General features: G+C 62.4%; 227 protein-coding genes, 5 tRNA genes, 1 other RNA gene and 1 riboswitch (1 of these 234 only partly in view). Of the genes, 136 read left to right on the forward strand and 97 right to left on the reverse strand.

Annotated features, from left to right (window positions below; translation table 11 throughout):
* Window positions 1–239 precede the first annotated feature (239 nt).
* Together tmaR and BN1119_RS17955 are read left to right on the forward strand one after the other, a co-directional pair.
* Window positions 240–557, forward strand: coding sequence for a PTS system regulator TmaR (gene tmaR, locus BN1119_RS17950; protein ID WP_042001426.1), 318 nt, complete (start codon window positions 240–242; stop codon window positions 555–557).
* Between the two features lie 202 nt (window positions 558–759).
* Entirely contained in the window at window positions 760–3,858 is a 3,099-nt protein-coding gene (locus BN1119_RS17955) for a transglycosylase domain-containing protein (RefSeq protein WP_042001428.1), read from the forward strand.
* Between the two features lie 64 nt (window positions 3,859–3,922).
* Here the strand turns inward: BN1119_RS17955 and yjgA are convergent, their stop codons facing one another.
* Entirely contained in the window at window positions 3,923–4,447 is a 525-nt protein-coding gene (yjgA, locus tag BN1119_RS17960) for a ribosome biogenesis factor YjgA (RefSeq protein WP_042001431.1), read from the reverse strand.
* A gap of 112 nt (window positions 4,448–4,559) precedes the next feature.
* On the opposite strand from yjgA, the gene pmbA reads away from it, so the two are divergent.
* Window positions 4,560–5,903 (forward strand): metalloprotease PmbA, encoded by a 1,344-nt coding sequence (gene pmbA, locus BN1119_RS17965; RefSeq protein WP_042001434.1) that lies wholly within the window; start codon window positions 4,560–4,562, stop codon window positions 5,901–5,903.
* Between the two features lie 88 nt (window positions 5,904–5,991).
* Here pmbA and murA read toward each other — a convergent pair whose 3' ends face one another.
* Genes murA through mlaF form a run of 7 tightly spaced genes read right to left on the reverse strand, consistent with a single transcriptional unit; the run spans window position 5,992 to window position 10,513 of the window.
* Complete coding sequence (murA, locus tag BN1119_RS17970; protein WP_042001437.1) at window positions 5,992–7,248, reverse strand: UDP-N-acetylglucosamine 1-carboxyvinyltransferase; 1,257 nt, start codon at window positions 7,246–7,248, stop codon at window positions 5,992–5,994.
* Between the two features lie 17 nt (window positions 7,249–7,265).
* Window positions 7,266–7,523 carry a BolA family iron metabolism protein IbaG gene (ibaG, locus tag BN1119_RS17975; RefSeq protein ID WP_042001440.1) on the reverse strand — a complete coding sequence of 86 codons (258 nt, stop codon included), beginning with the start codon at window positions 7,521–7,523 and terminating at the stop codon, window positions 7,266–7,268.
* Entirely contained in the window at window positions 7,523–7,795 is a 273-nt protein-coding gene (locus tag BN1119_RS17980; protein WP_042001443.1) for an STAS domain-containing protein, read from the reverse strand. Before BN1119_RS17980 ends, ibaG begins: the two co-directional genes overlap by 1 nt.
* The gene (gene mlaC / locus BN1119_RS17985; RefSeq protein ID WP_042001446.1) at window positions 7,792–8,424 is read right to left on the reverse strand and encodes a phospholipid-binding protein MlaC; all 633 of its coding nucleotides are present in this window, start codon (window positions 8,422–8,424) and stop codon (window positions 7,792–7,794) included. Before mlaC ends, BN1119_RS17980 begins: the two co-directional genes overlap by 4 nt.
* A 9-nt stretch (window positions 8,425–8,433) precedes the next feature.
* Complete coding sequence (gene mlaD / locus BN1119_RS17990) at window positions 8,434–8,925, reverse strand: outer membrane lipid asymmetry maintenance protein MlaD (RefSeq protein ID WP_042001449.1); 492 nt, start codon at window positions 8,923–8,925, stop codon at window positions 8,434–8,436.
* Between the two features lie 8 nt (window positions 8,926–8,933).
* Entirely contained in the window at window positions 8,934–9,713 is a 780-nt protein-coding gene (gene mlaE / locus BN1119_RS17995; RefSeq protein ID WP_042001452.1) for a lipid asymmetry maintenance ABC transporter permease subunit MlaE, read from the reverse strand.
* The gene (gene mlaF / locus BN1119_RS18000; RefSeq protein WP_042001455.1) at window positions 9,713–10,513 is read right to left on the reverse strand and encodes a phospholipid ABC transporter ATP-binding protein MlaF; all 801 of its coding nucleotides are present in this window, start codon (window positions 10,511–10,513) and stop codon (window positions 9,713–9,715) included. Before mlaF ends, mlaE begins: the two co-directional genes overlap by 1 nt.
* 206 nt (window positions 10,514–10,719) lie before the next feature.
* On the opposite strand from mlaF, the gene BN1119_RS18005 reads away from it, so the two are divergent.
* The 10 genes from BN1119_RS18005 to npr all read left to right on the forward strand — a co-directional run bounded on the left by BN1119_RS18005 (window position 10,720) and on the right by npr (window position 17,537).
* Window positions 10,720–11,715 (forward strand): KpsF/GutQ family sugar-phosphate isomerase, encoded by a 996-nt coding sequence (locus BN1119_RS18005; protein WP_042001459.1) that lies wholly within the window; start codon window positions 10,720–10,722, stop codon window positions 11,713–11,715.
* Entirely contained in the window at window positions 11,715–12,269 is a 555-nt protein-coding gene (kdsC, locus tag BN1119_RS18010) for a 3-deoxy-manno-octulosonate-8-phosphatase KdsC (RefSeq protein WP_042001461.1), read from the forward strand. Before BN1119_RS18005 ends, kdsC begins: the two co-directional genes overlap by 1 nt.
* Window positions 12,269–12,829 (forward strand): LPS export ABC transporter periplasmic protein LptC, encoded by a 561-nt coding sequence (gene lptC / locus BN1119_RS18015; protein ID WP_042002244.1) that lies wholly within the window; start codon window positions 12,269–12,271, stop codon window positions 12,827–12,829. Before kdsC ends, lptC begins: the two co-directional genes overlap by 1 nt.
* Window positions 12,816–13,340 carry a lipopolysaccharide transport periplasmic protein LptA gene (lptA, locus tag BN1119_RS18020; protein WP_042001463.1) on the forward strand — a complete coding sequence of 175 codons (525 nt, stop codon included), beginning with the start codon at window positions 12,816–12,818 and terminating at the stop codon, window positions 13,338–13,340. Before lptC ends, lptA begins: the two co-directional genes overlap by 14 nt.
* Window positions 13,341–13,343: 3 nt before the next feature.
* Window positions 13,344–14,069, forward strand: a complete 726-nt coding sequence (gene lptB / locus BN1119_RS18025; protein WP_042001465.1) for an LPS export ABC transporter ATP-binding protein — start codon at window positions 13,344–13,346, stop codon at window positions 14,067–14,069.
* A 64-nt stretch (window positions 14,070–14,133) separates the two neighbouring features.
* Complete coding sequence (locus BN1119_RS18030; protein ID WP_042001471.1) at window positions 14,134–15,573, forward strand: RNA polymerase factor sigma-54; 1,440 nt, start codon at window positions 14,134–14,136, stop codon at window positions 15,571–15,573.
* Window positions 15,574–15,594: 21 nt separating this feature from the next.
* Entirely contained in the window at window positions 15,595–15,882 is a 288-nt protein-coding gene (gene hpf / locus BN1119_RS18035) for a ribosome hibernation promoting factor (protein WP_042001473.1), read from the forward strand.
* Between the two features lie 2 nt (window positions 15,883–15,884).
* On the forward strand, window positions 15,885–16,331 hold the full coding sequence (ptsN, locus tag BN1119_RS18040; RefSeq protein WP_042001475.1) for a PTS IIA-like nitrogen regulatory protein PtsN: 447 nt from the start codon (window positions 15,885–15,887) through the stop codon (window positions 16,329–16,331).
* 47 nt (window positions 16,332–16,378) lie between these two features.
* Window positions 16,379–17,245, forward strand: a complete 867-nt coding sequence (gene rapZ / locus BN1119_RS18045) for an RNase adapter RapZ (RefSeq protein ID WP_042001477.1) — start codon at window positions 16,379–16,381, stop codon at window positions 17,243–17,245.
* 19 nt (window positions 17,246–17,264) lie between these two features.
* Window positions 17,265–17,537, forward strand: a complete 273-nt coding sequence (gene npr / locus BN1119_RS18050) for a PTS phosphocarrier protein NPr (RefSeq protein ID WP_042001480.1) — start codon at window positions 17,265–17,267, stop codon at window positions 17,535–17,537.
* 9 nt (window positions 17,538–17,546) lie between these two features.
* On the opposite strand, the gene BN1119_RS18055 is transcribed toward npr, so the two are convergent.
* The 12 genes from BN1119_RS18055 to BN1119_RS18115 all read right to left on the reverse strand — a co-directional run bounded on the left by BN1119_RS18055 (window position 17,547) and on the right by BN1119_RS18115 (window position 28,435).
* Window positions 17,547–19,451 (reverse strand): BglG family transcription antiterminator, encoded by a 1,905-nt coding sequence (locus BN1119_RS18055; RefSeq protein WP_042001483.1) that lies wholly within the window; start codon window positions 19,449–19,451, stop codon window positions 17,547–17,549.
* A 132-nt stretch (window positions 19,452–19,583) separates the two neighbouring features.
* Window positions 19,584–20,324, reverse strand: coding sequence for a 2-dehydro-3-deoxy-phosphogluconate aldolase (gene dagF / locus BN1119_RS18060; RefSeq protein ID WP_042001486.1), 741 nt, complete (start codon window positions 20,322–20,324; stop codon window positions 19,584–19,586).
* A complete protein-coding gene (locus tag BN1119_RS18065) occupies window positions 20,324–21,439 on the reverse strand; it encodes a DgaE family pyridoxal phosphate-dependent ammonia lyase (protein WP_042001489.1) in 1,116 nt (371 codons plus the stop codon). Before BN1119_RS18065 ends, dagF begins: the two co-directional genes overlap by 1 nt.
* A complete protein-coding gene (locus BN1119_RS18070) occupies window positions 21,423–22,559 on the reverse strand; it encodes an amidohydrolase/deacetylase family metallohydrolase (RefSeq protein WP_042001492.1) in 1,137 nt (378 codons plus the stop codon). Before BN1119_RS18070 ends, BN1119_RS18065 begins: the two co-directional genes overlap by 17 nt.
* A gap of 49 nt (window positions 22,560–22,608) precedes the next feature.
* Entirely contained in the window at window positions 22,609–23,259 is a 651-nt protein-coding gene (locus tag BN1119_RS18075; RefSeq protein ID WP_042001495.1) for a DUF4310 family protein, read from the reverse strand.
* A 12-nt stretch (window positions 23,260–23,271) separates the two neighbouring features.
* On the reverse strand, window positions 23,272–24,048 hold the full coding sequence (locus tag BN1119_RS18080; RefSeq protein WP_042001497.1) for a DUF4311 domain-containing protein: 777 nt from the start codon (window positions 24,046–24,048) through the stop codon (window positions 23,272–23,274).
* Window positions 24,049–24,072: 24 nt separating this feature from the next.
* The gene (locus tag BN1119_RS18085) at window positions 24,073–24,369 is read right to left on the reverse strand and encodes a DUF4312 family protein (protein WP_042001500.1); all 297 of its coding nucleotides are present in this window, start codon (window positions 24,367–24,369) and stop codon (window positions 24,073–24,075) included.
* Window positions 24,369–24,734, reverse strand: a complete 366-nt coding sequence (locus BN1119_RS18090; protein ID WP_042001503.1) for an SFCGS family glycine-rich protein — start codon at window positions 24,732–24,734, stop codon at window positions 24,369–24,371. Before BN1119_RS18090 ends, BN1119_RS18085 begins: the two co-directional genes overlap by 1 nt.
* Window positions 24,735–25,091, reverse strand: coding sequence for a transcriptional regulator (locus tag BN1119_RS18095; RefSeq protein ID WP_042001506.1), 357 nt, complete (start codon window positions 25,089–25,091; stop codon window positions 24,735–24,737).
* A 294-nt stretch (window positions 25,092–25,385) separates the two neighbouring features.
* Window positions 25,386–26,507, reverse strand: coding sequence for an outer membrane-stress sensor serine endopeptidase DegS (gene degS, locus BN1119_RS18105; RefSeq protein ID WP_042001512.1), 1,122 nt, complete (start codon window positions 26,505–26,507; stop codon window positions 25,386–25,388).
* A 107-nt stretch (window positions 26,508–26,614) separates the two neighbouring features.
* Window positions 26,615–27,973 carry a DegQ family serine endoprotease gene (locus BN1119_RS18110; protein WP_042001515.1) on the reverse strand — a complete coding sequence of 453 codons (1,359 nt, stop codon included), beginning with the start codon at window positions 27,971–27,973 and terminating at the stop codon, window positions 26,615–26,617.
* An 81-nt stretch (window positions 27,974–28,054) separates the two neighbouring features.
* Window positions 28,055–28,435, reverse strand: a complete 381-nt coding sequence (locus tag BN1119_RS18115; RefSeq protein ID WP_042001518.1) for a Z-ring associated ZapG family protein — start codon at window positions 28,433–28,435, stop codon at window positions 28,055–28,057.
* Between the two features lie 139 nt (window positions 28,436–28,574).
* Between BN1119_RS18115 and zapE the strand changes: the two genes are divergently transcribed.
* From zapE to BN1119_RS18155, 8 genes are all read left to right on the forward strand, one after another.
* Window positions 28,575–29,669, forward strand: coding sequence for a cell division protein ZapE (gene zapE / locus BN1119_RS18120; protein WP_042001520.1), 1,095 nt, complete (start codon window positions 28,575–28,577; stop codon window positions 29,667–29,669).
* A 267-nt stretch (window positions 29,670–29,936) separates the two neighbouring features.
* Entirely contained in the window at window positions 29,937–30,365 is a 429-nt protein-coding gene (rplM, locus tag BN1119_RS18125; protein ID WP_005336289.1) for a 50S ribosomal protein L13, read from the forward strand.
* Window positions 30,366–30,380: 15 nt separating this feature from the next.
* Window positions 30,381–30,773, forward strand: a complete 393-nt coding sequence (gene rpsI / locus BN1119_RS18130) for a 30S ribosomal protein S9 (RefSeq protein WP_005336286.1) — start codon at window positions 30,381–30,383, stop codon at window positions 30,771–30,773.
* Window positions 30,774–31,061: 288 nt separating this feature from the next.
* Window positions 31,062–31,652, forward strand: a complete 591-nt coding sequence (petA, locus tag BN1119_RS18135; protein ID WP_042001526.1) for a ubiquinol-cytochrome c reductase iron-sulfur subunit — start codon at window positions 31,062–31,064, stop codon at window positions 31,650–31,652.
* Between the two features lie 2 nt (window positions 31,653–31,654).
* The gene (locus BN1119_RS18140) at window positions 31,655–32,872 is read left to right on the forward strand and encodes a cytochrome b (RefSeq protein ID WP_042001529.1); all 1,218 of its coding nucleotides are present in this window, start codon (window positions 31,655–31,657) and stop codon (window positions 32,870–32,872) included.
* Entirely contained in the window at window positions 32,869–33,603 is a 735-nt protein-coding gene (locus BN1119_RS18145; protein ID WP_042001532.1) for a cytochrome c1, read from the forward strand. Before BN1119_RS18140 ends, BN1119_RS18145 begins: the two co-directional genes overlap by 4 nt.
* An 87-nt stretch (window positions 33,604–33,690) precedes the next feature.
* A complete protein-coding gene (gene sspA / locus BN1119_RS18150) occupies window positions 33,691–34,320 on the forward strand; it encodes a stringent starvation protein SspA (RefSeq protein WP_042001535.1) in 630 nt (209 codons plus the stop codon).
* Window positions 34,317–34,742, forward strand: coding sequence for a ClpXP protease specificity-enhancing factor (locus BN1119_RS18155; RefSeq protein WP_042001538.1), 426 nt, complete (start codon window positions 34,317–34,319; stop codon window positions 34,740–34,742). Before sspA ends, BN1119_RS18155 begins: the two co-directional genes overlap by 4 nt.
* A gap of 57 nt (window positions 34,743–34,799) precedes the next feature.
* Here the strand turns inward: BN1119_RS18155 and dolP are convergent, their stop codons facing one another.
* From dolP to BN1119_RS18175, 4 genes are read right to left on the reverse strand one after another with little or no spacing between them, the layout of a single operon-like run.
* Window positions 34,800–35,360 carry a division/outer membrane stress-associated lipid-binding lipoprotein gene (dolP, locus tag BN1119_RS18160; protein WP_374704014.1) on the reverse strand — a complete coding sequence of 187 codons (561 nt, stop codon included), beginning with the start codon at window positions 35,358–35,360 and terminating at the stop codon, window positions 34,800–34,802.
* Between the two features lie 16 nt (window positions 35,361–35,376).
* Window positions 35,377–35,967, reverse strand: coding sequence for a D-sedoheptulose-7-phosphate isomerase (locus BN1119_RS18165; RefSeq protein ID WP_042001540.1), 591 nt, complete (start codon window positions 35,965–35,967; stop codon window positions 35,377–35,379).
* Between the two features lie 9 nt (window positions 35,968–35,976).
* Window positions 35,977–36,369, reverse strand: a complete 393-nt coding sequence (locus BN1119_RS18170; protein WP_084205560.1) for a YraN family protein — start codon at window positions 36,367–36,369, stop codon at window positions 35,977–35,979.
* Window positions 36,290–38,218 carry a penicillin-binding protein activator gene (locus BN1119_RS18175; protein WP_244463762.1) on the reverse strand — a complete coding sequence of 643 codons (1,929 nt, stop codon included), beginning with the start codon at window positions 38,216–38,218 and terminating at the stop codon, window positions 36,290–36,292. Before BN1119_RS18175 ends, BN1119_RS18170 begins: the two co-directional genes overlap by 80 nt.
* Window positions 38,219–38,303: 85 nt before the next feature.
* On the opposite strand from BN1119_RS18175, the gene rsmI reads away from it, so the two are divergent.
* From rsmI to lfiJ, 16 genes are all read left to right on the forward strand, one after another.
* The gene (gene rsmI / locus BN1119_RS18180) at window positions 38,304–39,137 is read left to right on the forward strand and encodes a 16S rRNA (cytidine(1402)-2'-O)-methyltransferase (RefSeq protein WP_042001544.1); all 834 of its coding nucleotides are present in this window, start codon (window positions 38,304–38,306) and stop codon (window positions 39,135–39,137) included.
* 62 nt (window positions 39,138–39,199) lie between these two features.
* Window positions 39,200–39,585: RNase P RNA component class A (rnpB, locus tag BN1119_RS19685), an RNA gene on the forward strand.
* A 218-nt stretch (window positions 39,586–39,803) separates the two neighbouring features.
* Window positions 39,804–40,676 (forward strand): FliM/FliN family flagellar motor switch protein, encoded by an 873-nt coding sequence (locus BN1119_RS18185; protein WP_084205561.1) that lies wholly within the window; start codon window positions 39,804–39,806, stop codon window positions 40,674–40,676.
* A 7-nt stretch (window positions 40,677–40,683) separates the two neighbouring features.
* A complete protein-coding gene (gene lfiN, locus BN1119_RS18190; RefSeq protein WP_042001545.1) occupies window positions 40,684–41,061 on the forward strand; it encodes a lateral flagellar motor switch protein LfiN in 378 nt (125 codons plus the stop codon).
* Window positions 41,061–41,795 (forward strand): flagellar type III secretion system pore protein FliP, encoded by a 735-nt coding sequence (gene fliP, locus BN1119_RS18195; RefSeq protein ID WP_042001547.1) that lies wholly within the window; start codon window positions 41,061–41,063, stop codon window positions 41,793–41,795. The genes lfiN and fliP overlap by 1 nt, the downstream gene beginning before the upstream one ends.
* Before the next feature lie 2 nt (window positions 41,796–41,797).
* Window positions 41,798–42,067, forward strand: coding sequence for a flagellar biosynthesis protein FliQ (gene fliQ / locus BN1119_RS18200; protein ID WP_042001549.1), 270 nt, complete (start codon window positions 41,798–41,800; stop codon window positions 42,065–42,067).
* Window positions 42,064–42,846, forward strand: a complete 783-nt coding sequence (gene lfiR, locus BN1119_RS18205; RefSeq protein ID WP_042001552.1) for a lateral flagellar biosynthetic protein LfiR — start codon at window positions 42,064–42,066, stop codon at window positions 42,844–42,846. The genes fliQ and lfiR overlap by 4 nt, the downstream gene beginning before the upstream one ends.
* The gene (gene flhB, locus BN1119_RS18210; protein WP_042001555.1) at window positions 42,843–43,979 is read left to right on the forward strand and encodes a flagellar biosynthesis protein FlhB; all 1,137 of its coding nucleotides are present in this window, start codon (window positions 42,843–42,845) and stop codon (window positions 43,977–43,979) included. Before lfiR ends, flhB begins: the two co-directional genes overlap by 4 nt.
* A gap of 3 nt (window positions 43,980–43,982) precedes the next feature.
* Window positions 43,983–46,058 carry a lateral flagellar biosynthesis protein LfhA gene (lfhA, locus tag BN1119_RS18215; protein ID WP_042001557.1) on the forward strand — a complete coding sequence of 692 codons (2,076 nt, stop codon included), beginning with the start codon at window positions 43,983–43,985 and terminating at the stop codon, window positions 46,056–46,058.
* A gap of 192 nt (window positions 46,059–46,250) precedes the next feature.
* Window positions 46,251–46,338: riboswitch (cyclic di-GMP riboswitch) on the forward strand.
* 244 nt (window positions 46,339–46,582) lie between these two features.
* The gene (locus tag BN1119_RS18220) at window positions 46,583–47,848 is read left to right on the forward strand and encodes a sigma-54-dependent transcriptional regulator (protein ID WP_409337753.1); all 1,266 of its coding nucleotides are present in this window, start codon (window positions 46,583–46,585) and stop codon (window positions 47,846–47,848) included.
* Window positions 47,849–47,858: 10 nt separating this feature from the next.
* Complete coding sequence (gene fliE / locus BN1119_RS18225; RefSeq protein ID WP_084205562.1) at window positions 47,859–48,185, forward strand: flagellar hook-basal body complex protein FliE; 327 nt, start codon at window positions 47,859–47,861, stop codon at window positions 48,183–48,185.
* Between the two features lie 62 nt (window positions 48,186–48,247).
* Window positions 48,248–49,936, forward strand: a complete 1,689-nt coding sequence (fliFL, locus tag BN1119_RS18230) for a lateral flagellar M-ring protein FliFL (RefSeq protein ID WP_042002255.1) — start codon at window positions 48,248–48,250, stop codon at window positions 49,934–49,936.
* Window positions 49,923–50,951, forward strand: coding sequence for a lateral flagellar motor switch protein FliGL (gene fliGL / locus BN1119_RS18235; RefSeq protein ID WP_042001567.1), 1,029 nt, complete (start codon window positions 49,923–49,925; stop codon window positions 50,949–50,951). Before fliFL ends, fliGL begins: the two co-directional genes overlap by 14 nt.
* A 12-nt stretch (window positions 50,952–50,963) precedes the next feature.
* The gene (locus tag BN1119_RS18240; protein WP_042001570.1) at window positions 50,964–51,656 is read left to right on the forward strand and encodes a FliH/SctL family protein; all 693 of its coding nucleotides are present in this window, start codon (window positions 50,964–50,966) and stop codon (window positions 51,654–51,656) included.
* Window positions 51,649–52,983 (forward strand): lateral flagellar FliI-like assembly ATPase LfiI, encoded by a 1,335-nt coding sequence (gene lfiI, locus BN1119_RS18245; protein ID WP_042001573.1) that lies wholly within the window; start codon window positions 51,649–51,651, stop codon window positions 52,981–52,983. The genes BN1119_RS18240 and lfiI overlap by 8 nt, the downstream gene beginning before the upstream one ends.
* A 9-nt stretch (window positions 52,984–52,992) precedes the next feature.
* The gene (gene lfiJ, locus BN1119_RS18250; RefSeq protein WP_042001576.1) at window positions 52,993–53,400 is read left to right on the forward strand and encodes a lateral flagellar protein LfiJ; all 408 of its coding nucleotides are present in this window, start codon (window positions 52,993–52,995) and stop codon (window positions 53,398–53,400) included.
* A gap of 8 nt (window positions 53,401–53,408) precedes the next feature.
* Here lfiJ and BN1119_RS18255 read toward each other — a convergent pair whose 3' ends face one another.
* The 3 genes from BN1119_RS18255 to flgA form a co-directional block, all read right to left on the reverse strand.
* Window positions 53,409–53,855, reverse strand: a complete 447-nt coding sequence (locus BN1119_RS18255) for a flagellar protein FlgN (RefSeq protein WP_042001579.1) — start codon at window positions 53,853–53,855, stop codon at window positions 53,409–53,411.
* Complete coding sequence (gene flgM, locus BN1119_RS18260; protein ID WP_042001582.1) at window positions 53,852–54,124, reverse strand: flagellar biosynthesis anti-sigma factor FlgM; 273 nt, start codon at window positions 54,122–54,124, stop codon at window positions 53,852–53,854. The genes BN1119_RS18255 and flgM overlap by 4 nt, the downstream gene beginning before the upstream one ends.
* A 76-nt stretch (window positions 54,125–54,200) precedes the next feature.
* On the reverse strand, window positions 54,201–54,902 hold the full coding sequence (flgA, locus tag BN1119_RS18265; RefSeq protein WP_157438689.1) for a flagellar basal body P-ring formation chaperone FlgA: 702 nt from the start codon (window positions 54,900–54,902) through the stop codon (window positions 54,201–54,203).
* A gap of 160 nt (window positions 54,903–55,062) precedes the next feature.
* Between flgA and lfgB the strand changes: the two genes are divergently transcribed.
* The 12 genes from lfgB (at window position 55,063) to BN1119_RS18325 (ending at window position 64,998) form a co-directional block, all read left to right on the forward strand.
* Entirely contained in the window at window positions 55,063–55,452 is a 390-nt protein-coding gene (gene lfgB / locus BN1119_RS18270; RefSeq protein ID WP_042001585.1) for a lateral flagellar basal body rod protein LfgB, read from the forward strand.
* A 2-nt stretch (window positions 55,453–55,454) separates the two neighbouring features.
* Window positions 55,455–55,877 (forward strand): lateral flagellar basal body rod protein FlgCL, encoded by a 423-nt coding sequence (flgCL, locus tag BN1119_RS18275; RefSeq protein ID WP_042001588.1) that lies wholly within the window; start codon window positions 55,455–55,457, stop codon window positions 55,875–55,877.
* A gap of 2 nt (window positions 55,878–55,879) precedes the next feature.
* Window positions 55,880–56,557 carry a flagellar hook assembly protein FlgD gene (locus tag BN1119_RS18280; RefSeq protein WP_042001591.1) on the forward strand — a complete coding sequence of 226 codons (678 nt, stop codon included), beginning with the start codon at window positions 55,880–55,882 and terminating at the stop codon, window positions 56,555–56,557.
* An 18-nt stretch (window positions 56,558–56,575) separates the two neighbouring features.
* Window positions 56,576–57,778 (forward strand): lateral flagellar hook protein FlgEL, encoded by a 1,203-nt coding sequence (flgEL, locus tag BN1119_RS18285; protein ID WP_042001595.1) that lies wholly within the window; start codon window positions 56,576–56,578, stop codon window positions 57,776–57,778.
* A 9-nt stretch (window positions 57,779–57,787) separates the two neighbouring features.
* A complete protein-coding gene (lfgF, locus tag BN1119_RS18290) occupies window positions 57,788–58,522 on the forward strand; it encodes a lateral flagellar basal-body rod protein LfgF (protein ID WP_042001597.1) in 735 nt (244 codons plus the stop codon).
* 66 nt (window positions 58,523–58,588) lie between these two features.
* Entirely contained in the window at window positions 58,589–59,374 is a 786-nt protein-coding gene (gene lfgG, locus BN1119_RS18295) for a lateral flagellar basal-body rod protein LfgG (RefSeq protein WP_042001600.1), read from the forward strand.
* Window positions 59,374–60,045, forward strand: a complete 672-nt coding sequence (flgH, locus tag BN1119_RS18300) for a flagellar basal body L-ring protein FlgH (protein ID WP_042001604.1) — start codon at window positions 59,374–59,376, stop codon at window positions 60,043–60,045. The genes lfgG and flgH overlap by 1 nt, the downstream gene beginning before the upstream one ends.
* Window positions 60,046–60,053: 8 nt before the next feature.
* Window positions 60,054–61,157, forward strand: coding sequence for a lateral flagellar basal body P-ring FlgIL (gene fgIL, locus BN1119_RS18305; protein ID WP_042001607.1), 1,104 nt, complete (start codon window positions 60,054–60,056; stop codon window positions 61,155–61,157).
* 9 nt (window positions 61,158–61,166) lie between these two features.
* Entirely contained in the window at window positions 61,167–61,559 is a 393-nt protein-coding gene (locus BN1119_RS18310) for a rod-binding protein (RefSeq protein WP_042001610.1), read from the forward strand.
* A 52-nt stretch (window positions 61,560–61,611) separates the two neighbouring features.
* Complete coding sequence (gene lfgK, locus BN1119_RS18315; RefSeq protein ID WP_042001613.1) at window positions 61,612–62,931, forward strand: lateral flagellar hook-associated protein LfgK; 1,320 nt, start codon at window positions 61,612–61,614, stop codon at window positions 62,929–62,931.
* Between the two features lie 144 nt (window positions 62,932–63,075).
* Complete coding sequence (gene lfgL, locus BN1119_RS18320; protein ID WP_042001617.1) at window positions 63,076–63,975, forward strand: lateral flagellar hook-associated protein LfgL; 900 nt, start codon at window positions 63,076–63,078, stop codon at window positions 63,973–63,975.
* An 18-nt stretch (window positions 63,976–63,993) separates the two neighbouring features.
* Entirely contained in the window at window positions 63,994–64,998 is a 1,005-nt protein-coding gene (locus BN1119_RS18325; RefSeq protein ID WP_042001618.1) for a hypothetical protein, read from the forward strand.
* Between the two features lie 67 nt (window positions 64,999–65,065).
* On the opposite strand, the gene fliB is transcribed toward BN1119_RS18325, so the two are convergent.
* Complete coding sequence (gene fliB, locus BN1119_RS18330) at window positions 65,066–66,238, reverse strand: flagellin lysine-N-methylase (protein ID WP_209434938.1); 1,173 nt, start codon at window positions 66,236–66,238, stop codon at window positions 65,066–65,068.
* 231 nt (window positions 66,239–66,469) lie between these two features.
* On the opposite strand from fliB, the gene lafA (BN1119_RS18335) reads away from it, so the two are divergent.
* The 11 genes from lafA (BN1119_RS18335) to BN1119_RS18385 all read left to right on the forward strand — a co-directional run bounded on the left by lafA (BN1119_RS18335) (window position 66,470) and on the right by BN1119_RS18385 (window position 75,173).
* Complete coding sequence (gene lafA / locus BN1119_RS18335; RefSeq protein ID WP_042001620.1) at window positions 66,470–67,330, forward strand: lateral flagellin LafA; 861 nt, start codon at window positions 66,470–66,472, stop codon at window positions 67,328–67,330.
* Between the two features lie 173 nt (window positions 67,331–67,503).
* Entirely contained in the window at window positions 67,504–68,370 is an 867-nt protein-coding gene (gene lafA, locus BN1119_RS18340) for a lateral flagellin LafA (RefSeq protein ID WP_042001622.1), read from the forward strand.
* A 118-nt stretch (window positions 68,371–68,488) separates the two neighbouring features.
* On the forward strand, window positions 68,489–69,772 hold the full coding sequence (lafB, locus tag BN1119_RS18345) for a lateral flagellar capping protein LafB (RefSeq protein WP_042001625.1): 1,284 nt from the start codon (window positions 68,489–68,491) through the stop codon (window positions 69,770–69,772).
* Window positions 69,773–69,811: 39 nt separating this feature from the next.
* Window positions 69,812–70,204: a lateral flagellar export chaperone LafC gene (gene lafC, locus BN1119_RS18350; RefSeq protein ID WP_042001628.1), complete on the forward strand. Its 393-nt coding sequence runs from the start codon at window positions 69,812–69,814 to the stop codon at window positions 70,202–70,204.
* Window positions 70,205–70,328: 124 nt separating this feature from the next.
* A complete protein-coding gene (locus tag BN1119_RS18355; RefSeq protein ID WP_042001631.1) occupies window positions 70,329–70,667 on the forward strand; it encodes a hypothetical protein in 339 nt (112 codons plus the stop codon).
* On the forward strand, window positions 70,658–71,665 hold the full coding sequence (locus tag BN1119_RS20295; protein ID WP_042001634.1) for a flagellar hook-length control protein FliK: 1,008 nt from the start codon (window positions 70,658–70,660) through the stop codon (window positions 71,663–71,665). The genes BN1119_RS18355 and BN1119_RS20295 overlap by 10 nt, the downstream gene beginning before the upstream one ends.
* A gap of 31 nt (window positions 71,666–71,696) precedes the next feature.
* Window positions 71,697–72,155 (forward strand): lateral flagellar basal body-associated protein LafF, encoded by a 459-nt coding sequence (gene lafF, locus BN1119_RS18365; RefSeq protein ID WP_042001637.1) that lies wholly within the window; start codon window positions 71,697–71,699, stop codon window positions 72,153–72,155.
* 7 nt (window positions 72,156–72,162) lie between these two features.
* A complete protein-coding gene (gene lafS / locus BN1119_RS18370; RefSeq protein ID WP_042001640.1) occupies window positions 72,163–72,867 on the forward strand; it encodes a lateral flagellar system RNA polymerase sigma factor LafS in 705 nt (234 codons plus the stop codon).
* 54 nt (window positions 72,868–72,921) lie between these two features.
* Window positions 72,922–73,779: a lateral flagellar motor stator protein LafT gene (lafT, locus tag BN1119_RS18375; RefSeq protein ID WP_042001643.1), complete on the forward strand. Its 858-nt coding sequence runs from the start codon at window positions 72,922–72,924 to the stop codon at window positions 73,777–73,779.
* A complete protein-coding gene (gene lafU, locus BN1119_RS18380) occupies window positions 73,780–74,718 on the forward strand; it encodes a lateral flagellar motor protein LafU (protein ID WP_042001647.1) in 939 nt (312 codons plus the stop codon).
* Window positions 74,715–75,173 carry a PilZ domain-containing protein gene (locus BN1119_RS18385; protein ID WP_042001650.1) on the forward strand — a complete coding sequence of 153 codons (459 nt, stop codon included), beginning with the start codon at window positions 74,715–74,717 and terminating at the stop codon, window positions 75,171–75,173. Before lafU ends, BN1119_RS18385 begins: the two co-directional genes overlap by 4 nt.
* On the opposite strand, the gene BN1119_RS18390 is transcribed toward BN1119_RS18385, so the two are convergent.
* Window positions 75,109–76,011: a lytic transglycosylase domain-containing protein gene (locus tag BN1119_RS18390; protein ID WP_342027789.1), complete on the reverse strand. Its 903-nt coding sequence runs from the start codon at window positions 76,009–76,011 to the stop codon at window positions 75,109–75,111. The two genes, BN1119_RS18385 and BN1119_RS18390, sit on opposite strands and share 65 nt — an antisense overlap.
* Before the next feature lie 218 nt (window positions 76,012–76,229).
* Between BN1119_RS18390 and BN1119_RS18395 the strand changes: the two genes are divergently transcribed.
* The 20 genes from BN1119_RS18395 to mutT all read left to right on the forward strand — a co-directional run bounded on the left by BN1119_RS18395 (window position 76,230) and on the right by mutT (window position 99,041).
* Window positions 76,230–76,526 carry a hypothetical protein gene (locus BN1119_RS18395; protein ID WP_042002267.1) on the forward strand — a complete coding sequence of 99 codons (297 nt, stop codon included), beginning with the start codon at window positions 76,230–76,232 and terminating at the stop codon, window positions 76,524–76,526.
* A 241-nt stretch (window positions 76,527–76,767) separates the two neighbouring features.
* Window positions 76,768–77,226, forward strand: a complete 459-nt coding sequence (mraZ, locus tag BN1119_RS18400; protein WP_042001653.1) for a division/cell wall cluster transcriptional repressor MraZ — start codon at window positions 76,768–76,770, stop codon at window positions 77,224–77,226.
* Window positions 77,227–78,165: a 16S rRNA (cytosine(1402)-N(4))-methyltransferase RsmH gene (rsmH, locus tag BN1119_RS18405; RefSeq protein WP_042001657.1), complete on the forward strand. Its 939-nt coding sequence runs from the start codon at window positions 77,227–77,229 to the stop codon at window positions 78,163–78,165. It abuts the gene before it with no gap.
* A 3-nt stretch (window positions 78,166–78,168) separates the two neighbouring features.
* Window positions 78,169–78,483 carry a cell division protein FtsL gene (gene ftsL / locus BN1119_RS18410; protein WP_042001660.1) on the forward strand — a complete coding sequence of 105 codons (315 nt, stop codon included), beginning with the start codon at window positions 78,169–78,171 and terminating at the stop codon, window positions 78,481–78,483.
* On the forward strand, window positions 78,480–80,225 hold the full coding sequence (locus tag BN1119_RS18415) for a penicillin-binding transpeptidase domain-containing protein (RefSeq protein WP_042001663.1): 1,746 nt from the start codon (window positions 78,480–78,482) through the stop codon (window positions 80,223–80,225). The genes ftsL and BN1119_RS18415 overlap by 4 nt, the downstream gene beginning before the upstream one ends.
* A complete protein-coding gene (gene murE / locus BN1119_RS18420; RefSeq protein WP_042001667.1) occupies window positions 80,170–81,705 on the forward strand; it encodes a UDP-N-acetylmuramoyl-L-alanyl-D-glutamate--2,6-diaminopimelate ligase in 1,536 nt (511 codons plus the stop codon). The genes BN1119_RS18415 and murE overlap by 56 nt, the downstream gene beginning before the upstream one ends.
* Window positions 81,702–83,057, forward strand: coding sequence for a UDP-N-acetylmuramoyl-tripeptide--D-alanyl-D-alanine ligase (locus BN1119_RS18425; protein ID WP_042001670.1), 1,356 nt, complete (start codon window positions 81,702–81,704; stop codon window positions 83,055–83,057). Before murE ends, BN1119_RS18425 begins: the two co-directional genes overlap by 4 nt.
* On the forward strand, window positions 83,051–84,133 hold the full coding sequence (mraY, locus tag BN1119_RS18430; protein ID WP_042001673.1) for a phospho-N-acetylmuramoyl-pentapeptide-transferase: 1,083 nt from the start codon (window positions 83,051–83,053) through the stop codon (window positions 84,131–84,133). Before BN1119_RS18425 ends, mraY begins: the two co-directional genes overlap by 7 nt.
* 2 nt (window positions 84,134–84,135) lie before the next feature.
* On the forward strand, window positions 84,136–85,419 hold the full coding sequence (gene murD, locus BN1119_RS18435) for a UDP-N-acetylmuramoyl-L-alanine--D-glutamate ligase (RefSeq protein WP_042001676.1): 1,284 nt from the start codon (window positions 84,136–84,138) through the stop codon (window positions 85,417–85,419).
* A complete protein-coding gene (gene ftsW, locus BN1119_RS18440; protein ID WP_042001679.1) occupies window positions 85,416–86,600 on the forward strand; it encodes a cell division protein FtsW in 1,185 nt (394 codons plus the stop codon). The genes murD and ftsW overlap by 4 nt, the downstream gene beginning before the upstream one ends.
* Window positions 86,597–87,685 carry an undecaprenyldiphospho-muramoylpentapeptide beta-N-acetylglucosaminyltransferase gene (gene murG, locus BN1119_RS18445; protein ID WP_258955568.1) on the forward strand — a complete coding sequence of 363 codons (1,089 nt, stop codon included), beginning with the start codon at window positions 86,597–86,599 and terminating at the stop codon, window positions 87,683–87,685. The genes ftsW and murG overlap by 4 nt, the downstream gene beginning before the upstream one ends.
* A 106-nt stretch (window positions 87,686–87,791) precedes the next feature.
* The gene (murC, locus tag BN1119_RS18450; protein WP_042001685.1) at window positions 87,792–89,246 is read left to right on the forward strand and encodes a UDP-N-acetylmuramate--L-alanine ligase; all 1,455 of its coding nucleotides are present in this window, start codon (window positions 87,792–87,794) and stop codon (window positions 89,244–89,246) included.
* 96 nt (window positions 89,247–89,342) lie between these two features.
* Window positions 89,343–90,095: a cell division protein FtsQ/DivIB gene (locus tag BN1119_RS18455; RefSeq protein WP_042001687.1), complete on the forward strand. Its 753-nt coding sequence runs from the start codon at window positions 89,343–89,345 to the stop codon at window positions 90,093–90,095.
* On the forward strand, window positions 90,076–91,335 hold the full coding sequence (gene ftsA / locus BN1119_RS18460) for a cell division protein FtsA (protein ID WP_042001690.1): 1,260 nt from the start codon (window positions 90,076–90,078) through the stop codon (window positions 91,333–91,335). The genes BN1119_RS18455 and ftsA overlap by 20 nt, the downstream gene beginning before the upstream one ends.
* Window positions 91,336–91,375: 40 nt before the next feature.
* Window positions 91,376–92,527: a cell division protein FtsZ gene (gene ftsZ, locus BN1119_RS18465; RefSeq protein WP_042001693.1), complete on the forward strand. Its 1,152-nt coding sequence runs from the start codon at window positions 91,376–91,378 to the stop codon at window positions 92,525–92,527.
* Between the two features lie 95 nt (window positions 92,528–92,622).
* A complete protein-coding gene (lpxC, locus tag BN1119_RS18470) occupies window positions 92,623–93,546 on the forward strand; it encodes a UDP-3-O-acyl-N-acetylglucosamine deacetylase (protein WP_042001696.1) in 924 nt (307 codons plus the stop codon).
* Between the two features lie 137 nt (window positions 93,547–93,683).
* Window positions 93,684–94,589 (forward strand): M23 family metallopeptidase, encoded by a 906-nt coding sequence (locus tag BN1119_RS18475; protein WP_042001699.1) that lies wholly within the window; start codon window positions 93,684–93,686, stop codon window positions 94,587–94,589.
* 57 nt (window positions 94,590–94,646) lie between these two features.
* Entirely contained in the window at window positions 94,647–97,367 is a 2,721-nt protein-coding gene (gene secA, locus BN1119_RS18480; RefSeq protein ID WP_042001702.1) for a preprotein translocase subunit SecA, read from the forward strand.
* A 73-nt stretch (window positions 97,368–97,440) separates the two neighbouring features.
* Entirely contained in the window at window positions 97,441–98,625 is a 1,185-nt protein-coding gene (locus BN1119_RS18485) for a tetratricopeptide repeat protein (RefSeq protein WP_042001703.1), read from the forward strand.
* An 8-nt stretch (window positions 98,626–98,633) separates the two neighbouring features.
* Window positions 98,634–99,041, forward strand: coding sequence for an 8-oxo-dGTP diphosphatase MutT (gene mutT / locus BN1119_RS18490; RefSeq protein WP_042001705.1), 408 nt, complete (start codon window positions 98,634–98,636; stop codon window positions 99,039–99,041).
* 42 nt (window positions 99,042–99,083) lie between these two features.
* On the opposite strand, the gene yacG is transcribed toward mutT, so the two are convergent.
* The 9 genes from yacG to BN1119_RS18535 all read right to left on the reverse strand — a co-directional run bounded on the left by yacG (window position 99,084) and on the right by BN1119_RS18535 (window position 106,877).
* Window positions 99,084–99,278 (reverse strand): DNA gyrase inhibitor YacG, encoded by a 195-nt coding sequence (yacG, locus tag BN1119_RS18495; protein ID WP_042001707.1) that lies wholly within the window; start codon window positions 99,276–99,278, stop codon window positions 99,084–99,086.
* A 60-nt stretch (window positions 99,279–99,338) separates the two neighbouring features.
* Window positions 99,339–100,061 (reverse strand): cell division protein ZapD, encoded by a 723-nt coding sequence (gene zapD, locus BN1119_RS18500; protein WP_042001709.1) that lies wholly within the window; start codon window positions 100,059–100,061, stop codon window positions 99,339–99,341.
* Between the two features lie 37 nt (window positions 100,062–100,098).
* Window positions 100,099–100,713 carry a dephospho-CoA kinase gene (gene coaE / locus BN1119_RS18505; protein ID WP_042001711.1) on the reverse strand — a complete coding sequence of 205 codons (615 nt, stop codon included), beginning with the start codon at window positions 100,711–100,713 and terminating at the stop codon, window positions 100,099–100,101.
* Window positions 100,714–100,775: 62 nt separating this feature from the next.
* A complete protein-coding gene (locus BN1119_RS18510) occupies window positions 100,776–101,639 on the reverse strand; it encodes a prepilin peptidase (RefSeq protein ID WP_042001714.1) in 864 nt (287 codons plus the stop codon).
* Between the two features lie 80 nt (window positions 101,640–101,719).
* On the reverse strand, window positions 101,720–102,961 hold the full coding sequence (locus BN1119_RS18515; RefSeq protein ID WP_042001718.1) for a type II secretion system F family protein: 1,242 nt from the start codon (window positions 102,959–102,961) through the stop codon (window positions 101,720–101,722).
* 45 nt (window positions 102,962–103,006) lie between these two features.
* Window positions 103,007–104,713: a PilB family type IVa pilus assembly ATPase TapB gene (gene tapB / locus BN1119_RS18520; protein ID WP_042001721.1), complete on the reverse strand. Its 1,707-nt coding sequence runs from the start codon at window positions 104,711–104,713 to the stop codon at window positions 103,007–103,009.
* 3 nt (window positions 104,714–104,716) lie between these two features.
* Window positions 104,717–105,145 carry a pilin gene (locus BN1119_RS18525; protein WP_042001725.1) on the reverse strand — a complete coding sequence of 143 codons (429 nt, stop codon included), beginning with the start codon at window positions 105,143–105,145 and terminating at the stop codon, window positions 104,717–104,719.
* 396 nt (window positions 105,146–105,541) lie between these two features.
* The gene (nadC, locus tag BN1119_RS18530; protein ID WP_042001727.1) at window positions 105,542–106,411 is read right to left on the reverse strand and encodes a carboxylating nicotinate-nucleotide diphosphorylase; all 870 of its coding nucleotides are present in this window, start codon (window positions 106,409–106,411) and stop codon (window positions 105,542–105,544) included.
* A 4-nt stretch (window positions 106,412–106,415) separates the two neighbouring features.
* A complete protein-coding gene (locus BN1119_RS18535; protein ID WP_042002270.1) occupies window positions 106,416–106,877 on the reverse strand; it encodes a retropepsin-like aspartic protease family protein in 462 nt (153 codons plus the stop codon).
* 114 nt (window positions 106,878–106,991) lie between these two features.
* Here BN1119_RS18535 and ampD point away from each other — a divergent pair, with 114 nt between their 5' ends.
* From ampD to lpdA, 5 genes are all read left to right on the forward strand, one after another.
* Window positions 106,992–107,564 carry a 1,6-anhydro-N-acetylmuramyl-L-alanine amidase AmpD gene (gene ampD / locus BN1119_RS18540; protein WP_042001730.1) on the forward strand — a complete coding sequence of 191 codons (573 nt, stop codon included), beginning with the start codon at window positions 106,992–106,994 and terminating at the stop codon, window positions 107,562–107,564.
* 276 nt (window positions 107,565–107,840) lie between these two features.
* Entirely contained in the window at window positions 107,841–108,605 is a 765-nt protein-coding gene (gene pdhR / locus BN1119_RS18545; protein WP_042001733.1) for a pyruvate dehydrogenase complex transcriptional repressor PdhR, read from the forward strand.
* Window positions 108,606–108,672: 67 nt separating this feature from the next.
* Window positions 108,673–111,333: a pyruvate dehydrogenase (acetyl-transferring), homodimeric type gene (gene aceE, locus BN1119_RS18550; protein ID WP_042001736.1), complete on the forward strand. Its 2,661-nt coding sequence runs from the start codon at window positions 108,673–108,675 to the stop codon at window positions 111,331–111,333.
* Between the two features lie 161 nt (window positions 111,334–111,494).
* Window positions 111,495–113,375, forward strand: a complete 1,881-nt coding sequence (gene aceF / locus BN1119_RS18555; protein WP_042001739.1) for a pyruvate dehydrogenase complex dihydrolipoyllysine-residue acetyltransferase — start codon at window positions 111,495–111,497, stop codon at window positions 113,373–113,375.
* Between the two features lie 255 nt (window positions 113,376–113,630).
* Window positions 113,631–115,058 carry a dihydrolipoyl dehydrogenase gene (gene lpdA / locus BN1119_RS18560; RefSeq protein ID WP_042001742.1) on the forward strand — a complete coding sequence of 476 codons (1,428 nt, stop codon included), beginning with the start codon at window positions 113,631–113,633 and terminating at the stop codon, window positions 115,056–115,058.
* Window positions 115,059–115,122: 64 nt separating this feature from the next.
* On the opposite strand, the gene BN1119_RS18565 is transcribed toward lpdA, so the two are convergent.
* A complete protein-coding gene (locus BN1119_RS18565) occupies window positions 115,123–116,913 on the reverse strand; it encodes an AMP-dependent synthetase/ligase (protein ID WP_042001745.1) in 1,791 nt (596 codons plus the stop codon).
* A gap of 183 nt (window positions 116,914–117,096) precedes the next feature.
* On the opposite strand from BN1119_RS18565, the gene BN1119_RS18570 reads away from it, so the two are divergent.
* On the forward strand, window positions 117,097–117,639 hold the full coding sequence (locus tag BN1119_RS18570; RefSeq protein WP_042001748.1) for a thioredoxin domain-containing protein: 543 nt from the start codon (window positions 117,097–117,099) through the stop codon (window positions 117,637–117,639).
* 473 nt (window positions 117,640–118,112) lie between these two features.
* Here BN1119_RS18570 and rimI read toward each other — a convergent pair whose 3' ends face one another.
* Window positions 118,113–118,562, reverse strand: a complete 450-nt coding sequence (gene rimI / locus BN1119_RS18575; RefSeq protein WP_042002273.1) for a ribosomal protein S18-alanine N-acetyltransferase — start codon at window positions 118,560–118,562, stop codon at window positions 118,113–118,115.
* A 94-nt stretch (window positions 118,563–118,656) separates the two neighbouring features.
* A complete protein-coding gene (locus tag BN1119_RS18580) occupies window positions 118,657–119,061 on the reverse strand; it encodes a DNA polymerase III subunit psi (protein ID WP_042001750.1) in 405 nt (134 codons plus the stop codon).
* A 214-nt stretch (window positions 119,062–119,275) separates the two neighbouring features.
* Between BN1119_RS18580 and BN1119_RS18585 the strand changes: the two genes are divergently transcribed.
* Entirely contained in the window at window positions 119,276–120,898 is a 1,623-nt protein-coding gene (locus BN1119_RS18585) for an ATPase RavA domain-containing protein (RefSeq protein WP_042001752.1), read from the forward strand.
* Window positions 120,899–122,353, forward strand: coding sequence for an ATPase RavA stimulator ViaA (gene viaA, locus BN1119_RS18590; protein ID WP_042001755.1), 1,455 nt, complete (start codon window positions 120,899–120,901; stop codon window positions 122,351–122,353).
* A gap of 16 nt (window positions 122,354–122,369) precedes the next feature.
* Here the strand turns inward: viaA and BN1119_RS18595 are convergent, their stop codons facing one another.
* A complete protein-coding gene (locus BN1119_RS18595; protein ID WP_042001758.1) occupies window positions 122,370–123,398 on the reverse strand; it encodes a diguanylate cyclase domain-containing protein in 1,029 nt (342 codons plus the stop codon).
* Window positions 123,399–123,670: 272 nt separating this feature from the next.
* Here BN1119_RS18595 and BN1119_RS18600 point away from each other — a divergent pair, with 272 nt between their 5' ends.
* From BN1119_RS18600 to BN1119_RS18615, 4 genes are all read left to right on the forward strand, one after another.
* Window positions 123,671–125,503, forward strand: a complete 1,833-nt coding sequence (locus tag BN1119_RS18600; protein ID WP_244463763.1) for a GGDEF domain-containing protein — start codon at window positions 123,671–123,673, stop codon at window positions 125,501–125,503.
* 253 nt (window positions 125,504–125,756) lie between these two features.
* A complete protein-coding gene (gene prfC / locus BN1119_RS18605) occupies window positions 125,757–127,346 on the forward strand; it encodes a peptide chain release factor 3 (protein WP_157438695.1) in 1,590 nt (529 codons plus the stop codon).
* A 155-nt stretch (window positions 127,347–127,501) separates the two neighbouring features.
* A complete protein-coding gene (locus BN1119_RS18610) occupies window positions 127,502–127,840 on the forward strand; it encodes a nuclear transport factor 2 family protein (protein ID WP_042001764.1) in 339 nt (112 codons plus the stop codon).
* An 88-nt stretch (window positions 127,841–127,928) separates the two neighbouring features.
* Entirely contained in the window at window positions 127,929–128,372 is a 444-nt protein-coding gene (locus BN1119_RS18615; RefSeq protein ID WP_042001766.1) for a GNAT family N-acetyltransferase, read from the forward strand.
* A gap of 215 nt (window positions 128,373–128,587) precedes the next feature.
* Here the strand turns inward: BN1119_RS18615 and BN1119_RS20300 are convergent, their stop codons facing one another.
* Window positions 128,588–129,499, reverse strand: a complete 912-nt coding sequence (locus BN1119_RS20300) for a bifunctional helix-turn-helix transcriptional regulator/GNAT family N-acetyltransferase (protein ID WP_042001769.1) — start codon at window positions 129,497–129,499, stop codon at window positions 128,588–128,590.
* A 393-nt stretch (window positions 129,500–129,892) separates the two neighbouring features.
* Entirely contained in the window at window positions 129,893–130,930 is a 1,038-nt protein-coding gene (locus BN1119_RS18625; RefSeq protein WP_042001772.1) for an alkene reductase, read from the reverse strand.
* Window positions 130,931–131,086: 156 nt separating this feature from the next.
* Here BN1119_RS18625 and BN1119_RS18630 point away from each other — a divergent pair, with 156 nt between their 5' ends.
* Window positions 131,087–131,653, forward strand: a complete 567-nt coding sequence (locus tag BN1119_RS18630) for a TetR/AcrR family transcriptional regulator (protein WP_042001775.1) — start codon at window positions 131,087–131,089, stop codon at window positions 131,651–131,653.
* 128 nt (window positions 131,654–131,781) lie between these two features.
* Here BN1119_RS18630 and BN1119_RS18635 read toward each other — a convergent pair whose 3' ends face one another.
* Both BN1119_RS18635 and BN1119_RS18640 read right to left on the reverse strand, forming a co-directional pair.
* Window positions 131,782–132,117, reverse strand: a complete 336-nt coding sequence (locus BN1119_RS18635) for an endonuclease domain-containing protein (protein WP_042001778.1) — start codon at window positions 132,115–132,117, stop codon at window positions 131,782–131,784.
* Window positions 132,118–132,668: 551 nt separating this feature from the next.
* A complete protein-coding gene (locus BN1119_RS18640; protein ID WP_042001781.1) occupies window positions 132,669–133,580 on the reverse strand; it encodes a LysR family transcriptional regulator in 912 nt (303 codons plus the stop codon).
* A 146-nt stretch (window positions 133,581–133,726) separates the two neighbouring features.
* Here BN1119_RS18640 and aguA point away from each other — a divergent pair, with 146 nt between their 5' ends.
* Window positions 133,727–134,824, forward strand: a complete 1,098-nt coding sequence (gene aguA / locus BN1119_RS18645; RefSeq protein WP_042001784.1) for an agmatine deiminase — start codon at window positions 133,727–133,729, stop codon at window positions 134,822–134,824.
* 266 nt (window positions 134,825–135,090) lie between these two features.
* A complete protein-coding gene (locus BN1119_RS18650) occupies window positions 135,091–136,794 on the forward strand; it encodes an amidase (RefSeq protein ID WP_042001787.1) in 1,704 nt (567 codons plus the stop codon).
* A gap of 274 nt (window positions 136,795–137,068) precedes the next feature.
* Here the strand turns inward: BN1119_RS18650 and BN1119_RS20595 are convergent, their stop codons facing one another.
* Window positions 137,069–138,736 (reverse strand): hypothetical protein, encoded by a 1,668-nt coding sequence (locus BN1119_RS20595; protein WP_157438690.1) that lies wholly within the window; start codon window positions 138,734–138,736, stop codon window positions 137,069–137,071.
* Between the two features lie 309 nt (window positions 138,737–139,045).
* On the opposite strand from BN1119_RS20595, the gene BN1119_RS18660 reads away from it, so the two are divergent.
* Window positions 139,046–139,996, forward strand: a complete 951-nt coding sequence (locus BN1119_RS18660; protein ID WP_042001795.1) for a transposase — start codon at window positions 139,046–139,048, stop codon at window positions 139,994–139,996.
* 340 nt (window positions 139,997–140,336) lie between these two features.
* Here BN1119_RS18660 and BN1119_RS18665 read toward each other — a convergent pair whose 3' ends face one another.
* The 5 genes from BN1119_RS18665 to treR form a co-directional block, all read right to left on the reverse strand.
* A complete protein-coding gene (locus BN1119_RS18665) occupies window positions 140,337–141,650 on the reverse strand; it encodes a ferric reductase-like transmembrane domain-containing protein (RefSeq protein ID WP_042001798.1) in 1,314 nt (437 codons plus the stop codon).
* A gap of 473 nt (window positions 141,651–142,123) precedes the next feature.
* A complete protein-coding gene (locus BN1119_RS18670) occupies window positions 142,124–142,735 on the reverse strand; it encodes a sugar O-acetyltransferase (RefSeq protein WP_042001800.1) in 612 nt (203 codons plus the stop codon).
* Window positions 142,735–144,399 carry an alpha,alpha-phosphotrehalase gene (gene treC / locus BN1119_RS18675; RefSeq protein WP_042001802.1) on the reverse strand — a complete coding sequence of 555 codons (1,665 nt, stop codon included), beginning with the start codon at window positions 144,397–144,399 and terminating at the stop codon, window positions 142,735–142,737. Before treC ends, BN1119_RS18670 begins: the two co-directional genes overlap by 1 nt.
* An 82-nt stretch (window positions 144,400–144,481) precedes the next feature.
* Window positions 144,482–145,912 carry a PTS trehalose transporter subunit IIBC gene (gene treB, locus BN1119_RS18680; RefSeq protein ID WP_042001804.1) on the reverse strand — a complete coding sequence of 477 codons (1,431 nt, stop codon included), beginning with the start codon at window positions 145,910–145,912 and terminating at the stop codon, window positions 144,482–144,484.
* Between the two features lie 187 nt (window positions 145,913–146,099).
* Window positions 146,100–147,047, reverse strand: coding sequence for a trehalose operon repressor TreR (gene treR / locus BN1119_RS18685; protein WP_042001806.1), 948 nt, complete (start codon window positions 147,045–147,047; stop codon window positions 146,100–146,102).
* Between the two features lie 133 nt (window positions 147,048–147,180).
* Between treR and BN1119_RS18690 the strand changes: the two genes are divergently transcribed.
* The 4 genes from BN1119_RS18690 to BN1119_RS18705 all read left to right on the forward strand — a co-directional run bounded on the left by BN1119_RS18690 (window position 147,181) and on the right by BN1119_RS18705 (window position 150,404).
* Entirely contained in the window at window positions 147,181–148,131 is a 951-nt protein-coding gene (locus BN1119_RS18690; RefSeq protein ID WP_042001810.1) for an AEC family transporter, read from the forward strand.
* A 181-nt stretch (window positions 148,132–148,312) separates the two neighbouring features.
* Window positions 148,313–148,507: a heavy-metal-associated domain-containing protein gene (locus BN1119_RS18695; protein ID WP_042001814.1), complete on the forward strand. Its 195-nt coding sequence runs from the start codon at window positions 148,313–148,315 to the stop codon at window positions 148,505–148,507.
* A gap of 129 nt (window positions 148,508–148,636) precedes the next feature.
* Window positions 148,637–149,695 (forward strand): L-asparaginase 2, encoded by a 1,059-nt coding sequence (gene ansB, locus BN1119_RS18700; RefSeq protein WP_042001817.1) that lies wholly within the window; start codon window positions 148,637–148,639, stop codon window positions 149,693–149,695.
* Window positions 149,696–149,816: 121 nt separating this feature from the next.
* Window positions 149,817–150,404, forward strand: a complete 588-nt coding sequence (locus BN1119_RS18705; protein WP_042001820.1) for a superinfection exclusion B family protein — start codon at window positions 149,817–149,819, stop codon at window positions 150,402–150,404.
* Between the two features lie 64 nt (window positions 150,405–150,468).
* Here BN1119_RS18705 and BN1119_RS18710 read toward each other — a convergent pair whose 3' ends face one another.
* From BN1119_RS18710 to BN1119_RS18720, 3 genes are all read right to left on the reverse strand, one after another.
* Window positions 150,469–150,927 carry a methylglyoxal synthase gene (locus BN1119_RS18710; protein ID WP_042001823.1) on the reverse strand — a complete coding sequence of 153 codons (459 nt, stop codon included), beginning with the start codon at window positions 150,925–150,927 and terminating at the stop codon, window positions 150,469–150,471.
* Window positions 150,928–151,084: 157 nt separating this feature from the next.
* A complete protein-coding gene (gene bfr / locus BN1119_RS18715; RefSeq protein ID WP_042001826.1) occupies window positions 151,085–151,561 on the reverse strand; it encodes a bacterioferritin in 477 nt (158 codons plus the stop codon).
* A 96-nt stretch (window positions 151,562–151,657) separates the two neighbouring features.
* The gene (locus BN1119_RS18720) at window positions 151,658–151,849 is read right to left on the reverse strand and encodes a bacterioferritin-associated ferredoxin (protein WP_042001828.1); all 192 of its coding nucleotides are present in this window, start codon (window positions 151,847–151,849) and stop codon (window positions 151,658–151,660) included.
* 134 nt (window positions 151,850–151,983) lie between these two features.
* Between BN1119_RS18720 and BN1119_RS18725 the strand changes: the two genes are divergently transcribed.
* Both BN1119_RS18725 and BN1119_RS18730 read left to right on the forward strand, forming a co-directional pair.
* Window positions 151,984–152,286: an HlyU family transcriptional regulator gene (locus BN1119_RS18725; protein WP_042001831.1), complete on the forward strand. Its 303-nt coding sequence runs from the start codon at window positions 151,984–151,986 to the stop codon at window positions 152,284–152,286.
* Window positions 152,268–154,313 (forward strand): tRNA(Met) cytidine acetyltransferase TmcA, encoded by a 2,046-nt coding sequence (locus tag BN1119_RS18730; RefSeq protein ID WP_409337754.1) that lies wholly within the window; start codon window positions 152,268–152,270, stop codon window positions 154,311–154,313. The genes BN1119_RS18725 and BN1119_RS18730 overlap by 19 nt, the downstream gene beginning before the upstream one ends.
* Before the next feature lie 53 nt (window positions 154,314–154,366).
* Here the strand turns inward: BN1119_RS18730 and nhaC are convergent, their stop codons facing one another.
* Entirely contained in the window at window positions 154,367–155,776 is a 1,410-nt protein-coding gene (gene nhaC, locus BN1119_RS18735) for a Na+/H+ antiporter NhaC (RefSeq protein WP_042001836.1), read from the reverse strand.
* A 291-nt stretch (window positions 155,777–156,067) separates the two neighbouring features.
* Between nhaC and BN1119_RS18740 the strand changes: the two genes are divergently transcribed.
* Window positions 156,068–156,277, forward strand: a complete 210-nt coding sequence (locus BN1119_RS18740) for a hypothetical protein (protein WP_042001839.1) — start codon at window positions 156,068–156,070, stop codon at window positions 156,275–156,277.
* Here BN1119_RS18740 and BN1119_RS18745 read toward each other — a convergent pair.
* The 9 genes from BN1119_RS18745 to rsmC all read right to left on the reverse strand — a co-directional run bounded on the left by BN1119_RS18745 (window position 156,274) and on the right by rsmC (window position 161,232).
* Window positions 156,274–156,543: a late competence development ComFB family protein gene (locus BN1119_RS18745; RefSeq protein ID WP_042001841.1), complete on the reverse strand. Its 270-nt coding sequence runs from the start codon at window positions 156,541–156,543 to the stop codon at window positions 156,274–156,276. The two genes, BN1119_RS18740 and BN1119_RS18745, sit on opposite strands and share 4 nt — an antisense overlap.
* Before the next feature lie 96 nt (window positions 156,544–156,639).
* A tRNA-Leu gene (locus tag BN1119_RS18750) sits at window positions 156,640–156,725 on the reverse strand.
* Window positions 156,726–156,794: 69 nt separating this feature from the next.
* Window positions 156,795–156,880 (reverse strand) — tRNA-Leu (locus BN1119_RS18755).
* 45 nt (window positions 156,881–156,925) lie between these two features.
* Window positions 156,926–157,011: transfer RNA gene (locus BN1119_RS18760), tRNA-Leu, on the reverse strand.
* Between the two features lie 44 nt (window positions 157,012–157,055).
* A tRNA-Leu gene (locus BN1119_RS18765) sits at window positions 157,056–157,141 on the reverse strand.
* Window positions 157,142–157,194: 53 nt separating this feature from the next.
* Window positions 157,195–157,280 (reverse strand) — tRNA-Leu (locus BN1119_RS18770).
* Between the two features lie 124 nt (window positions 157,281–157,404).
* Window positions 157,405–158,859 carry a glycogen synthase GlgA gene (glgA, locus tag BN1119_RS18775; RefSeq protein WP_042001844.1) on the reverse strand — a complete coding sequence of 485 codons (1,455 nt, stop codon included), beginning with the start codon at window positions 158,857–158,859 and terminating at the stop codon, window positions 157,405–157,407.
* On the reverse strand, window positions 158,849–160,117 hold the full coding sequence (glgC, locus tag BN1119_RS18780; RefSeq protein ID WP_280136504.1) for a glucose-1-phosphate adenylyltransferase: 1,269 nt from the start codon (window positions 160,115–160,117) through the stop codon (window positions 158,849–158,851). The genes glgA and glgC overlap by 11 nt, the downstream gene beginning before the upstream one ends.
* A gap of 86 nt (window positions 160,118–160,203) precedes the next feature.
* Complete coding sequence (gene rsmC, locus BN1119_RS18785; protein WP_042001849.1) at window positions 160,204–161,232, reverse strand: 16S rRNA (guanine(1207)-N(2))-methyltransferase RsmC; 1,029 nt, start codon at window positions 161,230–161,232, stop codon at window positions 160,204–160,206.
* Window positions 161,233–161,510: 278 nt separating this feature from the next.
* Here rsmC and dapA point away from each other — a divergent pair, with 278 nt between their 5' ends.
* The 3 genes from dapA to BN1119_RS18800 all read left to right on the forward strand — a co-directional run bounded on the left by dapA (window position 161,511) and on the right by BN1119_RS18800 (window position 165,073).
* On the forward strand, window positions 161,511–162,383 hold the full coding sequence (gene dapA, locus BN1119_RS18790) for a 4-hydroxy-tetrahydrodipicolinate synthase (RefSeq protein WP_042001851.1): 873 nt from the start codon (window positions 161,511–161,513) through the stop codon (window positions 162,381–162,383).
* A 99-nt stretch (window positions 162,384–162,482) separates the two neighbouring features.
* Window positions 162,483–164,180: a GGDEF domain-containing protein gene (locus BN1119_RS18795; RefSeq protein WP_042001853.1), complete on the forward strand. Its 1,698-nt coding sequence runs from the start codon at window positions 162,483–162,485 to the stop codon at window positions 164,178–164,180.
* A 302-nt stretch (window positions 164,181–164,482) separates the two neighbouring features.
* A complete protein-coding gene (locus BN1119_RS18800; protein WP_042002278.1) occupies window positions 164,483–165,073 on the forward strand; it encodes an HAD family hydrolase in 591 nt (196 codons plus the stop codon).
* A 176-nt stretch (window positions 165,074–165,249) separates the two neighbouring features.
* On the opposite strand, the gene hfq is transcribed toward BN1119_RS18800, so the two are convergent.
* The gene (gene hfq / locus BN1119_RS18805; protein WP_005895045.1) at window positions 165,250–165,612 is read right to left on the reverse strand and encodes an RNA chaperone Hfq; all 363 of its coding nucleotides are present in this window, start codon (window positions 165,610–165,612) and stop codon (window positions 165,250–165,252) included.
* 178 nt (window positions 165,613–165,790) lie between these two features.
* Here hfq and BN1119_RS18810 point away from each other — a divergent pair, with 178 nt between their 5' ends.
* The 3 genes from BN1119_RS18810 to BN1119_RS18820 are packed head-to-tail and all read left to right on the forward strand — an operon-like array spanning window position 165,791 to window position 169,258.
* Window positions 165,791–167,056, forward strand: a complete 1,266-nt coding sequence (locus BN1119_RS18810; RefSeq protein WP_042001858.1) for a paraquat-inducible protein A — start codon at window positions 165,791–165,793, stop codon at window positions 167,054–167,056.
* The gene (gene pqiB / locus BN1119_RS18815) at window positions 167,049–168,698 is read left to right on the forward strand and encodes an intermembrane transport protein PqiB (protein ID WP_042001861.1); all 1,650 of its coding nucleotides are present in this window, start codon (window positions 167,049–167,051) and stop codon (window positions 168,696–168,698) included. The genes BN1119_RS18810 and pqiB overlap by 8 nt, the downstream gene beginning before the upstream one ends.
* Window positions 168,695–169,258, forward strand: a complete 564-nt coding sequence (locus BN1119_RS18820; protein ID WP_042001864.1) for a PqiC family protein — start codon at window positions 168,695–168,697, stop codon at window positions 169,256–169,258. Before pqiB ends, BN1119_RS18820 begins: the two co-directional genes overlap by 4 nt.
* A gap of 90 nt (window positions 169,259–169,348) precedes the next feature.
* Here BN1119_RS18820 and ompA read toward each other — a convergent pair whose 3' ends face one another.
* A complete protein-coding gene (gene ompA, locus BN1119_RS18825; RefSeq protein ID WP_042001867.1) occupies window positions 169,349–170,404 on the reverse strand; it encodes a porin OmpA in 1,056 nt (351 codons plus the stop codon).
* Window positions 170,405–170,621: 217 nt separating this feature from the next.
* A complete protein-coding gene (locus tag BN1119_RS18830; protein WP_408800369.1) occupies window positions 170,622–171,626 on the reverse strand; it encodes an SGNH/GDSL hydrolase family protein in 1,005 nt (334 codons plus the stop codon).
* Between the two features lie 219 nt (window positions 171,627–171,845).
* Here BN1119_RS18830 and BN1119_RS18835 point away from each other — a divergent pair, with 219 nt between their 5' ends.
* Window positions 171,846–172,226, forward strand: coding sequence for a YgiW/YdeI family stress tolerance OB fold protein (locus tag BN1119_RS18835; RefSeq protein ID WP_042001870.1), 381 nt, complete (start codon window positions 171,846–171,848; stop codon window positions 172,224–172,226).
* A 60-nt stretch (window positions 172,227–172,286) separates the two neighbouring features.
* Here BN1119_RS18835 and mltC read toward each other — a convergent pair whose 3' ends face one another.
* The 5 genes from mltC to BN1119_RS18860 form a co-directional block, all read right to left on the reverse strand.
* Entirely contained in the window at window positions 172,287–173,390 is a 1,104-nt protein-coding gene (gene mltC / locus BN1119_RS18840) for a membrane-bound lytic murein transglycosylase MltC (protein ID WP_042001873.1), read from the reverse strand.
* A 140-nt stretch (window positions 173,391–173,530) separates the two neighbouring features.
* Entirely contained in the window at window positions 173,531–173,803 is a 273-nt protein-coding gene (locus BN1119_RS18845; protein ID WP_042001876.1) for an oxidative damage protection protein, read from the reverse strand.
* Window positions 173,800–174,873, reverse strand: a complete 1,074-nt coding sequence (gene mutY / locus BN1119_RS18850) for an A/G-specific adenine glycosylase (RefSeq protein ID WP_042001879.1) — start codon at window positions 174,871–174,873, stop codon at window positions 173,800–173,802. The genes BN1119_RS18845 and mutY overlap by 4 nt, the downstream gene beginning before the upstream one ends.
* 181 nt (window positions 174,874–175,054) lie before the next feature.
* Complete coding sequence (exeB, locus tag BN1119_RS18855; RefSeq protein WP_042001882.1) at window positions 175,055–175,729, reverse strand: GspB family T2SS assembly factor variant ExeB; 675 nt, start codon at window positions 175,727–175,729, stop codon at window positions 175,055–175,057.
* A gap of 49 nt (window positions 175,730–175,778) precedes the next feature.
* On the reverse strand, window positions 175,779–177,347 hold the full coding sequence (locus BN1119_RS18860) for an ExeA family protein (RefSeq protein WP_042001885.1): 1,569 nt from the start codon (window positions 177,345–177,347) through the stop codon (window positions 175,779–175,781).
* A 145-nt stretch (window positions 177,348–177,492) separates the two neighbouring features.
* Here BN1119_RS18860 and BN1119_RS18865 point away from each other — a divergent pair, with 145 nt between their 5' ends.
* Window positions 177,493–178,734, forward strand: coding sequence for a multifunctional CCA addition/repair protein (locus tag BN1119_RS18865; protein ID WP_042001888.1), 1,242 nt, complete (start codon window positions 177,493–177,495; stop codon window positions 178,732–178,734).
* Between the two features lie 79 nt (window positions 178,735–178,813).
* Here BN1119_RS18865 and BN1119_RS18870 read toward each other — a convergent pair whose 3' ends face one another.
* Together BN1119_RS18870 and BN1119_RS18875 are read right to left on the reverse strand one after the other, a co-directional pair.
* A complete protein-coding gene (locus tag BN1119_RS18870) occupies window positions 178,814–180,079 on the reverse strand; it encodes an inorganic phosphate transporter (RefSeq protein ID WP_042001891.1) in 1,266 nt (421 codons plus the stop codon).
* Window positions 180,080–180,104: 25 nt separating this feature from the next.
* Window positions 180,105–180,785 (reverse strand): TIGR00153 family protein, encoded by a 681-nt coding sequence (locus BN1119_RS18875; RefSeq protein ID WP_042001894.1) that lies wholly within the window; start codon window positions 180,783–180,785, stop codon window positions 180,105–180,107.
* A 170-nt stretch (window positions 180,786–180,955) separates the two neighbouring features.
* Here BN1119_RS18875 and BN1119_RS18880 point away from each other — a divergent pair, with 170 nt between their 5' ends.
* Window positions 180,956–181,930: a CYTH domain-containing protein gene (locus BN1119_RS18880; RefSeq protein WP_042001897.1), complete on the forward strand. Its 975-nt coding sequence runs from the start codon at window positions 180,956–180,958 to the stop codon at window positions 181,928–181,930.
* A gap of 82 nt (window positions 181,931–182,012) precedes the next feature.
* On the opposite strand, the gene BN1119_RS18885 is transcribed toward BN1119_RS18880, so the two are convergent.
* Both BN1119_RS18885 and lpxL read right to left on the reverse strand, forming a co-directional pair.
* Window positions 182,013–182,492 carry an energy transducer TonB gene (locus BN1119_RS18885; protein WP_244463764.1) on the reverse strand — a complete coding sequence of 160 codons (480 nt, stop codon included), beginning with the start codon at window positions 182,490–182,492 and terminating at the stop codon, window positions 182,013–182,015.
* A 134-nt stretch (window positions 182,493–182,626) separates the two neighbouring features.
* Window positions 182,627–183,550: an LpxL/LpxP family Kdo(2)-lipid IV(A) lauroyl/palmitoleoyl acyltransferase gene (gene lpxL, locus BN1119_RS18890; RefSeq protein WP_042001900.1), complete on the reverse strand. Its 924-nt coding sequence runs from the start codon at window positions 183,548–183,550 to the stop codon at window positions 182,627–182,629.
* A gap of 210 nt (window positions 183,551–183,760) precedes the next feature.
* On the opposite strand from lpxL, the gene hldE reads away from it, so the two are divergent.
* Both hldE and BN1119_RS18900 read left to right on the forward strand, forming a co-directional pair.
* Complete coding sequence (hldE, locus tag BN1119_RS18895; RefSeq protein WP_042001903.1) at window positions 183,761–185,188, forward strand: bifunctional D-glycero-beta-D-manno-heptose-7-phosphate kinase/D-glycero-beta-D-manno-heptose 1-phosphate adenylyltransferase HldE; 1,428 nt, start codon at window positions 183,761–183,763, stop codon at window positions 185,186–185,188.
* 69 nt (window positions 185,189–185,257) lie between these two features.
* The gene (locus BN1119_RS18900; RefSeq protein WP_042001905.1) at window positions 185,258–185,587 is read left to right on the forward strand and encodes an antibiotic biosynthesis monooxygenase family protein; all 330 of its coding nucleotides are present in this window, start codon (window positions 185,258–185,260) and stop codon (window positions 185,585–185,587) included.
* A 74-nt stretch (window positions 185,588–185,661) separates the two neighbouring features.
* Here the strand turns inward: BN1119_RS18900 and tolC are convergent, their stop codons facing one another.
* Window positions 185,662–187,002 carry an outer membrane channel protein TolC gene (tolC, locus tag BN1119_RS18905; protein ID WP_042001908.1) on the reverse strand — a complete coding sequence of 447 codons (1,341 nt, stop codon included), beginning with the start codon at window positions 187,000–187,002 and terminating at the stop codon, window positions 185,662–185,664.
* A 307-nt stretch (window positions 187,003–187,309) separates the two neighbouring features.
* Between tolC and nudF the strand changes: the two genes are divergently transcribed.
* The 12 genes from nudF to parC all read left to right on the forward strand — a co-directional run bounded on the left by nudF (window position 187,310) and on the right by parC (window position 198,761).
* The gene (nudF, locus tag BN1119_RS18910; protein WP_042001911.1) at window positions 187,310–187,951 is read left to right on the forward strand and encodes an ADP-ribose diphosphatase; all 642 of its coding nucleotides are present in this window, start codon (window positions 187,310–187,312) and stop codon (window positions 187,949–187,951) included.
* A 22-nt stretch (window positions 187,952–187,973) separates the two neighbouring features.
* On the forward strand, window positions 187,974–188,399 hold the full coding sequence (locus BN1119_RS18915; RefSeq protein ID WP_374704017.1) for a DUF1249 domain-containing protein: 426 nt from the start codon (window positions 187,974–187,976) through the stop codon (window positions 188,397–188,399).
* Window positions 188,400–188,426: 27 nt separating this feature from the next.
* On the forward strand, window positions 188,427–189,245 hold the full coding sequence (gene cpdA, locus BN1119_RS18920) for a 3',5'-cyclic-AMP phosphodiesterase (protein WP_042001915.1): 819 nt from the start codon (window positions 188,427–188,429) through the stop codon (window positions 189,243–189,245).
* A 102-nt stretch (window positions 189,246–189,347) separates the two neighbouring features.
* Complete coding sequence (locus BN1119_RS21150) at window positions 189,348–189,431, forward strand: YqiA/YcfP family alpha/beta fold hydrolase (RefSeq protein WP_409337755.1); 84 nt, start codon at window positions 189,348–189,350, stop codon at window positions 189,429–189,431.
* Entirely contained in the window at window positions 189,428–190,015 is a 588-nt protein-coding gene (locus tag BN1119_RS18925) for a YqiA/YcfP family alpha/beta fold hydrolase (protein ID WP_042001918.1), read from the forward strand. The genes BN1119_RS21150 and BN1119_RS18925 overlap by 4 nt, the downstream gene beginning before the upstream one ends.
* Window positions 190,016–190,017: 2 nt before the next feature.
* Entirely contained in the window at window positions 190,018–190,641 is a 624-nt protein-coding gene (locus BN1119_RS18930; RefSeq protein ID WP_042001921.1) for an NUDIX hydrolase, read from the forward strand.
* 36 nt (window positions 190,642–190,677) lie between these two features.
* A complete protein-coding gene (locus tag BN1119_RS18935; protein ID WP_042001924.1) occupies window positions 190,678–191,082 on the forward strand; it encodes a GFA family protein in 405 nt (134 codons plus the stop codon).
* Window positions 191,083–191,253: 171 nt separating this feature from the next.
* The gene (locus tag BN1119_RS18940; RefSeq protein WP_039039819.1) at window positions 191,254–191,496 is read left to right on the forward strand and encodes a DUF1656 domain-containing protein; all 243 of its coding nucleotides are present in this window, start codon (window positions 191,254–191,256) and stop codon (window positions 191,494–191,496) included.
* Window positions 191,489–192,355 (forward strand): efflux RND transporter periplasmic adaptor subunit, encoded by an 867-nt coding sequence (locus BN1119_RS18945; protein WP_042001927.1) that lies wholly within the window; start codon window positions 191,489–191,491, stop codon window positions 192,353–192,355. Before BN1119_RS18940 ends, BN1119_RS18945 begins: the two co-directional genes overlap by 8 nt.
* A 1-nt stretch (window position 192,356) precedes the next feature.
* Window positions 192,357–194,360 carry an FUSC family protein gene (locus BN1119_RS18950; protein WP_042001930.1) on the forward strand — a complete coding sequence of 668 codons (2,004 nt, stop codon included), beginning with the start codon at window positions 192,357–192,359 and terminating at the stop codon, window positions 194,358–194,360.
* Window positions 194,361–194,474: 114 nt separating this feature from the next.
* Complete coding sequence (gene parE / locus BN1119_RS18955) at window positions 194,475–196,385, forward strand: DNA topoisomerase IV subunit B (RefSeq protein WP_042001932.1); 1,911 nt, start codon at window positions 194,475–194,477, stop codon at window positions 196,383–196,385.
* An 81-nt stretch (window positions 196,386–196,466) separates the two neighbouring features.
* Window positions 196,467–198,761 carry a DNA topoisomerase IV subunit A gene (parC, locus tag BN1119_RS18960; protein WP_042001935.1) on the forward strand — a complete coding sequence of 765 codons (2,295 nt, stop codon included), beginning with the start codon at window positions 196,467–196,469 and terminating at the stop codon, window positions 198,759–198,761.
* Between the two features lie 48 nt (window positions 198,762–198,809).
* On the opposite strand, the gene BN1119_RS20605 is transcribed toward parC, so the two are convergent.
* On the reverse strand, window positions 198,810–200,366 hold the full coding sequence (locus BN1119_RS20605) for a HEPN domain-containing protein (protein WP_157438692.1): 1,557 nt from the start codon (window positions 200,364–200,366) through the stop codon (window positions 198,810–198,812).
* Window positions 200,367–201,032: 666 nt separating this feature from the next.
* On the opposite strand from BN1119_RS20605, the gene BN1119_RS18965 reads away from it, so the two are divergent.
* Window positions 201,033–201,245 carry a hypothetical protein gene (locus BN1119_RS18965; protein ID WP_042001938.1) on the forward strand — a complete coding sequence of 71 codons (213 nt, stop codon included), beginning with the start codon at window positions 201,033–201,035 and terminating at the stop codon, window positions 201,243–201,245.
* A 158-nt stretch (window positions 201,246–201,403) separates the two neighbouring features.
* Here the strand turns inward: BN1119_RS18965 and BN1119_RS18970 are convergent, their stop codons facing one another.
* The 4 genes from BN1119_RS18970 to BN1119_RS18985 all read right to left on the reverse strand — a co-directional run bounded on the left by BN1119_RS18970 (window position 201,404) and on the right by BN1119_RS18985 (window position 204,376).
* Entirely contained in the window at window positions 201,404–202,135 is a 732-nt protein-coding gene (locus tag BN1119_RS18970; protein WP_042001941.1) for a hypothetical protein, read from the reverse strand.
* 552 nt (window positions 202,136–202,687) lie between these two features.
* On the reverse strand, window positions 202,688–203,485 hold the full coding sequence (locus BN1119_RS18975) for a CPBP family intramembrane glutamic endopeptidase (RefSeq protein WP_084205569.1): 798 nt from the start codon (window positions 203,483–203,485) through the stop codon (window positions 202,688–202,690).
* Window positions 203,486–203,678: 193 nt separating this feature from the next.
* On the reverse strand, window positions 203,679–204,053 hold the full coding sequence (locus BN1119_RS18980; RefSeq protein ID WP_042001944.1) for a hypothetical protein: 375 nt from the start codon (window positions 204,051–204,053) through the stop codon (window positions 203,679–203,681).
* A gap of 71 nt (window positions 204,054–204,124) precedes the next feature.
* Window positions 204,125–204,376: a hypothetical protein gene (locus BN1119_RS18985; RefSeq protein ID WP_042002292.1), complete on the reverse strand. Its 252-nt coding sequence runs from the start codon at window positions 204,374–204,376 to the stop codon at window positions 204,125–204,127.
* A 243-nt stretch (window positions 204,377–204,619) separates the two neighbouring features.
* Here BN1119_RS18985 and BN1119_RS18990 point away from each other — a divergent pair, with 243 nt between their 5' ends.
* Window positions 204,620–204,943 (forward strand): hypothetical protein, encoded by a 324-nt coding sequence (locus BN1119_RS18990; RefSeq protein WP_042001945.1) that lies wholly within the window; start codon window positions 204,620–204,622, stop codon window positions 204,941–204,943.
* An 82-nt stretch (window positions 204,944–205,025) separates the two neighbouring features.
* Here the strand turns inward: BN1119_RS18990 and atcC are convergent, their stop codons facing one another.
* The 4 genes from atcC to atcJ are packed head-to-tail and all read right to left on the reverse strand — an operon-like array spanning window position 205,026 to window position 207,570.
* On the reverse strand, window positions 205,026–205,928 hold the full coding sequence (atcC, locus tag BN1119_RS18995; RefSeq protein ID WP_042001946.1) for a cold adaptation protein AtcC: 903 nt from the start codon (window positions 205,926–205,928) through the stop codon (window positions 205,026–205,028).
* Window positions 205,929–205,939: 11 nt separating this feature from the next.
* Window positions 205,940–206,707 carry a cold adaptation protein AtcB gene (atcB, locus tag BN1119_RS19000; RefSeq protein WP_042002295.1) on the reverse strand — a complete coding sequence of 256 codons (768 nt, stop codon included), beginning with the start codon at window positions 206,705–206,707 and terminating at the stop codon, window positions 205,940–205,942.
* A gap of 12 nt (window positions 206,708–206,719) precedes the next feature.
* Entirely contained in the window at window positions 206,720–207,262 is a 543-nt protein-coding gene (atcA, locus tag BN1119_RS19005; protein ID WP_042001947.1) for a cold adaptation protein AtcA, read from the reverse strand.
* Window positions 207,263–207,285: 23 nt separating this feature from the next.
* On the reverse strand, window positions 207,286–207,570 hold the full coding sequence (gene atcJ, locus BN1119_RS19010; protein WP_042001949.1) for a cold adaptation protein ActJcold adaptation protein ActJ: 285 nt from the start codon (window positions 207,568–207,570) through the stop codon (window positions 207,286–207,288).
* A 287-nt stretch (window positions 207,571–207,857) separates the two neighbouring features.
* Here atcJ and BN1119_RS19015 point away from each other — a divergent pair, with 287 nt between their 5' ends.
* Complete coding sequence (locus BN1119_RS19015) at window positions 207,858–208,277, forward strand: EF-hand domain-containing protein (protein WP_042001951.1); 420 nt, start codon at window positions 207,858–207,860, stop codon at window positions 208,275–208,277.
* A gap of 77 nt (window positions 208,278–208,354) precedes the next feature.
* On the opposite strand, the gene BN1119_RS19020 is transcribed toward BN1119_RS19015, so the two are convergent.
* From BN1119_RS19020 to BN1119_RS19040, 5 genes are read right to left on the reverse strand one after another with little or no spacing between them, the layout of a single operon-like run.
* Entirely contained in the window at window positions 208,355–208,879 is a 525-nt protein-coding gene (locus BN1119_RS19020; protein ID WP_042001954.1) for a protein disulfide oxidoreductase, read from the reverse strand.
* 3 nt (window positions 208,880–208,882) lie between these two features.
* On the reverse strand, window positions 208,883–209,035 hold the full coding sequence (locus BN1119_RS19025) for a DsbA family protein (protein ID WP_042001956.1): 153 nt from the start codon (window positions 209,033–209,035) through the stop codon (window positions 208,883–208,885).
* 11 nt (window positions 209,036–209,046) lie between these two features.
* The gene (locus BN1119_RS19030) at window positions 209,047–209,778 is read right to left on the reverse strand and encodes a DsbA family protein (RefSeq protein ID WP_042001958.1); all 732 of its coding nucleotides are present in this window, start codon (window positions 209,776–209,778) and stop codon (window positions 209,047–209,049) included.
* Window positions 209,775–211,817 carry a protein-disulfide reductase DsbD family protein gene (locus BN1119_RS19035; RefSeq protein WP_042001962.1) on the reverse strand — a complete coding sequence of 681 codons (2,043 nt, stop codon included), beginning with the start codon at window positions 211,815–211,817 and terminating at the stop codon, window positions 209,775–209,777. Before BN1119_RS19035 ends, BN1119_RS19030 begins: the two co-directional genes overlap by 4 nt.
* A gap of 50 nt (window positions 211,818–211,867) precedes the next feature.
* Entirely contained in the window at window positions 211,868–212,242 is a 375-nt protein-coding gene (locus BN1119_RS19040) for a hypothetical protein (RefSeq protein WP_042001965.1), read from the reverse strand.
* A 175-nt stretch (window positions 212,243–212,417) separates the two neighbouring features.
* Between BN1119_RS19040 and BN1119_RS19045 the strand changes: the two genes are divergently transcribed.
* The 4 genes from BN1119_RS19045 (at window position 212,418) to pspG (ending at window position 214,556) form a co-directional block, all read left to right on the forward strand.
* Entirely contained in the window at window positions 212,418–213,146 is a 729-nt protein-coding gene (locus BN1119_RS19045; RefSeq protein WP_042001968.1) for a 1-acylglycerol-3-phosphate O-acyltransferase, read from the forward strand.
* Between the two features lie 207 nt (window positions 213,147–213,353).
* Window positions 213,354–214,016, forward strand: coding sequence for a phage shock protein PspA (gene pspA, locus BN1119_RS19050; protein WP_042001971.1), 663 nt, complete (start codon window positions 213,354–213,356; stop codon window positions 214,014–214,016).
* Between the two features lie 2 nt (window positions 214,017–214,018).
* The gene (locus BN1119_RS19055) at window positions 214,019–214,225 is read left to right on the forward strand and encodes a PspC domain-containing protein (RefSeq protein WP_042001973.1); all 207 of its coding nucleotides are present in this window, start codon (window positions 214,019–214,021) and stop codon (window positions 214,223–214,225) included.
* 115 nt (window positions 214,226–214,340) lie between these two features.
* The gene (gene pspG / locus BN1119_RS19060; protein ID WP_042001975.1) at window positions 214,341–214,556 is read left to right on the forward strand and encodes an envelope stress response protein PspG; all 216 of its coding nucleotides are present in this window, start codon (window positions 214,341–214,343) and stop codon (window positions 214,554–214,556) included.
* A gap of 59 nt (window positions 214,557–214,615) precedes the next feature.
* Here the strand turns inward: pspG and BN1119_RS19065 are convergent, their stop codons facing one another.
* Together BN1119_RS19065 and rarD are read right to left on the reverse strand one after the other, a co-directional pair.
* Entirely contained in the window at window positions 214,616–214,975 is a 360-nt protein-coding gene (locus BN1119_RS19065) for a GIY-YIG nuclease family protein (protein ID WP_042001978.1), read from the reverse strand.
* Window positions 214,976–215,017: 42 nt separating this feature from the next.
* Entirely contained in the window at window positions 215,018–215,941 is a 924-nt protein-coding gene (gene rarD / locus BN1119_RS19070; RefSeq protein ID WP_042001980.1) for an EamA family transporter RarD, read from the reverse strand.
* Between the two features lie 101 nt (window positions 215,942–216,042).
* On the opposite strand from rarD, the gene BN1119_RS19075 reads away from it, so the two are divergent.
* Window positions 216,043–216,633, forward strand: a complete 591-nt coding sequence (locus BN1119_RS19075) for a uracil-DNA glycosylase family protein (RefSeq protein WP_042001983.1) — start codon at window positions 216,043–216,045, stop codon at window positions 216,631–216,633.
* On the opposite strand, the gene BN1119_RS19080 is transcribed toward BN1119_RS19075, so the two are convergent.
* The gene (locus tag BN1119_RS19080; RefSeq protein WP_042001986.1) at window positions 216,630–217,487 is read right to left on the reverse strand and encodes a DMT family transporter; all 858 of its coding nucleotides are present in this window, start codon (window positions 217,485–217,487) and stop codon (window positions 216,630–216,632) included. The two genes, BN1119_RS19075 and BN1119_RS19080, sit on opposite strands and share 4 nt — an antisense overlap.
* A 90-nt stretch (window positions 217,488–217,577) precedes the next feature.
* Between BN1119_RS19080 and BN1119_RS19085 the strand changes: the two genes are divergently transcribed.
* A complete protein-coding gene (locus BN1119_RS19085) occupies window positions 217,578–218,471 on the forward strand; it encodes a LysR substrate-binding domain-containing protein (protein WP_042001988.1) in 894 nt (297 codons plus the stop codon).
* Window positions 218,472–218,589: 118 nt separating this feature from the next.
* On the opposite strand, the gene znuB is transcribed toward BN1119_RS19085, so the two are convergent.
* Together znuB and znuC are read right to left on the reverse strand one after the other, a co-directional pair.
* Window positions 218,590–219,369 (reverse strand): zinc ABC transporter permease subunit ZnuB, encoded by a 780-nt coding sequence (gene znuB / locus BN1119_RS19090; protein ID WP_042001991.1) that lies wholly within the window; start codon window positions 219,367–219,369, stop codon window positions 218,590–218,592.
* A gap of 20 nt (window positions 219,370–219,389) precedes the next feature.
* On the reverse strand, window positions 219,390–220,154 hold the full coding sequence (gene znuC, locus BN1119_RS19095; RefSeq protein ID WP_042001994.1) for a zinc ABC transporter ATP-binding protein ZnuC: 765 nt from the start codon (window positions 220,152–220,154) through the stop codon (window positions 219,390–219,392).
* Between the two features lie 93 nt (window positions 220,155–220,247).
* On the opposite strand from znuC, the gene znuA reads away from it, so the two are divergent.
* Window positions 220,248–220,554, forward strand: partial view of a zinc ABC transporter substrate-binding protein ZnuA gene (gene znuA / locus BN1119_RS19100; RefSeq protein WP_042001998.1) — the 5' end (the start) only. The gene runs 635 nt beyond the window's last position; 307 of the gene's 942 nt are visible here — the first part of the coding sequence; its start codon is at window positions 220,248–220,250; its stop codon lies beyond the right edge, outside the window.

The following is a 220,554-nucleotide window of genomic DNA, read 5'->3' on the forward strand; positions in this document are numbered from 1 at the left end:
GTTTTTTATTGCCTGAAAACAGCATTAACCGTGATATTTGTTACGTTGTGTTGACATCTTCTTTGCAAATCAGGGTGTTACTGGCCTGACTTCGGTGGTTCATATGCAATTGGCTTGTATCTGTCACATAACTCGGTAGAGTAAAGGCATTCGACGTTCGCCTGCGTTTCTTGATGAGCATCCTTCCTCTCAGGCGTAACCTGTCCCGATTTTATCAACCTTGAGTCAGTGGTAACGATATGGAACAAGTAAACAAGTCCACCTTCAACGATGTATTGGAATATGTGCGTATGTCTCGTCGTCAGAACAAGCTCAAGCGCGAGATCACTGACAACGAGAAGAAGATCCGTGATAACCAGAAGCGGGTGCTGCTGCTCGACAACCTGAGCGACTACATCAAGCCTGGCATGAGCATAGATGAGGTGCAGGCTATCATCGCCAATATGCGCACCGACTATGAAGAGCGGGTCGATGATCACATCATCAAGAATGCCGAGCTCTCCAAGGAGCGCAAAGAGCTCAGCGCCAAGCTGAAGGCGATGAGCTCTCACAAGTAATCCATCAAGATGGACATATCGGACACCGGCCTATGGCCGGTGTTTTTGCATCCTGTCGACCACTGGGCCGAGACAATCGACTCCCATTTTGCAAATAGCCCTGCTACCATCGACACGAAGCACGAATTGTTTTCAAGCCATTGACTTGAAAAGACTAAGCTTGAGTGAAATACAATAAATTGCGTAACCATGGTGAGCGGATATGGGCGCATTACAACGGACGGATCTGGATAAAGTGGCACCTCAAGAGTTTCCCGTCCCCACAGAGGACGGCCCCAAAAAGCGCAAGCCTCGCTCCTGGTGGCGTTGGTTGCTTTGCCTGCTCTTCTTGCTCTGCCTGGTAGCGGTGGCTCTGCTGGTTGGCTATGAGATGAAGACCTCCAAGTTGCAGTCTCAGGAGATCTCCCATTATGCAGCCAAGCTGAGCTATCGGGTCGAGCCGGGTCCGAGCGACAAGATCATCTTTCCCGATGATGGCCCTTTCGACAAGCGACTGGGTTATGTCTTGCTGCCCATGATGCAGGAGCGGCTGCTCAAGCGCGGCTACGAGGTGAGTCAGCAGGTGCGCTTCTCCGATGCACTCTATGACTATGCCAAGCGTGGCTTCTTCGTGCCTTACACCGAGAAGGTTCAGGCCGGACTGACCCTGAATGACTGTCGGGCTGCTCCTTTCTATGATTTCCACTATCCAAGCCATTACTATCCGGACTTTGCCTCTATTCCACCCCTGGTGGTGCAATCCCTGTTGTTTATCGAGAACCGGGATCTGCTCAGCGATGAACAGCCCTTGGCCAACCCGGCCGTCGATTGGCCACGTTTTGCCAAGGCAGCTGTGTCGCAGCTGGGCAAGGCGCTGGACATGGAGGGCCAGTCGGCCGGTGGCAGCACGCTGGCGACCCAGGTCGAGAAGTACCGCCACTCCCCCGATGGTCTGACGGTGTCGGCCACCGAGAAGATCCGTCAGATGATCTCGGCCAGCGTACGGGCTTATCGCCTCGGCCCCGAGACCCTGGAGGCCCGCAAGTTGGTGGCCTGGGCCTATCTCAACTCAGTGCCCCTCTCGGCGGCGCCGGGTCATGGTGAGGTCCATGGATTGGGGGATGGGCTCTGGGTATGGTTTGGGGCCGATGTGGCCGAAGTGAACCGCCTGCTCGATCCCGCCCGCAATCAGGATGCCTCCCTGGATGACAAGGGCTTGGCCCTGCGTCAGGTGGTTTCCCTGATGATTGCCCATCGCCGTCCTTCCTACTACCTTGCCCAAGGGCGGGATGCACTGGCCGCGCTGACCGACAGCTATCTGCGCCTGTTTGTGCAGGAGGGGATGATCACGCCGGATCTGATGGCCGCCGCCCTCAAGGCCAAGATCACGTACCGTGATTTCCTGCAGTCACCGGCCATCACCCGGGTCAATAACAACAAGGGTTTGCAGGTGGCGCGCACCCGTCTGAGCAGTCATCTTGGGGTTCAGCTCTACGATCTGGACCGGATGGATCTGACCGCCGAGACCAGCCTCAACATGCCGTTGCAAAAAGAGATCACCGGTTATCTGCAGCAGCTTGCCGACCCTGCTTTCGCCGAGAAAATCGGGTTGTATGGTGAGCGATTACTCTCGCCGGAGAAAACGGCCGATGTGCGCTACAGCTTCACCCTGTTCGAGAAATCGCCCGATGGCTTCAAGGTCAGGGTGCAGACCGACAACACGGATCAGCCCTTTGACATCAACGAAGGCAGCAAGCTGGAGCTGGGCTCTACCGCCAAGCTGAGGGTGCTGACTACCTACTTGCAGATGGTTGCGGAGCTCCATGACAGCTACGCCGACATGCCAGCCGAGAGCCTGCGCAAACTGGAGATATCCCCCCAGGACAACATCAGCCGCTGGGCCGTCTCCTATCTGATCAATGCCAGAGACAAGAGCCTGCCCCCCATGCTGGAGGCGGCCCTGGATCGCAAGTATTCGGCCAGCCCGTATGAAGGTTTCTTCACCGGCGGCGGCATGCACACCTTCAACAACTTCAACAAGTACGACAACAATCGCAATCCGTCCCTGCGGGACGCGCTGCGCGAGTCCATCAACCTGCCGTTCGTGCGGCTGATGCGGGACCTGGTGCGCTACACCCTCTACAAGGATGGCAACCGCAGCCAGTTGCTCAAGGATGACAGGGATCCCCGTCGCACCGAGTATCTGGTCCGTTTCGCAGACAAGGAGGGCCAGACCTATCTGCTGCGCTTCTGGCGCAAGTATCAGGGCAAGACGCCGGCCGAGCGGATCGATGCCTTCCTCGATGGCCTCAGACCCAGCGCCATCCGGCTGGCAGCGGTGCACCGCTATCTCTATCCGGAGGCAGATCTGGCGACCTTTACCGCCTTCCTCGATGGTCGGCTGCCCAAGGTACTGCGCAAGCAACTGAACGAGCGGCGGATCGCCCAGCTGTATGACTCTTATGGGCCAGGTAAGTATTCACTACCGGATCAGGGCTATATCGCCCGCGTCCACCCCCTCGAGCTCTGGCTGGTCTCTTACCTCAAGGCCTATGAGAAGGCGACCTTCAACGACGTGGTCATGGCGAGCCGGGATGAGCGTCAGGAGGTCTACAGCTGGTTGTTCAAGACCCGTCATCGCAGCGCCCGAGACACCCGGGTGCGCACCATGCTGGAGGTGGAAGCCTTCCTCGACATCCATCAGCGCTGGGCCAAGCTCGGCTATCCGTTCGGCCATCTGGTGCCCTCCCTGGCGACGGCTCTCGGCAGCTCGGGGGACCGACCCGCCGCCCTAGCCGAACTGATGGGCATCATCCAGAATGACGGCATCCGGACGCCGACCCTGCGCATCGAGCACCTCTCCTTCGCCAAGGACACGCCATTCGAGACGGAGTTTGAACCCGCCCATGGTCAGGGCGTGCGTGTGCTGCCATCTGCGGTGGCAACGGCCCTGCGTGGCGCCCTCTCCAAGGTGGTGGAAGGGGGCACGGCGCGACGCATTTCGGGGGCCTTCACCCTGCCAGATGGCACTGTGCTGGCATTGGGGGGCAAGACGGGGACGGGAGACAACCGGCTCGAGACGGTGGGACGCTATGGTAATGTCACCAGTTCGCTGGCTCGCAACCGGACCGCGACCTTCGTGTTCTACATCGGCGAGGATCACTTCGGTACCCTGACCGCCTATGTGCCAGGTAGCCAGTCGGACAAGTTCCGCTTCACCTCCGCATTGCCGGTACAGGTGCTCAAGGGGATGGCTCCTCTGCTGACCCCATATCTGGTGCCCCATACCCAGACTCAGTGTCTGGCACCCGAGGGGGGTTGAGACTGCCATCGAAACGACAACGGGGCCGACAGGCCCCGTTGGTTATGGTATTAAGACGCAAGGCTCACAGCTTGTCTTCTATCTCGCCACGCAGATACTGGTAGATCTCGCGAAACGCCGCCGGCGGCTTGTTCAGCTCGCGCTCTTTCTTGGCGTTGCGGATCAATTGGCGCAGCTTCTGGCGATCCAGTTCATGGAACTGGGACATGAGCTCGTTGAGGGCCTCATCCCCTTCGACGATCAGCCTCTCCCGCCACTGCTCCAGCCGGTGCAGGCGTGCATTGATGGTGGAGTGGCGATTCTTGATGATCGACAGGGCCTCGGCGATGGGCTCTATGTCGCGGCTGCGCATCAGTCGGCCGATGAACTGCAGGTGGCGGCGGAAAGACTCATCCTTCTTGGGCTTGAGCCTGCGGCCCAGCTCGACCGCCTCGGCCAGCTCTTCATCCAGCGGTATCTTCTCCAGCTCGCTGTGGCTGAGGTCGACGAGCTCATCGCCCATCTTCTGCAATATCTCGGCTTCGCGCTTGAGCTGGCTCTTGCTGGGGCCCCAGTCCTCGAACTCTTGCTCATCGTTAAAGTGACTCATTGGTCTTTATGTCCTGTCATTCATATTTGGGCGATATGGTACCAGCTTCTCCCGCTGGGCGCAGGGGTCTGATATGCTGAGCCCCTTTCCTTTCTTCATGCAGACTTGAGTTATGGATCAGCAAGACCAAATCCGCCAGGATCAGGCGCAACTGGAGGCCGTGGTTGCCGAGGCGCTTGAGATTGCCAAAGGGCTGGGTGCCTCGCTGGCAGAAGTCTCTATCAGCAAGCAGACCGGATTGTCGGTCAACACGCGCGGCTGCGAGCTGGAAAGCATCGAATTCAACAAGGATGGGGCGCTCGGCATCGCCGTTTACCGCGATGGTTGCAAGGGCTCATCGTCAACCACGGACCTCAGTCCCGCGGCAATCCGCGCCGCCGTCGAGGCCGCCATCGAGATAGCCCGTCACACCTCGGCCGATGCCTGCGCCGGCCTGGCCGATCCCGAGCTGCTGGCCTGGGATGCCCCCGATCTGCAACTCTGCCATCCCACCCTGCTGGATCCCCAGCAGGGCATCGAGCTGGCCATCGAGTGCGAGCGACTGGCGCTTTGCAGCGACAGCCGGATCAAGCACTCGGACGGCGCCGGTTTTTCCAGCCACCTTGGCATCAAGGTCTACGGCAACAGCCACGGCTTTCTGAAGGGGTATGCGGCATCACGCAACTCGCTGAGCTGCATGCTGATCGGCGAGCAGGATGGCGACATGCAGCGGGATTACGGTTACTCCTCCAGTCGTGATCTGGCCGGGCTGTGGAGCCCGGCACGGATCGCCGACGAGGCGGTGAGCCGCACCGTCGCCCGGCTCGGGGCCCGCAAGATAGCGACCCGCCATGCGCCCGTGCTGTTTCATCCCGACACCGCCGCCGGCCTGTGGGGCCATCTGGTCATGGCCATCAGCGGTGGCAATCTCTATCGCAAGTCCAGCTTTCTGCAAGAGCGGCTGGGGCAGCAAATCCTGCCCGACTGGCTCACCATCCAGGAGTTTCCCCACCTGGCGGGCGGCCTGGCTAGTTCCCCGTTTGATGGGGAAGGGGTGCGCACCCGGGATCTCGACATCATACGCGACGGCCACCTGATGAGCTGGCTGCTCACCTCCTACTCGGCGCGCAAGCTGGGGCTGACCACCACGGGGCACGCCGGTGGCATCCACAACTGGCAGGTGTCTAACACGGGGCAGGATCTGCCCGCCCTGCTCAGGGAGATGGGCACCGGCCTGCTGGTGACCGAGCTGATGGGGCAGGGAGTCAATATCGTCAACGGTGACTACTCCCGCGGCGCCGCCGGCTTCTGGGTCGAGAATGGGGAGATAGCCTATCCGGTCGAGGAGATCACCATCGCGGGCAACCTCAACGAGATGTTCCGCCAGATAGTGGCCGTGGGCACGGATCAGGATGAGCGTTCCAGCCTGAAGACGGGGTCCGTGCTGGTTGAAAACATGAAGCTGGCCGGCCACTGACCATCATCAGGGTAGTCTTGCCGCAAACAGAACGGCCCCCTCGCATGGCGAGGGGGCCGTTTCATATGGGCTTTGTCCCGTTGCTATATCAGCCAGGGATACGCTCGATGCGACCACCCAGGGCTTGCAGTTTGTGCTCTATGTCTTCGTAGCCACGGTCGATGTGATAGATGCGCTCGACCAGGGTGGTACCTTCGGCCACGAAGCCGGCCAGTACCAGGCTGGCGGAGGCGCGCAGATCGGTGGCCATCACCTGGGCACCCTTGAGCTGCTCGGTGTCACGGCAGATGGCGACATTGCCCTGCAGTTCGATGTCCGCCCCCATCCGCACCAGTTCGGGCACGTGCATGAAGCGGTTCTCGAAGATGGTCTCGGTGACCATGCCGGTGCCCTTGGCCACGGCGTTGAGCACGGTGAACTGGGCCTGCATGTCGGTCGGGAAGGCCGGGTAGGGGGCCGTCTTGATGGTGACCGGCTTGAGGGTACGACCCGTCATGTCCAGGCTGATCCAGTCGGCCCCTTTCTCGATGAGAGCGCCCGCCTCTTCCAGCTTGACCAGCACGGCTTCCAGCAGGGAGGGATCCGTCTTGCGGCAGACAATCTTGCCGCCGGTGACGGCGGCGCCGACCAGGAAGGTCCCGGTTTCGATACGGTCTGGCTGGACGCTGTAGCTGCCACCGTGCAGACGCTCGACCCCGTCGATGGTCAGGGTATCCGTGCCGGCACCCTGTACCTTGGCGCCGAGGGCGTTGAGGAAGTTGGCGAGATCGACCACCTCGGGTTCGCGGGCGGCATTCTCGATCACGGTGCGACCCTCGGCCAGGGCAGCCGCCATCATCAGGTTCTCGGTACCGGTCACCGAGATCATGTCCATCAGGATGTGGGCACCCTTGAGGCGACCATCAACCCGGGCCTTGATGTAACCGTCTTCGATGGTGATCTTGGCGCCCATCAGCTCCAGGCCGTGGACGTGCAGGTTGACCGGGCGGGCCCCGATGGCACAACCGCCGGGCAGGGAGACGTCCGCAGCACCGAAACGGGCGGCCAGGGGGCCGAGCGCCAGTATGGAGGCGCGCATGGTCTTGACCAGCTCGTAGGGCGCGACATGGTTGTTCACCGCCCCGGTCAGCACGGTCACGTTGCCGTTGACCTTGGTGCTGGCCCCCAGCATCTCCAACAGCTTGAGGGTGGTGCCCACGTCTTTGAGGCGTGGCACGTTGGAGAGCTGGATCTCTTCGTCACACAGCAGGGTGGCGAACAGGATGGGCAGGGCGGCGTTCTTGGCACCCGAGATGGTCACTTCGCCATTGAGCGTGCAACGACCATCGATCTTGAATTTGTCCATGTTACTTAAATACCAAATCAGGAGGGCAGGATAAATTTGCGTTCACGGGCCCACTCGGTCGGCGTAAAGGCCTTGATGGAGAGGGCATGAATGGCGTTGGTGGCGATCTTGTCCATCAGCGGCCCGTAGATGGCCTGCTGCTTCTTGACCCGGCTCATGCCGTCGAACATGTCGCCGACGGCGATCACCTGATAGTGACTGCCATCCCCTTTGACGTGCACTTCGGACAGGGGCAAGGCCTCTAGGAGTAGTGCTTCAATTTCAGAGACTTGCATTATGAGTCCTCAGTTTGTTGCGCAATGGGCTGAAAAAGGCTGGCGACCCCGTACAGGGTCGCCAGGGTATGTATGTCTGCACTGGCACCGACCAGTTGCGGCTGACCACCACGGGCCAGTACCGCCTTGGCCCACTTGACCAGCAGCGCCAGGCCGGCGGAGTCCAGACTGCTTATCCGGCTCAGATCCAGGCTATCCTGCTGCCACCACTCATCGCGGCGCCGCCACAGGTCGATGACCTGTTCGGATTGCAGATCGGTTCCGAATATCATGACTTGATCACCAGCGGCTTGGCGTTGTGGGCCTGCAGCTGGGCGATGACGGCGTCTATGCCGTTCTGGCGGATCAGGCCGCCGAGCTCGCTCTGTTTGGCGGAGAGCAGGCTGATGCCCTCGGCCACCATGTCGAACGCCTTCCACTCGCCGGTCTTGTTGTTCTTGCGCAGCTTGAACTCCAGGAAGATATCGGGCTTGCCGCTCTCCTTGACGCTGACGCTCACCGCGGTGATGTTGCCGGTCGCGGGCTTGCCCGGTTCGACCTTGACCACCTGCTTGTCAAAATGGGCGAGGGCATCGGCATAGGAGCTCACCATGTACTCGGTGAACACGTTGACGAAGGCATCGCGTTGGGCCGGGGTGGTCTGCTTGATCTGATTGCCAAGCACCTTGTAGGCCGCGAAACGGTTGTCGATATAGGGCAGCAGTTCCTCGCGGATGATCACCCTCAGGTGATCCGGCTGCTGCTTGATCTGGTTCTGGTCGGCCTTGAGGCGGGCGAAGGTCTGCTTGGCCGCGGTATCCACCAGTACATAGGGATCGCTCGGATACTCGGCTGCCCGGGCGGTCAAGGAGAACAGTATGCTGGCCATCAGACCGATCAGCAGGGTCATTTTTTTCAACATGGTCACTCCTTACTTGGTCTCTTCTTTGCTGTCGGAAGATTGGCTGTACAGGAACTTGCCAATCAGATCCTCGAGCACTATGGCTGACTTGGTATCTTCGATCATGTCGCCGCTCTTGAGCATGGCGGTGCCCATCTCCTCATCGGAGAAGCCGGGCGCCAGCCCTATGTATTGCTCGCCGAGCAGGCCTGAGGTGAGGATGGAGAGGCTGCTGGTCTCGGAGAACTCGCCGGCACTCTTTTGCATCTCCAGGGTGACAACGGGCACCTGGCTCTTCTCGTCCAGGCTGATGTCACTGACTCGACCGACGACGACGCCACCGACCTTGACCGGCGAGCGTACTTTCAGGCCGCCGATATTATCGAAATGGGCGCGCAGGGTATAGGTTTCTCCCTCCGGTTTAAAGCTCAAACCGGCAACTTGCAGCGCCAGGGCGAGAATGGCCGCGATGCCTGCCAGCATGAAGAGGCCAACCAGGAATTCTACTTTGCTGAACTTCATCTTTAACCTTATCCAAACATGACTGCGGTGAGTATAAAATCCAGGCCGAGCACGGCCAGGGAGGAGTTGACCACGGTGCGGGTCGTGGCCTGGCTTATCCCGGCCGAGGTGGGCTTGGCATCATAGCCGTTGAAGAGCGCAATCCAGGTGACCACTAGGGCAAAAATCAGGCTCTTGATGGCGCCCTGCATGATGTCATCCTGCCAGTCGACCGCGGCCTGCATGGCGGACCAGAAGCCCCCCTCATCGACGCCGAGCCAGTCGACGCCGACCAGCTTGCCGCCCATGATGCCCACCAGACTGAACATGAAGGCCAGCAGCGGCATGCTGATGACACCGGCCCAGAAGCGAGGGGCAACCACGCGGCGCAAGGGATCCACCGCCATCATCTCCAGGCTGGAGAGCTGCTCGGTGGCCTTCATCAGGCCGATCTCGGCGGTCAGGGCCGAGCCGGCGCGCCCGGCGAACAGCAGGGCTGTCACCACGGGGCCGAGTTCGCGCAGCAGGGAGAGAGAGACCAGGGGCCCCAGGCTCCCTTCCGCGCCGAAGTCCTTGAGCACATTGTATCCCTGCAACGAGAGTACCATGCCGATGAAGAGGCCCGAGACCAGGATGATGGCGACCGACTGGACCCCGACCACATAGAGCTGCTGAAGCAGCAGAGGAAAATGCTTGCGGGGCTGGGGACGGCCGGCCAGGGCATGAAACAGCATGATGGTGGCACGGCCCAGGGCCGTGAGGATCTGAATGCCGGATCGTCCCAACTGGTTTATTTGACTTATCAACATCATAGATCCTGTAGTAGCTCGCCAGCCGGGAAATGGAACGGGACAGGGCCGTCGGGAAGTCCCTGCAGGAACTGCTCGACCTCGGGGTTGCGCTCTTCCCGCAGCTGTTGCGGTGTGCCCTGGGCCACTATCTTGCGATTGGCGATGATATAGGCGTAATCGGCGATGCCCATCACCTCGGTCACGTCATGGGTGACGATGACGGAGGTGATGCCAAGGGCGTCGTTGAGCTCGCGGATGAGCTTCACCAGCACCCCCATGGTGATGGGATCCTGGCCGACGAAGGGTTCGTCGAACATGATGAGGTCCGGATCCAGGGCGATGGCTCTGGCCAGGGCGGCCCGGCGGGCCATGCCGCCGGAGAGCTGCGAGGGCATCAGGGATGCCGCGCCGCGCAGGCCCACGGCCTCCAGCTTCATCATGACGATGGTGTGGATCAGCTCCTCGGGCAGGCCCGAGTGCTCGCGCAGGGGAAAGGCCACGTTGTCGAACACCGTCATGCCGGTGAAGAGGGCACCGCTTTGGAACAGCATGCTCATCCGTTTGCGCAGACTGTAGAGTCGGCGGCGGGACAGGCGGGGAACATCCTCGCCGTCAAACAATATGGTGCCGGCATCGGGCTTGAGTTGACCGCCGATCAGCCTCAGCAGCGTGGTCTTGCCGATCCCGCTGGGCCCCATCACGGCAGTCACCTTGCCACGGGGGATGGTGAGGCTGATGTTGTCGTAGAGCAGGCGGTCGCCGTGACTGAAGCTGAGATCGGAGATGGTGATCAGATCGTTGTTCAAACAATGGTCCATCGGGTGCAAATGAAGAGCGAATTTTATGGGCTAGTCTAGGTCTAAGCAACAACAAGGGACAACTATTGAACAGGCTGGTCCCCTTTGCAGGCGACAGCTTTCGGCCGTTTGCCCCCCGTTGCTCTCGCCAGAAACCATCGGATTCGCTTATCTGGGCAGACTTTTTTATAATCCCGCAGCTAATTTCGGCCCGGAGCGGTTCCCATATGTCTGTCAAACCAGAAAACCTGTCTGAAATGTTCGATTTTCGTCGCAGTGCCAAGGCGGTGCTGGATATAGAGAAACAAGCCATCGAGGGCCTGCATCAGTACCTGGATGAGGCGTTCGATCGTGCCTGCCAGCTGATACTGGGTTGCGGCGGCAAGATAGTGGTCACCGGCATGGGCAAGTCCGGTCATATTGGCAACAAGATTGCCGCCACCCTGGCCAGCACAGGGACGCCCGCCTTCTTCCTGCACCCGGGCGAAGCCAGCCACGGGGATCTCGGGATGATCTCGGGGGGGGATCTCATCATCGCCATCTCCAACTCGGGGGAGAGCGACGAGATCCTGGCTCTGCTGCCGGTGCTCAAGCGCCGCGGCATCCCGCTTATCTGCATGACCGGCAATCCGGCCTCGACCATGGCCAAGGAGGCCAACGTACACCTCTGCGTCCGGGTCGAGCAGGAAGCCTGTCCCCTGGGGCTGGCGCCGACCTCCAGCACCACGGCCACCCTGGTGATGGGGGATGCCCTGGCCGTCGCCCTGCTCGAGGCCCGCGGTTTCACCGCCGATGACTTCGCGCTCTCCCACCCCGGCGGGTCGCTGGGCAAGCGTCTGCTGCTGCGAGTCGGCGACCTGATGCACAGCGGCGACCTGTTGCCCCGGGTGGGGATAGATGCCACCATCAGCCAGGCCCTGCTGGAAGTGAGCCGCAAGGGACTCGGCATGACGGCCGTGGTCGATGGCGATGGTCTGCTGGCGGGTCTGTTTACCGATGGCGACCTGCGTCGCATCCTGGATCTGCGGGTCGATGTCCACAGCACCCCTATCGCGCAGGTGATGACGGTCAACTGTGTTACCGTAAGGCCGGAGATGATGGCCGCCGAGGCGGTAAAACTGATGGAAACCAAAAAAATCAATGGCTTGTTGGTGGTCGATGGCGACAAACGTCCCCTGGGGGCCTTCAACATGCACGATCTGCTCAAGGCGGGAGTGATTTGATGCAACAGATGGCGACGCCCTACGGTCCGGTCACCGCCAGCCAATACGACAAGGCGGCGCGTATCCGCCTGCTGGTGTGTGACGTGGATGGCGTGCTCTCCAACGGCCTCATCTACATGGGCAACGAGGGGGAGGAGTTCAAGACCTTCTGCACCCGGGATGGCGCCGGCATGAAGGCGTTGATGAGGGCGGGCATCGAGATCGCCATCATCACGGGGCGCAACTCCCGCATCGTCAGTAACCGGATGGCGAGCCTGGGGGTGAAGCATGTGGTCCAGGGGGCGGATCAGAAGCTGCCCCATTTCGAGGCCCTGCTGCAGCAACTGGGACTGGATGCCAGCCAGGCGGCCTACATGGGGGATGACACCATAGATCTGCCGGTGATGCAGGCCTGTGGCCTGGGGGTGGCGGTCGCCGATGCCCATCCGCTGGTGGTGGCGCGCGCCGATCTGGTGACCCGGCTGGGTGGGGGCATGGGCGCGGTGCGCGAGCTGTGCGATCTCATCTTGCAGGCCCAGGGGCATGCCGATGAGCTGGCCGAGGTATCGGCATGATCAGTCGCCAGACCCTGCTGTTCGCCGCCCTCTTCATCGTGGCTCTGGCCATCTGGCAGCTGGGGGATGTGACCCTGGCGCCGCCGGCCGCGCCCAAGACGGAACATTATCAGCCGGACTTCATCGCCAAGGATCTGGTGACCACCCGCTTCGACGAGACGGGCAAGCGCAGCGAGCGACTGGAGTCCGTCTATGCCGAGTATTTTCAGCTGCTCGAGCAGGCCACTTTCGACAAGCCCATCGTCTATCTGTTCGATGACAAGGGGGATGCCGAATGGAAGGTGACCGCCGAGACGGGGGTGCTCAACACGGACGACAACGTGATCCTGAGGGACAAGGTGCATCTCGATGGCCTCTTGCCCACCTCCTTCATCTCCACCCTGGACACTCCCTACCTGGAGCTGGACTTGGTGACCCAGGATGTGAGAAGTAATCGTCAGGTCGCCATCGTCGCCAAAGAGTTCCAGACCGAGGGCGTTGGCCTGAAGGGGCATCTGGATCGCAAATATTTCGAATTACTGGACCAAGGCCATGCCATCTATTTCAATGAGAAACGTTAATCTGGCCGCGTTCGCCCTGCTGCTGTGCGGGGGCGTCAGCGCCAAGGAGTCCGACTTCGCCGAGAAGGTGTATGTGGACGCCGTCAAGCAGATAGCCGAGATGCAGGATAACCGCGTCACCTTCAGCGAGGATGTCATCATCACCCAGGGCACCATCAAGATTAAGGCGGACAAGGTGGTGGTGATCCGATCAGGCGAGAAGGGGGCCGAGGTGATGACCGCCTATGGCAAACCCGCCACCTTTTTCCAGATCCTGGACAACGGCAAGCCGGTCAATGCCCATGGCGACAGCATTCGCTACGAGCTGAAGAATCGTCTGGTGACCATCACGGGTAATGGCGAGCTCAAGCAGGAAGACAGCCAGGTGAACGGCGATCTGATCCGCTATGACATCGTGAAACAGAAGATGATCGCCGAAAGCAAGGGCGAAACCAATCGCGTCAAGACGGTGTTCCTGCCCGATCAGGTCGAGAATTTCGACAAACCCGCCGACAAAAAGCAGGATAAATAAGCCATGGCAGTGTTGAAGGCAGCCGGGCTGCAGAAGAGCTACAAGAAGCGGATGGTGGTCAGTGACGTCAGCCTGGAAGTGGGCACCGGTCAGATCGTGGGTCTGCTCGGTCCGAACGGCGCGGGCAAGACCACCTCTTTTTACATGATCGTCGGCCTGGTGCAGCGGGATGCGGGCCTCATCACCATCGACGAGCAGGACATCAGCCTGCAACCCATGCACATCCGTGCCCGCAATGGCATCGGCTATCTGCCTCAGGAGGCCTCCATCTTCCGCCGCCTCTCCGTCTATGACAACCTGATGGGGGTCATGCAGACCCGCAAGGAGTTGAGTCGCGAAGAGCGGGAAGACAAGGTGGAGCAGCTGCTGGAAGAGTTCAGCATCACCCACATCCGGGACAACCTGGGTCAGAGCCTGTCCGGTGGCGAGCGCCGCCGGGTCGAGATCGCCCGCGCCCTGGCGGCCGAGCCCCGTTTCATCCTGCTGGACGAGCCGTTCGCCGGGGTCGATCCCATCTCTGTCATCGACATCAAGAAGATCATCCAGCATCTCAAGGATCGAGGGCTGGGCGTGCTCATCACGGACCACAACGTGCGCGAGACGCTGGATGTGTGCGAGAAGGCCTATATCGTCAGTCACGGCAAGATGATAGCGGAAGGCACCCCCGCCGATATCCTGGCCGACGAACAGGTCAAGCGTGTCTATTTGGGCGATCAATTCAGTCTATAGTAAGGGGAAATCGCCCTTCGTTTCCTGATGATCGCCTCGCTGAAATAAGGATATCCCGACGTAGATGAAGCCGACACTCCAGTTGCGTCTCGGTCAGCAATTGACCATGACGCCGCAGTTACAACAAGCGATTCGTCTGCTCCAGCTCTCTTCATTGGAACTTCAGCAGGAGATCCAGCAAGCCCTCGATAGCAACCCCCTGCTCGAGCAAGAAGAGGTCGAGCAGCTGGAGACTCATACCGATATTAAGCAGGAGGAGAGCCAGATCGACAGCAGCGAGGCCATGGCCCAGGAGCAGTTGCCGGACGAGCTGCCGGTCGACAGCAGCTGGGATGACGTCTACTCCGCCGGCACCGGCCAGAGTGCCGGCCCCGTCTTCGAGGGGGAAGACAGCGTCTATCAGGGCGAGACCACGGAAAACCTGCAAGATTATCTGCTGTGGCAGATGCGGCTCACCCCGTTCAGCGATCTCGATGCCGCCATTGCCCTGGCCATCATCGACGGCATCGACGAGTCCGGCTACCTGACCAGCACCCTGGAAGACATCCAGCAGGCGGTGAGCAGTGATGACGTCGAGGTGGAGCTCGACGAGATTGAAGCCGTGCTCAAGCGGGTACAGCATTTCGATCCGGTCGGCATCGCGGCCCGCTCGGTACAGGAGTGCCTGCTGATCCAGCTGGGTCAGTTCAGTGCACAGCAACCCTGGCTGGCCCAGGCGCGGGAGGTCGTCCGTGAGCACATGGACTTGCTGGGCAATCGGGACTATCGCACCCTGGCGCGCAAGACGCGGCTCAAGGAGGGGGAGCTCAAGGAGGTCATCGATCTCATCCAGCAGCTCGAACCCAGACCCGGCAACCGTGTGGTACAGAGCGATTCCCAGTACGTGATCCCGGATGTCACCGTGGTCAAGCGCCAGAACCGCTGGGTGGTGGAGCTGAACCCGGATTCGGCGCCCCGCATTCGCGTCAACGAAACCTATGCCGCCATGGCTCGCCAGGCGCGCACCAGCCAGGACACCCAGTTCATTCGCTCCCATCTGCAAGATGCCAAGTGGTTCATCAAGAGTCTGGAGAGCCGCAATGAGACCCTGCTCAAGGTGGCCAGCTGCATCGTCGAACAGCAGCAGGGGTTCTTTGAATACGGCGAGGAGGCCATGAAGCCCATGGTGCTCAACGACATCGCCGAGGCGGTGGAGATGCATGAATCGACCATCTCCCGGGTCACGACCCAGAAGTACATGCATACCCACCGTGGCATCTTCGAGCTGAAGTTCTTTTTCTCCAGTCACGTCAACACAGAGGGAGGAGGTGAGTGCTCATCGACCGCAATTCGTGCCCTGATCAAGAAGCTGGTGACGGCGGAAAACCCGGCGAAACCGCTAAGTGATAGCAAGATCGCGGATTTGCTGGCCGAACAGGGTATTATGGTGGCTCGACGCACGATCGCCAAATACCGTGAATCCTTGTTGATACCACCGTCCAATCAGCGCAAACGCCTGGTTTAGGCAACACAGAAGGAAGACGTTATGCAAATTAACTTGACCGGACACCACGTAGAGATCACCGAAGCGCTGCGTGATTATGTGAATAACAAGTTTGCCAAACTCGAGCGTCACTTTGACCACATCAACAATGTTCATGTGGTGTTGAGCGTAGAAAAACTGAACCAGATTGCCGAAGCTAAGCTACACGTCAGCGGGGGCGAAGTGTTCGCCAATTCGGAACACGCGGATATGTACGCCGCGATAGATACCCTGCTCGACAAACTTGATCGACAGATCATCAAGCACAAAGACAAGTTAAATCAAAAATAACCATGCAACTTGAACACATACTGAGTCGGGACTGCACCAAAAGTGCGGTCCCTTGTACCAGCAAGAAACGCGCCCTGGAAATCATCAGCGAGCTGGCCGCCGAACGGCTGGGTACCTCGCGCCAGGCCCTGTTCGAATGTCTGCTTGCCCGCGAGAAGATGGGCAGCACCGGCATAGGTGCCGGCATTGCCATTCCCCATGGTCGCATCGGCGACGAATTCCCGCCGACGGCGGTACTGATGACCTTTGCCGAGCCCATCCCCTTCGATTCCATCGACAATCAGCCCGTCGATCTGCTCTTTGCCTTGCTGGTGCCGGAGAGTGAGTGCAAACAGCACCTCAAGACCCTCTCCCTGATGGCCGCCAAATTGGGTGACAAGGCGGTCTGCCGCCAGCTGCGCCAGGCTGCCAGCGATGATGATCTCTACCAGATCATGATCTCCGCCTGATGGGCCGTCGCCCACGCTAATCAACTCGTCGCTGTGGAGGTTGCAAGATGCAGCTTATCGTAGTCAGTGGCCGCTCCGGGTCGGGCAAGACCGTTGCGCTGCGGGTACTGGAAGATCTCGGGTATTACTGTGTCGACAATCTGCCGGTCAATCTGCTGCCTCAGCTGATCGTCTCGGTCGAGCGCCAGTACGACAAGCTGGCGGTCAGCATAGACGTGCGCAACCTGCCCGGTGATCCGGAGCGGTTGGAGACCCTGCTGGCCCAGGTGCGCGGCGATGGTCGGGTGCAATACAGCAGCTTCTTCTTCGATGCGGAGAACAGCACCCTGCTCAAGCGTTACGGCGAGAGCCGTCGCCTGCACCCCCTCTCTCGCAAGCGCCTCTCCCTGGACGAGGCGATCCGTGAAGAGACCCATCTGCTGGCGCCGATCTCGGCGAGTGCCGATCTGCGCATCGACACCACCAGCCTCAGCATTCATGACCTCAGCGAGCTCATCAAGACCCGGGTGCTCGGCAAGAAGGAGAATGAGCTGGTGCTGGTGTTCGAGTCGTTCGGCTTCAAGTACGGCATCCCCAAGGATGCCGACTTCGTGTTCGATGCCCGCTTCCTGCCCAATCCCCACTGGATCCCCGAGCTCAAGCCGTTCACCGGCAAGGATGAGCCGGTGGCCCGCTATCTGGCGAGCCAGCCCGACGTGATGCAGTTCACCCTGCAGATCGAGAACATGCTGGCGACCTGGTTGCCGGCCCTGGAGCGCAACAACCGCAGCTATCTCACGGTCGGGATTGGCTGCACCGGCGGCCAGCACAGATCCGTGTTCATCGCCGAACAGCTGGCGCGTACCTTCGAGGGGCTCGGCAAGAACGTGCAGATCCGCCATCGCACCCTCGACAAACGGGATCCGCAACATTGATGGCGCAACGGGAGGTCAGATGACAGTCTCCGCCTCGGTAGAAGTGAAGAACAAGCTGGGCATGCATGCGCGCCCGGCCATGATGCTGTTCGAACTGGTACAGGGATTCGATGCCCATGTGCTGCTGCGCAACGAAGAGGGCGTCGAGGCCGATGCCGACAGCGTCATCGGCATGCTGATGCTGGACTCGGCCCAGGGCAAGCGGGTGGAGGTGCAAGCCGAGGGCCCCCAGGAAGAGGCGGCCCTGGCCGCCGTGGTGGCCCTGTTCACCTCGGGGTTCAACGAGGAGTAGGGCGCCCCGCTAGTGGGGCCCGGTGCGCGCCAGCGCCTTGAAACTGGCAAAATCCTCACAGGCCAGCAGACTCTTGCTGGCCTTTTCGTTCATCAGTCTGATGAAGAGATCGTACAGGCCCATGGCCTCCTCATAGTCCCGCTTGCTGATGGCCAGCACGAAGATGAGGCTGGCGATCTCGCCATTGCCCCACTCTATGCCCTGGGGCGCCAGCACCGTATAGACGCAGGTGCGCTTGGCCAGCAGCCCGAGGGAGTGGGGCAGGGCCATGCCGTCCCCCAGCATGGTGGAGACGATGGCCTCCCGCTCGAACAGGGAGGCGCGAAAGCCGGGTTCGACCCTCTCTTCCGCCTCCAGCTGGGTGCATACCCGATCCAGCAGCTGCTGCTGGGTCAGGGGAGCATCCAGGATCAGGAAGTGCTCCTCGCTGAAATACTTGTCGAGCAGGTAGGGGCGGGTGCGATCGATCAGCACCAGCTTGCCGAGCTGCTCCAGCTGATACTGGGTCGGGAAGGGGGCGACCTGGACCACGGGCACCCCCTTCTCGCTCACCCTCACAGTGCTGATGACGAAGTCCTGCTCCAGCCGCGCCAGGGCCTCGTACTCGCGCACCGAGTCCAGGCTGGTGAGCCTCAGCTGGGGATATTCCCGGCGTATGCTGGCCTCCAGCACCCGGAAGGTGGCATTGCCCCCGTCGCACAGCAGCAAGGCGTGAGGGCGGCGCTCGTAGCCTATGTCGTAGTGCCGCTCCAGGCCCACCCCGATATGGATCACCAGGTAGCCAATCTCGTGGTCGGTGAGGCGATAGGGGGTCTGTTTGACCCAGGCCGAGAGGGCGGCCAGGGTGATCTCGTAGGCGAGGGGGTAGTGTTGCTTGATGTGTTCGGCCAGGGGATTGTGGCTGCCTATCTGATATTTGACCCGCAGCAGCATGGTGCTGATGTGGGTGAGCAGATCCTCGCGCAGCTGGGCGTCATGACCCAGATCATAGGGGAAGTGCTGGTGGATGTAGTCGAGCAGATGATTGACCAGCCGCTCTCCTTCCCTCGCCATGGCGGGGTTGAGTCTGGGGTTGTCGGCGATCACCCTCGCCTGGATCTGGATGGCGAGGCAGGCCAGCTCGCTCTCCCCGGGCGGGGTCAGGGTTGGCAGCTCGGCACTGATATCCCGGGCCACCGCCACCATGGCGGGGGTGAGATCCTCGGGATCGAAGCGGGTCAGCTCGTGGCCGGCGGCCAGGCGCAGCAGCAGCACGGCGCAGTAGATGGTCAGCTGCTGCAGGCCCTCATCGGTGAGCCGCAGCCGATGGCGGGCGAGCTGTTCGTGAATGCGGTTGCCGAGCACCTCCAGGGTCTTGCTGGGACACAGGGTCGGCAGCAGGCTCTGCAGCTGGGTGTTATGGAGCAGCTCCTGATAGAGCAGCTGGGTCAGGCAGGCCCGGATGGCCGTCTCCTCCCCCTGGATGCGCATGCCGAGGCGCGCCCTGCTCTCTATGGTGAGCCCGAAGTGGGCCAGCCGTTCGCGCACCTCCGTCATGTCCCCCTGCAGGGCGGCCCGGCTCAGATACCAGGTGTCGGCCAGATCATCGAGCTTGATCCCCTGCTCGGCGCTGAGCAGCATCAGCTGGAGGTGGAGCACCCGCTCCCGGCTGGTGCGGGGCAGCTTGCTCTCCTGGCTGCGGCTGGCGAGCAGGGCATCGAACCGCTCCTGGTGATAGATCTTGAGGCGATAACCCGCCCCCCGCTGATGGATGAGGTGGGCGCCATGGTCGGCGATCAGCTCGTTGAGGGTGGCGACATCGGTGCGCACCGTGCGGGTGGACACATGCAGCCGCCGGGCCAGTTCTTCCTGGGGCAGGGCCTCGTCCCGCAGGATGTCCAGCAACTGGTTCAGGCGAGGTGTGGGAAACTTCATGAGGGTATCGGGTCGCTCCATGCTGGCCGTGGGAGAATCACGAGGGGAATCATATCGATATATCGTTCAATAGCCCAACCCGACCAGCTGGGGGTCGGGAGAAGGAGGGCACGGATGCGCCCTCCCGTCTCATCAGGCCAGCAGCCTCTTGACGATGGCGAGCAGGGCGCGCACATCCTGCGGGCGAGTCTCTCCGCTCTCGGGATCCATGATGGAGCTGTAGACATGGGGGATCACCTTCTCGACCCCGGCCTCCAGGGCGATGCGCACTATCTCCTCGAAGTTGTCGAGGTCGATGCCGCCGGTGGGCTCCAGCGAGAAGCCGTGGCGGGCGCAGGCCTCGGCCACCGCCTGATACTCGGCGCGGCAGGCCAGACCCCCCATGGGGAAGAACTTGACCGAGCTGCCCCCCATGTCCTTGAGCAGGGCGATGGCGGTGTCGATGGGCACTATGCCATCGGGTTGCCGGGCGCTGAGGGGGCCGGTGGAGATCTTCACCATGCCCGGGGTGCCGCTGGGGGAGATGAGGCCGTTGACCAGGGTCTCTGACTGGCCGAGCAGGGCCCGGCTGGCCCCGACCCCGGTGAAGACCTGATTCACGTGCTGGGGCTGCAGCTGGCGGGCCAGCTCGGTCACCATGGCGGACTGGCGGGGATCCCCGGCTCCCAGGCCGATGGAGAGGGCGTTGTCGATGAGGGCGGCGTAGTCGGCCATGTCGGCCACGGCGCTCGGCACATCCGGGTAGCTCTTGGAGAGCACCCCGACCAGCACATGGCCCTCGGCGGCCGCATGGACCTCGACGGCATTGTGTTTGGAGCCCGCCAGCACATTGAGGCAGACACGGTCACGGTAGTAGTTGGGGGTCAGTTTCATTAACGCTTCTCCTGGCCCAGTCGGGCGATGGCATCCTGGATCTGTGCGAGCTGGTCCGGATTGACGCTGCGCACGTCGATTTCAATCTTGCCTTCGTTGGCACGGTAGCCACGGCAATAGATGGCGGGGTTGCCTGCCTGCAAGGCGCTGACGGCCTCCCTGGCGTGGTAGCCGAGCTGCTGCTCATCGAAGGCGATCTCGGTGCGGGCGATGTCGCGTCCGGCGCCGTCCCATACCACGCGGGCGCTGATGCCGCTCAGGCGATTGAGCCCCTCGATGAAGGGGGTCATCTTGGCCACCATGGCGGCGCCGCTCTCGGGCTCCGTGGCCAGGTAGCGCTCTATGGCCCGGGTCAGCCCCAGGATCCCCTCCTTGCCCACCTTCATGGCGCGACCTATGCCGCCGCTCTGTTGCTTGACCCACTCCACATATTGACGCTTGCCGAGCACCAGGCCGCTGGTGGGGCCCTCGATGGCCTTGGCGCCGCTGTAGATGACCAGATCCGCACCCAGGCGGTCGTAGAGGCGCAGATCTTCCTCCGCCGCCGCATCGACGATGAGAGGGAGCCCATGGGCCCGGGCCACCTCGGCCGCCTCGGCCACCGACAGCATGCTCTTCTGCACGCAGTGGTGGGACTTGATGTAGAGGAGTGCCGCCGTGTTCGGTCCTATGGCCGCCGCCAGCTGGGCCGGGGAGCACTCGTTGGCGTAACCGGCCTCGACCAGGGTGCCGCCGCCGAGGTTGACCATGGTGCCGACCGGCGCGCCGAAGTTTACATTGTGGCCCTTGGCCAGCACTATCTCGCTCGGTACGCCATGGTCGTGGGCGTGAAGGTGCTCGAGGCGGTAGGGGTCGCCCCGCACTATCACGGCGGCCACCGACTGGGCGATGCCGGCGGAGGCGCAGGAGACCACCACGGCATCTTCCACGCCCAGCAGGCGGGCTATGTAGGCGCCGCTCTTGTCGACCAGATCCTTCAGCTCGAAGTAGTGATCCAGACCGAACGCGACGGCCTCTTGCACCTCGGGCGCCGGGGTCGACACCCCGAGAATGGTCATGCGCCCGGAGGCGTTGATCACGGGTTTGAGCGCATATTTCTCATAGACAGAAGGCATGGTGAGATTCCCCGTATTGAGTCAGTGTCAGGGTGCCGGCCACCAGGGCGGCGACGGGCAGCAGTTGGTATTCCCCGGCGCGCTGCTGCGCCTCGGTATCGGCAAACAGGCATGGCTGGTGGGCCAGCTCGAACAGGGTCAGGTCCGCGTCGGCACCCACCTCGAGCCGCCCCTTGCCGGTCAGCCGCAGGGCATCGGCGGCCCGGCTGGTGACGCAGGCGATGACCCGCTCCAGGGGCAGACCGATGGCGAGAAACTTGGACATCACATGGGCCAGGCTGTAGACAGGGCCCTTGATTCGGTTCTTGCAATAGATATCCGAGCTGATGGTGTCCGGCAGCACTCCGGCCGCGATGGCCTGCTCGGCCACCTCGAAGCTGAAGCTGGCGCCACCGTGACCCACATCCAGCTTCATGCCGCGGCGCATGGCGTCGCGCACCGCCACCCGCAGCTCTCCGGTCGGGGTCAGGATGCGGTTCGGCTTGCCGTTGTAGCAGTGGGTCAGCAGATCCCCGTCGCCGAGCAGGGCGACCAGCTCGTCGAGATCCGGCGGCGTATTGCCCACATGGACCATGAGCGGCAGCTTGCCGTTGTCCTGCTGGATCTGCTTGGCGATGCGCAGCGGCGCCAGGCCGTTGTCCCCCACCACGCTGCCGCTCATGCGCGCCTTGATGCCGACGATGAAGTCGGGGTGGCGGGCGATGGCGGCCCGGGCCAGGGCTGGGTCTATGTCGGCGGCATCGGCCAGCTCGTTCTGGCGCAGCAGGCCGATGCGGGAGATGTTGAGCAGGGCGTGAACCCGGGTCTGACATTGCTCCGTCAGCGCCTTGAATGCGTCCACGTCGTCGGCGCCTGTGCTGCCGGCATCGATGACGGTGGTGACGCCGGCCTGGACCCCTATCTTGTCCGGCTCATCCTGGTAGATGGGGGAGTGGGGGTAGCAGTGGGTGTGGGAGTCTATCCAGCCCGCGCTGAGGTAGAGGCGGCCGTCGAGACGGACGTCGCGCTGGGCGTCAGCCCCCTCGAGCGCCCCCAGGGCGGCAATCTTGCCATCCTGGATGGCGATGTCGGTCAGCTCGCCGCCAGCCAGGCGGGCCCCTCTGATGATGATGTCGTACATGGATGTGCCTCGCAGGATCCGCTCGCCGCGCTGGCGACGAGCGGCAGGGTCAGGAGATGGCTACCGGGAAGAAGGCCCCCAGCAGCATGGCGCCCAGGATGGCCCCCCCCGTGATGGGCTTGCCCCAGAGATAGAACAGCAGGGCACCGAACAGAGAGCCCAGGCCGATGGGGATGGAGGCCCCCATGGCGGAGAGGATGATCAGGGGACCGAGGAAGCGGCCTGAGCTGTTGCCCGCCCCCATCATCACATCCGCCCCGTAGGTGGAGTCGCTCTGGTTGATGGTGAACTTGCGGGCCAGGATGATGATGCCGCCGATGGCGACGCCGATCAGCATGCCGGTGGCCAGGGAGGCGCCGAAGCTCTCCAGGGGATAGACGATGCCAGCCCCCATCAGCAGGGCCGGGATCCCCAGACCTACCCCGGTCTGGATGGCGCCTCCTATGTCGAGTATCCCCACCAGGGAGCCCTCAATGATGCGGGCGAACAGGAAGCTGGCACCGAAGGCGGCGACCGCACCATAGACGCCCGTGTCTATCCCGGCCTTGAGCATGGCGACGAAGGCCACCTCGTTGAAGGCGCCCACCCCGTACAGGTAGTACATATGGGTACCGGCAAACACCCCGGCCGAGAGCAGTCCCACGAAAATGGGGAAGGACCAGTCGGCATACCAGAAGTTGTTTCTCAATTTCTCATCCACTGTGATGCCCTCTTATTTGCTGACCAGCAGGTTATGGATGTTCTCCAGCCACAGGGGAACCCCGAGGTGGAAGGATTCAATCAGTTTCATGTCGAAGCCGCGGAAGAAGCCGCTCAGCACGAACAGCAGCACGATGGCGACCATCATCACCCGGGTGACATGGTTCCAGCCGCTCTCTTCCACCCCCTTGCCGATCAGGATGCCGAGCACCAGACCCGGCACGGCGTTGCCCATGATGAGCTGGGCCAGGCCGCCGAAGATGGTGGCCCAGAAGCCGGACTTCTTGCCCGCCTCGATGGCGGCCAGCCAGAAGATCACCGGCATGATGGTATTGACCAGCAGGTTGGCGGCGGGGACCAGCACCTTGACGGCGGTCACCTGCAGCGCCTCGGGGACGGCGGCGGCCGTGCTGTTGAGAAACGCCACCACGATGGCGCCGATGAGGCCGCCGGCGATGGCCATCTTCCTGGGATCGTGCAGGGTGGTGCTCAGGTCCCGGTTGTTGATCATCAGCACGGCCGTGGCCCAGTGCGGGATGATGCGGTGATCCACGTCCTGGGTGAAGGCGCCCGCGGCGACGGTCGAGGCCCAGGCGTTGAAGAAGAAGCCAAGGCCGAAGGAGAAGTGGGAGGCAGGATCCCCTTCGCAGGAGTTGAGCTCCCCCAGGGTGCGAAAAGCCCCCATTCCCTGGCAGGTCGGGGCATGGAACATCCGCGCCGCGCCGGCGCCGACCCCGACGCCGACCAGGCCGCCGATGATCAGCGACTTGATGAAAATGATTAGAAACATGCAACCTATCCTTTTTGAAGCGCGCTACACCCGGGTGAACTCCAGCTGCCGGGTATCGATCGCGTTGATGCTGACCTGGATCTCGAGCTCGACCCGAAATTCATGACGGGTTCTCGGCAGGAAGAAGAACAGGAACTTTTCCACCCGCACCGACTCCTCGGCCTTGAGCACCTTGACCGCCAGAGGTTCGACGCGCAGCAGCACCTGCTCCGTCTCCTTGAGCAGGCTCGACTGCACCTTACTGAGGGCGGCGGCGAAGGCCTGTTGCCGGGTGGCGCCATTGCCGCTCACCCTCACCTCACTGGTGAACTGGTGGTTCATCAGGTGCGCCCGTGCTTCTTGGCGAAGGCTTCGACCAGCTTCTGACCCAGCTCTTCCTTGTCCATGAAACCGAAACCCAGCACCACGCAGCCCTCGTTGATGGCGGTGACCCCCTCTTCGACCGAACGCATGCCATAGCGGCACTTGTAGCCGTACTTGGTCTGGGCCGTGATGGCACCGGCGCCGCCGCTGCCACAGAAGGAGATGCCAAGATCCGCCTGCTCCCTGTTCATCACATCGCCAAGCTTCATGTCCGCGGCCATGCCGGGGATCACGGTCACGCTGGCGCCGGCGGCCTCGGCGCCGGCCCCTACTTTTTGTCCCTTGCCGAGACGATCACCAATCACGAGTTTGATAGCCGACATTTAGTGTTCTCCTTTGACTGAGCTGAGTTCGTTCTCTTTGGCCACTTCGAAGTGGACCGATAACAGATGGGCTTCTTCATAGGCCAGATGATCCAGCCAGGCGACGACCTGTTCGGCCAGCCGCAGCGAGAGGGGGGAGATCTCCTCGAACAGGGAGAGATCGACCTCCGGCAGGGGCTCGCCGCTATGGGAGCGCCACACCATGGCCTTGACGTGGGAGGCCAGCATCTGCTGCTGGACTTCATTGGGTACTATGCCGTGCTCCCCCAGCAGCGGGTAGATGCGGGCCAGGACATCGTTGCTCTTGCGGCCGATGGGCGCACTGTCCGGGGTGAGGTTGTGATGAGGGGTTTGCACGCTCTGCTCTCCTGATGACGACGAGATATGGGCTTACCCTATGTCATCTCCGGGAGCGGGCGGGAGGCAGGGTTTTTCCACCAGCAAGCGGAAATCCGTCAGCAGGGGCCGAAGGGGCGGTGTTTATTTGATCTGGATCGGCTTGAGGCGGCGATGAGGGCCGGGATCTGTGAGGGGATTCACAGATGGTGCAAGGAAGGGGGCGCTGCAGGAACCGGGTGAGAGTGTGAGCCGGATCATGTTGTCGGCGCGAGGCTGGGCGGGCGGCGAGGGGCCGCCTGCGGGAATCTGGGGTCAGCTGGACCCTGCCGCGCTGGCGGCCTGCTGATTCTGGTAGCGCAGATCTTCCTCTATGGTGACGGTCAGCTCGAAGGGCTTGCCGTCGCGGATGACGGAAATCGTCATCTGGGCACCCGGGCGGCTCTCGACAATCTTGTCCATGGCGGCTCGCACCCCGCTGATGGCCTCGCCGTTGATCTTGAGCAGGACGTCACCGCGCCTCAGTCCACCCCTGGCGGCGGGGCCGGCGGGATCCAGGCTCTCCACGACCAGGCCGCGCAGATCGCCGAGGTTCATCATGCGCGCCACTATGGGGTTGATCTCGACGCTGGAGATGCCGAGGTAGCCACGGATGACCCGGCCGTTGGTGATCAGTTCATCCATGATGCGTTTGGCGAGGCGATAGGGAATGGCGAAGCTGATGCCGTAGCTCTCCTGGTTGCCGTTGAGGTGATAGGCAGCGGTGTTGATGCCGACCAGATCGCCGTTGGCATTGACCAGGGCGCCGCCCGAGTTGCCTTCATTGATGGCGGCATCGGTCTGCAGCAGATCCTGACGGCCGTTGCTGTCGGGGCCCATGCTGGAGAGGCCGAGGCGGCCGGTGGCGCTGATGATGCCCTGGGTGATGGTCTGGCCGACGTTATAGGGGTTGCCGATGGCGAGTACCACGTCCCCCACGTCCGGGCGCAGGTCGGGATCCTGGGGGATCACAGGCAGGTTGTCCGATTCGATGTAGAGCACGGCGAGATCGGTCAGGCGATCGGTCCCCACCAGCTCGGCGCTGAACACCCGGCCATCTTGCAGTGCGACTATGATCTGATCCGCGTCGGCGATGACATGGTAGTTGGTCAGCACATGGCCGCGCGGGTTCATGATGACCCCGGACCCCAGCCCCTGGGGCCTCAGCTCAGCCTTCTCGCCGCGGGCACCGGCAAAACTGCGGGTATAGATGTTGACCACGGCAGGACCGGCGCGGTGGGCGGCATAGGAGAAACTCATCTCCCGGCTGTTGCTGATGAGGTCGGGCAGCAGAGCGCCGCCTCTGAGGGTGGGAAAGAATAGCAGCAACAGGGCTGCGACCATGAGGCCAAAGGCGATCGACTTGCCCAAGTAACTGATCAGAGGTGGGATTTTCATGTCATTCTCATTGCTGGTCGCTGCCAGCAGAGAATAACACTAACGATGAATAAAAATCACCCGCGACCTGGGTCGCGGGTGATGGAGGCTACAAGGCAGGGGTGGTCCTAGCGGATCACCAGATAGAGGGAGGAGTCGCCTCGCTGGATGTTGAGGGCCAGCACATCCGGCTTGTTCTTCAGCGCCTTGGTCAGGTCGGCCAGGGTGTTCACCCTCAGCCGGTTGACGCCGATGATCACGTCCCCCTTCTGCAGGCCGGACGCGGCCGCCGGGGAGCGGGCATCGATGTCGGACACGGCGACACCGGTCACCGGATCCGTGGTGGTGCTGAGCTTGGCCCCTTCCAGGGCAGGATGCAGGGCGCTGGCACGCACCTCGCTGTCATCGGCCTGTTTCAGGGTGACCTTGACGCTCTCTTCCTTGCCATCGCGCACTATGCCGAGGATGACCTGCTTGCCCGCGCCCATGGTGGCTATCTTGGCACGTAGCTCCCCGAACGAGCGGATCGCCTTGCCATCGATGCTGGAGATGATGTCACCGGCCTTGATACCCGCCTTGTCGGCGGCCGAGCCCGGCATGACCTGGTTGACGAAGGCGCCGTTCTGCTTGGTGGAACCAAAGGTCTTGGCCAGATCAGAGGTCAGTTCGGCGCCAGTGATGCCCAGCTGGCCACGACGCACCTCGCCATACTTGATGATCTGTTCGGACAGGTCACGCACCATGTTGGACGGAATGGCGAAGCCGATACCGATGTTGCCGCCATTGGGGCCCAGGATGGCGGTGTTGATGCCGATCAGCTCGCCACGCAGGTTGAGCAGGGCGCCGCCCGAGTTGCCCGAGTTGATGGCCGCATCGGTCTGGATGAAGTTTTCGAAGTTCTCGATATTGAGGCCGCTGCGACCGAGCGCACTGACGATGCCGGAGGTCACAGTCTGGCCGAGACCGAACGGGTTGCCGATGGCCAGGGCATAATCGCCGACCCTCAGATCGTCGGAGTCTGCCAGCTTGATGGCGGTCAGGTCATCGCTCTTGATCTGCAGCAGGGCGATATCGGACTGCTTGTCCTCGCCTATCTTCTTGGCGGTAAATTCGCGGCCATCCTTCAGGCTGACCTTGATCTCGTCTGCCTCGTGGATCACGTGGGCGTTGGTGATCACGTAACCCTTCTTGGCATCGATGATGACCCCGGAACCGAGCGCCTGGAAGGGCTGCTCGCTCACCTGTTCATTTGGCATGTTGGGGCCGAAGAAGAAGCGGAACTGCTCGGGCAGACGCTGTCTGGTGATTTTCTTGCCGGAGACGGAAATATTGACCACGGCAGGGGTCACCTGTTCCAGCACGGGGGCCAGACTCGGAATATCCTGATTTCCCATCAAGGAGGGCAGTGCCGCCTGGGCGGGGGCCGCAGAGAGGGCGATACCGACGCTGAGGGCTAGCACGCTGAGCAGAGAAAGAGGTTTACGCATATGAATAACAGCTCCCAGTTAATTGACTGTGCTTTCGCCAAGGATCTGACCGCAGATCAAGGGATTAGTTCCCGAAAAGTGTCAACTGGATTGTTTCAGCAGACCGGAGGCGCTGCCGGCATAGTCCCGCGGAGGCAGGCCCTGGTTCGCTTCCTCGTCGGCGGGAGCGGCTTCCACTTCCGGCTCACGGAACAGCGGCTCCTCGGCCTTGGCCAGGAATTTGCTCTGCTCGGCCATGTGGCGATACAGGGTCTGATACTGCTCGGCCAGCTGTTCCATCAGGGCGGCACTGTCGGCAAAGTGGTTGTTGATCTGGCCCTGGTAACTTTCCATGTCCTTGCGGGCGGTGTTGAGTTCGCGCTCGAGGCGACCGGCATCGCGGCTGCGCACGGTAAAACGACCGATCAGGACTCCGATAATCAGGGCGGCAACGGCCAGCAAGATCCCATTTAACAGACTCATAGATGCTCCTTGTTACAGCTAATTCAACATGTGGATGACGGCTTCGGATGGCCGTCAGACCTGGGGGCACTATACCGTGCGCCCCGAGGCCGTGATACCCTTTTGTCCTCAATTCAGGGACTTGGAGGCGTTTGACAGGATGACCCCGCAGCAAAAATATCAGCAAGATCTGCAACGCGCTGATTTTCAGGCCGATCCGGCCCAGGCGATGGCAGTGACACACCTGGAGCGACTCTATCAGGATTTCTGCGCCCGCCCGACTCCGACCAGATCCCGCGGCCTGCTGGGGTGGTGGCAAAAGCCCAAAGGGCGGCAACCCATCCAGGGGTTATATATGTGGGGCGGTGTGGGCAGAGGCAAGACCTGGCTGATGGATACCTTCTTCGACAGCCTGCCGGGGGAGCGCAAGCTGCGAGTCCACTTCCACCGTTTCATGCACAGGGTGCACGATGAGCTCAAGGGATTGACCGGGCAGGCCGATCCCCTGCTGATCATCGCACGTCACCTGGCCGATGAGACGGACATCATCTGCTTTGACGAGTTTTTTGTCTCCGACATCACGGATGCCATGCTGCTCGGCACCCTGTTTCAGGCGCTGTTTGGTCATGGCGTGGTGCTGGTGGCCACCTCCAACATTCCACCTAGGGATCTCTATCGCAATGGTCTGCAACGGGCTCGCTTCCTGCCGGCCATCGCGCTCATCGAGCAGCATTGCGAGATCCTCAATGTCGATGGCGGGGTCGACTACCGGCTGCGTACCCTGGAGCAGGCCGAGATCTATCATTATCCCCTCGACGCCCAGGCCAGGACCAACCTGGACCGTTATTTTCAGCAGTTGGCGGGGAAAAAGCAGGCGCAGCCGGGAGCCATAGAGATAAACCACCGCCAACTGAACTGCCTGGGTGCCGAAGAGGGCGTGCTCTACATCGGCTTCGACGAGCTCTGCTGCACGGCGCGCTCCCAGGGGGACTACATTGAGCTGTCGCGGCTGTTCCACTCTGTCTTGCTGGCCGGGGTTCAGCCCATGGGAGCCGGCTCGGACGATGCGGCGCGCCGCTTCATCGCCATGGTGGACGAGTTCTATGAGCGGCACGTCAAACTCATCGTCTCGGCCGCGGTTCCCATGGCCGAACTCTATGGCAGCGGCTTGCTCGACTTCGAGTTCCGGCGCTGTCTTTCACGGCTGCAAGAGATGCAATCGCACGAATACCTTGCCAGAGTGCACCTTCCTTAGTCACAATACCGCGCCTGCCAGTCGGATGGGCATCTGCGGCAGGTAGGGTCGGGCGACATTTGCTAGCTTCATGGCAGTGAAATTAGCAGGTGATATTTAAGGCAACTTCACTTATAATCGCCCGGCCCACGTTACAGCTGTCGATAAGACAGCAATACTTTAAAGCTTTACTTGTATTCGAAGGGGTACAGGTAGGCCATCGTTTGTTGTTTGTGGGAGAGCCCCCATAAGCAATTGGGTCTGTAACAGGTAATTGGGTTTAACTTAATGAAAACTTTCGTTGCCAAGCCAGAAACCGTAAAACGTGACTGGTACATTGTGGACGCAGAAGGTAAAACTCTGGGTCGTATCGCAACCGAGATCGCTGCTCGTCTGCGTGGTAAGCACAAAGCTGAGTACACTCCGCACGTTGACACCGGTGATTACATCATCGTGGTAAACGCTGAGAAGGTACACGTAACCGGTAAGAAATTTACCGACAAAATGTACCACGCTCACTCCGGTTTCCCGGGTGGTATCAAGTCAATCAGCTTTGACAAGCTGATTCAGCGTAAACCGGAAATGGTTATCGAAGCTGCTGTCAAAGGCATGCTGCCGAAGGGCCCGCTGGGCCGTGCCATGTTCCGTAAACTGAAAGTTTACGCAGGCGCCGAGCACGCTCATGCTGCTCAGCAACCTCAAGTACTGGATATCTAATCGGGAACTGGCAACATGGCAGAAAATCAATACTACGGTACCGGCCGTCGCAAAAGCTCCACTGCTCGCGTATTCATCAAAGCGGGTAGCGGTAAAATCGTAATCAACCAGCGCTCCCTGGAGCAGTACTTCGGTCGTCCGACTGCCCGCATGGTAGTTCGTCAGCCGCTGGAACTGGTTGAGATGACCGAGAAACTGGATCTGTACATCACCGTTAACGGTGGTGGCATCTCCGGTCAAGCTGGTGCGATCCGCCACGGTATCACTCGTGCTCTGATGCAGTACGATGAGACCCTGCGTTCCGAACTGCGTAAAGCAGGCTTTGTTACTCGCGATGCCCGTAAGGTTGAGCGTAAGAAAGTCGGTCTGCACAAAGCTCGTAAGCGTCCGCAGTACTCCAAGCGTTAATTCGCTTTTGGTACTCACTCTTTCGAGTGTCAAAAAAGCCTGGCGGTCGCCAGGCTTTTTTTATTGGTAACATTTTCCACGCTATTGCTAACTTCACGTCACAAAAGACAAAAATTTGTGTCTTTATTGTTTTTGCCCTCCGCTTGTCTTTCTTGTCAACTTGTTATCTTTTCTTTAAAATTTCCTCGATTTTTCTGTGACAATTGTAACTCCTGCTTCCGCCGCTGTTGTCACAGGGGAACAGGGACATTATAAGAATGCGCGGAGTCCACATGGGAGAGTTTTTGGATGAGCAATGCGCCAGTTGATACCGGTCGCCGCAGATTTCTTACCTGGTCAACGGTCGCCGTTGGTGGGGTAGGGGCTGCTTTTACCGCAGTGCCGTTTATAAAATCATGGAACCCGAGTGCCAAGGCCAAGGCCGCAGGTGCTCCGGTTGAAGTCGACATCAGCAAGTTGGAACCGGGTCAACTCATTCGCGTCGAATGGCGCGGCAAGCCGGTCTGGGTGGTCAATCGTACCAAGCAGACGCTCGATGGCCTGCCCACCCACGACCAGCTGTTGCGTGACCCCAACTCCGACGAACCCCAGCAGCCAGATTACGCTCACAACGGATATCGCTCCATCAAGCCTGAAATCTTCGTGGCCGTCGGTATTTGCACCCATCTGGGATGTTCCCCGTCCTATCTGCCGGACAGCTTCGGCGAGCAGGTCGAGGGAGTCAGCTCTGGCTTTTTCTGCCCTTGTCATGGCTCCAAGTTTGACATGGCCGGTCGCGTGTTCCAGGGAGTTCCGGCTCCGCTGAACCTGGTGATCCCGCCGTACCAGTATCTCAACGACACCACCATCCTGGTCGGTGCCGATGGCAAGGAGGCCTGACCATGTTTGCCAAATTGATGGGCTGGATTGACTATCGCTTCCCGCTCACGGCCATGTACAACGACCATATGGCCAAGTACCCAGCGCCGAAGAACCTGAACTTCTGGTACTTTTTCGGTTCCCTTGCCATGTTGGTGCTGGTCAACCAGATCATCACCGGCATCTGGCTGACCATGAACTACAACCCGTCGGCGGAAGGCGCCTTTGCCTCCGTCGAATACATCATGCGGGATGTGGATTACGGTTGGCTGCTGCGCTACATGCACAGCACCGGCGCCTCCGCCTTCTTCGTGGTGGTCTATCTGCACATGTTCCGTGGTCTGATCTACGGCTCTTACCAGAAACCCCGCGAGCTGCTGTGGATCTTCGGCATGCTGATCTTCCTGGTGCTGATGGCAGAAGCCTTCATGGGCTACCTGTTGCCCTGGGGCCAGATGTCCTTCTGGGGTGCCCAGGTCATCATCTCGCTGTTTGGTGCCATTCCGGTCATCGGCGACGATCTGACCCTGTGGATCCGGGGGGACTACGTCATCTCGGGGGCTACCCTGAACCGCTTCTTTGCGCTCCATGTCATTGCCTTGCCGCTGGTGCTGGTGCTGCTGGTGGCCATGCACATCCTGGCGCTGCACGAGGTAGGCTCCAATAACCCGGATGGCATCGACATCAAGAAGCACAAGGATGAGAACGGCTGGCCGCTGGACGCCGTCGCGTTCCACCCCTACTTCACGGTCAAGGACATGATCGGCGTGGCCGGTTTCCTGTTCTTCTTCTGCGCCATCATCTTCTTCAAGCCGGACATGTGGGGTTACTTCCTCGAGAAGCCGAACTTTGAAGTGGCCAATGGCTTGAAGACGCCAGAGCATATTGCCCCTGTCTGGTACTTCACCCCCTTCTACGCCATCTTGCGGGCGGTACCGGACAAGTTGCTCGGCGTCATCATGATGGGTCTCTCCATCGTGGTGCTGTTCCTGCTGCCCTGGCTGGACCGCTGCAAGGTACGTTCGGTGCGTTACCGCAGCATGTTGCACAAGCTGAACATCGCCCAGTTTGTGGTCTGCTTCTTCATCCTCGGGGTGTTGGGGGTGCTGCCCTCCACGCCGACCCTGACGCTGATCGCACAGATCTGTTCACTCGGCTACTTCGGGTTCTTTGTCCTGCTGTTCTTCTACAGCAAAAATGAAAACACCAAGCCGCTGCCGGAGAGGGTCACATTCAAATGAAAAGGATAATCTTTGCTGTGCTCGCGCTGTTGCCCGGGTTGGCCATGGCGGCGGGTACCAGCGTGCCGCTGGACACGGCTCATTATGATCTGAGTGACAAGGCGTCCCTGCAGCGCGGTGCCACCACCTTCATGAACTATTGCGCCGGCTGCCACTCGACCCAGTACCAGCGTTACAACCGGGTGGCCGCGGATCTGGATATTCCCGAGGACCTGATGCGGGAGAACCTCATCTTCAACGGCGCCAAGGTGGGGGATCTGATGAAGAGCTCCATCGCCGAGAAGGATGCGGCCCGCTGGTTCGGTGCCCCGCCGCCGGACTTGACCCTGGTGGCCCGAGTGCGTGGTGCTGACTGGATCTACACCTACCTGCGCTCCTTCTACGTGGACGAGACCCGTCCGTTCGGGGTGAACAACCTGGTGTTCCCGTCCGTGGGCATGCCCCACGTGCTGGAACCGCTCCAGGGTACGCCGCGTCTGGAACAGGAGACCCGCCTGGTCGATGGCCAGGAGGTGCACGAGGTTGTCGGCATCAAATCCGACGGCAATGGTGAAATGACGAACGAAGAGTATGATCAGACGGTGCTGGATCTGGTAAACTTCCTGGTCTACTCGGCTGAGCCGGTCAAACTGGAGCGCGAACGCATGGGCTTCTGGGTGCTGGGTTTTATCGCTATCTTCTTCATCTTCACTGTGCTGTTGAAGAAGGAATTCTGGCGCGACGTTCACTAAGCGACCAGATCCGAGTAATATAATGCACGGCAATGAGGTCCAAGCTACTTCATTGCCGTTTCTGCTTTTTAATGACGGGAGGGTTCAATGGCTGTAGCTGCCAATAAGCGTTCGGTAATGACGCTGTTTTCCGGTGCCAACGATATGTTCAGCCATCAGGTGCGCATTGTCCTGGCGGAGAAGGGTGTTAGCGTAGATATCTGCCAGGTTGACCCGAGCAACCTGCCGGATGAACTGGCGGAGCTGAACCCCTACAACTCCGTACCGACCCTGGTGGATCGTGAGCTTGCGCTCTACACCTCGCGCATCATCATGGAGTATCTGGACGAGCGCTTCCCTCATCCGCCGCTGATGCCTGTCTACCCGGTAGCCCGTGGTAACAGCCGTCTGATGATGCATCGCATCGAGCTGGACTGGTACTCGCTGGCCGACAAGATCCTGGCGGGTAACGACGTCGAGGCGGCACGCAACGAGCTGCGGGACAACCTGCTGGCTATCGCGCCCATCTTCGGCGAAATGCCCTATTTCATGAGCGAAGAGTTCGGTCTGGTCGATTGCTACATGGCCCCCTTGCTGTGGCGTCTGCCGAGTCTGGGTATCGATCTGGGTGGCCGTGGCGCGAAAGAGCTGAAAGCCTACATGGTTCGCCTGTTCGAGCGTGAATCCTTCCAGGCTTCCCTGACCGAAGCCGAGCGCGAGATCCGCGCCGGCGTATGAGCATGGAACCGACAATGACGCCGAGTCGCCCGTACCTGTTGCGGGCGTTCTTCGATTGGCTGCTGGACAATGATCTGACGCCCCATCTGGTGGTGAACGTCAACATCCCCCATGTGCAGGTGCCCCTGCAGTATGCCCAGGATGGGCAGATAGTGCTGAACATAGCGCCGCGGGCGGTGATGCAGTTCCACATGGATAATGATGCGGTCAGCTTCAGTGCCCGTTTCGGCGGCGTATCCCAGCAGGTCTATATCCCGATGGCGGCCATTCTGGCCATCCATGCCAGGGAAAACGGTGTGGGCACCCTGTTCCCGCCCGAGCCTGGCTATGATCTCTGGTTGGAACAGGCACAGGAGCAGGAACTGCCGGATCCCGAGCCACCACGGCCGAGCGGCAGACCGAGCCTCAAGGTCATCAAGTGATCGCTTGAAACCAATAAAAAACGCAGCCCATGGGCTGCGTTTTTCTATTCAGGGGGCTCACTGGGCATATTCGAATGCCTTGATGACCCGGGTGACGCCGCTGACGTGGCGGGCAATCTCGACCGACTGCTCCCCCTCCTTGCGGGTCACCAGGCCTATCAGGAATACCTCGCCATTTTCGGTGACCACCTTGACCTTGGTACTGTCGAAGTTCTTGGCGGCCAGCATGTCGGCGCGGACCTTGGAGGTGATCCAGGAATCGTTGCTGCGGGTGGCTATGCTCACCGGCTTGCCCAGGCGCAACTCGTTGTAGACATGGCGCACCCCTTCGATGCGGCCGACCGTCTGACCCGCGGCCAGCTTGTAGGCATCGGTCGGCGTCTGACCGACCAGCAGGACGCGACCGTTGTTGCTGTAGACACTGATCTTGCTGGCCGCGGAGAGCGCCTTGTTGTCGGCCAGCAGATTGGCCGCTTTCAGCTCGATGGCCTGATCGTCCCACTGGGTACTCAGGGTGCGGCGATCCCCCACGCTCGACGCTGTGCCGGCGGCGCCTCCGACCAGCACGGCCGCACAGCCTTGCAGCAGCAGGGTGCCGGTCACCAAGGCCATTATCATGGTCTTTTTCAAGATGTCAGTCCTCTTGTTGCGGGAAAAGCGTCTGATCGATGAGATCACACAGGCAGTGCAGGGTCAACAGGTTGACTTCCAGAATGCGTGGCCGACGGGAGGAGGGAACCCGGATCTCCACGTCATTCGGACCGAGCAGGCCGGCCATCTCGCCACCATCGCCGCCACCGAGCACGACTATGGTCATGTCGCGGGAGAGGGCGGCCTCGGCTGCCTTGATCAGGCTGCGGCTGTTGCCCGTGGTGGTGATGACCACCAGGATGTCGCCGGGTTGACCCAGAGCGCGGATCTGTTTGGCATACACCTCTTCGAAGCCATGGTCGGTGGCCACGGCGCTGATGGTGGCCATGTCTGCCGTCAGGGCCATGCCGGGCAGGGAGGGGCGCTGGGTCTCATAGCAGTTGACCAGCTCGCTGATGAACAGCTGGGCCAGGGCGGCGGAGGGACCATTGCCGCAGGCCAGCACCTTGTGGCCGTTGAGCAGGCAGATGGTGATCATCTGGGCGGCGGTGTGAATGGCATCCGGCAACGCCTCGGCGGCGGCGATCTTGGTTTGAATGCTTTCCGTGTAGTTCTCTTTGATGCGATCTGTCATGGGGTCCTCTTAAAATGCGTTCTGGATCCAGTCAGGCTGGTTGCCCTCGAACGCCAGCACATCGAATCGACAGGCCTGGCTGGCCTCGTTGATGCCATGGTGCGTCAAATAGTGGCGCGCGGCCAGCATGAGCTTGCGCCGTTTGGCAGGGGTGACCGAGGCGGCGGCGCCGCCATGGCCGTCATCGGCCCGGTATCTGACCTCGACAAACACCAGGGTCTCGCCCTGGCGCATGATGAGATCCAGTTCACCACCGCGGCAGCGGTAGTTGCGGCTGACCAGTTGCAGGCCCCGGGCCTGCAACCAGTCCGCCGCCGCGGACTCAAAGTGCTGACCCTGTGTCTGCGTCGTCTGGAACAGGTTCAGGCAACGCTGCATCAGGGGTTTGAGCCGGTGCTTCATCGCTGGACTCCGGGGTGTCGGGGAGCTGGGGTTGCTCCATGCCGATGGGGTTGCCGGCGGCGTCGAGCAGGGAGCCATCCCGATAGGTGGCCCAGCTCTGTTCACGCTGTATCACCCCGTCCGGGCCAACGCTGAGCTGACCGCTCAGGCCCGCCTGCTTCATGGCGCCGACGCTGCGCATCTGCATCAGGTTGGGGCTCAGGCTGATGGCGTCATAGCCGAGGGCGAACAGGCGCAGCAGATCGCCCTGGGTCTGTGGCCAGAGCAGCTGTGCCTTGCCGCGCAGCTCGTTGAATTCGCCCAGCATCAGCGGCATGTCACCGATGTGCAGGCCGTTGAGCTCGGAGGTGACCTCGGTGGCACCGCTGTCATAGCCGCGCGGTCCAGTGTAGATGGGCAGGCTGCCCATGGGATTGACCGAGATATCCACATAGGGCTTCACCATCCGGGTCTCTAGGTTGTTGGCGACCAGGTAGACCACGTCTATGCTGCGGGGCGTCTCATCGCTGAGCTGCACTATCTCGCCGGCCCGCGCGGTGGAGCGGCCACTGAGGGCATTCTTCACCATGCCGGGCACTTCCTTGCGGGAGCCAAAGGTGGCGACCACAGGCTTGTCCTGGCTCAGACCGTTCCAGGTCTGCTCGAACGCCTTGATGCTGCCATAGCCGATGCGGCCCTGGGCGGCGATCAGCAAGGGTTTGCGATAACCCTGGCCAAACAGGTAGTGGGCGGCCTGGCTCGCATCGGCGACGGCGGAGAGGGAGAAATAGAAGGTATTGTCATTGACCACAGGCTTGTCCAGCTCGTTCAGGGCGAGCACGGGCACGGCCGGATTGAGCTTGAGCAGCTCGTCGACCCTGTCCTTGAGCAGGGGGCCAATGATCATGTCGGCGCCATCCTGGAGGGCTTGCCGGTAGAGATCGCCGATGGCCTTGGTCTGGGTGTCATAGAAGTTCAGGCTGTATTGACCGCCTTGCTCCTTGTAGGACATCAGCATGCCGTTGCGAATGGCCGAGCCCTGCTGTTCCAGGTTGCCGGACAGGGGCAGCAGGACGGCGATCTGCTGGGGAGCAAGCCCGGCCGTGCTGGCCAGGTCGCCGAGGCCGGCCGGCATGTCCTGCTGGGCGGGGTGATTCGGGAAGTCACGCTTCCAGCCGTCGAGTTGGCGTGCCAGCTGACTCGGTTGGGCGCCAAACTCGTTGACCAGGGCGGCCAGTCGCAGCCAGCCGGTGACCACATCCGGTGCAGGCGCCTCTTCCAGCGCCAGCAGGGTGGAGGGGGTCATGCTCTTGAGCAGGGACCAGATCTGCTTGTGGTTGGTGGCAACTTCCCCCTGACTCAGGTAAGGCTCGAGCAGGATCAATGACTTGGCTGCGCCAAACTTGTTGTTGATGTCGAGCTGCAGCACGGTGCGCTGACGATACCAGTCACGCTGGGTGTCGCCATCGAGCTCCACCGCCGGCTTGGCCTCCAGCAGGATCAAGGCCTGGTTGGCATTGCCCTGGGCCAGCAGCAGATGAGCCTCAAGCAGCTGGGCCTGAGCTTGCTGCTGCGGGGTCTTTGCCTGCTTTTGCAACTGCTGCAGCAGGGCCTGGGCCGGGTTGATCTGGCCCTGAGCCAGATAACTGCGAGCGGCCAGGGTCTGCCAGATGAAGGCTTCGTCCGGCTTGGCCGGGTCCACCTTGGCGAGATAGGCATCCGGGGTCTGGGTCAGTTTGGCGAAGGCGGAGAGACCCCCTTCCTGCCCTGACGGTTGATTGGGTTCCGACGCACAACCCGCGAGCAGCAAGGCTGCGAGTAGGATGCCGAAGAGTCGTGATACACTTAGCTGCTTTGTAACCCGGTTCAAGTTTATTCCCCGACCAGTGTTGAAGTTCCCCATAGTGTAAACGGGCCAATATGGCGACACAATTGTCGGGACGCTCGGAGATCCCATGAGTGATACCCCAACCCTCTATATAGTCCCCACCCCCATAGGCAATCTGGCGGATATCACCCAGCGCGCCCTGGACACCCTGCGCCGTGTCGATCTGGTGGCGGCGGAAGATACCCGTCACACCGGCATATTGCTGCATCACTACCAGATCTCGGTGGCGACCTTCCCCCTCCATGACCACAACGAGCAGCAGAAGGCCGATGTCCTGATCGCGAAGATCAAGGAGGGCAAGAGCGTCGCCCTGGTCTCGGATGCGGGGACTCCCCTCATCAGCGACCCCGGCTACCACCTGGTCACCCGTTGTCGCGAGGCCGGAGTCAAGGTGGTGCCGCTGCCGGGCCCCTGCGCCGCCATCACGGCACTCTCCGCCGCCGGTCTGCCCACCGATCGCTTCGCCTTCGAAGGGTTCCTGCCTGCGAAAGCCAAGGGCCGGGACGACAGGCTGCAGGCTATCATCGAAGACACCCGCTCCCTGGTGTTCTATGAGTCTCCGCGCCGGGTGCAGGAGACGGTGGAGGCCATCGCCCGCATCCTGGGGGAGCGTCAGGTGGTGGTGTGCCGCGAGCTGACCAAGACCTTCGAGTCCATTCACGGCCTGCCCGCCTCCGAGATGCTGGCCTGGCTGGGGGAGGACGAGAACCGTTGCCGCGGCGAAATCGTGCTGGTGGTCGCCGGTGCCAGCAAGCTGGATGAAGCGTTGCCTGCCGAGGCGATCCGCACACTGGGGCTGCTGGTGGCCGAGCTGCCGCTGAAAAAAGCGGCGGCCCTGACCGCCGACATCCACGGCGTGAAGAAGAACGCCCTCTACAAATACGGCCTGGAGCATTATTAATTGCCGTAAACCGGAATTGACGGTTTACCCCGTCCGCCTCGCGAGGCTATAATCCGCGCCTCGGAGTCGGCCGGACAATCGCTGCTTCGTCGTTGTGTCCCTCGGGACAGACGGGCGGAGGGGAGGAAAGTCCGGGCTTCATAGGGCAGGGTGCCAGGTAACGCCTGGGAGGCGCGAGCCTACGACCAGTGCAACAGAGAGCAAACCGCCGATGGCCCGCAAGGGATCAGGTAAGGGTGAAAGGGTGCGGTAAGAGCGCACCGCGCGACTGGCAACAGTTCGTGGCACGGTAAACTCCACCCGAAGCAAGACCAAATAGGCCCCTATTGGCGCGGCCCGCGTTGGGGGCGGGTAGGTTGCTGGAGCCAGTGAGCGATTGCTGGCCTAGAGGAATGATTGTCACCGGGGCAACCCGGTACAGAACCCGGCTTACAGGCCGACTCCGACCTTATTCCAGGGTAGATGCTACCCACAAGAATCCCGGTACCTTCTGGTCCGGGATTTTTCTTTATGGGCCCGGTTCGGCCCGATGGCGCCTTTTTCGATTTTGTAATACAGTTCCCGCCCATTTTGGTCGCTTCAACTCGACTGGTCCCCTCGTCTTGCCCGTCCCGCTATCCGGACATGGGGTCAGGGCGGCATGTACATGGTTAAGGTGAATTCGCAATGTCAGCTAGCAGCGTAACGCTAACACCCTCCCGGCTGCTGCCGGCCGAGCAGGGGCGCGCGCTTCCTCGCTATGATCTGCTCGGTGTGGAGCGAGCCAAGCAGGGCCATCTCAAGCAGATGAATGCCCACTTGGCGACCTTCTCCCTGCAGGCGGCCGGATGCATGGCCCAACTCTTCAACAGCGCCGAGTGCGATCTGGTGTTTCAGGATTTCGTCAGCGCCGCTCATTTCCCCCCCGAGGAGCAGCAGTTCTGGATTGAAGCCAGGGCTCGCCACGATGAAGACTATCGGGTGTTTTTCTCCATCTCGGCGCCTGTCATCTATCGGCTCGCCGTGATCTTCTTCGGGGGTCAGCTGCAGGCTGACGAGGAGCCCAGTCAGGTCAAGAGCCTCAGCGATACTGAGCAACGTCTGCTCCACCGCCTCTGCCAATACCAGGTCGATATCCTCTCCTCCTGCATGGGGCTTGGCGATCTGGGCTGGCAGCTTGCCCCTGTGCCTGCCGATGCGCTGCCACTGGGGCCTGCGCTCTGGTCCAGCGAGGCAACCCTGAGTCTGGGGGAGCATCGTCATCAATGGCGCCTGTGGTGGGTGCAGGCGGAAACCGAGCAGCAACTGACCGATCAGCGTCCCGCCAGCAATGAGCTGGCCCAGGCCCTGGCCCATCTGCCGGTGCAGCTGCGGGTGGTGATGGGACAGATGGCCATGACCCTGGCCGACCTTGAGAGCCTCCAGGTCGGCGATGTGCTGGCGCTGGACATGCCCGAACTGGTGCCTGCCCTCATCGGCAGCCGCCCCTGTTTCAATGGACGCATTGCCGAGCAAAAAGGCAGCCTGGTGTATCAGGTGACGGCAGTGATAGAGGAGTAAGCACGAGATGAACGAACACAACATCAATGATCCCCTGGACCTCGACGGCCTGGATCAGCTGTTTGATGACGAACTCGGCATGCCGAGCGCGGCCGATTACCAGGCGCCGACCGGTAATGGCAAGCCGAGGGATCTCTCCTTCTTTCGCCAGATCCCGGTCAAGGTGACCCTGGAGGTGGCCAGCGCCGAGGTGCCCCTGGGCGACCTGATGCGGGTCGAGGAGGGCGCCGTCATCGAGCTGGACAAGCTGGCCGGTGAACCGCTGGATGTGAGGGTCAATGGCAAGTTGCTGGCCCGGGGCGAGGTGGTGGTGGTCAATGGCAAGTACGGCCTGCGTCTGGTGGACGTGGTCGATACCAAGCTGCTGGGTGGCATGGACGACTGATGCGCGCCCTGCTGCCGCTGCTGCTGTTCGTCGCCCTGCCCAGCCTTGGCGCGGACATGACCCTCTTCTCGGTGGCCCCCGGGGCGGATGGGGGGGAGGACTACAACATCAAGTTGCAGATCCTCTTCTTCATGACCCTGCTGGGGCTGTTGCCGACCCTGTTGCTGATGATGACCAGTTTCACCCGCATCATCATAGTGCTGGCCATCTTGCGCCAGGCACTGGGTCTGCAGCAGAGCCCGCCTAACCGGGTGCTGATCGGCATCAGCCTGATCCTGACCCTGGTCATCATGCGACCGGTCTGGACCGAGATGTACGAGCACGCCTTCGTGCCCTATGACCAGGACGAGATCTCCTTGTCCGAGGGGGTCAGCCGGGCCGAGCAGCCCCTGCGCCGCTTCATGCTGGCCCAGACCCGGGAGCCGGATCTGGAGCAGATGCTGCGGATCTCGGGGGAGCCAACCACCCTCACCAAGGCGCAGGTGCCCTTCGGCGTGCTGCTGCCCGCCTTTGTCCTGAGTGAGCTCAATACCGCCTTCCAGATAGGCTTCATGCTGTTCATCCCCTTCCTGGTGATCGATCTGGTGGTCGCCAGCGTGCTGATGGCCATGGGGATGATGATGCTCTCGCCCCTCATCATCTCGCTGCCCTTCAAGCTGATGGTGTTCGTGCTGGTGGATGGCTGGTCCATGACGGTCGGTACCCTGGCCGCCAGCTTCGGTGGGGGGGGCTAGCCATGACCCCCGAGCAGAGCGTCTCCCTGGTGGGCGGGGCCGTGAACCTGGTGGTGATCATGGTGTCCGTGCTGGTGGTGCCGGGCCTGGTGGTCGGCCTCATCGTGAGCGTGTTCCAGGCGGCGACCCAGATCCAGGAGCAGACCCTCAGCTTCCTGCCCCGTTTCATCGTGACCCTGCTGACCCTGATCTTTACCGGCCACTGGCTGCTGGCCCAGGTGACCACCCTGTTTGATGAGCTCTTCGCCAAGATCCCCGGGCTGATTGGATGAACTCGCTGATCTCGGTCAGTGCGGCCGAACTGACGGCCTGGCTGGGACAGTGGTGGTGGCCCTTCATTCGCATCGGCGCCGCCTTCTGGGTGATGCCCTTCTTCGGCGATGGCCGGGTGCCACCCCAGGTCCGCTTGCTGCTCGCCTTTCTGCTCAGTCTGCTGCTGGCCCCCATGCTCAAGGGGATGCCGCTGATCGACCCCTTCTCGGTGCAGGCCATCCTGATTGCCCTGGAGCAGCTGCTGTTCGGCCTGCTGTTCGGGCTCTGCGTCCAGATGCTGTTCATGGTGATGACCATGGCGGGCCAGATACTGTCGATGCAGATGGGCCTGGCCATGGCGGTGATGAATGACCCCAGCAACGGCGAGTCCGCCCCCATCATCAGCCAGATCATGCTCATCTTCGCGACCCTGCTGTTCCTCGGCCTCAACGGCCATCTGGTGGTGCTGGAGGTGCTGGTGCAGAGCCTGCGCAACTGGCCCCCCGGTGCCTCCCTCTATCAGCTCGATCTCAAGGGGGTCGTCGGCCTGTTTGGCTGGAGCATAGGGGCCGCCCTGATCCTGACCCTGCCCGCCGTGGTGGCCATGCTGATGGTCAACCTCACGTTCGGGGTGATGAACCGCACCGCCCCCTCTCTCAACATCTTCTCCCTGGGGTTCCCCATGACCCTGTTGCTGGGGCTCTTGACCCTGGCGCTCTCCATCAGCGGGGTGCCGGCCCGCTATCTCGACCTGGTCAGCCATGTGCTGGCGCTGTTGCAAGGATTGAGCGCGGGATGAGTCAGGGGAGCGCCCAGGACAAAACCGAGCAGGCCTCCAGCCAGAAGCTGCGCAAGGCGCGGCAAGAGGGGCAGATCGCCCGTTCCCGGGAGATGAGCTCGGCGGGGCTCCTGTTGCTCGGTGGCCTGGCGCTGCAATGGATGGTACCCGGGCTTGGCGGCTTCTTCGCCGAGCTGATGAAGCGCCCCATCCGCTTCGACTGGCAGGGGGCACGGGATCCCCAGATGATGATGAGCTGGACCGGCGAGGCCCTGCTCGGCATGTTGCTGGCCCTGCTGCCCCTGTTCGGTTTCCTGGCCTTGATGCTGATCCTGGTCAGCCTGGTGCCGGGGGGCATGGTGTTCACCTGGAAGAAGGTGCTGCCAAGCGGCGAGAAGCTCAACCCGCTCAAGGGGCTCAAGCGGATGTTCTCCAGCCACAGCCTGATGGAGTTGCTCAAGTCCATCCTCAAGGTGGTGCTGATCGGTTCAACCTTGGCCCTGTTATTGCAGTATCAATGGCCGACCCTGTTGCAGATGAACCGCATGCCGCCCCAGATGGCGCTGGAGCAGGCCCTGGGGATCCTCTCCCAGGCCTTCATCCTGCTCGGCGCCGTCCAGATGCTGATCGCCCTGCTCGATGTACCCTATCAGCGCTGGTCGATGCAAAAGCAGCTGCGCATGACCAAGCAGGAGGTCAAGGATGAACACAAGAACAGCGAGGGGCGGCCCGAGATCAAGGCGAAGATCCGCCAGGTGCAGGGCATGCTGGCCCGGGCCCGCATCGAGAAGCGGGTGCCCCAGGCCGATGTGATAGTGGTGAACCCGACCCACTACGCGGTGGCCATCAAGTATGATCCCGCCCGCGCCAATGCCCCCTATGTGATTGCCAAGGGGGTGGACGGCATGGCGGACCGGATCCGGCAGGTGGCCAGGCAGCATGACAAGATGGTGATGAGCCTGCCGGAGCTGACCCGGGCCATCTACTACTCGACCCGGATAGATCAGGAGGTGCCTGCCGGTCTCTATACCGCCGTGGCCTATGTCCTGAACCATGTATTGCAGTTGCAGGCCTACCAGGCCGGACGGGGCAAGAAGCCCGGCCCGCTGGCGCCCCTGCATGTGCCCCCTGAATTGCGTCAACCCGAGAGGTAAGTTGTGAACTGGCGTGTCCTGACCAAGTCCTATACGGCCATCCCCCTGATGCTGCTGGCCATACTGGCCATGATGATACTGCCGCTGCCGGGCTGGCTGCTCGATGGGCTCTTCACCTTCAACATAGTGCTGGCGATCATGGTGTTGCTGGTCTCCGTCTCGGCGCGCCGCCCCCTGGACTTCTCCGTCTTCCCCACTGTGCTGCTGGTGGCGACCCTGATGCGGCTCTCCCTCAACGTCGCCTCGACCCGGGTGGTGCTGCTCAACGGCCATGAGGGCAACGAGGCGGCAGGCAAGGTGATCCAGGCGTTCGGTGAGGTGGTCATCGGCGGCAACTATGTGGTGGGTCTGGTGGTGTTCGTGATCCTGATGATCATCAACTTCGTGGTGATCACCAAGGGGGGAGAACGTATCTCGGAGGTGTCGGCCCGCTTCACCCTGGACGCCATGCCGGGCAAGCAGATGGCCATCGACGCCGACCTCAATGCCGGCATCATGGATCAGCACCAGGCCCGGGCACGGCGTGAGGAGATCTCCCGTGAGGCCGACTTCTACGGCGCCATGGACGGGGCCTCCAAGTTCGTGCGCGGGGATGCCATCGCCGGTCTGCTGGTGCTGATCATCAACCTGGTGGGCGGTCTGGCCATCGGCATCTTCCAGCATGCCCTGCCGGTGGCGGAAGCCTTCCAGCGTTACGCCCTGCTCACCATAGGGGACGGCCTGGTCGCCCAGATCCCCTCCCTGCTGATGTCCACCGCGGCCGCCATCATAGTGACCCGGGTCAGTGACGAGGGAGAGATGTCCGATCAGGTGGGCCAGCAGGTACTGGCCTCCCCTCGCGTCATCTATACCGCCGCCACCATCATGCTGATCCTGGGGCTGGTGCCCGGCATGCCCATGCTGGCCTTCCTCAGCTTCGCCGCCGTGCTGGCCTGGACCGGCTGGCGCGTGAGCCTGCGTCGCCAGCAGGATCCGGATCTGGAAGCCGCCGAGCAGCTCAGCCAGAAGCTGGTGCAGCCGGAACACCAGGGACTGGAGTGGCAGGATCTGCCCTATGTGGACCCCATCGCCATCGAGCTGGGTTACAAGCTGGTGCCCCTGGCCGAGGCGGACAAGGGGGCCGAGCTGCTGGTGCGGGTGCGGGGGATCAGGAAGACGCTCTCCGAGCAGTACGGTTTCCTGCTGCCCGAGATCCGGGTACGCGACAACCTGCAACTGCAACCGGATCAGTACAGGATCAAGCTCTCCGCCGTGCCCATGGCGAGCGGTCAGGTGGATTGCCAGCGACTGATGGCCATCAGCAGCGGCGAGACCTACGGGGTGCTGGACGGCGAACTGACCCAGGATCCCGCCTACGGCATGAATGCGGTCTGGATAGCCCCGGATCACAAGGCCAAGGCCCTCAACCTGGGCTACTCGGTGGTGGACTCGGCCACCGTGATCGCCACCCATGCCAGCAAGCTGCTGCGGGAACAGCTCGATACCCTGTTCGGTCACGATGAGGTGGGCAAGCTGGGTCAATATCTGGCGACCCTCTCCCCCCGTCTGGCGGAGGAGCTCAATCTGGCTCTGAGCCAGATGCAGCAGCTCAGGGTATTCCGGCAACTGCTCAGGGAGCAGGTGAGCCTGACCGACATCCGTACCATAGCGACCACCCTGCTCGACTCGAGCGAGCTGACCAAGGATCCCGTGCTGCTGGCGGCCGACGTGCGCTGCGCCCTCAAGCGCCAGATAGTGCGTCAGGTGATAGGGCAGCGGGAGCAGCTGGCCACCTTCACCCTGGACGATCGGCTGGAGCAGACCCTGCTGGCGGCCATGAACCAGTCCCAGCAGCAGGGCAAGGTGGCGCTGGACAGCTTCCCGGTCGATCCCCAGTTGTTGTCCCAGCTGCAACAGCACATGCCCCTGGTCAAGGAGCAGCTGCAGCAGCAGGGTCACCCCCCCGTGCTGGTGGTCATGCCCCAGCTGAGGCCCTTGCTGGCCCGCTATGCGGCCTCTTTCGCCAAGGGGCTCAGGGTGCTCTCCTACAACGAGATCCCGGAAGAGCTGAGGGTGGAAGTGATCGGCACCCTGGGGTGAAGCAAAAGGCCCGTGATCTCAGTCAGATAGGAAAAATCTATTCCGCATATGTCCTTGAACTGTCATGGCAACTTGTTATGATGCGCCGTGTTTTGACGCTGGACGTCAAAACCTGCTGATAATTATAACAATTTGATGAGTGCTATTCAGGCCGGCCCCTCGCCAGTCTGACTGCCCTTGCGAGGGCAGATCGCATGAAAAAGGCAAACTGAACTGAAAAGTCAGGACGCAAAGCCTCCGGTCTAATGGCATCCATGCCGACGATAGCGGGGTTACCAGGGATAGGTACCGTCACGAATGACACCTATTGGCAAACCGATGCGCGCGCGGCGTACCGGTGGTGTACTCCTTCCTCGGTTTTGACGCTTCAGTTCTGTTGATTGACGACCACACAATCACAGGTTCAGGTTCATATGCTTTCGGACGTTTCTCTGAAATGCACCCCAGCGCCAGCGGGCATTGGGGCGCACCCTCATCTGTTATTGCTTCAGCCAGACTCTTCTGCCGGGGAAGAGGTGCTGGCCATGCTGGAGAGTTCGGGATATCGGGTATCCAGGGTCGATTCGGCCAGACAGGCACGGGCCCGTCTGGAGGAAGAGAGAGTCGACCTGCTGTTGCTGGACGTGAGCACGCCCATCGACAACCTCAAGGGATTTCTGGGCAAGCTGACCGACACCGACAGTGTCATCCTGGTCAACGAGCATCAGGGCCATCTGGCCGCCGAGGCCATGGGGGCCGGCGCCATCGATTACATCATCAAGCCATTCGCTCGCCAGCAGATGCTGGACGCCATCCGCTGCGCCCTGCGCCTGCGCCAGCCGATCCCGGATCTCATCGCAGAGTCCGGTGCCAGCCGTCAGGTGTTGCAGCTGGCTCGCCGGGCGGCCAAGACCCAGGCCACCATCCTCATCGGCGGTGAATCGGGTACCGGCAAGGAGCGACTGGCACGCTACATCCACGACATGTCCCCCCGGGCAGACGGGCCCTTCGTCGCCATCAACTGCGCCGCCATCCCCGAGCCCATGATCGAGTCCATCCTGTTCGGTCACGCCAAGGGGGCCTTCACCGGGGCGAGCTCGGCCCAGCCCGGCAAGTTCGAGCAGGCCCAGGGCGGTACCCTGCTGCTTGACGAGATCTCCGAGTTGCCCCTGGCACTGCAGGCCAAGCTGCTGCGGGTATTGCAGGAGCGGCAGGTGGAGCGGCTGGGCAGCCATCAACTGATCAACCTGGATGTACGCATCATTGCCGCCAGCAACAAGGACCTGCGTACCCAGGTGGGGGAAGGGCTGTTTCGCGAGGATCTCTTCTATCGCCTCGATGTCCTGCCCATGAGCTGGCCCGCCCTGCGGGACAGGCCGGGGGACATAGTGCCGCTGGCTGAATATTTCATCGCCCGTTATGCACCCAGGCAGGGCTACTGGCTGAGCCAGCAGGCGCGCCAGCAGCTGCTGAGCTACCGCTGGCCCGGCAATGTGCGTGAACTGGACAATGTCATCCAGCGGGCGCTCATCATGGCGCGAGGATTGCATATTCAGGCAATCGATTTGATGTTGCCCGGTGGGGCAGGGGGAGCAGAGCAGGGCCAGCCAGAGCCGTTGTCGCCCCCGGACGGGCTGGTGGAGACCCGCCGCCACGCCGAGTTCCAGTTCGTATTGGAGACCCTGCGCCGTTTCAGCGGCCATCGCACCCGCACGGCCGAGGCCCTGGGCATGACGACCCGGGCCCTGCGCTACAAGTTGGCGGCGATGCGCGAGCAGGGCATAGACATTGAACTCCAGATTCAAAATTGAGGGATAGCCAGTGAAGATTGAAATGATGTCGCAGCAGACCAGCCTGCTGCAACAGATGCAGGAGATGACGCGGGTAACGCGCGAACTGCCCGAGATCGCGCCCCAGGGGGGACAGGAGGTCTCCTTTGGCAATGCCATGCGGGATGTGATCAATCGGGTCAACGAGCAGCAGAACATCTCCTCCCGTCTGATGACGGCGGTCGATGCGGGTCAGAGCGATGACCTGGTCGGGGCCATGGTGGCCAGTCAGAAAGCCGGCCTCAGCTTCTCCGCCCTGATGCAGGTGCGCAACAAGCTGATGACAGGGTTTGACGACATCATGCGCATGCCGCTCTGAGGTTACTGATGACTGAACTGGTGAGTGGTTCGCAAGGGGAAACCCTGGGCGTGCAACAGCGTATGCGGGCGTGGCTCAAGAGCTGGCGCAGCCTGTCCCGTGACAACAAATCCATCCTGACCATAGCCCTGCTGGCCGCCACGGTGGCGGGGACCATAGTGGTGATCCTCTGGACCGCCAGCAAGAACTACGTGCCCCTGTACGGCAAACAGGAACTGTACGACACCGCCAACATCATGGAGATGCTGGAGAAGGAGCAGATCCCTTTCCGGCTCGAGAAGAGCTCGGGTCAGGTGCTGGTGCCGGAAAACCAGCTGGCCCACATCCGCATGGCCCTGGCGGCCCGCGGGGTGCGCGCCGCCATGCCATCCGGTCTCGAGGGATTGGATGCGGTGACGGGCCTTGGCACCAGCGAGTTCATGGAAGGGGCGCGCTATCGTCACGCCCTGGAAGGGGAGCTGGCGCGTACCATCATCTCCCTCAATGCGGTGCGCAGTGCCCGGGTGCACCTGGCCATTCCCAAGCGCACCCTGTTCGTCGGCCGGGACGAAGAGAAGCCCAGCGCCTCCGTCATGCTGGACCTGCAACCGGGCCAGTCGATGGAAGCGGGCCAGGTCGAGGCCATCGCCAACCTGGTGGCCGGCAGCATCGCCGGCATGAAGCCGGGGGCCGTGACCATCATAGATCAGGCCGGCCAGCTGCTCAGCAGCGAGCTGGGGGACAAGATGGGCTTTGGCAAGCAGAGCGTGCAGCAGATGGAGTACGTGCGCAAGCTGGAGCACTACATCCGCCAGCGGGCCACCGACATGCTTCATCCCATGCTGGGCAGCGGCAACTTCCGGGTGCAGATCGCCGCCGACGTCAACTTCAATGCGGTCGAGGAGACCCAGCAGCAGTTCGATCCCCAGGGCGTGGTCACCAAGGAGACCAGCAAGTCTGACAAGACGGTGGATGCCCTGGCGCTCGGGATCCCGGGTGCCCTCTCCAATCGCCCCCCCGAGACGGCCCCCCAGGCCGAGCAGGGAGGGGAAGGGGAGGCCAAGGCCGAACCTGCGCCCAGGAATGACAGCCGCACCGAGCGCGAGGAGACCAGTCGTCAGTACGAGAACAGCCGCACCCTGGTGCACACCCGCTATCAGCAGGGTCGCCTCGAGCGGATGAACGTCTCCGTGCTGCTCAACGAACAGACGGCGCCGAAAGAGGGCTGGAACCAGGCCCAGCTTGGCCAGATCCGCCAGATGGTGGAGCGCGCTGTCGGTTTCGACTCGGGCCGTGGCGATCAGATCAGCCTGCAGGTGTTCAACTTCACCGACGAGGTGCTGGTAGCGCCCCCGGAATCCAGCTGGTGGGAAACCCCCTATTGGCAGGACTCCCTGCGTTACCTGGTCGGTGGCCTGCTGGGTCTGACCCTGGTCTTCTTCGGCATCCGTCCCCTGGTCAAGCACCTGGTGCGCACCCAGCAGCCGGTGGCCACCCCGAACGAGGAGGCCCAGCAAGAGCAGGAGCCGGAACCGGGCCTGGCGTTGCAGCGCCGGGGGGACGAGGCCCTGGCCGCGCCCCATGGCAAGGGGCTCATCCGTGCGGATGAGGAGCAGGAGCCCCATTTCGCCGCCCTGGATCTCGATGCTCTGCCCGAGCCCGGCTCCGAGCTTGAGGTTCAGCTGAAACACCTGCAACTGCTGGTGGACAAGGACACGGCCCGGGTGGCCGAGGTGGTGAAGGCATGGGTGAGCGGCAATGAGCAACGTTAATATGAACCAGAGCGCAGTAGACATCGACATAGACAATCTGGAGAAGGCCGCCATCCTGCTGCTCAGCATGGGCACGGAGGCGGCGGCCAAGGTGATGCAGAAGCTGTCGCGCGACGAGGTGCAGCGCCTCATCTCCAAGATGGCGGGCCTCTCCGGGGTCAGCTCCATCGAGGCGAAGTGGACCCTGCAGCAATTCTTCACCCAGTACCGGGAGCAGAGCGGCATCGCCAGCGCCTCCCGGGAGTACCTGGAGCAGACCCTGGATCTGGCCCTGGGCCAGCGCCTCTCCCGCAGCCTGCTCGACAGCCTGTACGGGGACGTGATGAGCCAGGATATCCAGCGGCTGCAATGGGTCCCCGCCGAGGTGCTCGCCCGCTTCTTTCGCAACGAACACCCGCAGATGCAGGCGGTGCTGCTGGCCTTCCTGCCGCCCCAGACCGCCTCGGCCGTGCTCGATGCCCTGCCGGGCTCGCTCCACGACGACCTGCTGGTGCGGGTGGCCGGGCTCAACTCGGTGAGCGAACACGTGCTGGCGGAACTGCGTCTCACCCTGGATCGCTGCCTGGCCTATGTGGCGGATCAGTCCGGCGCCAAGGTCAACGGGGTGCGCCAGGTCGCCGACATCCTCAACCGTTATCAGGGCAACAAGGAGCAGATGCTCGCCCTGCTGCGGGAGCGCGATGGCGACATGGCCCTCGAGATAGAGAAGAACATGTTCGACTTCATGGCCCTGCGTCGCCAGAGCGACGACACCCTGCAGCGGCTGGTGCAGGAACTGCCCGCCGATCTGCTGGCGCTGGCGCTCAAGAACACCGAGGCCGGCTTTCGCAAGGTGGTGCTCGGTGCCATGCCCAAGCGGATGGCCCAGGCCCTCGAGGCCCAGATCCAGGATCAGGGCAGCGTCTCCCTGCGCAAGGTGGAACAGGCCCGCGACGAGGTGATGCAGCTGGTGCGCGAGCTGGTGGAACAGGGCGAGCTGGAGTTCCAGCTGTTCGAAGAGCCTACGGTCAACTGATGAGAGACGAGCATGCCTAACAAGATGCGCAAGCTGGCTCCGGGGGCGACCCGCCGCTACCGCTTTCCCCAGCTGGGACAGAGCGGGGAGGGGGCGCCGAGCGAGCAGGAAAGGTTCGAGTCAGGCTACCAGCAAGGGTTGGAGCAGGGCCAGGATCAGGGCTATCAGGAGGGTTACCAGCAGGGGCTCACCAGCGGCCTGATCGAAGGGGAGAGCCGCGGCCTGGCCCAGGGACAGGCCAGGGGGCTGGCCCAGGGCCTAGCGGAGGGACGCGCCTCGTTCGACGAGGCCATGCAGCCCTTCACCCGCTTGCAGCAACAGTGGGAGAGCCTGTGCCGGGCCCGCATGCTGCAACAGAAGCAGGTGCTGGCCCAGCTGGTGGAGCAGGTGGCGCGCCGGGTCATCCAGGCCGAGTTCACCCTCAATCCCCAGCAGGTGCTGAGTCAGGTGGAACAGGCGCTGGCCACCCTGCCCACTCAGCCCGAAGAGCTGACCATCTACCTCAGCGAGGGGGACAGGCGCCGCCTGGCCGAGCTGGGGGTCACCCAGTGCGCCGGCTGGCCGCTGCAACAGGATGGGGCCCTGGCCATCGGCGATGCCAGGCTGGAGACCCGGGCCGCGGTGATCGAGGTCAACACGGCGGAGCGGCTCGATGCCTGCCTGGACAAGATCAACAGCGCCCTGGATGCCAGCCTGAATGGATAGCCGGCTGCAACAGGCCCTCAGCTCGGCCCTGGATGACTTCGAGCCGGCCCCGGGCTTTCGCCACTACGGCCGGCTGGTGCGGGTGACCGGGCTCACCCTGGAGGTGGTGGGCTGCCAGCTGGTGATGGGACAGCGCTGTCGGGTCGACTGCGCCGGCGGCGCCACCCTGCTGGCCGAGGTGGTTGGCTTCAACCGCGACGTCTCCTATCTGATGCCGCTCCAACCCATGAGCGGCCTCTACGCCGGGGCCAGGGTGCTGCCCATCCCGGGGGAAGAAACCATACGGGTGGGAGATCACCTGCTGGGGCGGGTGCTCGACGGCCTGCTGCAACCCCTGGATGGCCGTCCCCTGGCCGAGGCGGGGGAGCGGGTCAGCCTGATGAGCTCGCCGCCCAACCCCCTGCTGCGTACCCCGGTGCGCGAGCCCCTCGATGTCGGGGTGCGGGCCATCAATGGTCTGCTCACCGTCGGCAAGGGGCAGCGGCTCGGCCTGTTCGCCGGCTCCGGTGTGGGCAAGAGCATGCTGCTTGGCATGATGACCCGCAACACCACGGCGCAGATAGTGGTGGTGGGCCTCATCGGCGAGCGGGGCCGCGAGGTACGCGAATTCATCGAACACAGCCTGGGCAGCGAAGGGCTGGCCCGGGCCGTGGTCATCGCCGCCCCGGCGGATCAATCCCCCCTGATGCGGCTGCGGGCGGCCCAGCTCTGCCATCGCATCGCCGAGTACTTTCGCGAGCAGGGGCAGGATGTGCTGCTGCTGATGGACTCCCTGACCCGTTATGCCCAGGCCCAGCGGGAGATTGCGCTGGCCATCGGCGAGCCGCCCGCCACCCGTGGCTATCCGCCATCCGTGTTCAGCATGCTGACCCAGCTGGTGGAACGGGCGGGCAACGGCATGGCGCCGAACGGCAGCCTGAGCGCCTTCTATACGGTGCTGGCGGAAGGGGACGATCAGCAGGATCCCGTGGTGGATGCGGCGCGGGCCATCCTGGATGGTCACATAGTGCTGACCCGTCGTCTGGCGGAGGAGGGGCACTATCCGGCCATCGACATCGGCGCCTCGGTCAGCCGGGTCATGCCTCAGGTGGTGCCCGCCGAGTGGCAATCCCTGGCGGTGACCCTGCGCCAGCTGTGGGGACGCTACCAGCAGGTGCGCGAGCTGCTGCCCCTCGGTGGATACCAGGCGGGCGCCGATCCCCAGATGGATGAGGCGGTGCAGCGCTACCCGGCCATCGCGGCCCTGTTGCAGCAGGGCATTCATGAGGTCACCCCATTGGCCGATGCCCCCGCCGGCCTGCGTCAGGCCCTGGGTCGTCAGGGATAAGGAGAAGCCATGCTCACTCGCTATCTGGGTTTGCAGCAAGGGGCGCTGGAGGAGATGGGCAAGGAGCGCCAGCGTCTGCGGGAGCTGGCCCGGCGCGAGGAGCAGCGGGCCTTGCAGCTGCAGGAGGTGATAGGCAACCTGGGCAAGGGGGGCGGGAGCTTTCACCCCTTGCTGCTGCAAAATCGCCAGCAGATGGATGGTCAGTTGCGCCGCCTGCTCTCCCATCAGGTGCAGCAGTCGACCCTGGCCCGGATCGATCTGGAGCGCCACGAGCAGCAATTGCGTCGGCAGTTCGGTCGGGTGAAGGGGCTGGAGGGGGTCCTGGCGCGGCGAGAGCTGGCAGACAGGCAGCAGAGGGAGGAGCAGGAGCAGCGTCAGCTCGATGAGCTCAGCAGCCAGCGCCACCGCGACCGCTGAGGGGCGGCTCAGGGCTCCTGGCCGTACTCCTGGGTCTGGCCGAGCAGGGTGTGCAGCGTCTCGATCTGCCCCGCCAGCAGGCGACCGTTGCGATCGTTTTGCTGCTGGCACTGACGCAGGCTGGCCTCCAGTTGCTGCCACTGGCCCGTCATGGTCTGGCGCAGGGGCTCGGGCAGGCGGGCTATCAGCTTCGCCATGCCCTGTTCATCCGGCGCCAGTCCCAGGGCTCCCAGATGCTGACAGCGCTGCTGGGCCTGCTGCTGTATCTGTTTCATCAATTCGGTCTGCTGCAGGTTGTGCTGGGTCAGCTCATCCACCTCGTGGGTCGCCAGCAGCAGGTGCTGGCGTTGCAGCATGGCCAGCAGATCGCCGTAGCGGCCGAGATCGCGCTGGATCCCGAGCAGCAGCTGCTTGACCCTCTGTCTGGCATCCAGGGGTCTGGTCTCCTGGTTCATCGACGGTGCAGATCCAGGATGGCCTGGCTCAGTGCCGCCAGATCGAGGGTAAGCCGTCCCTCTCCGATGGCCTGGCGGATCTGCTCCACCTTGGCCATGTCGACATCCGGGGTGCTGGCCAGTTCGACCTTGGCGTGGGCCATGGTCTGGGCGGTGGCGCTGATCTGGCTCTCGCTCCCCTGGCGGCTCTGGGGAGCGGTCTGAACCGGCTCCTGTTTGCGCGGCAGCGGGCTCTGGATCTGGACGGGGTCGGTACGGGTGATCTTCATGGGTACAATTCCTGATGGTCTGCTGACATAAAGCGACCGCCGCTTGCCAAAACTTGAATCGGCGGCGTCATCGGGTTCAAAATCGCGTCTCGACCTCCCCCCTGTTCAGCACCCAGGCCTGGATCACCCTGCCCGAGCTGCTGTTTTTCACCCTGATGCCATCGCCGATGGCGCCATCTTCCAGGGCCTCGCCCCGGGTCGTGGCGGCAAACGCCCCCTGACCGGCCCGGATCAGCACCCCTTCCCCCTGACGCACCGCCCATTGCTTCTGCAGATCCAGCTCGCCGATGAGCTGCCCCGTGCGCAGCCTGCGGCTGCTCTTCTGCTGGGTCAGCGAGACGCTGGCCGGGGTGAAGCCGCGCTGGATACGGCTCACCTCCAGCTCCTTTGCCACCAGGTCATGGGCCCGGATGGGCTGGCCCTTGCCTATCTCTTTGGCCGTGACCCAGAGCGGCATGAAGACACGTACATCGACCCTGGCCCTCAGTTGCCACTGGGGCTCGGCGCAGCTGACCAGATAGGGGCGCCGCCCCCAGGGCTGGCGGTAGAGACCCCCTGCCTGCAGGTCGGGCGCCTGCAGGCAGGGGGGCAGGTGGCTCGCCGCCGGGGCGAGCCAGACCTCGCGCTCGACCCGGCTGGCCTGCCAGCCCTGCAATGCCAGATAGTCATCGAGCAGGCGGGCGGCATCTTGCTGCAGGCGCAGGGCCAGGGCCTCGACATCCAGGCGGGGCGGAGTCTGAGCCTGCCCGGGCAGTGACAGCGGCAGCAGCATCAGCATGACACCCCACTTCCTGCCGGGAAACCCAGCTTCCCCTCGCCATGACGCCGGGGCGAGCCGGCGCGGCGTCAGGGGGCGATTGCGGTGCTTTTTCACGATTGGCATGAGTCTTGATATGGCCTGCACGGGTCTGACTATTTCGCTGACGAGAGGATGAAGCATGAGTATCTCATTTGACAGTGCGCTGGGGGTACATCCTTATGCCCTGGATGTGCGGGCGGATCGGGCGCGTATCCTCGCCGGCAACCTGGCAAATGTGGATACCCCGGGCTATCTGGCCAGGGACGTGGACTATAAGAGCATCCTGGGGCGGGTTGCACAACAGGTGGCGGCCAAAGAAGAGGGCAGCGCCATCGCCACCGGCAATCTGCAGCAAGCGATGCAGCAGCCCCTCTACCGCATTCCCTATCAGGTCTCCATGGATGGCAACACGGCCGAACTCAGCGTCGAGCAGAGCAAGTTCGCCAACAACGCCACCGACTTTCAGACCAGCCTGACCTTCCTCAATATGAAAATCACCGGGATCGCCAAGGCGATCGAGGGCCGCTAATCATGTCATTCAATCGCATCTATGACATCGCCGGCAGCGCGATGCGGGCACAAACGGTTCGCCTGGATACCGTCGCCTCCAACCTGGCCAACGTCGACAGTGTTGCGGGGCGGGAAGAGGAGGCGTTTCGCGCCATCAAGCCGGTCTTCTCCACCCTCTACCAGCGGGTACAGGAAGCCGATGGTCTGGGAGCAGCCCAGGTGCAGATCGCCGGGATAGTCCAGTCGGACCGCCAGGTCGAGAAGCGGCTCGAGCCCACCAACCCCCTGGCCGATGACGATGGCTTCGTCTACTACTCCAACGTCAATGCGGTGGAGGAGATGGCGGACATGATGAGCGCCTCCCGGGGATTTGAAACCTCGGTCGAGGTGATCAATCGCATCTCCAGCATGCAGCAGGGTCTGCTGCGCCTCGGGCAGGCCTGACCATGAGCCTGCCTCAGGTCAATAGCCTGGACACGGCCCGCGGCGCCAGCCAGACCGCCGACAACGGCATCGCCAGCAACGGCACGGCCAGCGGCGGCATGCAGCTGCGCAACGAATTCCTGCAGATGATGGTGGCCCAGCTGCAGAACCAGGACCCCACCAACCCCCTCGACGGCTCCCAATATGTCACCCAGCTGGCCCAGTTCAGCATGGTGGAAGGGGTGGAGCAGCTGAAGGTGCTGCAACAGAAGTCCATCGCCATGATGGATACCCAGCAGGTCTTGCAGAGCACGGATCTGATCGGCCGCGACGTCATGGTACCGGCCGCCACCCTCAAGCAGGGGGAAGAGAAGGCGGTGCGAGGCCAGATCGAGCTGGCGGGCGCCGCCGATCGGGTCGAACTCAAGGTGTTCGACCAGCACGGCACCCTGGTCCAGACCCGTTCCTGGGGCGAGACCAAGGCGGGGGCCATGGATTACGACCTGCCCGTGCTGCCGGCGGGGGAGTACAGCTTCGAGGTGAAGGCCTCCCTGGACGGGGCGACGGTGCAGAGCAAGCACTATGTCTCGAGCACGGTGGACAGGGTCACATTGCCCGGTACCGGCGAAATCATGTTAGAGGTGGCGGGCGTCGGGGAAGTCCCCCTGTTCAGTGCCATCCAGTTTGGCAAATCGGCATAAGCCCATAGGAGCGACACTGTGTCTTTTAGTATCGGACTGAGCGGCCTGCGCGCCGTGAACCAGGAATTGAGCGTCATCAGCAACAACGTGGCCAACGTCAGCACGGCGGGCTTCAAGTCGAGCCGGGCCGAGTTTGCCGCCATCTATGGCGGCGGCCAGGCGGGCGGCGTGGAGATGAACAACGTCTCCCAGAACTTCGATCGCAACGGCGACGTGATGCGCACCGGTCGCGGCCTGGATCTGGCCATCTCCGGCAACGGCTTCTTCCAGCTCAAGGATGGCAACGGCCAGACCTCCTACACCCGGGCCGGCATGTTCCAGCGCGATGCCAACAACTACCTCACCACCTCGAACGGCGATAGGCTGCAAGGCTATACCGTCAATGGCGCGGGCCAGCTGCAGACCGGCGTGGTCGGGGATCTGCAGGTCGGCACCGGCAGCCTGCCCGCCAAGGCGTCCACCTCCCTGTCGTTTGTCGGCAACCTCAAGGCGGATGCCAGCAACATAGACACGGCCCTCAATCCGTTCGATCCGGCCAAGGCGGAGAGCTACAACTTCTCCCAGTCCAGCAAGGTGTTTGACTCCCTGGGCACGGAGCACACGGTCACCCAGTATTTCGTCAAGGTGGGCAGCAACGACTGGCAGGTGCACTACACCGTGGATGGGGCCGTCAACGGCGCCAGCACCAGCCTCAAGTTCAACACCGACGGCTCCTTCGATGCGGTGGGCAGCGGCGCCGACAAGGCGACCCTGGCGCTCACCCCGGCCGGTGCCGACCCCATCAGCCTGGAGATAGGGCTGACCAAGTTCAGCCAGTATGCCTCCGACTTCAACGTCAGCCGCAACCAGTCCGATGGCTACACCTCGGGGGATCTGACCGGGGTGCGCATCGATGCCGACGGGGGCGTCTACGCCACCTTCACCAATGGCCAGAGCCTGTTGCAGGGCCAGGTGGTGATGGCAAGCTTCGCCAACCCCAACGGTTTGCTGCAGACCAACAACACCAGCTGGCAGCAATCCTTCTCCTCCGGCCAGCCGGTGATCGGGGCGCCGGGCAGCGGCACCCTGGGCTCGCTCACCTCGGGAGCCTATGAGGGCTCCAACGTGGACTTGACCGGCGAGCTGGTCAACCTGATGACCTCACAGCGCAACTATCAGGCGAACGCCAAGAGCATCAGCTCGGCGGACAAGATGACCCAGGTGCTCTTCAACTCCTTCTGAGGCTAACCCGTGGAAAAGCTAATCTACACCGCCATGTCCGGCGCCCAGCACTCGTTGCTGGCCCAGCAGATCCGGGCCAACAACCTGGCCAACCTCAACACGGCCGGCTTTCGGGCCGACTTCGAGCGGGTCTCGGCCTACGCCCTGAGCGGGGATGGCTACCAGAGCCGCGTCATGGCGCGGGAAGAGCAGGCGGGCACCGACTTTCGGGCCGGCGCCCTGATGCAGACCGGGCGCAAGCTGGACGTGGCCGTGCGCGGGGAAGGCTTTCTGACGGTACAGACGGCGGACGGGACCGAAGCCTATACCCGGGCCGGCAATCTGGAGGTGGACGCCGATGGCCTGCTCAGCCTCAATGGTCGACCCGTGCTCGGGGATGGCGGCGAGCTGGTGGTGCCGGCCTACCGGGATCTCAGCTTCGGCAACGACGGCTCCCTGAGCATCACGCCGCCGGGTGGCGGCGCCCGCCTCGACGTGGGACGGCTCAAGCTGGTCAACCCGGCGGCCAACGAACTGGTCAAGGGCACGGACGGCCTGTTTCGCCTGCGCCAGGGAGGGGAGGCCGAGGCGAGCGAGAACGTGGTGATGGCCTCCGGCTTCCTGGAGGGGGCCAACGTCAACGCGGTCGACGAACTGATCGGCAGCATGGCGCTGACCCGTAACTTCGAGTTGCAGGTCAAGCTGATGAAGACGGCGGACGACCAGGCCCGCCAGGGCGCCCGCCTCATCTCGGGGCAGGGCTGACCCCGGGACCAGCCATTTCGGATCCGGTCAGGGACCGGCTCCTCATGAACGCAGTGGAGAGAGACGATGCACGCAGCATTATGGGTCAGCAAGACGGGGCTGTCGGCACAGGATGCCAAGATGGCCAGCATTTCCAACAACCTGGCCAACGTCAACACGGTCGGTTTCAAGCGGGATCGGGTGGCCTTCGAGGATCTGTTCTATCAGGTTCAACGCCAGCCGGGTGCCCAGCAGGATCAGCAGAATCTGGCGCCGATCGGCATCCAGATGGGCAATGGCGTGCGGGTGGTCGGCACCCAGAAGGTGTTCACCTCGGGCCAGTTCCAGAACACCAATCAGGAGCTGGACATGGCGGTGGTCGGGGCCGGTTTCTTCGGGGTAGAGCGCCCGGATGGCGAGACCGCCTACAGCCGCAATGGCCAGTGGCATCGCAGCGCCGAAGGGCTGCTGGTCAACGCGGATGGCCTGCCCATGCTGCCCCAGATCCAGATCCCGGACAACGCCACCAAGATTTCCGTCGGCACGGACGGCACAGTGAGCGCCACCCTGCCGGGTCAGCAGGAGAACGTGGAGCTTGGCCGTATCACCCTGACCAACTTCGCCAACCCGGCCGGACTGGAGGCTCTGGGGGGCAACCTGTACCGGGCCACCGGGGCCTCCGGCGAGGCGATCGAAGGGGTACCGGGTGAAGATGCCATGGGGGCCATCAAGCAGTACACCCTGGAGAGTTCCAACGTCAACGTGGTGGAGGAGATGGTGGACATGATCACCACCCAGCGCGCCTACGAGATGAACGCCAAGGTGGTCTCGGCGGCGGACCAGATGCTGAAGTTCGTGACCCAGGCCCTGTGATGATGAGCGTGTTAAGGCAGAGTCTCTGGCTGGTGCTGCTGCTCGGTGGCTGCGCCACCTATGAGCTGCGCGCCCCCGAGCCGGGTGAAGAGCAGTGGGCGCCGTCGCGTCCCAACCTGCCCGCGGTGGCCAGCGGCGAGGATGGCAGCCTCTATCGCGACAACTATATGTTCACCCTGTTCCAGGACAGGCGGGCCTACCGGGTCGGCGACATACTGACCGTCATGCTGGAGGAGCGTACCCAGTCCAGCAAGAAGGCCAACACCAGCACCAGCAAGAGCAGCAGCCTCAATGTGCCGGCCCCCTCCATCGGCGGTGTCTCCCGGCCCGACTGGGGCGCGACCCTGAGTGCGGATCGCGACTTCGATGGCGGCGCCACCTCCAGCCAGCAGAACACCCTGTCCGGCGCCATCACGGTCACCGTGGCCGAGGTGATGCCCAACGGCGTGCTCGGCATTCGCGGCGAGAAGTGGATCCGCCTCAACCAGGGGGATGAGTATGTGCGCCTCGGCGGCATGGTGCGGGTCGAGGATATCGATCAGAGCAACCGCATCTCTTCCCAGCGCATCGCCGATGCCCGCATCACCTATGCCGGGCGTGGCGCCCTGGCCGACAGCAATCAGATGGGCTGGCTGAGCCGCTTCTTCAGCTCCGCCTTCGCGCCATTTTGAGGACCCCTATGAACAAGTTGCTTCTGACCCTCTGCTGTCTCGTGTTGCCCCTGCTGGCCACGGCGGCCCCCAGCAAGCGCGCCCTGCTCGACATAGTGGACGTGCAGGGGCTGCGCACCAACCAGCTGGTGGGCTATGGCCTGGTGGTGGGTCTCTCGGGCACGGGGGATCGCAGCCAGGTCAAGTTTACCGGCCAGTCCATGGCGAACATGCTCAAGCAGTTCGGGGTGCAACTGCCCGACGACATAGACCCCAAGCTCAAGAACGTGGCCGCGGTCTCGGTGCAGGCGACCCTGCCCGCCCTGGCGGGCAAGGGGCAGCTGGTGGACGTGACCGTCACCTCCATCGGCGATGCCAAGAGCCTGCGGGGCGGCTCATTGCTGCTCACCCCCCTGCGCGGCATCGATGGCGAGGTCTACGCGGTCGCCCAGGGCAACCTGGTAGTGGCCGGGGTCAAGGCGGAGGGGCAGTCCGGCTCGTCCGTCACCATCAATGTGCCGACCGCGGGCATCATTCCCAACGGCGCCATCATAGAGCGGGAAGCGGTGAACAACTTCGCCAGCAAGCCCGAGGTGACCCTCAACCTGCATCAGCCGAACTTTCGTACCGCGCGCAACGTGGAACGGGAGATCAACCGCCAGCTCGGCCCCGTGGCCAAGGCGGTGAGTGCCGGACGCATCCAGCTTGCCGCCCCCAAGGACGAGAGCCAGCGCATCTCCTTCATGGCGCTGCTTGAGGACATCCAGATCGATCTGGGCAAGGAGCGGCCCAGGGTGGTCTTCAACAGCCGCACCGGCACCGTGGTGATGGGGCAGGGGGTCAAGGTGCGCAAGGCGGCGGTCAGCCATGGCAGCCTGACGGTCACCATAGGGGAGAGCCAGACGGTGAGCCAGCCCAATGCCTTCTCCAACGGCCAGACCACCACCACCCCCAACTCCCAGATCCAGGTCGATCGGGAGCGCAACAACATGTTTGTCTGGCCGGAAGGCACCTCCCTCGAGGTGATCGTCAAGGCGGTCAACTCCCTGGGGGCGACCCCGGATGACGTCATGGCCATACTGCAGGCCCTCGATGAGGCGGGTGCCCTCGAAGGCGAACTGGTGGTCATCTGAGGATTTATCATGACTAAAATCACGTCCGAACCTGGTTTTTATCAGGATCTCAACGAGTTGCAGCAGATCAAGAGCAACCCGGACCAGCGGGCCGCCCTCGACGCCGCCGCCGGCCAGTTCGAGGTGGGTTTCCTGCAGACAGTGCTCAAGCACATGCGGGCCGCCACCGATGCCTTGCAGGATGAGGATGACAAGCTGATCAAGGGGGAGGGGCTCTACCGCGACATGTATGACAGCCAGCTCGCCATGAGCCTGGTGCAGCGCGGCGGCCTGGGGCTCAAGGAGCAGATGGTCAGGCAACTGGATCCCGCATTAAAGAATCCCGACACCCTGGTCGCTTCACAGGAGCAGGGACTGGCCGCCTTCCAGCAGCCCCTGACCCGGATGAAGAAACCGGGCTGAGGCGATGCCAGCCTCCTCGTCCCCCAACCGCCAACATAAGGAAAGCTGACAGATGTCACTGCTCAATATCGGCTTCAGTGGTCTCAACGCCGCCCAGATAGCGTTGAATGTCAGCGCCCAGAACATCGCCAACGCCAACACCACCGGCTATTCGCGCCAGGAGGCCATGATGGGCAGCCTGTCCGGTTTCGGCCGGCTGGACAACGGCATGGGGGTGGAAGTGGTCGGGGTGCGCCGGATCACCGATGACTACCTGGTGGCCCAGCACTGGCGGGCCGGTTCCACCCTCGGCTCCTCTTACGCCTTCCATCAGTACATCAACACCACGGAGCAGCTGCTCGGCAGCGAGTCCATGAACATCGCCAAGGGGCTCGACAGCTTCTTCTCCTCCCTCAGCGCCGCCCTGGACAGCCCGGAAACCCCGGCCCAGCGCAGCCAGATCGTCAGCTCGGCGGGGGCGCTGGCCAACCGCTTCAACCAGCTGAGCGAGAGCCTGCTCACCCAGGAGAAGCAGATAGACGATCAGCTCAACGGCAGCGTCAGCCAGGTCAACAGCTACCTGAGCCAGGTGGCCGAGCTCAACAAGCAGATCGGCGATCAGGCCTCCAAGGGGGTCAACACCTCCGTGCTGGAAGATAGCCGGGATCAGGTGATCCGCGAGCTCTCCACCCTGATGGAGGTCAGGGTCAATCGCCAGAGCGATGGCTCGGTGGCCCTCAGTCTGCCCCAGGGCCAACCCCTGGTGCTGGGAGCGAGCAGCAGCACCCTCTCCATCAAGGGGGACACCCTCTCCCTCCATTTCGGGCCCCAGACGTTCGAGGTTCCCCAGCTCGGTGGTGGCACCCTGGCCGGGATCCTGGCCTATCGGGTCGAGGTACTGCGCCCGACCCGGGACGAACTGGGCCAGATCGCCAGCAAGCTGGCCGATGAGTTCAACGCCAAGCAGATGAACGGCATCGACCTCAATGGCGGTGCGGGCAAGGCGCTGTTCGTCTACGACCCCCTGGATCCCGCCGGTACCCTCAAGCTGGCCGCCGGGTTCAAGGGAGAGGATCTCGCCTTCGCCCAGGCGGGGGGCGGTCAGGGGGACAACCGCAACCTGCAGGCGCTGCTCACCATCAAGGATGGCCAGTATGACGCCTACGGCAGCCTGCTCGGCAAGATGGCGGTACAGAGTGGCCAGGCCAAGGCCGAGCTGGATGCCAATGCGAATCTGGAGCAGCAGCTCTCCCTCAAGCTGAGCAGTGTCAGCGGCGTCAACACGGACGAAGAGGGGGTCAAGGTGATGGCCTATACCAAGGCCTACCAGGCCAATGCCAAGGTGATCAGTACCTCGGATCAACTCTTCACTTCTCTCCTGAACATGTTCTGAGGCTAGCTCCATGATTGTCAGCACCTGCCAGTACCAACTCTTCACTTCTCTCCTGAACATGTTCTGAGGCTAAGTCCATGAATGTCAGCATCAGCAAATACCCGCTCTTCACCTTTTTCCTGAACATGTTCTGAGGAATTCTCCATGCGCGTCAGTACCAACCAGATCCAGCTCAGCATGCTCGGCAACCTGCAACAGGGCTTCGGTGACTATGCCCGGCTCGACCGCCAGATAGCGAGCAACAAGCGGATCCTGCAACCCTCGGACGATGCCATCGGCAGCGTGCGCCTGCAGGGGCTGCACAAGGAGCAGACGGCCATGGCCCAGTATCAGAAGAACATCTTCAATGCCAAGAGCCAGCTCTCCCAGGGGGAGCAGCAGCTCGATACCATGACCAACATGCTGATGCGGTTGCGGGATCTGACCCAGCTGGCGGCCAACGGCAGCATGTCCCCCGATGACAGGGCCGCGGTGGCCAGCGAGCTGGCGGTGATCAAGGATGGTCTGCTGGATCTGGCCAATGGCCGCAACGAGAGCGGCTCCAGCCTGTTCGCCGGCAGCCAGGTCGACAAGACCGCCATCGTCAAGGATGCCGGCGGCAACTACCAGTATCAGGGGGACGCCCTGGTGCGGGAGGTGGTGGTGGCCAAGGGGGTGACGGTGGGCATCAATCACACCGCCGACAGCCTCTTCATCCAGGGCGGCGACTTCTTCAAGCAGCTGGACGATCTGGTGACCCTGCTGGAGACCTCGACCGGCGATGTCAACGCCGAGGCGGGGGCCATGCTGGATCGCAGTCAGCACCTGCAAGACGAGATCAGCCAGATGGTGAGCGGCATAGGGGCCCGCATCAACCTGCTCGACCAGATAGACGAAGGCCATGCCGAGAAGACCCTCTATAGCAAGGAAGTGAGCAATCAGATAGAGTCCCTCGACTATGCCGAGGCGGTGACCAAGCAGGCCCATGTGCTGATGGCGCTGCAGGTGCAGCAGCAGGCCTTTGCCAAGGTCAATGGCCTCAGCCTGTTCAACTACATTCCCTGACACCAGTAAGGACCCAAGATGCAGATCCAGCAGACCCGACCGGGCGCAGTGGCCGAGGCCCCTGCCCAGCTCAAGTTGCGCGGACAGTCATCGGTCCAGGGCAAGGGCAAGGCGCGCCAGCAGGGGGCCATGGAGCGTCAGCCCAATGTGGCGCGCCTGGAGCGCTGGGCGTTGATCGGAACGGCCCAGCAGCGCATCGCCCATGCCCAGGGGGGCGAGCAGGCCCTCAGCCAGGTGTGGGGCGAGCTCAAGCGGCTGGAGCGCCAGCTCTCCCAGACCACCAGCGCCGGCGGTGAGATAGTGCAGCGCCTGCGCGCCCTCGAGGAGCGTCTGACCGGGGCGAACGCCCCTCTCACCGACGAACTCAAACCCAGGCTGCTTGGCAAGGACGACAGCCGGGTGCGCTATGGGGCCGAGCATCTGGAACTGCTGACCGCCAAGCCCACGGCCGAACGACTGGTACTGGCCTTTCCCGTCAGCAACAGCGCGGTGGAAGTCATGATTCCGGCCGGTGCCCAGGGCCAGGAAGTGATCAGCCGGCTCGACACCGCCCTGGCCAGGGAGCAGATCCAGGCCAGGCTGAACGAGCAGGGCAAGCTGGAGCTGAGTCTGCCACAGGCGCACAAACGCAAGCTGGACGAACCCGTGCTCATCAGCGGCGAGGGGATCCGCATCCCGGCGGGCAACCCTGTGCCGGTGCGGTTCAAGCAGCAGCCAGGCCAGCTCGGTCTGCTGGGGGAGGGGCTTGGTCGCGGCGAGATCCGCCAGGAGCAGCGTCGCCTGCACAAGCTGCTCGGCGAGATAGAGCAGTCGGTGCGCGAGCTCAAGCAATTTCGCCAGAAGATGGTGCAGCAGCTCGATCGGGTCAAATCCCGCAGCCAGAGCCTCAAGCTGGAGGAACTCGAGCAGCTGCAGGGCCGACTCAATGCCCAGCTCAAGGAGGGGGGATTCGCCGGCACCATGGCGGGCCTGCTGGCCCAGGCCAATGTCTCCCGCCAGAACGTGGTGGCCCTGCTGGCCTGATCCCTCGTGCGTCCGCTGATCCCACAACACCCCGTGACCCGGGGTGTTGTCGTTTTCGGCCCCCGGGTCAGCCCGTCTTGAGCAAGGCGTAGAGGGTGAGATCGCTGGCGAGACCCGATGCCTCCAACCCCTGCTCCAGGGTGCTCAGGAAGCTGGCGTTGTGCTGGCGAACCGTGTGATAGCTGTAGAAGAGATCCGTCACATCCCCCTCGGTCAGGGGCGCATCCCCCATTGCCAGCAGGCACAGATAGCTGCGCAGCAGGAAGTAGTCCGCGATCAGCAGGCGATAGGCCAGCTGCGGGCTCTGCTCCTTGGCGGGGAACTGGTTGTGATAGACGTAATAGAGCAGGTGATTCTGCTGGATATGGGGGCGCTCTGCCAGGAAGGGGGCGACCCGCTCGTGCCAGCACTGGTGCAGGCTGGCGAGCTTTGCCTCATCGAATTCTCCTTCCAGCACCCGGTTGATGGTCTCCAGGCAGCGGGTCATGGTCGCGCGCCCGCGCCGCTGCTGGTTCTGGTTGTTGAGCATCAGCAGATGGGTGAGGGTGCGCAGCGCCCACCACTGGATCTTGCCGATGAAGGGGAGCTGGGCGAACGCCGTGGCGAGCTGGCCCTGCTCTATCATGGGCACCATCTGCGCGAGGAAGGTCTGGTTCGATACCTTGCTCTCATCCCTGTGGATCAGCATGCCGATGAGCCAGAGCCGCTCCTCCACCGTCATGGCGTCCGCCAGCAACACATCGATGCTCAACATGTGCAGTGAGGCCAGGGCAGGGGGAATGCCCCCGGGCTTGCCCTTGCCGGTGAAGGGGACCGCCTCCATCGCCATGGCCTGGGGGTCGAGCAGCACCCGGCGGCTCACCTCCGGGCAGGAGAGCACCAGGCTGCGCCTGTGTTGCTCGCCAAACTGGCTTTGCAGCCTGGGGTAGCTCTTGCAGGTCTGGCTGAGGGCCTCGGGGCCCGCCTGCTTGTGGACATTGCACAGCCCGACACCGTCGAGAAAGGGGCAGGCCCCCGCCTCGTTCATGCGGATGGTGCCCCAGTGACCATCGGATTTTTTCACCTTCTGGATATGCTGTTTGGCCGTGCTCTGGATGAGTTGGTCAGGGTGGCTGACGTAGTGGCGATAGGTCTGCTTGTCGATGGAAATGGTCCAGCCATGGCAGCAGTTGTCCTCGCATCGATCGCCGATACATTGAAATTGCTGGTAATACCTGGGGGTCAGCAGGGTGTGGGCCATCTTTTCTCCTTGGGCAGCGTGGACCTCATGGTCGAGCGGGTGGCTGCCCGCGTCGATCTCCGTGGTCCCGGCACTGCAAGAAGGGTGCCCGAAGTGACGAGGGGCGGCGACAGGGGCGACGGAAAATTTTAAAAAAGAGCGATCGCCATTTCATTTTCCCCGCTGGGCGGTCGCTCTTGAGTGGAGTCAACCAATCAGCTGCCCGGCAGCATCTCACTCGAGGAAACGACCATGGGTCTGTCCATTCATACCAACTTCGCCTCTCTGACCACTCAGAGCCAGCTGAACACCACCAACAAGATGCTGGGCACCGCCATGCAGCGTCTGGGTACCGGTCTGCGCATCAACTCCGCCGCCGACGACGCCGCCGGTCTGCAGATGGCTACCCGCCTGCAGGCCCAGTCCAACGGCCAGAAAGTGGGCATGCGCAACGCCCAGGATGCCGTCTCCATGATGCAGACCGGCGAAGGTGCCATGGACGAGATGACCAATATCGTCCAGCGCATGAAGGACCTGGCCACCCAGGGCGCCAACGGCACCACCAGCACCGAAGACTACAAAGCCCTGGACGCTGAGTTTAAGGAACTGAGCAAAGAGCTGACCAACATTGTTGATAACACCACCTTTGGTGGTCAGAAGTTGCTGAAGGGCGGTGCGTTTGAGGTTGCTGGTGGCGTTACCTTCCAAATCGGTGCATCCAGCACTGAAAAGCTGACGGTGGATGTGGAAGCCGCCATGAAGGATCTGACCGGCACTGCAGGAGCTAATGGTATTGCGGACGCTGATATTGTCGCTGGTATAGGTGATCAAACCAAAGCCAGTGACGCGATTACTGCCACAACCAACCTGCTTGATCAAATTGGTTCTGTCCGTTCCTCCTTCGGTGCCAATATCAACCGTCTGGAGCACACGGTGAACAACCTCTCCAACATGAAGGAGAACACCGACATGGCGAACGGTCGCATCATGGATGCCGACTTCGCCCAGGAGACCACCAACATGACCAAGAACCAGATGCTGATGCAGGCTGGCATGTCCGTGCTCTCCAACTCCAACCAGATGACCGGCATGGTGACCTCCCTGCTGCGTTGATGGCCATGGCACTCATCCCCTGGATGAGTGCCTTTTTCCGCTTCCCCCCTCCCGCCCGGTTCCGCTTTTCCCGCATTTTTTCAGTAATTCATTCAAGTCTTGCAGCGCAGCTGTCGCTTCTCTTCTTCGTACGGTTATCCGCTGCGGTCGCAGCCTTCTTCGAGGAATAGATCATGGGTTTGTCCATTCATACCAACTTCGCTTCTCTGACCACTCAGAGCCAGCTCAACACCACCAACAAGATGCTGGGCACCGCCATGCAGCGCCTGGGCACCGGTCTGCGCATCAACTCCGCCGCCGACGACGCCGCCGGTCTGCAGATGGCTACCCGCCTGCAGGCCCAGTCCAACGGCCAGAAAGTGGGCATGCGCAACGCCCAGGATGCCGTCTCCATGATGCAGACCGCCGAAGGGGCCATGGATGAGATGACCAACATCGTCCAGCGCATGAAGGATCTGGCCACCCAGGCAGCCAACGGCACCACCAGTACAGAGGACTACACTGCCTTGAACGCCGAGTTCGGCGAGCTGGCCAAAGAGCTGACCAATATCACAGACAACACCACCTTCGGTGGCCAGTCTCTGCTGAAAAAAGGGGCTGGCAACTTCGAGCAGGGCGCCGTCAAGTTCCAGATCGGTGGCACCGCTGCCGAGACCCTGAGCGTCGATATCTCCGCCGACCTGAAGAAGGTGACCGGTACCACCGGCGGTTCCGGTCTGGACGGCACAGCAGTGAAGGGGGGCGGTATCGCGACCCAGGCAACTGCTAATGCCGCCATCACCGAGATGGATACCTTCCTGAAAGACATCGGTAGCGCCCGTTCCTCCTTCGGTGCCAATATCAACCGTCTGGAGCACACGGTGAACAACCTCTCCAACATGAAAGAGAACACCGACATGGCGAACGGCCGCATCATGGATGCCGACTTCGCCCAGGAGACCACCAACATGACCAAGAACCAGATGCTGATGCAGGCTGGCATGTCCGTGCTCTCCAACTCCAACCAGATGACCGGCATGGTGACCTCCCTGCTGCGTTGATGGTGATGGCAGGCTGCCCCCTTGGGCAGCCTGTTCTTATTGCCTGTCCATGGGAAAGCAGACGCCTGTGTTTTCCCATCGACATGCCGGATGAACCTAGTCTCAAGGGTGTAGCAAGATGCAGATAGATCCCTCCTCCATGGCCTCCCAGCTGATCGCCGCCGAGCGTCAGAACATGGATGCCCTGCTCAATCGCCAGATGGCGAGCGTCAAGGCACAGCAGACGGCGCTGAGCACGCTCAATACCAAGCTCTCCACCTTCCAGACCATGCTCAAGGACTTGAACAAGGCCTCCACCCTGCAAGCCCAGAAGGCCACCCTGTCCCAGGAGGGCTTCATGACGGTGACCAGCAACGGCAAGGCGAGCTCGGGGCAATACAGCTTCTTCGTCGAGCAGCTGGCCCAGGCCCACCAGCTGGGGGTGCAGGTCGACAGCGACACGGATCCCCTGCCGGCGAGCGGCACCCTCTCCCTGGCGGTGAAGGGCAAGACCCTGAACGTGGACCTGGCCGCCCTGCCGGCGGGGGCGACCGTCAAGGATCTGGTCTCCCACATCAACAACGCCACGGACAACCCCGGGGTCAAGGCGACCCTGGTGCGCACCGATGGCAAGGTCAACCTGGTGCTGACCGGCAAGGAGACAGGGGAAGAGAACGCCATCAGCCTGAGCTACAGCGGCGATCCGGCCAGTGCCTTCGCCACCGCCCTGGCGGCCCGCACCGACATCACCAGGGCGCAGGATGCCAAGTTGCGGATGGGGGGAGACAGCCCGCTCACCATCACCTCGGCCAGCAACAAGCTGGAGAATGTGGTCGATGGCCTCACGTTGGAGCTGACCAAGGTCCAGGCGGCCGGGGATCCTCCCATGCAGGTCACCATAGGGCAGGATACCGAGGCCGTGACCGGCTCCCTCAAGCAGTTTGTCGACAGCTACAACGAGCTGGTGGGGGAGCTGGCCAAGATGACCGCCAGCGATCCCAAGTCACCGGGCGCCCTGGCCTCTGACAGTGGGGTGCGCGGTCTCAAGAGCCTGCTGGCCGCCAAGGTGCGGGATCTGCCCAATGGCCTGACCCTGCACAATCTGGGGATCAAGACCGACAAGGAAGGCAAGCTCTCCTTCAACGAGACCGACTTCAACAAGGCGCTGGAGAAGGATCCCGAGCTGCTTGGCAAGGCGCTGATGGGGGATGATGGCCTGCTCAAGCGGATGAGCAACGCCATGGATCCCTATACCAGGCGGGACGGGGTGCTCAAGGGGCGCAAGACGGGTCTGGAGAACAACCAGCGCCGGCTGGACGAGCGGATGGAGGCGCTGGATCGTCGCATGGAATCCGCGTATAAGCGCTACCTCAATCAATTCACCACCATGAATCAGATGATGCAGACCATGGGTTCCCTGTGAGTCGATGTTCGCGTTTTACCCTGAATAAGCGAGTCTTCCATGTTTGAACACCAAGATGGCTATGATGCCTACCAATTTGCCGCGACGCAGGCCAAGGCCGCCAGTGCCGACCCCCATCAGCTGGTGCTGATGCTGATGGATGGCCTGCTCGACGAGATGGCGCGGGCCGAGGGCCATATCCAGGTCAAGCAGTACGAGCGCAAGGGGCAGGCCATCAACAAGTGCCTGCAGATCCTCGGCGGCCTCGACAGCGCTCTGGACATGGAGAAGGGAGGGGAGCTGGCCGCCAATCTGCACCGTCTCTATGACTACTGCGGTCAGCGCCTGTTCGAGATCAGCGTCAGCAATGACCTGGCGGGCTTTGCCGAGGTGCGCCGCATCCTGCTCGAGCTCAAGGATGGCTGGGAAGCCATGGCGGTCAACAAGGGGTGAAGCGGGCGGAAGCTGCGCTTCCCAGATACCCGCTGGCCATGACCCAATACATTGATAATTCATCATTATTTTATGGCCCACTCCTTGCTAGTGGCTATGCAGTACCACTCTTGAGGCCCTTGCCATGCCCGTCAGCAAGCCATCCATATCCAGTGCCGAGTACGAGACCCGCCAGCGCCAGTTGCTGGGGCTGGGTCGACAGTTGCAGCAGCAGGCCCAGGCGGGTCAATGGGATGCGGTGCGCCTGACCGACCAGAGGTTGGCGCAGTTTTGCAACACCCTGGCGGCCAACGCCCCTCTCTGGCATACCCTGCTCCCGGCCCGTCAACAGGTGAGGGAGTGGCACCGCCAGGCCCTCGAGCAGTGCCGGGCCGAGCTGGCGGCGCGCGAGCAGAGCTGGCAGCAGCTCAGCCAGGGACGGGAAGGCCTGCAGGCCTACGATGAGGCGCAATCATGGGCGTGATCCGCAACCTGGATCCTGCTGCCCTGGCCGCGGTCGCCGAGCAGGGCGCCATCCATCGCCGCCAGCCCGCGGACGCCGGACAGGGCTATCAGCCCCTCGAACAGCCCCTCGACCCTGCCGATCTCGCGGCGCTGGCGCAGCCCTTGCCAGGGCAGGAGGAGGCATCGGAGCAGGAGGGCATGACCGATGAGGAGGCGCTGGCCGCCGCCATGGCCGCCTTCCTCGCGCGAGACGGCGCCAGGGGCGGGAGCGACCCCGTGGCCACCGGCTTCTCGCGCCGCGCGGCCGCGCCGTCCATGTCACCCCCCCTCACCCTCGAGACCCTGCAGGCCAGATTCAAGCTGGGTCAGCCTGTTGCCGCACCTGTTGCCGCAGACGGCGGCCAGATCAGCGTGCAGACGCCAGGGGCCTCCCGGGCTGGCGACAGTGGGAGTCCGCGCCCCGCGCTCACACTTCCCCCGGCCCTGCTCGCCGCCCTGGGCGCCGAACCGGCCAGGGGGGAGGGTGCCGAGGTCAAAGGGACGCAAACGCCGACCCTCGTCACCGGCACGCCGGCCCGACAGCCCGACTACCAATGGGCCCCCGCCAGACTGGCGGATAACCCTGCCCAATGGGGGCAGCAGCTGGTGGAGGTGCTGCGTGACAAGGTGGAGATGCAGGTCAATCACCAGATAAAGCAGGCCCACATCAGGCTGGATCCCCCCGAGCTGGGGCGACTGGAGCTCACGGTGCGCATGGAGGGGGACAAGCTCAGCGTGCAATTGAACGCGGCGAGTCCGGCGGTGCGGGACGCCCTGATCCAGTCGATGGAGCGGCTGCGCATGAGCCTGGCCCCCCATCATGCGGGAGGGGTGGAGGTCAACGTGGGCCAGGGCGGCGAGCAGGAGCGACGCCAGGCCTGGCAGCAGGACGAGATCCTGGCCGGGCGGCGGGAGTGGACGGAGGAGGACCCTCAGGATGACACCCGGGGCCGGGACTGGCTCAACACCCTGGTCTGACAGCAATCGAATAACAAGGTAACGAGAGACGATGCGGCGATTTTTCAAGTGGTTGATGGTGATAGTGGCGGCCTGCTGCCTGCTCCTGGTGCTGGCCTATGGCGCCTACCTGAAGCGGGATCAGATTGGCGTCTGGCTCGGTCTGACCGAAGCCAAACCCGAGCTCAGTGCGACCCCCTTGTTCAAACCCATGGAGCGGTTCGTCATCAGCCTGGAGGGGGGCGCCCAGACCCACTATCTGGTGCTGGAGCTGGCGCTGGTCACCCATAATCCGGCGCAGCTGACCGATCTGGAGGAGCTGAGCCCCCTGATCCGCAATGCCATGGTGCAGTATTTCAGCCACAGGACCCTGGAGAATGTGCGCCAGGAGCTGCAGGACATCAGCGCCCTGCAGAGTTCGCTGCTCGGCAAGCTGACCACCACGCTGCAGGGCTATGGCTACCGGACCTATCTGGACGAAGTGCTGATCACCAAGGTACTGGTGCAATAGGTCCGCGATGAATCACTGGGAGCAGCCGAACGCCTTCGCCGCCAAGGAGTCCATCCTGGGGGAGCAGGCCATCCTGATGCGTTATCTGCCGCTGGTGAAGCGGGCGGCCAGCCACCTGCGCAGCCAGGTCAGTGCCAGCTTCGATCAGGACGACATGGAGCAGGTGGGCATGATGGGGCTGCTGGAGGCCTGGCGCCGCTATGATGGCGAGCCGGATCAGCAGTTCGAGAGTTATGCCTTCAAGCGGATCCGCGGCGCCATGCTGGACGAGCTGCGTCGCCTCGACTGGCGCCCCCGCCAGTTGCGCCAGCAGGTGCATGTCTACAACCAGGCCCAGCGTGAGCTGCACAACCAGGGAGGGCGGGCACCGACCGAGCAGGAGCTGGCCGCCGCCCTCGCCACCTCGGTGGAGGAGGTGCGCCAGCTCGCCTATGCCAGCCAGGCGGAGGCCTTGCAGAGCCTGGAGGAGTGGCTGGAAAACGGCGGACGGGCGCCGAGCGCCGAATCTGACGATGCCGACCTGGCCATGACCCTTGCCAAGGTGCTCGCCACCCTGGACAAACGGGAGCAGTTATTGCTTTCCCTCTACTACCAGCATGAGCTGAACATGAAGGAGATAGCCCTGGTGCTCGGCCTGACCGAGTCGAGGGTCTGTCAGCTGCACAAGCAGTGCGTGCTTCAGCTCAAGAAGCAATTGGTCGATTCCATCTAATTCATGACTCGCCACATCCCGTGGCGAGACACCTTGTGTTGTGCGGGAGCATTCATGCAAAAACAGCTAGGCCTTGGCATCATCTTCGTGTGTGTGCTGGGCGGTTTCATGATGGCCGGTGGTCGCCTGCTCGCCCTGTGGCAGCCCGCCGAAATGGTCATCATCTTCGGGGCCGCCATCGGCTCCATGTTCATCGGCAACTCCAAAGAGGTGCTCCACGAGATGTGGCGCCAGATCAAGCAGGTGGCCAAGCCGAACAAGGAGGAGCGGGAACTCTATCGCGAGCTGCTGACCCTGATGCATCAACTGCTGGAAGAGACCCGCAGCAAGGGGCTCAAGGCCCTCGACGAGCACATCGAGAATCCGCAGCAGAGCTCGGTGTTTCTCATGTACCCGCAGATCGCCGAGGATCCCCAGCTGCTGGGCTTCATCATCGACAACCTGCGCCTGCTCGGCATGGGCAAGATCAGCCCCCACGAGCTGGAGACCATGCTGGAGCAGGAGATCATGGCCATCGAGGAGGAGATGCTCAAACCGGCCCATGCCCTGCACAAGACGGGGGAGGCCTGCCCCGGCTTCGGCATACTGGCGGCGGTCATGGGCATCATCATCACCATGCAGCAGCTCGATGGCCCGCTCACCGCCATCGGCGTGCATGTGGCGGCGGCCCTGGTCGGCACCTTCATCGGGATATTCATGTGTTACTGCCTGCTCGAGCCACTGAGCAGCGCCATGGAAGATCTGGTCAAGCGTCGCATCTCGCTATTGATGTGCGTCAAATCCATCCTGCTGGCCCAGTTGCGTGGCAAGCAGCCTCTGCTCGCGGTCGACTCCGGGCGCAAGGTGCTCGAGCCCGATGTCAAACCCAGCTTCATGGAGCTGGAGGACTGGGTCACCAACAAGGCGATGTAGATGCGCAACCACGAACAGATCATTGTCAAACGGCAGAACCGCCGCAACTCGGCCCCCAAGAGCGGCGGGGCCTGGAAGGTGGCGTTTGCCGACTTCACCCTCGCCATGATGGCCCTGTTCATGGTGCTCTGGATCCTGGCCGTCTCCAATCAGGAGGAGCGGGAGCAGGTGGCCAGTCACCTGCGTGATTACAGCATCCTGGACAATGCGGCCAACCCCTTCGACATTCGCAACAGCCCCTTCCCGGTCGATTTGGGGGGGCAGCCTTCGCCGCTGGAGGAGCTGGTGCCCGTCTACACCCAGGATGGCCAGCTGATGCCAAAGCACAGGGATCCGAGCCAGAGCATCCTCAACGAGAAGGGGGTCGATCACTACAGCAACCTGGTGGTGGGACGGGTCGAGGGAATGCAGCAGATGGCGGAGCTGGCCGGGGTCATCGACTCCCTGGCGGATCAGCTGCAGGCCAGGAACAACCTGGAGCTGCAACTGGTGCCCCAGGGGCTGCGCATCCTCATTCGGGACAATGAGGACAGGGAGATGTACGGCCGGGGCAGCGCCAGGATCAGCCCCTTCTTTCGCCACCTGCTGATGGGGCTGGCCCCCGTGTTCCAGCGGGTCGAGAACCGGGTGATGATCTCGGGTCACACCGACAACACCCCGTTTGCCAACGACAACTACAGCAACTGGGAGCTCTCCTCGGATCGCGCCATGATGGCCAGGCGCGTGCTGCTGGCCGGCGGCATGCCGCCGCAGCGCATTGCCCAGGTGGTGGCCATGTCCGATACCATGCTCGAAGATGAGGGCAATCCGACCGGCAGCCGCAACCGGCGCATCGAATTGCTGATCATGAGCAGCCAGGCCGAACAGAGCCTGGAGCAGCTGTTCAGCTCACAACTCAAGGCCGCGGCGGCGCAGGCCAAGGAAGGTATGCCCAGATGAAGGATGAAGCCGACCAGGCGCTCCCCCAGGCAGGGGCGCAGGATCCCAGGCGCAAGGTGCCACGCTGGTATCTCCATGATGGTTCAGAACCGCTCGAGACTCAGAGCTGCGGCATCGCGGCCCGCCTGCTGGTCAGCGGCCTGCTGTTTGACAAGCGGCTCGGCCGGGCGGTGATCAAGGACATAGGGCCGGGCGGGGTGGGCTTCCTGGCCCCGGCACGCTTCCTGCTGCCTGCTGTCATCAATCTCTCCCTTGCCCCCAACATCCGGCTCGAGTGCCGGATCATGCACAGGCGACCCATAGGTCAGCACCTTTGCTTCTATGGCGCCAGCTGGACGCAACCCGACCAGGTGGACCTGACCCCTGTCCTCAGCCACTGGCGCCACTGTTTCATGGCAGCAGCGGCGCCGCAGGACGATCCAGCCCCAGCGGATCCGGCAGACGTTCGAGCCTGATCCCGCCCCGCCCCAGATCCAGCCCCTTGCTCGCCTTCAGCAGCAGGGGGTCATGCAGGCTCTCCAGTGAGATGGTGCTGGCGATGAAGGGCCCCTTCCTGACCAGCTTCTCTTCCCCGGGTTGCCGGCCTTCGCCCTGACTGTATGCGATGGGGCAGCGACTCACCCCCTGCGCCTGTGGCAGACGCCAGGCCGGATTCCAGCGACTGGCATCATTCATGGATACCCCCTTCTCAAGGGCCCAGGCCAGCAGCGAGCAGCCCTGGGGGGCTGACACTATCTGCAATTCCGCCCCCTGTCGCCAGGGGGGCAGGACAAAGCCATAGCGCTGAGGGTATTGCAGCACGCGGGAGAGCGCCAGCAGGCGAGCGACGTAGAGGCGGGTCTCCTCTGGCAGGGGCAGATCCCACAGATTGCGGCTGTTGGCGGCCAGTATGGCTCTGGTCACCCGGCCTTCTCCCGCGTTGTAGGCCGCAAGGGCCAGGGGCCAGTCCCCGTCGAACAGGCGGTGCAGCCAGGCGAGATAGGTGAGGGCGGCATCGGTGGCGAGCGGCAGGGAGTAGCGGCCATCGAAGCTGTCGTTGATGGGCACCCCGAATCGACTCGCCGTCTGGGGCATCAGCTGCCAGGGACCGGCCGCTCCGGCGTGGGAGACCACGTCCAGCCGGTAGCTGCTCTCGATGAGGGGAACGAAACTGAGCAGGGCGGGCAGCTGCCTGGCCTCCACCTGCCTGGCGACCCAGCGGATCATGGGTTGCACCTGGCCAAGGCGCCGCTGCAGGTAATCCTGTTGCTTGAGCAAGAAGGCGCCCTGGGCCTGCACCAGATCCTGGCCCACCCCCGTCAAAGGGGTGGGAAAACCCGCCTGCCAGTGGTAGTTTTGATAAGAATAACAACAAGATGGCGTCAAAATAATCAGCGAGAGCAGCCATCGCATCATGACCCTCATGACGCCGCTTCCCCCGGGAGGCCAAAGGCGAATAAAAACATGATGACTCTCAACAGTTTTCGACCTTTTCAGTCGACTGTTCATGTGGATTCAAGGATGTGATGAGCATGATACCACAAGCAAAAACCCCCCCTACAGCGGGCAAGACACTCCAAAAGTTTCTGCTCTATCTCATCTTGATTAACTTCATGCTGATGGGTCTCTATATCCTCTATATGGACGGCCTCGGGCTGGCGACCAATATGCTGCTCAGCGCCCTGCTCATTCTTTATAATTTGCTGCTTTGCCGCCTCGTCTGTCTGCGGGCGAGGCGGGCGGGCGATGGCTACATCATCTATCCCGTGGTCGGGGTGAGCATCGTTCTGTGTACCTTGATCCTCTATCGCTTTATTATTTCCCCCTGAATCGAGGGCCTCTTTCATGGGGACTCTAATTAATCGCATGCACTTTCCCTGAAATAACTCGTGGAAAATCAACCCGCTTAATCCGAGCCCGTCAAACGCTGCGTCAATATGTTCCCTGCCATCAGGATCCTTGCTTGAAAAGCCCTTTACTCGTCCTTAAACTTCACAGTGGAGAAAAGTGGATCAAAGTGGTTTTTCTGGGCAGAGACCCACCATTTATTACTCATTGGGGATGGCTAATTTGTTGCGTGGTGCTCACGCCATCAGCCTGGATGTCAAAGGGCGACTGGCGATTCCGACCAAGTTCCGTGACTGGCTGCGCGATGAATGCGACGGCCAGCTGGTCTGCACCATAGATATCGCCCACCCCTGCCTGCTGCTCTACCCCCTGCATGAATGGGAGGAGATAGAGCGCAAGCTGAAGACGCTCTCCAGCATGGATCCCGCGCAGCGCCGTCTGCAGCGCCTGTTGCTGGGGCACGCGACCGAATGTGAACTGGACGGCAATGGCCGTCTTCTGCTCTCCCAGCCCTTGCGCACCCATGCCGGGCTGGACAAGAGAATCATGCTGGTGGGCCAGCTCAACAAGTTTGAGCTGTGGGACGAAGCCCGCTGGCAACATCAGATCGATACCGATATCGCGAGCCTGCCCGAGGATGACTGGGCCGGCTCGGATCGCTTACAGGATTTCTCGCTATAAATGAGCCAAGCCGCTGAACATATCACAGTGCTGTTGCACGAGGCCGTCGAAGGTCTGGCCATCCAGCCGGACGGTATCTACGTCGATGGCACCTTTGGTCGTGGCGGTCACTCCCGTCTCATCTTGCAAAAACTCGGCCCCAATGGCCGTCTGATTGCGATTGACCGCGATCCTCAGGCCATCGCCGAAGCCGCCAAGATCCAGGATCCCCGTTTCGAGATAGTGCACGGCCCCTTCTCCGGGATCACCGGTTACCTGGCCGATCGCGGCCTGTTGGGCAAGGTCAACGGCTTCCTGCTGGATCTGGGGGTCTCTTCCCCCCAGCTGGACGATGCCGAGCGCGGCTTCAGCTTCATGAAGGACGGCCCTCTCGACATGCGCATGGACCCCACCACGGGCCAGAGCGCTGCCGAGTGGCTGGCCAAGGCCGACGTGGATGACATCGCCTGGGTACTGAAGACCTTCGGCGAGGAGCGTTTCGCCAAGAAGATCGCCCGCGCCATCGTCCACGATCGGGCGACCGAGCCCTATGTGCGCACCCGTCAGTTGGCGGAGATGATAGCCAGGGTCAACCCGAGCAAGGAGAAGGGCAAGCACGCGGCCACCCGCAGCTTCCAGGCCATCCGCATCTATATCAACAGCGAGCTGGACGAGATAGAGACGGCGCTGGATGGCGCCCTGCAGGCCCTGGCCCCAGAGGGGCGCCTCTCCGTCATCAGCTTCCATTCCCTGGAAGACAGGCTGGTCAAACACTTCATTCGCAAGCACGAGAAGGGGCCAGAAGTGCCGCGGGGCATCCCCCTGACCGAGGCTCAGCTGGCCGGTGGTCGCAAGCTGAAATCGGTGGGCAAGGCGCTCAAGCCGTCGGAACACGAAGTCACCGAAAATACCCGGTCCCGCAGCTCTGTGCTGCGGGTCGCAGAGCGCCTGGCGGAGTGAGCCATGAGTGAATTTCGCGTCCACCTCGGCAAGGAGATAGTTCAGGACCTCTGGCGGCACAAGCTGCAGCTGGCCCTGGCCATTGCCGTGCTGGTCACCTGTTTTGCGGTGATCCTGGTGACCAACATGACCCGGGTCATGACCTCGACCCAGAACGATCTCATGGCCGAGGAGGACAGGCTCAACATAGAGTGGCGCCACCTCTTGCTGGAGCAGGGCACCCTGGCCGAGCACTCCCGGGTGGCGGCACTGGCCATGGACAAGTTGCAGATGGCTCGCCCCCTGGTGACCACCGAGAAGGTAATCAGCCAACCATGAAACGCAAGACGCCCGCCAAGGCGCAGGCCAAAGCCCCGTCACTCTATCCGTGGCGTTTTCGCACCCTGGTGTTGTTCATCGGGATGGCGTTTGTCGGCTTGATCCTGCGTCTGGCCTGGATCCAGGTGATAAGCCCGGACCGGTTGCGCCAGGAGGGGGACATGCGCTCCCTGCGGACCACCTCGACCCAGGCGGTGCGCGGCATGATCACGGATCGCAACGGCGAGCAGCTGGCGGTATCTGTGCCGGTCGAAGCGGTGTGGGCCGATCCCAAGACGGTCCACGAGTCAGGCTCCATCCACAACGAGCGGGCCTGGCTGGCCCTCTCCGCCGTGCTCAAGGTCGACATCAACACCCTCAAGCACCGCATCTCCAACCCTAAGAAGCGCTTCGTCTATCTGCAACGCCAGGTGACCCCTGCCGTGGCCGAATACATCAAGGGCCTCAAGCTGGGGGGCGTCTTCCTGCGTCCCGAGTCGCGCCGTTTCTACCCAACGGGGGAGATCAGCGCCCACCTGGTGGGGGTGACCAACATAGATGGCCATGGCATAGAGGGGATAGAGCGCAGCTACGATCAGTGGCTGAGCGCGACCCCGGGCGAGCAGCGGGTGCGCAAGGACAGGCAGGGCCGGGTCATAGAGCGGCTCGGCGTGGTCAAGGAGGGCAAGAACGCCAACAACCTGGCCCTGAGCATCGATCAGCGGGTGCAGGCCCTGGCCTATCGCGCCCTGAAACGGGCCACCGACGAGAACAAGGCTACGTCCGGTTCCCTGGTGATGCTGGATGTGAAGACAGGCGAGGTGCTGGCCATGGTCAATACCCCCTCCTACAACCCGAACAACCGGGGTCAGTACCAGAGCTTCCGGGTACGCAACCGGGTGGTGACGGACACCTACGAGCCGGGGTCCACCATCAAGCCGCTGATCCTGCTCAGCGCCCTGCAGGCCGGGGTGACGAGCTGGAAGGATCACATCCAGGGCGGGCCCCTCTATATCGGGGCCAAGCAGATCCGCGATGTCAGCATCCACAGCGCCAACAACCTGTTCGACATCTTGCGTTACTCCTCCAACATCGGCATGTCCCGTATTGCCCTGCGCATGCCGGCCCAGGAGATGATCAACACCCTCAGTCTGTTCGGCTTTGGCAATGACACCGGCAGCGGCCTGATCGGCGAGAGCCTGGGGATGCTGCCCCAGCGCCGGCGCTGGTCCGATATCGAACGTGCCACCCTGTCGTTCGGCTATGGCCTGCGGGTGACCCCGCTGCAGCTGGCCTCCGCCTATGCCACCCTGGCCAACCAGGGCAAGCGGGTGCCCATCTCCACCATCAAGGTGGACAAGGCGCCCCAGGGTGAGCAGGTCATCGACCACAACAATGCCAAGGCCATGATGCAGGCCCTGGAGTTCGTGGTCGACAACGCCATTCCCAAGGCCAAGGTGCCCGGCTATCGCATCGGCGGCAAGAGTGGTACCGCCAAGGTCGCCGTCGCCGGTGGCTATGGCAAGGACTACATGGCCTGGTTTGCCGGCTTCGCCCCGGCCAGCAACCCCCGCTTCGTCATGGTGGTGGTGGTCAATGAACCCAAGGGCAAGGCCTACTACGGCGGTGCCGTCGCGACACCGCCCTTTGCCGAGGCCATGGGCGGCGTGCTGCAGCTCTACAACATTCGTCCCGATGCGGTGCCCAATGCGCCGCCCCCCTCACTCGCCCGACTGGAGGCCGCCGTTGTCCCTCACACTTGATGCCCTGGTGCGCCCCTTCGGTCTCGAAGCCGGGGCGCTGCCCCTGACCGACATGCAGCTCGACAGCCGACGAGTCGGCCCTGGCTGCCTGTTCGTGGCACTCAAGGGGCATCAGACCGACGGCAGGCAGTTCATCGGGCAGGCGGTGGCCCAGGGGGCGAGCGCCGTGCTGTTCGAGGATGACGGCAGCTTCGTGCCCCCTGTGCTGGCGATCCCCTGTATCGGCATGGGCGATCTGCCGGTCAGGCTCAGTGCCCTGGCCGGACGCTTCTTCGGCGATCCGGCCAGGGCGCTGCAGCTGATAGGCATCACGGGCACCAATGGCAAGAGCACCACGGCGCTGCTGGTGGCCAACTGGCACAGCCTGCTCGCCGAACAGACGGGGGCCGGCAAGGCGGCCGTCATGGGCACCATAGGCAATGGCCTGTTCGGCGAGCTGGTGGAAGCGGCCAACACCACGGGTAGCGCCCTCGAGGTGCAGGCCAATCTGGCCGCCCTGCGCGATCAGGGCGCCAGCCTGGTGGCCATGGAGGTCTCCAGCCATGGTCTGGTGCAGCACAGGGTGGAGGATCTCCACTTCGCCGCCACCGTCTTCACCAACCTGAGCCGGGATCATCTCGACTATCACGGCTCCATGGCCGCCTATGGCGAGGCCAAGGAGCTGCTGCTCAAGCAGGTCGATGAGCACTGTGCCCTCATCAATGATGACGACCCGCTGGGGCACGAATGGCTGACCCGTTATCCCCAGGCGGTGGCCTTCGGCACCAATGGCCCGATTGAAAACCACCCTGGACGACAGTTGACGGCGCAGCATCCCCAATTTCATCAGCAGGGATTCAGTTCAGCCATTAACTCCAGCTGGGGGAATGGTGTATTATCCGCCCCCTTGCTCGGCCGCTTCAACGTCAGCAATGTGCTGGCGGCCATGGGGGTCATGCTGGTGCTCGGTCACGAGTTCGAGCAGCTGATCGCCACCGCCCCCCGCCTGCAGGGGGTGACGGGTCGCATGGAGTGTTTCGGCGGCGGCGATGCGCCGCTGGCTGTGGTCGATTATGCCCACACCCCGGATGCGCTGGAGAAGGCGCTGCAGGCCCTGCGGGTGCACTGCGAGGGGCGGCTGTGGTGCATCGTCGGTTGCGGTGGCGACCGCGATCGCGGCAAGCGTCCCATGATGGCCGCCGTGGCCGAGCTGCATGCGGACTGCGTGATCCTGACCGATGACAATCCCCGTACCGAATCGCCGGCCCGCATCATGGCCGACATGGTGGCGGGTCTTGCCGATCCTGGCGCCGTGACCATAGAGCACGACAGGGTCAAGGCCATAGGGCTGGCGCTGGCGCAGGCGAGCAAAGAGGACATCATCCTGGTGGCCGGTAAGGGTCACGAGGATTATCAGATCATTGGCAAAGACAAGCGGCACTACAGCGACCGGGAAACCGTCGCGGCCGCGTTGCACACATTAATGGAGTCATTCAGATGATGACCCTCAGGCTTGCCGAACTGGCCCGGGCGCTCGATGCCCGCCTGATCGGCGGCGATCACGAGATCACCGCCGTCAGCACCGATACCCGCACCCTGGGCGCCGGTGCCCTGTTCGTGGCCCTGCGCGGCGAGCGGTTCGACGCCCACGATTTCTGCGAGCAGGCGGTGCTGGCGGGGGCCTCTGCCCTGCTGGTGGAGCGTGAACTGCCCCTGGCCATCCCGCAACTGGTGGTGGCCGACAGCCTCAAGGGACTGGGGCGACTCGGCAAGCTGGTGCGCGAGCGCATCAACCCGAAAGTGCTGGCCATCACCGGCAGCTGCGGCAAGACCACGGTGAAGGAGATGGCGACCGCCATCCTGCGCTGTGAGGGGGAGGTGCTGGCCACTGCCGGCAACTTCAACAACGAGGTGGGGGTGCCCCTCACCCTGCTGCGCCTCGAGCCGCAGCACCGCTTTGCCGTGATGGAGCTGGGAGCCAACCACCCGGGGGAGATCGCCTGGACCACCTCCCTGGCCCGGCCCGATGCCGCCATCATCAACAACGTGGCGGCGGCCCATCTGGAAGGCTTCGGCTCCCTGGAGGGGGTGTTCCACGCCAAGAGCGAGATCTTCGAAGGGCTGGGCGAGGGCGGCAGCGCCATCGTCAATGCCGACAACGAGTTCTGGCCCAGGTGGCGGGAGAAGGGCATCCGTTGCGCCTTCTCCCTCGAGGATCAGCGCCAGCCGTACCACACCCGCGACATAGTGCTCAATCAGGAAGGGTGCGCCGAATTCGTCATGGTGACCCCCCAGGGGGAAGTGAGCCTGACCCTGACCATTCCCGGTCGTCACAACGTGGCCAACGCCCTGGCCGCCGCCGCCGGGACCCTGGCGCTGGGGGCCTCGCTCGCCTCTGTCAAGGCGGGGCTGGAGCAGATGGCACCGGTCAAGGGGCGCTTTTGCGTGCGCCGCTGGGGTGGCCTGACCCTGATTGACGACACCTACAACGCCAGCGTGGAGTCCGTGCTGGCGGGCATCGATGCCCTGACCGCCATGGGCGGCTACAAGGTGCTGGTGTTTGGCGACATGCGAGAACTGGGTGAGGGCTCGGCCGAGCAGCACGCCCGGGTCGGCCGCCATGCCCGCGCGTGCGGGCTGGATGCCGTGCTCACGGTCGGCGAGGAGAGCCGTCATACCGCAGACGCTGCGGGCGGCCGACATTTCGATAACAAGGCGTCTCTCTATGACGTGCTGGCACAGATGATCACGACAGAACAAACCATCGCCATTCTGGTGAAAGGGGCGCGGGGTTCCCGCATGGAAGATATCGTCAACATGGTCGCCGACCATCAGGAGCAAGCCTCATGCTAGTCTGGCTGGCAGAACTGCTCACCCCGCACTTCACCTTCTTCAACGTCTTCTCCTATCTGACGTTTCGCGCCATCCTGTCGATCATCACCGGCCTGGTGGTGGCGCTCTGGATGGGGCCGCGCCTCATCCGCCGCCTGCAGATCCTCAAATTCGGCCAGGTGATCCGCAACGACGGCCCCGAGTCCCACCTCAGCAAGCGGGGCACCCCGACCATGGGGGGCCTGATGATCATTGCGGCCATCTTCATCTCGGTACTGCTCTGGAGCCGCCTCGACAATCCTTATGTCTGGCTGGTGCTGTTCGTGCTCGGTGCCTACGGCGCCATCGGCTTTGCCGATGACTACCTCAAGGTGGTGCGCAAGAATACCGACGGCCTGATCGCCCGCTGGAAGTACTTCTGGCAATCCGCCGTTGCCCTGGGGGTGGCGGTGTTCCTCTATGCCACCGCGACCCACGACGGCCAGACCCAGCTGGTGGTGCCCTTCCTCAAGGACGTGATGCCCCAGCTCGGCCTGATGTTCATCCTGCTGACCTACTTCGTCATCGTCGGTACCTCCAACGCGGTCAATCTGACCGATGGTCTCGACGGTCTGGCCATCATGCCCACCGTCATGGTGGCGGGAGGCTTTGCCCTCATCGCCTGGGCCACCGGCAACGTCAACTTCGCCAACTACCTGCACATTCCCTATGTGCCCTACGCCTCCGAGCTGGTGATCGTCTGCACCGCCATCGTGGGCGCGGGCCTCGGCTTTCTCTGGTTCAACACCTATCCGGCCCAGGTGTTCATGGGGGACGTGGGTTCCCTGGCCCTCGGCGGTGCGCTCGGCACCATCGCCGTGCTGGTGCGCCAGGAGTTCCTGCTGGTGATCATGGGCGGCGTCTTCGTGATGGAGACGGTCTCGGTGATCCTGCAGGTGGGATCCTACAAGCTGCGGGGGGTGCGCATCTTCCGCATGGCCCCCATTCATCACCACTACGAGAAGAAGGGCTGGCCGGAGCCGCGGGTCATAGTGCGGTTCTGGATCATCACCCTGATGCTGGTGCTGCTGGGTCTCGCCACCCTGAAGGTGCGTTGATCATGGTCATCATCCTGGGTTTGGGAAAAACCGGTCTCTCCTGCGTCGATTACTTCCTCGGCCGTGGCGTCACGCCCCTGGTGATGGACACCCGCAAGAATCCCCCCGGCCGCGACCAGCTGCCGGCCGGAGTCGAACTGCGTGAGGGGCTGGATGAAGCCCTGCTCGCCCAGGCACACCTCATCGTCGCGAGCCCGGGCATTGCCCTGGCGACCCCGGCCCTGAAAGCCGCCGCCGAGCGTGGCATCGACATCGTCGGTGACATAGAGCTGTTCGTGCGCGAGACCAGTACCCCCGTCATCGCCATCACGGGCTCCAACGGCAAGAGCACGGTCACCACCCTGGTAGGCGAGATGATCGCCGAGGCGGGGCTCAAGGTGGGCGTTGGCGGCAACATAGGTACCCCGGCCCTGAGCCTGCTCAAGCAGCCCATGGATCTCTGCGTGCTGGAGCTGTCCAGCTTCCAGCTCGAGACCACCCACAGCCTGCGTGCCGCCGCCTCCGTGGTGCTCAATCTCAGTGAGGATCACATGGATCGCTATGCCGGCATGGCCGATTACCGCGCCGCCAAGCAGGAGATCCATCAGCACTCCCAGCACATCCTGGTCAACCGGGACGATGCCCTGACCCTGCCCGACGTGGGCGAACTCTGGAGCAGCTTCGGCCTCGACGGCAATGCCTATGGTCGGGGCGAGTTCGATGGCGAGCTCTGGCTGACCCTCCATGGCGAACCGCTTATCCCGGTGAGCGAGATGAAGATAGTGGGGGCCCACAATCAGGCCAACGCCCTGGCGGCCATGGCCCTGTGCGATGCGGTCGGCATCCCCCGCGAACCCCAGCTCGCCGTGCTGCGCCGCTTCGAGGGCCTGCCCCATCGTGCCCGCTTCGTGCGCGAGGTGAACGGGGTGCGCTGGATCAACGACTCCAAGGCCACCAACGTGGGGGCCACCCTGGCCGCCGTGGCCGGGGTGCGGGAGTCGGTCAAGGGACGCCTGCTGCTGCTGGCCGGTGGCCAGGGCAAGGGGCAGGATTTCGGCCCGGTGCAGGCGCTGCTCGGCCACCAGATAGATCATATGTACTGCTTCGGCCAGGATGCCGAGCTGCTGCTGGCCCTGGGTGAGCAGACCGAACGGGTGGCGGACCTGGATGCCGCCGTCGCCAAGGCGGCGCTGGACGCCAGGCCCGGTGACTGGGTGCTCCTTGCCCCCGCCTGCGCCAGCCTGGATCAGTTCGCTTCCTTCGAAGCCCGTGGCGATCGCTTCACCGAGCTGGTACTCGCCTTATGAACGCCCTGCGCGCGACCCTCGGCTTGCTGCAGCGGCTCCTGCTTCCCGCCAGGCCAGGTGCGCTCTACGATCGGCAGCTGGTGGTGCTGGCCCTCTCCCTGATGACAGTGGGGCTGGTGATCGTGGCCTCCGCCTCCATTCCGGAAGGGATCGCCCTGGCGGGGGATCCCTTCATGTTCGTCAAGCGCCACGGCATGTTCCTGGTGATGGCGCTGGGTATCTCCTGGTTCGTGTTGCAGGTGCCCATGGCCCGCTGGCAACACTACAACGGCCCCATGCTGCTGCTGGCCATCCTGATGCTGGTGCTGGTGCTGCTGGTGGGGCGCAGCGTCAACGGTTCGGTGCGCTGGTTGCCGCTCGGCCCCTTCAACCTGCAACCGGCGGAGTTCGGCAAGCTGGCGCTGTTCGTCTATCTGGCAGGCTACCTGGTGCGGCGCCAGAGCGAGGTGCGCGAGCGCTTCATCGGCTTCATGAAGCCGATGGCGGTGCTGTTTCTGGTGGCCGTGCTGCTGCTTGCCCAGCCGGATCTGGGCTCGGTGATCGTGATGTTCGTCACCTCGCTGGGCATGCTGTTCCTGGCGGGCGCCCGCATGGTGCAGTTCATCGGCCTCATCCTGGTGGGGATCAGCGCCGTGGTGACCCTGATCATCGCAGAGCCCTACCGGATGCGGCGGGTCACCTCCTTCCTCGATCCCTGGGCCGATCCGTTCGGCAGCGGCTATCAGCTGACCCAGTCCCTGATGGCATTCGGTCGCGGCAGCTGGCTGGGAGAGGGGCTCGGCAACTCGATCCAGAAGATGGAGTACCTGCCGGAGGCCCACACCGACTTCGTGTTCGCCATCCTGGGGGAGGAGCTGGGCTACCTCGGCGTGCTGGGTGCCCTCTTCCTCATCTTTGCCCTGGCGATCAAGGCCCTCAAGCTGGGCCATCAGGCCCTGGTGGCCGACAAGCTCTACGAGGGCTATCTGGCCATCGGCATCGGCATCTGGTTCAGCTTTCAGACCTTCGTCAACGTCGGCGCGGCCAGCGGCATGATGCCGACCAAGGGGCTGACCCTGCCGCTGGTCAGTTATGGCGGCTCCAGTCTCATCATCATGACGGTGGCGGTGAGCATGTTGATCCGGATCGATTTCGAATTGCGTCAGGCCAGTGCCCAGGCGCGTGTGCGGGAGGTTGCGTGAGTAGCAAGACGTTGTTGGTGATGGCCGGTGGTACCGGGGGCCATGTGTTTCCCGGCTTGGCGGTGGCCGACAGGCTCAGGGCCCAGGGCTGGCGCATCCACTGGCTCGGCACCGCCGACCGGATGGAGGCCGAGCTGGTGCCCGCCCACGGCTACCCCATCTCCTTCATCGACATCCAGGGGGTGCGTGGCAATGGCCTCAAACGGCTGCTGGTGGCCCCCTATCGCATCGTCAAATCCATCCTGCAGGCCCGTCGGGTATTGAAGACGATCAAGCCGGACGTGGTGCTCGGCATGGGGGGCTTCGCCTCTGGCCCGGGCGGCGTGGCAGCCTGGCTGTCTGGCATCCCCTTGCTGCTCCATGAGCAGAATGCCGCCGCCGGCATGACCAACAAGCTGTTGGCCCGCATCGCCAGTCGTGTCCTGATGGCCTTCCCGGGGGCATTTGCACCGAGTCGCCGCACCGCCGTGGTGGGCAACCCGGTACGGCCCGAGGTGGTCAACCTGCCGGATCCGGCCAGCCGCATTGGCAGCCGGGCCGCGCCACTGCGCCTGCTGGTCATCGGGGGCAGCCTGGGGGCCCGGGTGCTCAACGAACAGGTGCCCGCCGCGGTCGCCGCCGCCGGCGTGCCCATCGCTGTGCGTCACCAGACCGGCAAGGGCAACCGGGACGCCGTCGCCGCTGCCTATGCCGCCCTGGGCCAGGAGGCCGAGGTGAGCGACTTCATCAAGGAGATGGCTGATGCCTACGCCTGGGCCGATCTGGTGGTGTGCCGCGCCGGGGCCCTGACCGTCTCCGAGGTGGCCGCCGCCGGTGTAGCCGCCATCTTCGTGCCGCTGCCCCATGCGGTGGACGATCACCAGACCCGCAACGCCCTGACCCTGGTCGACGGCGGGGCGGCCGAATTTCTGCCCCAGTCAGAGCTGAGCCAGGCGACCCTGGCGGCGCGTCTCGCCTGGCTGGCCGGGCGCAGGGACATATTGCTGAACATGGCCAAGGCGGCGCGGCGCGTCGCCATTGTCGATGCCGCAGAGCGGGTTGCCGATGAGTGCAAACGGCTCGCCACCGGTGACAAGGCATGCTGATCAAGACTGCACAGGCCAAGCCGTGCCGTCTTACCCCTCAATGTATTGAGGCCGTAGCACCCGTTGCAGATGAGCGCGGGACTGGCGGCAGAGTAAAGAGAGAAATATGAACAAGGTTGAACTGGCAAAACTGCGTACCGTGATCCCCGAAATGCGCCGCGTGCGCCGCATCCACTTTATCGGCATAGGTGGCGCGGGCATGGGGGGCATTGCCGAGGTGCTGGCCAACGAGGGCTATCAGGTCTCCGGCTCGGATCTGGCCACCAACGGGGTGACCGAGCGGCTCGCCAGCCTGGGAGCCCAGATCTGCATCGGTCACAGCGCCGAACATGTGGATGGCGCCAGCGTGGTGGTGGTCTCCACCGCCATCAGGGCCGACAACCCCGAGCTGCTGGCTGCCCGGGAGCAGCGCATTCCCGTGGTGCGCCGCGCCGAGATGCTGGCGGAGCTGATGCGTTTTCGCCACGGCATCGCCATCGCAGGCACCCACGGCAAGACCACTACCACCAGCCTGGTGGCCAGCATCTATGCCGAAGCGGACAGGGATCCCACCTTCGTCATCGGCGGCCTGCTCAACAGCGCAGGTACCAATGCGCGCCTGGGCAGCAGTCGCTATCTGATCGCCGAGGCGGACGAGAGCGATGCCTCTTTCCTGCATCTGCAACCCATGGTCTCCATCGTGACCAACATCGAAGCGGATCACATGGACACCTATGGCGGCGACTTCTCCAGACTGAAGGCCACCTTCATCGAGTTCCTCCACAATCTGCCTTTTTACGGCTTGGCCGTGGTATGTGTTGACGATCCCGTGATCCGTGGCATGCTGCCTGAGATCGCGCGCCCGACCCTGACCTATGGCCTGTGCGACGATGCCGATGTGCAGGTGCTGGATTTCGTGCAGACCAGCAACCGCAGCCGCTTCCGGGTGCGTCGCAAAGATGCCGGCGAGCTGACCGTCACCCTGAATCTGCCGGGGGTGCATAACGCCCTCAACGCCGCCGCCGCCATCGCGGTTGCGACCGAAGATGGCGTCAGCGATGAGGCCATCATCAATGCCCTGGCCAAGTTCGAAGGGGTGGGGCGCCGCTTCCAGCAATATGGGGAATTCGAGACCGGGCGTGGCAAGGCCATGCTGGTGGACGACTATGGCCATCACCCGAGCGAGGTGAAGGTGACCATCAATGCCGCCCGCGCCGGCTGGCCCGAGAAGCGGCTGGTGATGGTGTTCCAGCCCCACCGCTACAGCCGCACCCGGGATCTCTACGAGGATTTCGCCGATGTGCTCTCCAAGGTGGATGTGCTGGTGATGCTGGAGGTCTATGCCGCCGGCGAGGAGCCGATCCCGGGGGCCGATGGCCGCGCCCTGTGCCGCTCCATCCGCTCCCGTGGCAACCTGGAGCCGGTGTTTGTCGCGACCCCGGAAGATGTGCCCGCCGTGCTGGCGGACCTCATCGGCGAGGGGGATCTGGTGCTGACCCAGGGGGCCGGCAACGTGGGCGCCCTGGCCCGCCGTCTGGGGGAGATGAAATTGAGCATAGAGAGCATGAAATCCGGCGCCTGAGGGCCTAATGAGTATTTTGACCGCCAAGCCGGGGCCTATATAATGGCGCACCCGGCCCGGCAGGCGGCCTGGCCGCGTTTTACGGGGATATGACGGGTGGAGGCAAGGGCACAAGGGCGCACCAAGGGTGGCTTCATCATAGGGGTCATGTTTTTCCTCCTGGTGATGATGGGGCTCTACCAGAGCGCGCTGGATGTTAAAGAGTGGCTGACAGATGCCAACCGGTTGCCCATCAGTGCCTTGCTGGTACAGGGGCAACACCAATATATCAAGGCGGAGGAGTTGCGCAGTGCCGTGCTCGATGGCGATGCGCCGCGCAACTTCTTCGAGCTGGATGTGAATGAACTGCAGGAGCGCTTGACGGCCCTGCCCTGGGTAGCCCAGGTGTCGGTACGCAAGAAATGGCCCGACAAGATCAAGGTCTACCTCACCGAGCAGGCGGTGGCGGCCCGCTGGAACGGCAACCGCTTCGTCAATGCCAAGGGGGAGGTGTTCAGCGCCCCCAACAGGGTGAAGAGCCCTTTGATGCAGCTGTCCGGTCCGGATGATCAGGCGGCCAAGGTACTGGAGACCAGCCGTCAGTTCGAGGCGCAGCTGGCGGAGCGTGGCTACAAGCTGGAGGCGGTCAATCTGACCCCCCGTTACGGCTGGGAGCTGACGCTGGATAACAATATTCAGCTGTTTGTGGGGCGTTCGGATATGGCGCTCCGTCTGCAGCGATTTATCGATGTCTTCCCTGTCATCGAACCCCGTGAGCAAGTGGCTTATGTGGACCTTCGATACGACACCGGGATGGCGGTTGGCTGGAAGAAGAACGAAGAGAAAGCGCATGACCAAAACCGCAGATAGAAATCTGATTGTCGGGCTGGATATCGGCACTACCAAGGTGGCGGTTCTGGTGGGCGAAGTGCTGCCGGACGGTGAGCTCAATGTCATCGGCATGGGCAGCCATACCTCCCGCGGCATGGACAAGGGCGGGGTCAACGATCTGGATTCCGTGGTCAAGTCCCTGCGCCGCGCGGTGGAAGAGGCCGAGATGATGGCAGACTGCCAGATAAGCTCCGTCTATCTGGGGCTGTCCGGCAAGCACATCGATTGCCGCAACGAGACCGGCATGGTGCCCATCTCCGACGAGGAGGTGACCCAGGAGGACGTAGACAACGTCATCCATACCGCCAAGTCGGTGCGTCTGTCTGACGAACTGCGGGTGCTGCACGTGCTGCCCCAGGAGTTCGCCATCGACTATCAGGAGGGCATCAAGAACCCGGTCGGCCTGTCCGGGGTGCGGATGGCCGCCAAGGTGCACCTGATCACCTGCCACAACGACATGGCTCGCAACATCGAGAAGTGTGTGGAGAAGGTGGGACTGCGGGTGGATCAGCTGATCTTCTCGGCCCTGGCTTCCAGCTATGCGGTGCTGACCGAAGACGAGAAGGAGCTGGGTGTCTGCGTGGTGGACATAGGTGGCGGCACCATGGACATGTCGCTGTTTACCGGCGGTGCCCTGCGTCACACCAAGGTGATCCCGTATGCCGGCAGCACTGTCACCAGCGACATTGCCTACGCCTTCGGCACGCCGCCCCTGGACGCCGAGGCCATCAAGGTGCGCTACGGCTGCGCCCTCGGCCGCCTGGTGAGCAAGGAAGACAACATAGAGGTGCCCAGCGTCGGCGGACGCCCGGCCCGCAGTCTGCAACGGCAGACCCTGGCCGAGGTGATCGAGCCCCGCTACACCGAGCTGCTCTCCATGATCAATGACGAGCTGGTGAAGGTGCAGAGTGAATTGAAACAGCAGGGGGTCAAGCATCAGCTGGCCGCCGGCGTAGTACTGACAGGCGGTGCTGCCCAGATCGAAGGCATAGTGGAGTGCGCAGAGCAGTTGTTCCAGTGCCAGGTCCGGGTCGGCGAACCCATGAATGTGCGCGGATTGAGCGATTACGTGCAGGCACCAGTCTACTCGACCGCGGTCGGGTTGCTGCAATACGGCCGTACCCATCAATCCACAGGCAGTAGCAACGATTACACCGCCAAGGCAAGCGTCGGTGGGCTGGTCAAACGGGTCAGCAACTGGTTGCGCGGCGAGTTCTAAAAGATTTTGCTGAGTCAGGCAAATAAAGCGGAGAGACAACATGTTTGAATTTATGGATAGCCACACGGACGAAGCCGTCATCAAGGTGATTGGCGTGGGTGGCGGCGGTGGTAACGCCGTCGAACACATGGTTCGTCAAAACATCGAGGGTGTTGAGTTCATTACCGTCAACACCGACGCCCAGGCACTGCGCAACTCCAGTGCCAACACCACATTGCAGATCGGCGGTGGCATCACCAAGGGTCTGGGTGCCGGGGCCAACCCGGAAGTGGGTCGCGATGCCGCCATGGAAGACAGGGAAGCACTGCGCGAGCTGCTGACCGGTTCAGACATGGTGTTCATCGCCGCCGGCATGGGGGGGGGTACCGGTACCGGTGCCGCCCCCATCGTGGCCGAAGTGGCCCGCGAGATGGGCATTCTGACCGTTGCCGTCGTGACCAAGCCGTTCTCCTTCGAAGGGAAGAAGCGGATGGGCTTCGCCGCCCACGGTATCGAGGAGCTGTCCAAGAACGTCGACTCCCTGATCACCATCCCCAACGACAAGCTGCTGAAGGTGCTGGGTCGTGGCATCTCCCTGCTGGACGCCTTCAAGGCGGCCAACGACGTGCTGCTGGGTGCGGTACAGGGCATTGCGGAGCTGATCACCCGTCCTGGCCTCATCAACGTCGACTTCGCGGACGTGCGTACCGTGATGCGCGAGATGGGCACCGCCATGATGGGGACAGGTTCCGCCTCCGGTGACGACCGTGCCGAGGAAGCGGCCGAGAAGGCCATCTCCAGCCCGCTGCTGGAAGACGTGGATCTGGCCGGTGCCCGTGGCATCCTGGTCAACATCACCGCCGGCATGGACATGACCATCGAAGAGTTCGAGACCGTGGGCAACGCGGTCAAGGCCTTCGCCTCCGAGAACGCTACCGTGGTGGTGGGTACTGTTATCGACCCGGAGATGCAGGACGAGCTGCGGGTGACCGTGGTCGCGACCGGCATCGGTGCCGAGCGCAAGAGCGACATCACGCTCGTAAAAAACAACATGGTCCAGGAGCGTCCGGCCCGTCAGCCTCTGATCAGCGAAGCCCTGCAGTCTCGCGTGATGGAAGAGGCCCCGGCCAAGGTGGTGAACGCCGAGCCGCAAGCTCGTCGCGAACCGGATTATCTCGATATTCCGGCTTTCCTGCGCAAGCAGGCAGACTAAGCCTCTAACGAGGCTGGTTTGTTTGTTGTTTAAGGAATGTGCTAAGATGGCCCGTCAACGACCATCTGGTCCGGAATTTAGCTGTGGATACGCCCATGATTAGACAAAGAACCTTGAAAACGAGTGTCCAGGCCACTGGTGTGGGCCTGCATTCGGGCCGGAAAGTCACGATGACGTTCCGTCCGGCACCTGTGAACACAGGGATCGTTTACTTGCGTACCGATCTGAATCCTGTGGTAGAGCTGCCAGCCAATGCCGACCAGGTGCGCGATACCGTACTCTGTACCGCTCTGGTCAATGAGGCCGGTGTGCGTGTCTCCACCATAGAGCACCTCTCCGCTGCCCTGGCCGGGATGGGGATCGACAACCTCTACGTCGAGGTTGATGCCCCCGAAATCCCGGTGATGGACGGCAGTGCACACCCCTTCATCTACCTGCTGCAGGAAGTCGGGATCCGTGAACAGAATGCGCCCAAGCAATTTGTGCGGATCAAGCAGAGCATCCGGGTTGAAGACGGCGACAAGTGGGCGGAATTCCACCCCTATCGCAACGGCTTCAAAATGGATCTCGAGATCGACTTCCAGCACCCTGTGTTCGAAGGCCGCAACCAGCGTTGTGTACTGGATTTCTCCGGCGCCTCTTTCGTCAAAGAGATCAGCCGGGCCCGTACCTTCGGTTTCATGCGTGACATCGAATACCTGCGTTCCCAGAACCTGGCCCTGGGCGGAAGCCTGGAAAACGCCGTGGTGCTGGATGACTATCGAGTGCTGAACGAAGATGGTTTGCGCTACGAAGACGAGTTCGTCAAGCACAAGATGCTGGATGCCATCGGTGATCTGTACATGTGCAACCGCAGCATCATCGGCGAATTCCGCGCCTACAAGACGGGCCATGCCCTGAACAACAAGCTGCTGCGTGCCCTGCTGGCCCAGCAGGAGGCATGGGAACTGGTGACCTTCGAGGGTGAGGGCGACAAAGCGCCGATCGCTTACTACGACAACGGTCTGGTTCTGGCCTGATAGTGCAACAGGACGTCGGTCTCCTCTCCGCGCCGACGTCCTGTCATTTGTTTATTCCATCCTTTAATACCGATTATCTCCCGGTTTTATTGCCCGTGCAGGCTGCTGACCTCACCTGACCGAGAAGACAGATTTCTATGAGCATTACCCTGATCCTCAATGGCAAGCAGCGGCGCAAGCTGCACTTCCCCAAACAACGTCTGGCCTGGGTCGGCGGTCTCTTTCTTTCTATTCTGGTGCTGGGGTCTGTCCTGCTATGGCAGAGCTGGCATCAGAAAATGGCTGCCCTCGAGCTGGCGCTGGTTCAAGCAGAGCAGCAGCAGGCGAGTCAAACTACCGAGCAGGCCCGTGAACAGCTCGCCATGCTGGCGGCTCAGGTGGGCACCATGCAGGGTCAGCTCGGCCGGCTCAATGCCCTCGGCGAGCGCCTGACCGAACAGGCGGATCTCGATCCGGACGAATTCAACTTCAAAGAGCTGCCTCCCATGGGCGGCCCCTCCTATGATGCCGATCTCGAGGTGAACCTGGATGAGCTGCAAAGCTCCATGGCCCACCTCAGCAAACAGCTCAGCAGCCGCGAAGAACAGCTGTCGGTACTTGAATCTTTCATGCTCAATCACCATATCACTGACGCGGGCTTCATCTCCGGCTCGCCGGTGCAGCAGGAGCGAGTCTGGATCAGCTCGGGGTTTGGTGGCCGGGTCGATCCTTTCAACGGCCGCGCCAAGATGCACAAGGGAGTGGATTTTCGTGGCAAGCCGGGCACCCCCATACTGGCGACCGGCAAGGGGATCGTCAGCTGGGCTGGGCGTCACCCGGAATTTGGCAACATGGTGGAGGTCAACCACGGCAATGGCCTGGTGACCCGTTATGCCCACAACTCCAAGCTGCTGGTGGAGGTGGGCACGCTAGTCGATCAGGGTCAGAAGATAGCCCTGATGGGACGTACCGGTCGCGCGACCGGGGTTCATTTGCATTACGAAGTGTTGAAAGATGGTCGTCAGGTCAACCCCAGTCGATTTCTCAATGCCAGACGGGGTTAGGTTTTTTTCTCTCCAGTTCCAGTGACGGAACCTTATAACCAGAAATAGTTGGTACCCATGATTAGCACACTGCTTACCAAGATTATCGGCAGCCGGAACGACAGAACGCTCAAGGCTTTGCGCAAAATTGTAAAACAGATCAATGCGATGGAGCCTCAGTTCGAGGCGCTGTCCGATGCCGAGCTGCAGGCCAAGACGGCCGAGTACCGTCAGCGTCTGGAGCAGGGGGAGACGCTTGAACAGTTGTTGCCTGAAGCGTTCGCCACGGTGCGCGAGGCGTCTCGCCGGGTCTTTGGCATGCGTCACTTCGACGTCCAGCTGATCGGTGGCATGGTGCTCAACTCCAACCGCATCGCCGAGATGAAGACGGGCGAAGGCAAGACCCTCACCGCGACCCTGCCGGCCTATCTGAATGCCCTGAGCGGTCGCGGCGTGCACGTGGTGACGGTGAACGACTATCTGGCCAAGCGTGATGCGGAGGCGAACCGTCCCCTGTTCACCTTCCTCGGCCTGACCGTGGATTGCAACGTGCCCGGCATGGATGCGTCCCAGAAGCGCGACGCCTACGCCGCCGACATCACCTACGGTACCAACAACGAATTCGGTTTCGACTACCTGCGCGACAACATGGCGTTTTCGCCCGAGCAGCGGGTGCAGCGCCCGCTCAACTACGCCCTGGTGGATGAGGTGGATTCCGTGCTCATCGATGAGGCGCGCACCCCGCTCATCATCTCGGGTCCGGCGGAAGACAGCTCCGCCATGTATATCCAGATCAACAAGCTGATCCCGCTGCTGGTCAAGCAGGACAAGGAAGATTCGGAAGAGTACACCGGTGACGGCCACTACACGGTGGACGAGAAGAACCGCCAGGCGCTGCTGACCGAGAACGGCCAGATCTTCGTGGAAGAGCTGCTCAAGAAAGAGGGGCTGCTGGCAGAGGAAGACTCTCTCTTCTCCGCCACCAACATCAGCCTGCTGCACCACGTCAACGCCGGTCTGCGGGCCCATACCCTGTTCGAGCGCAACGTCGACTATATCGTCCAGAAGGACGAGATCGTCATCGTCGACGAGCACACCGGCCGCACCATGCCGGGTCGTCGCTGGTCAGACGGTCTGCACCAGGCGGTGGAGGCGAAGGAAGGGGTCAAGATCCAGAACGAGAACCAGACCCTGGCCTCCATCACCTTCCAGAACTACTTCCGTCTGTACGACAAACTGGCGGGCATGACGGGGACGGCGGATACCGAAGCCTTCGAATTCCAGCAGATCTACGGCCTGGATACCGTGGTCATCCCGACCAACCGTCCCATGGTACGCAAGGACATGGGCGATCTGGTCTATCTGACGGCACAAGAAAAGTATGCCGCCATCGTCGAGGACATCCGTGGCTGCGTCGAGCGCGGCCAGCCGGTGCTGGTGGGTACCGTCTCCATCGAGAACTCCGAACTGCTGTCCGGCATCCTGACCAGGGAGAACATCCCCCACAAGGTGTTGAACGCCAAGTTCCACGCCATGGAGGCGGAGATCGTCGCCCAGGCGGGCCAGACCGGCGCCGTCACCATCGCCACCAACATGGCCGGTCGGGGTACCGATATTGTGCTGGGGGGCAACTGGCAGGCGGAGATAGCCGCGCTGGAGTCTCCGAGCGAGGCACAGATCAACGAGATCAAGGCCGCCTGGAAACTGCGTCATGACGCCGTGCTCGAGGCCGGTGGCCTGCACATCATAGGCACCGAGCGTCACGAATCCCGCCGGATCGACAACCAGCTGCGCGGCCGCTCCGGTCGTCAGGGTGACCCGGGTTCCTCCCGCTTCTACCTCTCCATGGAAGATCAGCTGATGCGGATCTTCGCCTCCGACCGCGTGACCGGCATGATGAAGAAGCTGGGCATGGAAGAGGGCGAAGCCATCGAGCACCCCTGGGTGACCAAGGCCATCGAGAATGCCCAGCGCAAGGTGGAGGGTCGCAACTTCGACATCCGCAAGAACCTGCTGGAATTCGATGACGTGGCCAACGACCAGCGCAAGGTGGTCTACGAGCAGCGCAACGAATTGCTGGAAACCAACGACATCTCCGAGACCATCCGCATCATTCGCGATGACGTCTATGGCGCCGTCATCGACGAATATATTCCGCCCCAGTCCCTGGAAGAGATGTGGGACGTGCCGGGCCTGGAGACCCGCCTGGCCTCTGACTTTGGCCTGGTTCTGCCGATCCAGCAGTGGCTGGCGGCGGATGACAAGCTGTATGAAGAGAAGCTGCGCGAGCGCATCCTGGAAGAGGCTGCCAAGCTCTATGCCCGCAAGGAAGAGCTGGTCGGCTTCGAGGTGCTGCGCAACTTCGAGAAGGCGGTGATGCTGCAGACCCTGGATGGCCTGTGGAAGGAGCATCTGGCCGCCATGGATCACCTGCGTCAGGGTATCCATCTGCGCGGCTACGCCCAGAAGAACCCCAAGCAGGAGTACAAGCGCGAGTCCTTCGATCTGTTCACCCAGATGCTGGAGACCCTCAAGCGCGACGTGGTCAGCATACTGAGCCGGGTCCAGGTGCAGGAGCGGGACGTGGAGGCGATGGAAGAGCAGCAGCGCCAGCAGGCGGAAGCCGCTCCCCGCACCTATACCCATGCCAACGCCCAGGATCCACTGGCGCAGGAGGGGGCCGAGGAGGGCGATGCCAGGACCACCTTCGTGCGTGACGAGCAGAAGATAGGTCGCAACGACCCCTGCCCCTGCGGCTCCGGCAAGAAGTACAAGCACTGTCACGGTCAGTTGACCTGACGCGCTATGCTGATGAATGCACCGCCTCCGGGCGGTGCATTCATTTGAGGGTCATCAAGGAGGAGGGCTGAGGATGAGCAAGCTGCCGACGGGATGGGACGGGGAGGCGCAGGACGACTGGTTGCGGGGCCATCGTCAGGAGGCGATCCAGCGGGTGCTGGCACGGCTGAACGGGGAACCGCTCAAGCCGGTGCCCCTGCAACTGCAGTTTGCCTATTACCTCTTCCTGTCCGGGGATCCGGCCTCGGCCGCCCAGGTGCTGACCCTGGCCCATCAGGCCGCCCCCGACAACGACGAGGTGCTGCGCAACCTGTGCGTCTGCCTGTCGCGCTCGGGTCAGCACGAGAGGGCGGTGGCGCACCTGACCGAGCTGGCGGCGCGGGATCCGGCAGACGCCCTGGTCCAGGACGGGCTCTGCACCTCCCTCGCCAGGCTCGGACGTCACGGCGAGGCGGTGCGGGCCGGGACCCGGGCACTGTGCCTCAAGGACGAGGCGGCCGGACACGCCGTCGCGGGCTGGGCACTGCCGGCAGAGGGGCCGGATGCCTGGCTGGCCGGGCAGGGGGACAAACCCTTCGTCATCGCCTTCTCCCTGTGGGGGGCAAACCCCCGCTACCTGAGAGGGGCCCTCGACAACGTGCTGGCCGCCCCTTACCTCTACCCCGGCTGGCGGCTGCGCTTCTATGTGGATGAGAGCGTGCCGGCGGAGCTGCTGGCCTGCCTGCAGGAGCAGGGCGCCGAAATCCGGATGCAGCCCCATGGCCAGTCCCTGCGCCAGCGTCTGTGCTGGCGTTTTCAGGTGGCCAATGATCCCGGGGTTGGCCGCTTCCTGGTGCGGGATGTGGACTCGGTGCCGGGTGTGCGCGAGCGGGTCGCCGTCGATGGCTGGCTTGCATCGGGGCGCTGGTTTCATATCATGCGTGACTGGTGGAGCCACACCGATCTGGTGCTGGCGGGCATGTGGGGCGGGGTGGCCGGGGTATTGCCGCCCCTGGCGCCCCTGCTAGAGGCCTATCGGCCCGGCGTCATGGAGACGCCCAATATCGACCAGTGGTTCTTGCGGGACTGTCTGTGGCGCTATCTGCGCCAGAGCAGCCTGGTCCAGGATCGCTGCTTCAGCCCCCCTGGGGCCCAGCCATGGCCACTGCCCGCCCCGGAAGGGAGCGAGCATGTGGGTCAGGATATGTTCACGGCGCAGGGGGAACGCCAGGCCCGGCGCCTGGCCCCCTGGATCGCCAGGTTGTCGTGCTTAGGTTGAGGATTGAGATGGAACAGAAGAAGCGGATATGGGTAGCGGTCGGCGTCATCGAGAACGAACGGGGTGACATCTTCATCGCAAAGCGCTCTTCGGATCGCCATCAGGGGGATCGCTGGGAGTTCCCGGGGGGTAAGGTGGAAGCGGGAGAGGATCTGCTGGCGGCCCTGGACAGGGAGCTGTGGGAGGAGATCGGCATCCGGGTCGAGGATTGCGCCCCCTTCATGGAGCTCCATCACGACTACCCGGAGAAGCAGGTACTGCTGGATATCTGGAAGGTGACCCGTTTTCGCGGCGAACCGTTTGGCAAGGAGGGCCAGGAGTGCCGCTGGGTACCGCTGGCGGAGCTGGCCGAGTATCAGTTTCCCGATGCCAACGGCCCCATAGTCGCGCGGCTGCAGGGTGCGGCGAGAGGGTAAAACAAGAAAGGGCCATGGGCCCTTTTTTGTTGTCGGCAACGCTTAGCGCCACTCCTCGCCGGCATCCGGATCCGGCAGCAGATCCGGGTTGATCTCCCCCGGGATCCGCTTCTCTTCATCGGCCCACTCACCGAGGTCGATCAGCTGGCAGCGTTTGCTGCAGAAGGGACGAAACGGGCTCTGGGGCCCCCATTCCACTTGGGTTTGACAGGTTGGGCAGTTGACCTTGGTGACCATGGGCTCCTCGGCGGACAAAAGATGAAGGGGGCGGGCGGGAGCCGGGCTCCCGTCCGCAGTTTAGCAGCAGGCGAGCTGGAAGGAGACATCGCCGATGGGCTGATCCTGGGTCGGCAGGAAGCGCAGGGCGAAGCGATTCTTGTGGCCGCTCAGGGTCGGGTAGCACCCCATGGCGTGGGGCAGGCGGATGCGGATCAGCTCCGCATTCTCTGCCGTGTCCTGGAAGAAACCATTGCTGGCCACCCGGTCGCTGAAGCTGGCCGCCTCGCGCCACAGCCGCAGCAGGAGGCCGATGGCGCTCATCAGCAGCTGGATGTCGCACAGCCACTGTTCCATCTGCTGATGGCGCAGGGAGGGCGGCGTGGTCAGCCAGTGGTGCAGCTGGGGGACATCGAAGGCGCAGAGGCCGCCCGGGATGGAGAAGCGCTGGCGAATGGAGCTGAGCAACTTGTCCTCTTTCAGGCGGGAGCCGGGGCGTGCTGCCCCCAGCAGCTGGCGTGAAAGCTGGCTGCTCTCCTGCTGCATCTGCCGGATCTGTTCCAGGTCGACACCGGGCAGCTCAGCCCAGTGGCCGAGCCGCTGGCTCAACCGCTCGAGATCCTTGATGAGATCCGAGCGCAGGTCTCCCCGCTCGAGCAGTTCCTGCAGATCGAACAACCCCTTGAAGAAGGCGATATGAGACCAGGGGTGTTCGCCGGTCAGATTGTCGTGGATCTGGTTGAACAGGGCTTCCAGACGTAGATAGGTCCGGCTTTTTTCGTTGAGAGGGAAATCGTAAATCATGCCTAATCCTGGCCAGCCATAAACCGGCCTAGTGTACTCACACTTGCCTGGCTTGTTGAGAGGCAAATGCCAGATATGTCTGGTGCAGGGCCAAAATTCGCTCCCGCAGCACCTCGGGGGCGCCATCCCGGTTCTCTATGATGTCGTCGGCGGCGGCCAGGCGTGCCATTCGACTCGCCTGGGCGGCGACGATGGCCTTGGCCTGCTCGCGACTGACCCCGTCGCGTCGGCAGGTGCGGGTGATCTGGGTCTCTTCATCCACGTCGACCACCAGGATCCGGTCGGCCATGGCGGTGAGCCGGTTCTCGACCAGCAGGGGCACGACCAGCAGGCAGTAGGGGGAGCGTGCCGCCGCGCACTGGCGCTGCATCTCCTGGCGAATGAGGGGGTGGAGCAGGGCATTGAGCCAGCCCTTGGCGTCGGGCTCGCTGAAGACCCGCTCGCGCAGCCTGCGCCTGTCCAGGCGGCCCTCCTCGTCGAGCACCCCGGCTCCGAAGTGCTGGCGGATGGCCGCCAGGGCCGGCATGCCGGGCTCGACGACCTCGCGGGCGATCACATCGGCATCGATGATCTCTATGCCCAGCTCGGCAAACTGGTTGGCGACCGTGGTCTTGCCACTGCCTATCCCGCCCGTGATGGCGACTACATACATGGGTTGGCGTGTCCTGTCGAAGTGTGATGCTGGTTTGTCTGGCATTGTGCCCCAGGAAAGGGTCAGAGCACCATGCGCAGATACCAGGCGCCGATCTCGTTGCCCCAGAGCATCGTCACCCAGCCGGCGAGGGCGAGATAGGGGCCGAAGGGGATGGGATTGCCGTGCTGATGGCGGCGCAGGGCGATGAGGCCGAGTCCGACCAGGGCGCCGATCAGGGAAGAGAGCAGCAGAATGAGCGGCAAGGCCTGCCAGCCTAGCCAGGCCCCCAGGGCGGCCAGCAGCTTGAAGTCCCCGTAGCCCATTCCCTCCTTGCCGGTCAGCAGCTTGAAGGCCCAATAGAGGCTCCACAGCACCAGATAACCGGCCATGGCGCCGATCACCGCATCGGCCAGGGGCACCCGTTGCCAGAGCAGATTGACCAGCAGACCGGCCCATACCAGGGGCAGGGTGAGGGGATCTGGCAGCAGCATCTTGTCCAGGTCGATGAAGGTCAGGGCGACGAGCACCCAGGTCAGCAGCAGGTAGGCCAGCAGCACGGGCTCGGCGGGCAGGCGGCTGGCCACCACCACGGAGAGCAGGGCGGTCAGCAGCTCCACCAGGGGATAGCGCGCCGAGATGGGCGCAGCGCAGGCGCGGCAACGCCCCCTGAGCCAGAGCCAGCTTAGCAGCGGGATGTTCTCCAGGGCGCCGATGGCATGGCCGCAATGGGGGCAGCAGGAGCGGGGCACCATCAGGTTGTAGGGGGCCTGGGGCGGCGCAGCCTTCTCAGGCTCGAAGTAGCCCTGATACTCGGCCCGCCAGTCTCGCTCCAGCATGATGGGCAGGCGGTGGATCACCACATTGAGGAAGCTGCCTATGGTCAGGGAGAACAGAAACACCAGGGCAAGGTAGAGCCAGGGCAGGGCAGTTGCCAGTTCAGTCATGGATTGTATCGAGTCTCTAGTCAGGGGGAGCGAGTATATCATGGCAATCCGGCCGACGAGGGAGGCTCGTCGGTCGGGGGTCAGTGTATGACGGAACCCAGCTTGAAGATGGGCAGGTACATGGCGACCACCATGCCACCCACCAGCACCCCCAGCACCACCATGATGATGGGCTCGAGCAGGCTGGTGAGGCCGTCCACCAGGTCGTCCACCTCCTGCTCGAAGATGGTGGCTACCTTGGAGAGCATGTCGTCGATGGCGCCGGACTCCTCCCCTATCATCACCATCTGGATCACCATGTCGGGGAAGAGATCCACGGTGCGCATGGCGACGTTGATCTGCATGCCGGCCATCACCTCGTTGCGAATGGCCAGAATGGCGGTGCGATAGACATAGTTGCCCGAGGCACCTGCCGCCGAGACCAGGGCATCGACCAGGGGGATGCCGGCGCTGAAGGTGGTGGAGAGGGTGCGGGCGAAGCGGGCCATGGCGGCCTTGTGCAGTATCATGCCGACCACCGGGATGGTGAGGATGAACTTGTCGGTGTTGTCACGCACCTTCTGATAGCGGCGCCAGGCTCGCACATAGAGGAAGATGGCGAGGGCGATGCCCCCGAATATGACATACCACCAATCCTGCATGAAGCGTGAAATGCCGATGACGAACTGGGTAAAGATGGGCAGCTCGGCGCCGAAGCTCTTGAAGATGTCCTCGAACTGGGGAATGACGAACAGCAGCAGGATGGAGGTGACGACGATGGCCACCAGGATCACCATGGCGGGGTAGAACATGGCCTTCTTGATCTTCGACTTGAGCGCTTCGGCCTTTTCCCGGTAGGTGGCGATGCGATCATAGATGGTCTCGAGCGCCCCGGATTGTTCCCCCGCCTCCACCAGATCGCAGTAGAGGTCGTCGAAGTGCCTGGGGTGCTGGCGCAGGGCCTCCGACATGGGGGTGCCGGTCTCGACGTCGCTGGCTATCTGGCCCATGAGATCGCGCATGCTCGATTTTTCATGACTGCGGGCGATGATTTGCAGGCTCTGCACCAGGGGCACACCGGCACTGAGCATGGTGGCGAGCTGACGGCTCACCACGGCGATGTCCATGGGCTTGATGCTGGCACCGCCCCTGGAGAAGAGGCCGTTGCTCTTCTTGTTGATCCGCGAGACGCTGACTCCCTGCTTGCGCAGCTCGGCCTTGACCATGTTGACGTGTTCGGCCTGGAGTTCTCCCGAGATCTCCTTGCCTTTGCGGTTGACCCCTTTCCAGCGGAAGGTGTGTACCTTGGCGGGGACGTTGCGCTTCTTCGATAGGGTCGCCATCCTTGCATCCTTGCAATGGGGCCGCCAGGCGGGCGGCGTGATGGGTTAGTGGGTGGTGATCCGGTTGATCTCGCTCAGGCTGGTCACGCCGAGGCGAGCTTTCTCCAGGCCCGACAGTCGCAGGGTGTGCATCCCCTCCTCCTGGGCGATGGCGGCGATCTGCAGCGAATTCGCCCCCTGCATGATGAGCTTGGCAATGTTTTCCGACATCAGCAGGATTTCATAGATGCCGACCCGCCCCTTGTAGCCCCCGGTACACTCCTTGCAGCCCTTGGGCTTGAACAGCCGGATCCCGGCGGCGACCTGCCGGGAGCTGAACCCCAGCGTAAACAGCTCGGCTTCCGGAATGACCTCGGGCTCCTTGCAGTGATCGCACAGCTTGCGGGCAAGGCGCTGGGCCATGATGAGGGTCACCGAGGAGGCGATGTTGAACGCGGGCACCCCCATGTTCATCATCCGGGTCAGGGTCTCGGCCGCCGAGTTGGTGTGCAGGGTGGAGAGCACCAGGTGGCCGGTCTGGGCCGCCTTAATGGCGATCTCGGCGGTTTCCAGATCCCGTATCTCCCCCACCATGACGATGTCCGGATCCTGGCGCAGGAAGGAGCGCAATGCGCTGGCGAAGGTGAGCCCCGCCTTGGGGTTGACCTGCACCTGATTGACCCCGGGCAGGTTGATCTCCACCGGGTCTTCCGCGGTGGAGATGTTGACCTCCTGGGTGTTGAGGATGTTGAGGCCGGTATAGAGGGAGACCGTCTTGCCGGACCCCGTGGGACCGGTCACCAGTATCATGCCCTGGGGCTTGGCAAGGGCGGTCAGGTATTGCTGCTTCTGGGCCTCATCGAAGCCGAGCTGGTCGATGTTGAGGCGCGCCGCCGAGGAGTCGAGCAGGCGGATGACCACCTTTTCGCCCCACATGGTGGGCAGGGTGTTGACCCGCATGTCCATGGAGCGGTTGCGCGACAGCTTGAGCTTGATGCGGCCATCCTGGGGCAGGCGCCGCTCGGCGATATCGAGTCTGGCCATCACCTTGAGGCGGGCGGCGAAGCGGCTGGCCAGGTTGACCGGCGGGGTGGCGGCCTCGTGCAGTATGCCGTCGATGCGAAAGCGGATGCGGTACTTGAACTCATAGGGCTCGAAGTGCAGATCCGATGCCCCCTGCCGGATGGCATCCATCAGTATCTTGTTGATGTATTTGACGATGGGGGCATCGTCGTCGGCGGTATTGACGTGCTCGTCGAGGCGGCTGGCCTCGTCGGCCACCTCGAGGGCCGAGATCTCGGCCTCGTCGATGTCATCCATGCCCAGGGCATCGTGCTCGCTCTCCAGCAGCTTGGCGATGGCCTGGCTCAACTTGTCCTCTTCGACCAGCAGGGCCTCGGTGTGCAGGCCGAAGCTGAAGCCGAAATCCTCCAGCGCCGCCACATTGGTGGGGTCGGACATGGCGATGTAGAGGGTATGGCCCTGGGTGTAGATGGGCAGCACATGATGCTTTTCGATCAGCTTCTGGTTGAGGTACTTCTGCGGGATCTCGGCCAGATCGAAGGCGGCAAGATCCAGCAGAGGTACCCCATATTCCAGCTCGCAGAACTCGGCCAGCGTCTTGCTGGCGAGGATCTGGTTCTCGATAAGGTAGGTGACCAGGGGTTTGCGCTGGGCGCGGGCCTGGCTCAGGTAGTGGTGTGAGTCGGACTCACTGATCAGGGAGGAAGCGGCCAGGCTCAGGGCCAGGCCGCTATGGGGGCTAGAGGTCATGGATTAGCATTTGCCATCGGTTCTGCAAGAGCCTGAAATAGCCCAAAGTACTTGCCCCCCAGCTGCAAGCGATCCCGAAGTTGCTAGCTGATAGGTGGAGCTGTCTAAATCTGCTGTGGCTAAACCAGTAATAGTGATACCTGTTCCTGAGGTGGCGACCCCTGCACTTTGGAAGTTCTGAGTGGTGGCTGATGCGCCAGACAAAGCCGCATTACCTGCCGCAGTACAATCAGCCAAGAGAGATGTACCAGTGTAACCTTGCACACAGACCTCGACGGCCGTTTTTGCTGGGCCAACCGCAGCGATCACCTCCGAAAATTTGGCGCGCTTGGTATAACTCTGATACGCCGGCAGGGCGATGGCGGCGAGAATGGCGACGATGGCCACGACTATCATCAGTTCGATCAGGGTAAAGCCGGTTTGCTTTCTCATCTTCAATGTCCTTATTTCAAATGGGTCCTGATAACGCTGGCGGTGACCTCACCGCTGTTGGCAGCTTAGTCAAGGCATCGTACTTGGCAACAGCGTCATGCAGATTAGTTGACGTGTCTCAAAATAGTGATGCAAATGGATAAAAATCAGGAGGTTAGCAGTCTCCTTTGGTTCCCTGTCATGCAGTCGGCCTGTCAGCTTGCTCCTTTTGCCTTGGGTGGGTCTTGCCTAAAGAAAAGGCGCCAATGGCGTCTTTTGCAAGTCAGGATCCAGCAGGGATGCGCTTTTCTCTGGTGTGCGCCTAACGAGGTGATGCTGTGGGGATTGGCGTGTCTTTGACGGCGGGAGCAAGGAGGGGGCTTCCCCCTGTCAGTGGGGGAAGCGGGGGGCTGGGGGTCAGATAAAGCGCATGGAGAGATCCAGCGCCCGGACATGCTTGGTCAGGGCGCCGACCGAGATGTAGTCCACCCCGGTGGCGGCGAACTCGGCCAGGGTGGCCAGGGTCACGTTGCCGGAAACCTCCAGCCTGGCCCGGCGCTCGCCGCGTCCGGCATTCAAGGCCACCGCCTCGCCCATCATGGGCACATCGAAGTTGTCCAGCATGATGATGTCGGCGCCGGCATCGAGGGCCTGGCCCAGCTCGGCCAGGGACTCGACTTCGACCTCGACCGGTTTGCCCGGGTTGAGACGACGGGCCTCGTCCACCGCTTCCACTATGCCGCCACAGGCCAGGATGTGGTTCTCCTTGATGAGGTAGGCGTCATACAGGCCGATGCGATGGTTCTTGCCGCCGCCGCAGGTGACCGCGTATTTCTGGGCATCCCGCAGACCGGGCAGGGTCTTGCGGGTGTCGAGCAGGCGGCACTGGGTGCCGGCCAGCTCGGCCACGTAGCGGGCCGTGATGGTAGCGACGCCGCTGAGAGTCTGCACGAAGTTCAGGGCATTGCGCTCGCCGGTCAGCAGCACCCGGGCCGGGCCGTGGAGGCGAAACAGTTCCTGATCGGGGCAGAGCAGGTCTCCATCTTGCACCTTCCACTCCACCTTCACCTCGCCGCCGAGCTGGGCGAACACTTCATCCACCCAGGCCTTGCCGCAGAAAACCCCGGCTTCCCGGGTGATGACGCGGGCGCTGGCCTGGCGATCCGCCGGGATCAGCTGGGCCGTGATGTCGGCGCTGGCATCCGGTTGGTTCTGGGCGGTCAGCGCGCCCCCCAAATCTTCGAGTAACGCGGCGCGCACGGCGCGACTGATGTCCTGTTGTAACATGCCTTTATTCCTGCAAGGGTCGGAGAAGCAACTGCCTATCTCTTTGGGTCAGCTCCAGCCGGCCGAGGGCATTCATCCCGACCAGGATCTCATCGCCGGTGGCGGCTGGGTTGATGTAGACGGCCAGATCGTACAAGGTCAGCGGACCCATCGCCAGGGTTTCTATCCGGCCATTGCCGACCAGGATGGCGCCGGCGGCGGTATTGACCTGGCTCTGGCCCGTGGCCCGGATCCCCAGTCGCGCCGCCACCTGCGCCGGGATGGTGACACGAGTGGCCCCCGTGTCCAGCAGCAGTTGCACCGGTTGGCCGTTGATGGCACCCTCCAGACGATAGTGGCCGCTGGCATCCATCGGCAGCCGCAGCTCGCCGCTGGCGGTGACACCGGGTTGCGATCTGTCATGAAAATAGAGGGTCAGCAGCCCCATCAGGGAGAGCCAGGCCAGCAGCCAGAACCAGCGCGCCATTGCGGGGGCGGCCATCAGGCGCTCCCCTCTGGCCGGGGCGTCGTGAGTCTGGGGCTGGCTGAGCCGCTTCGAGGGACGGTAACGGGCACATCAATACCATGAGCAAGAGAGACCATGACCCAGCCTAACACACTATTTTCCATTGATTCAGAGGGTTGGTGCGAGCAGGCCCGCAAGGTGCCGTCGCCCCATCACAACGAGCGGGCCAGGCCGGAAGACGTCTCCCTGCTGGTGGTCCATGGCATCAGCCTGCCGCCGGGCCAGTTTGGCGGTCCCTTTATCGACGATCTGTTTCTTGGCCGACTGGACCCGGGCGCCCACCCTTACTTTGCCGACATCCATCAGTTGCGGGTCTCGGCCCACTGCCTGATCCGCCGCGATGGGGAGCTGGTGCAATATGTCTCCTTCCTGGCCCGGGCATGGCACGCTGGCGTCTCTTGCTGGGAGGGGAGAGAGGCCTGTAACGATTACTCCATCGGCATCGAGCTGGAGGGGACGGACGAGCTGCCCTACAGCGATGCCCAGTATGAGGTGCTGACCCGTCTCACCAGTGCCATCCAGGCCCGCTTTCCCGCCGTGCTGGCCGATCGGGTGGTGGGTCATTGTGACATAGCGCCGGGGCGCAAGACGGATCCGGGCGCGAGTTTTGACTGGCGGCGATATCGCCAGAGGCTCAACAAAAATTGAGTTGGTTAAAATCTATTTTGTGTTTTTAAGATCAATGGCTTGTCGCACCGACAAGCCATTTTTTCTGGCTGTTGCCGGAATGTTGTCTGTGATCTGGCTCATGAATATTGGTCAGACCATTTTCTATGAGTGAGATCATATTTTCTTCTTGTTACCCACAAATGGGTGGTTTACTTTCTTGATACAGATCAGATTTTGGGTGGACATTTCCCAGCCCCTCTGCTAATTTTCGCTCCATTCATAAAATTGGTAATACCAATTTAACAAAGCTGCCCCATGCCCTATCGTCGAATTACCCAACCCAAATTGGCCGACGCCATCGTCGCCGAGCTGGAACACATGATCCTGGAGGGCAGCCTGCAGCCTGGCCAGAAGTTGCCGCCCGAGCGGGAACTCGCCATCCAGTTTCAGGTGTCACGTCCCTCCCTGCGGGAGGCTATCCAGCGTCTGGAGGCTCGCGGGTTGTTGTATCGTCGTCAGGGCGGTGGCACCTATGTGCAAAATGGGTTGAGCCAGGGGATCGCCGATCCCCTGTTCGAGCTGCTCAGCACCCATCCGGAAGCCCAGTATGACCTGCTGGAGTTTCGCCACGCCCTGGAAGGCATCTGTGCCTACTATGCTGCGTTGCGGGGAACCGAGGCAGACTTCGAGCGCATCCGCGCCGCCCAGGCGGCGATCGAGGCGGCGGGTCAGCAGGGGTCCCTTGCGAGTGAGTCGAGCGCCGTTACCCAGTTCTATCTGGCGGTGGCCGAGGCCTCCCACAATGTGGTGCTGCTGCACCTGCTGCGGGCCATGGGCCCCATGCTCGAGCAGAACATTTTGCGAAATAACGAGATTTTGAATCGCCGTCCGGGAGTGGTCGCCAAGATCCGTCGCCATCGTGCGTCGCTGATCGAGGCTATCCTGTCGGGGGCTCCGGAGCGGGCCAGGACAGCTTGTCATGAGCACCTGGCCTTTATCGAGGACACCTTGTTGGATATGCAGAGGGAAGACAGCCGGATCCAGCGATCCATGCGTCGGATCCGTCAGCAGGAAAACTAATCCCACAAGGCTTTATTGTCGAATTTTGCGCAACTTACATCCCGTGCAATAACAATAGGAACCAGCCATGTCTGATATCCTGAAGAACGATGTGGACCCGATAGAAACGCTGGAGTGGCTTGCCTCTCTGGAATCCTTGCTGCGTGAAGAGGGTCCGCAACGCGCTCAGTTCATCCTTGAACAACTGGCCGAGAAAGCCCGCGTCAGCGGTGTGGAAGTGGCTGAGAAAGCGAATCGCGACTACATCAACACCATCCCCGCCAGCGACGAACCGGCCTACCCGGGCGACCTGGAGATGGAGCGTCGCATTCGCGCCATCATCCGTTGGAATGCCGTGATGATAGTGCTGCGCGCCTCCAAGAAAGACCTGGACCTGGGCGGTCACATGTCTTCCTTCGCCTCCTCCGCGACCATCTACGAAGTCTGCTACAACCACTTCTTCCGTGCTCGCAACGAGAAGGACGGTGGCGACCTGGTCTACTTCCAGGGTCACATCTCCCCGGGCATCTACGCCCGTGCCTTCGTCGAGGGTCGTCTGACCGAAGAGCAGCTGGACAACTTCCGTCAGGAAGTGGACGGCAAGGGTATCCCCTCCTATCCGCACCCGAAACTGATGCCGGAATTCTGGCAGTTCCCGACCGTCTCCATGGGTCTGGGCCCCATCGCCGCCATCTATCAGGCGCGCTTCCTGAAGTACCTGACCGACCGTGGTATCAAGGATTGTGCCGAGCAGACCGTCTACGCCTTCCTGGGCGATGGCGAGATGGACGAGCCGGAAGCCAAGGGCGCCCTGACCGTTGCCGTGCGTGAAAAGCTCGACAACCTGGTGTTCGTGGTCAACTGCAACCTGCAGCGTCTGGACGGCCCTGTGGTCGGCAACGGCAAGGTCATCAACGAGCTGGAAGGCCTGTTCGCCGGCGCCGGCTGGGACGTGACCAAGGTCATCTGGGGTCGCAAGTGGGATGAGCTGCTCAAGAAAGACACCTCCGGCAAGCTGATCCAGCTGATGAACGAGACCGTGGACGGTGACTACCAGACCATGAAGTCCCGCGACGGTGCCTACGTCCGCGAGCACTTCTTCAACCGTTACCCGGAAACCGCCGCCCTGGTCAAGGACATGTCCGACGAGGAGATCTTCGCCCTGAACCGCGGTGGTCACGATCCTCGCAAACTGTTTGCCGCCTTCTCCAAGGCCGCAGCGACCAAGGGCAAGCCGACCGTGATCCTGGCCAAGACCATCAAGGGTTATGGCATGGGTGAAGCGGCCGAAGGCAAGAACATCGCTCACCAGGTCAAGAAGATGGATCTGGGCTCAGTGCGTTACCTGCGTGATCGCTTCAACCTGCCGGTCACCGACGAGCAGCTGGCCGATCTGCCGTACCTGAAGATCGAGGAAGGCTCTGCCGAGCACAAGTACCTGCACGACCGTCGCACTGCCCTGAAAGGCTATGTGCCGACCCGTCTGCGCGAGAGCACCACCAAGCTGGAAATCCCGGCCCTGGATGCCTTCGGTCCGCTGCTGGGCGAACAGGCGCGCGAGATCTCCACCACCATGGCGTTCGTGCGTTCCCTGAACGTGATGCTCAAAGACAAGTCCATCGGCAAGCGCATCGTGCCGATCCTGGCTGACGAAGCCCGTACCTTCGGTATGGAAGGCCTGTTCCGTCAGATTGGCATCTACAGCCCGCACGGTCAGCAGTACACCCCGCAAGACCGCGACATCGTCTCCTACTACAAGGAAGACAAGCAGGGTCAGGTTCTGCAAGACGGCATCAACGAGCTGGGCGCCATGTCCTCCTGGCTGGCTGCTGCGACCTCTTACAGCACCAACGACTGCCCGATGATCCCGTTCTACATCTACTACTCCATGTTCGGCTTCCAGCGGATCGGCGACATGGCGTGGGCAGCCGGTGACCAGCAAGCCCGTGGCTTCCTGCTGGGCGCGACCTCCGGTCGTACTACCCTCAACGGCGAAGGTCTGCAGCACGAAGATGGTCACAGCCACATCCTGGCCAACACCATCCCGAACTGCATCTCCTATGACCCGTCCTACGCCTATGAAGTGGCGGTGATCGTACAGGACGGCCTGCGCCGCATGTACGGCGAGAACCCGGAGAACGTGTTCTACTACATCACCACCCTCAACGAGAACTACGCCATGCCGGCCATGCCGGAAGGCGCCGAGGAAGGCATCCGCAAGGGTATCTACAAGCTGGAAACCGTGGCCGGTACCAAGGCCAAGGTACAGCTGCTGGGTTGTGGCTCCATCCTGGGTCATGTGCGCACCGCCGCCCAGATCCTGGCCAGCGAGTACGGCGTGGGTTCCGACGTGTTCAGCGTCACCTCCTTCAACGAACTGGCCCGTGACGGTCAGGACGCGGATCGCTGGAACATGCTGCACCCGACCGCCGAAGCGCGTGTGCCCTACATCGCTCAGGTACTGGGCACCGACGCCACCATCGCCGCGACCGACTACATGAAGTCCTTCGCCGATCAGGTTCGCGCCTTCGTACCGACCGAGAACTACCGCGTACTGGGTACCGACGGTTACGGCCGCTCCGACAGCCGTGCCAACCTGCGTCGTCACTTCGAAGTGAACGAGTTCTACGTGGTGGTTGCTGCCCTGACCGAACTGGCCAAGCGCGGCGAGATTGACAAGCAGGTGGTGGCCGATGCCATCGCCAAGTACGGCATCGATGCCGACAAGGTCAACCCGCTGTACGCCTAAGAGGATTGAGCGCCCTGTCCGGCCATGTGCCGGGCAGGGCCTCACCCTGCTTGGCGTGACCAACGTATAAGAGGATGAAGCCGCTCTCCTGCCAGGGCTATGGCAGTGGCAGCGCGCTTTTCCAACGTCAACGTGACATCCGCGTAAGAGGATAAAGCACAATGTCCAAACAGATTATGGTGCCGGATATCGGTGCCGATGAGGTTGAAGTCACCGAGATCATGGTGGCCGTGGGTGACAAGGTCGAGCTCGACCAGTCCCTGATCGCCGTGGAAGGTGACAAGGCCTCCATGGAAGTCCCGGCCCCCGCCGCCGGCATCGTCAAAGAGATCCTGATCAAGGTGGGCGACAAGGTTGCCACCGGTTCCCAGATCATGGTCTTCGAAGCCGAAGGTGCTGCCGCACCGGCTCCTGCCCAGGCCGCGGCCCCGGTTGCCGCCGCTGCGCCGGCTGCTCCTGCTGCCGCCGCTGCCAAAGACGTGCACGTCCCTGACATAGGTGACGACGAAGTGGAAGTGACCGAGATCATGGTCGCCGTGGGCGACATGGTTGAAGCGGACCAGTCCATCATCGCCGTGGAAGGTGACAAGGCCTCCATGGAAGTGCCGGCGCCGTTCGCGGGCCGCGTGGTCGAGATCAAGGTTGCCGCCGGCGCCAAGGTCTCTACCGGTTCCCTGGTGATGGTGTTCGAAGTGGCTGGCGCCGCCCCGGCTGCCGTTGCCGCGCCGGTTCAGGCTGCCGCTCCCGTGGCCGCTGCCCCGGTTGCCGCCGCTGCCAAAGAGGTCAACGTACCTGACATCGGCGGTGACGAAGTGGAAGTCACCGAGATCATGGTGGCCGTGGGTGACAAGGTCGAAGCCGACCAGTCCCTGATCGCCGTGGAAGGTGACAAGGCCTCCATGGAAGTCCCCGCGCCGTTCGCCGGCGTGGTCAAGGAGATCAAGGTGAAGGCGGGTGACAAGGTCTCCACCGGATCGCTCATCATGGTGTTCGAAGTGGCTGGTGCCGCTCCGGCTGCCGTGGCTGCACCTGCCGCCGCTGCGCCCGCACCGGCTGCCGCCGCCCCTGCGCCGGTTGCCCAGGCTGCTGCCGCTTCCGATTTCGTCGCCAACGACGCCTACGTCCATGCTTCCCCGGCGGTACGCCGTCTGGCGCGCGAGTTCGGCGTCAACCTGGCCAAGGTGAAAGCTTCTGGTCGCAAGGGCCGCATCGTCAAAGAAGACGTGCAGGCTTACGTGAAGGATGCGGTCAAGCGTGCCGAGTCCGCCCCGGCTGCAGGCACCGGCACTGGCAACGGCATGAGCGTCGTGGCCTGGCCCAAGGTTGATTTCAGCAAGTTCGGCCCGGTCGAAGAGCTGGAACTGACCCGGATCCAGAAGATCTCCGGTCCTGCCCTGCACCGCAACTGGGCCATGATCCCCCATGTCACCCAGTTCGACGAAGCCGATACCACGGATCTGGAAGCGTTCCGCAAAGAGCAGAACGTGCTGGCCGAGAAGCAGAAGCTGGACGTGAAGATCACCCCGCTGGTGTTCATCCTGAAGGCGGCCGCCAAGGCCCTGGAAGCACACCCGCGCTTCTGCAGCGCCCTGTCCGAAGACGGCAGCAAGCTGATCATGAAGAAGTACATCCACATCGGTGTGGCGGTAGACACCCCGGGTGGCCTGGTGGTTCCTGTGGTTCGCGACGTCAACAAGAAGGGGATCTTCGAGCTGTCCCGCGATCTGGCCGAGATCTCCAAGAAGGCTCGTGCCGGCAAGCTGACCGCTGCCGACATGCAGGGCGGTTGCTTCACCATCTCCAGCCTGGGTGGCATCGGCGGTACCAGCTTTACCCCGATCGTCAACGCGCCGGAAGTGGCCATCCTGGGCGTCTCCAAGTCCGAGATGAAGCCCAAGTGGAACGGCAAGGAGTTCGTGCCTCGCCTGATGCTGCCGCTGGCCCTGAGCTATGACCACCGCGTCATCGACGGCGCCGACGGTGCCCGCTTCATCACCACCCTGAGTGGTGTGCTGTCCGACATCCGTCGACTGGTGCTGTAATGACGTTGAACCATGACCAGTGTGCAGCCATCCATGGTGCCGACGATGCTCGCTTCATCACCATCTCGTGTGGTGTGTTGTCCGACATTCGTCGACTGGTCCTGTAAGTGAGAGGGCGGGCCCAGAGCCCGCCCTTTTTGCTTCTCATTTCATTAACAGGATTGTAAACTTGCCCCGTTTTTTTCACGGCTGCAGCCGCCTTCTCTGGCATAAGACTGTGCTGTCCGGGGATATAAGAACGACAAAGAGGTCATGATGAGTAAAGAAATCAAAACCCAGGTCGTAGTACTGGGTGCTGGCCCTGCCGGTTATTCCGCTGCTTTCCGTGCGGCCGACTTGGGTCTGGATACCATTATCGTCGAACGTTACTCCACCCTGGGTGGCGTCTGCCTGAACGTGGGCTGCATTCCGTCCAAGGCGCTGCTGCACGTTGCCAAAGTGATCGAAGAAGCCAAGGCGCTGGGCGAGCACGGCATCGTCTTCGGTGCCCCGCAGACCGACATCGACAAGGTGCGTCTGTGGAAAGAGAAGGTCATCAACCAGCTGACCGGCGGTTTGGCCGGCATGGCCAAGATGCGTAAAGTCCAGGTCGTGAACGGCTTCGGCAAGTTCACCGGCCCGAACACCCTCGAAGTGGAAGGCGCCGACGGCAAGACCACAGTGACCTTCGACAACGCCATCATCGCAGCCGGTTCCCGTCCGGTGAAGCTGCCCTTCATCCCCCACGACGATCCGCGCGTATGGGACTCTACCGATGCGCTTGAGCTGAAAACCGTTCCTGGCAAGCTGCTGGTCATCGGTGGCGGCATCATCGGCCTGGAGATGGGTACCGTGTACTCCTCCCTGGGCTCCGAGATCGACGTGGTGGAGTTTGCCGACCAGCTGGTTCCGGCTGCCGACAAAGACATCGTCAAGATCTACACCAAGCGCGTGGCCAAGAAATTCAACATCATGCTGGAGACCAAGGTCACCGCAGTTGAAGCCCGTGAAGACGGCCTGTACGTCTCCTACGAAGGCAAGCACGCCCCGGCCGAGCCGGTTCGTTACGACAACGTGCTGGTCGCGGTCGGCCGTGTGCCGAACGGCAAGCTGATGGACGCCGAGAAAGCCGGTGTTGCCGTCAACGAGCGCGGTTTCATCGAAGTGGACAAGCAGCTGCGTACCAACGTGGCTCACATCCACGCCATCGGTGACATCGTCGGTCAGCCCATGCTGGCCCACAAGGGTGTGCATGAAGGCCACGTGGCGGCCGAAGTCATCGCCGGCAAGAAGCACTACTTCGACCCGAAAGTGATCCCGTCCATCGCCTACACCGAGCCAGAGATGGCCTGGGTCGGTCTGACCGAGAAGGAAGCCAAGCAACAGGGCCTGAACTTCGAAGTCGCCACCTTCCCCTGGGCTGCTTCCGGCCGCGCCATTGCGTCCGATTGCTCCGACGGCATGACCAAGCTGATCTTCGACAAGGACAGCAACCGCGTCATCGGGGGTGCCATCGTCGGTACCAACGGCGGTGAGCTGCTGGGCGAGATCGGTTTGGCCATCGAGATGGGTGCCGACGCCGAGGATCTGGCGCTGACCATCCATGCTCACCCGACTCTGCACGAGTCCGTGGGTCTGGCCGCCGAAGTGTTCGAAGGCTCCATCACCGATCTGCCGAACGCCAAGGCCAAGAAGAAGAAGTAATTCTCTTCCCGCCCAATGAAAAAGCCGCTCATCGAGCGGCTTTTTTTGTGTCCGAAGCGCGGGATCAGACGTGGTTGTACATGGCCTCTATCTCGCGCTGGTACTTGGACTCGATGATCTTGCGGCGCAGCTTCATGGTGGGGGTGATCTCTCCCAGCTCCATGGAGAAGGCGCTCGGCAGCAAGGTGAATTTCTTCACCTGCTCGAACTTGGCCAGCTCTTTTTGCAAGTCCGCGATCCGTGCCTCGAAGAACTCCACCACCCTGGAGTGGCGCAGCAGCTCCGTCTTGCACTGGTATTGCAGGTTGATGGAGCGGGCGTACTCCTCCAGGGACTCGAAGCAGGGGACGATGAGCGCCGACACGAAGTGGCGGGCATCGGCGACGATGGCGACCTGCTCGATGAAGCGATCCTTGCCGATGGTCCCTTCCACCAGTTGCGGCGCCACGTACTTGCCGTTGGAGGTCTTCATCAGCTCCTTGAGACGCTCGGTGAAGTAGATGTTGCCCTCGCCGTCTAGCTCGCCGGCATCGCCGGTGCGCAGGAAACCGTCCGCCGTCATCACCTCGGCCGTGGCCTCTGGTTTGTTGTAGTAGCCGCGCATCACAGTGGGGGCGCGCACCAGCAGCTCGTTGTGCTCGCCGAGTTTGACCTCGATACCGTCCATGACGGTGCCGATGGAGCCCAGCTTGAATCGAGCATCGTCATAGCAGCAGACGGTAGCCGTGGTCTCTGTCATGCCATAGCCGTACTTGAGGTTGAACCCCATGGCCTGGAAGAAGAGGTTGACGTCGTCGGCGAGGCGGGCGCCCGCCACCGGCAGGAAGCGGGTGCGGCCGCCGAAGCGTTCGCGCAGCTTGCGAAACACCAACCGCTCGGCGAGCCAGAGCTGGCCAGAGAGCAGGGGAGAGGGGCGCTGGCCCGTCTGGCGGGTGGCGACCATCTGGCTGCCGACTTGGGTGGCCCAGCCGAACAGGGCGCGGCGCAAGGGCGGCGCCTTGGCCACCTTGGCCTGGATCAGGGCGTAGGCCTTCTCGTAGAGACGTGGCACGGCGCACATCACGGTGGGTTTCACCTCGCCGATGACCTCCATCACCTGCTGGGGATCGCGGATGTAGACGTTCTCGGCGCCGCAATAGAGCACGTAGTAGCTCCAGGCGCGCTCGAACACATGGCTCAGCGGCAGCATGCACAGGGACACATCCTGCTCGTCAAGGTCCAGGCGGCGATCGTGCATCTCGAAGCAGGCGGCCATGTTGGCAAAGTCGAGCATGACCCCCTTGGGTTCACCCGTGGTGCCCGAGGTGTAGATCAGGGTCAGCAGGTCGTCCATGCGGTACTGCTGCTCGCGCTCCCGCAGTGCCTGTTCGCTCGGCAGATGATTGCCGGAGACCAGGAAGCTCTGGAAGTGGCTCGCCTGCTCGCAGCCGCGCAGATCGACGGTGCCGTCCAGGGTGACTATCTGGTTGATCTCGCCAGCCTTGAGCAAGTGGAGCGCCTGATCGAACTGCGGCTGTTCGCCGACGAACAACAGCCTGATGCCGGCGTCTTTGACGATATAACGCAGCTGATCCAGGGTGCTGGTGGGGTAGATGGGCACGCTGACGCCGCGGGCGGCCAGGATGCCGAGATCGGCCTGGGTCCATTCCGGCATGTTGCGGGCATAGAGGCCGACCATCTCGGTGGGCTGGTGGCCGGCGCGGATCAGCGCCTGGGCACAGTAGTCCATGGCCTGGCCCAGGGTACGCCAGCCGATGGCGCGCCACTGGCCATCCTGTTGCACCCGCAGGGCGGCTTTATTGCCGAGGCGAGCGATGCGTTCGCGAAGCAGATGAACCAAATGAAGCTGCGACATCAATAGATCCTCAATGAGAGCGCCACGCCCGGCAGGGGCGTGAAAATCGCGCTGGAGTGTAAACTCTAATATTACGGCTTACAAGTGTGCGCTGTTTTGTCCGGGATCAGAAAGCGCGGATTTTGCTGCCAAATCAATCAAAATCGGCGATAACAGTGGGAGGTGGTTGGCGGAGACTGCACGATGAAACATCTGGCAACAGGGTTGGCAGGGGCGCTGGTGCTGCTGCTGGTGGCGGGAGGACTGGGCTGGTACTGGTGGAGCCAGGGCGCCCGGCACAGTGGCAACCCCTGGCTCAGGGGCGAGCAGGGGGAGGCGCGGGCCCAGCAGCTCGCCCGGGAGTCCGGCATGGCCATGCTCTATGTGATAGAGGCGGACAAGTGTCGGCGCTGCAAGTTGCTGGACAAGATGCTGTGGCAGGATCCTGCCATGGCGTCGACCCTGGCGGGGCTGGCCAAGGTGCGGCTCAACCCGGGGGCGGGAGATGGCAGTGATCGGGTGCTGCGCCGCTTTCCCAAGGTGAAGACGCCTCCCGGCATCTATCTGCAACAGGCGGGCGGCCCCCTCAAGCCGGTGCAGATAGTGGTGGATATCCAGCAGATCTGGATGCCGGGGGTGACCTACCGACGGGGCTTCTTCATGCCGCTCTCGGCCGTCGGTTTCGATGCCGTGCTGCGCACGACCCTGGCCCTGGAAGATCCGGTGTTTGATGTCGTGCAGCCGTGAATTTCTCTGGCGTGCTAGCTGCTTCATGGCCCATGGTCTCGGCCGTCGGCTTCGATGCCGTGCTGCGCACGACCCTGGCCCTGGAAGATCCGGTGTTTGGCGCCGCGCAGCCGTGAATTTCTCTGGTGTGCCAGCTGCTTTATGGCCCATGGTCTCGGCCGTCGACTTCGATGCCGTGCTGCGCACGACCCTGGCCCTGGAAGATCCGGTGTTTGGCGCCGTGCAGCCGTGAGTTTCTGGCGTGCCAGCTGCTTCATGGCCCATGGTCGGCCGTCGGCTTCGATGTCGTGCTGCGCACGACCCTGGCCCTGGTAGATCCGGTGTTTGGTGCCGCGCAGCCGTGAATTTCTCTGGCGTGCCAGCTGCTTCATGGCCCATGGTCTCGGCCGTCGGCTTCGATGCCGTGCTGCGCACGACCCTGGCCCTGGAAGATCCGGTGTTTGGTGCCGCGCAGCCGTGAGTCGCTCGAGCCGTCAGCCGAAGTCGAACAGGCGGGACATCAGCACGGCATCTTCCCGCTCCGGGCCGTTGCCATAGTAGTCGGCCCGGCGGCAATACTCGGCGAACCCCTCGCTCTCGTAGAGGCGGATGGCGGCGACGTTGCCGGCTCGCACCTCGAGAAACCAGGCCTCGGCCCCCTTCGCCTTGCTGCAGGCCAGATATTCCTTGAGCAGCGCCCGGCCCAGCCCCTTGCCCTGAAAGTCAGGATGCACGCAGATGTTCATCAGGGAGCTGTCCCCCGCCACCAGATCCGAGATATAGAAGCCGGCGGGGCGCCCCTCCACCAGCATCAGGCCGTTGAGGTAGCGCGGCCCGAAGCAGGAGAGCAGATTGGCCTGGCTCCAGGGCTCCTGATGAGCGGCCTGCTCTATGGGATAGACAAGGGCGAAATCGGTCTCGAGCAGGGGACGAAAGCGGTGCATGGTCACTCCGGTGACGGCGGGCAGAGGTCTCGCCAGCCAACTGTAAAGTTTGGTAAAGATGAGGGGGCCGGGCTGCATTGCGGCACTGGGCCGATCACAATGCCCCGTTCTCCTGGTGTACCGGCAGCCGCTGGCGCAGCTGTTGCCACAGGGCCCGCTTGCCGGCCGCATCCGGGCTGAGGGAACAGATCAGGGCCTGGGGCCAGCGAGGATCCGGCTCGGTGAGCCAGAGCAGTGGCGGCGTCGCCTGTTCCGGTATGCCACTTAGCAGGCTCACCTCATGGGGGGCGATCCCGAGCAGCCGGCAGACGTCATCGAGCAGGGCGGGGGACGGCAGGGTCTGGGCCCGCACCCAGAGTTTGCCGGCCGGGAGCGCGTCGCCAAGGCTCGCCTCGGTGGCCGCCTCGCTCTCCTTGCCTGCCAGCAGCTGCGGACGTCTGAGCTGCCAGCCCTGGATGCCGATGCGGGCCAGGATGCGCTGGCGAACGGGATCTTGCATATGAGGATGACTCGCTCTTGATCTGGGTTGGGGAAAAGTGTGTGGTGCAGGGTACACTCGAACGCCTTTTTCTGCATCCTCCGCCTTGGCCTGACGGCATGGCTTGGCAAGCAGGCCAGAAACAGCCAACATCATAATCAAACCACCCCCGGCTCGCCTGGTTGCCATGGCGTGAACCGGGATTGTCCAGATCCCAGCGTCGGAATGCTCTTCTATGCCACTTTCTGTCCACAGCTCTGCCCGTGTCGCGCCCATTCATGAACGCCTGCCCAGCCTGCTGACGGCCCTCGGCGAGGGGCTCTATGAGCGCCAGGACGCCCTGCGGCTCGGATTGCTGGCCGCGCTCTCGGGGGAGAGCGTCTTCCTGCTTGGCCCCCCGGGCATCGCCAAGAGCCTGATCGCGCGGCGCCTCAAGCTGGCCTTCTTTGATGCGCGCCACTTCGAATACCTGATGACTCGCTTCAGCACGCCGGAGGAGGTGTTCGGCCCCCTCTCCATCCAGGCCCTGAAGGAGGAGGGCAAGTACCTGCGCCTGACCGCAGGCTATCTGCCTCAGGCCGAGGTGGTGTTCCTCGACGAGATCTGGAAGGCGGGGCCCGCCATCCTCAACACCCTGCTGACCGCCATCAACGAGCGCCAGTTTCGCAACGGCGACGAGACGCTGCCCATTCCGATGCGCCTGCTGATCAGCGCCTCCAACGAACTGCCCGCCCCGGACAGCGGGCTGGAGGCCCTCTATGACCGCATGCTGGTGCGGATCTGGATGGACAGGGTGCAGGAAAAATCCAACTTTCAGGCCATGCTGGCCAGCGACGGGGCCAATCCGCGCCAGCTCACGGCCAGCTTGCAGATCCACAACGAGGAGTATCAGTCCTGGCAGCACCAGATAGAGCAGGTGACTCTGCCAGACGAGGTGTTCGAGCTCATCTATCGGCTGCGCCAGCGCCTCGACCATCTCGGCGACGAGCCCTGCTATGTCTCGGACCGACGCTGGAAGAAGGCGGTCAGACTGTGCAAGGCGAGCGCCTTCTTCCATGGCCGCTCCGAGGTGGCACCCCTGGATCTGCTGCTGCTCAAGGATTGCCTGTGGCACAACGGCGAGAGCCGCGCGGCCCTACTCACCCTGATGGAGGAATTTGCCCGCCTGCACTGTTACCAGCAGCAGACGCTCATCTCCCGCCACCTGGCCATCACCTCCGCCCTGCAGGAGTTGCAGCTGCAGATGAGCGCCCGGCTGGCCCTGAAGGCAGAGCCCGGCAAGGGGATGCTGGGCAAGCGCGGCAAGGGATGGCGCCTGCCCCTGGATGAGGCCGACAAGCAGGGGGAACGGGGTCTGCAGATCCAGCTGCACCTGCTCGCCCCGGCCAGGCTCAGCCCGGAGGAGCCGGATCTGCTGGTGCAGACCCTGGAGTGCGACAAGGTGGTGCTCGGCCACTGGCAGCAGGGCGACCAGGTGCTGTTCCATCCCGTCGGCAGCAAAACGGGCTTGACCCTGGAGCTGGAACTGGACGGCGAACAGCGGCTGCACCTGCTCGACAGTCAGCGTCACCCCATCCCCCTGGTGCTGGTGCGCCGCGCCCCCTTGCCCGGCCTCGTCAGCGAGCCCTGGTACAAGGCGATCGCCAGCCTCAACGAGCAGTTGATGGCTCTGCGCACCGATCTGCGCCGTCAGCGCCAGCGTTTCGACGGCCATCAGCCCCACCATTTTCTCGACTCGCGCTGGCTGGTGATCGTCGAGGAGGGCTTCTTCACCCTGACCCGCGAGCTGGAGCAGACGGCGGAGCAGCTGGCCCAGTGGCAGAGGCGCCTGCCGCTGCTGTGCGGGGAGCAGGGCTGAATGCTCGACATCGGCACCATGAGCACCTTGCTGGCCATCTCGGAGGGAGAGATGGTGTCAGAGATGGTGGTCGCCCTGCTGGCCAGTACCCAGATATCCCGCTTCATCCGGTTGGGCAAGGCCCAGGGCCGCGCCCTCAAGCAGCGGTTGCAGCGCTGGCGCCATCAGGTGAACGACACCATAGCCCATACCCCGGTGCCGCCGGTACTGGAGCAGGAGTTCCTGCTCTATCAGCACTTTCTCTCCCTCTCCCTGCCCCGGCTGGTGGCCGAGTTGCCGACCCTGCTCAGCGCCCTGGAGCGGGGCAGCGACTTCGCCGACGAGGGGCGTCAGCTGGCCCATCAGCTGGTGGATCACCCGGTGGAAGGGAGCCGGCGCCTGCTGCTCGAACGATGGCGCGCCAGCCTGGTGGGGGCCCTGCTGCGCCTGCAGCAGCAGCTGGCTGAGGCTGAGCGGCTCAGGTTGCAACAGGAACTGGAGGATCAGATAGGGGCCAGCGAGGAGCTAGAGCAGGTGCTGGATCCCCAGCGGCGCACGGCGGGCGGCCTGTGGAACCTGGCCCAGGGACGCTGGCAGCCCGCCTCCCTGGTGCTGATTCGCCAGTATGCGGCCATGCTGGGCAAGGAGCCCATGTTGCAGGAGATAGCCCAGAGCATGGGGCGCAGCCTGCACAGCCAGGAGCAGGAGGACAGGCCCCAGCCGCCCCAGCCCACCCTGATCCAGGAGTCCGTGCTCAGTGACGACGTGCCCGACGATCTGGTGGGCATTCATCAGGGCAGCGACCTGATGCGCATGTTGCCGAGCGAAGCCGTGATGCTGGGGATCCCCGAGCTGGAGCTGGAGTTCTACCGCCGTTACCTGGAGCGGCGCCTGCTCAGTTATCAGGCCAGGGGCACCCTGCCCAGGCAACAGCTGCTGCCTCGCACCACGAGCCAGGGGGAGCGGGAGCTGCAACCCATGGGGCCCGTGATCGTCTGCATCGATACCTCGGGCTCCATGGGGGGTTATCCCGAGCAGTGCGCCAAGGCCCTGGCCCTGGCCCTGTTGCAGCTGGCCCTGAGCGAGCAGCGGCGCTGCTTCGTGATGCTGTTTTCCACCGATGTGGCCAGCTTCGAGCTGACCGATGCCGATGGCCTCGATGAGGCCCAGCGTTTCCTCGCCATGACCTTCAACGGCGGCACCGATCTGCTGCCCTGCCTGAGTGCCGCCCTGCGCCAGTTGCAGGCCCCCGCCTTCGAGCTGGCGGACGTGCTGGTGATCTCCGACTTCATCGCCCAGCGCCTGCCCGCCTCTTTGGTGGCGCAGATGGACAACCAGCGCGCCCGGGGCACCCGGTTTCACGCCGTCGCCATGTCCCGCCACGCCAAACCGGCCCTGCTGCGGGTCTTCGACAGAAGCTGGCTGCTCGATTGCGGCCTGCGCGGCCGCCTGCTGCGGCGCTGGCAGCGCAGCTGAAACAGGGGTTGCCCGGTCAGGGCAGGGGCTGGCTCCGATAATCGAGGGCCCGCTCGTTGACCTGCTCCTGATCCAGCAGGGGCTGACCGCTGGGCTGGGCGATGTGGAATCCCCCCTTGCCTGCGTGCTTGACCCGATACATGGCCTTGTCCGCCCGGGCCAGGGCCGAGCCGAAATCATCCTGGGGGCGGATCTGGGCTATGCCCATGCTCAGCCCGATGCGAGCCTCGCCGTTGGCCAGGGGGAAGGGGGCCGAGATGGCCTGCTGGCACGCCAGTGCCAGCTGCTGGGTGCGCCTGTCCTGGCATGGCCAGGGCAGCAGCAGGATGAATTCATCGCCGCCGAGACGGCCGATGACTGCCTCTTGCGGACATTGACGCTTGAGGCGGTGCGCCAGCTCGACCAGCAGCTCGTCACCTGTCCTGTGACCCAGGCTGTCATTGACCTGCTTGAAGTCATCGAGATCGATGAAGCAGAGCGTCTGGTGCTCGCCGGGAAACTGGCGCTGCAGGGCGGCGCGGTTGAGCAGGTGGGTGAGGGGATCCCGGTGGGCGAGCTGGGCCAGTTGCAGCTCGTACTCCTTCTCGTGGGTGACGTCTATGTGGGATCCCATGACCCGCAGGGGATTGCCGTCGGCGTCCCGCTCCACCACCCGGCCCCGATCCAGCACCCAGGTCACCTTGCCCTCTTTTGACAGCATGCGGTGCAGCGCCTGATAGAAGGGAGTCTTGCCGCTGAGGTGATCGAAGAAGGCCTGCAACACCCGCTCCCTGTCTTCCGGGTGCAGGTGATCGCGCCAGGTGTCGAAGTGGGCCTCCAGCTCCTTGGGTTGATAGCCCAGCATGGCGCCCCAGCGCCGATTGAAGATGATGAGCTTGCCGGTGGGCACATGATTCTGCCAGATGCACAGGCCGGTGCCGTCACTGGCGGCATCCAGCTTCTCCAGCGCGTCGTCGGCGATGCGCTTCAGTCGCTCGTTCTCCTGTTGCAGCCTGTGATAGGCGGCCAGCAGCGTCTCGTAATCCTGGGGTACCTTCTCTGTCACCTGGGTGCCTCTACTGCCAATCCGTGTTGTCTTCACCAGGCTGGAACAAGAAGGGTCTCTTCTTGACGATCCGACCATGGGGATAAGTGCGGCATGTCTGCGCTCCCTGGCGTGCCAACGGGCTGACTATAGAGGAGATGGCTGTTTTTTTCACCATGTGTCAGGTCGAGTCAGGATATGATGAAAGGGCCCAATTCTCCGATTTATCAACGAAATGCCACAGGAGGCCCATCATAGGCGCACACCCCGTCTCTCCCTGGTTGCTCTGTCTTTTGCTGGCAGCCCCCCTCGATGCCCTTGGGAGCGATCCGGCCGAGGAAGCCCTGCTCGGCGAGCTCACCCAGCTGGAAAACAATGTTCAATCCCAGGGGGAGCGGTTGCGCCGGGTCGAGGCGCTGGCGCGGCGGATCGACCCCGCCAGTCCCCTTCAGGGGCGACTGGTACGGCTGCAATGCTGGGCGCTGCCTGCGGAGAACAGCAGTGACTACAGCGCCGCCATCACCTTCGCCAGCAAGGCACTGCTCCAGGCGCGCCAGGAGGGGGACAGGGGGACGGAGGCTGCCCTGCTCATCTGCCGGGGCTGGCACAACCAGCTGCTGGGGGAGATGGCCCGTGCTCGCCTGGATTATGATCTCGCCCTCTCCCTGGCCCGGGCCGCGGGAGAGCAGCGCCTCGAGGCCGATGCCCTCGGCTATCGCGGCGGCATGCTGGCCTACCAGGGAGGATTGGCGGCGGGCCTGCGGGATCAGCTGGTGGCCCATGACCTCTATGAGCGACTCGGTCTGGAGCGCTGGCGGCTCAAGATGATGGGGGAGATAGCGAATACCTACCGGCGCATGGGGGTATTCGAACGGGCGCAGGAGTATTTCAAGGCATTGGAGCAGGCTTATGAACAGCAGGGGGACGCCGCAAGTCTGACGATGATCCGGGCGCAGCTGGCCATCCTCTATACGGAGACGGACCGGTACGACGAGGCCCTGACCCTGTTCGAGGAGGCGGCCAGCCACTTCAAGGCCAGTGGCGAGCGGATGGACGAGGCCTGGGCCCTGACCGAGGTGGCCCACAGCCTGCTCAAGCTCGGCAGGAAGGAGGAGGCCAGGGCCAGGTTGCAGCAGGCCGATCTGCTGCTCAACCGTGATCAGGAGACGGATGCCGCGACCCTGGGGCAATGGCGGCTGGTGATGGGCCTGCTGGAGGAGGCCGAGGGGGATCTCGAGCGGGCGCTCTATTTCCTGGCGCTGGCGGAGCCCATCTTCCGCCAGGAGGATAACCAGCGCTTCCTCGCGACCATCTATCGGGTCCAGTCCAGGATCCTGGAGCAGCAGGGGCAGACCGATGCCGCCCTCAAGGCCCTCAGGCGCTATGTGACGACCCAGGAGTCCCTGGAGCATCAGCTCGGCGAGCAGAGGTCCATCCAGATGCGCTTCGAATTCGATCTCGCTCGCAAGGAGGCGGAGAACGAGGCTCTCAAGAGCCAGCAGGCGTTGCAGACCCAGCAACTGGATCGCTTGCAGGAGCGGCGCCACTGGCAGACCCTGGTCACGGCCCTCATCTTGCTGCCGCTGCTGGGATTGACCTTCTACCAGCTGGGCCGCAGTCGCAAGCTGCGGCGGCTCGCCATGACGGACGAGCTGACCGGTATCCACAACCGGCGCCAGATCCAGGCCAAGGGGGAAGCCATGCTGGCCCAGGCGCGGGCCCAGCAACAACCTTGCTCCCTGATGCTCATCGACATAGACCATTTCAAGCAGATCAATGACGGTTGGGGCCATCATGCGGGTGATCGGGTGCTGATGGCGGTGGCGAAGCGGATTGCCGGTGAGCTGCGCAGCCTGGACAGGGTGGGGCGTAACGGCGGCGAGGAGTTCCTGGTGCTGCTGCCCGATACCGTGCTGGCGGAGGCGGCGGAGGCGGCGGAGCGGATCCGGACCCGGGTGGCCGGGCTCAGGGTCGAGGCGTTGCCGGCGGACCATCCGATCCGGGTCAGCATCGGCTGTGCCGAGTTCCGGCCAGGGGAGAGCCTGACCGAGCTGGTGCATCGCGCCGACGAGGCCATGTATCGCGCCAAGGAGACAGGTCGGGATCGGGTCTGCCTGGCCGACTGACCGCCGGACGCCGGGGGAGATCCGGCGCATCCGGGCTGGGTATTTTTCACCCGCGCGGGTATAATGCCGCGCAATTTTGCTTTGACTCAGGCGAGAAGACCCATGTAACGCAACGTTCCCGCTTTTTTCGCCGGGTTGGCCAGCGGCCAGCCTGAGCCTGTCTGTTGCGTATATTGGTGCCGTGAGTCGAATGCGGCATCCCGGATTTATTCCCACGGTGGCTCGAGGCCGCCGCTCAATAGAAGAACGTCGAATTATGTCAGCTGAATTTCTGAGTGAAGTCTCCAAGAGACGCACTTTTGCGATCATCTCGCACCCGGATGCGGGTAAAACCACCATCACCGAAAAGGTCCTGCTGTTCGGACAGGCCATTCAGCGCGCCGGTACCGTCAAGGGCCGTGGCTCGGGCCAGCACGCCAAGTCCGACTGGATGGAGATGGAGAAGCAGCGCGGCATCTCCATCACCACCTCCGTGATGCAGTTCCCCTACGCCGACTGCCTGGTCAACCTGCTCGACACCCCGGGTCACGAGGACTTCTCCGAAGATACCTACCGTACCCTCACCGCGGTTGACTGCTGCCTGATGGTGATCGATGCCGCCAAGGGTGTCGAAGATCGGACCCGCAAGCTGATGGAAGTGACCCGGCTGCGGGACACCCCCATCCTCACCTTCATGAACAAGCTGGACCGCGAAGTGCGCGACCCCATGGAAGTGATGGACGAGGTGGAGCGCGAGCTGAAGATCATGTGTGCCCCCATCACCTGGCCCATCGGCTGTGGCAAGTCCTTTAAGGGTGTCTATCACCTCTACAAGGATGAGACCTATCTCTATCAGACCGGTCAGGGTCACACCATCCAGGAGAAGCGGGTGGTCAAGGGTCTGAACAACCCGGAACTGGACGCCGCCATCGGCGAGGATCTGGCTGCCCAGCTGCGCGGCGAACTGGAGCTGGTGCAGGGTGCCTCTCCCGAGTTCGATCACGAGGCCTTCATCGCCGGCGAGATGACCCCTGTCTTCTTCGGTACCGCGCTGGGCAACTTTGGCGTCGACCACATGCTGGACGGCCTGACCGACTGGGCACCGGCCCCCATGCCGCGCAAGGCCGAGAGCCGCGAAGTGGTGGCGACCGAGGAGAAGTTCTCCGGTTTCGTGTTCAAGATCCAGGCAAACATGGATCCCAAGCACCGCGACCGTATCGCCTTTATGCGCATAGTGTCAGGGACTTACAGCAAGGGCATGAAGATGCGCCACGTGCGTATCGGCAAGGATGTGAACATCTCCGACGCCGTCACCTTCATGGCCGGTGACCGGGAGCAGGCCGTCGAAGCCTGCGCCGGTGACATTATCGGGCTGCACAACCACGGCACCATCCAGATCGGCGACACCTTCACCCAGGGTGAGGATCTGAAGTTCACCGGCATCCCGAACTTCGCCCCCGAGCTGTTCCGCCGCATCCGCCTGCGCGACCCCCTCAAGCAGAAGCAACTGCTCAAGGGGCTGGTCCAGCTCTCCGAAGAGGGCGCCGTGCAGGTGTTCCGTCCGCTGATCAGCAACGACCTCATCGTCGGTGCCGTCGGTGTGCTGCAGTTCGATGTGGTGGTCTCGCGTCTGAAGAGCGAGTACAACGTCGAGGCCATCTACGAGGCGGTCAACGTCTCCACCGCCCGCTGGGTGGAAGGGACAGACGTCAAGAAGTTCGAAGAGTTCAAGCGCAAGAACGAGGTCAACCTGGCCCTGGATGGCGGTGACAACCTCACCTACATAGCGCCGACCATGGTCAACCTGCGCCTGGCCCAGGAGCGTCACCCGGACGTTCAGTTCCGCCAGACCCGCGAGCACTGATAACGACCTCTTTGCCTGTTGGCTGACAAAAAAAGACCCCGCTTCGGCGGGGTCTTTTGTTATGTGCGCTTTCGGGAGGCGATCCCCATCTGGGGGTTGAAGGTTGAATAAAAACAACGGATAAGTGATTTAAATTTCACTTTTTGGAGATGGATATGTCCGTCACTCTGCCTGTCGAGGCACAGTTTGATGCCTACAATGCCCACGACATTGACGCCTTCCTGGCCTGCTTTGCCGAGGATTTCAAAGGCTATCGCATGCCGACCGAGACCCCGAGCACAGTCGGCAAGGGGGCGCTCCGGAGCTTCTATGCCGAGCACAGATTCAACAACCCGGCCTTGCGGGCCGAACTGCTTTCCAGAACCCTGCTCGGCAACAAGGTGTTCGATCACGAGCTGATTTATGGTCTCTCCCCTGAGCCCATCGAGAGCGTGGCGGTGTTCGAGGTAGAGGGCGCCGTTATCAAGACCGCCTGGTTCTATTTCCCCTCTTGATCCGAATATCTAACTATTTCTCCATACGGCGCCAATATACGTTCCTCTTGGTCATGCGATTTCGGAAAAACTTCAATAAGGACATTGAATGCACATTATCCGGGCCACCCCGGCCCATCTTGAAGAAACCAGCAACCTGTTTGATGCCTACCGTCAGTTTTATGGGCAGGCGCCGGATAATAGCGCCGCTACCCGCTTCATTGCCGAACGCCTCGAGGCTGCCGATTCAGTCATCTTTCTTGCTCGCAATGAGATGGGTGAAAGCATCGGTTTTACCCAGCTTTACCCGGCATTCTCATCCGTTGCAATGAAGCGGATGTGGTACCTCAACGATCTCTTTGTCATCGAGTCAGCCCGCCAGCAGGGAGTGGCGCGAGCCCTGTTAAAACGGGTGGCGAGTTTTGCCAAAGAGACAGATGCGTTGACTGTAAAGCTGGCCACAGCCGTATCCAATCATCCTGCCAAATCTCTCTACGAATCAGAGGGATATCAGAAGGTCATCGCCTTTGATCACTACACCCAACGGGTTTAGGTGAGACAGAGGGCTCATCCACCATCAGTTATTGCTGGCGCTCTTCTCCCTTTGTTGGGGAAGGGATGAGGACATCGTCGTACTTTCCTGAACGCCCTCACCCTGGCCCTCTCCCGCAGGGATAGGGAAGCATCCGGGGTCTGTCCGAAAGAGAGCAGAATCCTGTTTGCTCCCTTCTCCCCTTGCGGGAGAAGGGCTGGGATGAGGGGGGCGTTCTATGCCAGTTCCAGCACCATGCAGATCTCGCAGGCGTCGTGGCCGGTGCAACCCAGGGGGCCCGGCAGGTGCTCGAAGCCGAGTGACTCGTAGAGGCTGGTGGCTTCGCGCAAGACTTTGGTCGTCTCCAGATAGCAGCGCTGGTAACCCAGGGCGCGGGCCTCGGCCAGGGCCAGCAGCACCAGCCGTCGTCCCAGCCCGAGTCCCCGCAGGGCGGGCAGGAAGTACATCTTCTGCAGTTCGCACACATCCGGTGCCCCCGCCAGCGGCGCTATGCCGCCGCCGCCGAGAAGGGTGCCGTCCGGCCCCTCTATCACCCAGTAGCGGCTGCGTTCCCCCCGATAGGTTTCGTGGAGAAAATCGAGGTTGGGATCCGCCACCCCGTAGCCCTTGTCGGCGGTGAGGTCGTATTCGGCGGAGACTGCGCGGATCACGGCGGCGATCCGGGCATTGTCGGACGGGGTGATGGGGCGGATGACGTACCCCTGCTGGCGGCGGGCGCGGGAGAGGGCGCTGCGATAGCGCCGCATCCCCTCCCAGATCTGCTCGCTCTCGGCGGGGGAGAGCTGGGCTAGGGCCTCGGCCATGGTCTCGTCCATCTGCCGGTGCAATTCCTTTAGCTGATCCTGACCAAAGGCGGTCAGCTGTGCCTCCTTGCTGCGCCCATCCGAGGGATGGGGCTGCCAGGCGATCAGATCCCGCTCCGCCAGACGAGCCAGGGGGCGGCTGGCGTTGGACTTGTCGATGCGAAGGCGATCGGCCAGCTGCTGATTGGTGGCGGGGCCGCTCTCCAGCTCGATGAGCAGGTGGGCCTCGAGGGGGCTCAGGGCCAGGGAACCACACTGCTGGGAGAGCATGCCGAGTTCGCGGACCAGCTCGCGCGACAGGGCGCGCAGGGGACGGGGATCCATCAGTGATAATCCTTTTTTGGTTGTCATCAGCAACCAATATAGTCAACTGGTTGTTGATGGCAACTTCTTTTCTGCACAGGTGTGATGGGGTAGGAAGAGGCAGTGGAGAGCGGGCAGAAAAAAGGGCCCGGGAGGGGGCCCAAACATTGGAAACCCGCGCCTGTATCGGGCGCGGATCCCATCCTTGGTCGGCAGGGCGAACGAGGGGAGCGGCTCGCCGGGTCATATCCACGGGGCGAGCGGGTATCGGCCACCGTTGGTCAGCGGGTATTCGGTGTGCCTTGCACCCGCTCCGCACGCCTGGTGTCGGCAACAGAGCCGGGTCAGGGCACGGTTTTTACACCAGTTCCGCCAGCATGGTGTCGGCAGCAGAGCCGGGTCAGGGCCGGTTTTTTACACCAGTTCGGCCAGCATGGTGTCGGCATAAGGGGTCAGTGCCTCCCCCTGTTTCACCTTGGCGAGGTAGTCCGGGTTGGCGATAAGAGGGCGACCGATGGCGACGAGGTCGAAGCGATCGGCCTTGATGGCCTGGGCTGCGGTCTCGGCGTTGTAGTTGCCCACCCCCACCAGGTGACCGTCATAGTGCTCGCGCAGATAATCGGAGGCGCGACCCCCCAGATAGTCGAAGGTGAGGCTGTCATCGAAGATGCCCAGATGCACATAGGCCAGATTGCGGTGATTCAGCTCGGCCAGCAGGTGGTCGAACACGGCGCGATCCCGGGCATCCCCTTCCAGGTGCACATAGGCGCCGGGAGAGAGGCGCAGCCCCACCCGATCCGAGCCGATGCGGGCGTTGATGGCGTCCACCACTTCCAGGGGGAAGCGGCTCATGTTCTCCGGGGTCTGGCCGTACTGATCGCTGCGCAGGTTGCTGGCGTGGTGCAGGAACTGATCGATGAGGTAGCCGTTGGCACCGTGGATCTCCACGCCATCGAAGCCCGCCTCGATGGCGTTGGCGGCGGCCTGGGCGTAATCCTCGACCAGCTGGACGATTTCTGCCGCCGTCAGGGCGCGGGGCACCTGGTATGCCAGCTCGCGCATCCGCGGCACCGAGCCCTCGAAACCGACGGCGGACGGGGCCAGCACCTCGGCCTGATGGAAGAAGGGGTGGGAGAGGCGGCCCACGTGCCAGAGCTGGGCGAAGATCTTGCCCCCCTTGGCGTGTACGGCATCGGTCACCTTCTTCCATCCTGCAATCTGCTCGGGGCTGTAGATGCCCGGGGTATTGGGATAGCCCTGGCCATCCGGGCGTATGATGGTGGCTTCGGAGATGATGAGGCCGATGTCGGCGCGGCGACCATAGTAGGCTGCCATCTGCTCGGTCGGCACCAGGCCCGGGCCCGCCATGCAGCGGGTGAGGGGGGCCATCATGAAGCGGTTGGCCAGGGTCAGACTGGCGTTGAGGCGATAGGGTTGAAACAGGGTATGCATGGGTGAGTGTCCTGGGCGATGATTCTTGAACGTGCATTCAAGATGTTTTTTGCCTCGGGTGCAACTCTTTTTTGAATGCTTGTTCAAGATAGGTTGGCCTGACCCTCTCCCTGGGGTAGACTTGCCGCCATCCCAGCCCCCGTCACAGGAAACCCGATGCGCAGTGCCGAGTTCAACCGCGAGACCGTCTTGCGAAATGCCATGGAGGCGTTTCGTGCCAAGGGCTATGCCAAGACCACCATGCAGGAACTGGTGGCGGCGACGGGTCTGCACCCGGGCAGCCTGTACGCGGCCTTTGGCAACAAGCGCGGCCTGCTGCTGGCGGCGGTGGATCACTACATCGCGAGCAAGCGGGCCAGCCGTCGCGACCTGTTTGCGCAAGGGGAGCCGCTGGCGGCCATAGAGGCCTTCTTGCGTCAGGTGGTGAGCGACACCCTGGGAGGCTGCTGCCTGGTGACCCGCACCCTGGTGGAGCTGGCCGAGCAGGATGAGGAGCTGCGCCTGCGGCTCAAGGGGAGCTATGGCGAGCTGGAGGCCGACCTGGCCGCCGTGCTGGAGCAGGCCAGGGCCGGGGGCCAGCTTGGCTCGGATGCGGCCATCACGACCCTGACCGCCTTCCTGCTGGTCAGCATCCAGGGGCTGGTCACCGTCGGCCAGTGTCGCCCCGAGCCCGAGCTGCTTGGCAATGTGGTCAGCCAGATCATGGCCGCCCTGCGGGCCTGACAAGGGAGAGGGAAACAACAAAGGCTCCTGCGGGAGCCTTTGTTGTTTCTGGGAATGACCCTCGCAGCCGGGTTGTTTGCCCCCTTCTCCCCCTCGGGAGAAGGGTTGGGGATGAGGGGGGAATCTAGTCACTGCAATGACAATCTGATAAACGCCAGCACCCCATCCATCCGCCCCAGTACCTCGTTATTCCACACCCTGATCACCCGAAACCCTTCGTCATTGAGATAGGCCGTTCTGGCCTCATCCTGTTGTTGACCTTCCGGCTGGCTATGTTGCGAGCCGTCGACCTCGATCACCAGCCGCTGTTCCAGGCAGATGAAGTCCACTATGTAGGGCCCGACAGGAAACTGGCGGCGGAACTTGAGCCCCTCAAACCGGCGATTGCGAAGCTGGAACCAGAGCTTCTGCTCTGCCAGGGTCGCTTCGGTACGTAGGTGTTTGGCGAAAGAATGGGTCTTCATCACATGCCTGCGGTGCTGTTTGAACCTAATAGGTATAGCCATCCGCCAGTCCGCTCACCCGCTGGTCATAGCGGCCCTCACCCTGGCCCTCTCCCAGATGGAGAGGGAACCGATCGGGTAATCCTTGAAAGTGAAGATCACAAAGGGCCTCATAGTGCCAACACATTGAAGCCCTGGCATTTTGGGTCTTTGTTGCTTTGTTGCTTTGTTGCTTTGTTGCTTTGTTGCTTTGTTGCTTTGTTGCTTTGTTGCTTTGTCGTGTCTGCTGTCCCGATTCTGTCTATTTAACACCGATCTGCCCCCTTCTCCCCTCGCGGGAGAAGGGCTGGGGATGAGGGGGAGGAGCAGCCAGACGCAGCGTGCTCAAACCGGACTCACCAACTCCTTCATCAGTTCCTTCAACCAGATCAACGCCGGTTGCTGGGCATGGTGCCTGAGTGTGCCAGACGCAGCGGGCTCAAACCGGGCTCACTAACTCCTTCATCAGCTCTTTCAACCAGATCAAGGCCGGTTGCTGCGCGTGGTGCCTGAGTGTGCCAGACGCAGCGGTCTCAAACCGGGCTCACCAACTCCTTCATCAGCTCTTTCAACCAGATCAAGGCCGGCTGCTGCGCATGGACCGGGTGCCAGACGCAGTTGAGATGATAATCGGGCACGTCTTCCGGTAGCGGCAGGCTTTTCAGCGGCCAGTGGTTGGCGAGCAGCTCGGCCACCATGCTCGGCAGCACCAGCAGGTGGTCGCTCTGGCTGACGATGGCGGCGGCGGACATATAACTCTGGCTGTTGACCGAGATGGTGCGGCTGTGCCCCAGGCTCTGCAAATAGCGGTCGAGGCTCGCCTCGGAGGTGCCGAGCGGCGAGTGGAACACATGGGGCATCTCGATAAGCTGATCGAGGGTGATGCGCTCCTCCTCCAGCTCCAGGGTGGCGCGCACCAGCCCGGCCAGGGGCTCGGTGAGCCAGGTCTCCTTGCCCAGATACCCCGGCACCTGCATGTACTCGTCAAACCCCAATACCAGGTCTATCTCGCCGCTCGCCAGCTCCGCCTCCGGCAAGGTGTCGCGCAGGATGCGGATCTCTATGGTGACCCCGGGCGCCAGCTTACTGAGGCGCTGGATGAGCGGCGGGATCAGCACGCACTCCACGTAGTCCGTGGTGCAGAGCACGAAGCGGCGCTTCGACTGGCGCGGGTCGAACTCGTCCTCCTCGCTGAGCTGCTGCTCCAGCAGCCGCAGTGCCTGCTGCACCCCCAGATGCAGCCGCTGGGCCCGGGAGGTCGGCAGCATCCCCTGGGGCGTGCGCACCAGCAGCGGATCGTCAAAGAAGGCCCGCAGGCGATTGAGGGCATGGCTCATGGCGGGCTGGCTGATAAAGAGCGACTCGGCGGCGCGGGTCACACTCCCTTGTGTCATCAGGGCGTCAAGGGCGAGCAGCAGATTGAGGTCGAGCTGGTGCAGTTTCATGGGGGGATTATTCGCCGTGTTTATGGGACAATCCATCCTATTCATTTGATGGATGGGCACGCAACTTCTTACACTGCGACCCACTGTTATTTTTCCAGGGTTCCCAGGTAAATCGGGGGGCCTCAATCCATGCAAGGAGCCTTGCGATGAGCATCAAGACCATCAACTCCATTCCGGCCGCCGACGGCTTCACCATGCCCGCCGAGTGGGCGCACCAGCAGGCCGTCTGGATGATCTGGCCGTTCCGCCCGGACAACTGGCGCGTCGCCGGTCGCTTCGCGCAAGAGACCTTCGCCAAGGTGGCGGATGCCATCGGGCAAGCCACCCCGGTCTTTATGGGGGTGCCGGCCCAGTTTATGGAGCAGGCCCGCGCCATCATGCCCGCCCACGTCACCCTGGTAGAGATGGCCAGCGATGACTGCTGGGCCCGCGACACAGGCCCGACCGTGGTCACCAACGCCGCTGGCGAGTGCCGTGGTGTGGACTGGGGCTTCAACGCCTGGGGCGGTCACAAGGGCGGTCTCTACTACCCCTGGGATCAGGATGAAAAGGTGGCGGCCCAGATGCTGGAGCAGCACGGCATGGATCGCTACGCCGCGCCGCTCATTCTGGAAGGGGGCTCCATCCATGTGGATGGCGAAGGCACCTGCATGACCACCGCCGAGTGCCTGCTCAACGAAAACCGCAACCCGCACCTGAGCAAAGCGCAGATCGAAGCTCACCTGCGCGACTATCTGGGTGTCACCAGCTTTATCTGGCTGGACGAAGGCGTCTACATGGACGAGACCGACGGCCACATCGACAACATGTGCTGCTTCGTGCGCCCGGGTGAAGTGGCCCTGCACTGGACCGACGATGAGACTGATCCCCAGTACGCCCGCTCCCTGGCCGCCCTCAAGGTGCTGGAAGCGGCGGTGGACGCCAAGGGTCGCAAGCTGAAAATCTGGAAGCTGCCCCAGCCGGGCCCGCTGTTCTGCACCGAGGAAGAGTCCGCCGGCGTCGAGAGCGGCAGCGGTGTGCCGCGCGAGGCAGAAGGCCGTCTGGCCGGCTCCTACGTGAACTTCCTTATCACCAACGATCGCATCGTCTACCCGCTGCTGGATGCCGCCACCGATGGCGAAGCCCAGCGCATTCTGGAAGAGATCTTCCCGGATCACACCGTGGTCGGCGTGCCGGCCCGCGAGATCCTGCTGGGCGGTGGCAATATCCACTGCATTACCCAGCAGATCCCTTCTGGCAAATAAGAACCGGATGACGATCCTGCTGCGAGGCCGTGATCAAGGCTTATGTGCTGCTCGGAAGCCTCACGTATGTTTATACGCTCCGGTTCCTGTGCTGCTCTTCACCTTGCTGACGACCTCTCGCGACGGGTCGTAAACCGGTTTACGCCAGCCGAGGTTGGTATTCAAAACCCCACGCCGTGGGGTTTTATCCCTTGATGGTGTGATGGTCGCAGGCGCCGATGCGGCGATCATCATGACAAACAGTCACCCTTCTACAGGAGATCAACATGATCGAAGTGACAGAGGTTTCCATTGCCGAGCTGCGCGGTGCGCTCGAATCAGGCCGCACCACAGCGGTCGAACTGGTCGAGGCCTATCTGGCGCGGATCAAAGCCTATGACGGCCCCGAGACACAAACCCGCCTCAACGCCGTGGTGGTGCCCAACCCCGATGCCCTGAAAGAGGCGCAAGATTCTGACGCCCGCCGCGCCCGTGGCGAGACCCTGGGGCCGCTCGACGGCATCCCCTACACCGCCAAGGACAGCTATCTGGTCAAGGGGCTGACTGCCGCCTCCGGCAGCCCGGCTTTCAAGGATCTGGTGGCCCAGCGCGATGCCTTTACCGTGGAGCGGCTGCGCGCCGCCGGTGCCATCTGTCTTGGCAAGACCAATATGCCGCCGATGGCCAATGGCGGCATGCAGCGCGGCGTCTATGGCCGTGCCGAGAGCCCCTACAACGCCGACTACCTGACCGCGCCCTTTGCCTCCGGCTCCTCCAACGGTGCCGGTACCTCCACCGCGGCCAGCTTCGCCGCCTTCGGTCTCGCCGAAGAGACCTGGTCGAGCGGCCGGGGCCCTGCCTCCAACAACGGCCTCTGTGCATACACTCCGTCCCGTGGCGTCATCTCGGTGCGCGGCAACTGGCCCCTGACCCCGACCATGGATGTGGTGGTGCCCTATGCCCGCACCATGAACGATCTCTTGGAAGTGCTCGACGTAGTGGTCGCCGACGATGCCGAGACTCGTGGCGATCTGTGGCGCCTGCAGCCCTGGGTCAAGATCCCCAAGGCGTCCGAGGTGCGTCCGGCCTCCTACCTTGAGCTCGCCGCCAAGCCCGACGCCCTCAAGGGCAAGCGCTTCGGCGTGCCGCGCATGTTTATCAACAAGGATGAACTGGCCGGCACCAGCGACAACCCCGGCATCGGCGGCCCGACCGGTCAGCGCATCCATACCCGCCAGAGCGTGATTGCCCTGTGGGAGCAGGCCCGTCAGGCGCTGGAAGCCGCTGGCGCCGAAGTCATCGAAGTGGACTTCCCGCTGGTCTCCAACTGCGAAGGGGACAGACCCGGCGCGCCGACCGTGTTCAATCGCGGCATCGTGAGCCCGGAGTTCCTCAACGACGAGCTGTGGGAACTCTCCGGCTGGGCGTTCGACGACTTCCTGCGCGCCAACGGCGATCCCAAGTTGAACAAGCTGGCAGACGTCGATGGCCCCCAGATCTTCCCCCACGATCCGGGCACCCTGCCAAACCGCGAGGGGGATCTGGCGGCGGGCATGGACGAGTACGTCAATATGGCCAAGCGCGGCCTGAAATCCTGGGACGAGATTGCATCGGTGCCGGACGGCCTGCGCGGTCTGGAGCAGACCCGCAAGCTGGATCTGGAAGACTGGATGGACGGGCTCAAGCTCGATGCCGTGCTGTTCCCCACCGTCGCCGATGTGGGTCCGGCCGATGCGGATGTGAATCCGGCCTCAGCCGATATCGCCTGGAGCAACGGTATCTGGGTCGCCAACGGCAACCTCGCCATTCGCCACCTCGGCGTGCCGACCGTCACCGTCCCCATGGGCATCATGGCCGATATCGGTATGCCGGTGGGGCTGACCTTCGCCGGTCGCGCCTATGACGACAACAACCTGCTGCGCGTCGCCTCGGCCTTCGAGTCCACCGGCAGCAAGCGTATGGTACCGCCGCGGACGCCGCCGTTGGGGTGATAACTAGATCTGTACAATCTGTACATACAAAATATCTGGGGAGTTGAGTGATGATCGGAATAAAATCACCCGCTGCTACGGTAGGTGATTTTATTTATATGTATGGAGATGATTATAGAAATCATTTAAGTGGTAATAAACAGGTATGAGAAATGGAGCATTTAGTATCCCTCAGATAATACTTGCTACCCTTATCATCCTAGTTAATCAATGGCTTTTATATTGTTATGCAAGTTATTTTATGGAAAAATAACTTGCATGTTTTCATATATAATTATTTTTCCAATAATTGTGAAAGTTCATTTTCATATAATTCATTTAAATCATATCGCTCTTGTAACTCTCCAAAGTCTGCCCATCTTTTAGTACCAATACCAATAAGGTTAGCTCCATAATAACTAAAGAAAGAAGAGTGGTGATTCTGTTTTGTGATTGCATCCATGCAAGCCCTAACAATAATTTGCCGTTCAACAGTTGACATATCTTCACCATATAAATTAATCATTGGTAACCACTCATAAAGTGCACGGCAGTTATCGAAAACAAAAAGATCTAGATACATATCTCTAGTTTTAGCTTTGTATTTTGCTCTCCAGAGTGAATTAGTATTGGCATGGTAAGCATTTCCAAGATGATTAAGTGCCAACTCAATCCATAGATGGGGTAGAGGCACATCACAGAAAACGCCACCATGAGGATCTTTTAGTGCATGTATAACTTTGTTTATTGATTTTGATAGGTCCTCTGACAAAATATCCTCATATGAATATTTTGCTGTTCTCAAAAGATCATAATGTTTTACACCATCAAAAACAGAGAGTTGTTTGTTTTTTGTGATGAATTGCTGATGCCAGTATTTAGATAAACTATCTTCTGAATCTTTTAGGCGGATTAAAAAATTCCATATAGGGTAATCTTCATGGTTCTCAAAAACTTCACCTCCCTTTGGGAGTTCTTCATTTTCATAGTCAGGCATCGTTTCCATCTGCACTATGCTATTTTTGATATTCACATCGCTTTTACTGAAAAACATGTTTTTCAGTGTAGTGTTATTTCCAACCCTTAAAATTGGTTGGATATAACTGGCCATAATTGTGGGGTAATGCGTAGAAAATGCATTGTAGGCGCATTCGAAGTTCTGTTTTATAAGCTCTTTGAAACTTTTGTCATCTTCGTCTTCGTCTTCGTCTTCGTCTTCGTCTTCGTCTTCGTCTTCGTCTTCGTCGTCTGAAATATACCCATGACAGTCTGCCCCTTCCACAAAAAATGAATCACTCATATCCCCTGAGTAGATGGAATTCTCTAGAAATGGATGGCTTCGAAAGTATGAGGCTAAGAAGTTGATGTTCTCATCTGTTTTTTCTGGTAATGAACTGTTAATTACAAGAATGCCTAAGTCACTGAGGGCGTCATGTTCAAAAACAGCGTTTATTGTTAGTAGTGGTTTAGCTTCCTTGCTAAAAAGAGGTGCGGTAAAATCAAGGTATATAATGTCAAACTTGAATGACGTTATACTCATTAGTTGGGCAATTGCACCTTTAAATATCTTTAGTGTGGGATACTTATCTCTAACACTTTTCAATGCAGCTGAATAGGATTTTGTATCAGCTTCAATTGCCCACACATTCTCTATTTGAATGCCTAGTTCCAACATAATAGACAAGTCATTTTCTGGTTCAGGTCCACAAAGATATGCAATTTTTAATTGTTGTGGTGATTTGCTACTATATAGTCCATTTGAAAAAGACACCCATGAATCAATAAATCTTTCCTCGGGTTGACAGTTTTTCAGCTGCTCATCGAAAGCATAATCCCATAGACGTCTAATATAATTAGTATCTAATATTTTTTGTTTTTCTCTGTCAACAGTCAGCTTTCTTACTGCTCGTGACCAGACTTCTATTCTACTTTGCTCTTTTATGTCCTGGGTATAAGTTAACATTTTCTACTCTATTGGTGGGGGATGTATGGATGATATGAGGTATTCTACCTTATGTTGGGATTTCTATGAATCCCTTTTGTTGGCGATTTTATTGTATCCATTACGAGTGTTTTTGGATTTCCTGTCACATCACTTTCGGTTTTTCCACAATGCTCCCTACATTGCCAACCGTACTTTCTGTCGTGGTCTCTTCCGGGACTTCACCCAGACTTCACACAACAAGAAAATCTGGGACACCCACCTTTTCCAGGCTTTGACAGGGTTCGTGTACTGAGCTTGGCTTACGTCGTGATACTGGAGGAAAGCCCCATGACCATTGCCCGTTCACGTCAAATCAGTCTGGAAGATACGCCCTATTACCATGTGGTCAGTCGCTGTGTGCGGCGGGCCTTCCTGTGTGGGGAAGATAGTCATTCGGGCCAGACTTATGAGCACCGGCGGCAGTGGGTGGTCGACAAGCTGGGCTTGCTCTCGCAGGTATTCGCCATCGAGATCTGCGCCTATGCGGTGATGAGCAATCACTATCATCTGGTGCTCAAGGTGGCACCCGATAAAGCCAAGGGCTGGAGTGATCGCGAGGTGGCGGAGCGCTGGGCCGTTTTGTTCCAATGGCCTCCTTTGCTGCACCGCTGGTATCAGGAGGAAGCACTCCTGGTCCCGGAACAAGCCGTGGTGCAGTCGCTGATAGCACAATGGCGCGAACGCCTTTATTCCATCAGCTGGTTGGTGCGTCTGCTGAATGAATCCCTGGCTCGTCAAGCCAATCAGGAGGATGGTTGTAAAGGCCACTTCTGGGAGGGGCGCTTTAAGAGCCAGGCATTGCTGACTGAAACAGCTCTGCTTTCTTGTATGACATATGTGGATCTCAACCCGGTTCGGGCGGGTATTGCTGATATGCCAGAAGAGAGTGACTACACCAGTATCAAGCAGCGAATTGAAGATTCGACAGAGGATGCAAAACCTGTCCTGCGGCTGCTCCCTTTTTCAGCCAAGAATGAATCCGAGGCGCTGCCTTGCGGTTTTGCCGACTATCTGACCCTGGTGGATTGGACTGGGAGGGCCATCAGAGCCGACAAGCGAGGATATATTCCCGCCGCCCTGGCTCCCATCATGCAGCGCCTTGGATTGGGTGAATCACAGTGGCTGAGGCAGGTAGCCCTGTTTCGACGTCGAGGCATCAGAGTGGTCGGCGACAAGCGCTGTTGCCAGCGATATGCCGAACATTGTGGTCAAACACGATGTTACCAACCCCGGTTATAGCAATCGCGTCTGTGTTGATTGTTATCGGATATCAACTCCTGGCGAGGGGGGGGCAGATGACGCCCGATAGGCTACTTTTGCCGCATTCTAACGAAATATCCTAGCCGCGCCTCATCAGGCAAGAGGCGCGCTTGAGTTTGCAGGTGTGCCTAGAAGCAACATCATCTGAGTTCATCGTTCATCCATTTGGTGGATGTCCTAAGAAAAACGGATTTATTGATTCGATGGATGTCCTGAAGGATTGGAGGCCTGTTCCACTCAAGGGGGCCCGTGCCCGCCTGTCTCCCAGTTCCCCTAATATCAATCGGCAGCCAATGGCTGAATGCGTCGGGCTGATCCGTCAACGGAAGCGAAACAGCTCCCGGTGCAGCGGGGTGGCCAGATGGGCATCCAGAGTCTGGGCCATGGGCTCGGGGCCGCAGAACCACACCGGGGTGTGCTGGCGCTCACCCAGGGCGGCCAGATCCAGTCGACCGCGCTCGGACTCCAGGTGCAGCCGGTAGTCGACCCCGGCCCGGCGGCACAGATCGGCCAGATGAGCGTGATAGGGGGCGGCCTCGACGCTGGGGGCGCATTGCAGCAAGGTGGTGCCGGGGCGTGTCTCGCCATTGCGCACCAGGGCCTCCAGCCAGGCGACGAAGGGGGTGATGCCGATACCTGCGCCCATCCAGAGCGCGGGGGCCGGATCTGGCAGGGCGAAGGCACCATAGGGGCCGGTCACGATGACCGCATCGCCAACCCTGAGGTGACTGTGCAGCCAGCGGGTGTGATCCCCTAGGGCGCGCACCGCCAGGGTCAGGGTGCGGCAGTCTGCCGAGACATCGACCAGGGTGTATGGGTGAGGCTCGCCGCGCCCGGCGAAGTCGAAGAAGGCGAACTGCCCGGGGCGATAGCCGTGCAGGGGAGAGGCCAGGGCGACCCGGATCTCCAGGGTTCGTTCATCCAGAGGGGTGAGGGTGCTCACCCTTCCCTGGTGGCGTGCGTCCCGGCCCACCCGGCCAAACAGGGAGTAGAGCGCCCCCAGGGCACCCACCCCGCCGCCGATAAGCAGGGTCAGGCCGACCGGGGTCAGGGCGCCGATGCGCGGCAGCAGGCATAGTCCGTGCAGCCAGCCCATCAGATAGATGATTGGGGCCAGCCGGTGGACCACCCTGAAGCGCTCGTAACGTACTACGGCGAGCAGGCTCACCACCACCAGGGCCAGCAACAGATAGAAACCCCACTCCCCCAGGGTATTGCCGAGGCTGTGCCAGAGGGCATCGTTGCCAGCACCAGCACCAGCACCAGCACCAGCACCAGCACCAGCACCAGCACCAGCACCGCGGCGCGCCGGTCGGGTCAGCCAGTCGGCGGTGACGGCCCACTTGGGCGCCTCCACCAGCAGCCAGTGGGCCATCAGGGTGCCGGTGGCCCAGAGGGCGCTGCTGCGATGCAGGTGCAACATGCGATCCAGCCCGCCGCACCAGGCTTCGAGTCTGGGAAGGCGCAGAGCCAGCAGCAGAGAGAAGGTCATGGTACCCAGACCAAGCAAGCCGGTCAGGATCAGCAATTCGTGGCGCCAGGGCCAGATGCTGTTTGGCCAGGTGGACAGGCCAGCCAGCCAAATCAGGGTCAGCCCAAGTGGCAGTGCCCAGCTGAGGGATATGGGTTTCATGATTGCCTCCTTGTTATCTACCTCTTATTGCATACCCCAGTTGTGGCGAGAGTGTGCCATCGGCGGCATCTTTGTGTGGCAGAGTGTGACAAGGGAGGAGGAGTGACCGGCAGAACGAACTCTTTATCTCAAGGGGAGTGTGCTGTCTGGTTCTTACCAGCGAGATGGCGTGATGGCGGTAGCATAAGGGCAAGAGGTGGATGTCCTGGTCTTCCCGTATAGAAAGAGGTGGGTGTCCCGCTTATTCCTGCTAGTCTTCCACCCTGGTCTTCCCGTATGGAAAGAGGTGGGTGTCCCGCCTATTCCTATTGCCTGCATCAAGACCCTGGTGGTCATGGGGCAGCACAAGCGTTGCGGCGCCTTGCTGCCCGGATGAGGAAGGGGGCGAAGTCTTTCTGGAATCCCGGGAGCGCGAAGGGGACGTCAGGAAATAGAAAGGGGCAGGTACCACCTGCCCCTCTGTGTCAGCCGGGCTACCCGGCTGCCAGCTCCTCTGCCGTCATGGGGCGCAAGACCCGGCAGGGATTGCCCACCGCCACCACGCCTGCCGGAATGTCTCTGGTGACAACTGACCCTGCTCCGATGACGCTGTTGTCCCCTATGGTGACGCCCGGGCAGATGACGACGCTGCCCCCAATCCAGACGTTGTTGCCGATGCGCACCGGCTTGCCGAACTCCACCCCCTTGATGCGTGGTGCCACCGCCACAGGGTGAGTGGCGGTGTAGATCTGCACCCCGGGGGCCAGCAGCACGTTGTCGCCTATGTGTACCTCGCACACATCCAGGATGGTGCAGTTGAAATTGGCGTAGAAATTCTCGCCGACAAAGATGTTGGCGCCATAGTCGCAGAAGAAGGGGGGCGTGATGAAACAGCGCTCTGCGCGGCCGCCCAGCAGGCGGGTAAGGCGCTCATCCCAGCCCGGGGCATCGGTTTGCTCCCGGTTCAGTTCTCCCAGCAGGGCGCGGCACTGCTCCCGCGCAGCCCGCAGTTCAGGATCCCCCGCATCATAGGGCGCTCCCGCCACCATCTTCTGCCACTCCAGGCCACGCACGGCGGGCCGCTGCACTGTCGTTGCGTCAGTCATCAGTGCTCCATCAGCCAGATCAGGGATTCATAAGGGCGCAGCTTGCAGGATTGCGGGCGGGCCGGGCTGTCTTGGTAGTTGCCAAGCAGCAGGCGACCTTCGCCGGTTTGCAGCTCGGCAGGCAAGGCAAACTCCACCGGCTCGCCGTAGAAGTTGCTCACCACCAGCAGGGTCTGACCGTCGGCGCGGCGGGCATAGGCCCAGATACGATCGTGTCCGGTCAGCAGCTCCTGATAATCCCCCTGGGTGAAGATGGGATATGTCTTGCGCAGGGCGATGAGATCCCGATAGTGCCAGAACACCGAGTCGGTGTCGGCCAGCGCCGCCTCTGCGTTGATCTCGGAATAGTTGGCGGCAGGTTTGAGCCAGGGCGAACCTTGGGTGAAGCCCGCATTGAGGGCGGCACTCCACTGCATCGGGGTGCGGGAGTTGTCCCTGGATTTGGCCGCCAGAATGGCGAGGATCTCGGCCTCGCTCATCCCCTCCGCCTGCTTGATGGCAAAGATGTTGCGGCTCTCCACATCCTGATAGTCGTCGATGCGCTGATAGCCGGGGTTGGTCATGCCGATCTCCTCCCCCTGATAGATGTAGGGGGTGCCCTGCAACCCGTGCAGCGTGCTGGCCAGCATCTTGGCGGCGACCACGCGATGTTCGCCCTCGTCGCCGAAGCGGGAGACGATGCGCGGCTGATCGTGGTTGCACCAGAACAGCGCCGACCACCCCTTGCCATGCATGCCGCTCTGCCAGTGGTTGAAGATGCGCTTGAGTTCGAGGAAATCGAACGGGGCCTTGGTCCACTTGTCGCCGTTGGGGTAATCCACCTTGAGGTGGTGGAAGTTGAACACCATGGAGAGCTCGGAGCCATCCAGTGCGCCATAACGCTGGCAGTGCTCCAGCGAGGTAGAGGACATCTCCCCCACCGTCATGGCCCCCACGGGGGCGAAGACGTCGCGGCTTATGTCCTGCAGGAATTCATGGATGCGCGGCCCGTCGGTGTAGAAGCGGCGGCCATCGCCAATCTCGTCGTTAGGGAATGCCTGATCCTTGGAGATGAGGTTGATGACGTCGAGACGAAAACCGTCCACCCCCTTCTTGGCCCAGAAGTGGATGATCTTTTTCACCTCGGCGCGAACCAAAGGGTTTTCCCAGTTGAGATCCGCCTGCTCGCGGGCAAACAGGTGCAGATAGTACTGGCCGGTGGCCGGGTCCAGCTCCCAGGCGCTGCCGCCAAACTTGGATTGCCAGTTGTTGGGCACGCCGCCCTCCACCGGAGCTTTCCAGATGTAGTAGTCGCGATAGGGGCTGTTTTTATCACCCTGCGCCGACTTGAACCAGGCGTGCTCGGTGGAGGTGTGATTCACCACTATGTCCATCACGATGCGGATGCCGCGCTCATGGGCGGCGGCCAGCAGCGCCTCGAAATCGCTCATGGTGCCGTAGGCGGGATCGACGTCCAGGTAGTCGGCGATGTCGTAGCCGTTGTCCACCTGGGGGGAGACGTAGACAGGGGTCAGCCAGAGGGCATCGACGCCGAGGGTCTTGAGATAGTCGAGGCGGGCCATGATCCCCTTGAGATCACCGGTGCCACGGGCGCCGGAATCCTGAAAGCTCTTGGGGTAGATCTGGTAAATCACGGCGCTTTGCCACCAGGGGGTCTGTGTCATGGTTAGGTCGCTCATTGGTTGAAACTGGGTTGAACAGGCCAATAAAAAGGGCGGAGCCAGGGCTCCGCCGAGGTTGTGTGGATCAGGCCGTGGCCAGATCCAGCTTGCCGGCCGCCTGCTGGCGCTTGTAGACCAGCAGGGTCAGCAGGGCGGGGACCAGGATGGCCACCAGCATGGCGACGGCGTAGATGCCCCAGTATTGCGGCTGGATGGAGAGGATGCCCGGCAGGCCGCCCACCCCGATGCCGTTGGCCATCACACCGGCGAAGCCGCAGATGAGGGCCGCACAGCTTGAGCCCACCATGGCGCACAGCATGGGGAACTTGTACTTGAGGTTGATGCCGTACATGGCCGGCTCGGTCACCCCGAGGTAGGCGGAGATGGCGGCCGGGACCGAGATCTCCCGCTCGTTCTCTTTGCGGCTGATGAGGATGATCCCCACCACGGCAGAGGCCTGGGCGATGTTGGAGAGGGCGATCAGCGGCCAGATGGGGGTGCCGCCCATGCTCTGCATCAGTTGCAGATCCACCGCGTTGGTGGTGTGGTGGATGCCGGTGATGACCAGAGGCGCATAGAGGAAGCCGAACAGGGCCGCGCCTATGGGGGCAAACGAACCCGTCATGGCCGCCTTGGCGGCAAAGCCAACGCCGTCACCAATCCAGCGGCCGAACGGCCCGATCAGGGCGTGGGCCACGATCACCGCCAGCAGCAGGGAGATGAAGGGCACTATCACCAGATAGAGATAGGCCGGGATGATGCGCTTGAGGTTGGTCTCCACCCAGGCGAGGAAGACACCCGCCAGCAGGGCCGGAATGACCTGGGCCTGATAGCCCACCTTCTGGATGACGAAGAGGCCGAAGTCCCATACTTCCGGGGTCTGTTGACCTATGCCATAGGCGTTCATCAGCTGCGGCGAGACGAGGGTGATGCCCAGCACTATGCCGAGGATCTCGGAGCCGCCCATCTTCTTCACCGCAGACCAGCAGACACCCACCGGCAGGAAGTGGAAGATGGCTTCACCCAGCAGCCAGAGGAAGGCGTGCACCTGGGCCCAGAACTGGCTGATCTCCACCAGGGTGTGGGTGCCGTCGTCGAACATCTTGATGTCGCCGATGACGTTGCGAAAGCCCAGGATCAGGCCGCCGGTGATGATGGCGGGCAGCAGGGGGACGAAGATCTCCGCTAGGTGGGAGATGCCGCGTTCCAGCGGGTTCATGTTGTGGCGGGCCGCCTGCTTGGCGGCATCCTTGCTGGCGCCGCTCACGCCTATCTCCTGGGTGAGCGCCTTGTACCACTGATCCACCTCGTTGCCGATCACCACCTGGAACTGGCCGCCCTGGGTGAAGCTCCCCTTCACCGAAGGGATGGTCTCGATGGCCTTGGGGTCGGCCTTGGCCGGATCGGCCAGCACGAACCTGAGTCGGGTCAGGCAGTGGCTGACGGTGGTGATGTTGTCCTTGCCGCCGATCCGTTCGATCAGCTGCGCCAGATGTTGTGTGTTGACTTTTGACATGAGCCTTCCCTCTGTGACTCCATGAATAATGGTCGTTTCTTTGCCGGCTGGCCAATGACCGCCCGCTTATTGGTATCGTTCCCAATCAGCATGAAGCCAGTGGTGGACTTCAGCAATGGGAACGTTCCCAATTCGTGGCGCTGGTCACAAAAAGTGCAAAGCACCGGTCATGAGGGGAAAAGATAGACTACAGGGGCTGGCAGGGGGCTATGGTGGCTCTGGGGGGCTGCCCCTCTTCAATCTGATCGAGCAGCTGTCTGGCGGCCAGGATGCCGGCAGCCTTGTAGCCGAAATCCAGGCTGAGGGTGTTGGCAAAGAGGAAAGTCAGCATGGGATTGCTGCCAAGGCCGCTCACCAGTATGTCGGTGCGACCCTGCTCCTGCAGGTACTTGGCGGCGCCGATGGCCAGAGTATCGCTGGCGCAGACCATGGCCTGGGTGGTGGGGGTGAGCAGCTCGGCCGCGAGCCGGTAGCCGCTATGCAGGCCGAGATCCCCGAGGGCGCTGCGGGGCGTGCGTCCCTGTTCCCGACAGTAGTCGAGGTAAGCCTGATGGCGACGCAGCCCGGTGGTGAGATCGCTGCGTTCTACCCCGAGATAGGCGACCTCGGTCAGGCCGCGCTCCCCGAGGTGGGCGAGCACGGCGCGCACCGCGCCGTCATCGTCGAAGCAGACCGACGAGAAGCCGGGACGCTCGCGGGCCATCAGCACCAGCTTCTCCCTGAGCGGCGTCATGGCGGCATAGTCCAGATCGTTGAAGGCAAACAGTATGATGCCGTCCACCCCGCGCCGCTCCAGCACCGCCAGGTGCTCGCTCACCTTGGCGGGGGAGAACTTGCTCTCCATCAGCACGGCGTCGTAGCCACGCTGGTAAAGAGTCTCCAGCATGCCGCGCACCGCCTGGTTCTCCGAGCTGGAGTCGAGGCGCGACACCACTATGCCGACCACCTGCTGGCTCTGGCTGCGCATGGCCCGGGCCGATTTGCTCGGCACGAAACCGTGCTGGGCGATCACCGATTCGACCCTGGCTCTGGTCTGGGCGTTGACCCTGGGATCCTGATTGAGCACCCGGGAGACGGTCGACTTGCCGACCCCGCTGAGGCGGGCGATATCGAGGATGGTCAGTTTCTTTTCCATGGGGGATCCGTGACAGGGGAGGGCGACAACCGGGATGCAGACATTGTTGTGATTAAAGCCTGTGAATACAAGCCCATGGCGCTAGAATGGGCCTTCTGCCCGCCAGGGCCTCCTCTGCCGCAGGACGCGAACCATGGATTTGACCGCCAGCCTTCACTTTTCCCTCTCCATCACAGGCCCCATCTGCGTGGTGCTGGCGCTGGGCATAGGCCTCAAGCGGCTGGGGCTCTTGCCCGACAGCTTCGTCGAGTCCGCTTCCCGCCTGGTGTTTCAGGTCACCCTGCCGGCGTTGTTGTTCCTCAGCATGGTGCGCACCGACTTTTCCACCATGCCGAGCCCCTGGCTCATCGTCTACGGCCTGCTCGGCACCCTGGCCGGTTTCCTGGTGCTGGAGCTGCTGGCGGCCCGTTTCATCCCAGAGCGCGCCCAGCGCGGCATCTTCGTGCAGGGCAGCTTTCGCGGCAACATGGGGATCATGGGGCTGGCCTATGTGCAGAACGCCTATGGCCCCGAGGGCATAGGCGCCGCCGCCCTGCTGGTGGGCTCGGTCACAGTGCTTTACAACATTCTCGCGGTGATCACCCTGACCCGCAGTCTGGGGGGCGGAAAGGGGCTCAAACCCATACTCAAGGGGATAGTCAAAAACCCCCTCATCATCGCCATCCTGGCGGCTCTGCCGTTCGGCCTGTTCGGCATCGAGCTGCCCCAGCTGGTCACCACCACGGGCAACTATTTTGCCAACATGACATTGCCGCTGGCGCTGCTGTGCACCGGCGCCAGCCTCAACCTCAAGGCCCTGCGCGGCGGCGCCCTGCTGACCGGCTGGGCCACCGCCAACCGGCTGCTCTGCATTCCCGTGCTGCTGGTACTGGGAGCCTGGGCGCTCGGTTTCAGTCCCCAGGCCCTCGGCATCCTGTTTCTCATCAGTTCGACCCCCACTGCCGCCGCCAGCTATGTGATGACCCGGGCCATGGGGGGCGACAGCGCCTTGGCGGCCAACATCATCGCCACCACCACCCTGGGCTCGCTCGTCACCACCAGCCTGGGGGCCGCCATGATGAACTATCTGGGGCTGATGGGGTGATGGGGCCATGACGTGAGGGGGGCGTCCAAGCCGGCAGCCCCTGACCAGGGCGCGCGGATCAGCTGCCGTCCTGGGCGCCGCCATGATGCATGGCCCTGGGCTGACGGGATTGGCATTCGCCCTTGACCTTGCCGGAGGCGGCAGCTTTAGGCTGATGGCACATCGACAGAGGAGAGAGCCCATGACCATAGAACTCACCGTTTCCGGCATGTCCTGCGGCGGCTGCGCCGCCAGCCTGCAAAAGGCCCTGCTGGCCCAGCCGTCAGTCAGCACCGCCAGCGTCGACTTTGCCAGCCGCAAGGCCGTCATCGATAGCGAGCTGAGCAAAGCCGAGTTGATCGCCCTGATCGAGGCGAGAGGCTTTCAGGTAGAGTGAATTATCACTTAATTGGTATAAATCAGACTAATATTCTGCTTACTTCTTTTTATTGGTGAGAGTGTTCACTTAAATCCCGTTTAAAAAGAATAAAAATGCTGCAATTCACTCATCCAAAAGGATTGCAGCATGACCCTTCCCATTCGCAAGACCCTGATCGCCGCCGTACTCGGCCTGACCCTCTCCCCCATGGCCATGGCGCTGCCCAGCGTGCACATTCTGGCCACCGGCGGCACCATAGCCGGGGCGGGTCAGTCCGCCACCCAGTCCAACTACGAGGCGGGTAAGGTGGCCATCGAGACCCTGATCGCCGCCGTGCCCGAGATGAAGAAGGTGGCCGACGTGCAGGGGGAGCAGGTGGTGAAGATCGGCTCCCAGGACATGAACGACGAGGTGTGGCTCACGCTCGCCAAGCGGGTCAACGCGCTGCTGGCCAGGGATGACGTGGACGGCATCGTCATCACCCACGGCACCGACACCATGGAAGAGACCGCCTACTTCCTCAATCTGACCGTCAAGAGCGACAAGCCGGTGGTGCTGGTGGGCGCCATGCGTCCCTCCACCGCCATGAGCGCCGACGGCCCCATGAACCTCTACAACGCCGTGGTCACCGCCTCTGACCCCGCCTCCAGAGGGCGTGGTGTCATGGTGGCGATGAACGACACCGTGCTGGATGCCCGCGATGTCACCAAGACCAACACCACAGGGGTGCAGACCTTTGCCTCCCCGAACTTCGGCCCGCTCGGCTACATCCATAACGGCAAGATCGACTATCAGCGCAGCCCGGCCCGCCAGCACACCAGCAAGACCCCGTTCGACGTGAGCAAGCTCGACAAGCTGCCCCAGGTCGGCATCGTCTACAGCTACGCCAACGCCTCGGATCTGCCGGCCAAGGCCCTGGTGGATGCCAGGTTCGACGGCATCGTCAGCGCCGGGGTGGGCAACGGCAACCTCTACCACAGCCTGTTCGACACCCTGGCCAAGGCGAGCAAGGACGGCATTCGCGTGGTGCGCTCCGCTCGCGTGCCGACCGGCGCCACTACCCTGGATGCGGAGATCGATGACGCCAAGTACGGCTTCGTCGCCGCCGAGACCCTCAACCCGCAGAAGGCGCGGGTGCTGCTGATGCTCTCCCTGACCCAGAGCAAGGATCCGGCCCAGATCCAGCGCTGGTTCCAGCAGTTCTGAGGCGCGGCTGAAGGCTGAGGATGAGCGGGGGACATGGTGCCCCCCTTTGTCATTTCTGCGCCTTGGCACACCCCTTGCTTTGACCTGACTACTGTCCACAATGATCTGGCAAGGGTGAACGATGAAACGGTGGATCCAACATTTTTACCAACTGAATCGCCTCAATTGGCTCATGGTCTGGCTGCTGCTGTGCTGCAGCATCATATTGCTGTTTCCGACCGGGCTGATGAAGGGGGCCGTGAGTGCCTGGGCAGACCAGCACGCCGCCTGGCTCGGGGTCGGCATGTTGATCGCCATCTCCTATTTCTGCAGCCAGGGCATGTTGATCGCCTGGGAGTGGGTCTGTGACGAGTGGCAGTCGCGCAAGCAAAAGGGGCAGCTCTCCCGGATGATCACCTTCCTCGATTTCAACGAGAAGGCGGTGCTGCGCGAGTTCGTGTTGCAGCGTAAAAGCGTCATAAACCTGCCGATCACCGAGCCCGCCGTCAAAAACCTGATAGACGCCGGAGTGCTCACCTACGCCTATGGCAAACCGGCACGGGACAAGGATGACGAGAACCAGATCCGCGCCCTGATGATTGCCCTGCCGGCCCGCCCTCTGCTCACCTACAAGGTGCTGGGTCTGTCTCGTGGCAAGATGAGCGATGAGCAGGTGGAGCAGATCATGAACGCCAGGCCCAAGTTCGCCCAGAAGAGCCTGCAACGCTGAGGCGGCTCAAGCCAGCGAAAAGGCGCCAGATTGGCGCCTTTTTCGTGCCCGTTCGGCGCGCAGATTATTGGGTGCGCGCCTTGAGGTAGCCGGCGTAATCCGGGATCTGCACCTGGAACGTCTGATTCATGTGGGGGCTGTCCATGATGAAGTCCGCCGTCGCCTCATTGGTGGCGACCGGGATGTTCCAGACCGCGGCCAGGCGCAGCAGGGCCTTCACGTCCGGATCGTGGGGCACGGCATTGAGGGGATCCCAGAAGAAGATCAGCACGTCTATCTTGCCCTCGGCGATGAGGGCGCCGAGCTGCTGATCGCCCCCCATGGGGCCGGAGAAGAGGCAGGTGATCGGCAGCTGTGCTGCCTTGCCAAGCAGGCTGCCGGTGGTGCCGGTCGCGTAGAGGTGATGAAGCTTGAGTGCCTCCTTGCGGCGGCCAACCCAGTTGAGCAGGGCTGTCTTCATGTTGTCGTGGGCTACCAGGGCTACCCGCTTGTGGGGCGCCATCTCTCTGGCTATCTGTTCCATGGTCGTATCCGGGTCAAAAAGGAAAGAGGCCTATCCTAATCGAAAGCGCGGCCCCCTGCCTATCGAGGCGCCATATCTGTGATCCGGGCGAAGTCTGTAGGCCTTGCCATGAAAAAGACCCGCCGCAGCGGGTCCCAGGGGGGCACACATCCGGGGATCAGGAGCCGTGATGGAGCTGGGATTGCTGATAATTTTCCAGGCCGATGCGGCCGATGAGATCGAGCTGGGTCTCCAGCCAGTCCACATGCTCCTCTTCGTCCTCGAGAATATCCTGAAACAGATCCCGGCTGACGTAGTCGTGCTTGGATTCGGCATATGAGATGGCGCTCTTCAGATCCGGGATGGCATCCATCTCCAGGGAGAGATCGCAGCGCAGCATCTCCTCCACCGTTTCGCCTATGCGCAGCTTGCCGAGATCCTGCAAGTTGGGCAGCCCCTCCAGGAACAAGATGCGCTTGACCAGCTCGTCCGCGTGTTTCATCTCGTCGATGGACTCGTGATATTCCTTGTGTCCCAGGGCCTTGAGGCCCCAGTCATCATAGATGCGGGCATGCAGGAAATACTGATTGATGGCGACCAGCTCGTTGGCCAGTACCTTGTTCAAGTGCGCGATAATCTTGGTATCACCTTTCATCGTCAATCCTCCTTGCTGGATCCATCAAGCTTAGACCAGGAAGAGGGCAACAACAGGGTGTGCGGGCAGGAGCCCGCTTGGGAGGGGTGAGGGGCCTCAGGCCACTTCGTAGTAGCGGGGCGCCTTGTCGAGCTCGGCCTTGATGATCGCCTTGGCCATGGGCAGACACTTGCCACACTGGCTGCCAAGCCCCAGCTCCTGCTTGAGCTGGCGCAACTCGCCTTTGCCTGCCTGTACCGCCTGACGTATCTGGGTATCGGTAATGCCGCGGCACAAACAAACGTACATATTCACTCCTCATGTTGGATAGGCTGAAATCTAAATGAGAATGGTTCTCCATGCAAATAACGATTGGGAATAAGCCACCCCCCTTGCCAGCTCTCACCCCCTTGGGGACAATGTCCCCTCATCACGGAGGTGCCATGTTCAAGACCCTGTTCAAGTCCCTGTTTGGCGGCGACGCCCCCGTTGCCCCCCAGGTCACGCCGACCGAATATGCCGGTTATCTCATCTACCCCGAGCCCATGGCCGAGGGCGGCCAGTATCGGCTGGCCGGTCGCATCACCAAAGAGATTGACGGGGAGTTGCACAGCCACAGGTTCATCCGCTCGGACCTGTTCGCCAACCCGGCCGATGCCGAGCGTTTCATGGTGCAGAAGGCGCACACCTTCATCGATCAGATGGGGGACAAGATGTTCGAGCCGAGATCAGGTCAGGGCGCATGAAGACGCTGCGCCAGGGGCTGCGCGCAGCCGGGGAGCGGCGCCTCGTCTGGCTGGAGGGGAGCGAGTCCGAGACCATGGCGGCGGCGCTGGGCTGGCTCTATGGCGACATCTTCTGGCTCGGCGAGGGGCCGGCGGAATATGCGCCCCAGCCCGCCGCCAAGGCGCTGCGTCGGCTCGGCCAGGAGTGCGACACCCTGGTTTTCAATGGCTTCAGCGGCTTTCATCCCGATGCCTTCGGCGCCCTGGCGGGCACCCTGCGTGCCGGTGGCCTGCTGATCCTGCTCACCCCGCCTCGCGCCGAGTGGCCCTGCTTTGCGGATCCCGATAGGCTGAGGCTGGTCTCCATCCCGGAGGAGCTGCCACGGGCAGGTCATGGCTTCATCGCCCGTCTGGCGCGCCTCTTGCCCAATGACCCCGCCCTCTCCCTCACCCTGGCAGAAGGCAGAGACACCTGGCAGCCGATCCGGGCCGAGCACCCGGTGACGGCGGATCAGGGGAGAGCCATCTCGGCCATCGAGCAGATGCTGCACGGCCATCGTCATCGCCCCCTGGTGCTGTGCGCCGACCGCGGTCGCGGCAAGAGTGCGGCGCTCGGGCTGGCCGCGGCCGCCTTGCTGCGGAACAATCCCGGGCTGCGCATCGCCGTCACGGCGCCCGCCAGGGCCACGGTGGCCAGCCTGTTCGAACATGCCGGGCCCGAGTCTGAGGGGCTGGCATTCTTCTCGCCCCTGCAACTGCTGCAGGAGGCAATCCCTTGCGATCTGCTGCTCGTCGACGAGGCCGCCGCCATTCCCACCCCCTTGCTCGAAGCCATGCTGGCCCGCTATGGCCGCATCGTCTTCGCCACCACAGAGCATGGCTATGAGGGGACGGGGCGTGGCTTTCATCTGCGCTTCAAGGCCCACCTCGATCGGCAGGCCCCGGGGTGGCAGGAACTGCGCCTGAGCGAACCCATACGTTGGCGTGCCGGCTGCCCGCTGGAGGCTCTGGTGTTTCGCCTGCTGGGGCTGGATGCCCGGGTGCGGGCTCCGGTGGTGCCGTCGGCGCCGCGGCGGCGCCAGATCAGCCAGCAGGCGCTGGCGGGGGACGAGGCGCTGCTCGGTCAGGTATTCGGTCTGCTGGTGCTGGCGCACTACCAGACCAGCCCGAGCGATCTGCGGATCCTGCTGGAGAGCCCGGATCTCGATATCCACCTGCTGGAGCAAGAAGAGAGCCTGCTCGGAGTGGCCCTGGTGGCGCGGGAGGGAAGGATCCCCGCCGACCTTGCCGAGGCCATCTGGGCGGGACGGCGACGGCCGCGAGGTCAGCTGCTGCCGCAATCCCTGCTGGCCCATGGCGGCCTGCGGGAAGCCGGCGCGCCAGCCTATGCCAGGGTGCTGCGCATCGCCGTGCATCCGGAGTTGCACAGGCAAGGTCTGGGCAGCCGCTTGCTCGAGGGACTCATCGACCATTACGCCGGGGCCGGGTTCGACTATCTGGGGGTCGCCTTCTCCGCCACGGCGGATCTGCTGCCGTTCTGGCGCAGGGCCGGGCTGCGGGCCCTGCGCATCGGCCTGCAACGGGATGCCGCCAGCGGCAGCCATGCCGCCCTGCTGCTGCGGGCCCTGCGCCCCGAACGGGAGGCCGAGCTGGGTCGCTGGCACGAGCGCTTTCGCCACCAGTTGCCGACGTTGCTGGCGGGGACGCTGCGAGAGCTGGATCCCGAGCTGGTGTGGCTATGCCTGGCCCCCCTCGAAGGGGAGGAACAGGGTGAGCAGAGCGGGGAGGGGCTGGCGCGATTCGATTGGGATGAGCTGAGCTGTTTTGCCCATCAGCACAAGCCGTTCGAGCTGTGCCAGCCCAGCCTGCAGCGTTGGCTGGTGCGCAACCCGGCCAGGCTGGGGGCGTTGACCCGGGAGGAGCGGGCCCTGCTCATCGCCAGCGTCTGGCAGTATACCGGCTGGGATCTGCTGGCCCGTCGCCTGGAGCTCAGTGGCAAACCGGCCCTGATCAAGGCGCTGCGCGCCCTGATGGCTCGGCTGTTGTAAGGCATCCCACAGACGACAGAGGCGCTCTGGTGCGCCTCTGTGCTTTCTGATGGTCAGCGAGAGCTGGCGGCTTCGATCACCGGCACCCGGTTCACCGCCTTGCCCAGATAGGCGAGGGTGATGGTCACTATGATGCAGGTGAAGCTCAGCCACATGTAAGGCAGGTAGTCGAGGGTGGCCACCCCCAGCACCCCGGCCATGAAGATGCCGTTGTCGCTCCAGGGCACCATGCCGCAGGTGAGGGTGCCGCCGAACTCGGCGTTGCGGGAGAGGTTCTTGCGCGCCAGTCCCAGCCGGTCGTAGTTCTTGGCCATGATCTTGGGGGTCAGGATCAGGGACACATACATGGCGGAGCCAAACACGTTGGCCAGGAAGGCGGTGCCTATGGTGTGGCTGGTCAGGCTGCCGATACTGTTGATGCGCTTCTCGAAGGCATTGGCGATCACTTCCAGTATGCCCACCTTCTCCAGCAGGCCGCCAAAGCCCAGGCCGAAGATGATGACGGCCACCGAACCCAGCATGGACTCCATGCCGCCGCGACCCAGGATGTTGTCGATGAAGTCGACGCCTGAGGTGATGGCAAACGGGCTATAGGCGGAGTGCATGGCTTTCACCGGATCCATGCCCTGGAAGGCGATGGCCCAGACAAGGCCCAGCAAGGCGCCGAAGCTGATCACCGGGAAGGCGGGCTTGCGGTTGGCCAAGAGGCCCAGCACCAGCACCACGGGCACGATCGCCAGCGGGGTGATGTTGAACTGGCTGTCGAGGGCCGCCATCACCAGGTTGACCTGCTCCAGGCTGACGTTGCCGGCGTACTGCATGCCGACCAGGGTAAACAGGGCGGCGGTGATGACGTAGGAGAAGAGGCTGATGGGCAGCATCCCCTTGATATGTTCCACCACATCGACGTTGGACATGGTGGAGGCCAGTACCACGGAGTCGGAGAGGGGAGAGAGCTTGTCACCGAAGTAGACGCCGGAGAGCACGGCACCGGCCACCAGGGGCGCGGGGACGCCCAGGCTGTGGCCTATCCCCATCATGGCGATGCCGGCGGTGGCGGCGGAGCCCCAGGAGGTGCCGGTAGCCAGGGAGGTGAGGGAGCAGATGATCAGGGTCGCCAGCAGGAAGATGGAGGGGTGTATCACCTTGAGGCCGAAGTAGATGATGCTGGGGACTATGCCGCCGGCGATCCAGGTGCCCACCAGGGCCCCGACGGAGACCAGGATCAGGATGGCCCCCATCCCCTTGGCGACGCCGTCGACGGCGGCCTGCTCCAGGGATTTGTAATCATGGCCGAGCCGGATGCCGAGCCCCATGATGACGAACCAGGCGATGAACAGGGCCAGCTGGATCGGCAGATCGAGCAGGCTGGTGAACGAAAAGGCCAGGGCCAGGAAAATGGCCAGGCAGGCAAATACCTGCGCCATGCCAGGCAATCGGATGTGGTGTTGTTGGTTTTGCATAGATACTTCCTAAACTCTTGCTCGCCAAGGTCGGTCCCTCTCGTCCTGTGGATACACGTATCCCGAGGGGCCTACCCAAAAGAGGTCGCAATCTACCACAGACATTCCCCTGAAAATTCAAACCTGCCGTGCATTTTTGAAGTTTTGGTTTAAAAACTTACACAAAATTTGATTTTACAGCGGTTTTTTTCACAGCAGAGCCGATGCGGCCCCGTGAACGGGAGGCGATAGGGGTTGCACCAGTTCATTATTCAAATGATAATTATTATTATTTGTGTCGAGGGACGACAGATGAACTGGATATACAGGCTCACCCTGCTACTGGTGCTGGGAGTGGTGGGGATCTGGGGTCATGACAAGGAATACGGGCTCTGGAGCCTGGGCTTCATTCTCGCCGCCTGGATCATGCAGGAACCCAGGCTCAGGCCCGCGCTGATCCTGTTGCCGGTTGCCGGTTTGACCGGGGTGGTTGCCCTGCTGTGGCAGGATCCCTGGCTCTAGTCGCGATTGGCCGAGCTGGTGACCCGCTCCAGCGCGTTGGCCAGCGCCAGGTCTACCTTCTGCTCCATGGTCTCGCGCCTGGCCTGGTCGAGGAAATAGAACATGTCCACGTCGTGGCGGATATAGTGGGCGGGGAGCTGGTTGAGGGTCAGGCAGCCGAGGTCGGCCAGCTCGCTCTCGCTCAGGCGCTGGGCCAGTCCCTGGCGCTGGATGGCCTTGCCGACCAGCTGTTCGTAGAAGTTGTGGATCTCTGGGCTGAGTCTCATGATGGGTCTCCTTGATCTGGTTGGGGCAAGGATAGTCAGCCGGAGGAAAATACAAAAGGCCCGTCACTGTCGTGACGGGCCTTTTGCAAGAATGAATGGTGCGAAGAGAGGGACTCGAACCCTCACATCCGTGGGACACTAACACCTGAAGCTAGCGCGTCTACCAATTCCGCCACCTTCGCACACTGATTTTCTCCAGCAGATTTTAAATGCGGTTGGAGCGCATTCTCTGTTTTGACATGTCAGAAACATGGTGCGAAGAGAGGGACTCGAACCCTCACACCCGGGGGGCACTAACACCTGAAGCTAGCGCGTCTACCAATTCCGCCACCTTCGCACATCGGGTTTCCAGTCTGGATTTACATGCTGTCTGGATAAAGCATGGTGCGAAGAGAGGGACTCGAACCCTCACATCCGTGGGACACTAACACCTGAAGCTAGCGCGTCTACCAATTCCGCCACCTTCGCACATTGTGTTACCAGTTTTGATTTACATGCTGTCTGGAGAAGCATGGTGCGAAGAGAGGGACTCGAACCCTCACACCCGGGGGGCACTAACACCTGAAGCTAGCGCGTCTACCAATTCCGCCACCTTCGCACATTGGGTCATCAATCTTATTTTACATGCCATCGATGGAGCATGTTGCAGTATGGTGCGAAGAGAGGGACTCGAACCCTCACATCCGTGGGACACTAACACCTGAAGCTAGCGCGTCTACCAATTCCGCCACCTTCGCATCACTGCGGACGGGGATTCTATAGAGTTTTGGGGGGGCGTCAACAGCCGAAGCGGACTTTTTTCGCCCTTGACCACGAAAGCCGTGCCAAGGGCGCAAAACTTCAGCAATTGCCGGGTGAGCCTCAGCGGCCGAGGGCGTCCCGATACATCTGCACGTACTGGGCGACCGAGTCGGGCCAGTCGAAGCGGGTCTGCATGGCGGTATGCTGCACCCGGGCAAACCGCTCGGGCTCTTGCAGAAAATAGAGCAGGCTGCGGCGCATGGCATCGAGCAGGCCGTTGGCGGTGGGATCCGTGAAGCAGAAACCTGTGGCTTGCTCGGCGGCATCCCAGTCCACGACAGTGTCCTTGAGGCCGCCCACCGCCCGTACCAGAGGCAGGGTACCATAGGCCAGGCTATACATCTGGTTGAGGCCGCAGGGTTCGAACAGAGAGGGCATCAGGAAGATGTCGGCGCCCGCTTCCACCAGATGGGCCAGTCGGTCGTCATAGGTATTGATGAAGGCGAGCCGGGTCGGGAAGCGGGCGGCCAGGGCCTGTAGCTGGCCGGCCAGGGTGGGATCGCCCGAGCCGACGATCACCAGCTGCACCTTGTGGCGCAGGAAGGATTCGAGGGCGGGGATCAGCAGGTGCACCCCCTTCTGCTCGGTCAGGCGGCACACCATGCCATAGACGGGATCATCGCTGATCGGCAGGCCGGCATCCTGCTGCAACTGGGCGCGGCACAGCCGTTTGCCGCGCAAGGCCTTGGCGTCGTAGTTGGCGGGCAGATGGGGATCCGTGGCCGGATCCCAGTCCTGATAGTCGCAGCCGTTGAGGATGCCGCGCAGGTCCGCCGCCCGCTGCTGGAACACGCTGGCCATGCCGTGGGCGCCGAGGTGGGTCAGCAGCTCGCTGGCGTAGTTGGGGCTGACCGCATTGATCTTGTCGGCGTAGAGCACGCCACACTTGAGCAGGTTGATGTGGCCATAGTCGTAGTTGATGCGCTGCTCGTAGTCCTGGATCTCGGGTACGGCCCAGAACTGCTGGCGATCGAACACGCCCTGAAAGGCGGCGTTGTGAATGCTGATGACGCTGCGGGTCTGGGCGAAGAAGGGGTTGTGGCCATGACGGGTCTTGAGCAGCAGTGGCAGCAGCCCGGTATGCCAGTCGTTGCAGTGCACTATGTCTGGGGCGAAGCCGAGCTGTTCGGTGGCATGGAGGGTGGCGGCGGCCAGGAAGGCGAAGCGCTCGCCATTGTCACCATAGGCCTGGTTGTGCTCGGCATAGGGCTCGGCCCGCTCGAAGTAGCGGGGGCAGTCGATGAGGTAGACGGGGAAGCCATCGAGCTCCAGCTGGTGCAGACGATAGCCGATATCTTCCTGCCCGGCCGGGGTCGGCAGCCAGCGCGAGGCCAGCAATCTGGCCTCGTTTCGTCGCTTGAGGGTCTTGTAGAAGGGCAGAATGATGCGGACGTCATGGCCCTGCTGTGCCAGGTAGCGGGGCAGGGCGCGGGCCACATCCGCCAAGCCGCCTGTCTTGATGAGCCCCTCGACTTCGGAGGCCACGAACAAAATCTTCAAGGGGTCAATAGCCAACTCTCGCTCCTCTGGGTATCACGACGATACCCCCTTCAGAGACAGTGAACCTTTCCCTGTCATGGGCCAGATTCTCACCGATCACGGTGCCGGGTGCAATTTCAACGTTTTTGTCGATGATGGCGCGGCGGATCGAGCAGCCCTCGCCAATCTTCACATCCCCCAGCAACACGGATTCGCTGATGTGGCTGCAGGGACCTATGTTGCAGCGAAAGCCGAGCACGGAACGCTGGATGTGGCTGCCCTGGATGAAGCTGCCCCCCGAGATGAGGGAGTTGGCGATCTTCACCTTGCACTGGTCGGTATCGACGAAGGTGGCGGGGGGCAGCGGCGGATAGTGGGTATGCAGCGGCCACTTGCGGTTATAGAGAGAGAAGGGGGGGTTATCTGCCACCAGATCCATGTGGGTTTGCCAGTAACCATCCAGGGTGCCCACGTCACGCCAGTAGACGTTTGGCCCCTCTCCCGGGATCACGTTGGTGCTGTAGTCGTAGACATAGACGGGGGCGCGGGGGAAGAGGTGCGGTATGATGTCCTTGCCAAAGTCATGGCTCGACTCCTCGTCCGCCCCATCCCGTTTCAGTTCGCGATACAGGGCTTGCGTCTCGAAGATGTAGTTGCCCATGGAGACCAGGGCCTGGCTGGGATCCCCGGGGATGTGCTTGGGGTGCTTGGGCTTTTCTTCGAAGCCAATCATGCGTCCCTCGTCATCCACCTCGATCACCCCGAAGGCGCTCGCCTCCTCGATGGGCATGCGCAGGGCCGCCACCGTCAGGGCCGCCGCCTTCTGCTTGTGGAAGCTGACCATCTGGCTCACATCCATCTTGTAGATGTGATCCGAGCCGAAGATGCAGACATGTTCCGGATCCGAGATCTCGATGAAACGCAGGTTCTGGTAGATGGCATCGGCGGTGCCGTCATACCAGCGCTTGCCCATGCGCATCTGGGCCGGGATGGGGTCGATGAAGCGATCCGTGATGCCGACTATGTTCCAGCCCTTCTTCATGTGCAGGTAGAGGGACTGTGACTTGAACTGGGTCAGCACATAGATCCGCAGGAAGTCGGCGTTGACAAAGTTGTTGAGCACGAAGTCGATGAGGCGGTAGCTGCCACCGAACGGAACGGATGGCTTGCTGCGGGTGGTGGTCAGGGGTTGCAGCCGGGTGCCTTCGCCGCCCGCCAGTATCATAGTGAGTATCCCAGCCATGGTCTTCTTACGCTCCGAGTTCGATGTGAAAAGGTTTTCAGTATATCGCAAAAAAACACCCCTAAAGGGGGTGTTAAACGTTTGCGGATACCATAACAGATTCCAAGTGAGACTCTATACAAGTTTTGTGACAGCCGTTAGCGCAGGCTGCGATACACCCTGAACTTGCTGTCCATCGTCCGTATCTCGGTCTGTTTGAAGGCGGCTTCCAGTATAGGCTGGTAGCGCAGGAAGGCGTTGGCCACTATGGTCAGGGCGCCGCGGCCGTTGAGGTGGCGGGGGGTCTCGGCCAGGAAGGTCTCGGTGGCGGCATAATGGGTCTTGAGCCCGGCATGAAACGGCGGGTTGGAGACGATCTGATCGAAACTGCCCGGCAAATCCGAGTAGACATCCGAGGCCAGCACTGTGCCCGCCAGGCCATTGGCCGCCAGGGTCTGGCGGCTGGATTCGAGTGCCAGGGCGTTGATATCGACCAGGGTGACCTCGAGCCCGGGGTTGCGCTTGGCCAGCACTGAGCCAATGACGCCGGCGCCGCAACCAAAATCGAGCAAGGTGCCGGTCAGGGGGGGCAGGCTGGCGAGCAGCATCTGGCTGCCGAGATCCAGCTCGCTGGCGCTGAAGACCCCGGGCAGGGCCCGCACCGTCAGTTGTGTGTCACCCAGTTGGCACTGATACTGGCTGAACCAGTCATCGAGCCGGAAGGAGGGTACGGACTGGCTCAACTCGCCATGATAGAGGGAGCAGCGCCTGGCCGAGTCGCGTTTGACGGACTTGCCGCCATAGGGGGACATCAGCTTGTCGGCACCATTGATGCCACCACGGTTGTCGCCGGCGAGGAAGATATCCGCTCCCGCCAGCAGCAGGGGCGTCATCATGGCCAGCAGAAACTGGGCCTCGGCCTTGGCCTTGGGCATCAGCAGCAGCAGGGCGTCGAAACGGGGGGCTCCTCCCAGCTCATGACCAAAGACGATGCGCTCTCCCAGCGCCTCCTTCTGTCCCCGAAAGTAGCTGTAATCCGTGGTGAATACCGTCAGATCGCGGACTATCCCGGCCAGATCCCTTGGGTACTCATCTTCCAGTGCCCCGCATACCAGCAGGTGCTTGCCCTCGAACAGGGCTTGATTACGTTCCAGCATCTGGCTGACGGCACTCAGGGGATGACTCATGACTCTCTCCGGGGATTGGTGGCCGGCCATTATACATGGCCGCTTTCGCCTTGACATTTATGCCGGGTTCCAGAAAGATGCCCGAACACCTATTTTTCCTCAGGGATGGCGTAATGCGGTTCAACGCGTTGAAACGAAAGCATAAAAAGAGCTCAAAACCTGGGCCTGCTGGCGTGCGCGCGTAACCCTCTCACCACCCTGAGATGTTTAAAACCCCGCTGCGCACCTCGTAGCGGGGTTTTTTGTTGTTATCGAGAGTCGACGGAGAAGGAGATTCCATGTTTCAAGGTTCGATCGTTGCGCTGATCACCCCCTTTCGTGATGGCCAACTGGATGAGGCGGCGCTGCTGCGGCTGGTGGAGTGGCATATCGAGCAGGGTACCCACGGCATAGTGCCGGTAGGGACCACGGGGGAGAGCCCCACCCTGAGCCACGATGAGCATTGCCGCGTGGTCGAGCTGGTGGTCAAGCAGGTGGCGGGCCGGGTCCCCGTGATCGCCGGCGCCGGCTCCAACAACCCGGTTGAGGCCATCGAATATACCCGCTTCGCCGAACAGGCCGGCGCGGATGGTACCCTGCACGTGGCCGGTTACTACAACCGTCCGAACCAGGAGGGGCTCTACCATCACTTCAAGGCGGTCCATGACGCCACCACCAAGCCCATCATCGTCTACAACATTCCGCCGCGGGCCATCGTCGATGTCCAGCCGGCGACCCTGGCCCGGCTCGCCGAGCTGCCCCGCATCGTCGGCGTCAAGGATGCCACCGGTGATCTGGCCCGTCCCTGGACCGAGCGTCAGCTGATCAAGAAGCCGTTCGCCTGGCTCTCTGGCGAGGATGCGACCGCCGTGGCCTACAACATAGGTGGCGGCCAGGGCTGCATCTCTGTCACCGCCAACGTGGCGCCCAGGCTGCTGGCCGAGGTGCAGAACCTGACCCTGGCCGGCGAGTGGCAGGCCGCCCGCGAGCTGCAGGACAGGCTGATCCCGCTGCACCAGGCCATGTTTGCCGAGCCCAGCCCGGCCGGAGCCAAGTATGCGGTCTCCCTGCTCGGCCTGTGCAGCGAGGAGTGCCGCCTGCCGGTGATGCCCCTTTGCGAGGCAACCAAGCTGCGGATCCGGGATGCCATGGTGGCCCTGAACCTCCTCTGATGGTGAAAAAGTGGGCTCTGGATCGACCTTTTCACCGTTAATCGAGTCAATATACCCCGTGCTATATATACTGCCGGGGTTCAGTTGAGGATGATTGACATGCTGGAATGGGATCCGGAGCACTTCACCAGTTTTGAGCACCTCTGCGAGGTGACGCTGGCGACCATCAGGGAAAAGACCGAGGCAGACCGTATCTATCTGTGGCTGAGCAGGCCGCAGCGGGAGCTGTTCGCCTTCGATCCCGAGCATGGCCTGGTCGCCATGGTGCCCGACCATGCCGGCAGACTGGGGCTGCCCATTTCCTTCATCGAGCAGGCGCTGGCCAAGGGTCAGTTGCTCATTGAGCTGATGAGTGACGCCGGCGGCTGGCAGGAGTCGGTGGAGGCTCCGCCGACCCAGCTGAGGGCCTGCTTCCCCCTCAAGCGCCAGCAGGGGCTGGAGGGGGGTGTCTATCTGGAAACCCGCCGCCGGCTCGATCGTCTCACCCCCCGTCAGAAGCAGGGCATCCAGCTGCTGATGCACTATCTTGCCGCCGAGCTGGAGAGCCGGATGCTGAGCAACCTGGTCACCCAGGAGCGCAGCGAGCGGCTCACCACCCAGGATTCCCTTGCCCGGAGCCAGGCATTGCAGCAATCCTTCCTCGATCTGCTGCAGTCCCTGCATCAGGTCGGCGTCCATCTCTCTGGTTGCCGCGGCGAGTCGGAGCTGCTGCATGATGCCGTCATGCTGGCGCGCAGTTCCTTGCAGTTCGATCGGGTCGCCATCTTCCTGATCGACGCCGAATTCACCACCATGCAGGGCAGTTGGGGCACCAACGAGGCGGGAGAGATCACGGACGAGCGTCACTTCGTCAGCCCGATCCCGGCTCACCCCGTGGTGCAGGAGGCCCTGCGTCGCAAGGATTATGTGCTGGTCCTCGAGGATGCCCCCCTTTATTACGAGCAGCAGGAGGTGGGCCGTGGCTGGAACGCCATGGTCTCCCTGTGGGACGGAGATACCCCCATCGGCTGGATAGCCGCCGACAACCTGCTTCAGCGCAGGCCCATCAAGACCTACCATGGCGAGATCTTCAAACAGTTTGCCGCCATGCTCTCCCAGCTGCTGATCCGTCAGCGCAACCACGCCGCCCTCGAGCAGTTCAACCGGGATCTGGAGGAGCGGGTCGCCGCCCGCACCCGGCTGCTGGCCGAAACCAACGAGGCGCTGGCGCAGGCGAATCAGGCGCTGGAGCAGGCCAATCAGCAGCTCGCCCTGCTCTCCATGGAGGATCCTCTCACCCGGATCGCCAATCGCCGCCAATGGGATCTGACCCTGGCACGGGAGTGGGAGGTGGCCCGCCGTCAGCAGGGCTTGCTGGCGGTGCTGATGATAGATGTCGATGAGTTCAAGGCCTACAACGACCATTTCGGTCACAGCAAGGGGGATCTCTGCCTGCGCCAGGTCGCCCAGCTGCTGCAGGAGTGCGAGCGGCGCCGCACCAACCTGGTGGCCCGCTACGGGGGCGAGGAGTTCGTGATCCTGCTGTGCAATCCCCAACCGGGCGAGGCGGAGTTTCTCTGCCAGCGTATTCACCACCAGCTGGCCCGGCTCGCCATTCCCCATCCCGCTTCCCGGGTCAAGACCCACCTCACGGTCAGCATCGGCTTCAGCTATCGGGCGCCGGATCAGGAGATGCAGTGGGAGCAGTTGATCGAGCAGGCGGATCAGGGGCTCTATCTCGCCAAGTCGGCGGGTCGGGCCTGCAGCCGGGGCTTCGATCCGCACGCCCTGCCCACAGAACATATCTCGACCGCCTAGGCCATGAGTCTGTAGGCCCTCGCTGGGCCCCGACCACCCAGCCCCCAGAGCATATTCCGATGGTCTGGGTCATGGCCCTGTCCACGGAACGCATCCCGACGGTCTGGGTCATGGACAACGGGACCCTGGCTGGGGGCGGCAACCTTTCTCGCGGTACATATCCGGCTCGGGGGACTAGGGTCTGTGTCCGGCATCTGGCGCCATCGATCTCCAGTGCGGCGCACATTTTGACCGCCCAGACCATGGCCTCTTGCCGGCGGGCTGCTAGAATGGGGCCCCTTTTCTTCGATGTGACAGAGTCCATGACCCTCTCCCGATTCCAAGGCCTGGTCTTCGACCTGGACGGTACCCTGGTCGATTCCATGCCGCTGCACCTGGCGGCCTGGGAACATGCCTCCCGCGAGTTCGGCTTCGCGTTTGACGCCGACTGGTTCTACGAGCTAGGGGGCATGCCCAGCCGCAAGATAGCCCTGCTGGTGGCCGAGCATCAGCGCATCGCCCTGGATCCCCTGGCGGTGACCCGCTGCAAGACGGATCACTATGTGGCGAACCTGCACAAGGCGACCGTCTTCCCCGCCATGCTCGAGCTGGTGCAGCGCTACCATGGCCGCATCCCCATGGGGGTGGGCACGGGGTCGCCCAGGGTCAATGCCGAGGCGGTGTTGCGCAATACCGGTCTTGATCGCTACTTCCCCGTGGTGGTGACCGCGGACGACGTGACCCGGCACAAGCCCAATCCGGATACCTTCCTGCTGGTGGCCGAGCGGCTGGGGGTCACCCCCGGCGCCTGTCTGGTGTTCGAGGATACCGGCATAGGGCTGGCCGCCGCCAAGGCTGCCGGCATGGCGTCATGCCTCATCAAGGAGGGGGTGCCCGGCCCTCTGCCGGAATAAACCGCCGCCCCCGGCGCAGGGGGCGGCTTGGCTCACGGCGCGGCCATGGCGAATGATGTCTGGAGGAGAGGGTTCACGCCCGGCGGGACAAGCTGGTAGGGAGTGAACCTCTGTCGGCGGCCTGAGGCCAGGCGCCAGATGAAGGAGAGGAGCCCGAGGGCGGGCTCGCTGGCGACTTACTGCTCGCTGCTGCCGCCCTGGTCGTTGTTGTCGTAGCGGCCGGGGGCGCCATGGGGGCGCGGCGCCATGGAGACGCGGGGCTTGCGGGCACGCTGGATGTTGACCTGGGGGCGACCCGAGTGCATGGCGATGGTGGAGATCTTGGCCTTGTAGACCAGCTGCTGATTGCCATGGGCATCGGTCAGCAGCACGCTGTACTGGTCGAAGCCACTGATGGTGCCTTCCAGCTTGATGCCGCTCACCAGGAAGATAGCGACCTGACTGCGGTTCTTGCGCAGCCAGTTGAGGGCGGAATCTTGCCCGTTCCCGAGGGAGAAGGCCTGCTCAATGGTGGCGTAGCTGGGGGATTCGGTTGTCATAAATTATTGTCCCGCGGAAAAAAAAGTGGCGTTTGATTGTGCTAAATGGCCACTGGCTTGTCAAAGTCATTCTGTCGCGGCCTCACGGATGGGGTGAGATAGGGGCTGGTGGCCCGGACGCCCTGCTGCGATAATCGTGAGCTCATGGCCCATATCGGCCCCAAACAGGGATACCTCATTGCCTGCTAGCCCCCCATTGTCATCCTATCGCCACGATCCGACCGCCTGTGAAGAGTGCGATCTGCTGGCGCCAGCCACCCTGCTGGCACCGGGAGAGGTGCGTCACTGCGAGCGATGCGGCCATGTGCTGACCCGCAATCTGCCGGATCAGGCCCGCCGCCCCATCGCCTATGGCATGGCGGCCATCATCATGTTCGTGCTCGCCAACAGCTTCACCTTCATGTCGTTCTCCGCCAAGGGCCTGGGCCAGGAGATGACCTTCCTGCAGTGCATCACCACCCTGGTGGAAGAGGGCTACCTGTTCCTCGGCGCCGTGCTCAGCCTGACCCTGATCGGCCTGCCCCTGGTCTACCTGGGCTCCATCATGCTGGTGCTGTGGCGCCTCGACAAGCAGATGCACGACAAGGCGCTGCGCTCCCTCAGCCGCCTGCTGTGCCGGATCCAGCCCTGGCTGATGGTGGACGTGTTTCTCATCGGGGTCCTCATCTCCCTTGTCAAGCTGATGGGCATGGCCGAGATCAAGATGGGGCTCTCCTTCTGGGCCTTCGTCGGCTACACCCTGCTGTTGATCAAGACCATCTCCTCCCTGGACAGGCGCTGGCTGTGGCAGCGACTGTTCGGGCCGACCGAGGCGCGGGAGCTGGATCCCGGCATGGGCGCCCGGGAGGCCGGTCTGGTCAACTGCCATCTCTGCGGCGCCCTGGGCGAGCAGGGCCAGCACAGCTGCCGGCGCTGCGGCGCCTACCTGCACAGCCGCAAGCCGGGCGGTCTGGCGCGCACCTGGGCCCTGCTGATCACCTCGGCCATCCTCTATATTCCGGCCAACCTCTATCCCATCATGGATACCGTCTTTCTTGGCGATACCAGCCCCTCCACCATCCTGGGAGGGGTGGTGCTGCTCTGGTCCATGGGCTCCTATCCCATCGCCGCCGTCATCTTCATCGCCAGCGTGGTGGTGCCCCTGGCCAAGATACTGGCGCTGTTCTGGCTCTGTTATCGGGTGCAGTGCGGAGACGGAGCCTCGCCGCTCGGCAAGCTCAAGCTCTATCGCATGACGGAATTTGTCGGCCGCTGGTCGATGATCGACGTGTTCGTGGTGGCCATACTGGCCGGCCTCATCCGCCTCGACAACCTGATGACCATCTATCCCGGTCCCGCCGCCGTCGCCTTCTCCGGCGTGGTGCTGATCACCATGGTGGCGGCCATGAGTTTCGATTCCCGTCTTATCTGGGATTTACAACAAGGAGAGCGCGAACGTGAGTGAGCGTAAGACAGTAAAACAGGCGGGCTCCGACTTGCTCGGTTCGGCGGCGGCCATCTGGCTGGTGCCCATGGTGGCCCTGCTGATCGGCGTCTGGATGCTGTTTCAGCATTGGTATTCACAGGGGCCCAGCATCCAGCTGACCGTGGCCACGGCCGAGGGCATAGTGGCGGGCAAGACGGTGATCCGCTCCCGTGAGGTCGACGTGGGCCGCATCGAGACGGTGGAGCTGAGCGACGATTACAGCCATGCGGTGATCACGGCGCGTCTCTCCAACAACGCGGCCAACATGCTCAAGGGCGACACCCGGTTCTGGGTGGTCAAGCCCAGGGTGGGTCGTGACGGGGTCTCGGGGCTCGGCACCCTGCTGTCGGGCGCCTACATCGAGCTCTCCCCGGGCAAGAAGGGGAAGGCCAAGAGCCGCTACGCCATCCTCGACAAGCCGCCCCTGGCCTCCCTCTCAGCCAAGGGGCTCAGGCTGACACTCAACAGCAGCGAGACCCGCTCCCTCAGCGTCGGCTCCCCGATCCAGTACCGGGGTTACACCATAGGTCAGGTGGAGGAGGTGAAGTTCCTGCCAGAGCGCAGCGAGCTGGAGTACCAGATCTTCATCAATGCCCCCTATGACGCCCTGATCAGCAGCAATTCCCGTTTCTGGATGACGCCGGGCTTCGAGGCCTCCCTCACCAGCGAGGGGATGAAGGTGAAGATGGATTCCCTCGAAGGCTTGCTCGATGGCGGCATCACGGTCGGTCTGCCCGCCGGCTGGGTCGCGGGGGAGACGGTCAAGAACAAGGATACCTTCACCCTGTTCAAGGATCAGAACAGCGTACTGGCCGGTAGTCTGGATCAGTTCATCGACTATGTCTTCCTGTTCGAGGACAGCCTGGCCGGGCTGCACCCGGGGGCGGCGGTGGAGTATCGCGGCGTGCGGGTCGGTACCGTCATATCCTCGCCTTATCTCATCGATGACAAGGCATCCCAGCTGTTCAAGAGCAAGGTGATCCCCGTGCTGGCGCGTATCGAGGTGCAGCGCATCTCCCATCGCTATGCCAGTGCGGAACGGGAGCAGTGGCGCAAGCTGTTCAGCAAGCAGTTCCAGGAAGGGCTCAGGGCCACCCTCAAGACCGCGAGTCTGCTGACCGGGGGCAAGGTGATCGATCTCAACTTCTATCCGGATGCCCCTGCGTTCGCCGCGCGCCGGATGGCGGGCACCGAGGTCTTCCCCACCACCCAGGGGGGCCTGGATCAGATAGAACGCAAGGTGAACCTCATCCTCGACAAGTTTGTCGACATGGACATGGAAACCACCCTGGCCCAGGTCAACAGCAGCCTGGCCAACCTGGACAAGACCATGAAGAACGTCAGTTCCCTCAGCGCCAATCTGGACAAGCTCACCAGCCAGCAGGCGACCCAGCAGCTGCCGGCCTCCCTCAACGCCAGCCTGCTCCAGCTCAAGGAGACGCTGCGCAGCTATGACGGTGCCTCCCAGACCAATCAGGAGCTGCGCCAGTCCGTGCAGTCTCTCAATCAGCTGATGCGTGAACTGCAACCTCTGGTGCACTCCCTCAACGAGCAGCCGAGTTCACTCATCTTCGATCGGGCCCGACCCAAGGATCCTGAACCCAAGCGAGGTACCCAATGAAACGACTCATCACGGCCCTGGCCCTGACCGGTCTGCTGGCCGGGTGCAGCAGCGCCCCGGCGCTGCACTACTACTCCCTGGATGCCGACGGCTCGGCCCAGGCGGCGCCCGTCAGCCGCCCCCAGCATCAGCTGGTGCTGCGTCCCGTCGCTCTCTCGGATGAGCTGGACGCCAGCAAGCTGGTCTATCAGATGGAGGGCAAGGAGCTCTACTTCACCGAGTACCAGCGCTGGGCCGGCTCCCTGGATGGCCAGCTCAACCAGCTGACCCAAAATGGCCTCTCCGCCCGTCTGCCGGGCTGGGTGGTGCGCCAGGACGGAGCCCGCCAGGGGCCTGTGCTCACCATCTGGCTCCAGCGTTTTCAGGGGCGCTTCGACGGCCGCGCCGTGCTGAGCGGGCGCTGGCGTCTGCTGGCCGAGGATGGCCGTGTGCTGCAGGATACCCCCTTCCACCTGGAGCGAGTGCTGCCCAGCGATGGATACGGCACCCTGGTGAGCGAGCTTGGCCTGGGCTGGCAGCAGCTGCTCGACCAGATTGCCACCGAGCTGCGCAAGGGGTGAGGCGCCGAGGCCGGCGCCAGCCCGGCCGAGCGCGACCATGAAAAACGGGAGGCCAGGCCTCCCGTCGTTGTATGGCCGATGGGCCGCCGTTTACTGCGCCATCTCCGAGACCCCTTCCACCTTGACCTCGACTCGGCGATCCGGTGCCAGGCAGACGATGAGCTCGCGCTTGCTGCCGCTGGCGCAGCTGTCGCCGGTGACGGGGTTGCTCTCGCCCATGCCCTGTACCTGCACCTTGTCGGCAGGCAGCCCCTTGCCGACCAGGTAGTCGGCGACCGTCCGGGCCCGTTGTTCGGACAGCTGCTGGTTGTAGCTGTCCGAGCCGAGTCGGTCCGTGTAGCCCATGACGGTGGCCATGCCGTCCGTGGGTCTGGCGGCCTCTATCTGGGAGTAGAGGGTATCCAGAGCCTGGCTGGCCTCGGGTTTGAGGGTCGCCTTGTTGAAGTCGAACAGCACGTCCGAGCTCAGGCTGAAGGTATGCTCGACTGGTTGCGGCATGGGGGGCGGTGGCGGCACCACGGCCGGGAGCGGCGCCTCCTGGCCGAAGCGGTAGAGCATGCCGACCGCGAGCAGGCCGTTGTCCAGCTCGACCCCGGTCTGGTCCAGATCCATGTCGCCAAGGGGGGTGGTGTACTGGTATTCGAAGCGGGCGGCCCAGTTGCGATCGATGGCGTATTCGGCGCCGAGGGCACCGACGAAGACGGCGCCGCGATCATGGTCCAGCTCCCGGCTGTCGGTCCAGGCGTAGCCGCCACCGAGCCGGCCATAGAGATCCAGGCTGTCGGCGACCGGGAAGCCCAGCTTCATGGTCAGCTGCGCCATCTGGGCGCTCACGTCATCCTTGTCCTTCATGGTGGGGTCCAGCTTGTCGGTGACCTCGTAACGGTACTTGCCGAGCCAGTCATAGCCCAGCTCGAATCCGACATTCTGATTGACCTGATAGCCGACGAAGGCACCGGCCCCCAGATCGTCATCATCTTCCTTGCTGATGTCGGCCGCATCCTTGATGGCGTCGTTGTGATCGGCGCCATAGAAGTTTGACCAGCCCAGTTTGGCACCGGCATACCAGGTGTTGTCTTGTCCTGCCGCTTGGGCGTTTGCCGCCAGCAATCCAGAAACAATCAATGTAATCAATGATTTGTTCATATCGTGCCTCTGCAATTTCATATGAAGGAAGCATGCCGTCATGGTCTTCCCTTTGTGGTCCGGCGGTCATGGCCGTAGGACGCATTTAAAGTTAGTCGCTTTTGAAAAGGTTTCAACTGACTGAAATAACAATAGTTATTTTCCCGTGGCGGCAGGTGCGGGGCTGAGGGGAAGTCGGAGGCGGGCAGGGGGCTGGCCCCTGCCCGGGGAGGAGGGCTTATCTGGGGATGAATTCGTACTGGCTTTCGATGAAGGCACCGGCCCGCTCGCCGAGGGCGGCATGAACCACCCGGGTGGGATGGACCTGATCCCAATACATCTTGCCTTCGCAGTTCAGGGGGGCCGATTTGCGCATCATGGGGCTCGCCACCGCCTGGGCCAGCAGGGGGTTGCCGGCGATGGCGAGGCGCTCCGCGGGCGCGAAGGCGGCGAGCTGGCCGTCGCTCGCGGCGCTGCGGGCGCTGAACGGCTTCCAGACATAGCCACCGTCATAGCAGGCGTGCTCAGTGTCGCTCAGCCCGAAGTTCTGCGGCTCGCGCAGCATCTCGTCGAACTGCTTGTCGATGTCGAACAGGCGTACCAGGCCGGTGGGGGCGAGCTGACGCGCCAGGTTTTGCAGCAGCTCGTTGTGGTAGCGGGAGACATGGCTGGCGGCCTCGACCACTTGCTGGCTGCGGGCCGAGGGGTTCTGGCCCAGATCCGGCAGGTTGAACAGCAGTATCTGCTTGGCGCCATTGAGCACCAGGCGGTTGGCGGCATCGCTGATGGCATCGCGCACCCGCTTGGCATCCTGCTCCGTGTTCCAGCCGTAGGCCAGATAGTCGTTGGCGCCGACCCAGAGGATCACCAGATCGTCCGGCTGGAGCGCATCCTTTTGCAGGAACTGGGTGATCTCGTAATCCAGGTTGTTGATCACCTGGTACTTGGGATGCCAGGAGATCTTGTTGTAGGCCACGGCGGTGGCGCCGCCCTCGGCCTCATTGGCTATCTTCAGGCCGGGAAAATGGGTCGCCAGGTGCTCCAGCCAGACGGGGCCGTTGGAGAAGCGTCCCTCGTGGTAAGGCGGACTGGACGGCAGGTAACCGCGCATCTTGCCATACATCTTGCCGGTGTCGGACAGGCTGTCGCCGAACATGACGATGCGGGAAAAGGCGGGCGGCTCGGCCGCATGGGCCGTCTGGGCCAGCAGACCCAGCAGGCAGATAAAGCAGGCTCTTATCATGGAGTATCTCATCGGGCAGGGACCCGCCAGAGTGGCGAGTCATTTGAGAATGGTAACCTTGCCGAATTTGATTCAACAATCACCGTTTAGCCCGAAAGCGATTGCGCTCATGGCCGCTTCACCCAAATGGGGTGCTTCACGTTCGTTTCACGCTTCCTCTGACATCCTTGGCCCATACCCCCACTGACGGGGTCATTGCTGAAACCACAGGAGCATGAAATGAACAAAGCAAAGGTAATTGGCCTGGTGGCCCTGATGTCCGTCTCTTCCTTCGCCATGGCGGCCTATACCGGCCCCCAGGAGCAGAACAAGGTCTCGGTCGCCCAGTTGAAAGACGTGGCCGATGATCAGTGGGTGACCCTGGAGGGCAAGCTGGTCAAGCATCTGGGTGGCGAGAACTACAGTTTTCGCGATGACAGCGGCGAGGTGGAGGTGGAAGTGGACGGGGACGTGTGGCGCGGCATCGAGGTGGGCCCGAACGACCTGATCCGTATCCGGGGCGAAGTGGACCACAGCTGGAACAAGACCGAGGTCGAGGTCGAGCACCTGGAGAAGGTGGGGGCGGCGCCCCAGAGCAAGGGCGGCTTCATCGCCAACTAATGGGCCTTGGCTGAAAAAAGAGGGCGCTCCCGGAGCGCCCTCTTTGCCATCTCTGTCCCGTCAACCGGCACGTCTGATGCCGGCGCGCTTGAAGCCCTTCTCGGCCTGATTGACCTTGTAGAGGTAGCGACGGGCCTCCGCCTTGGGGTGTTGCTCGGTCAGGATCTGGTAGACGGCCTCGGGGGAGAGGCGGTTGATCATGCCGGGCGCCGCCTTGCGATCCCGGGAGAAGGTGTTGAGCACCCCGCCCGCGCCGCCATTGTAGGCAGAGATCACCGCGTAGCGCCGGGAGCGGGGATCCTCGATATTGGCCAGATAGACGGTCTGCAACAGGTGCAGGTAGGCGGTGCCCACGTCTATGTTGTAGGCCGGGTTGAACAGATCCTCCCGGGTGGGCTGGCCATTCTTGCCCTTGACCCTGATGTAGACGTCCCGCCCCGCGGTGGCGGGGATCACCTGCATCAGGCCATAGGCGTTGGCGTGGCTGACCGCATAGGGGTTGAAGCTGCTCTCGGTCTTGATCACCGCATAGATGAGGCTCTCGGCGACCCCGTATTTGCGCGACGCCTCCCGTATGATGCTGGCGTACTTGTAGCCGCGCTTGTCTTCGTGGTTCGCCACCATGGGGATATCGACGTAGAAGATGTTGCGAATGCCCAGGGTGCGCTTCTTCATGGCGGTGCTTAGCAGGTAGTCGGCGTAGCGTTCGGCGCGCCAGTCGAAGCGGATCGGCTGACCCTGGTTGTCCAGCACCTGGCCATAGAGGAAGGGCTCGCCGCCGGGCAGTATCTCCCGATCCGAATAGAGGTCAACTTCCGCCGGATCATCCGGGGTCAGCAGTGTCTCTATGATGGCGCGGCGCAGGTGGGCCTTGGGATCCAGCCCGGAAACGGTCTCGACCATGATGTGGCCGCTGGAGAAGTCGATGTGGGCCCGGCTCTTGTATTCGTCCGTGTATTTGACGTAGTCAAACTTGCCCGCAAACAGCGCCTCCCGGCCCCATATCTCGTTCACGTTATGGGAGAGGGCGCTGATCATGTGCTCGAAGCCGCGCACATCCTTGCCATTGACCAGATCCTCATCCTTGTCGCCGCCGGGCTTGGGGCTGGATGAGCAGGCAAAAAGCAGCAAGGTGGCGCACAGCAACCAAAAAATTCGGCCCATAGGATCCTCAAAATGGGCGGTCAGGCCGCCCGTCACGCATCGGCTGCGAGCCGGCAGAGGCGCCGCCTCGTCCTGGCTCACGGTACTGCTTGTCGGTCGTGGCCGGGGCGCCCCGGCTCACTCTCGGGGTTGGCGCCTGGTTACTGGCTGGGAGGGGTGTAGCCTTCGATGTCCACTTCACCCGCCTCGAACAGGTAGCTCACCATCTCCTTTTCCAGCAGCTGGCGATGCTCGACGTTCATCATGTTGAGCTTCTTCTCGTTGATCAGCATCACCTGCTTGCGTTGCCATTCGGTCCAGGCTTCCTTGCTGATGTTGTCGAAGATGCGCTTGCCAAGCTCACCCGGGTAGAGTTGGAAATCCAGGCCGGGGGCCTCTTTTTTCAGGCGTTGGCAAAATACGGTACGGCTCATGTTGACCTCTGTGGTTGCAAGTCGGGATAGCGCAGCAGACGCGCGGTGGCGGCGGCCAGACCGACCTCGTCGGGATGGCACAAGTTATACCAGAGTCGGGTATCGGCTTCCATGAGCGAGGCGGGCGGCGGCGCCGTCAGCTCGATGAGCAGGGGGCGAATATCCAGGTGAAAGTGGCTGAAGGTATGGCGAAAACCGGCCAGTTCCCGATAAGGCTGCTCGCTCAGGCCAAGACGGCTCAGGCAGGGGGTGACGGCCTCCAGGGTATCGACCTGGGGGAAGCAGTAGAGCCCGCCCCAGATCCCCTGGGGCGGGCGTTTTTCCAGCAGCAGCTGGTCGCCCTGGCGGATCATCAGCATGATGCCGCTGCGGGCCGGGATGCTCTTCTTGGGCTTGGAGTGGGGGTAGGCGGTGGGGTTGCCCTGCGACAGCCCCTGGCAATCGCTCTGCACCGGGCAGCGCTCACAGGCGGGCTTGCTGCGGGTGCAGACGGTGGCGCCCATGTCCATCATGGCCTGGTTGTACTGGGCGACCCCGAGCCTTGGGGTGAGGCGGGTCGCCAGCTCCCAGAGATCGTTCTCCACCTGTTTCTGGCCGGGCCAGCCCGGCAGCGCCAGCCAGCGGGTCAGTACCCGCTTGACGTTGCCATCCAGGATGGCGTGGGGCTGGCCGAGGGAGAGGGAGAGCACGGCGCCCGCGGTGGAGCGCCCTATGCCGGGCAGGGCCATCACCTCCTCCAGCCGCTCCGGGAACAGGCCGCCATGGTCATCGCGGATCTGCCGGGCGGCCTTGTGCAGGTTGCGGGCGCGGGCGTAGTAGCCCAGGCCGGTCCAGTGGTGCAGCACCTCGTCGACGGGGGCATCGGCCAGGGCCTGCACATCGGGGAAGCGGGCCATGAAGCGCTCGTAGTAGGGGATCACGGTGGCGACCTGGGTCTGCTGCAACATGATCTCGGAGACCCAGACCCGGTAGGGGGTCTTCTCCTGCTGCCAGGGCAGGGTCTTGCGCCCATGGATCTGATACCAGTCCAGGATGCGGCTGGCGAAGGTGGCGTTGCTCGAATTGCTCACGTTGTGCTCATGTCATGGCGTGAAAGCCCAATCTGGTCATGGCCGGGCCCCGGGCAACCGGGGCGGCTGGTGGCGCAACTGACTCACATTGGCTCTCATCTTGTTGATTAAAAAGGGGAGCTCTCGGGCTCCCTCTCCTCTCTTGTCATCGGGGGCGGCGGGCGGCTTGGCCGCCTCGGGATCAGCCCGGCCAGTCCTGCAGGGCCTTGAGGCTGACGGACTGGCCGCCCACCCCCAGCACTATGTAATCCTGGGCGATGGCCTGGAGCTGTACCCCGGGCGCCACCTCATTGCCTTCCCGCACCTCGCGGCCGTTGATCACCACGCTGCGCTTGGCCGGGTTGGAGGAGTAGAGGTGGGCCCCATAGGCGAGCCGGGGCACCTGCTGGCGCAACTCTGCCGGCAGGGCCGCGATGGGCATCACCTGGGGCGCCGCCGCTGGGCGGCTGGGCTCGGGGGCCAGGGGCACATTGTTGAGGGCGTTTTGCAGCAGCTGGGCGAGATCCTGGCTGTCCCTGGTCTGACTCGCCTGGGCCTGGGCCGGTTTGGGCTTGACCACGGGCTCGGGCAGGGGCGGCGGCAGGGGGCGGGTGACCATGGCCCTGGGTTCGACCCGCATGAAGGGGGCCGTCACCCGCTCCTCGACCTCGACCCGCTCCTCGATGGGCTTGTTATGGAGCAGATGCCAACCGTAGTTGGCCGCCGCCCCCATGACGATGGCCAGGGGCACCAGTGCCCACCAGAGCCAGGGGCGATCGGCTTCTTCCTCCCGGCTGACCGGCAGGCCCATGGCGGGAATGTGGGGGGCGTGCTGGGGCGCATCGGCCCGGCGCAGGGCCTTGAGCAGGGTCGACATCAGGCGGTCACTCCAGCAAACGAACGTAGGGGACGAAACGGGCTTGGCATCAGGAGGCCTCCTCCAGCTTGGGCATGGGTTCCCCTGCCATCACGTTGAGGCGCAGCAGGGTATTGCTGCCGGCGATGCCGTCCGGAGTCAGCCCCTGCTCGCGCTGGAACTGCTGCAACTTGGCTTTTAGCTGTGCATCGAAGCGGCGCACCTTGCGCTCGGGCTGCTGCAGGGCGCGGCTCAGGGCCGTATCGAGCCACTGCACCTGTTCGGCGCCGGCATTGCTGCCAATGAGGGCCACCCCTCCCTTGGGCAGGCGCCAGAGCAGGGTGTAGCTGCCGCCCCAGTTGTCTTCCAGCCACTGGCGCTCCACCTGCCAGCTCTGCTTGCCGATGAGCAGGGAGGCCTTGTCGGGCCCGAGCTGGGTGAGGGTTGCGTAATAGAGGCCGCCCAGCTCGTCGTTCAGACTGATGAGGGCCGGGTATTGCAGGGCCTGGAGATCGGCCAGGGAGCCCTCTTCTTCCAGACAGCGCAACCCGGCGCGGGGCGCGTTGTCGCAGCTGGCCTCCTCGCGGCTGGTCTGATAACCCCACACCTTGTAGAGATTCTGCATGGCGACCTCGGGCTCCAGCGCCTGATTGATGGCGCGGGTCAGCTGTTCCTGCTGCTCTGCGGTGTCATCGACCGTCACCGGCACCTCCACCTTGATGCGGGGGCGCTCGGGGAAGACGCCAACCAGCTGCCAGCCCCACCAGCCGAGGGCGACCAGCAGGGCTCCCGCCAGGGCCACCGCCAGACCGGATTGCCAGCTCCCCTCGTCGCGAAGGCCACTCACCTCATAGGCGGCCACGGCGATGTCCTTGTGGCTCACCTTGTGGCTGGCGCGGGCGAAGGCGCCGATCAGGGCGCGGTCGCAGATGAGGTTGACGAGGCGGGGAATGCCGCCGGAGAGCCGGTGCAGGGTCGCGATGGCCTTGGGGGTGAAGATGGGTTGCACGCAGCCGGCCACCTGCAGGCGAAAGCGGACATAGGCATCGAGATCCCCGGCAGAGAGGGGCAGCAGGTGGTAGCGGGCCGTGATGCGCTGGGCCAGCTGACGCAGCAAGGGCTGGCGCAACATTTGTTGCAACTCGGGCTGGCCTATCAGGATCACCTGCAGCAGCTTCTTCTCGTCGGTCTCCAGGTTGGTGAGCAGGCGCAACTGCTCCAGCACACCGGGCAGGAGGTGCTGGGCCTCGTCGACCAGCACCACGCTGCGCTTGCCCGCCGCCAGGTTGGCGAGCAGGTGATCGCGGATGAGGTCGAACAGGGTCTTGAGGCTGGCATCCTTGTCATAGGGGAGCTGGTACTCGTCACAGATGGCCGCCAGCAGATCCCGCTCGGTGAGAGAGGGATTGAGGATGTAGGCGATCTCGGTGTCGGCGGGCAGCTGTTGCAGCAGGCAGCGGGACACAGTGGTCTTGCCGGTTCCCACCTCGCCGGTGAGCAGCACGAAGCCGCCGCCCTCTTGCAGGCCGTAGTTGAGATGGGCAAGCGCCTCCCCGTGTCTCTCGCTCATGTAGAGATACCTGGGGTTGGGGGAGATGGAAAAGGGCGCTTCCGACAGACCGAAGAACTGTGTGTACATAAGGATCCATTCCATTGTGATGGCGGCAGGTTAAAGCCTCACCGGGGTTATGTCAAAGACCCGGAAACCCTATCTGGTGGGGGTCATCGTACCCGGGGGACAAAGCCGATATAATCGGGGCTGCATCCATGAGGGGAGAGTCGATTTGCAGATCTATCTGGTAGGGGGAGCGATCCGGGATCGCCTGTTGGGATTGCCCCGGGGCGATCAGGATCACCTGGTGGTGGGGGCGACCGTGGCCCAGATGCTGGCGCTGGGGTATAGCCAGGTCGGTCGTGACTTCCCCGTGTTTCTCCACCCCGAGACCCATGAGGAGTACGCCCTGGCGCGCACCGAACGCAAGCAGGGCCTGGGCTATACCGGCTTCGTCTGCCACGCGGCGCCGGATGTGACCCTGGAGCAGGATTTGTTGCGCCGGGATCTCACCATCAACGCCATCGCCGAGGATGAACAGGGCAACCTCCATGACCCCTATGGCGGCCTGGCGGATCTCGAGTCGCGCCTGCTGCGCCACGTCTCCCCGGCGTTCAGCGAGGATCCCCTGCGCATCCTGCGGGTCGCCCGCTTCGCCGCCCGCTTCCACGGTCAGGGCTTCGTGGTGGCGCCCGAGACCCTGGGGCTGATGCGGGAGATGACCGAGGCCGGCGAGCTGGCTCACCTGACCCCGGAGCGAGTCTGGAAGGAGCTGGAGAAAGTGCTGATGGGGCCCACACCTGCGGTCTTCTTCGAGGTGCTGCGCGAATGCGGCGCCCTCAAGGCCCTCTTCCCCGAGCTCGATGCCCTGTTCGGGGTGCCGGCCCCCGCCAAGTGGCACCCGGAGATCGACACCGGCATCCACACCCTGATGGTGCTTGAGCAGGCCTGCCAGCGTTCCCCCGCGCTGGCGGTACGCTTCGCCGCCCTGTGCCACGACTTTGGCAAGGGGCTGACCCCGCCCGCGTTCTGGCCCAGTCACCACGGCCATGGCCAGAAGGGCCTGCCCCTCATCCGTGATTTCTGCGCGCGCTTCAAGGTGCCCGGGGATTGCCGGGATCTGGCGCTCTTGGTGAGCGATCTGCACACCCATATCCACATCGCCTTCGAGCTCAAGCCGGCCACCCTGCTCAAGGTGTTCGACAAGGCGGATGCCTGGCGCAGACCCGAGCGGTTCGCCCAGCTGCTGGATGCCTGCCGCGCCGACTTCCATGGCCGTACCGGCTTCGAGGAGCGGGTCTATGCCGAACCCGACTATGTGGCGGCGGCCCTGGCTGCCGCTCAGGCGGTGCCGGTGCAGGAGATAGTAGCGGCGGGGTTCAAGGGGGAGGAGATCCGCCAGCAGCTCGCCAAACGGCGGCTCGATGCCATCAGCCGGGTGCGCGATGAGTGGACCTTCCTCGGCGAGGCGTGACTTAGTGGCGAGGGAGGGGAACGGATAAAGAAAAGCCCGGGTCAGTGACCCGGGCTTTTTGCTGGCTGGCTTGGCGGCATCAGGAGAAGCAGGCTTCCAGCACGTAGAAGATGGCGATGGCCAGGATGGCGCCGGCGGGCAGGGTGATGACCCAGGAGACCACGATATTGCGCAGCACCCCCAGGTTAAGGGCCGCGATGCCGCGGGCCAGGCCCACACCCATCACGGCACCGACCAGGGTCTGGGTGGTGGAGATGGGCAGACCCGTGCCGGAGGCGATGACCACGGTGGCGGCGGTCGCCAGCTGGGCGGCGAAGCCACGGCTCGGGGTCAGGTGGGTGATACCGGTACCGACGGTCGCCATCACCTTCTCGCCCATGGTCGCCAGACCGATGACGATGCCGATGCCGCCGAGCGGCAGTATCCACCAGGCGATGGAGGACTGACCCGTGATCTGGCCGGCGCTCTCGACGGTGGAGACCACGGCGGAGAGAGGGCCTATGGCGTTGGCCACGTCGTTGGAGCCGTGGGCGAAGGCCATGGCACAGGCGGTGATCACCATCAGGATGCCGAACACCTTCTCCACGTTGGCGAAGTGCATCTTGTTGTCATCGACCGGGTTGTAGTTCTGACCGCGGATGTAGAACCAGCCGGCGATGGCCACGGCCACCGAGATGCCCACTGAGAGCAGGATCCCTTCGCCGTTGCTCAGGTGCAGACCGACGTGGGACAGCCCCTTCTTGATGGTCACCAGGCAGATCACCAGGGAGGTGAGGAACATGTAGAAGGGCACGTAACGCTTGGCGTTGGTCAGGGGATCATCTGTGTTGAAGATGAGCTTCTGAACGCTGATGAACATGAAGTAGGCGATGACCCCGGACAGGGCCGGCGTGACCACCCAGGAGCCGACGATGCCGCCGAACTTGCTCCATTGCACCGCTTCCGGGCCCACGCTCACCACGGCGAAGCCGACGATGGCCCCTATGATGGAGTGGGTGGTGGAGACGGGCCAGCCGAAGTAGGAGGCCAGGATCAGCCAGAGACCGGCCGCCAGCAGGGAGGCGATCATGCCGAGCACCAGGATATCCGGCCTGTCGGTGAAGGCGGTGGTATCTATGATGCCATTGCGTATGGTGGCAGTGACCTCGCCACCGGCCAGATAGGCCCCGGCGAACTCGAAGATCATGGCGATGATGATGGCCTGACGAATGGTCAGGGATTTGGTGCCGACCGATGTGCCCATGGCATTGGCGACGTCATTTGCGCCTATGCCCCACGCCATCAAAAAGCCGAACAAGGCCGCCACGAGCACCAGAGTGGTGCCGTAATTCGCGATAATGTCCATTAGTAATTTTTACCCAGTCAGTCGATTAGGAACGAGCCAGCATCAGTTCCAGGCGGGCGCCAACGCGCTCGGCCTGATCCGCCAGATCACCTACCCATTCGAGGATCTTGTACAGGAAAATAACGTCGATCGGGTTGTAGTTGTGCTCCAGGGTCTGGAGTTTCTGCCGCAAACCAATCTGCATGGTGTCAGTATCGTCCTCGATCAGATCCAGCTGATGGATCATCTCGGCAACCATCTCCACTTCACGTCCCTTGAAGCCGGTTTCGAGCAGTTCATCGAGTTCTCCGATGGCTTTCTCGGCTTGGGCGGTCGCATCGATACAGCGTTTGAGATAGGCCATGACGTCGGCACGCATCTCGGAGGGGAATTCCATATGACGGCCCAGCATGCGCCCGGAAATATCCTTGGCACGGTTGGCTATCTTGTCCTGTTGGGTCAAAAGCTCCAGCAAGTCGGTGCGCGCCACCGGCAGAAACAGGCCACGGGGCAGTTTCAGACGAATTTCACGCTTGAGGATGTCGGCTTCTTTTTCCAGCTGGGAGATCTGCTGGCGGATCCGCTCTGCATCGTCCCAACGACCATCGGCGATGGCGTCAAAGAAGGGGATAAGCTGCTGGGAACACTCGTGAACTTTCACTATGTGCTTTTGCAGCGGCTTGATGGGTGACTTGGCAAAAAGGCCCAAAATAGTATTTACTGGCATGGTCAAACCTGTGTCGGTGAAAAAACACTCGATACGATTCTATGAGGCGCGCATGGTAACCGAACTGCGCGACCAATAAAACAGCGAACTTCATCTTAACGTCACGCAGGCATTATATCCGCGCCCTGTGGCCATCGCCTCCCCAAACTCCTTTTTCGCCCGGAAAACCTATGCAAACCGAGATTGAAATCAAATTCCTCGTCGCCGATCCCGCCCTCGGCGACCCTGCCGACAGCATGGCGAACAAGCTGGATATCTTCTTGAATTCACTCACTGTTGTTGACCATTCCGAGGTCGAACTCGGCAACATCTATTTCGATACCCGGGATCTGGCCCTGCGCCGGCTCGACATGGGGCTGCGCATTCGTCGCAGCAATGATTTTGCCGAACAGACCATCAAGTGCCGGGGAGAGGGGCTGGGCGGCCTGCATGCCAGGCCAGAATACAATGGGTCGGTGCGAGGTGAGCGTCCCTGTCTGGCGGATTTTCCCGCCACCATCTGGCCCCAGGGGGAGGATCTGGCGGCGTTGCAGGCGGCCCTGGTGCCTCAGTTTCGCACCGATTTCCTGCGTCGGCACTGGCTGATCGCCTGGGAGGGGGCCGAGATAGAGCTGGCCTGGGACAGGGGAGAGATAGTCGGCCAGGAGGGGCGCGAAGCCATCGACGAGCTGGAGCTGGAGCTCAAGCACGGTTCAGCGGCGGCCCTGCTCACCCTGGCTGAGAGTCTGGGGGCCATGCCCGGGTTGCGGCTGGGGGTGCAATCCAAGGCGCAGCGGGGCTATCGGCTGGCCGGGCTCGGCAAGGCCCTGGTGGCCAGGCCCTTGCCGCAGCGGGGCGATCTCGATGCGCTCTCGCCGCGCCAGCAAATCGCGCTGGGGCTGGAGCAGTGGCAGCATCACGAGCAGGTCTGCGTGCTGCAACAGGATATGGCCGCCTGGCCCGACCTGGTGGCGGGTCTGGCACTGATAGCCCAGGCGCTGGAGCATAGCGTCGCCATGGGCGAGCCCGCCCCCGAGTGGAACAAGGCGATGGCGCCGCTGCTGGCCGAGCTGGCACAGCTCGATGAGGCGGGGCGTCGCCGCTGGCTGGCCCGGGCTGATTATGTGGTGTTGCAGCTCGCCATCATCGCCTGGTTGCGGCAATAGGCGACGGCTGGGGGCAGGCAAGGTTGGAATGAAACAAGCGCGGGGCTCAGGGCCCCGCGCTCTTGTTTTCCGCATCCGGCGCTCAGCGCACCTGGGTATAGATCCTGGCCGTGCTGATGACGGGGTCGCTCCCCTGGCAGGTCTGGGCGAGGGGCGCCTGCTCGCAGGGCTGGCCATTGACCTCGATGCAGAAGTCGAAGCGGGTCTGGCCCTTGAGAGCTTGATGGCTCTTGTTGAACTCGGTCGCCTGCCACTGCCAGCGGGTGAGCGCCTCGATGGCGGCGTCGGAGAAGCGCTCGTCACTGCGCGATACGATGCGCACCTGGGCGGCCTCGCCGGTCGGGGTGATCAGATACTCCAGGGTGGCGCAGCCCATCTCGGCGGCGGCGACCGCATCCCTGGGATAGCGGGGCTCTACCTTGCGGCTGGGTTGCCAGTTGGCGGCAATCTCGGCGGGGGTGCTCAGTGCTCTGGGGCCGAGATCCAGGGGGGGAGACTGCTGGCTGCAGGCGCAGACCATCAGGGTGGCGGCGCTTAGAAACAGGTTTTTCATCATGTGCATTTGCTTCCCTTCGTGGGCAGGTACCCTGCTTATCATTTTGATTATTAATAAAATATCAGGCTGTGATTGAAAACCTCTTGCGGCTAAAAATGTTAAAAAAAAACCGCCGAGGCGGTTTTTTAGCATTAAAGCCATCAGTAATAGCTGGGATCCCCCTTGGCGGGCCGGGTCTTGAAGCGGCGATGGAGCCACATGTACTGCTCCGGCGCCAGGCGCACGGCGGCTTCTATCTCCCGGTTGGCCCGGGTGGCGTCCGCCACCTCGTCACCGCTGGGATAGTCGGCCAGCGGCGCCCCTATGTGCAGCTCATAGCCATGGCGGGTGCGGATGTTGTAGCAGGGTAGGGTGACTGTGTTCTTGACCCGGGCCAGGGTGGCGGTGCCGGTGATGGTGGCGGCGTGTTCCACCGCGAAGTAGGGCACGAACACGCTGGCATGGCTGCCATAGTCGTGATCCGGCGCATACCAGAGGGCGTCACCGTTGCGCAGTGCCTTGATCATGCCCTTCACGTCGGTGCGATCCACTAGGTATTTGTTGGAGGCGCAGCGCCCGTGGTACTGGGCGTATTCCAGCACGGGATTGGTGTTGGGGCGATAGACGCCGACCCCGGGTCGCACCAGGCCGAAGCAGCGGGCATTGAGTTCCAGGGTCAGAAAATGACAGGAGAGCAGCAGCATGCCCTGGCCTCGGGCCACGGCGTCCTGCACATGTTCTTCCCCCTTGACCGTCATCAGCTGGCGCATGCGCCAGTCGGGCCAGAACCAGGCCATGCCCACTTCGAAGATGGCACAGCCTACGCTCTCGAAGTTCTGCCTGAGCAGGGCTTCGCGTTCATCGCGGCTGAGCTCGGGCAGGGCCAGTTCCAGATTGCGGCGGGCAATCTTGACGCGGGATTTCAATAGGTGGCGAGCCAGGGTGCCGAGCTGGCGACCGAGCCACATCTGGCTGCGCCAGGGCAGGAGCACCAGCAGCCAGAGCAGGCCCAGGCCAAGCCAGCTGCCCCAGTAGCGGGGATGAAACAGCCTTGGGGTGAGGCGGGGAACATTGTCTTGGGCCATGAAAAATCTCTCGCTCGCAAATGCACATTTAGGGGAGCCCAGCCGGCACGGGGGATAGGCGCCCGTGCGAATGGGTCACTCGCAATCGGGGGATTCTAGCCGAAAAGCCGTGCCGCTGGCGAATGGTGCGCCCCATGGCTTTTTTAACACGGCGGCGGAGAGTGTGATAAAATCCCCTGCTGATTTTTCAGGTTTTGAGAGTCGATACAGATGAAGATCACCCTGCCCGATTTTGAAAAAGCCCGCGTCCTGGTCGTCGGCGATGTCATGTTGGATCGCTACTGGCATGGCCCCACCGGCCGCATCTCCCCGGAGGCGCCGGTACCCGTGGTCAAGGTGGAGCACATAGAGGAGCGCCCGGGTGGCGCGGCCAACGTGGCGCTCAACTCGGCTGCGCTCGGCGCCCATGCCGTGCTGCTGGGTCTGACCGGGCAGGATGAGGCCGCCGACGCACTGGCGGGCCAGATGGCCGGGGTCAAGGTCGCCTGCGACTTCGTGCGCCTGGGGGATTACCCCACCATCACCAAGCTGCGGGTGCTGTCACGCAACCAGCAGCTGCTGCGCCTCGATTTCGAGGAGGGCTTCCACGCCGTCGACCCTGCCCTGCTGATGAGCAAGGTGGAGCAGGCGCTGCCCCAGGCCGATGTGATGATCCTCTCCGACTACGGCAAGGGCGCCCTCAACGACGTGCCCGGCATGATAGCCCGCGCCCGCGCCGCCGGCATTCCCGTGCTGGTGGATCCCAAGGGGACGGATTTCGAGAAGTACCGTGGTGCCACCCTGCTCACCCCCAACATGTCCGAATTCGAGGCGGTGGTGGGCAAGGTGAAGAGCGAGCAGGAGCTGGTCAGCCGTGGCCTGGCGCTGGTGGAGCGTTTCGAACTGGATGCCCTGCTGGTGACCCGTTCCGAGAACGGCATGACCCTGATCCGCGCCGGCCAGGACGAGCTGCACCTGCCGGCCCAGGCCCACGAGGTGTATGACGTGACCGGTGCCGGTGACACCGTCATCTCCACCCTGGCCACCGCCCTGGCCGCGGGCAAGAGCCTGGACGAGGCCTGCGCCCTGGCCAATACCGCCGCCGGTATCGTGGTCGGCAAGCTGGGCACCTCCACCGTCAGCCCGGTCGAACTGGCCAATGCCCTCTACAACGAGCACGAGACCGGCTTTGGCGTGCTCTCCGAGCAGCAGCTCAAGATTGCGGTCGATGCCGCCCGTCGCCGTGGCGAGAAGGTGGTGATGACCAATGGCTGCTTCGACATACTGCACGCCGGTCATGTCTCCTACCTGGCCAATGCCGGCAAGCTGGGGGACAGGCTGATCGTCGCGGTCAATACCGACGAGTCGGTGCGCCGCCTCAAGGGGCCGGGTCGCCCGGTCAACCCGACCGAGCGCCGCATGGCCGTGCTGGCGGCCCTGGGGGCCGTGGACTGGGTCGTGCCCTTTGGCGAAGACACTCCTCAGCGCCTCATTGCCGAGATCTTGCCGGATCTGCTGGTCAAGGGCGGTGACTACCAGCCCGAAGAGATCGCCGGTTATGACGAGGTGACCGCCAACGGCGGCGAGGTGCGGGTCCTCAACTTCGAGGATGGCTGCTCCACCAGCGACATCATCAAGACCATCCGCGAGCGCGGATGAGTCAACCAGACCCGGCTTCGGCCGGGTTTTTTTATGACCCGCTTTTATCAAGGAGAGAGGAAGTGAGCGATGAGCGAGAGTGAAACCGGTCTGCTGGCCCTGACCCCGCCCTACTATGCGGTGATCTTCAGCTCCCTGCGCCGGGAGGGGGATGCGGGCTATGGCGCCATGAGCGAGCAGATGGTCGCCCTGGCCCGGGAGCAGCCCGGGTTTCTGGGGATGGAATCGGCCAGAGACGGGCTCGGCATTACCGTCTCCTACTGGCAGAGCCTGGAGGCCATCCGCCAGTGGAAGGGGCAGGTCGACCACGGTGTGGCCCAGCGGCGGGGGCGTCAGGACTGGTACAGCGCCTATCGGGTACGCATCGCTCTGGTGGAGCGGGAATATGGCATGATGTGACAGCCTGGCCAATATCGAGGCACGAGCATGCAAAAAGGCGACCCTGGGGTCGCCTTTTTCACAGAGGAGCCGGATCAGTAGCTGCGATTGCTGCTCTTGGGGGCATCCGCCGGGGCCAGCATCAGCCCCTGGTTGATATCCTCTATGTCCTTCTGCTCCAGCACGCCGGCGGCCTGCTTGAGGTTGAGGATACTGAGGATGTAGTTGTAACGTGCCTCGGAGAGCTTCTGCTTGGCGTCGTACAGCTTGCGGGTGGAGTCGAGGACGTCGACTATGGTGCGGGTCCCCACCTCGTAACCGGCTTCGGTCGCCTTCAGGGCGCTCTCGGCCGAGATGACGGACTGGGTGTAGGCACGCACCGACCCTATGCTGGCGTTGACGTTGTTGTAGGAGGAACGCACGCTGCTCTGCACCGAGCGGAAGCTGCGCTCCAGCTGCTCGCTGGCGGCCACATAGTTGTACTGGGCCTGTTTGACCTGGGAAGTGGTGGCGCCGCCGGTATAGAGCGGCAGCTTGAAGGTGAGCCCTACGTTGGCCTGGTTGTCGTTGCCGTCCGAGTTGCGGATCTCGTCCTTGTAGTCGTAATAACCGGTATTCAGACCGGCACCCAGATCCAGGGTCGGCTCATGGCCGGTCTTGGCCAGATCGATCTGCTCCTTGGCGATGTCCTTGCCGATGCGGGCGCTGTGCAGTTCCAGGTTCTTGTCCAGAGCCAGTTCCAGCCATTTGTCGGAGCCAAAGGCGGTCTTCTGCGGCGTGAAGCGCTCGGTATTGAGCACGTCCAGATTGCGATGATCGACCCCGGTCAGCTCGCGCAAGACTTCGTAGCTGTTGTCCAGGGTGTTCTCGGCGCTGATCTCGTCGGCCAGGGCCTGGTCGCGTGAGGCTTCCGCTTCATGCACGTCCGTGATGGCGGTCAGACCCACCTCGAAGCGCTGTTGGGTCTGCTCCAGCTGGCGCTCGACCGCCGCCTTGTTGGCGCGCACGAACTCCAGGGTGTCCTGGGCCTTGAGCACATTGAAATAGGCCTGGGAGGTGCGCACCATCAGTTGCTGCACCGTCAGGTTATAGGCGACGTCGGACTGGGTGGCACTCTTCTCGGTCAGATCCAGGTTGACCCAGTTGCTGCGACGATAGACGGACTGATCCAGAGACAGGCTGCCGGTGGCATTGCTGTTGGTCTGGGTGTCGTTCTTGTTGTTCAGGTAGTTGAGGCCGGCGCCCAGGTTGATTTGGGGCAAGAGGGCGGCGCGGGATTCATTGATCTTCTCGAATGCCTGATCGCGAACGGCCTTGGACTCCCGCAGCTGGGTATCTTTCTGCTGCGCCTGGGTATAGATATCGAGCAAGTTTTCAGCTTGGGCACTGGCGCTGAGGCCGAGCAGGACCATGACTGACAGGAGTGTTCTGTTCATAGATTCTCTTAACCTTATGTATTAACTCGAAGCTGCCGCTGGATGTAGGAAAGATATTGTCATCAACCAAGCCGGATTTCAGCTTAATCGAGTCACTATCCGCAAAATTTAACGAAAGCCATCCGGTTCTGGTCGAGGAGGCAGGCCGCAGATCCCGGGGGAGTTTCTCCCGCGAACGCCTAGCCAAATGCCCTGTGACTGCTAAAATCCATCGCTCATCGATGCCGAGCGTGAGTGAATGAATGTTCATTCATGAACTCGGATTTTATGGTCTAACCGGGCCAAGTCAAGCCGACGGGAGTCGCGGATGTCGCAGCAAGCCTTGCCAGAAACCGGCCACTACGGTGTGGAAGATGTGAAAATCATCGAAAAATCAGTTGGATATAACGGATTTTTCAAGGTGAATGTCTATCGCCTGCAGCACAAGTTATTTGCAGGGGGCTGGAATGAGCCCATCGTCCGCGAGCTGTTCGAGCGCGGCCATGCCGCCGCCCTCTTGCCTTATGATCCGGTTCGGGACGAAATCGTGCTGGTGGAGCAGTTTCGCATCGGTGCCATCGAGACCAGCCCCACCCCCTGGCTGCTGGAACTGGTGGCCGGCATCATAGATGAAGGGGAGACCGCCGAGGCCGTGGTGCGCCGCGAGGCGGTGGAAGAGGCGGGCATCGAGGTGGGGCGCTGCGAGCACGCCATCAGCTACCTGGTGAGCCCGGGCGGCAGCACGGAGCGCATCGAGGTCTTCGTGGGCGAGGTGGATGCGAGCCGGGCCGAAGGGATCCACGGCCTTGCTGAGGAGGGGGAGGACATACGGGTGCACAGGGTGAGCCGCGAGCAGGCCTATGCCTGGCTCAAGGAGGGGCGCATCGACAACGCCGCCTCCGTCATCGCCCTGCAGTGGCTGGCCCTGAACCACGGCGAGCTGCGTGCCCGCTGGCTGGCGGAGCGCTGAGATGGCGTCAGTCCAGAGCCCGATGAAACGTTATGTGCCTGATCTGATGTCCTTGCAGCGCACCTGCGAGGTGAACTACATGGCCTTGATGAAGCTGTTGCCCCCCGGCGGCAGTGTGGGGGCGGAGCGCCGCTATCAGGTGGGCAACGGCCTGCAGTTCCAGCTCACCGTCAGCGAGGAGAGCCGCTTCACCAGCCAGGTGATCCTGGCCCAGCACAATCCCGAGTTGCCGAGCTACTTGCAGGCTCGTATAGAGATTCGTTTGTATCACGATGTGCGGATGGCGGAAGTGTGTGCGGCGCAACAGATTTCGATGTTGCAACCACGTTATGATTATCCCAATCAAAAAATGCACCACAGGGATGAAAAAGAGCAGGTAAATCTATTCCTGGCCGATTGGCTAAGATTTTGTCTCAAACACGGCACCAGCCTGATCAACATCCTCTAGTCGAACTTATAAAAAAGAAGCGTGATTTTGGAAACAGAGCTACCTCAGGCGCCGGACGGCAGTGTGCGCCTGTTACAGATTACCGATACCCATCTCTTCGCCAGTGCCGAGGGACGACTGCTGGCCGTGCGAACCGCAGAGAGCCTGGCCGCCGTGCTGGAGCAGGTGCAGGCCAACGCGCACCCGTTCGATCTTATCCTCGCCACCGGGGATCTCTCCCAGGATCACAGCCCGGAGTCCTACCAGCGCTTCGCCTCCATGATGGCGCCCCTGGCGCGCCCCATCTACTGGTTGCCCGGCAACCACGACGACGGCCCCCTGATGACCGAATACCTGCATGCGGCCGGGATCAGCGAGGCCAAGCAGCTGGTGGGGGAGTACTGGCAGGTGATCCTGCTGGACACCCAGGTGCGCGGCAAACCCCATGGGGTGCTGGGGGATCACCAGCTGGCGGCGCTGGATCAGGCGCTTCGCCAGCATCCCGAGCACCACGCCCTCATCGCCCTGCACCATCAGGCGGTGCCGGTGGGCTGCGCCTGGCTGGATCAGCACAATCTCAAGAATGCCGACGACCTCTTCGCCGTGCTGGCCCGCCACCCGCAGCAGAAGACAATCCTGTTCGGCCACGTCCATCAGGAGTTTGACGAGGTGCACCACGGAGTGCGGCTCATCGCCAGCCCCTCTACCTGCATCCAGTTCAAGCCGCTCTCCGACGGTTTCGCACTGGACGAATCCGGCCCGGGCTGGCGCTATCTCACCCTGCACCCGGATGGCCGGGTGGCGAGCCAGGTGTGGCGCCTGCCCCTGGGGCAGTTCGTGCCCGACCCCGATGCCACCGGGTATTGAGGAGAGCATTGCATGAAGTCGTTTCTCCTCTACCTGCATGTACCTGCATGTTTTCAACCCCTTGCCTGGCTATGCCTGGGCGCAGCCAACAGGGAGGCCTGCATGACCTCCGTTTTGCTTTATCTGCACGGTTTCAACTCCTCTCCCGGTTCTGCCAGGGCGCAGCCAACAGGGAGGCCTGCATGACCTCCGTTTTGCTTTATCTGCATGGTTTCAATTCCTCCCCCGGCTCGGCCAAGGCGCAGCAGATGGCGGCCTGGGTGGCAGAACACAGACCCGATATCGAGGTGGCGATCCCGGCCCAGCCCAACACCCCGGCGGCTGCCTGGTCTGCCATCGAGCAGGTCATTGCCGACCTGAATGCCCGCCACGGCAGCGCCCTGCGACTGGGCGCCGTGGGCAGCTCCCTCGGCGGCTTTATGGCGACCCGGGTGAGCGAGCTGCATGGTTGTCGCGCGGCGCTGATCAACCCGGCGGTGCGTCCCCACGAGCTGCTCTGCGACTACCTGGGCCCCCAGACCAACCCCTACAGCGGCGAGCGCTATGAACTGCTGCCCGGGCACATGGACGAGTTGAGAGCGCTGGCGGTGGCGGTGTGCGCCCCCGAGCGGCTCTGGGTGCTGCAACAGCAGGAGGACGAGGTGCTCGACTATCGCAAGGCGCTGGACGAATACCGCTTTGCCCGTCTCTCCCTGGAGTGCGGTGGCGACCATGCCTTCACAGGCTTCGAGCGCTATCCGGCCCAGATCATTCGTTTCCTCGGGCTCTAGCCGTGCAACCGCCGCTGGCTGCCTTCCTGGAACAGGTGCTGGCCACGGCGCAAGCCGGACTCACCTACTCCAAAGATCCCTTCGATATCGGCCGTTTCGAGGCGCTGCGGGCGGCCACTGTGACGCTCATCGCCAGCCAGAGCACGCTGGCCCCCGAGGCCATCAATGACTGGATTGCCCTCGATAGCGGCTATCCCACCCCCAAGCTGGATGTGCGGGCCTTCATTCAGAACGACGACGGTCATATCCTGCTGGTGCAGGAGCGCAGCGACGGGCGCTGGACCCTGCCGGGGGGCTGGTGCGACATCGGCGACTCGCCGGCGGGCGCCGTGGTGCGGGAAGTGAGCGAGGAGACTGGCCTGGAGTGCCGTGCGGTGCAGCTGCTGGCCCTGTTCGACAAGCTCAAGCATCCCCATCCCCCGCAACTGCCCCATGCCCACAAGGCCTTCTTCCTGTGTGAGGTGACGGGCGGCGCTCTGCTCACCGACACCGATGAAACCAAAGGGGCGGGGTACTTCCCCATCGACGCCCTGCCCGAGCTCTCCCGCCACCGGGTTGTCGCGTCCCAGCTGCGCAGCCTGCACGACCATGTGCGGCAGGGGCGGCAAGATACCCTGTTCGATTAACCGGTTCGCAGCCTGACACTGCGGCAAGGAGGCAGCATGATCACGCGCATCGGCAATACCCCCATTCAGGCGAAACACAGGGCCAGCTGCCACTGCGGCGCCGTGGTGCTAGAGCTGACCCTGCCGGATGGCGTGGTGGATCCGCGCCGCTGCGACTGCTCCTTCTGTCGGCGGCGAGGGGCCATCGTCGCCTCGGTGCCGCTCTCCGGCATCCGCATCCTGCAAGGGGAGGCGGCGCTTCGCTGCTACCAGTTCAACACCCGCACTGCGAAACACTATTTTTGCAGCGTCTGCGGCATCTACACCCATCACCAGCGCCGATCCAATCCGGCGGAATATGGCTACAACCTCGCCTGTCTGGAGGGGGTCAACCCGTTCGATCTGGGAGAGGTGCCGACCCGCGACGGGGTGCATCACCCGGCAGATACCGTAGCCGATTGAACGCGAGGTGACTGCCCCGACGGGTGGCGGGGAGGACGGGCGAGGTGTTGCCGCGCCACTCCCGTGACGACACCTCAGGGGGCCATCAGCTTGTGTAGCCCCCACAATGGCTGTGTTAACCTTGCCTTGTCCGTCTCCCGGCGGACCCTGGCCTCTCTCTTCATTCCATCTCTGCCAACAGGGGGCACACCCGTGACGACTGCTTCAGCGCTGCCGGATCTGATCCTCGGGGCCTCGCTCTACTTTCCTCCCCTGTTCAAGGCGGTGCTGCTCGGTCTGCTCGGCTGGCTGCCGCTGCACCATCTGCTGCGGGACTGGCTCTATGGCGGTGAGGTCTGGCACCCCCTGCTGATGGATCTCTCCCTGTTTATCCTCGCCGTCAGTGGCGCACTCTGGATACTGCTACATGGCTAAATCTCCCCTGGCAACCCTCAAATACTTCTCCACCCTGCTGGTGTGCGCCCTGGCGCTGGTGTCGCTCTGGTGGCTCTGGAACTACTACATGCAGGGTCCCTGGACCCGGGATGGCAAGGTGAGGGCCGAGCTGGTCAGCATCACGCCCCTGGTGTCGGGCAAGATCGTCAGGATAGATGTCAAGGACAACCAGCTGGTGAAGGCGGGGGAGCGGCTCTTCACCCTGGATCCCGAGCCCTATCGCATCGCGCTGGACAACGCCAGCGCGGCACTGGCCAAGGCCAAGTCGGATCTCGACAAGGCGGAGCACGAGGCGAACCGTCGCCAGAGCCTCGCCCGTACCGTCATCTCCGCCGAGGCGGTGGATGAATCCAGGCTCAATGCCCAGGCGATGAAGGCGGCCTATGAAGTGGCCCAGGCCAACCTGGAGCAGGCCAGATGGTCCCTTGCCCGGACCGAGGTCCACGCCGCGAGCGATGGCTACATCACCAATCTGCAGGCCAGGGTCGGCAACTACGCCAGCGCCGGGGTGCCCCTCGTGGCCCTGATAGACACCCACTCCTTCTATGTGCAGGGCTATTTCGAAGAGACCAAGCTCAGGCACATCGCCCCCGGCAAACCGGCCGAGGTGGTGCTCTACAGCGGGGATCGGGTACTCAGGGGCGAGGTGGAAAGCATAGGGCGGGCCATTCACGATCAGAGCCTGGAAGGCAGCGAGGGGTTGCTGCTCGACGTCAAGCCGAACGTGCCCTGGGTGCGGCTGGCCCAGCGGGTGCCGGTGCGGATCAAGCTGCTGGAACTTCCCCCGGATCTGGTCTTGATCGCGGGCACGACCTGCACCATCACCATAGGGGACTAGGGTGGTCCCCTCGCTCTGGCGCCAGACTCCCTGGGGCAAGGCCAACGGTGGCCAGTGGCGCTATGCCCTGCGCAACAGCCTGGCCATGTGCCTGTCGCTCTGGCTGGCGTTCGTGCTGCAACTCGACTCTCCCTACTGGGCCATGACCTCCGCCGCCGTGGTGAGCTTCCCCACCGTGGGCGGGGTCATCAGCAAGAGCCTGGGGCGGGTGGTGGGCAGTCTCATCGGCGCCATGGCGGCTGTGATGATAACCGGCCTTGGCATCAGCGATCCCTGGCTGTTCAGCCTGCTCATCGCCCTCTGGCTGGGGGGCTGCACCTACATCTCCAACCACCATCAGAACAACGTCTCCTACGGTTTCGCCCTGGCGGGCTATACCGCCGCCATCATCGCCTTCTCCTGCGTCAACCTGACCGACCCGCAGCACATCTTCGACATCGCCCAGGCCCGAGTGAGCGAGGTGATCGTCGGCATCCTCTGCGGCGGCCTGATGATGATGCTGCTGCCGAGCCTCTCCGATGGCGAGACCCTGCTGGACTCCCTTGGCAGGAGCCAGACCCGGCTGCGGGAACATGGCCAGCTGCTCTGGCTGGGGGAGAGAGGCGCCGATGTGCGCACCGCCCACGAGGGGGTGATTGGCCAGATCCTCACCCTGAACGTGCTGCGCATCCAGGCGGTGTGGAGCCACCACCGCCTGCGCCGCCACAACCGCTTGCTCAACTTCCTGCTCCATCGCCAGCTGCGGATGGTCAGCCTGATCTCCGGGGTGCGCCGCATGCTGCAACACTGGCCGCAGCCACCGGACGGGCTGACATCCCTGCTCACCTCGGTGATCCGCGCGCTGGGCCAGCCCGATTGCGACAAATACCGCATCGCCCGCCTGCTGGCGCCCTTCGTGGCCGAGTCGGGCAGCGATTTTCGCCGCCGCACCTTCTGGCTGCGCCTGCGCCATTTCTGCTGGAGCTACCTGGAGTGCCAGCGCTGGCTGGAAAGGCTGGCCCGCCACGATGGCCAGGAGTGGCCGGCGCCGCCGAGCCACAGCGCCCTCACCCGCCACACCGACGGCCTGGAGGCGGCCTATAACGGGGGGCGCACCTTCCTCTGCGTGATGCTGGGCTGCGCCTTCTGGATCCATACCCAGTGGGATGCGGGCAGCGCGGCCCTGACCCTGCTCTCCATCTGCTGCGTGCTCTATTCCGCCACCCCGGCCCCGGCCAAGGGGGCCCAGACCATGCTCAAGGCCATCCTGCTGCTCAGCCTGGTCTGCTTCGGGGTCAAGTTCGGGCTGATGATCCGCATCGACGACTTCTGGATCTTCTGCGCCCTGCTGTTCCCCACCCTCATCACCCTGCAACTGCTGAAATTGCAGCGCCCTCAGGGGGCGGCACTCTGGGGCCAGCTCATCGTGCTGCTCGGCTCCTTCCTCGCCATCACCAATCCACCGAGCTACGACTACCTCGCCTTCGTCAACAGCAGCCTCGCCCAGGTGCTGGGGGTGATGAGCGCAGGGCTGGCGTTCCAGCTCCTGAGGCCCAGCTCGGATCGGCGCAAGAGCCGCCGCCTGATGCACCGTCTGCGGCGGGATTTCGTGGACCAGCTGGCCCCGGCCCCGCGCCAGAGCGAGGGGGAGTTTGAATCCCGGGTCTATCACGCGGTGAGCCAGCTCAGCCAGAGTCAGGATCAGGGGGCCCGGCTCTGGGTGCTGCGCTGGGGCGTGGTGCTGCTCAATTGCAGCCATATCGTCTGGCAGCTCAGGCTCTGGCGCAGCCGGGATCCGGCCCTCTATCTGGTGCGGGACGGCTGTCTGCGCTGCCTGAAAGGCATTCTGACCGAGGGGGGCGTGCAGCACGAGGCCCTGGGGCGCACCCTGGCGGAGCTGGACCGCATCAGCCAAGGGTTGGGGGAGCATGCAGACCCGGCGGCCCGGGCACTGGCGGGACTGGTGTGGCGGCTTCACTGCTCCCTCTCCCAGCTTGTGCAGGCCCTGCCCGGCGAACCCGCCTGACCCTGCGCGGGGGAGACCGGAGCCCCTCTGGATCACCCTTTGCCACAGACGAGTTTGTCGCAGCCCCGCTCAGCGAGTAAGATTCCCCCCAAACGTCAATTCGCAAGGCCCTCCATGTCCACTCAATACAATGCGGATGCCATTGAGGTCCTCAATGGCCTCGAACCGGTGCGTCGCCGCCCCGGCATGTACACAGACACCACCCGGCCCAATCACCTCGGCCAGGAGGTCATCGACAACAGCGTCGACGAGGCGCTGGCGGGTCACGCCCGCAATCTGGAGGTGATCCTGCACGAGGATCAGTCCCTCGAGGTGATCGACGACGGTCGCGGCATGCCGGTGGACATCCACCCGGAGGAAGGGGTCTCCGGCGTGGAGCTGATCCTCTGCAAGCTGCACGCGGGGGGCAAGTTCTCCAACAAGAACTACCAGTTCTCCGGCGGTCTGCACGGGGTGGGCATCTCTGTGGTGAACGCCCTGTCCGATCGGGTCGAGGTGACGGTGCGCCGGGACGGCCAGGTCTATGACATCGCCTTCGAGCGGGGCGACAAGGTACAGGAGCTCACCATCACCGGCACCTGCGGGCGCCGCAACACCGGCACCCGGGTGCGTTTCTGGCCGCAGGCGAGCTATTTCGACTCCCCGCGCTTCTCGGTCTCCAAGCTCGAGCACCTGCTCAAAGCCAAGGCCGTGCTCTGCCCCGGCCTCACCATCAAGTTCCTCGACAAGAACACAGGCATCAAGCTTGAGTGGTGCTACGAAGACGGCCTCAAGGATTACCTCATCGATGCGGTCAAGCAGTTCACCTGCCTGCCGGAGCAGCCCTTCGTGGGCTCCTTCAGCTCCGAGCAATCGGCGGTGGACTGGGCCCTGTGCTGGTTGCCGGAAGGGGGCGAGTGCCTCGCCGAATCCTATGTGAACCTCATTCCCACGGCGCTCGGCGGCACCCACGTCAACGGCCTGCGTCAGGGCCTGCTCGACGCCATGCGCGAGTTCTGCGAGTTCCGCAACCTCTTGCCGCGCGGGGTCAAGCTCACTCCGGAAGATATCTGGGATCGCTGCGCCTACATCCTCTCCATCAAGATGCAGGACCCACAGTTTGCCGGCCAGACCAAGGAGCGACTGTCGTCCCGCCAGAGCTCGGCGTTTGTCTCCGGCGTGGTGAAGGATGCCTTCAGCCTTTACTTGAACAGCAACACCGAGCTGGCGGAGCAGATCGCCGAGATCTGCATCAGCAGTGCCCAGCGCCGGATGCGCGCCGCCAAGACGGTGGTGCGCAAGAAGATAACCCAGGGGCCGGCCCTGCCCGGCAAGCTCACCGACTGCGGCTGCGCCGACCCCATGCAAGGCGAATTGTTCCTGGTGGAGGGGGATTCCGCGGGGGGCAGCGCCAAGCAGGCGCGGGATCGCGAGTTCCAGGCCATCATGCCGCTTCGCGGCAAGATACTGAACACCTGGGAGGTGGAGGCCGGCCAGGTGCTCGCCTCCCAAGAGGTGCACGACATCTCGGTGGCCATCGGGCTCGATCCGGACTCCAGCGATCTCAGCGGCCTGCGCTACGGCAAGGTGTGCATACTCGCGGATGCGGACTCGGACGGTCTGCACATCGCCACCCTGCTATGCGCCCTGTTCGTGAAGCACTTCCGCACCCTGGTGGAGAAGGGCCACGTCTATGTGGCCATGCCGCCGCTCTACCGGATCGACATCGGCAAGGAGGTCTTCTATGCCCTCGACGAGGACGAGAAGAACGGCGTGCTGCAACGGGTCGAGGCCGAGAAGAAGAAGGGCAAGGTGATGGTGACCCGATTCAAGGGGCTGGGCGAGATGAACCCCAAGCAGCTGCGGGAAACCACCATGGATCCCAACACCCGCCGCCTGGTGCAGCTCACCATGGGTTCGGAAGGGGGCGCAGAAGGGGAAGATGGTGACGAGACCCTGCAACTGATGGACATGCTGCTGGCCAAGAAGCGCGCCGGTGATCGCCGTGAGTGGCTGGAAGAGAAGGGCAACCTCGCCATCATCTAAGCCATCGACTGGCCCGCGCGGGTCAGCAAGTATCAGCCGGAGTCGCCCAGGGGCGGCTCCCGAACCGAAAGAGAAAATCACATGAGTGATGCTATCGAGCTCAGTCTGGATGGGGTAGAGCGCCAGCCAATGCGCACCTTCACCGAGCAGGCTTACTTGAACTACTCCATGTACGTCATCATGGACCGGGCCCTGCCGCATATCGGCGACGGCCTCAAGCCCGTGCAGCGGCGCATCATCTACGCCATGAGCGAGCTGGGGTTGTCGGCGCTGTCCAAGCACAAGAAATCCGCCCGTACCGTGGGTGACGTGCTGGGTAAATATCACCCCCACGGCGACAGCGCCTGTTATGAAGCCATGGTGCTGATGGCCCAGCCCTTCTCCTACCGCTACCCGCTGGTGGACGGTCAGGGCAACTGGGGTGCACCGGACGATCCCAAATCCTTCGCCGCCATGCGTTATACCGAGGCGCGTCTGTCGCGCTTCTCCGAGCTGCTGCTCTCCGAGCTCGGCCAGGGCACTGTGGAGTGGACGCCGAACTTCGACGGCACCATGAAGGAGCCCGTGGTGCTGCCCGCCCGCCTGCCGCATATCCTGCTCAACGGGGTGACCGGTATCGCGGTGGGGATGGCGACCGATATCCCGCCTCACAACGCGCGGGAGGTAGCCCACGCCTGCGTGGCGCTCCTGGACAACCCCAATGCCGGTTTAAGCGATTTGATGGCCCATGTGCAGGGGCCGGACTACCCGACCAACGCCGAGATCATCACGCCCCGCGACGACATCCGCAAAATCTACGAGACCGGCAAGGGCTCCATCAAGCAGCGGGCGGTCTGGAGCGAGGAGGATGGCGACATCGTCATCACGGCGCTGCCCCATCAGGCCTCGGGCGCCAAGATCATGGAGCAGATCGCCGCCCAGATGGTGGCCAAAAAGCTTCCCATGGTCACCGATCTTCGCGATGAATCGGACCACGAGAACCCGACCCGTCTGGTGATCATCCCCCGCTCCAACCGGGTGGACATGGAGGCGCTAATGGCCCACCTGTTCGCCACCACGGACTTGGAGAAGAACTACCGGGTCAACCTCAACATCCTGGGTCTGGACAACCGGCCCCAGGTCAAAGACCTCAAGACCATCCTCACCGAGTGGCTGAGCTTTCGCCGCGAGACGGTACGCCGCCGTCTGCAGTATCGTCTCGACAAGGTGCTGGCCCGCCTGCACATCCTCGAAGGCTTGCTCATCGCCTACCTCAACATCGACGAGGTGATCGAGATCATCCGCACCGAGGAGGAGCCGGGCCGGGTGATGATGGAGCGCTTCAACATCAGCGAGACCCAGGCCGAGGCGATCCTCGAGCTCAAACTGCGCCACCTGGCCAAGCTCGAAGAGTTCAAGCTGCGCGCCGAGCAGAACGAACTGGCGGAAGAGCGCGACAAGCTGGAACTGATCCTGGGTTCCGAGCGCCGTCTCAGCACCTTGCTCAAGAAAGAGATCCTGGCGGATGCCGAGAAGTACGGCGACGATCGCCGCACTCCGCTGGTGGAGCGCGCCACCGCCGTGGCCCTGACCGAGAAGGAGCTCACCCCGAGCGAACCGGTCACCGTGATCCTCTCCGACAAGGGCTGGGTGCGCGCCGCCAAGGGCCACGATGTGGACGTGGCCGGCCTCTCCTACAAGGCGGGGGACGGCTATCTGGCTCACGCCTGTGGCCGCAGCAACCAGCAGGCGGTGTTCCTCTCCACCCTGGGCCGCACCTACGCACTCGAATCGCACACCCTGCCGTCGGCCCGCAGTCAGGGCGAGCCGCTCACCGGCCGCTTCGCGCTGGGGGCCGGTGAAGAGGTGCGCCATCTGGTGATGGGCAACGAAGGCGAGCCGTACCTGATCGCGAGCGATGCCGGCTACGGCTTCGTCTGCAAATATGACGACCTGATTGGCAAGAACAAGAACGGCAAGGCACTGCTCACCGTGCCGGAAGGGGGCATCGTGATGGCGCCCCAGAGGATAGGCGCGCCGGACACGGATCTCTGCATGGCCATCTCCAACGAGGGTCGCATGCTGCTGTTCCCGCTAAGCACTCTGCCGGTGCTCGGCAAGGGCAAGGGCAACAAGCTCATCAGCATTCCGTCGGCGCGGGTGAAGGCACGGGAGGAGTTTGTGGTGATGGCCGCCGTCATCCCGCAGGGCCAGTCGGTCACCCTGTTTGCCGGCAAGCGCAAGCTGACCCTGAAACCTTCAGATCTCGACTACTACCGCGGCGAGCGCGGCCGCCGTGGCGCCAAGCTGCCCCGAGGTTTGCAGCGCGTGGACAGGATCGAGATAGAACCCACAGCCGGTGCCGAGCCGGTAGCAGGGGAAAATCAGGAAGGGTAATTAATATTGAAGGGCGCGAAAGCGCCCTTCATCTAATTCTGATATTGGCTAGCGATTAACAAGTATTTCTTTGACTCTCTCACCTGATGACTTGGGAAGTATGTCATGATCTGATATTAATTTTGTTATGCAGCGGATACCAATGTCAATTACCTCACTTCTCAATGAGTCAATATTATCAGGAGTCATTAATTTGCTTTTTTTACCGTGAACAATATCACTGCGTAAAGCATACAGTTTACGTAGTCTCTGATAAAATTCATCTCTATCTGCAGGTTCTGCCAAATATTTTGCCATGCTAGCGGTGACTTTGAATGATGTTTCGAAAGCTTCACTGAACATTCCTTCCCAAGCAATTATTGCATCCACAATCGCATCTTCAGGATGTGAACGTTCAAAAATCGCATTTTTTAGTCTTTGCAAAGGGATATTAATATGTTCTAAATTCACATCTGAAAATTGTTTAAACCAATTCTTAATTTGCTCTATGTTGTCTTTATTGACGGTAAGATATTTGCTGGGAGGAGTACTGCTAATCGAATAATTTCCTGGAATCAACAAAGGAAATCCACTTTCAGAGAAACCATGAGATATTCCTCTGTCCTCTCTTAAAGCGAAAGCTAAAGATAACTTTAGCGTATCGATAATATGAGATGTTTTTTTATTGCAATGCTCACCTGTTGCGCACATCATGCGAGCATTCGTATCAATTAACCTAGCTTTTCTCTTTATCTCTAGAACATGGCCTGAAATGTAGTGATGTTCACCATTGAAGTTCTGGGAGATCGTAGTTTGAGTGTGAGCACTTGGATTCGATATCGAGTCAAACTGCCGTATATAAACATTTTCATTAAATTTAATATCAGTAAATCCATCAAAGCTCATGCCTCTGATGCCAATGAAAGATGAATATTCAATTTCTTTATTACTAGCTAATTTTCTCAGTGAGTTTAAATTGACGTGTATTTCATTAAATACATCTGACAATGAATATGCCATTCTGTTACAGGCATTTTGAAATGATCGGGCGATCAATGTATTGAATGACGCATATACCGATGTTAAAAATTCAGTCCCGTTTTCCAATCGAATGGAGAAGGAATAATTAAAACCATCTCCTCCATTGGTTATTTCATTAAGAACGTCATTTTTAACTAAGGACATGAACTTTATTGCATCAGCATGATTCGTATTCATATACATGCCGAAATCATGACTTCCCCGTGAATGTCTTAACATCAAAATAGGGTATTCAGACAAACATGATTTTACGAGCAATGACAGTATTGGGTCATCTGTTTGGTATTGTGGATAGCTACCACCACAGTGTTTTCTTAAAAAATTAAAAATATTGCTACCGTCTATCTCTAATGATGAAATTGAAAGGGATATGCTATCGCCTATTACGCCTTCAATGGCTTGCTTAACTCTGATTTCTTCGATTTTTTTTGCAATAAAGCTAACTGCTTCATTCTGTTTGTCTGATAGTGATGTTGCAATCTTATCCAATTCTTCAAGTTGTCCAGAGTCAATGCCAAGGCTATAGGTTAACAATCTTGGGCCAATGTAACTTGCTATTAGTCTTAGCTTGTTATTAATGTCCATATATCTTCCATATAAAATAGAGTAATTGTTAGATTTTGTTCTTAATTTGATTGGGTTGTATGTTATCAGAATTAGATTGAGTATTACCGTATTCCAAGACTATTTTTTCTGTAGGCTTGATAAGTGAAGCGTAATCAGACGATCGTGAAAGCCTATTGCCTCAATGTGGTCGGTAATTTAATTTTGCGGCCCCCTCATCCCCAGCCCTTCTCCACCTGCTTTATGGCAAACAGTGGGAGAAGGGAGCCCAGATCGCAGCGATTTTGGAATGGCGTGACAGCTACGGCACAGGTTGGCAGGCACTTGTTCCCTCTCCCTTTGGGAGAGGGCTAGGGTGAAGGGAGGTAACCGTAGGGTGCAATGAAATTGCACCGCTATTGAATCCGCGAGGTTGCCGGTGCAATGCGCTTCGCTTATTGCACCCTACGTCCTTTCTCTTTTGCCTGCTCGCGACCGGATAACCGGTGCGGCCGATTACGCTTCGCTAATCGACCCTACTTGCCTCTGTTTTATTTAAGGCTCTGTTGCTGGTCGATGGCTTCTGCTGTGGTGGCCTGCTCTCCCCTTTGCCAATTGCCACAGGTCAAGGATTTGGCCGATTAGGCCCCGCAAGTTGCCTCTGCTCGCTAACCTTGTAGGGAGCAGCACAGTGCCAGGAGGCCAGAGATGCATACGGAGCAAGCCATCGGACTGATCGAGGCCCACGGGGTCTTTCACGGGGATCATTACAGCTTCAACAGCGACGAGTTCGTGCAGTGGTGTCGGGAGGATGCCCACCAGACCCTCAGCCTGGAGCAGGCCAATCACGATCTTGCCCCCTTCTGCATCCGGGTCGGGTACGCCGAGCCGGTCCGGTTGTGGCGTTACTATCTCACTTGATGCCCACCTGATGCAGGCAAAGGCGAGACAAGGGCTTCGTCTTTGCCTGCATCAGGTGTCCCGATACCAGCGCCAGCTGAAGCGAGTGTGAGGTTGCCGAGCGGATAGCAGAAGGCCCCATTCTCCGGGGCCTTCTTTATTACATGCGGGTATAGAGCTTAAAGAGACTGCAATGCAATGGTCGCATTCTGGGAGTTCTGCTGGCTGTCAGCGTCCATCCAGACCCACTGCGAACCGTCCCCTTGCAGGTTTTCGGTAATGCTCTGGATCTGAGATGTGCTGATCATCACAGCACCGCTTTCACTGGCGGTCGGCCCCATCTTGGTGATCTGGCCTTTGAGCAGGCCATTGGAGGTTTCATTGACGACAAATACGGTCGCCTTGTCCTGCCGGAACTGGCACGAAATGAACTGGGTGATGGTGCTGGCGATGGTCAGATTCATCCATTTTGACGGGGGCACCGCATAGTAGCGGGTGTATTTGTTGAACGGCACCGGGTCACCGTTGGCCTGCAACGGCTGGTTGTTCAGGCCGCTGGTATTGGTCGGCATGCTGACGCTGCCCAGCCAGAGGTCCACTTGCGCTATGCCGCCGTTGCTGGGCAGAGAGACAGAAATGGTTTGAGTGTCACTGCCGGACACGAAACCCATGGATGCCAGGCCGGCGTTGGCCGTCGTACCCGGCACAGTGATCTGGCAGGGAGGCTGGCTGTTGCTCCAGACCACGTTTACCACGGCATTGTTGTCATTCTGGGCCGAGTTGTAGATGAAGATCCCATACAGCTGATCGGGGCGCAGGACTGTACAGGTTGCAGTGTCACCGGCTTTGAGGGTGATCCGTTGTCCGCCGTTCCAGTTGAGCTGGGATGCTGCAATAGCGATGCTTTCCATGGTATTTCCTTTTCCTTGATGAAATGTAAGGGATACCGCGTAGCTACCTCTCGACTTCCGCTCCACGTGGATGGGAGACTAGTGCTGGGTTTCAAATGGATCAAGGTGTCGGGGTAATTTAAATGATTAAATTATCATTACAGGCCTGTGCCGGGGGAAAGAGTGACTTGTCTCAAGGGGAGCTAAAGCTTTTGAGTTCATTATTAAACAGCCTGTTACATGAGGCTCTCGGTGTGGCGGCGCGCTTCAGGAGAGCCGGGTCATTGGGGGAGGGAATAGCTCTCTATCCCACTGTAAGGATACCTTTACGAGCCTGCCATCTCTTCATATGAATCAGGTATGACGCGGCTTTCAGGGGATGTCGCCGGTGCTGATCTGCCAATGGCTATGGGATAGTGGAACCCCCATCTTTTCCCGCCATCCTCATCGCCGCGGCGCTTGCGGTGCAGCCGATCAGGGTTCGCAAATCGGCCCTGCTTGATTCAACCCTCTGCCTTGTTGCTGCTGTGGGGGAATGGGGGGCAATAAACGGGAGGCTCACCAGTTCCTGGGTCAGATTCCTGCGTGACCGCCAGGCAGGACCACCATGAGGGTAAACAGCAGCCAGTCGTTGATGATGTGCGCGCCGGTCGATACCCAGATGTTTTTGGTGATGATGTAGCCACTGAGCAGCACGATGCGGGCCGTGCCGATCACCAGAAAACATTGCAGAAAATTCCAGTCATAAGTGGGCAGGTGCATGGCTCCGAAGATAAGGGCAGTCGATAGCCAGGCGATGATGATGGCGGACTTGCGCGTCAGGCCGAGCTTTGTGTGACAACACCAGAGGATGGCCAGAAAAGGCAGGATGGATACCACCTCCTCGCCAAAGAGTTGAGGGATGGTTTTGAGATAAAAGAGGATGCGCGCCGCATTGGAGGCCTCTGCCAGCATGGCGTTGACCGGGTTGGCGCTCATCTTGAAGAGGTGCTGCAGCAACAGGGCAACGGCGACCGAAACCAGAATGTTGACGCCGGCGATCGCCAGCATCAAGAGGAAATCCCGTCCCGTCGGCGTTCGAAACAGGGCTCGCCATGCCTTCCCCGTCACCATGGCGAGCACGGCCAGGGGGATGAGAGGGAACAGGATGGCGGGGACAAAGCCGCCCGCCGTGGTGTTATAAAATGCAAGGTGCGCCGTCAGCACGGCGAAACCTAGCACCACCCCCAGCAGGATCAGCCCCCAGCTGCGGCCAGACAAGGCAGTTTGGGACTGGCGATAAAAGGGGAAGTCTCCGGCACTTCTACGCTCGAAAAAAAAGCCATTGCCGTCGCTTAATCCCGGCATTGCTGCAGACTGGTGCTCACCCATGCTGACCCTCGATAGTTCATTCAGCTGGCATGGAGACAACCCTACACCAAGTGGGGCACCTGGGTAGCCACGCCAGCCTCTTTATTTAAAGGCCATCCATCTAGCCGTTATCTCGGCGCACCCCCCTTCTTGGCCGCCGTATCATTCAGCCTCTGGCACAGCCCCACCGACTTCCCCCGGGTTGCCGGTGCCATTAATGATTGAAATTCCAGGCGATGGGCAGCTCAAGGTCGAAGACAAGCTGGTCCCCTTCCAGGTGAAAGGGCACGCTGGTCTGGTGCTGGTCATATTCGTTGATGATGAGGCAGCTCTCGGCGAAGTTGGACTCGTAGTTGAGTCGGGCGATGCCCGTGGTGCCTGGGGCGTCGAGCGCGATGCCAAGCACCCGCATCGGGTTCTCCTGGCTCAGGTTGACCCTGGTGTCCCCCACGTCCACCAGTCGCTCCAGCAGGGGGAAGAAGTCCTGCTTGTGGTGCTCTATTACCCGGGCTATGGCTTGCTCCAACTCGGCCTGAGTGGCAAAGGGGCCCGCCAGCTTGTATCGGGTCTGGATCCGCTCCTGGGTCATTTTGGTCTCCTGCTCGCTTGTGCCCGATCCGGGCCTGTGGGTCACACCTTATCAGATGCGGGGGCAAAGCATCAGGCGGGGATGCGGCCGTTGCGCACCAGGGCCCGGCGGATGTTCTTGCACATCTTGCCGAAGCGCTGGATCTCGTCGAAGCTGGGCGGGATGCCGCGGTCGATCTGATATTGCCAGTAGCAGAGGTCCGTATCCACCAGCTCCATCAGCTTCTTGGGGCAGCCGATGCAGCTGTTGTCCGGCCCGCATTTGAAGGTATCTGGCTGATAGAGCGGGAACTCCGCCTTCACGGCGTCGATGATCTGCTGCATGGCGGTGATGCGGTCCGGTTTTCTGCTCACGGCGTTCCCCTGCTGTCGGTATGAGGGAGTCATTATATCCCTGACAAAATGTGGGCCAATGACGCTTAGGGGGTAGTCCACCTAGGGCGAGAGCCGCCGCTGCCCCGGATCCTGCGCCTGTTTTCCCTGGTCTCCTCTTCTGTCTGGCGCCGTTTCGGGTCATGATGAAAGCCTCGAACGAACCACTTTTAAATAGACCCCTCTGGAGGCGTGATGAGACCCTATGCCCTGTTGTTGCTTTATCCCCTGATGTGGCAGGCCGAGGCCAGCCCGAACGAGCCCGTGCAGGAAGGCACCCTGGCCAATCAGCAGCTGATCCGGGATGCCATGGTGGGGGTAGCGGGTTGGGTGGCGATCAAGGGGTGTGACGCACCGGAGCGCTTCGTGCCCGTGGTGCTGCAACGCCCCGAGGGAGAACCGGGCAGCCGCTACTGGCAGGAGCGCTGGACGGTGACGGGGTGTGGCAACGACTATCCCGTGGTGATCGACTTTAGGGAGACAGGGATGCAGAGCGCCATGTGGACCATTGCCCGATAGGGGCGGCGCCGATCTGTGAGTGACACAGATGACAACGCCCGGTAAGCCGGGCGTTGGAATAGTGTGAAGGGAAAGCCCGTCATCAGAAGTCGTGGTAGAGGGGCCAGCCAAGCAGCGGGTGCTTGAGACCTGCGCGCATCTCCATGTTGTCGAGCTTCTCCGGGGAGGCGTCCTCTTTTTGCAACTGCTGGTACTGGCGCACAAACCCCAGGGTATGCAGCAGGTTCGGCACAAAGCCCGGGCTCAGCTCCTGGCGCAGGGCGGCGGCCATGTCGGCGGGCAGTGCGTTCAGCATCAGGGTGAGCTGGGCGGCGAGATAGTCGGTGTCATACCAGTTTTCGTCGAGCTCAATCTCCCGCGCCAGTTTGCGCTTGAGATCCTGCTTCACCTTGAGGGGAGCGGCGCCACTGCCCTTGCCGCACAGGATGCGATAGAGCAGGGCCTCGGCCAGCTTGTCCTCCATGGTGGGGTGGTCGCTCTCGCAGGCGAAGAAGTGCTGATCGATAAGCTCCATCAGGCGGCTCTTGTTGTGCTCGGCCAGCGCCTTCTCGTACTCCTGCCACCCTTGCCACTCCTCGATGTCCGGGGGGCTCGAGATCTTGTCCAGCAGGCGCGCATCCACGTCACCATAGAGGCTGTTGCCGGTCTGTTTGGGACTGACGGTGATGAGCATGGACCAGCCCTTCTGGAACGGCTTGATGGGCCCTTCCGGCGCCTGCAACAGGGCAAGTGCCTTGGCCGGATCCCGCGCCGAGAGCTCCTGCAACCCCAGGCTCACCACGCCGATGACGTCGTGGGCGGCCTGCTCCAGCAGGTGCATCTTGTACTTGTTGTAGTACTTGTCGGCGAATTTGAGGCTCATCAGCACCGCCTTGCCCTTGATGGCGGCCAGTTGCTGCTCGCTCAAACGTTCGTGCTCCGTGCCAAAGCGCAGCACCTGGGTCAAAAAGGGGCCCTGGTTGGCATCGCGAATCACTAACTGCATGGGTGGGCTCCTTAATCCAGAAAGCTGAACATGTCGTCGACGTCGCCGTACTCGTCTTCCTCGACCTTGTTCTTCTCTTTGGCCTGCATCACCAGCTCGGCGGCAAACTTGTTGATGATGCCGTCCCAGGTGGAGTGCTCGTTGCGCAGCAGCGACTTGATGGATTTTTCCACCTCGGGGGCCAGCTCGCGAATGAGCATCAACAGGCTTCTCGGGTCATCCAGGGCGTAGTCGTGGACATCCTCGCTCTGCTGGCGCTCGCTGTAGGCGAGGGACTCCTCGAGATCCTCCTCCTCGGCGTGCAGCACGTCGTGATAACCTTCGTCTTCATCAAAACGATCGCCGCGATAGAACTCGATAAAGGGGATGGCGAGGTAGAAGAGGCCGGCCGGATCCTCGGCCACGCATTCGAGGATCTCCCGCTGTTTGGCTTCGCTCTCCTGGGTGCGGATCAGGTAGTTGAGGAAGTCGAAGGTGTGCTGCTGCAGCTCGTCGGCGTTGTTTTTGATCGCCTCTTCCCAGTAGAGGGGCTGCTGGCAGACGATGTCGCGGATCCGCTCCGGGGTCATCAGCTCGGAGATGATGGAGGGGAAGGAGATGTCGTGCTGGCCGTTGATCTGGGTCAGGGTAACGATATCAATGTTTTCAATCACTTCTGCCAGCTGGTCGTCAGACATTGTCTTGGCGATCAGCTCGAACTTCTCGCTGGCCTGCTTGGGTTCGACCACGGCCAGCTCTTTGATCTCGATGGCGGTAATTTCTATCAGACTGTTGCTCATGCCTTGCCCCAATTAGAAACGGACTTCGTCGTACATATCCTGATCGCCGTCGTCATCACCATAGCGGTCGCTGCCACCATGATAATCGGCGTCGGCGTCTTCCCCGTCGTCATCTTCTGCGTCCCGCAGCTCAAGGTCGTCATCGGCACCGCGGCTGCCGCGGGGCAGGGGGTTGTCGAGCAAGAACAGCACGGCGCAGGCTTCCATCAGCTGATCTTCGCTCTGGGCCCGCACCGCTTTCACCAGCGGCAGGGCGGCGTTGTTGAAGGCGACGCTCACCTTGAACTCGTCCCATGAGGGTTGTACGCCGCTGGCGAGCCACTGGTTCCACTGCCCCTTGGCCTTGGGCGGGAACTGCACCCGGCCATGGAGGGCGAGCGGCAGGTATTCGGGCATGAACTCCAGCATGCTCATGTCGGCCAGCAGCAGGGCCTTCATCTGGTCGGTGAACTGCTCGAGCCCCTTGGGGTCGTCCTGATCCCGGTAGGATTCGATATTCTCGCTGGCATCGCTTTGCAGGGCCTTGAGCCGTGCCTGGTCCCATTTTTTTTGCATAGTCGCTCTTCTTGCCTGATGGCTCAGGGGTAGAACTGGTCCCACATCTCCTGCATGGCAGCAGCGGGATCGGTCACGATGACGTTGTTGAAATCCTTGATGAAGGCGGCCCGTTGTTTCGGATCGGACAACACCTCATAGGCTTGCTTTATCTGGTGCAACCGGATGGCTGCCTGCTCTTTCTCTTCTTCGCTCGCCCCGTGCAGCTTGTCGGGGTGGTACTGGTTCGACAGCCGTCGATAGGCTTTCTTGATGTCGTTTTCACTGGCGTTGGACTTGACGCCCAGCACCCGGAAGTAGTTGTTCATGACGGATCCTGCCTCACTGGCATGGTGGAATTCATCCTGTGCTGGCCTGGTGGCGGAACGTCGGCAAACCAGGCACGGCAAAAACCGGAGATTTTAACGGAAAGCGCCCGCCATCGCCATGAATAGGAAGAAAAGTAACCAGAGGACAGTGTGGCCGGTGCGCCTTGTGATCTGCCTCCCGGTGGGGGAGGGCCCCGGGACTACACTACAGGAGGCGCCGGGGGTTGCCCTGGCGATCTTCAGCAGGACTCGGCCATACCGGGATCCTTACTTAGGAATGAACAGCCATGCTGAAATTTTATCTTCTGCCTATGGTACTGCTGGGCGGTCTTGCCATCGCCGCCGATGAGAGCCTCGATGAGCCCCTGATGTTCATCAAGGGAGACATCACCAAGGCCCAGTTCATGGAGAGAGCCGAGCAGCGTTTCGCCCGGCAGGACAGCGACAAGGATGGCACCCTGTCGGTGGCCGAAAGAGAGGCCGCCATGGCCAGGATGCACGAGGCGATGCAGCAGTCAGGCAAGGCCATGCCGGGTCGAATGGCCAGCATGAAGCCGAAGCAAGATCTGACCAAGGCGCAGTTCATGGAACGCCATGAGACCCTCTTCACCCGTCTGGACAAGAATGGTGACGGCGTGATCGACGAGGCCGAGCGAGCCAGCGCCAGGGGGCGGCTCGGGCAGGGTGCCATGGCGCCCGCGCAATAGGAGGTAGCCAGCCTACAGATAAAAAAGAGCCCGGTAGCGATACCGGGCTCTTGGTTGTTTTGGCATGAAGTGCGGGGTTACCAGCGGGCCCACAGCAATCGCAGCTGCAAGCCCCAGCGACTGCTCCAGCCCGTGGTGCTGCTCACCACCTTGCCCTCCTTGATGATGAGGAAGCTGGGGGTGACGCTCACCTGCCAGCGGGCGGCGAGCGTCCCCTGCTCATCGTTGTGGGTGGGAAAGCTCAGCCCCTTCCTGGCCATGCCCTGCTGCAACCTGGCGTCGTCGCCGGAGCGCAGCGCCACCGTCAGCACGTTGCCACCGTCCTGCCAGATCTGCTCCACCGCCGGGGTGGTGAAGCGGCAGACGGCGCACCAGCTGGCCCAGTAATAGACCAGCAGCGGCCGCTCCCGGCTCATGGCCTGCAGGTCGGCCTGGGTGCCATCTTGCAGGGTCAGCACGGGCAGAGGGCTGCCCTCCGGCAGCGCCGGGCTGCGCCACAGATCCAGCACGGTCGAGATGATCAGGGCAAACAGCAGCAGCCAGAGCGCCTCCTTGCTCCAGCGGCGCCAGCGGGGTGCCTTTACAACTGCATCCTCAGACATGGTTTAGCTCCGCTTGGCCAGCTCGGCTTTCACCAGCTGCTCCAGCTCTTCATAGGGAATGGCGCCCGGCACCAGCTGGTTGCCGATCAGGGTCGCCGGTGTGCCCTGCACGCCCAGAAGGATACCGATGCGCAGTTTGTCTGGGCGCAGTTCCATCCATGGCCTCCTCATGCCCGCTTGGCCAGCTCGGCTTTCACCAGCTGTTCGAGCTGCTCATAGGGAATGGCGCCCGGCACCAGCTGGTTGCCGATAAGCGTCGCCGGTGTGCCCTGAACCCCCAGCAAGGTGCCGATACGCAGGCTATTGCGCAGCTCTTCGGTGGCCTTGTCTCCCGGTTTGAGCGCCACATTGCCGGTGGCGGCCAGCGCCTTGTTGATGTCCGCCTCGGTCAGCATGCCCTGCTTGCTCATCAGCTTGTCGTGCAGGGGGAGGAAGCGGGCCGGATCCTGCTGCCACAGGGTCAGGCTGTACTGGGCCGCCTTGGCGGAGGTCTGCCCCTTGAACGGCAACAGCTTGATCACCAGCCCCAGATCGTTCGGGTAGGCCTTGAGCAGCTTGGTGACCTGGGGATCGAACTGCTTGCAGTAGGGGCAGTTGTAATCGGTGAACAGCACCAGAGTCAGCTTGGGGTGCTTGGCCCCAAGGCGCGGGCTGGTGGCGCTATTGAACAGCACGTCTTTGTTGCCCTCGATGAAGTCGCCGAGCTGGGCCGCCTGATCCGCAGCGTTCTGTTTCTCCCAGGATTCGGCTGCTTCATCCAGGATCTTCGGATTCTGGACCAGGGTCTCGCGGATGAGCTCCTTGATGCGGGCCTCCTGCTCCGGGGTGAAGGGGGCGGCGTGCAGGGCCGGGGTCAACAGGGAGCCCAGCAGGGTCAGGGCGAGCAGGGTCGGTTTCATTTGGTTTCTCCTTGAGAGGGGGCAATACCGGCTTGCGCCAGGGTGGCAAGCAGGGTCGATCGGTCCAGCAGGGGGGAGAGGATCTCGCCATCCGTCAGGCCGGGCCCGTAGATCTGGTTGAAGGGAATGGCCACACTGCCGCGCTGGCGCAGGAAGCTGGCGATGCCGTCGGAGGGGCGGCTCCAGTCCCCGCGCAGGGCCACCACATCAGGGGCGCTCAGGGCCTGTTGCACGTCATCTCGCAGCAGTACGTTGAATTTGTTGGCCTTGCAGGTGATGCACCAGTCGGCGGTCACATCGACGAAGACCCGCTTGTTCTGGGCCAGTGCCAGTTCGATGGCCTGCTCCGAGAGCGGCTGCCAGTCGACCCTGTCCTGCTGGGGCTTGCCGTCCAGGGTGAAGGCGCCGCCGAGCAGCAGGGCTCCGCCCAGCAGGCAGCCCAGGGCCAGCCCCAGGGTCAGTGCGCGTATGCCGTGGCGCCAGACGACGGCCAGCAGCAGGGCCGTCAGCATCAGCGCCATCAGGATCAGCATCCAGAAGGGGCCGACGTGGTTGCCGAGCAGGCTGAGCAGCCAGAGGCTGGAGCCCAGCATCATCAGGCCGAGCAGGGTACGCAGGCGCCCCATCCAGCGGCCCGGCTTCGGCAGCAAGAGCGCGAGGCGTGGGACGGCGGCGATGAGCAGCCAGGGCAGGCTCATGCCCACACCGAGCGCAGTAAAGATGAGCCAGAGCTGGCCGAGCGGCGCCCCGAGGGCAAAGGCGACCGCAGTGCCGAGGAAGGGCGCCGAGCAGGGGGTGGCCAGCAGGGTGGCAAAGCAGCCCTGCAGGAAGTGACCCCCCAGCCCCTGGCCGCCGCTGGTGGCCAGGCGGGTATTGAGCTTGCTCGGCAGCCGCAGCTCGAACAGCCCCAGCAGGTTGGCGCAAAACAGCGCCGTCACCACCACCATGAAGCCGATAAACCAGACGCTCTGGAACTGTATGCCCCAGCCGACCGCTCCCTGAGTGGCGCGCAGCAGGGTGCTCATCAGTGCCAGCGCCCAGAAGGAGACCAGGATGCCGGCACTGGCCGCCAAAAATTGCAGGCGCACCGGGCGGCGCTCCCGGCTCTCGAGTTGCAGCACGGATCCCAGCTTGAGGGCCAGCACCGGCAGCACGCAGGGCATCAGATTGAGGATGAGCCCCCCCAGCAGCGCCACTCCCAGCAGCCAGAGCAGTGACTGGCCGCCGCTTGGCAGGGTCAGGGGCTCACCTATGCGGACCTCGCTCTGCCAGGCCTGCTCGCCGCTCGCCAGCACCAAGCCGAGCTGCTGGGTCCGGATATCGGGGGCATCCCCCTGCCAGCCATCGCTGACCGGGATGCGGGCGATCAGGGTGTTGCCCTGTACCTCCAGGCTGGGCTCGCCAAATTCGCCCCCCTCCAGCCGTTGGAGGAAGACCTGGGGATCCTGCCAGCCCTGGGGGTTGTCGGCGGTCAGTTGCAACTGGTTCTGCCGGTAGCCCGCCTCGAGGGTGACCGTGCCCGGCAGGGCCTGTGGCAGTGTGCTCATCGCCTTGGCATAGGCCAGGTCGAACCCTTCGGGGGCAGCGCCATCTTGCGCCAGGGTGAAGGGGTAGTCGGTCAGGATGCAGACGTTGCTGCAGGTCGAGAGGCGCAGGGTGCCCGTCAGTGCCTCGCCGCCGCTGCGGGTGAGGCTGATGGGCAGGCTGACGTCCCCCTGGTAGCCCTGGGTCGAGATGCCGCTGACGTCGAACCGCCTGGGCACTGGCCAGTGCCACTGCGTCGCTGGCTGGGGTGCATCCCAGAGGATCTCGGGGGCAATGCCCCCTTCCCCCGGGTTCTGCCAATAGGTTTTCCAGCCGGATTCGAGCTGCAGGCTGAGCAGCACCCGGGGGGCGGCGGGATCCCGGGTGTCGGCTTGCAGCCGCACCTTGGCGTGATCGTTCTGGGGGCTGGTGAGCCAGCCGGTGTCGCTGGCCAACCCAGAGGATTGCCACAGCAGGCCACCCAGCAACAGGGCGGTCTTGATGATGTTTGACATGTTGTCGTCTCTTGAAAATGAAAGTCAGGGTGGAGAAAACCGCCCCTGACTCATTCCCGCCAGACGCAGAGAGTGAGATGCAGTCGCCGTTCTGGGGGCGAGATGTTGATGGGGGGAGGGAGCGCGGGTGAGCGGCGCGACAAGGGCACCAGCAGGGCGATCACGAAGGCGATGGCGAAGAAGAGTTGTTCGGCGCAGAGCAGGCTGGCGGCGCTGAGCCACTTGCCGTTGAGCTGGCAACTGCTGGGCTGGGGCGTCGCGGTTTCCTCGTCGGCATCGACGCTGGACGAGGCGAGGGGCTGCATCTGGCAGCTCAGTGCCTGGTCGAGCTGTGCCAGCCTGGCCAGCGGCTGGGCCGCGCAGTTGAGCACCAGGATGCAGACCAGCAGCAGGAGTCTTGTCGCCACGCGTTGTCGCAAAATCATGCTCGTCCTACCCTGTTGAATGGGGCACATCCTATCGATCAACCCTGGTTTGGGCAAGTGAGCAGGAGTCGAGCGACCACATGGACCGGTTGGGGTGGTCGGTTCTGTCTGGCGAACGCTTGTTCGCTAAAAGGGGGATCAGTATACTGCGCCGAATCTTGCTTAGAGGTGTTCGATGCTTAAACTTGCCCGTATTCTGCTGCTTGGCCTGCTGCTCATCGTCTGGTTCGTGCTGGCCTTGCTGCTCTGTCTGGTGCGTCCACGTCATCCCAACAACGTCTATGTCTTCGCCCGCATGTACCATGCGGTCTGTCCCCTCATCGGGCTCAAGGTCCGGGTCACCATTGCGGACGAGGTCAAGTCGGTGGGGCCGGCCGTCTATGTCTGCAATCATCAGAGCAACTTCGATATCTTCACCGTGACCGGCGCCGTCATGCCCGGGGTGGTGGCGGTGGGCAAGAAGAGCCTGCTGTGGCTGCCCTTCTTCGGCCTCATCTTCTGGCTCTCCGGCAACGTGCTGATCGACAGATCCAACCGTTCCCGGGCCATCGGCACCATAGGCCAGGTGGTGAACCGTATCAAGGGGCGCGGCACCTCCATCTGGATGTTCCCGGAAGGAACCCGCTCCCAGGGGCGCGGCCTGCTGCCGTTCAAGGCCGGCGCCTTCCATACCGCCGTCCAGGCCGAGGTGCCCGTGGTGCCCATCGTCTGCTCCAGCTACTTCGGTCAGGTGGACCTGAACCGCTGGGACAACGGCGAGGTGCTGCTGGAGATGCTGCCCCCCCTGTGCAGCAAGGAGCATGGCGCTGCCGGCATTCGCGAGCTCTCCGACACCTGTCGTGAGAAGATGGCAGCCAAGCTGGCGGAGCTGGATGGCAAGCTGGGCCATCGCCCGGCCGCCTGAGGCTGAGCCCAACTGAATGGAGGGAGCCGCTGGCTCCCTTTTTTATTGGTAAAAATCACCACATCATTGGCAATTCTCACCAACTCATGGCCTTGAGATGGCAATGCCGAGTCTCCATCTATCTGTAAAACAACAATAAATTATCTTGGCACGGCTCTTGTAATGCCATGGGAAGAGAGTGACATCCCATCAACAAGGAGCCAGACCATGAGCGTATTCAGCCGCCTGACCGACGTGATCAATGCCAACCTGCACAGCCTGCTCGACAAGAGCGAGGAGCCGGAGAAGATGCTGCGCCTGATGATCGAGGAGATGGAGCAGGTGCAGGTCGATATGCGAACCCAGGCCGCCCGCCTCATCGCCGAGCAGAAACAGCTGGAGCGCCATCAGCAGGCGCTGCGCCACCAGATCCGGGAGTGGTCGGCCAAGGCCGAGCTCGCCATCGGGAAGGGACGTGAGGATCTGGCCCGCGCCGCCCTTGGCGAGAAGCTGGCCGAGGGCAAGCGGCTCGCGCAGCTCGAACAGGATCAGGCGCGCCTGGCCGAGGTGCTGGCCCAGCTCACCGCCGACAGCGAGCGGCTGGCGACCAAGCTGACCGAGGCCCGCGAGAAGCAGAAGCTGCTGGCCCTGCGCGAGCAGACCGCCCACAGCCGGATCCGGGCCCGCGCCCAGCTGGACAATCGTCGCATGCACGAGCTGATGGCCCGCTTCGACGGTGTGCAGGGGCGGGTGGATCAGCTGGAAGCCCAGCTGGAGGCGGCTACCTTCGGTCAGAATCCGTCCCTGGAGGCCCAGTTCCGCGAGCTGGAACTCAATGACGAGATAGAGCGCGAGCTGGCCCGCCTGAAAGGCCAGAAGGCGGAGGCATAACCATGAGCCCCTGGCCCAAAGATCTGGCCCATCGCAAGCTGGCCGGAGTCTGCGCCGGTATTGCCAGGGGGCTTGGCGTCTCCCGGGTGACGGTGCGGGTCGTGGCGCTGGTAGTCCTGATCCTGATGCCCCCCTTCGCCCTGGTCGCCTATCTGCTGGCGGTGATGCTGATGCCGCCACGCCACCAGCTCAAGCGCTGGCTGGATTGAGCGGCTCCCGGCGAGCCCGGCAGCAGAGGCGCCATCTTGTGGGCAGGGGCCATGGCCCTTGCCCTAGTCCGGTTGACCCGGCTACCCAGAAGCAGCCCGGCTGCGAGGAGTGACTATGTTGGAATGCTTGGTCTTGCTGGCCGTGCTGATCGTGATGGCCATGGCCGGGTTCACCGTGCTGGCCATGGTGGTGGTGAGCGGGGTCTTCATGCTGTTTGGCGCCCTGGCGGGCATGATAGGGCTGGTGTTCAAGCTGGCCCCCTGGCTTGTCCTGGGCCTGGTCATCTACTGGCTGCTGGGCAACCGGCGCCGCAGTCAGGGCTATCGCTGAGTCGACATCCTTCTCCTGGGGTGACACCTGTCCTGCCTTGGCCACCGCCCGGATCCACATCATGGCGGTGGCCTTTCTGTTGATGATCCGGCTCCCTGGGTGAGCAGCCACTGCTGGCTGAGGGCTTGCCAGCGTTCGGGTTGCCGGATCAGGGCCTCCTTGCTGGCCTTGCTCTGCCGCTTGAGGCGGTACTCCAGGCGCAGGGCCGCGCCATGCTCACCGACCGCTTGCCACCAGGCCAGGGCGAGGGGCCCCTTGCCACGCAGGGCTCGGGCCCCTCGACCGCTCTGGTGCTGACCGAGTCGGCGCTCGGGGTCAGTGCTGATGCCGGTGTAGAGGCTGCCGCTCCCGGTGCGCACCATGTAGATGAACCAGGGGCCGCCGGCGGCCTGCGGCGCATCGGGCGGGGTGTGACTCATTGTGGCTCCCGTGCAAGTGCCCCGGCGGGGCTGTGAAGGCCATTATCTATCTTGTGGCGCCTCGGGCAAGGGGGCAGCCTCAGGGGGGAAGGCCTTGCCCTGGCGCAGCCTGTGCAAGGGCAGCAGGCTCACCAGCAGGCCGGCCCAGACGAAGGCGAAGCCCACGGATTTCACCGGATCCGGCGATTCGCCAAACCAGAAGAGGGCGAGCAGGAAGGCGAGGCTCGGCTCTATGTATTGCAACAGGCCGACCGTGCTCATCCTGGTTCTGAGCATGCCGTAGCAGAACAGGCCCACCGGCAGCAGGGTGGCGGGGGCGCTGCCCATCAGCAGCAGGCGATCGGCCCAGTCCCCAGCCAGGAAGGTGCTGCTCCCCTGCCAGCCGAGCCAGCCTATCACGAGCAGGGCCAGGGGCAGCTGCACCAGGGACTCCAGGTAGAGACTGGTGCTCGGCCCGTAATGCACCTTCTTCTTGAGCAGGCCATAGAGGGCGAAGTTGGCCCCCATGATCAGGGAAAACCAGGGCAGCTCGCCGTAGGAGAACAGCATGTAGGCCAGCCCCGACAGGGCCAGGGCGACCGCCAGATGTTTCTGTACCGTGAGCCGCTCTTTCAGGAAGATCACCGCAAAGGCGATGTTGAACAGGGGCGTCATGAAGAAGGCAAGGCTGGTGGCCAGCACCTGGCCCGTGGTCAGGCACCAGGTGAACATGCACCAGCTGATGGACATGACGGGGCCCGCCAGCAGGATGAGACCAAGCTGGCGGGGCTCGCTGCGCAGACGTGGCCAGGGGATCCGCACCCCGAGCAGCAGGAAGAGGGCGCCCAGCAGGACAACAGACCAGAGCACCCGGTGGGAGAGCAGTTCCCACATGTTGACCTCGGGCATGAACTGGTAATAGAGGGGCAGCAGGCCCCACAGCACGAATGAGAGGGCCGCGCTGCCCGTCCCCAAGCCGTTTTTCATCGTCGTTCGTTTATTAAATTAAACAAATTGGGGCGCATCATAGGCAGCCGGTACGACTTGCACAAGCGGATGCGGGGGAAAACTCTGTTACTATCGGCGCCATGAACCGACTCGATATCCTGTTTGAACAGATCCGGGCCTGCCGGTTGTGCGAGGCCCACCTGCCGCTCGGGCCCAGGCCGGTGATCCGCGGCAGCGAGCATGCTCGTCTGCTCATCATCGGTCAGGCCCCCGGTACCCGGGTACACGCCAGCGGCATCCCCTGGGACGACCCTTCCGGCGATCGCCTGCGCCACTGGCTCGGGGTGGACAAGGCTACCTTTTACGACGAGTCCTGCATCGCCATCATGCCCATGGGGCTCTGTTACCCGGGCCGCGGCCAGTCGGGGGATCTGCCGCCGCGCCCGGAATGTGCCCCCACCTGGCACGACAAGGTATTGATGTTGCTGCCCCGTATCGAGCTGACCCTGCTCATCGGCCAGTACGCCCAGCGCTACTACCTGCGGGAGGCGGCCAGAGGGAGCCTCACCGAGACGGTGCAATACTGGCGCGATTACGGCCCCGGCTGGCTGCCGCTGCCCCATCCTTCCCCGCGCAACACCCTCTGGCTCAAGAAGAATCCCTGGTTCGAGCAGGAGGTGGTCCCCCATCTGCGTCAGCGGGTTGCCCCGCTGCTTGACCCGGCTGGCTAGAGCGCTGGTTCTGCCTGGGGTTTTGACTTGCCGCGCGCCATGGCAACCAGCGGAATGATGATGCACAGGCAGCCCAGCAGCAGCGGCAGACCGGGTTGCTCGTCAAACAGCCAGGCACCGATGGCGACCGCCGCCAGCAGACCCGTGTATTCCGCCGAGGCGATCTTGCTCGCCTCCGCCTTGCGATAGGCCAGCACGCACAAGCCCGCATAGACCATGATCAGCGCCGAGGAGCCGAAGGCGGGCCACCACATCTGCCATTGCCAGTCGCCCCCTTCCCACCAGGCCAACGCCAGGATCAAGGGCATGCTCAGCACATTGGTGAAGAACAGGGTCTGGGCGATGGGTTGCTTGAGGGGGATCCGCTTGATCAGCAGGTTGTTGAGGGCCAGGGAGAGCGCCACCCCGAGCGCCGCCAGGGCGGCCCAGTTCACCTCGGTCGGCCGCAGCACGATGAGCACGCCGACGAAGCCGATGAGGGCCGTCGCCACCTTCTGGCGTGACAACGCTTCTCCCGCCAGCCAGACCGCCAGCGGCACCATCAGCAGCGGCGCCGCATAGAAGAGGGCGTTGGCGGTGGCCAGCGGCAGCTGGGTCAGGGCCACCACCATGAGGCAGACGCCGACCGCCCAGATATGGGCCCGCAGCAGATGCCACTTGAGTGCCACCGGCGGGTTGCGCCGCCAGGACCAGAGCAGCCAGGGCGCCAGCAGCAAGGCCGCCGAGAGCTGGCGAAAGAAGACGAACTGGAAGATGGGCTGATCTGGCTCCAGCACCTTGACCAGGGCGTCGGAGAAGACGGCAACCAGGTTGCCGAGTACCAGATAGACCATGCCTGCCGCCACTGAATTCATACAGTCTCCTCACTTGATGGACTCAGGGTAGCGGGACGCTGACTATTGGGTAAAATGATAAAAAAACACCATCCATGAGATTTATAGATAATGAAGCTGCCGCCCCTGCGCGCCGTGCAATATTTCGAAGTGGTCGCCCGCCTGCTGAGCTTTTCCCGTGCGGCCCTGGAACTGAACGTCAGCCAGAGCGCGGTCAGCCACCAGATCCGCCTGCTTGAGGACTTTCTGGGGGAGCGACTGCTGCTGCGCCAGGGACGCTTGCTCTCCCTCACCCCCCAGGGAGAGCTCTACTTCGAGGGGATCGCCGCCGGGCTCGGCCAGATAGCCCAGAGCAGCGAACAGTTGCGGGGCGGGGCCCAGATGCAGTTGCGACTCGCCGTCTACAGCTCCTTCGCGGTCAAGTGGCTGATCCCGCGCCTGGCCGGGCTGCGCCAGCAGTGTCCCGAGCTGGATCTGAGCCTGGAGATGGTGGCCGAAGATCCCGTGCTCTCGGATCGGATCGCGGACTGCTTCATCACTGTGTGTCCCAACGCGCGAGGCTACAGCCACACCCTCATCTATCAGGAGCGGCTCTTCCCCGTCTGCAGTCGCAAGCTGCTGGCCCAGGCGAGCGGCGACTGGCCGGATGCCATCTGGCAGTTGCCGCTGCTCTCGGTGCAATCCATCTACAAGTCCCGGGGGGAGGATTGGCAGCGCTGGGCCGAGGCGGGCGCCATGGGGGTGCCGGAGACGGTGCGCATGCACCACTTCAGCCACATGCTGATGGCGGTGGAGGCGGCGGCCTGGGGTCAGGGGGTGACCTTTGTGAACGACTACATGGTGCCCCCGGACGATCCCCAGCTGGTGCGCCTGCCGGTGCATCAGCTGGAGACGGGGGATGCCTTCTACTTCACCTGCAAGCGGGGGCGAGCCCATGAGGCGGCCATCAGCCGGTTGCGCCAGTGGTTGCTGCTGGAGACGCGCCAGAGCCTGCCTCTCCCCTGAACGGGAAAGGCTCAGGCCTTCTTGAACTGGCTCAGGATAAAGAGGCTGGTGGCGCAGACCACGATCGAGGGGACTGGATCTGGGGTGGCCTGACAATGAGGTTCAGGCCATCCCAGGCTCAGGCTTTCTTGAACTGGCTCAGGATAAAGAGGCTGGTGGCGCAGACCACGACAGACGGACCCGCAGGGGTATCCTGGAACCAGGAGAGGGTCAGGCCCCCCAGCACGGCCAGACAGCCGATCAGGGCCGCGAAGCCGGCCATCTGCTCCGGGGTCTGGCTGAAGCGGCGGGCGGTGGCGGCGGGAATGATCAGCAAGGAGGTAATGATCAGCGCCCCGACAAACTTCATGGCCACGGCGATCACCAGGCCTATCAGCAGCATCAGCACGCAGCGCAGTACATCCACCCGCACCCCTTCCACCCTGGCCAGCTCTTCCGAGATGGTCATGGAGAGCAGGGGATCCCAGAGCCGCCACAGGGTGAGCAGCACCAGGGCGCCGCCGCCGTAGATCCAGAGCAAGTCCATGGGCTGCACCGAGAGCAGGTCGCCGAACAGGTAGGCCATCAGATCCACCCGTACATTGTCCATGAAGCTCAGGGTGACCAGGCCAAGGGAGAGGGCGCTGTGGGCCAGGATGCCGAGCAGGGTGTCGGTCGCTACCTGCTGGTTGCGGCTCATGATCACCAGCAGCATGGCCATGGCGAGGCAGCAGACCACCACCGCCAGGGTGAGATCCACCTGCAGCAGTATGCCGAGCGCGATGCCGAACAGGCAGGCATGGGAGAGGGTGTCGCCAAAATAGGCCATCTTGCGCCACACCACGAAGCTGCCCAGCGGCCCGGCCAGCAGGGCGATGCCGAGGCCGGCCGCGAGGGCATATAACAGAAAGCTGTCCACTTGAATGTCCTTAGCTGTGCTTATTGCTTGCGAGCGGGCAGGCGGATGACGGGGGCCTGCGGCTCATGATGATGGTGTTCGCCGTCGCAGTGGTGATGGTGGGTGTAGACCGCCAGCACCTCCCGCTCCGGTCGGCCGAACAGGCGGGCAAATTCGGGATGACGGGCCACGCTCTCGGGCTCGCCGTGGCAGCAGACGTGGCCGTTCAGGCAGATCACCTCGTGGGTGCTGGCCATCACCAGGTGCAGGTCGTGGGAGACCATCAGCACGGCACAGTCAAACTCGGCGGCCAGCTGGCTGATGAGGGCGTAGAGCTCTATCTGGCCCGTGATATCCACCCCCTGCACCGGTTCGTCCAGCACCAGCAGCTCGGGCTTGACCAGCAGGGCGCGGGCCAGCAGCACCCGCTGCATCTCGCCGCCGGAGAGTTTCTGCATCCGGTTGTCCAGCAGATCCTGGGCGCCGACCCGGCTCAGGGCCTCTTCGATGGAGAGGCGACCATTCTTGCCAAGCTGGAGGAAGCGGCGCACCGTCAGCGGCAGGGTGGGGTCCAGATAGAGTCGCTGGGGCACATAGCCTATCCGCAGGCCGCCACGGCGCACTATGTGCCCCGAGTCCGGCTTGAGCAGGCCAAGCACCAGCTTGCTCAGGGTGCTCTTGCCGGCGCCGTTGGGGCCGACCAGGGTGGTGATTTTGCCTTTGTTGAGGGTAAAGGAGACCTTGTCGAGCACGAGTCGCCCGTCGAAAGAGAGACAGATCTCCTTCAGCTCCACCAGTTGGGTCATGACAGCTCCGGGGTTTACAGGCAATGAGAGTTATAATATAACAGTCCGGTTTTCTGTTATATTATCACATTCATCTGTCCTGACGAGATCCCTATGCGAATTCTTGCCCTGCTCACCGCCTTGTTCGTGGTCAGCCTGCCGGTGCGCGCCACCACTGTACTGACGACCATCAAACCCCTGGGCTTCATCGCCGCCGCCATCACGGATGGGGTGAGTGAACCCCAGGTATTGTTGCCCACCGGCGCCTCTCCCCATGATTTTTCCCTGCGCCCATCGGATGTTCGCACCATCAACAAGGCCGATCTGGTGGTCTGGGTCGGCCCCGAACTGGAAGGCTTCATGGCCAAGCCGCTGGCCAGTCATCCCCATGTGGTGACCCTGACCCAGGTGCCCGGGATGC

This window comes from Aeromonas bivalvium (assembly GCF_000819765.1).
Lineage (GTDB): Bacteria > Pseudomonadota > Gammaproteobacteria > Enterobacterales > Aeromonadaceae > Aeromonas > Aeromonas bivalvium.

What these genes read in the sequence shown, in the direction of transcription:
- tmaR (WP_042001426.1), top strand. Translation starts at nt 240, where the DNA reads ATGGAACAAGTAAACAAGTCCACCTTCAACGATGTATTGGAATATGTG.
- BN1119_RS17955 (WP_042001428.1), top strand. Translation starts at nt 760, where the DNA reads ATGGGCGCATTACAACGGACGGATCTGGATAAAGTGGCACCTCAAGAG.
- yjgA (WP_042001431.1), bottom strand. Translation starts at nt 4,447, where the DNA reads ATGAGTCACTTTAACGATGAGCAAGAGTTCGAGGACTGGGGCCCCAGC.
- pmbA (WP_042001434.1), top strand. Translation starts at nt 4,560, where the DNA reads ATGGATCAGCAAGACCAAATCCGCCAGGATCAGGCGCAACTGGAGGCC.
- murA (WP_042001437.1), bottom strand. Translation starts at nt 7,248, where the DNA reads ATGGACAAATTCAAGATCGATGGTCGTTGCACGCTCAATGGCGAAGTG.
- ibaG (WP_042001440.1), bottom strand. Translation starts at nt 7,523, where the DNA reads ATGCAAGTCTCTGAAATTGAAGCACTACTCCTAGAGGCCTTGCCCCTG.
- BN1119_RS17980 (WP_042001443.1), bottom strand. Translation starts at nt 7,795, where the DNA reads ATGATATTCGGAACCGATCTGCAATCCGAACAGGTCATCGACCTGTGG.
- mlaC (WP_042001446.1), bottom strand. Translation starts at nt 8,424, where the DNA reads ATGTTGAAAAAAATGACCCTGCTGATCGGTCTGATGGCCAGCATACTG.
- mlaD (WP_042001449.1), bottom strand. Translation starts at nt 8,925, where the DNA reads ATGAAGTTCAGCAAAGTAGAATTCCTGGTTGGCCTCTTCATGCTGGCA.
- mlaE (WP_042001452.1), bottom strand. Translation starts at nt 9,713, where the DNA reads ATGTTGATAAGTCAAATAAACCAGTTGGGACGATCCGGCATTCAGATC.
- mlaF (WP_042001455.1), bottom strand. Translation starts at nt 10,513, where the DNA reads ATGGACCATTGTTTGAACAACGATCTGATCACCATCTCCGATCTCAGC.
- BN1119_RS18005 (WP_042001459.1), top strand. Translation starts at nt 10,720, where the DNA reads ATGTCTGTCAAACCAGAAAACCTGTCTGAAATGTTCGATTTTCGTCGC.
- kdsC (WP_042001461.1), top strand. Translation starts at nt 11,715, where the DNA reads ATGCAACAGATGGCGACGCCCTACGGTCCGGTCACCGCCAGCCAATAC.
- lptA (WP_042001463.1), top strand. Translation starts at nt 12,816, where the DNA reads ATGAGAAACGTTAATCTGGCCGCGTTCGCCCTGCTGCTGTGCGGGGGC.
- lptB (WP_042001465.1), top strand. Translation starts at nt 13,344, where the DNA reads ATGGCAGTGTTGAAGGCAGCCGGGCTGCAGAAGAGCTACAAGAAGCGG.
- BN1119_RS18030 (WP_042001471.1), top strand. Translation starts at nt 14,134, where the DNA reads ATGAAGCCGACACTCCAGTTGCGTCTCGGTCAGCAATTGACCATGACG.
- hpf (WP_042001473.1), top strand. Translation starts at nt 15,595, where the DNA reads ATGCAAATTAACTTGACCGGACACCACGTAGAGATCACCGAAGCGCTG.
- ptsN (WP_042001475.1), top strand. Translation starts at nt 15,885, where the DNA reads ATGCAACTTGAACACATACTGAGTCGGGACTGCACCAAAAGTGCGGTC.
- rapZ (WP_042001477.1), top strand. Translation starts at nt 16,379, where the DNA reads ATGCAGCTTATCGTAGTCAGTGGCCGCTCCGGGTCGGGCAAGACCGTT.
- npr (WP_042001480.1), top strand. Translation starts at nt 17,265, where the DNA reads ATGACAGTCTCCGCCTCGGTAGAAGTGAAGAACAAGCTGGGCATGCAT.
- BN1119_RS18055 (WP_042001483.1), bottom strand. Translation starts at nt 19,451, where the DNA reads ATGAAGTTTCCCACACCTCGCCTGAACCAGTTGCTGGACATCCTGCGG.
- dagF (WP_042001486.1), bottom strand. Translation starts at nt 20,324, where the DNA reads ATGAAACTGACCCCCAACTACTACCGTGACCGTGTCTGCCTCAATGTG.
- BN1119_RS18065 (WP_042001489.1), bottom strand. Translation starts at nt 21,439, where the DNA reads ATGCCTTCTGTCTATGAGAAATATGCGCTCAAACCCGTGATCAACGCC.
- BN1119_RS18070 (WP_042001492.1), bottom strand. Translation starts at nt 22,559, where the DNA reads ATGTACGACATCATCATCAGAGGGGCCCGCCTGGCTGGCGGCGAGCTG.
- BN1119_RS18080 (WP_042001497.1), bottom strand. Translation starts at nt 24,048, where the DNA reads ATGTTTCTAATCATTTTCATCAAGTCGCTGATCATCGGCGGCCTGGTC.
- BN1119_RS18085 (WP_042001500.1), bottom strand. Translation starts at nt 24,369, where the DNA reads ATGAACCACCAGTTCACCAGTGAGGTGAGGGTGAGCGGCAATGGCGCC.
- BN1119_RS18090 (WP_042001503.1), bottom strand. Translation starts at nt 24,734, where the DNA reads ATGTCGGCTATCAAACTCGTGATTGGTGATCGTCTCGGCAAGGGACAA.
- degS (WP_042001512.1), bottom strand. Translation starts at nt 26,507, where the DNA reads ATGAAAATCCCACCTCTGATCAGTTACTTGGGCAAGTCGATCGCCTTT.
- BN1119_RS18110 (WP_042001515.1), bottom strand. Translation starts at nt 27,973, where the DNA reads ATGCGTAAACCTCTTTCTCTGCTCAGCGTGCTAGCCCTCAGCGTCGGT.
- BN1119_RS18115 (WP_042001518.1), bottom strand. Translation starts at nt 28,435, where the DNA reads ATGAGTCTGTTAAATGGGATCTTGCTGGCCGTTGCCGCCCTGATTATC.
- zapE (WP_042001520.1), top strand. Translation starts at nt 28,575, where the DNA reads ATGACCCCGCAGCAAAAATATCAGCAAGATCTGCAACGCGCTGATTTT.
- rplM (WP_005336289.1), top strand. Translation starts at nt 29,937, where the DNA reads ATGAAAACTTTCGTTGCCAAGCCAGAAACCGTAAAACGTGACTGGTAC.
- rpsI (WP_005336286.1), top strand. Translation starts at nt 30,381, where the DNA reads ATGGCAGAAAATCAATACTACGGTACCGGCCGTCGCAAAAGCTCCACT.
- petA (WP_042001526.1), top strand. Translation starts at nt 31,062, where the DNA reads ATGAGCAATGCGCCAGTTGATACCGGTCGCCGCAGATTTCTTACCTGG.
- BN1119_RS18140 (WP_042001529.1), top strand. Translation starts at nt 31,655, where the DNA reads ATGTTTGCCAAATTGATGGGCTGGATTGACTATCGCTTCCCGCTCACG.
- BN1119_RS18145 (WP_042001532.1), top strand. Translation starts at nt 32,869, where the DNA reads ATGAAAAGGATAATCTTTGCTGTGCTCGCGCTGTTGCCCGGGTTGGCC.
- sspA (WP_042001535.1), top strand. Translation starts at nt 33,691, where the DNA reads ATGGCTGTAGCTGCCAATAAGCGTTCGGTAATGACGCTGTTTTCCGGT.
- BN1119_RS18155 (WP_042001538.1), top strand. Translation starts at nt 34,317, where the DNA reads ATGAGCATGGAACCGACAATGACGCCGAGTCGCCCGTACCTGTTGCGG.
- dolP (WP_374704014.1), bottom strand. Translation starts at nt 35,360, where the DNA reads ATGATAATGGCCTTGGTGACCGGCACCCTGCTGCTGCAAGGCTGTGCG.
- BN1119_RS18165 (WP_042001540.1), bottom strand. Translation starts at nt 35,967, where the DNA reads ATGACAGATCGCATCAAAGAGAACTACACGGAAAGCATTCAAACCAAG.
- BN1119_RS18170 (WP_084205560.1), bottom strand. Translation starts at nt 36,369, where the DNA reads ATGAAGCACCGGCTCAAACCCCTGATGCAGCGTTGCCTGAACCTGTTC.
- rsmI (WP_042001544.1), top strand. Translation starts at nt 38,304, where the DNA reads ATGAGTGATACCCCAACCCTCTATATAGTCCCCACCCCCATAGGCAAT.
- BN1119_RS18185 (WP_084205561.1), top strand. Translation starts at nt 39,804, where the DNA reads ATGTCAGCTAGCAGCGTAACGCTAACACCCTCCCGGCTGCTGCCGGCC.
- lfiN (WP_042001545.1), top strand. Translation starts at nt 40,684, where the DNA reads ATGAACGAACACAACATCAATGATCCCCTGGACCTCGACGGCCTGGAT.
- fliP (WP_042001547.1), top strand. Translation starts at nt 41,061, where the DNA reads ATGCGCGCCCTGCTGCCGCTGCTGCTGTTCGTCGCCCTGCCCAGCCTT.
- fliQ (WP_042001549.1), top strand. Translation starts at nt 41,798, where the DNA reads ATGACCCCCGAGCAGAGCGTCTCCCTGGTGGGCGGGGCCGTGAACCTG.
- lfiR (WP_042001552.1), top strand. Translation starts at nt 42,064, where the DNA reads ATGAACTCGCTGATCTCGGTCAGTGCGGCCGAACTGACGGCCTGGCTG.
- flhB (WP_042001555.1), top strand. Translation starts at nt 42,843, where the DNA reads ATGAGTCAGGGGAGCGCCCAGGACAAAACCGAGCAGGCCTCCAGCCAG.
- BN1119_RS18220 (WP_409337753.1), top strand. Translation starts at nt 46,583, where the DNA reads ATGCTGGAGAGTTCGGGATATCGGGTATCCAGGGTCGATTCGGCCAGA.
- fliFL (WP_042002255.1), top strand. Translation starts at nt 48,248, where the DNA reads ATGCGGGCGTGGCTCAAGAGCTGGCGCAGCCTGTCCCGTGACAACAAA.
- fliGL (WP_042001567.1), top strand. Translation starts at nt 49,923, where the DNA reads ATGAGCAACGTTAATATGAACCAGAGCGCAGTAGACATCGACATAGAC.
- BN1119_RS18240 (WP_042001570.1), top strand. Translation starts at nt 50,964, where the DNA reads ATGCCTAACAAGATGCGCAAGCTGGCTCCGGGGGCGACCCGCCGCTAC.
- lfiI (WP_042001573.1), top strand. Translation starts at nt 51,649, where the DNA reads ATGGATAGCCGGCTGCAACAGGCCCTCAGCTCGGCCCTGGATGACTTC.
- lfiJ (WP_042001576.1), top strand. Translation starts at nt 52,993, where the DNA reads ATGCTCACTCGCTATCTGGGTTTGCAGCAAGGGGCGCTGGAGGAGATG.
- BN1119_RS18255 (WP_042001579.1), bottom strand. Translation starts at nt 53,855, where the DNA reads ATGAACCAGGAGACCAGACCCCTGGATGCCAGACAGAGGGTCAAGCAG.
- flgM (WP_042001582.1), bottom strand. Translation starts at nt 54,124, where the DNA reads ATGAAGATCACCCGTACCGACCCCGTCCAGATCCAGAGCCCGCTGCCG.
- flgA (WP_157438689.1), bottom strand. Translation starts at nt 54,902, where the DNA reads ATGCTGATGCTGCTGCCGCTGTCACTGCCCGGGCAGGCTCAGACTCCG.
- lfgB (WP_042001585.1), top strand. Translation starts at nt 55,063, where the DNA reads ATGAGTATCTCATTTGACAGTGCGCTGGGGGTACATCCTTATGCCCTG.
- flgCL (WP_042001588.1), top strand. Translation starts at nt 55,455, where the DNA reads ATGTCATTCAATCGCATCTATGACATCGCCGGCAGCGCGATGCGGGCA.
- BN1119_RS18280 (WP_042001591.1), top strand. Translation starts at nt 55,880, where the DNA reads ATGAGCCTGCCTCAGGTCAATAGCCTGGACACGGCCCGCGGCGCCAGC.
- lfgG (WP_042001600.1), top strand. Translation starts at nt 58,589, where the DNA reads ATGCACGCAGCATTATGGGTCAGCAAGACGGGGCTGTCGGCACAGGAT.
- flgH (WP_042001604.1), top strand. Translation starts at nt 59,374, where the DNA reads ATGATGAGCGTGTTAAGGCAGAGTCTCTGGCTGGTGCTGCTGCTCGGT.
- fgIL (WP_042001607.1), top strand. Translation starts at nt 60,054, where the DNA reads ATGAACAAGTTGCTTCTGACCCTCTGCTGTCTCGTGTTGCCCCTGCTG.
- BN1119_RS18310 (WP_042001610.1), top strand. Translation starts at nt 61,167, where the DNA reads ATGACTAAAATCACGTCCGAACCTGGTTTTTATCAGGATCTCAACGAG.
- lfgK (WP_042001613.1), top strand. Translation starts at nt 61,612, where the DNA reads ATGTCACTGCTCAATATCGGCTTCAGTGGTCTCAACGCCGCCCAGATA.
- lfgL (WP_042001617.1), top strand. Translation starts at nt 63,076, where the DNA reads ATGCGCGTCAGTACCAACCAGATCCAGCTCAGCATGCTCGGCAACCTG.
- BN1119_RS18325 (WP_042001618.1), top strand. Translation starts at nt 63,994, where the DNA reads ATGCAGATCCAGCAGACCCGACCGGGCGCAGTGGCCGAGGCCCCTGCC.
- fliB (WP_209434938.1), bottom strand. Translation starts at nt 66,238, where the DNA reads ATGGCCCACACCCTGCTGACCCCCAGGTATTACCAGCAATTTCAATGT.
- lafA (WP_042001620.1), top strand. Translation starts at nt 66,470, where the DNA reads ATGGGTCTGTCCATTCATACCAACTTCGCCTCTCTGACCACTCAGAGC.
- lafA (WP_042001622.1), top strand. Translation starts at nt 67,504, where the DNA reads ATGGGTTTGTCCATTCATACCAACTTCGCTTCTCTGACCACTCAGAGC.
- lafB (WP_042001625.1), top strand. Translation starts at nt 68,489, where the DNA reads ATGCAGATAGATCCCTCCTCCATGGCCTCCCAGCTGATCGCCGCCGAG.
- lafC (WP_042001628.1), top strand. Translation starts at nt 69,812, where the DNA reads ATGTTTGAACACCAAGATGGCTATGATGCCTACCAATTTGCCGCGACG.
- BN1119_RS18355 (WP_042001631.1), top strand. Translation starts at nt 70,329, where the DNA reads ATGCCCGTCAGCAAGCCATCCATATCCAGTGCCGAGTACGAGACCCGC.
- BN1119_RS20295 (WP_042001634.1), top strand. Translation starts at nt 70,658, where the DNA reads ATGGGCGTGATCCGCAACCTGGATCCTGCTGCCCTGGCCGCGGTCGCC.
- lafF (WP_042001637.1), top strand. Translation starts at nt 71,697, where the DNA reads ATGCGGCGATTTTTCAAGTGGTTGATGGTGATAGTGGCGGCCTGCTGC.
- lafS (WP_042001640.1), top strand. Translation starts at nt 72,163, where the DNA reads ATGAATCACTGGGAGCAGCCGAACGCCTTCGCCGCCAAGGAGTCCATC.
- lafT (WP_042001643.1), top strand. Translation starts at nt 72,922, where the DNA reads ATGCAAAAACAGCTAGGCCTTGGCATCATCTTCGTGTGTGTGCTGGGC.
- lafU (WP_042001647.1), top strand. Translation starts at nt 73,780, where the DNA reads ATGCGCAACCACGAACAGATCATTGTCAAACGGCAGAACCGCCGCAAC.
- BN1119_RS18385 (WP_042001650.1), top strand. Translation starts at nt 74,715, where the DNA reads ATGAAGGATGAAGCCGACCAGGCGCTCCCCCAGGCAGGGGCGCAGGAT.
- BN1119_RS18395 (WP_042002267.1), top strand. Translation starts at nt 76,230, where the DNA reads ATGATACCACAAGCAAAAACCCCCCCTACAGCGGGCAAGACACTCCAA.
- rsmH (WP_042001657.1), top strand. Translation starts at nt 77,227, where the DNA reads ATGAGCCAAGCCGCTGAACATATCACAGTGCTGTTGCACGAGGCCGTC.
- ftsL (WP_042001660.1), top strand. Translation starts at nt 78,169, where the DNA reads ATGAGTGAATTTCGCGTCCACCTCGGCAAGGAGATAGTTCAGGACCTC.
- BN1119_RS18415 (WP_042001663.1), top strand. Translation starts at nt 78,480, where the DNA reads ATGAAACGCAAGACGCCCGCCAAGGCGCAGGCCAAAGCCCCGTCACTC.
- murE (WP_042001667.1), top strand. Translation starts at nt 80,170, where the DNA reads ATGCGCCGCCCCCCTCACTCGCCCGACTGGAGGCCGCCGTTGTCCCTC.
- BN1119_RS18425 (WP_042001670.1), top strand. Translation starts at nt 81,702, where the DNA reads ATGATGACCCTCAGGCTTGCCGAACTGGCCCGGGCGCTCGATGCCCGC.
- mraY (WP_042001673.1), top strand. Translation starts at nt 83,051, where the DNA reads ATGCTAGTCTGGCTGGCAGAACTGCTCACCCCGCACTTCACCTTCTTC.
- murD (WP_042001676.1), top strand. Translation starts at nt 84,136, where the DNA reads ATGGTCATCATCCTGGGTTTGGGAAAAACCGGTCTCTCCTGCGTCGAT.
- ftsW (WP_042001679.1), top strand. Translation starts at nt 85,416, where the DNA reads ATGAACGCCCTGCGCGCGACCCTCGGCTTGCTGCAGCGGCTCCTGCTT.
- murC (WP_042001685.1), top strand. Translation starts at nt 87,792, where the DNA reads ATGAACAAGGTTGAACTGGCAAAACTGCGTACCGTGATCCCCGAAATG.
- ftsA (WP_042001690.1), top strand. Translation starts at nt 90,076, where the DNA reads ATGACCAAAACCGCAGATAGAAATCTGATTGTCGGGCTGGATATCGGC.
- ftsZ (WP_042001693.1), top strand. Translation starts at nt 91,376, where the DNA reads ATGTTTGAATTTATGGATAGCCACACGGACGAAGCCGTCATCAAGGTG.
- lpxC (WP_042001696.1), top strand. Translation starts at nt 92,623, where the DNA reads ATGATTAGACAAAGAACCTTGAAAACGAGTGTCCAGGCCACTGGTGTG.
- BN1119_RS18475 (WP_042001699.1), top strand. Translation starts at nt 93,684, where the DNA reads ATGAGCATTACCCTGATCCTCAATGGCAAGCAGCGGCGCAAGCTGCAC.
- secA (WP_042001702.1), top strand. Translation starts at nt 94,647, where the DNA reads ATGATTAGCACACTGCTTACCAAGATTATCGGCAGCCGGAACGACAGA.
- BN1119_RS18485 (WP_042001703.1), top strand. Translation starts at nt 97,441, where the DNA reads ATGAGCAAGCTGCCGACGGGATGGGACGGGGAGGCGCAGGACGACTGG.
- mutT (WP_042001705.1), top strand. Translation starts at nt 98,634, where the DNA reads ATGGAACAGAAGAAGCGGATATGGGTAGCGGTCGGCGTCATCGAGAAC.
- yacG (WP_042001707.1), bottom strand. Translation starts at nt 99,278, where the DNA reads ATGGTCACCAAGGTCAACTGCCCAACCTGTCAAACCCAAGTGGAATGG.
- zapD (WP_042001709.1), bottom strand. Translation starts at nt 100,061, where the DNA reads ATGATTTACGATTTCCCTCTCAACGAAAAAAGCCGGACCTATCTACGT.
- coaE (WP_042001711.1), bottom strand. Translation starts at nt 100,713, where the DNA reads ATGTATGTAGTCGCCATCACGGGCGGGATAGGCAGTGGCAAGACCACG.
- BN1119_RS18510 (WP_042001714.1), bottom strand. Translation starts at nt 101,639, where the DNA reads ATGACTGAACTGGCAACTGCCCTGCCCTGGCTCTACCTTGCCCTGGTG.
- BN1119_RS18515 (WP_042001718.1), bottom strand. Translation starts at nt 102,961, where the DNA reads ATGGCGACCCTATCGAAGAAGCGCAACGTCCCCGCCAAGGTACACACC.
- tapB (WP_042001721.1), bottom strand. Translation starts at nt 104,713, where the DNA reads ATGACCTCTAGCCCCCATAGCGGCCTGGCCCTGAGCCTGGCCGCTTCC.
- BN1119_RS18525 (WP_042001725.1), bottom strand. Translation starts at nt 105,145, where the DNA reads ATGAGAAAGCAAACCGGCTTTACCCTGATCGAACTGATGATAGTCGTG.
- nadC (WP_042001727.1), bottom strand. Translation starts at nt 106,411, where the DNA reads ATGTTACAACAGGACATCAGTCGCGCCGTGCGCGCCGCGTTACTCGAA.
- BN1119_RS18535 (WP_042002270.1), bottom strand. Translation starts at nt 106,877, where the DNA reads ATGGCGCGCTGGTTCTGGCTGCTGGCCTGGCTCTCCCTGATGGGGCTG.
- ampD (WP_042001730.1), top strand. Translation starts at nt 106,992, where the DNA reads ATGACCCAGCCTAACACACTATTTTCCATTGATTCAGAGGGTTGGTGC.
- pdhR (WP_042001733.1), top strand. Translation starts at nt 107,841, where the DNA reads ATGCCCTATCGTCGAATTACCCAACCCAAATTGGCCGACGCCATCGTC.
- aceE (WP_042001736.1), top strand. Translation starts at nt 108,673, where the DNA reads ATGTCTGATATCCTGAAGAACGATGTGGACCCGATAGAAACGCTGGAG.
- aceF (WP_042001739.1), top strand. Translation starts at nt 111,495, where the DNA reads ATGTCCAAACAGATTATGGTGCCGGATATCGGTGCCGATGAGGTTGAA.
- lpdA (WP_042001742.1), top strand. Translation starts at nt 113,631, where the DNA reads ATGAGTAAAGAAATCAAAACCCAGGTCGTAGTACTGGGTGCTGGCCCT.
- BN1119_RS18565 (WP_042001745.1), bottom strand. Translation starts at nt 116,913, where the DNA reads ATGTCGCAGCTTCATTTGGTTCATCTGCTTCGCGAACGCATCGCTCGC.
- BN1119_RS18570 (WP_042001748.1), top strand. Translation starts at nt 117,097, where the DNA reads ATGAAACATCTGGCAACAGGGTTGGCAGGGGCGCTGGTGCTGCTGCTG.
- rimI (WP_042002273.1), bottom strand. Translation starts at nt 118,562, where the DNA reads ATGCACCGCTTTCGTCCCCTGCTCGAGACCGATTTCGCCCTTGTCTAT.
- BN1119_RS18580 (WP_042001750.1), bottom strand. Translation starts at nt 119,061, where the DNA reads ATGCAAGATCCCGTTCGCCAGCGCATCCTGGCCCGCATCGGCATCCAG.
- BN1119_RS18585 (WP_042001752.1), top strand. Translation starts at nt 119,276, where the DNA reads ATGCCACTTTCTGTCCACAGCTCTGCCCGTGTCGCGCCCATTCATGAA.
- viaA (WP_042001755.1), top strand. Translation starts at nt 120,899, where the DNA reads ATGCTCGACATCGGCACCATGAGCACCTTGCTGGCCATCTCGGAGGGA.
- BN1119_RS18610 (WP_042001764.1), top strand. Translation starts at nt 127,502, where the DNA reads ATGTCCGTCACTCTGCCTGTCGAGGCACAGTTTGATGCCTACAATGCC.
- BN1119_RS18615 (WP_042001766.1), top strand. Translation starts at nt 127,929, where the DNA reads ATGCACATTATCCGGGCCACCCCGGCCCATCTTGAAGAAACCAGCAAC.
- BN1119_RS20300 (WP_042001769.1), bottom strand. Translation starts at nt 129,499, where the DNA reads ATGGATCCCCGTCCCCTGCGCGCCCTGTCGCGCGAGCTGGTCCGCGAA.
- BN1119_RS18625 (WP_042001772.1), bottom strand. Translation starts at nt 130,930, where the DNA reads ATGCATACCCTGTTTCAACCCTATCGCCTCAACGCCAGTCTGACCCTG.
- BN1119_RS18630 (WP_042001775.1), top strand. Translation starts at nt 131,087, where the DNA reads ATGCGCAGTGCCGAGTTCAACCGCGAGACCGTCTTGCGAAATGCCATG.
- BN1119_RS18635 (WP_042001778.1), bottom strand. Translation starts at nt 132,117, where the DNA reads ATGAAGACCCATTCTTTCGCCAAACACCTACGTACCGAAGCGACCCTG.
- BN1119_RS18640 (WP_042001781.1), bottom strand. Translation starts at nt 133,580, where the DNA reads ATGAAACTGCACCAGCTCGACCTCAATCTGCTGCTCGCCCTTGACGCC.
- aguA (WP_042001784.1), top strand. Translation starts at nt 133,727, where the DNA reads ATGAGCATCAAGACCATCAACTCCATTCCGGCCGCCGACGGCTTCACC.
- BN1119_RS18650 (WP_042001787.1), top strand. Translation starts at nt 135,091, where the DNA reads ATGATCGAAGTGACAGAGGTTTCCATTGCCGAGCTGCGCGGTGCGCTC.
- BN1119_RS20595 (WP_157438690.1), bottom strand. Translation starts at nt 138,736, where the DNA reads ATGTTAACTTATACCCAGGACATAAAAGAGCAAAGTAGAATAGAAGTC.
- BN1119_RS18660 (WP_042001795.1), top strand. Translation starts at nt 139,046, where the DNA reads ATGACCATTGCCCGTTCACGTCAAATCAGTCTGGAAGATACGCCCTAT.
- BN1119_RS18665 (WP_042001798.1), bottom strand. Translation starts at nt 141,650, where the DNA reads ATGAAACCCATATCCCTCAGCTGGGCACTGCCACTTGGGCTGACCCTG.
- BN1119_RS18670 (WP_042001800.1), bottom strand. Translation starts at nt 142,735, where the DNA reads ATGACTGACGCAACGACAGTGCAGCGGCCCGCCGTGCGTGGCCTGGAG.
- treC (WP_042001802.1), bottom strand. Translation starts at nt 144,399, where the DNA reads ATGACACAGACCCCCTGGTGGCAAAGCGCCGTGATTTACCAGATCTAC.
- treB (WP_042001804.1), bottom strand. Translation starts at nt 145,912, where the DNA reads ATGTCAAAAGTCAACACACAACATCTGGCGCAGCTGATCGAACGGATC.
- treR (WP_042001806.1), bottom strand. Translation starts at nt 147,047, where the DNA reads ATGGAAAAGAAACTGACCATCCTCGATATCGCCCGCCTCAGCGGGGTC.
- BN1119_RS18690 (WP_042001810.1), top strand. Translation starts at nt 147,181, where the DNA reads ATGGATTTGACCGCCAGCCTTCACTTTTCCCTCTCCATCACAGGCCCC.
- BN1119_RS18695 (WP_042001814.1), top strand. Translation starts at nt 148,313, where the DNA reads ATGACCATAGAACTCACCGTTTCCGGCATGTCCTGCGGCGGCTGCGCC.
- ansB (WP_042001817.1), top strand. Translation starts at nt 148,637, where the DNA reads ATGACCCTTCCCATTCGCAAGACCCTGATCGCCGCCGTACTCGGCCTG.
- BN1119_RS18705 (WP_042001820.1), top strand. Translation starts at nt 149,817, where the DNA reads ATGAAACGGTGGATCCAACATTTTTACCAACTGAATCGCCTCAATTGG.
- BN1119_RS18710 (WP_042001823.1), bottom strand. Translation starts at nt 150,927, where the DNA reads ATGGAACAGATAGCCAGAGAGATGGCGCCCCACAAGCGGGTAGCCCTG.
- bfr (WP_042001826.1), bottom strand. Translation starts at nt 151,561, where the DNA reads ATGAAAGGTGATACCAAGATTATCGCGCACTTGAACAAGGTACTGGCC.
- BN1119_RS18720 (WP_042001828.1), bottom strand. Translation starts at nt 151,849, where the DNA reads ATGTACGTTTGTTTGTGCCGCGGCATTACCGATACCCAGATACGTCAG.
- BN1119_RS18725 (WP_042001831.1), top strand. Translation starts at nt 151,984, where the DNA reads ATGTTCAAGACCCTGTTCAAGTCCCTGTTTGGCGGCGACGCCCCCGTT.
- nhaC (WP_042001836.1), bottom strand. Translation starts at nt 155,776, where the DNA reads ATGCAAAACCAACAACACCACATCCGATTGCCTGGCATGGCGCAGGTA.
- BN1119_RS18740 (WP_042001839.1), top strand. Translation starts at nt 156,068, where the DNA reads ATGAACTGGATATACAGGCTCACCCTGCTACTGGTGCTGGGAGTGGTG.
- BN1119_RS18745 (WP_042001841.1), bottom strand. Translation starts at nt 156,543, where the DNA reads ATGAGACTCAGCCCAGAGATCCACAACTTCTACGAACAGCTGGTCGGC.
- rsmC (WP_042001849.1), bottom strand. Translation starts at nt 161,232, where the DNA reads ATGAGTCATCCCCTGAGTGCCGTCAGCCAGATGCTGGAACGTAATCAA.
- dapA (WP_042001851.1), top strand. Translation starts at nt 161,511, where the DNA reads ATGTTTCAAGGTTCGATCGTTGCGCTGATCACCCCCTTTCGTGATGGC.
- BN1119_RS18795 (WP_042001853.1), top strand. Translation starts at nt 162,483, where the DNA reads ATGCTGGAATGGGATCCGGAGCACTTCACCAGTTTTGAGCACCTCTGC.
- BN1119_RS18800 (WP_042002278.1), top strand. Translation starts at nt 164,483, where the DNA reads ATGACCCTCTCCCGATTCCAAGGCCTGGTCTTCGACCTGGACGGTACC.
- hfq (WP_005895045.1), bottom strand. Translation starts at nt 165,612, where the DNA reads ATGACAACCGAATCCCCCAGCTACGCCACCATTGAGCAGGCCTTCTCC.
- BN1119_RS18820 (WP_042001864.1), top strand. Translation starts at nt 168,695, where the DNA reads ATGAAACGACTCATCACGGCCCTGGCCCTGACCGGTCTGCTGGCCGGG.
- ompA (WP_042001867.1), bottom strand. Translation starts at nt 170,404, where the DNA reads ATGAACAAATCATTGATTACATTGATTGTTTCTGGATTGCTGGCGGCA.
- BN1119_RS18830 (WP_408800369.1), bottom strand. Translation starts at nt 171,626, where the DNA reads ATGATAAGAGCCTGCTTTATCTGCCTGCTGGGTCTGCTGGCCCAGACG.
- BN1119_RS18835 (WP_042001870.1), top strand. Translation starts at nt 171,846, where the DNA reads ATGAACAAAGCAAAGGTAATTGGCCTGGTGGCCCTGATGTCCGTCTCT.
- mltC (WP_042001873.1), bottom strand. Translation starts at nt 173,390, where the DNA reads ATGGGCCGAATTTTTTGGTTGCTGTGCGCCACCTTGCTGCTTTTTGCC.
- BN1119_RS18845 (WP_042001876.1), bottom strand. Translation starts at nt 173,803, where the DNA reads ATGAGCCGTACCGTATTTTGCCAACGCCTGAAAAAAGAGGCCCCCGGC.
- exeB (WP_042001882.1), bottom strand. Translation starts at nt 175,729, where the DNA reads ATGTCGACCCTGCTCAAGGCCCTGCGCCGGGCCGATGCGCCCCAGCAC.
- BN1119_RS18860 (WP_042001885.1), bottom strand. Translation starts at nt 177,347, where the DNA reads ATGTACACACAGTTCTTCGGTCTGTCGGAAGCGCCCTTTTCCATCTCC.
- BN1119_RS18870 (WP_042001891.1), bottom strand. Translation starts at nt 180,079, where the DNA reads ATGGACATTATCGCGAATTACGGCACCACTCTGGTGCTCGTGGCGGCC.
- BN1119_RS18875 (WP_042001894.1), bottom strand. Translation starts at nt 180,785, where the DNA reads ATGCCAGTAAATACTATTTTGGGCCTTTTTGCCAAGTCACCCATCAAG.
- BN1119_RS18880 (WP_042001897.1), top strand. Translation starts at nt 180,956, where the DNA reads ATGCAAACCGAGATTGAAATCAAATTCCTCGTCGCCGATCCCGCCCTC.
- BN1119_RS18885 (WP_244463764.1), bottom strand. Translation starts at nt 182,492, where the DNA reads ATGCACATGATGAAAAACCTGTTTCTAAGCGCCGCCACCCTGATGGTC.
- lpxL (WP_042001900.1), bottom strand. Translation starts at nt 183,550, where the DNA reads ATGGCCCAAGACAATGTTCCCCGCCTCACCCCAAGGCTGTTTCATCCC.
- hldE (WP_042001903.1), top strand. Translation starts at nt 183,761, where the DNA reads ATGAAGATCACCCTGCCCGATTTTGAAAAAGCCCGCGTCCTGGTCGTC.
- BN1119_RS18900 (WP_042001905.1), top strand. Translation starts at nt 185,258, where the DNA reads ATGAGCGAGAGTGAAACCGGTCTGCTGGCCCTGACCCCGCCCTACTAT.
- tolC (WP_042001908.1), bottom strand. Translation starts at nt 187,002, where the DNA reads ATGAACAGAACACTCCTGTCAGTCATGGTCCTGCTCGGCCTCAGCGCC.
- nudF (WP_042001911.1), top strand. Translation starts at nt 187,310, where the DNA reads ATGTCGCAGCAAGCCTTGCCAGAAACCGGCCACTACGGTGTGGAAGAT.
- BN1119_RS18915 (WP_374704017.1), top strand. Translation starts at nt 187,974, where the DNA reads ATGAAACGTTATGTGCCTGATCTGATGTCCTTGCAGCGCACCTGCGAG.
- BN1119_RS21150 (WP_409337755.1), top strand. Translation starts at nt 189,348, where the DNA reads ATGACCTCCGTTTTGCTTTATCTGCACGGTTTCAACTCCTCTCCCGGT.
- BN1119_RS18925 (WP_042001918.1), top strand. Translation starts at nt 189,428, where the DNA reads ATGACCTCCGTTTTGCTTTATCTGCATGGTTTCAATTCCTCCCCCGGC.
- BN1119_RS18935 (WP_042001924.1), top strand. Translation starts at nt 190,678, where the DNA reads ATGATCACGCGCATCGGCAATACCCCCATTCAGGCGAAACACAGGGCC.
- BN1119_RS18945 (WP_042001927.1), top strand. Translation starts at nt 191,489, where the DNA reads ATGGCTAAATCTCCCCTGGCAACCCTCAAATACTTCTCCACCCTGCTG.
- parE (WP_042001932.1), top strand. Translation starts at nt 194,475, where the DNA reads ATGTCCACTCAATACAATGCGGATGCCATTGAGGTCCTCAATGGCCTC.
- parC (WP_042001935.1), top strand. Translation starts at nt 196,467, where the DNA reads ATGAGTGATGCTATCGAGCTCAGTCTGGATGGGGTAGAGCGCCAGCCA.
- BN1119_RS20605 (WP_157438692.1), bottom strand. Translation starts at nt 200,366, where the DNA reads ATGGACATTAATAACAAGCTAAGACTAATAGCAAGTTACATTGGCCCA.
- BN1119_RS18965 (WP_042001938.1), top strand. Translation starts at nt 201,033, where the DNA reads ATGCATACGGAGCAAGCCATCGGACTGATCGAGGCCCACGGGGTCTTT.
- BN1119_RS18970 (WP_042001941.1), bottom strand. Translation starts at nt 202,135, where the DNA reads ATGGAAAGCATCGCTATTGCAGCATCCCAGCTCAACTGGAACGGCGGA.
- BN1119_RS18975 (WP_084205569.1), bottom strand. Translation starts at nt 203,485, where the DNA reads ATGGGTGAGCACCAGTCTGCAGCAATGCCGGGATTAAGCGACGGCAAT.
- BN1119_RS18980 (WP_042001944.1), bottom strand. Translation starts at nt 204,053, where the DNA reads ATGACCCAGGAGCGGATCCAGACCCGATACAAGCTGGCGGGCCCCTTT.
- BN1119_RS18985 (WP_042002292.1), bottom strand. Translation starts at nt 204,376, where the DNA reads ATGCAGCAGATCATCGACGCCGTGAAGGCGGAGTTCCCGCTCTATCAG.
- BN1119_RS18990 (WP_042001945.1), top strand. Translation starts at nt 204,620, where the DNA reads ATGAGACCCTATGCCCTGTTGTTGCTTTATCCCCTGATGTGGCAGGCC.
- atcC (WP_042001946.1), bottom strand. Translation starts at nt 205,928, where the DNA reads ATGCAGTTAGTGATTCGCGATGCCAACCAGGGCCCCTTTTTGACCCAG.
- atcB (WP_042002295.1), bottom strand. Translation starts at nt 206,707, where the DNA reads ATGAGCAACAGTCTGATAGAAATTACCGCCATCGAGATCAAAGAGCTG.
- atcA (WP_042001947.1), bottom strand. Translation starts at nt 207,262, where the DNA reads ATGCAAAAAAAATGGGACCAGGCACGGCTCAAGGCCCTGCAAAGCGAT.
- atcJ (WP_042001949.1), bottom strand. Translation starts at nt 207,570, where the DNA reads ATGAACAACTACTTCCGGGTGCTGGGCGTCAAGTCCAACGCCAGTGAA.
- BN1119_RS19015 (WP_042001951.1), top strand. Translation starts at nt 207,858, where the DNA reads ATGCTGAAATTTTATCTTCTGCCTATGGTACTGCTGGGCGGTCTTGCC.
- BN1119_RS19020 (WP_042001954.1), bottom strand. Translation starts at nt 208,879, where the DNA reads ATGTCTGAGGATGCAGTTGTAAAGGCACCCCGCTGGCGCCGCTGGAGC.
- BN1119_RS19025 (WP_042001956.1), bottom strand. Translation starts at nt 209,035, where the DNA reads ATGGAACTGCGCCCAGACAAACTGCGCATCGGTATCCTTCTGGGCGTG.
- BN1119_RS19030 (WP_042001958.1), bottom strand. Translation starts at nt 209,778, where the DNA reads ATGAAACCGACCCTGCTCGCCCTGACCCTGCTGGGCTCCCTGTTGACC.
- BN1119_RS19035 (WP_042001962.1), bottom strand. Translation starts at nt 211,817, where the DNA reads ATGTCAAACATCATCAAGACCGCCCTGTTGCTGGGTGGCCTGCTGTGG.
- BN1119_RS19040 (WP_042001965.1), bottom strand. Translation starts at nt 212,242, where the DNA reads ATGATTTTGCGACAACGCGTGGCGACAAGACTCCTGCTGCTGGTCTGC.
- BN1119_RS19045 (WP_042001968.1), top strand. Translation starts at nt 212,418, where the DNA reads ATGCTTAAACTTGCCCGTATTCTGCTGCTTGGCCTGCTGCTCATCGTC.
- pspA (WP_042001971.1), top strand. Translation starts at nt 213,354, where the DNA reads ATGAGCGTATTCAGCCGCCTGACCGACGTGATCAATGCCAACCTGCAC.
- BN1119_RS19055 (WP_042001973.1), top strand. Translation starts at nt 214,019, where the DNA reads ATGAGCCCCTGGCCCAAAGATCTGGCCCATCGCAAGCTGGCCGGAGTC.
- pspG (WP_042001975.1), top strand. Translation starts at nt 214,341, where the DNA reads ATGTTGGAATGCTTGGTCTTGCTGGCCGTGCTGATCGTGATGGCCATG.
- BN1119_RS19065 (WP_042001978.1), bottom strand. Translation starts at nt 214,975, where the DNA reads ATGAGTCACACCCCGCCCGATGCGCCGCAGGCCGCCGGCGGCCCCTGG.
- rarD (WP_042001980.1), bottom strand. Translation starts at nt 215,941, where the DNA reads ATGAAAAACGGCTTGGGGACGGGCAGCGCGGCCCTCTCATTCGTGCTG.
- BN1119_RS19075 (WP_042001983.1), top strand. Translation starts at nt 216,043, where the DNA reads ATGAACCGACTCGATATCCTGTTTGAACAGATCCGGGCCTGCCGGTTG.
- BN1119_RS19080 (WP_042001986.1), bottom strand. Translation starts at nt 217,487, where the DNA reads ATGAATTCAGTGGCGGCAGGCATGGTCTATCTGGTACTCGGCAACCTG.
- BN1119_RS19085 (WP_042001988.1), top strand. Translation starts at nt 217,578, where the DNA reads ATGAAGCTGCCGCCCCTGCGCGCCGTGCAATATTTCGAAGTGGTCGCC.
- znuC (WP_042001994.1), bottom strand. Translation starts at nt 220,154, where the DNA reads ATGACCCAACTGGTGGAGCTGAAGGAGATCTGTCTCTCTTTCGACGGG.